Origin of the sequence: Desulfoluna spongiiphila (genome assembly GCF_900101345.1) — a bacterium.
In the GTDB taxonomy this organism is placed as follows: domain Bacteria; phylum Desulfobacterota; class Desulfobacteria; order Desulfobacterales; family Desulfolunaceae; genus Desulfoluna; species Desulfoluna spongiiphila.
In genome coordinates this window covers 70650-255553 of sequence record NZ_FMUX01000008.1, presented here as the reverse complement: position 1 = coordinate 255553, position 184904 = coordinate 70650, and the positions used below count along the sequence as shown (strand labels likewise).

The following is a 184904-nucleotide window of genomic DNA, read 5'->3' as shown; positions in this document are numbered from 1 at the left end:
ATAGAAGGCATTGCTTTTGTTTTTTCCTGAGCCCTCTTGACCCTGTGATTCATCCGAACTTTAACCATAGAAGGCATTGCTTTTGTTTTTTCCTGGGCCCTCTTGACCCTGTGATTCATCAGGCCGTAATCATAGAAGGTAGCTTTTTAAGAGCTGAATAGTTACAGATTTGAAAACACAAAACACCCCGCAAGAGACTTCTTGCGGGGTGTTTTGTTTCTGTGCCTGAAATGATTCAATGAATCATAAGGGCTAAGATACATAGTGAATATACAGGTCACCCATCAATGCCGCAGTGATTTAACCCGAGGAACGAGGGTTAAAGCGCAGCGGCAACCAGCTTTCAAGGTGGCTCACCTTGCCGCCGGAGGTATCGCTTTTGGTTTTTTTCCAGCCCGGCAGTTGCCGGTTCCCCAGAAGAGGTCCAGGGTGGCCTTGTGGGGTTTGGGGGTGAGAAGGCTCACAAGGACGAAGACGCCCAGGGTGATGGCCAGGACCGGTACGATGACATGCATGCCTGCCACCCGTTTGACGTAGACGGCAAAAAAGAAGTAGGACCCCACGCCCACGACCATGGAGGCCAGGGCACCGAAGGCGTTGGCGCGTTTCCAGTAAAGGCCGAGGACCAGGGGCCAGAGGAAGGCGGCCTGGAGGCCACCGAAGGCGAAGAGGTTGAGCCAGACGATGAGGTCCGGGGGGTTGAAGGAGGCACCGAAGACAATGAGCCCCAGGATCGCCGTGGTGTAGAAGCTGAGGCGTTTCATGAGGGGCCGTCGGCCCTCCTTTATGTCATCGGTCTCGGGGGTCTCTTTTTTGATGTAATTGATGTAGAGGTCTTTGACGATGGTGGCCGAGGCAAGGATCAGCTGGGAGTCGATGGTGCTCATGATGGCGGCCAGGGGCCCGGCCAGGAAAATGCCTGCAAAGACCGGGGGAAGGACTTTCAGGGTCAGGGCGGGCATGATTTTGTCCCCAGCGGTGAGGCCGGGAACGATGACCCTGCCGAAGGCTCCGCACAGGTGCATGCCGAGCATGAGAAAGCCCAGGACAAAGGTCCCGACGATGATGGCCCGGTGCATGGCGCGGCTGTCCTTGTAGCCGAAACATCGTACGGCGGTGTGGGGTATGCCGATGACCCCGAAGCAGACCAGCACCCAGAAGGAGAGGATAAAGGGTTTGCTGAGGAACCCGTTGGGCCCGGCCGGGGTGATGAGGGCCGGATCCACGGCGTGGAGGGAGGCCACCAGGTTGGGGATCCCTCCGCCGGCCTTGATGACTCCTGCCAGAAGGGCCGTGGTGCCCACAAGCATGACCACCCCCTGGACGGCATCGGTGAGGGCCACGGCGCGGAATCCGCCGATGGTGGTGTAGAGCACCACGGTGGAGGCGAAAATGATCAGGCCGGTGTTGTAGGAGAGGCCCGTCATGCCCTCAAAGAGCCGGGCGCCCCCCACAAACTGGGCCACCATGGCGGCGATGAAGAAGGTGACCAGGGCCAGGGACCCGAAGATCACCACCCACTGGTTGTCATAGCGGGCGCGCAGGATGTCGTTGATGGTGACGGCGTTGATGCGCCGGGCGATGATGGCGTATTTTTTTCCCAGCACCGACAACGAGAGCCAGGCCGCAGGCAGCTGGATCATGGCCAGGAGTACCCAGCCCAGGCCCATTTTGTAGGCGATACCGGGCCCCCCCACAAAGCTGCTGGCGCTGGTGTAGGTGGCCACCAGGGTCATGGCCAGGACAAAACCGCCCATCTGGCGGCTGCCGATAAAGTATTCTTCAAGGAAGTTGCCGCTTTTGGAGAGGATCCGGTTGGCGTAAGCGGCCAGCAGGTAGACCAGGACAAGATAGACCGCAAGGGGGATGATGAGGGAGGGTTGCATCATGCCTCACCCCCTTTGGCGCCATCTGTTTTTTCAAGGGAGACCTCTTTGAAGAGGAACCGCACCATGAGGGCGGCCAGTACGGCAAAGAGGAGAAAACCCACCACGCAGCTGTAAAAAAACCAGGCGGGGAGCCCGAGGACATAGGCGTACTCGGAGACGGGCCTGTCCCCGAATCCGTAGGCGGTGGCATACCACCAGATAAAGTAGGCGAGGCTCAAGGCAACGGCAATGGCCGCCTCCTTGTTGGCCTGGATAAATCGTCTGTCTGTTTGGTGTTTCATCTGTTCCCTTCCCCCTTGAAAAATCAGCAGATTCTCAGACAAGCGCCTTGGCTGATCAACGTCCGGTGAGTCGGCCATTGATCACCTGCGGTGCCCTGTAACATAAGACGCGGCACTATATCACGTACGAACGCTGCATGACCACCGGATTTCAAAAATAGAACATGTATTCCTTTTACCTGTTCGGGGGAGGGGAACATTTTGAAGAAGCCGGAGAGGGTGGGGATGGCGGCGTTTTGGGGAACGGGTTAGGTTTCAGTGAAAAGCCTCCGGCGGCCCCACCGGGGGCTAACTGTTTAAAAGTTGTAAATAGCCAGCTTATGCGGGTATGGCGTTGCCGACGGTGCAGCCCGGATATTTCGATGATAAATCGATCGGGCTAAATTAATAGCATCCTATTACACGTAGTTAACCTGAAAAATTAGATATTTCAAAAATACAAACTGTCATTCATGGTTATCTGCTCGGTTTTCTCACCCTTCAGATGAGCCGAGGTAAGGGTTGTAAGGTAGGGTGCGCTGCATAGTATAAATAAGGGGTCTTGGTCCTCGTTTGGGCCACCAGGGTGACACCGCTCCAAAAGGCCGACAGCCCGTAGGGTGCACTCTGTGCACCGTGTCCGGGTCACCCAAGGTTTTGATTTTACCGAGGCATTCGGGGTATGACGGGCTTTGATTTTGGTGCACGGAGTGCACCCGACGTATCAGCTCATTGCAGGTCGACGCCACATGATGATAAAGACCAAGCATGGAGAAACGTGCTGGTTTTTAAGGTGGACGGCCGAAACGATGACTAAGGCCGGGGCCATGGTTGCTAAGCTATTCAATGGGATTTGTGATCCCGCCTATGATTTTCGCAGGGTTTCGCTTTCGCCGCCATCACACCAAAAAAGGCCGGGAGATCCCGGGGAGGGATATCCCGGCCTCATTCCACTGGTCAAGGCCAGACAGTCTTAACCGAGGAGGCGGCCTCTTGCAGGGAGGGGGAAGCTAGAAGAAGAGCTCCAGTCTGTGATACAGGGCATAGGTGTCTTCGGCGGCGTTGGGGTTTCCGCTCCGCTCTTTCCAGTAGTCCCCGGCCTGGAGATAGGCGGCAACGCCGGTGTAGACAAGATTGTCCATGATGTTCCAGGTAAGGGTCAGGTCGTATTCGATGCCGTGGTCGTCGTCCACATTGCCCGGGGTGTCGTCGGCCTGGGAGCTGGCGATGAGGGCGCCTAAATTTACTGTGTCGTCGAAGCAGGTGTAGTTGACCCCGGCGTATATCATTCGGTAGCCATCCAGAACGGCGGTGTACGCGGTGCCGAAGCCATCGCCGACGAGGTTGCCGAGGCCGTCGCCTAGGGTGGTGTTCATGCCGTGCTCGTCACTGGTGAGGATAAAGGCCTTGGCCCAGTCCGAGCCGGGTGCCACGTAGCCCATGCTGCCGATGTCGTCGTCATCGTAGTCGGCGTCGCCGCTGGTGATGGCGTAGCCGGCCTGGAGGGTGAAGTCCGCGATGTCGTAGCGGAGCTCCCCAAACCAGGCGTAGCCTTCCACGTCCCGCTCCGTGTTATTGGTGTCGTACTCGGCCTCGCCGAAGATGTAATCCAGCTCCGTGGTGATGCCCAGGGGCCCGAATTTGCCGTCAAAGTAGGGAGCCAGGAGAAAAACCTTGGCTTCGGTGGTGGCGCCGCGGGGCAGGGCCTGGAGGGCGGCAGCTGCTTGCAGGGCATCCGAGTTTGCCACAACCTGACCGGCTTGCGCTGCTATGGCTTCAGCCTGAGTCTTCGAAGTTGCTGCCAAGGCAGCGTATTGATTGAAAAGATTTGATCCAAAGCCGCCATCGGCTGCTACTGCCGCCGCAAGGTCCGCATAATTAGAGGCGTCATTTCCGAGGCGCTGAGCTTCTGCCTTGAGGAGGGCTGCCGTGGTCCCGTCCGCCGTGGCCTGTGCCTCACCACCGGCATTGTCGAGATCCGTTTTCAGTTTTGCCTGCTGCGGGTCCTGGAAGAGGTGAAAGTTGTAAAAGGCCGAGAGCAGGCCCGTGCTGTACTTTTTGGTCTTGTAGGTGGCGCCGATGTAGTACTTGTCGTTGTCCTTGCTGGAGAGTTCCACCCCTTTGTCGTTTTCCGTCACCTTTTCGGCCACGGCCCCGATGTAGAGTTTGTTTTCACCGATGGCGATGGGGGTGACGAGCTTGATGCGGTCGGTGTCGGCCTCGTCGTCGGACCAGCTGGTGCCCCAGACCACCCCCTGCATGCGGCCGATGGAGAGAAGGCCGATGGGGGTGATGATTTCCGCGTAGGCGCGGTCGAAGTCGAAGTTGTCGTCGTCTTCGTTGTTGTCAAAGGCGGAGTCCCTGGAGCTGAGGACCTTGTCCAGGGCGTCGAAGCGGGTGATGATCTTGATGTTGTCGGTGATCTGGGCCTCGGTGAGGACACGAAGCCGCATTTCCCTGAAGCTGTCGGCGGAGTCGCTCTTCTGCAGTGTGGCGTTTTCGTTGTAAACGCCTTCGAACTGAAGGCTGCCGCTTACATCCAGGTCCAGGGCGAGGACTGGAGATGCAATCAGCAGAGAAAGAACGAGGGGAAGGAAAAGCAGGCATCGTCTCATGTTTTCGTCTCCTTTGAGTGACATAGGTACCGGTGTATGACCTATTTTAAGGTGCACGAACAGTGTTTTGTTCCGGGGCAAGGTAGAGCCGGATCCGCCATGGGCAATGTCTCAAAATAACTCAACTGAGGGGGATGTTAGTACGCGTAAACGATGTTATTCAACGGGAAATTAAATGTCAAGTGCTATCGCAAGTAACGGTACGGTTTTTACGGGTGTCTTTTTTAGTGAAATCAAGACCGTTTCCAGTGAGGGGGCGGGAGGCCTTTTTCTCTCCGGCAAGGAATGCACCGGATTGATGTTTGCATGGCGGGATTGTTTTCTCCGATACCTAACCCGGTGATGGGCTTTATGACAGGCAGCGAGGGGGGCACCGAGGACCCAAATCTGTCCAAGCCACCGCCTGATCAACGGGCGATGGCTTGGCGGAAAACGGTTCCAGGCATTCAGTCTTTGGGCGCCGGGGGTGTGCTCTTTTTCGGGGCAAGGGCCAGGTACACATTGCCGCTGAAGATAAGGAAGGCCCCGAGCCAGCCGATGAGGGTGAGGGCAGGTTCGGCGGCGATGACCGGGCCGAGCAGTGCGGCCAGGAGGATACGTGACGAGGAGATGATGCTCCCCTCCACGGCCGTCACGAACCGGAACCCGAAGGTGATGAAGACCTGTCCCATGACGCTGACGACCGAGCAGAGCCCCACAAAGAGAAAGGCCCGGCCGTCGGGCCAGACAATGCGCTCCCGGAAGAGGAGAAGGATGATGACACACCCCATGGCAAACATGAAAAAGAGGGTGGTCTCGGTGGAATGGACCCGCCGTGAGAGGTTGAGGTAGATAATGGCCACCGAGGCGCTGATGCCCGAGCCAAGCCCCCAGAGCGAGTTGAGGTTGAACTGGGAGAGAAGGCCGGTATGCAGCATGTCCGGCACCAGGATCATTACCACTCCGGCAAAGGCGACAAGGACCACGCAGATGGAGGCGTAGCTGCGCTCATCCTTCAGGGTGAACCAGCTGACGAGGGCCACAAACAGCGGGTAGGTCATATTAAGGATGTTGCCTTCGGCCACGCTGGTGAGGTCCACGGCCTTGAAAAAACAGTAGACGGCCATGGTGTTGGCCACGGTCCTGCCGATGAGGTAGTGCCAGTTCACCGGCCTGGGCGGCCGTTTTTTCACAAGGAGAAGGATCCCGACCATGACGAAGCCCAGGAAAAAGCGGCCGAAGACAAAGTTCGCCGAATCGATGGTTACCCCGCTGAGCCGGGCCCATCTGAGGGCGGCGGTGGCAAGGTAGAAGCAGACGGCCGAAGCAAAGACCGATGAAAACCCGAGTAATTTGTTGGATGGCTGGTTCATAATGCAGTGGTCTGGGGCTCGCATGCCCGTGTGTGGTATTAAGGTGGTGCCGGGATGTCATCAGGGCCAACGGGTCACATGGGGAACAATCCGGAGGGCGACGAGGGCAGCACGGCAGGGTGGGGCTTTCAGGCGGGTGCAGGCAAGATACGCCTTTGCCCCGTGCCGGTCAGGCGGTCTCTGGTCCATCAGGCAATCTTTTGCCTATCAGACAGCGAGACCGAATGAGGACCTTAAATATGCCCTATTGCATGAATTGTCAATGGGTATGGACTTTTGAAACCAAACCCTGTTTAATGTTCGTGTCCGCATCCCCTCATGGGATCTGTTTCTCACCCTTCACGCTGATATATTCTGTTTTTCGGAGAGACCGATCATGAACCGATTTGCCTTTCATTCCACCGGGTTGGCCATCAAGGCGATCTACGACATGACGCGCGCCCGTGTGAACCTGCACGGTGAGGAGAACATCCCCGAAGGCTCCGTCATTTTTGCCGTCAATCACTTCACGCGCATCGAAACCATTTTTCTTCCCCTGCACCTTCAAAAAGTGACGGGCGTGCCCGTGTGGTCCCTGGCGGATGCTGCCCTTTTCAAGGGGTTTGTGGGGGATTTCATCAGCGAGGCCGGGGCCGTCTCCACCCGGGATCCCGATCGGGATAGCCTCATGGTGAAGTCCCTGTTGACCGGTGAGGCCAATTGGGTGATCTTCCCGGAAGGCCGCATGGTCAAGACCAAGAAGATCTTCGAAAACGGGGAGTTTGTGATCCGTGCCGCAGAGGGGCCTCATCCTCCCCGCACCGGGGCCGCCACCCTGGCCCTTCGTACGGAGTTTTACAGGGAACGCCTGAAGATGATGCAGGCCAAAAAGCCGGACGAGTACCGTCGCCTGCTGGAGCTGTTCGGCATGGAGGAGGGAGAGGCCCGGCTGGACCAGGCCACCTCCATTGTTCCGGTGAACATCACCTACTACCCCTTGCGTGCCCGGGAGTCCATCATCAGCCGCATCACCGGGACCCTCATTGACAACCCTTCCACCCGGACCCTGGAAGAACTCATGACCGAAGGGAGCATGCTCCTGGACGGGGTGGACGTGGACGTGCGGTTCGGAAAACCCATCAAGGTGCGGCCCTATCTTAAAAACCCGGTGGTGGCCTGGGACATCGCTTCGGATGATCCCATCAACTTTGACGACCCCATCAACTCCCGCGATGTGCTCCGGGAGGCCTCCCGCACTCTGATGAAGGCCTATATGACGGCCATCTACAGCATGACCACGGTGAATCACGACCATATTTTTTCCTTGTTGATGATGCGCCACAAAAGCGATTACATCGACCCCATGGACTTGAAGACCCGGGCCTTTGTGGTGAGTGACTGGCTCCGCAAGCAGATCGGGATCTATATCCACTCCAGCCTGGAGGACCCCCAGAGCCATCTGCTCACCGATGACCGCTACGAGAAATTTTCCAATATCATGGAGGTGGCCGAGTCCAAGGGAGTGGTCCGGCGGAGCGAAGAGGGGGGCATTATCCGGAACCCCGAGCTCCTGGAAGACGAGGGCCAGTTTCACACCCTGCGCATCCAGAATCCCCTGATGGTGATGGCAAACGAGGTGGAGCCCCTGACGGACCTCACCGCCTTTGTGGACCAGGTGGCCCGTGAGCCCGGCACCCAGATCCGAAGGCGGATTTTCGGTCTGCTGATGGAGAAGGGCATCAACGATTTTAAAAAGGACCGCGAGGCCTTTTTTATCGAGGGGGAGAGCAAGCCCGCCGAGATCGGCAGTCCCTGCCTTCTCAAAGGTGATGAAAAGAGGATGGGGGTCCTCCTGATTCATGGTTACATGGCCGCTCCGGCGGAAGTCCGGGGTCTTGCCGACGAGCTCCAGCGCCAGGGATACTGGGTCTACATGCCCCGTCTCCAGGGACACGGCACCGCCCCCGAGGACCTTGCCGAGCGTCGGTACCTGGACTGGGTGGTCTCGGTGGAGGAGGGCTATGCCCTGCTGAAGAATATGTGCGACACCCTTTTTGTGGGGGGCTTCTCCATGGGGGCCGGACTGGCCCTGGACCTTGTGACCCGCATCGACGAAGCCGGCAGGGTCAAGGGGGTCTTTGCCGTGGCTCCGCCCATGAAGCTCCAGGATTACTCCAGCCGGTTCGTGCCGGCCGTGGACACCTGGAACGCCCTGATGAAGCGGTTGCGCATCGACAGGGTGCGCAAGGAGTTCATCGAGAACAACCCGGAAAACCCGCACATCAACTACGCCCGAAATCCCGTCTCCGGGATTCGGGAGATTGACCGCCTCATGGACCAGCTGGCGCCGAAGCTGGGGGTGATCACCATGCCGGCACTTATCGTGCAATCGGCCCGCGATCCCGTGGTGAGCCCCAAGGGGAGCCGGAAGATATTCGACCGCATCACCTCCGAGGACAAGGAGTACCGCCTTTTCAACTTTTCCCGCCATGGGATTCTTCTCCATGAAGGAAGCGAAAAGGTCTACCGGGCCGTGGTTGAATTCCTTGCCGACCATCGGTGATTCCTTTTGTGTTGGTGCGGGGGTTGTGGTAAAAATACCGATTTTGAGCAGAAGACCGCCGCAGCGGACGGGAGCCTGTACCCAGGCAGAACCCCCCGCTGCCGCTTTTTCATACATCTAAGACGACACCATCACACATGGACGGGTGTGAGCCAACAGGGAGCTGCCGTATATGAGCGAAACCGAAAACAAACCAGTTGATTTTATTCGAAACATCATCAACGAAGACCTGGCTTCCGGGAAGCACGCCGGCGTGGTAACCCGTTTCCCGCCTGAGCCCAACGGCTACCTTCATATAGGACATGCCAAGTCCCTCTGCCTCAACTTCGGCATCTCCGAGGAGTATGAGGGGGCCGTCTGCAATCTCCGCTTTGACGACACCAACCCGGAAAAAGAGGACGTGGAATACATCGACGCCATCAAGGCGGACGTCTCCTGGCTGGGGTTCTCCTGGAACGGGGAGCCCCGGTACGCCTCCGATTATTTTGAAGCCCTTTATGCCTATGCCGTGGAGCTGGTCAAGATGGGCAAGGCCTATGTGGACAGCCTCTCCGCCGAGGAGATCCGGGAACACCGCGGCACCCTCACCGAAGCGGGCAAAAACAGCCCCTACCGGGACCGCAGCGTGGAAGAGAACCTGGCGCTCCTTGAGGGGATGAAGCGGGGCGATTATGAAGAGGGCACCCATATCCTCCGGGCAAAGATCGACATGGCCTCACCCAACATGAACATGCGGGACCCGGCCATCTACAGGATCCGCAAGGCAGAGCATCACCGCACCGGAGAGGCGTGGTGCATCTACCCCATGTACGACTTCACCCATTGCCTTTCAGACGCCATGGAGGGCATCACCCATTCTTTGTGCACCCTGGAGTTTGCGGACCACCGTCCCCTGTACGACTGGGTGCTGGAGACCCTGAAAACCCCGTGTCACCCGCAGCAGATCGAGTTCTCCCGGCTCAACCTCAGCTACACGGTCCTCAGCAAGCGTAAGCTTCTCCAGCTCGTAGACCAGGGACACGTCAGCGGGTGGGACGATCCCCGCATGCCCACCATCAGCGGGATCCGCAGGCGCGGGTATACCCCGGAGGCCTTGCGCAATTTCTGTCGCCGCATCGGCATCTCCAAAAAAGAGAGCCGCATCGATTACACCATTCTCGAAGACTGCGTCCGTGAGGACCTGAACGAGAAGGCTCCCCGGGTTATGGGTGTGCTGGCACCCCTTAAGGTCACCGTCACCAACTATCCCGAGGAGCTGGTGGAGGAGATGGACGCGATGAACCATCCCCAGAAGCCGGAGATGGGCACCCGCAAGGTTCCCTTTTGCAGGGAACTCTACATCGAACAGAGCGACTTTATGGAAGAGCCCCCCAAGAAGTTTTTCCGCCTGGGCCCGGGCCGTGAAGTGCGCCTCCGCAGCGCCTACTACCTCACCTGCACCGATGTGGTGAAAAACGAGGCCGGCGAGGTGGTGGAGCTGCTCTGCACCTACGACCCCGAGTCCAAAGGGGGGTCCACCCCCGATGGCCGCAAGGTCAAGGGCACCATCCACTGGGTCTCCGCCCGTCACGCCGTCAACGCCGAAGTCCGGGTGTACGATCGCCTCTTTAAGGTGGAGAATCCGGAAAAAGAGGGCGACTCCTTTCTGGATAACCTCAACCCCGAGTCCCTCACCGTCCTCACCGATTGCAAGGTCGAGCCGGGGGTGGTGAAGAATGACAACGGGGCCTTTTTCCAGTTTGAGCGCACCGGGTACTTCAACCTTGATCCCGTGGACAGCACCCCGGAAAAACCGGTCTTCAACCGAACCGCAACCCTGCGGGACGCCTGGGCCAAGATGAATAAATAAAAAAATGCCTCCGGCGGCCCTGCTGGGGGGCAAGCGTTTGAAAAGTTTGATAAACAGGTTTTGGGGTGATGGGTTGGGCCCCGGTTGCAGGATAACTTGAAAGGCTTTGTCTGCTCCTGCGGAAAGTTGATTATAGGTTTTCACTATATTAATCAGCCGGGGATGACGTCTACCGATGCCATAAATCACGGGCGCAGCCCGTCAGCGAATGCGATCGGCCTGAGGAACGAAGGCCGGGAGCATTCGCGAGCTTGGGGTCCAGGGGATCATCCCCTGGCCGCCGGAGGCAAAACGTGATGCGAATAGGAAAAGGGTATGATGTCCACCGCCTGGTGGAAGGGCGAGAGCTGATTCTGGGCGGGGTGACGGTGCCTTATGAGAAAGGGCTCCTGGGGCATTCCGATGCCGATGTACTGCTCCATGCGGTGTGTGACGCCCTTTTGGGGGCGGCAGGCCTGGGGGACATCGGGGAGCATTTCCCGGACAGCGACCCCCGGTTCAAGGGGATCAGCAGCCTGGTGCTGCTGGCCCATTGCGTGGCGCTGGTGGGGGAGAAGGGGTATGAGGTGGTGAACATTGACGCCACCCTCCTGGCCGAGAGGCCGAAGATCTCTCCGTACAAAGCGGCCATGCGGGAGAACATTGCCGAGGTGCTCTGCCTGGACCCCGGGGAGGTCAATATCAAGGCCACCACCACCGAAGGGCTGGGGCCTGTGGGCCGCGGGGAGGGCATGGCAGCCCAGTGTGCGGCCCTTATAAAAAAAACGGATGACGCATGATGCCTTGACAGCGGGGGCAATCATGATGATTATCTTAGTTGGTTTTGACAGAATATGCCCCTCTGACGGGGCTCAAGCGGTGGGCGCCGGAAAAACGGCGCCTTCGTTTACAGATAAGGCGGCACACAGCGTGCCCGAATGATAACGACAGAGAAGAGACGGTGAACTGAGCATGGCGCTTCGCATTTACAACACATTGTCCGGACAGAAAGAAGAGTTTCAACCCATCGAAGAGGGCGAGGTCAAGATGTACGTCTGTGGGCCTACGGTCTACGACTCCAGCCACATCGGTCATGCCCGATCCGTCATCTTCTTCGACGTGGTGTACCGCTACCTCAAAGGCCTGGGCCTGGATGTGACCTACGCTCGGAACTTCACCGACATCGACGACAAGATCATCAACCGTGCCGAGCAGCTCGGGGTGACGGCCAAGGCCGTGGCGGAAAAATACATGGACGAGTTCCATCGGGACATGGATGCCCTGCATGTGAAACGTCCGGATCTGGCCCCCCTGGCCACGGAACACATCGACGACATCATTGCCCTTATTTCGCGTCTCATCGACAAGGGCAAGGCCTACCCCGTGGACGGGGACGTCTATTTCCGCGTCACCTCCTTTGACGGGTACGGAAAGCTCTCCGGCCGGAAGCTGGAAGACATGGAGGCCGGGGCCCGCATCGAGGTGGACGACCGCAAGGAAAATCCCTTTGATTTTGCACTCTGGAAAGCCCAGAAACCGGGTGAACCCGCCTGGGAAAGCCCCTGGGGCATGGGACGCCCCGGATGGCACATTGAGTGCTCGGCCATGAGCTCCCGGCTCCTGGGGGAGACCATCGACATCCACGGCGGCGGCAAGGACCTGATCTTTCCCCACCATGAGAACGAGATCGCCCAGTCCGAGGCAGCCTTTGACGCCCCCTTTGTCAAGTACTGGATGCACAACGGCTTTGTGAACATCAACGCCGAAAAGATGTCCAAGTCCCTGGGCAACACCACCATGATCAAGGATGTCCTCAAGGCCTATCATCCCGAGGCGGTGCGTCTCTTCCTGCTGTCCAATCATTACCGCAGCCCCATCGATTACAACGAGCAGGCCATGAAAGAGGCGGCCGGCAACCTCGACAAGCTCTACGCCCTGTTGCGGCGCGTGTCCGATGAGTTCGGTAACCTGAGCATCCTGCGTCTTCAGTCGTTCAACAACAAGTTCGGGGACCTCTTCCGGGAGTTCTGCGAGGGCATGGAAGACGACTTCAACTCGGCCCGGGGCACGGCGGCTCTTTTTGAAGCCCTTCGGGCCACCAACCGCGCCATCGACGAGATGACCGACGAGAACGCCTTTGAGTCCAAGATCGAAATCGACGGGCTCATGGTGGACCTCTTTAAGATGGCCAATATCCTCGGGGTGCTCAATGAAAACCCCTATGAGTACTTCGACGCCAAGAAGGACAAGGCCGGGGTGGACGCCACCCGCGTGGAGGCCCTGATCCAGGAGCGGGCAGAGGTCCGCAAGGCAAAGAACTTTCAGCGGGCCGATGAGATCCGCGAAGAACTCACCGCCATGGGGGTCGCCATCGAAGACGGCGCCGGCGGTACCACCTGGAAGGTGATGGACTAGGCAAGGCGCCTTTCATCCCTCCGGGACCATCAATCAAAAAAAAGCGGTCCGGTCATCGGCCCGCTTTTTTTTATGGCATCCCCTCCGGGTGCCCCATGGACAGGCAGGTTATTTCGTCATGGAAACATTCAAGATTGTATCCTCATTCACCCCCCAGGGCGACCAGCCCAAGGCGATCCGTCGCCTGGTGAAGGAGCTGAAAAAGGGAACCGCCAACCAGGTGCTGCTGGGGGTGACGGGGTCGGGCAAGACCTTTACCATGGCCCATGTGGTGGAGCAGATGCAGCGTCCGACCCTGGTGCTGGCCCCCAACAAGATCCTTGCGGCTCAGCTCTACAGCGAGTTCCGGGAGCTGTTTCCGGACAATGCCGTGGAGTATTTTGTCAGTTATTACGACTACTACCAGCCGGAAGCGTATATCCCGAGCAGCGACACCTACATCCAGAAAGATTCGGCCATCAATGAGCTCATCGACAAGATGCGCCATTCGGCCACCCGCAACGTGTTGTCCCGGCGGGATGTCATCGTGGTGGCCAGCGTCTCGTGTATTTACGGCCTCGGGGCACCGGAGGATTACCTGGCCCTGAGGGTGGAGCTTACTACAGGGGATGAGCGGAGCCGGGAGTCCCTGCTCACGGACCTTGTCTCCATCCAGTACGAGCGCAGCGACATCGATTTTCACCGTGGATCCTTCCGTGTCCGGGGGGACCGCGTGGAAATTTTTCCCGCCTACGAGGAGAAGGTGGCCGTACGGGTGGAATTTTTCGGAGACGAGATCGATACCCTGGCCGAGTTTGACCCCCTCACCGGCAAGACCCTGCGTAAACTCAAGCGCACCGTCATCTATCCGGCCAGCCATTACGTGACCCGGAAGAGTACCCTCAAGCAGATGGTCACCGAGGTGGAAGGGGAACTCAAGGACCGTGTGGACCACTTCCACCGCCTCAACAAGCTTATCGAGGCCCAGCGCATCGACGAGCGGACCCATCTGGACCTGGAGATGCTCCGGGAGATAGGCTACTGCAACGGCATCGAGAACTACTCCAGGTACCTCTCAGGGCGCAAGGCCGGTGAGGCGCCTCCCACCCTCCTGGACTACTTTCCGGATGATTTCATTTTGATGGTGGATGAGAGCCACATCGCCCTTCCGCAGGTCCGTGCCATGTACAAGGGGGACCGGTCCCGCAAGGAGACCCTGGTGGGCTTCGGCTTTCGCCTGCCTTCGGCCCTTGACAACCGTCCCCTGCAGTTTGAGGAGTTTGAGAAAAAACGCGGCCAGGCCATTTTTGTTTCCGCCACCCCGGCGGACTATGAGATGGAGGTTGCCGACGGGGTGGTGGTGGAGCAGATCGTCCGTCCCACGGGGCTTGTGGATCCTGAAATCCAGGTGAAGCCTGCCGAGAACCAGGTGGACGACCTCTATGAAGAGATCCGCAAGCGCCTGGCGGCCCGGGAGCGGGTGCTGGTCACCACCCTGACCAAGCGCATGGCCGAGGACCTCACCGATTACCTCACCGACCTCGGGGTGCGGGTGCGGTACATGCATTCGGACGTCAAGACCATGGAGCGTATCGAGATCGTCCGGGACCTTCGCCTGGGCAAGTTTGACGTGCTGGTGGGCATCAACCTCCTGCGGGAGGGGCTGGATATCCCGGAGGTCTCCCTGGTGGCGGTGCTGGACGCCGATAAGGAAGGCTTTCTCCGGTCGGAGCGATCCCTGGTCCAGACCTGCGGCAGGGCGGCACGAAACGCCAACGGGAAGGTGATCCTCTACGGAGACAAAGTCACGGGATCCATGCAGTACGCCATGGACGAGACCAAACGCCGCCGGGCCATTCAGATGGCTCACAACGAAAAGCACGGCATTGTTCCGGCAACCATTACGCGGGAGATCCAGAACAGCTTCGGGGACCTCTATCAGTTTGATGACGAAACCGCCGATGACAACGTCATGGAGGAGATGAGCGAGTATGGCGGGGAGGGCATGGACGACGGGGCCCTTCTCAGCACCCTGGAGGCTTCCATGCAGGAGGCGGCCCGCAACCTGGAGTTTGAAAAAGCTGCCCGGCTGCGGGATCAGATCCAGGAAATCCGAAAGCGCATGGGGGAGGCGTCGTGAACCAGGGGATCATGGTACCGGAGGCCCTGGCCGAGCAGCTCCACTGTCTTGTGACGGACCCGGGGGTCTATCGGTTCAAAGACGAAAAGGGCGTTGTTATCTATGTGGGCAAGGCCAAGAACCTCAAAAAGAGGGTCTCCAGCTACTTCAACCGCAGCCACACCGATCCCAAGACCGCGGCCCTGGTGCGGAAAGTGGTGGCCCTGGATACGGTGGTTACGGCCACGGAAAAAGAGGCGCTGATCCTCGAAAGCATCCTCATCACCCGCCACAAGCCCCGGTACAACGTCATCTTGAAAGACGACAAGCGCTACCCCTCCCTGCGCATCGACTTAAACGACGAGTGGCCGGGACTTACCGTCGTGCGCCGCATTGAAAAAGACGGGGCCTTCTACTTCGGGCCCTACACCTCGTCGTCGGCCGTCCACGCCACCGTCAAGTTCATCAATCGCCATTTCAAGCTGAGGAAATGCACCTGCAGCACCCTCAAGAGCAGGACCCGGCCCTGTCTCAACCACCAGATGGGCCTTTGCCTGGCCCCGTGCTGCCTGGAGGTCTCCCGAGAGGCATACATGGAGATGGTCTCCCAGGTGATTCTGTTTCTAAAAGGACGCACCCCGGAGCTGGTGGAGAGCCTGCGTTCGGAGATGGTGCGCTGCGCATCTGAGGAGCGTTTCGAGGAAGCGGCCGAGCTGAGGGATCGCCTCTTTGCCGTGGAGAAGACCCTTGAAAAGCAGGTGGTGGTTGCAACGGACATGGCCGATCGGGATGTGGTGGACATCTGCATGCAGGGACCGGCGGTGTGCATCACCCTGATGCAGGTCCGGGGCGGGGTCCTTCTGGGGAGCCGGAGTGTTCACCTTCTGGAGACCATGGCCGGGCCCGAGGAGGTGGCGGAGAATTTCATCTGCCAGTACTACGAAAAGCATGCGGCCCCTGCCGAGGTCCTGGTCTCCCATCGTTTTGACGGGGCCGAGACGGTGTCCGATCATCTTAGGGAGACAGCCGGGCGCCGTGTGCGGCTTCTTTTTCCTTCCCGGGGGGAGAAGGCCAAGCTCATGTCCATGGCGCGTAAAAACGGCGAAAAGCGGCTTGCAGAGATCATCTCGGGGGCGGACGCCGATCGCCAGGTGCTGGAAAACCTCATGAAGCGCCTCGGCATGGATCGGCTTCCCGAGCGCATCGAGTCCTACGACAACTCCAACACGGCCGGCAACGATCCTGTCTCGGGCATGGTGGTGTTTGAAAACGGGCGCCCGAAAAAAAGCGACTACCGCACCTTTCGCATCAAGGCCGACACCCGCTACGACGATTACGCCTCCATGGCCGAGGTGCTCACCCGGCGGTTCGGGGACCCGGCCAAGCGCGACCCCCTTCCCGACCTTCTCATGGTGGACGGGGGCAAGGGCCAGCTCAACGTGGCGACCCGGGTCCTGGAGGAGCTGGGGCTTCTCGGGGCCTTTACGGTGATCGGCATCGCCAAGATGCGCGAAGAGGCCGGAGAGACCCAGGATAAAATCTACCTTCCCGGCCGATCCAACCCTGTGAACATGGGCCTTCAACCCGATCTGCTCCTTTTTCTACAGCGGATGCGGGACGAGGTGCACCGGTTTGCCATCACCTTTCAGCGCCGTGTGCGCGGGAAGCGATCGGTGTCATCGAAACTGGATGATGTGCCTGGGGTGGGGAAGAAGAGGAAGACCATGCTTCTCAAGCATTTCGGAGGGATCACGGCCATGAAGGCTGCTTCCGCAGAGGAGCTGGCTAACTTGCCCGGCATCACGCCGGAGATCGCCGAGGCCATTGGGCGCGCCCTTGAGTGACGGCTGGCTCAGGTGTGGGTAAGGCTGCGGATCTCGTGGAGCTGGGCGTTGTGGATGAAGTGGCTAAGCACCTCTTCATCCGCGCTTTTCAGGCGGGTGAAGCGGCACCCTGCAAACAGGGAGAGTTCATTGAATCGGCGGTTCACGCGAACCACCGAAAGGGCAGTGTCCATGGTATGGAGCTGCTCTTTTTTTTGGGAGTGGTCCCGGAGGACAATGCCCAGCCGGGCAATGTGCCCTGATTCCAGCGCGGCCAAGGGGTTTTTCCCCTTGCCGAGGAGGCGGGGGATGACAAGGCCGACCCCGGTGGTGGAGATGTTGCAGACGCGGAACTGCTTGCCAGAGAAAAAATCATGGCCGCCGATGACGAGTTTCCCAAGGACTTCGTGGGTGGCCGTGGGGATGTAGCGAAAGGCGGACCGCACGTTGACATCTTCCGGGGTGGGGGCGTAGCTCAGGGAGAGGGCCAGGGTGGTGTTGCCGTTGGCCAGGCGGTAACCGGGCAGTGTCTTGATGACCTGGCAGGGGAACCCGACCCGTTTTTTTTCACCGGATCCCATGCGGACCATGGTGCTTACGTGGAACTGATGCGTGCCCGTTTCATCGGGGTTGCAGGTTCCCCCTGTGGCCGCCACAACCAGGTGCCTGGTGTCCGGGTCCGCCTCAAAAATGACAGAGGCGTAGGAAACAGGGTGCAGGCTGTTCAGGTTTATGACAAGGTCAATGCCTGTTCCTGGCTTGAGCACGGAGTCGTCAACGGGTGGTGTGACCAACGGGAAATTCCTTCTGTTAACCAGTTTCTTTCGGGTGCGGCAGCGGCCGCAGGGACATGGGATTCATCTACCACATGGCCGGGTAAAAATCAAAGCCATAGACGGGCGGACAGCAATGACTTTAAGGGCAGGGATGACGCGAATCAGGTTGTGATGAGACGATAGCCGGGAAAAACGACGGGTTGGAATGTGTTTTGCGGGGAATTGCTACGGGGTATGCGAATCGGCGAAAAGGAAAAGGGGTAACGGCGAAAAGTGTGTCCGCCTGGTAGTGTAGACAGACGGACACGGAAAAACAGTCGTCCGCCTACTTCAAAGCGTCTTTCAGAGCCTTGCCAGGTACAAACTTGGGAACCTTGCGTGCGTCAATGCTGATTTCCTGACCGGTCTGGGGGTTTCGGCCTTTGCGGGCTTTACGCTCAACGGCCTTGAAGGTGCCGAAGCCCACGAGGGTTACGGCATCGTTACCGGTGAGGGCATCGGTGATGGTGGAAAGGACACAATCTACGGCTGCCTGAGCTTCTTTCTTGGAGCTGACAACTTTTGCAACTTCGTTGACGAGATCACCTTTGTTCATCCTTGAATCTCCTTTTTGTAAGTGGGTTTTAAACAACGGCTTGCTTACGGTGCTTTTAAATACGCAGTGTATATCGGGAAAATCAGGATACGACAAGCAGTGAGTATCCTATCTGGAAAGGCGAAGTCCAATATTGACGGCCTTTTTTGAAGATCAACGTACTTATTTGGTTTCTAAGTGTCAAGCAATAATTGAGTTGGATGTCAAAAAAAAAGCCCAAAAGACTTGATATATGGGCTCTTTAAGGTTTGACAATGATGAATAACCCGTCACAGGGGCACACTGTGGATGGATGAGTAAACAGTATATCCGGTATGGAATTCTGATCGCGTTTTCGTGCTTAAATCAAATTAATTCAGTGTGTTGCCTTTGCGCCTTTTTGGCTCTTTCGCCCGCGACAGGGTAGGCCCTGGAAACCGTCGGTTCATCCGGTTCTCCGGAGGAACGTGCTGCTGCGTAGCCGTTGAGTACCCCACAATTTGTCGGGATAATACGCGAAGAAACGCCGCTTTGAAAGGCTTTTCAGGCCTTGGGCGCGGTTTGGTTACCCTCGGTTTTTTTTGGGGCCGGTTTATTTCAACAGAACGTTTACGGCTTCCTCCCCTGTTTCATAGATATGGGGGGCCACGCCGCGCTTGGACAGGGCGTCTTTGAGCTTCATTTTCAGGAAGGTGCTGGTTGTGTATCGCGTGACCCCTGAGTAATAGGTGGCGACAATGTGTTTGACCACGGCGGTATAGGGCTCCAGGAGCTCGGGGTGGATCTGGAAATGGTCGTAGTTGACCACGGCAAAGACCGGTTTGTTGATCTCTTTGAGTCTGGTTTCCACCGCGTCCCGAATATCGTCGATCATGTCCCGTGAGTCCACCACCAGGCCCTCAAAATTGACGAAAAAGAGGTTGGACTCTTCGTGGTAGGTGAGGCGGTCGCTGAGCTTTACGGTGAGGAGGTCCTCTTTGAGCCCCATGGGCTCCGGGTGAAAAATCCGGCTGTCCATCCTGGCGGGCGGGGCGGGCATGGCGGGGCGAAAGGCCATGTGGGAGAGGATGTCCCGTTCAAGGTCGATGCCCGGGGCCACCTCTGTCAGGGTCAGCCCGTGATCGGTGAGGGAGAAGACGCAGCGCTCCGTGACAAAGAGAACCGGCTGGTTGCGTTCCCGCGCATAGTCACCGCTGAAGGTCACCTGCTCCACATCGGCCAGGAATTTTTGAACGGCTCCTTCGTTGCGGATCGTCAAGGTGCCCTCTGCGATTTCCACGGCCAGGCCCTTGGCCGTGAAGGTGCCGGTGAAAACCACGCGGCGCGCGTTCTGACTGATGTTGATGAACCCTCCGGCCCCTGCGATGCGGGGACCGAATCGGCTCACGTTGAGGTTGCCGTGGCGATCGGCCTGGGCCAGGCCGAGGAAGGCGATGTCCAGGCCGCCCCCGTCGTAGAAATCGAACTGGGCCGGCTGGTCGATGACAGCGTCGGGGTTGGTCCCGGCTCCAAAGCTCAGGCCCCCGGCGGGGACCCCGCCGATGAGGCCCGGCTCCGCGGTGAGGGTGATGTAATCGAGGATGCCCTCCTCGTGGGCCACCGAGGCGATCCCCTCGGGCATGCCGATGCCCAGATTGGTGACACAGTTGACCCGAAGTTCCATGGCGGCGCGGCGCGCGATGACTTTCCGCGGGGTCAGGGCCATGGGCGGCATGTGTTGCAGGGGGATGCGCACCTCACCGCTGTAGGCGGGGTTATAGGCCTCGGCAAAGGTCTGGTGGTGGTATTCCGGTTTGGAGACAAAGACGCTGTCCACCATGATGCCGGGGACTTTTACGGCCTTTGGGGGAAGGGTTCTCTTTTCGGCGATGCGCTCGACCTGGGCGATGACCACCCCGCCGGAGTTCTTGGCGGCCATGGCCAGGGCCAGGCTCTCCAGAACCAGGGCCTCCTTTTCCATGGTGATGTTTCCCAGGGTGTCCGCCGTGGTCCCCCGGATGACCGCCACGTCGATGGGAAAGGTTTTGTAGGCGAGGTAACGCTGTCCTTCAATGGTCATGGCGGTGACCAGGTCTTCCCGGGTGCAGCTGTTGATTTTCCCTCCGTCGATGCAGGGGTCCACAAAGGTGTTGAGCCCCACCCGGCTTAAGGTGACGGGACGGCCGGCCGCGATGTCCCGATACAGGTGGCAGAGCACGCCCTGGGGAAGGTTGTAGGCCTCGATTTCATTGGCCACGGCCAGCTCCTGAAGGGCGGGGACCAGTCCCCAGTGCCCTCCGATGACCCGTTTCAGCATTCCTTTGCGGCCGAGGTGGTTGAGTCCCTTGGATTTGCCGTCGCCCATGCCCGCGGCGTAGACGAGGGTCAGTCCCGACGGGGAGCCGGTGCGTAAGAAGCGCTCTTCCAGGGTGACGGCAAACTCTTCGGGGAAGCCGATGCCCACAAACCCGCCGAAGCCGATGGTGTCACCGCTCTGGATTATCTCGGCGGCCTCGCGGGCGTTCACGACCTTTCCCTTGGGAGAGACCAGGGGGGAGAGGCTTGAAAGGATGGGGTGGGACGATCCCTGTGTTTTTTTGGTGGGGGGCATGGCATCCTCCACTTGGGGGTAATGGTGGAAACATACGGTGTGTATATGGCAGTTTAGCAGAGAAGGGGAGGAGGGTACCAGCTGCGTCTGGCCAGGGGATGGCAATAAATCGATGGGGACCGGTGAGGGGTTGCCTGAAAGAAACAGACGAATCCCATTTAAAATGCCGCAGCGCTTTGACCCGAGGCACGAGGGTCAAAGCGCTGCGGCAACCCGTTTTCAAGGTGGTACACCTTGCCGCCGCGGCCTTGCCGGTGGCTAAACTTTTGCCTGATCTTAAAACGACGGGTTTAATAAACAGGCTTTAAAAAACAGATTCAGGCCAACCAAAACCAAAGGCGAATGTGATTTTCCCTGAGGGACGAAGGGGAAAGCGCATTCGCAACCAGCTTTCGAGGTGGCACACCTCGCCGCCGGAGGCATCGCTTTTAAATGGTCTTCTATCCCAGGAGGCCAAAGTACCAGCCGATGAGGCGGGCGCCGAAGAGGGTGTAGACCACGCCGCCGGCAGCCAGGAAGGGCCCGTAGGGGATGGCCATTTTCATGGTGCCCCGCTGGGCCAGCATGATGGAGAGTCCGATGACGCTGCCGGTGAGGGACGAAAAAAACACGGTGAACAGAACGCCTTCCCAGCCGATAAAGGCCCCCATCATGCCCAGGAGCTTGACGTCGCCTCCCCCCATGCCCGCCTTGCCGGTGGCCCGCTCGTACAGCCAGGCGATGAGCCACAGGCTGCCGCCCCCGATGAGGATGCCCAGGGCCGCGTCCTGCCAGGAGAGGGTGGGGACGGCAAGGGAGAGGAGAAAGAACAGGGGGATGCCCGGCAGGGAGATCACATCCGGGATGATGCGGTGGTCGATGTCGATGAAAGTCAGGGTAATGAGGACGCTGTAGAACAGAAAGTGCACCAGGGCACTGGCGCTGGGGCCGAAAGCGTACAGGGAGACAAGGGCGGCACCCCCCGTCAGCGCCTCGATGGCCGGGTATCGGATGGAGACACGGGCTTTGCAGGCGCGGCAGCGCCCCAATAATATAAGGTAGCTCACCACGGGGATGTTGTCGTACCAGCGGATGGCGGTCCCGCAGGAGGGGCAGGCAGAGCCAGGGCGCACAATGGAGCGGGAGAGGGGCACTCGGTAGATGCAGACATTGAGAAAGCTGCCCACGCAGAGGCCGTAAAAGAGGACGGCCAGGGTAACGGATAAGGGGATCATGGTTTTTTCCTGCTTCATCGGGTGGATGTCGTGGGTGGCGGGTCCGGAGGGCCGCCGGGAAAATCGGCCTTGCACCCCGGTAAAATAGAAGCCGCGGCCAAAAAAATCAAGAATGATATTGTAAATGGGGAAATGTGTCTTATAATTACTCCGTAGCTCTCAATAATCCCCGGAAAAACCTTGTATGGAGGCCGTTTCGGGCGTTGTGGCAACACGGCGCGCTGCCCGGGGGACGATGTTTGCGTTCAAAAAATCATGATGGCGTCAAAAAATCGTCAGATTTTCGACATCTCGCCTGCGCTTTTTAAGTCGCCCCGGGTACTTTTTTACCGCCGGGGGGCCGGAAACTCCTTTCCGGGCTGCGGGGCCATCACATCATATGCAGGAGTTGGAATGGCTGTTACCGACAAAGACGATCTGATCAACCTCATCGAAGAGGAGGTTCCCGATAATGAAATCCCTGAAATCCTTCCCCTGATGCCCGTTCGGGATGTGGTGATCTTCAATGACATGCTCCTGCCCCTTTTTATCGGCAGGGACCGGTCGGTGCGTGCCGTGGAGCATGCCCTGGAAGGGGATCGCTTTATTTTTCTTGCGGCCCAGAAGGACCCGGCAGACGAGGAGCCGAAGACCGAAGAGATTTTCACCGTGGGCACCGTGGGCAAGGTGCTGCGGATGGTGAAGTTGCCGGACGGCAAGATCAAGGCCCTGGTCCAGGGCATGGCCAAGGGGCGTGTCGTTGAATACGTGGATGACTCCTCGTTTTTCAAGGTGCGTTTTGAGCAGATCGAGGAGGCCGAGTCTCCGGAGATGGATCTCACCGCCGAGGCCCTCATGCGAAATGTCCGCGAGCAGAGCGAAAAGATCCTCACGCTCAAGGGCGAGTTCAGCACGGAGGTGTCGGCTGTCCTTGAGGGCATTGAAGCCCCGGGCAAGCTGGCCGACCTTGTGGCTTCCAACCTGCGGCTCCGGGTGGAAGAGGCCCAGCAGGTCCTTGAATGCCATGATCCCATGGATCGCCTGAGAAAAGTGTACGGTTTTCTCAGTCGTGAGGTTGAGCTCTCGGCGGTGCAGGTCAAGATCCAGACCGATGTGCGGGATGAGATCTCCAAGACCCAGCGTGATTTTTACCTGCGAGAGCAGGTGAGGGCCATCAACCGCGAGCTGGGCGAGCAGGACGACAGGATTGCCGAGCTCACCGAGTACAAGGACAATATCGCCAAGGCCAAGATGTCCGCCCCGGCTGAAAAAGAGGCCCTCAAGCAGCTCAAGCGCCTGGAACAGATGCACTCCGATTCGTCGGAAGCCTCCGTGATCCGGACCTATCTCGACTGGATGGTCGAGCTTCCGTGGAGCGCCGGCACCAAAGACCATCTCAACATCAAGCGGGCGGCCAAGGTTCTGGACGAAGAGCACTACGGGCTGGAGAAGGTCAAGGAGCGCATCCTTGAGTTTCTCAGCGTTCGAAAGCTCAACCCCAATGTCAAGGGCTCCATCCTCTGCTTTGTGGGGCCTCCCGGGGTGGGCAAGACCTCCCTGGGTAAAGCCATTGCCGCGGCCATGAAACGGGAATTCGTTCGCATCTCCCTGGGGGGGATCCGGGACGAAGCGGAGATCCGCGGGCACAGGCGAACCTACATCGGGGCACTCCCCGGCCGGATCATCCAGGGGCTGAAACAGTGCGGCTCCAACAACCCGGTTTTTATGATGGACGAGGTGGACAAGCTGGGCTCCGATTACAAGGGCGACCCCTCATCGGCCCTTCTGGAGGCCCTGGATCCCGAACAGAACAACGAGTTCAGCGATCATTATCTTAACATCGCCTTCGATCTGTCCAAGGTGATGTTCATCCTGACGGCCAACCAGCTGGATACGATTCCTTCGGCCCTTCTGGACCGCATGGAGGTGATCTACCTGTCCGGTTACAGCCACGAAGAGAAACGCGTCATCGCGGAAAATTACCTGTTGCCCCGGCAGGTCAAGGAGAACGGCCTGAAGAAACGGCACATTCAGCTGAGCGCCGGTGCCCTGGACGACATCATTCAGCACTTTACCCTGGAGGCCGGGGTGCGAAACCTGGAACGCGAGCTGGGCTCGGTCTGCCGAAAGATCGCCCGCAAGGTCGCCGAGGGATCCAAAGGGGGACAGCGGGTCAGCCGCGCAAACCTTGAAAAATACCTGGGGCCCCCAAAGTATCTCTCCGAGCTGGACAAGGAAGAGAGCCAGGTGGGACTCTCCACGGGCCTTGCCTGGACCCAGGTGGGCGGCGAGGTGCTCTATGTGGAGACCTCCATCATCCCCGGCAAAGGGGAATTGATTGTCACCGGCCAGCTGGGCGAGGTGATGCAGGAGTCCGTCAAGGCTGCCATGAGCTACACGCGCCATGCCCTTGCCGGGCTGGGATTCAAAGACAGTTTCGATGACCTGGATATCCATATCCATGTCCCGGACGGGGCCACACCCAAAGACGGCCCGTCTGCGGGCATCGCCATTGCCACCTCCCTTTTCTCTGCGGTGGTTGACCGGCCTGTGAGCAGCGATGTGGCCATGACCGGCGAGATCTCCCTGAGGGGGCGGGTGCTCCCCATCGGAGGGCTGAAAGAGAAGGCCCTGGGGGCCTTGCGCGGCGGGATAAAGACGGTTCTTTTTCCAGAGAAAAACGCCAAGGATCTCTCGGAGATTCCCGCCAGCGTGAAGAAGCGGATCTCCTTTGTGCCGGTAAGGCACCTGGATGATGTCCTCAAGGTTGCCATCGAGGGCTTCGACACCCTGGATGAGGAGGTCGCCCGCCTCAAAAAAGCGGAGGCTGCGTCCTCTGCCAAGGGCAAGGGAAAGCGCAAGAAGGAGACAGCATAATGCGACTCCTTGCCGTGGATACCTCCACCCTGTCGTGTGGTGTGGCCGTCACCGATGGTGAGGGCCTCATGTCGGAGAGCCTTTTTACCAGCCGGCAAACCCACTCCCGCCATCTCCTTGGCATGGTGGAAGAGACCCTGTCCCGTTCCGGGCTCTCCCTGGGGGACCTGGAGGGCTTTTCCGTCACCGTCGGGCCCGGGAGTTTTACCGGGCTGCGCATCGGCATGAGTGTGGTCAAGGGCCTTGCCGAGGTGGCTGGCAAGCCCGTTGTTGGCATCTCCACCCTTGAGGCCCTGGCCCGGGGGGCGGCGTTGACCGGAAAAACCATTGTGTCCATGATCGATGCCCGCAAGGGGGAGGTGTACGCCGCCCTCTACAAGCCGGACGGGAAAGGCGGGGTGGTGGAGGTGTCGCCCCCCGAAGCCGTCAGGCCGGAGGACCTTCCGGGGCGACTTACCGGAGAGGTCCTCTGTATCGGCACCGGTGCGGTGACCTATCGGGAGTTTTTCCAGAACGCTTTGAAAGAAAAGGTTTTTTTTGCTGAGGAGTATGATACTATACGCCCCTTTGTGGTGGCGGCCCTTGCGCAGGAAGCCTTTGGCCGGGGCGAGGGCATGGACGCCGGAGCCTTGAAGCCCCTTTACCTGAGAAAGTCGGATGCCGAGATCGCCCTGGAGCTTCGAAATGCTTCAAAGGGGCACGGTTAGGGGCTTTCGTTTGACAAGCCATGGGTGATCTGATACTCCTCAGTATAGATTGAGGAGTTCGGAAACGTCGGCAAGCTGCACATTGGGCGTGGAAAAACAGCCTTTCATTTCCATTCGTTACCATGGAACGGGTGGCCGCTGTAAGCCTTTGCCGCCTGCCTTTGGCAGATCACCGATCTCATCAGGATGATCACGCCAACCAATGCGTGTATTAAAGATGACATCCTGTCTTGCGTCGACCTCCGTTGGATGCACGTCGGCACCCTGATGCGGCGGTCGATGGAGACGTTTCAACCATATTGATACTGGAACCGCGAATGAATCGTTTTACCTGGCCTGAGACACCGAGTCTGAAAGCATTTCAAGTAGCAAAACCCGGCATACCCTTTATAGTGGTGGCCTGTGTATCCACCCTTTTTCTTGCAGGGATTCATTTCCACACACTCGCCCTGATCTCTTTTTTCATCACCCTGTTCGTCTGCTACTTTTTCAGGGATCCGGACCGGGCCGTGGAAGTGGGTGAGGGGTTTCTCTCGTCCCCTGCGGACGGCAAGGTTATTTTTGCCGAGGTGGTGGATGAGAATCCTTACGTTGAAGGGAAATGCTTCAAGATCAGCATCTTCATGAATGTGTTCAACGTGCATGTCAACAGGGTTCCCTTTGACGGCACCATCAAGGCCATTCATTACCATCCCGGGAAATTTTTCAATGCCAGCCTTGACAAGGCCTCCGAGCACAACGAGCGCAATGCCATGGTCATTGAAACAGAGCAAGGGGTAACCTTTGCCACGGTCCAGATTGCAGGGCTCGTGGCACGTCGTATTGTGTGCGGCGTAAGCGAAGGGGACCGCGTGACGCGAGGTCGACGCTACGGCATGATCTGCTTCGGCTCACGCCTTGATCTTTATTTGCCCACCGACTTTGCCTGCCGTGTAGCCATCGGCGATAAAGTTCAGGCCGGCACAACGGTTATGGGGGTACTCTCATGAAAGATGCACGGAAAGAACGACTGAAAAAAGGCATTTACCTGCTGCCCAACGCCTTTACATCCATGAACCTGTTTTTCGGGTTCCTCTGCATTGTCTCCGCCCTGGAGGGACGCTTCGAGTTCGCGGCCATTGCGATTCTTATTGCTGTGGTTTTCGACTCCCTGGACGGCAAGATCGCCCGCGCCACCAACACCACCAGCCAATTCGGCATTGAGTTCGATTCCCTGGCGGACCTCGTCTCCTTCGGCCTGGCGCCCTCGCTGCTGATGTATCTCTGGATTCTGAAGCCCATGGGTCGCATCGGCTGGCTGGCGGCTTTTCTCTTTACCATATGCGGGGCCCTGCGGCTTGCCCGGTTCAACACCATGGCCGAGGCGACGCCCAGCAACCATTTTCTGGGTCTGCCCATTCCGGCTGCCGCGGGCATGAACGCCACGGCGGTGATGTTCTGCACGAAATTTGATGTGCCGGCCTCGGAATTTCCCCTGGTTTTTCTGCTCGGCATGTATGCCCTTTCCTTTCTGATGGTCAGCTCTGTGAAGTACGAGAGCTTCAAAAAGGCTGAGCTTTTCAAGAAAATGAAGTTCAACATGCTGGTCTCGGCCATTCTTGTTTTTATCTTCATTGCACAGAAACCGCACCTGGCGCTTTTTGCCATTTCGCTCTGCTACGTGGTCTCCGGCCCCATCCTTACCATTGTACTTGCACGGCGGGCAAAGCACGCGGAGAGTGCGCTTAAATCGTAATCATCGTTTTTTTTGTGTAAGAACAAGGCTCCTTCATGTATGATTGAGCCTTCATCAAAAGATAAACAGACAAAGCCCCTTTCGCTGCAGGGTATTCAGACGCTGGATGCCCGAATCCGAAAGAGGTTTTTGTTTTTAAAGGACACTGAAACGGGTTCGGGTCACTGCCTGTAACCCCACAGAAACACCAGGAGCTATATTTTGAAGACCATTCCCATTACAAAGGAAGGCTACGAGAAGTTAAAAGAGGAACTCCACCAGTTGAAAACGGTGGACCGGCCCAAGACCATTGAGGCCATCGAGGTCGCTCGAAGCCATGGCGACCTGTCGGAGAATGCCGAATATGATGCGGCCAAGGACCGTCAGTCCTTTATCGAAGGGCGCATCATGGACCTGGAGTACAAGGTGGCCAATGCCGATGTGATCGATCCCTCCACCCTTCCCTCGGACAAGGTGGTCTTCGCCAGTCGATTTGTCCTTGAAAATGTTGACACCGGAGAGGAAGTGACCTATCAGCTGGTGGGTCAGGAAGAGTCCGACATCTCCGAGGGCAGGGTGTCTGTTTCCTCTCCCCTGGGGCAGGCCATCCTCGGCAAGGCTCCCGGAAACGAGGTGACCGTTCAGGCTCCGGGCGGTCAGCGCCTTTACGAACTCGTTGAGATCTTGTAATCTCCCTTCGGCTCGTATATAGTAATTAATCGGCATGGGGCCGGGCTTCATCGGTGATGTGGCTCGCTGTCCCTGGTTTTACACGTCGACCCCCTGTACGGGCGCGGGACCCCGCGTTCGATACCGGTATAAAAATCACGTTATTTTTCGAATACAAGGAGAACGACCTTGGCCAGAGTAACCGTTGAAGATTGCCTTGAAAAGGTACCCAATCGCTTTATGCTTGTGCATATGGCTTCCAAGCGCGTCCGCCAGATTCGTGACGGAGCTGAATTTGTCGTTCAGTCCGCCAACAACGAAGATGTTGTCACCGCCCTTAGAGAGATTGCCTCAGGCAAGGTCTTCCTGAAACCGGAAGACGAGAAGTAGCCCCGCTTTCGATCAGGTCAGCCTGTGACAGGCCACCTTCAACTTCGGGCCGCATTCGGTGCGGCCTGAAGGGGTGGCTGTCGTCCTGGATGATCCTCTCCCCCTTCGCTTCTGCAGGGTCCCACCCAACCATTCCATAGATTTCCAGGAACAGTGTGATACGAGAAACGCGAATATACCAGCGCATCAATCGTGCCATGGGTAAAGCCATCCACCAATACGACATGATTGAAGACGGCGACCGGATTGCTCTGGGGCTTTCGGGCGGGAAGGACAGCCTGACCCTTTTGACCTTTCTTGTGGAACGGCTCCGCAGGGTTCCGGTGACCTACTCCATTCACCCGGTGTACATCGATCCCGGTTTTGACGGTGGCTTTGCCGATGAGCTGGCCGCCCACTGCCGGGACCTGGGATTGACCCTGACCTGTGAGCACACGAATCACGGGCCGGAAGCCCACAAGGATACGCAGTCCGCGAACCCCTGTTTTATCTGTTCGCGGTTGCGGCGAAAACGGTTGTTTGAGTTGACCTCCGAGCTGGGGTGTCGCACCCTGGCCCTGGGTCATAACAAGGATGATGTCATTGAAACCCTGCTCATCAACATGTTTTACTCGGGACAGATCAGCACGATGATGCCGAATCAATCGATGTTCGGCGGTGAAGTAACGGTAATCCGGCCTCTTTACCTTGCAGAGGAATCCGATATTGTTCGGTTTGCATCGGAGCAGGGGCTTCCCGTTTATTCCAATCCGTGCCCTTCGGCGGCGGTGTCGAAACGTCGCGAAATCAAAGATCTTTTGGAGTCTCTTTCCAAGGCGAACCCCCACGTCAAAGGGAACCTCTTCCGATCCCTGAGCCAGGTCCGTTTGGACTACTTGTTGACATAGCGTCGTTTCTTTGCTTTTGTTGTTCTACAACTCACTTTGACAGGGGACGGAACAGACAACATGATTGATATGCAGAAACAGCCTGATTATCGGAATATTCCCATCGATCAGGTCGGCATTAAAAATTTAAAATACCCGGTGCGTGTCCTCGACAGGTCCAACGGAACCCAGCATACGGTGGCCTCCATCAATATGTATGTGGACCTGCCCCATCACTCCAAGGGCACCCATATGAGTCGTTTCGTCGAGCTGCTGCACTCCTTTCGAAACGACCTGGAACTTTCGCTGACAACCCTTTCTCATATACTAGACGAAATGAAAAAAATCCTGGGCGCGAAATCCTCCCATGTGGATATTACGTTTCCCTATTTTATTGAGAAAAAAGCGCCGGAAAGCGGTTCCCCCGGGCTGGTGGACTATTCGTGCCGGTTTCTCGGGACGAGCAATGAGCACGACGAGATCGACCTGATCTCCGAGGTGGTGGTCCCCATCACTTCCCTGTGCCCCTGTTCCAAGGAGATCAGCACCCATGGCGCCCACAACCAGCGCGGAGAGGTGAGACTGGCCACGCGATTCCGTAAGTTTAACTGGATCGAGGACATGATCGAGCTGGTGGAGCAGGCGGCGTCGTGCGAGATCTATTCGGTGCTCAAGCGCGTGGATGAGAAGTTCGTGACGGAGCAGGCCTACAACAACCCGAAGTTTGTTGAAGATATCGTAAGGGATATCGCCACGGCCCTGAACCGGGACGACAACATCACCTGGTTCCAGCTGAGCGCCGAGAATTTTGAATCCATTCACAATCACAGCGCCTACGCGTACATCGCCAGCAGCAAAGAGGGCATTGTCGCCGGATCGTGAGACTCCTTAATAAGGGGTGGTTCCTTTGCGAAAAAAAATTGGGCCCGTTGACGCATCGCGTCGGCGGGCCCTTTTTTTGTGTGTTTCCGGTTTTTTCAGTTGGATGTGACCGGGGCGGAAAGGTCGGCTTTCAGGGCATCCAGCACCTGGCCGGCGTTCCCCTTTGCCCGGTGGGTAAAGATGACAAACCGGTATGCCCGGCCGGTTGGTGCGGTGATGTACCCCGCCCGGGTGGAGACGCCGTTGAGGGTTCCGGTCTTGTACCGGACCCCGCCCTCTGTGTGGAGCAGGGGGGCATACGGGGCAAACTGCTCCAGAAGGGCATCCATGGTGCGGGCCGTTAGCTGGTTCTGCCTGGATATGCCGGAGCCTTCCACCACGGCGGGGCAGTGCGTGATCAGGCGGGTCATGACATGACAGAAAGCGCTGCGCCCTTTTTCAAGGGTGGCAGGGGTTCCTTCGGCGTGGGCCCCGGAGGCCAGGAATATCTGGTTGGCCATGAAGTTGTTGGAAAAGGCCATGAGTTTGTTAACGGCTTCCGCCAGGGTCCAGGGGGAGAGGAGTCGCCGGGTGTAGAGAAAGGGGCCCTTGGGTACGGGGAGCGGCGCCACGGTGCCAGTGACTTTGATGCCGCGTTTTTGCAGGAACCAGCCGAAGAGGTGACCTGCGTAGAGTCGGCTTTCCGCAGGGGAGAGGCGGATGCGTCCGCCCGGTGCGTTCGGGGGGATTCGCTTGGCCACAAAGGGGAGCAGGGGGGTCTGGGGCTCGGCGCTGATAAGCCCGCCGTTTTTCGCCCGGCGGTAGTTGACGGTGTTGAAATTGGCGCACAGGGCCCCGTTGGGGGCATCATAGGGCTGGTGGGATCGGGAAATCACCCCGGGGATGGTGATGCGGTCAAAGTAGGTGTCATCCACGCGGATGCCGCTGATCGAATCAATGCCCGATGCACCCAGCTCTTTTGCCACCACACCGGCATATTTCTCGATGACTTCGGAGGTGAGCAGGGGGTCTCCGTATCCTTTCAGGTAGAGGATGCGGTCCTCGGTGAGAGCCGCATCCGTCGGGAACCGGTAAGCCTCCCCCAGGGTCTCAAAGGCCAGCAGGGCCGTGGCGATCTTCAGGGTGGAAGCGGGCACGGACAGGGTGTCGGGGTGTTGAGAATAGACAACCCGGTGTGGCTCTTCGGTGACCAGGAGGACATCCGAGGGGTGAAGGGCGGCGGCCAGGGCCGCCGGAAGGGCCTCCCCACCGGCGATTCCCGGCAGGAGGAGGCAGAGAAGTCCCATGAGGATGGGGAAGGGGCGTTTCATGCGTTTGCCTTTACTTGCTTTCCACGATGAGGGTCACGGGCCCGTCGTTGGTGAGGGAGACCTGCATGTGCGTCTGGAAGCGACCGGTCTCAACGGGGATCCCTTTGAACCGGACCGCCTCAATGAAGGCCGTGTAGAGCTCGTCTGCCTCCTGGGGCGGGGCGGCATCAATGAAGGAGGGGCGGCGTCCCTTGCTGCAGTCGCCGTAGAGGGTGAACTGCGAGACCACCAGCATGGCACCGCCCACATCCTCCAGGGAGCGGTTCATTTTGCCCGCCTCGTCTTCAAAGATTCTCAAGCCGGAGATCTTGTCGGCCAGGTAGCGGGCTTCCTTGTCCGTGTCTCCACGGCCAACTCCGAGAAGCACCATCAGTCCAGTCTCGATGGCCCCCGTTACGTCCCCTTCCACTCGAACCGACCCTTCGCTGACGCGTTGAACCACTGCTCGCATTCCATACTCCATTTCATCTGTTCCGGCCTCTGGAAGCTCCAGGGGCCGGAGGTCATATCAAAGTCCCGCTGTGTGCCGGCCATTGTGGCGGCGCGGCCGTGTGGTCATGGTGTCCGGCGGGTGGTTACTTTTTTAACAGGTCGGCAAAGGGGTTGTTGAACGGACGCCCTTTCTCTTCCCGGCGGTTCTGGGGCTTGGTCTGGCGTTTTGCTTTCGGTTTCGGCTGCGACTGCGGGGTGACCCGCTCTCTGTTGCCCGGTGTACCGGCTTCCCCGGTGCGGCTCTTCATGGAGAGGGAGATGCGTTTGCGGGGTTTGTCGATGCCGATGACCGTTACCTGGACCTTCTGGTGAACCTTCACCACATCGGCGGGGTTTTTGACGAATTTGTCCGACATTTCACTGATGTGGACAAGCCCGTCCTGGTGCACGCCGATGTCCACAAAGGCACCGAAGGCGGTGACGTTGGTCACCACGCCGGGAAGGCGCATGCCTTCTTCAAGGTCATCCATGGTCTCCACGCCTTCCCGGTAGTTGAAGAGCTTGAAGTCATCCCGGGGGTCCCGACCGGGCTTGGCCAGCTCATGGCAGATATCCGAGAGGGTGGGGAGGCCCACGGTGTCCGTGGTATAGACGGAAAGGTCCAGGGCCTGTTTCAGGTCGGTGCGTCCGATAAGGGAGGCCACATCGGCGTGGAGGTCCTTTGCCATGGCATCCACGATTCCGTAGCTTTCCGGGTGCACCGCGCTTGCGTCCAGGGGGTTTTTACCGTCCACGATGCGGAGAAAGCCGGCACACTGCTCAAAGGCTTTGGGACCGAGACGGGGCACCTTGAGAAGGGTCTTTCGGCTCTGAAAGGGGCCGTTTTCATCCCGGTACCCCACGATGTTCCTGGCCAGTTGGGGGCCAAGGCCCGAGACGTAGGTGAGCAGCTCGGCACTGGCGCGGTTCACGTCCACCCCCACCCCGTTGACGCAGCTGATGACCGTGTCGTCCAACGATTTTTTCAGGGCGGTCTGGTCCACATCGTGCTGGTATTGTCCCACGCCGATGGATTTGGGGTCGATCTTCACCAGTTCGGACAGGGGGTCCATGAGGCGTCTGCCGATGGAGACGGCACCACGGACAGTGAGGTCCAGGTCCGGAAACTCCTGCCGTGCGGTTTCCGAGGCCGAATAGATGGAGGCACCGCTCTCGTTGACCAGGGTAATGATGAGCTCTTTGGGCAGGCCCAGCCCTTTGACAAACCGTTCAGTTTCCCGTCCGGCGGTGCCGTTGCCGATGGCCACGGCTTCCATGTCGAACCGTTTGACTAGGGCTCGGATTGTTTCGGCGGCTTTCCGGTCTTTTTGCTCCCCCATGTTCGGGTAGATGGTGTCGTTGTGGAGGAGCTTTCCCTGGCTGTCCAGGCACACCACTTTGCAGCCGGTGCGAAATCCCGGGTCGATGCCCAGGACCCTTCGGGCGCCCATGGGAGGGGAGAGGAGAAGTTCACGCAGGTTGTCGGCAAAGACCGTGATGGCCTCCTGGTCCGCGCGTTCTTTGGAGAGAAGCCTCGCCTCGGTCTCCATGGCGCGTGAGAGCAGGCGTTTATAGCTCTGCTCCAGGGCCTTTCGCACCAGGGCGGAGTCGGGGCCGTCGCCCGTGATGATGAGGGTGTGCAGGATCTGCAGGGCATCCTCTTCGGTGGGGCGGATGGTGAGGTTGAGGACCTCTTCGCGTTCACCGCGACGGGCGGCGAGGATGCGATGGGACGGGGCGTCGTGGAGAGGTTCGGTCCAGTCAAAGTAGTCCCGGAACTTGGCGCCTTTTTCTTCCATGCCCGTGGCCACGCGGCAGGCGATGGTGCTTTTTTTTGCGTAGAGCTCGCGCAGGGCCTTTCGAACGGTCTCCTGCTCGTTGATCCACTCGGCCATGATGTCCATGGCTCCGGCCAGGGCGTCGGCAGGGGTTTCCACCCCCTTTTCCTCATCCACAAAGTCTGCGGCGCGACTCTCCGGGTCCATGCCTGTCTGGGCAAACACCGCCTCGGCAAGGGGTTCCAGTCCCTTTTCACGGGCCTGCTGACCCTTGGTGCGTCGTTTGGGGCGATAGGGGAGATAGATATCTTCAAGGGCGGCCAGGGAGTCCGTGGACCGGACCCGGTCTCCGAGCTCATCGGTGAGGTGCCCGTTTTTTTCAAGGGAGGCAAGGATGGCCGCTTTGCGTGCGTCCAGTTCTTTGAGCTGGGCCGAAAGGTCTCGTATTTCGGCCACGGCCACTTCATCGAGGCTGCCCGTGGCCTCTTTCCTGTAGCGGGCGATAAAGGGAACGGTGGCGCCCTGATCGAGAAGGGCCAGGGTTTCGGTGACCTGGGCCGGTTTCAGTTCAAGTCGGCCGGATATAATTGATATGTTGTCCATTCAGTTGACCCGTTTCATCAGGTTAATGGGATATGCAAGGGCTCGGGCATAAAAACGTGCCCGTTGCAGCAGGCCGCGGGATGTCGCCGTCTCCGGCTCCGCCGGAAAGGGCCGTACCCTGTGCCATGTGTGCCGCCATGCATGGCATGGCGGCCTGAGCCCCGGCGTCATGGCCGGGATTGAAAACTCACCCGATCACGATGGCCTGTGCCGATGATCGGCTGTCATCGTTACCACGAAACCGGGGACGTGAAAAACCCTTTTCGCACAACCTCAAGGGAAAAGGCTGCCCATGGGGCGAGGCCCTCATTTGTGTTTGACATCCTCCCTGTGTAAGGCAGATAATAAAAAAGTTGCGGAAAAACAGCTTCACTTTACTGAAATAAAGGATAGCCATCGGATTTTCAATTGAAATTTCGCCGATGGCGATGAGCCGCAACGGGGCGTCACGATGTGTGCTGTCCGTTCAAACTCGCCATCTACCAAGGGGTTTTATAATTTATGTGTTGACATAATGCGCTGAAAAAATAATATTTCTGTTTCAGAACGTGAGTTTTGCCACCTCGTCAGCGCACATGGCCGGGCATAACCTGCACCCCATGCTGGCTTTTTGGTTCATCGCAACCGAACAGGCTGTTCCGGCGACTCCTTAATGATGCGGTGCGGCGGCATCCCTGCCGCAAAAAAAAGGAAACTTCGGGGAAAAGGCACGATGTATGGAACTTACGTATTCACATGCGACCTGTATCATAGTTAGCGGTACAGCATTATTATCCTTCAGGGGTCGTTGAATGAATATCAAAGAGAGAGTCAAATCACTGCTCAAGGAGGCCGAGCTTTATAAGTCCCAGCGCCTTTTGAGAGAAGCGCGTAAAAAATACACCCTTGTCATCGACATTCTTCAACAACAGACCCGCATCCAGAATCGTGACGTCCTTATCGCAGCCGTGGAAAAAAAACGGGAAAGCCTGGATCAGGCCATTGCCAGGTGGGACCAGTCCCGGGTCAACCCGGAGGTGTCAAGCAAGGTCCAGGACCTGATCAAGCGGCTTTTTACCACGTCTGAGGAGGGGGTGAGCGACGATGAAAAAGAGATCAACGAAGCCATCACCCTTGCAAAATTCGGGCAGCACAAAAAAGCCCTTGAAGAGTTTCGCCGCCTGGTGCGGCGCCCTGCGATCAGTACCTCTGCCGCAAAAAACGCCGTAAAATGCCACCTTGAGCTGTCCGAATCGGAAGAGGCTGTGGAGACGGTAAAGCTTTGGTGGGGCCAGGGTTTTTTTACCCCGGAGCAATATACATCCATCACGCAGTTTATGCAGGCGGCCTTCGAGAAAAAAGGGATTCGCTGGGACGAGTCCATGATGGCAGCCGACGAAGGGGCTCTTGCGGCCGAGGAGGACTTTACAGGCCCGGTGGACGACGATATCATCGACATCACCTCCATCGGCATCAATTTTCAAAAGGGACCCATGGAGGGGCAGCACGTGGAGCTGGATGTCAGCTTTCAGTCCGGGAGCCTGCTCAGCCTGATTGTGGCAAGCGGAGAAAAGGCACTTCTGGAGCTTTTGGAAAAAGGGCAAGCCATCCACGATGTTGATTTTTATTCCCCCATTGCGATTTTTAAAGGTGCTGCGGTGGTGGAATCCAACACCGAGATTCTCTCCGGTCCCAAAAAGGGGGATTTCAGCCTGGATATCCGTATCAACAGCATGTAACCGCCGACTGCATGGGCACCACAGCCGGGCACGCACATAGCGGTCGCCTGGTGATGCAGACTCTTTTGTTTTCAACCGGTACAACGAAATGGGCCACGCCCATTTGCCACAACGCGGGAACCATATGGCCATATTTAACATCCAGAAGCGTGAGATTGAGTGCAAAATTGTCTACTACGGCCCCGGCAGGTGTGGAAAGACAACCAACCTCGAATACATATTCAAAGCCTTTAAAAAGCAGGTGACCGGTGAAATGGTCTCCGTGGATACCGAAGGGGACAGCACGCTTTTTTTCGATTTCCTTCCCATGGGGCTCGGTAAAATCAACGGATGCGACGTCCGTGTCCAGATTTTCACCGTCCCCGGGCAGCAGAAGTACAGCTCCACCCGTAAATTGGTGCTCAAGGGGCTGGACGGGGTGGTCTTCGTGGCCGACTCCCTGGCTGTCCGGCGTGAGAAAAACATGCTCTCCCTCAAAGACCTCCAGCAAAACCTGAAGGAGTACGGGCAAAGCATTACGCGTATCCCCCTGGTGCTTCAATACAACAAGCGGGACCTTGCCGACGAGGGGGTGCCCATCATGTCGGTGGAGCAGATGGAGCGGGACCTTAACCGGCAGCTCAAGGTCAAGAGCTTTGAAGCCAGTGCCACCCGGGGCAACGGTGTGGGCAAAACACTGCAGGAGTGCCTGAAGCTTACCCTGATTTCCCTGCACAAAGAGCTGCAGTGGGCCAAGTAGGGGGCGGTGAACGAGGCGCGTCTTGTGCCCGGGACCTTATTCCTTGAGCGACATGCCTGGATGGTTGATGGAAACCGCGCCCCTGGTGCGGTTTCTTTGTCCGTAAACCGAATGGAAGGACGATACGGGGCACGATGAGCACACAACCTGTACTGACAGGCGATTTGAATTTTATTGACCTTGCGGACCTGCTGCAGCTCCTCAACGCCGACGGCAAGAGCGGTGTTGTGAAGCTCTCCAGCCGGTACGTGGAAACCCCCGGTGTGATTCACGTCCTTGACGGCAACCCCATCAACGCGTTCTGCAACGGCAAGGAGGGGGAAGATGCCCTGTACACCCTGTTTGGATGGGGGGAGGGCGGGTTTGAATTTTCCCTTGATGAGTTTCCCCACGACCGGGTGATCCAGAAAACCGCCATGGCCATTATCCTGGATGCCTTGAAGCTGGTGGATGAAGGCGAGATCGAAAAGGTGGGGCCTGTCCAGTATACCGGGGACAAGATGCGGGATGAATCCGGCCGCATCCATCTACCCGTGGTGCGTGGCCCGGCCTTTTCCGACTACATGTACCTTGCCGATGAAGAGGCCTTTCGGGCCGGAGACCGCATCATTGAGCAGGGGCGGCACGGCAATTGGATCTGGGTGGTCCTGGAGGGTGTGGTCAAGATCGTGAAGAGCACCCCCAAGGGCGATGTGGTGGTCTCCCGGGTGGGAAGCGGTGCCTTTGTGGGCAACCTCTCCTCCCTGACGCGTCCCGACCATCCCCGGTCGGCCTCGGCCATTGCCGAAGGGGAGGTTCTGCTGGGGGTTATCGATACCCGGCACCTGACCTCTGACCTTGCCGGCCTTTCCGACGCGTTTTTGCAGCTGGTTCGAGGGCTTGAACATCGCCTTGCCATGATTTCAGACCGTGCCGTGGCCCTTAAATACAGCGGGGCTCCGGTTTCGGACCTGCCCCGGGAGGTCAAGCCTGTCATTCGCCAGGGAGACCACGTCACCAAGTTGTTTTCCGTGGAGGCCGGGCAGGCCCACCTCGTTCAGGATACCGGCGGGAAGAGGGTGTTTCTCGGCACCATGGGGCCGGGGGATTTCATTGGCCGCCTTCCCATGTTCAAGCACGTCCATGAACCTGAGATGGCCTCGGTGTTCGCATCCCCTGATTTAAAGCTCAGTATCCTGGATACGGATGTGCTGATGGCTGAATACGATAAAGCGCCGAACCTTATCAAGAATATGATCGAGTACACCTCGGTCTGTGTGTCCCTCATCACGGACCTGGCCTCTCGGAATATTTTGTAACTACGATGTCACGCGTCCTTTGCTGCGGTTTGCGTATGCTTTTTTCTTAAGGAATCGCTGGCATCAACCGATATGGTGTTGACGCAGGGGTGGGGTTGCCGGCCTTCTCCTGTTGACGAAGAGTGTCCGGCATCAACAGTCAGGACAGCCCCATGGAAAAAAGAAAGCACGCACGTTTCAACTCGACCAATCTCCTTTCCTACGCCTGTGTCAATGCGGAGAACACCGTGGTCCAGCAGGGCATGGGAAAGACCCTGGATGTCAGCGAAGGGGGGATCCTGCTGGAGACCCATGTTCCCATCGATCCCAGCCACAGAGTCCAGCTGGATATCGGGTTCAGGGATGATGTGGTTGAAATGACCGGTGATGTGGCCTACACCCGGACAGGTGAGACCGGGCGATCCGAATCCGGCATCCGGTTCGGGGAGCACAGCGAAAAGGACCATGAGGTCCTGTTGAAATTTATCGAGGGATTCCAGAAGGTTTAAAGCCTTTGATCTCCGTCCTGGACAGCGCCGGATGCAGTGCGCGTGCAGGTTTTTTGACTGTGTCCCCATGATCCATGGGAAGGGCGCTGGCGGTCTTGGGCCGCAGCGCCTTTTTTTGTGGGCGGAACGCTGACCTGTACCCTGAAACCTTTGGATTTACCTGTTATTGAATAAGTGTTATACAGTGAGGCGGAATAAATACCGGCCTGTAAAGGGCATCTTGTTTTTTTAAACCGATTTTATCTTCTTTATGGAGTAATGGTATGTACACCAGCAATCTTGAAGGCGTTCAACTGGTTCAGAAGGGGAAAGTACGGGATATCTATGACCTTGGCGACTCCCTGCTGATGGTGACAACGGACAGGCTCTCGGCCTTTGATGTCGTGCTGCCCGATCCCATCCCCGAGAAAGGGCGGGTGTTGACCCAGATTTCACTCTACTGGTATGAGCAGATGCGTTCGCTCATCGACAACCACCTGATCACAGCGGATGTGGACGCGTATCCTGAGATCCTGAAACCCCATGCGGACGCTCTCAGGGGGCGCAGCATGATCGTCAGGAAAGCCAAACCCCTCATGGTGGAGTGCGTGGTGCGGGGGTATATTTCAGGCTCCGGCTGGAAGTCATACAAAAAAGACGGCACCGTCTGCGGCATTCCCCTCCCCGAAGGCCTCAAGGAGTCCGATCGCCTTGCCGAGCCCCTGTTTACACCGTCCACCAAAGCGGATGTGGGGGATCACGACATCAACATCTCCTTTGAGGAGGCCGCGGAGATCATCGGCGCCGACATGGCCGAAAAGGTGAGGGACATCAGCCTTGCCATCTACAACAAGGGCGTGGAAGTGGCGGCTGAAAAGGGTATCATCATAGCGGATACCAAGTTTGAGTTCGGTATCTGCGACGGCGAGCTGATCCTCATCGACGAGGTCCTGACCCCGGACTCTTCCCGCTTCTGGCCCAAGGCCACCTACAAGCCCGGGGGAACCCAGGAGAGCTTCGACAAGCAGTTTGTCCGGGATTACCTGGAGACCCTCACCTGGGACAAAACCCCTCCGGGTCCCTCCATCCCCCAGGACGTCCTTACCCGTACATCTGCAAAATACCTGGAAGCCCTCGAACTCTTCACGGGAAAGGCCTGATCGGGAAAAGGACCCCATGAGCGAAATACGACCCATTATGCCTTCCACCGCCCCTGCCGGGGAGTCCTCGGATGCCCGGTTCGGTATGCCTGCAGAGGAACCGAAATGCCTTGAGACTGAGGCGGATCGGTTCTCTTTTGGGCCTCTGCCCGAAGATCTTCCGAACAGAAATATGCGATAAAAAATGAACAGCGGATCAGCCATTGATCCGCTGTTTGTCATTTGTTTTAAATTGATTAATCAACGTAGATGAGCTATAGGGTTATAGGATCTGCCTGTTATTACTTAGGATCAATGTTTTCTGGTCTGTTCGAGTAACCGGTTGATATAGACGGAAGAAACCTCTGCCTGTAGACATTCCAGACGCACTGCCACCAGGCATGAAACCCATCAACAGATACGGAGCGAAGGACTCGCCAATATGGATTTTCCTTTTGATTTCAGTAAAAAACAGCTCGAATCCATTGAAGATGTTCTGAACGAAGAGCTCATTGAGCTCGGTGTACAGAGCGTGGTGCTTATCGACCTGGCAGGAAACGTGATTGTCAATCTGGACAACGGCCGGTGCCAGCACGACGTGTATTCGCTTGCGGCCCTTGCGGCAGCCAATTTCGGTGCGGTCAGTGCCATGGCCAATATCATCGGAGAAGAAGAGTTTTCTCTGCTGTTCCACAAAGGGGAAAGCGACAGCATTCATTTCAGCAAAATCGGAACCGATTTGCTTCTCCTGACCATTTTTGGAAAAGACGTGTCCCTTGGGTTTCTTCGCCTGAAAGTCAACGAGGCAAACGACAGGATCCGGGACCTCCTGCTCTAAAAGTGTCGGGACCGCTGGCATGTTTTAGAATCCGGGCAATCATGTATCAGAGAGGTTAATGGTTTGGCACTGATAAATCCAAAAAAACGTGAAGTCCAGGTTAAGATTGTCTATTATGGTCCGGGCAGGGGGGGCAAGACCACAAATCTGGAGTATATCAACGAAAAATTCCGCAGCAGGATCAAAAGTGAAATGGTGACGGTGAAGACCTACAACGACCGCACCCTTTTCTTTGATTTTCTGCCCTTTGACATCGGGATGATCAAGGGGTACACCATCAAGGTGCAATTCTATACGGTTCCGGGGCAGGTAAAGTACAACGCCACCCGGAAACTCGTGTTGCGCGGGGTGGACGGGATTGTGTTTGTTGCAGACTCCATGACGCTGAGGCAGGAGATGAACATTCGCTCACTGGAAAACCTGGCGGAAAACCTTGTCTCCTTCAACAAGAACATCGAAACCATCCCGCTGGTGATGCAGTACAACAAACGGGACCTGGAAACAGAAGGGATCCCGGTTCTGCCTGTGGAGGTCATGCAAAAAGATCTCAACACAAGCCTTAAAGCACCCTACTACACAGCAAGTGCCGTGAATGGCGAGAACGTGGCGGTGACCATGAAGCGCATCATCTCCATGACGGTGATGTCCATTCGCGAAAAGCTTGAGCTCGGAGGGAATGAGTAACAATGACGATGAACGGTTCATCCATGAACGAAGAGCTGGACAGCCGGTTGAACGAGCTGTTCGACGACGGCCCGGCCCCTGGTGCGGAGACACCCGGTGATCCCCTTGAAACCCTCAAGGCCGTGATCCTTGAGATGGAGTGGGAGATCGGGGACAAAAACCTCGACGCCTACCTGCGCGAGCTGAAACAGCTCGGTGGGCGGTGTGCCGGCGACAAGGCTCTGTCGATCTATATCAAGCTCCTCGACACCATCGGGCGTTACCTGAAGGCCAAAAAAGCCTCTGCCCACCCCGAGACCGTTTCGTTTTTGAAATCCCTTTTCGACAGCTTTGAAGCGGCTGTGGACTCCGACATGACCGAAGAGGAAAAAAACCGGTCGGCTGCGGGGCATGTCCGTGAGTTCAAGCGGTTCAAAGGGCTGATTGCCCAGCACGCCGCATCGAAACCATCGGGCCAGGGAGCCTCCTCCGGTACCGCCGAGGTAAGGTTGTCCGATGCCGTGAAAACATACATTCGTCAGGTGGTTCGAGAAGAGATTGCCCGGTTGGTGAAACGGAAATAGGAGCAGTGCAGGTGGCCATGGGTTTAAAAGGAAACATCGCATCGTCCGTGTACCGGCGATCCGTACGAGATGACTTGGGGGAGGTGTCGCTGGACAGCCGCATGCTCACCCTGCTGATGCAACTCAACGGCGAGAAAAACACCGCCGAACTTGCCGGAGAGCTTGGCTTGACCCTCTCCGATATCCGGGATGTCCTGATCCGGCTGGATCACCTGGGGCTCATTGAGGAGGTGGTCTCCTCGGTGCCGACCCTTTCGGGTGATTTTTACCCCTTTCTTGCGGATCAACTCTCCAAGGCCATGGGGCCCATGGCGGAAATTCTCCTTGAGGATCTCCTTCAGGAGATGGCCCTTGAGCGTGAGAGCATCCCCCTGACACGCGCGGCCGAGCTGGTGGACGCCCTTGCCCGGGAAATCCCCCGGGATGAAAAGCGTGCGGAGTTTCAGCAGGTCCTTTTGTCGAAACTTAAAAATTTTTGATGGATCCACTGCAGGCCAGAGCACCTCATTCCAACGGTGACAATCCCCAACGAGAGTTCAACAGTCAAGGAGCAAGCAGGGTATGGTCGTGATATGTGAAGAGTGCGGGAAGATTTACCATCTGGACCCCGGCAAACTGATGAGCCACATCAAGAACCCGGATGGCATCAAGATCAAATGCAAAGTGTGCGAACACATCATCACCATTCGTCCGCCGGGTGAAGAGACCGACACCGGTGAGGGCTCCGGCCCCATTCAGTCGGTTCCCTTCAGCGAAACCTCCCCCGACCAGGAGACCGCTCCCGCCTCGGCCGACGCCCCCCCCTTGAAGGTTGTGTCCAAAAATCCCACCCCGGAGGCCGCGCCTGCGCCTGCGGAGGCCTCCCGGGTTGCCCGGAAGAAAAAGACCTCATACAAGGGCTTTGGCCTGCGAACCAAGATGTTTTTTCTCTTTCTCGGGATCCCCATCCTGCTTTTTATCGGCAGCAGTGCCTTTACCCAGTACCAGATGCTCACCCTTGCAAACAGCATCACCGGCGAGAGCACCGACGTGGTTCGCCAGATGGCCGAAGAGATCATCGTCAACAAAGCCCGGAGCGTGGCATCCCAATGCTCCATTTTTCTGCGCAACAACCCGGACCTGAACAAAGACGATTTTTACTACGACTTTGACATGCGGGAGATTGCGGTTCAGGATGTCGGCACCGAAGGCTTTACGGCCCTTATCGAAATTCCCGCTCCGGACCAGGATGGGGAGACGGGGTACCGCATCTGGTGCCACCGTGAGGAGTCGTATCTCGGAGAGCCCCTCCTGGCCAAGATGAAGGAGGAGCTGGATCTTGGCTTTCAGAGTTTCGATGAGGTGTTCAGCGCCATGAAAGGCGGCCGGGGGATCAAGGGGTACTACAGGGACGGCACGGAAAAAGAGAAGTTCATGGCCGTTGAACCCATTGAGCAGACCCCGTACCTCATTTTGAGCACCACTTTTATCGAAGATTTTACCGGGCGTATCCAGCTCATTGAAAAACGGGCCACCGGGCTGACCCAGGCCACCCAGAAAATAACCATGGGCTTCATCGGCGTGGTGATTGTCTTTATCGGGCTCTCCATCATGATTTACGGGTACCGGCTCACCTCCAACATCCAGATGCTCACGGATGCGGCGGACCGTATCAGCGTGGGGGAGCTGGATGTGGTCATCGACATCAGGTCCCGTGATGAGATCGGCAGCCTTGCCGAAGCGGTCACGCGCATGCAGGACAGTTTGCGCTTTTCCATTGAACGGCTCCGCAGGAAGCGGTAGCGTTTATCCCAGGCCGTACCGACGGGAGCAGAGACCAGGAGAATAACGGCAGTTGTTCATGTCGCCTGAGATGCTCCCGTTTGTGTTGAAGCGCGGCCCGTTCCCCCTTTGCAGCCGTCACGGACGGTGATACCCTTTGTTCAACCAGTGAGATTGATATGATTGTCATTCCCAGAGAGACCCCGGTGGTCAGCAACCTGCACACCAGTTACATTCGTATCCGGCGTTTTGTCGATCATTTTCGGAATGCCTTGCCGTCGGGTTGTGTGTACCTGCGGGCTCCCGGCTCTGAAGGTGCCGTTTATTTCGATCAGGGAGCGTTGATCAATGCCCACATCTGTGCCGACGGGGAGTCCCGGGGACGCCAGCCGGCCCTTGAAGAGCTGCTGCGCACAGCCGACGCTGCCCGGCATACCGTCTCTGTTTTCGAGATCCCCGAAGAGAGCATCGGCTACTGGGCCAACCTGAACGAAGCGGCCCTGATCCACAAAAACCTCACCTCGTCCACGGTGGACCTGGAGGCCCTGATGAAAAAGATCATACAGGATCGGTTTACCGGGTTGATCGAGGTGCTGAACCCTCCGGGCAAGGCAGATCAGATCCATGTCATCATGGGGGAGATCGCCGGTGCTGTCCTGGGGAAAAGCGGGGGCATCCTGAGGGACCCGAACCAGGAGCTGGGGCGGATCATGGCCAGCGCAAAAAACGAGCGCACCCGCATTGCCATCAAGCGGGTGCAGCTGGAAGCCCTTCACCTCAGCGACGCCTGCCTCCACGACAAAGAGCCGACACGCGGGCAGGCCCGGGGATCCCTGGATACCCAGAATCCCGTGGAGATGCTGGAGGTGCTTCTGGGGGTGTTCGAACAGACCTATGCCGACACCAAGATACAGACCGACCCCTTCGATACGGTGCTGAAACGCAAATTTCTCGAAAAAGTGTCCCGGTACGAGTTTCTGGACCCCTTTACCGAGGAGTTCAGCTACCAGGGCGGTGCCATCACCTACACCGGAACCGACAAGGTGCAGCGCCTTGTGGCGGCTGTAACGGAATGCCTTCGAGAGCTGGCCCTGGAGAGGGGGCTCGGCATGGAACTTCAGCAGAACCTGAAAAGCTGGCGCCAGCAGTATCAACGGGAGATAGACGCCTTTAAAGCGGTGGTCTGAGAGCCTTTTTTCCTTTGCATGCCCAAAACGCCGGTATTTTTTAACCCTTTTCCCGATGCGGGGGAGGGGAAACACAGGACGGTCACACCATGGTCAGACAGATTCTTGTCGTTGATGACAACCAGCCTTTCCTCAACCTTATCCATAAGCTGTTTTCCAAGTTGAAGGATCGGTATGCCGTCATTACGTGCACCGACGGCGGCGAGGCCATCGAAATCTTGAAACAGCGTCCCATTGCCCTTGTGGTCACGGATCTTCAGATGCCCAACGTGGACGGCTACGGCCTCCTGGAAAAGATACGCCGTTTCTTCCCCGATATCCCCGCCATTGTGGCCACCAGCTTTGACAAACCCAAAACCCGTGAAGCGGTGATGCGCTACGGGGCCAGGGCGTATTTCACAAAGCCCCTTGTCATTGGTGACCTGATCCATACCATTGACCAGATCCTCAAGGAGCAGGCAGGGGGCGGCACCTTGAACAATGCCTCCCTTGAGATGTTCCTGCAGCTCATTGAGATGGAAGCCAAGACATGCACCATCCGGGTGATCAACGAGACAACCAGCACCCAAGGGGTCCTCTTTTTTCGGGACGGGGATATCCTCAACGCCCGATACGGAGCATTGACCGGCAACAAGGCGGCTTACCGTGTCCTCGGGTGGGAGCGGGTGACCCTGCTCATTGAAAATTCATGTATACTCACCCGAAAAGGGATCCAGGGGGAGCTCCAGGCGATCCTGCTGGATGCCATGCGGCTGAAAGATGAGCAGGGAAGCGGCTCGCCAGCTTCTGGCCAGGGGCAGGGGGAAGCCGCCTCCCACACCGACCCTGCCGATGGGCCCGATGGCGGGTCACCCCAGGAGCTTGAACGCTTGAAAGAACTGGTCGTAAGGGCCAGCGGCAACCCCGATGCCGTGGAAGAGGCTGCCTGGGCCCCTGAACTGGCGGATAAAATGGCTACCCTGCAGATGTTCGGCAACATCCTGGGTGCCGGTCCGTTGAAAGCGGTGTTGAGCAATCGGGAAACCGACCAGCGCATGGTGGTGATGGGCTCGGGGCCTCCCGCCCGCCTGGTGGTGGGGGCAAGGGTTCAGAAAGAATCCTTAATTGACGCTGTACTGGACGTGTAAATAAGATTATAATCTTCTATGTATTCAGGTAAATATGGCAAACCATTTTGACGACTTGTTCAGCATCGACGGGGTTCAGGGGGTTTTTTACATCAGCGATACCGGAAAGCCTCTGGTGGCTGAACTCTCCTCATCCCATGGCGACAGTGACCATGAGTGCCGTGAAGCCCAGGCATTTCTCACGGAGAAAATGCGCTGGCGGGATATGGCACCCCTGGTGGACGGCGCCACCGAAGGGGAGATCCTCTTTGATGCCCTGAGAGTCTATTACCGTCGAACCGTCGACGGGATCCTTTATATCCTCATGGCCCCCCAGTGCGTGGCCGCCATGGTTCGCATGACATGCGATCTCATTTCAACCGATATTGATAAAAGCCGCAAGTCACGAGGTTTCGGTCGCTTCTTTAAAATGTAGTGCACCTGAAGGTGTGCGTCAAATCTGCGAGGATACGCTTTGGAAAAACAGCTGAAGTCAAAAATCGATACCGCCAAAGCCTACAAAAAGCACGGTCTCTATGGCGAGTCCATCGCCGTTTATACCGCCATTCTTGACGCCTATGACGGAGACCTTGATGAAGAGGTCAATGAATTCATTGGGGTGGAGCTCAACGACCTTCGGACGAAGGCGGCTGAACTTGACGACGACGATGAGGTCATTGAGCTCAGCAGCCAAGAACTCAATGCCATCAAGAACTCCTGGTCCGAAGACAGTGCCGGTGAGATTCTGGAAAGTGCCCACGCCTTTAAAGAACTCGGTCTTCACCGCGAGGCCCTGGGCGAGCTGCTGAAACTTCTCAACACCAAGTACTCGGTGTCCAAGCTGGTTCCCCAGCTTGCCGAAGCGCTGATGCAGCTCCACGCCGTATCCAAGATTCGCAAGAAAGTCCTTGAGCTCATCGAGACCAACAACGTGACCCAGGATGCGGCGGCCGATATCCTCTTTCGTTTCGGGCTGGAGATGGAGAAGCTTGAAAAGAGTGATGAGGCCATGGGGTTCTATGAAGATGTCCGCGGCCTCGATGTGGACTACACCGGGCTTGACGCCCAGATGGAGGGGATCAAAGGCTCCCGGAGCTACGAGTCCCGTTATGGCTACCTCCTGGATACGGATCAGGTCAACGCCGCCCAGCTTCAAAACGCATTGAACCTTGCGCGAAAGACCGGTAAAAGCTGTGAAGCCATTCTCCTTGAAGACATGTACGTGGACAAGGAGGAGCTTGGCAAATCCCTCTCCTATTATTACGAGTGCCCCTTTGTGGAGTTCAGCACCGACACCCCCATTCCCGTGGAACTCCTGGGCAAATTGAAGAAGAGCTTCCTGATCCAGAACAGCTGGGTCCCCCTGACCTGGGACATGACCGAAGGGGTGGTGGAAGTTCTTATCGATGATCCGAAAAACCTCGAGAAGACCGATCATATCTACACCCTGCTCAACGCGAAGCACATCCGGTACTCCGTGGGGGTACGTGAAGAGATTATCGAGCTGATCAAGTTCTTCTACGATTCAGATCGCCAGGCCGAAGAGGGACCCGGAGAAGACGACGGTGGTGAATTCGACATGATGCTCGATGTTGAATTCGAAGAGGAGGCGGACGAGGGACCGGACGATCAGGAACAGGATGGGACCCTGTCCGAATCGTCGAGCCAGATCGTGAAGATGGTGGACCAGGTGATCATCACCGCGTACAGGAAAGGGGCCTCGGACATCCACGTGGAGCCGTCCCCCCACTCCAAAAAAGTCCATATCCGCTACCGTATCGACGGGGTGTGCCAGGACGTGCTTAAAATTCCCATCTCCAACGCCATGGGGATCATTTCCCGGCTGAAGATCATGAGCCACCTGGACATTGCCGAGCGGCGGCTTCCCCAGGACGGAAAGATCAAATTCAAGAGAAAAGGGGTCAAGCCCTTTGAACTGCGTCTGGCCACCTTGCCCACGGCCGGGGGCTATGAAGACGCGGTGCTCCGTATCCTGGCAGACTCCGGTGCCATGAAGATCGACCAGATGGGGCTCACCGACCGAAACCTGGATGTCCTGAAACGGATCATCGCCCAGCCCTACGGACTCATCCTCTGTGTGGGGCCCACCGGGTCGGGGAAAACCACCACCCTCCATGCCGCCATGGGGCACATCAACAAGCCGGGCATCAAGATCTGGACCGCGGAAGACCCTGTTGAGATCACCCAGCCCGGCCTTCGCCAGGTGGAGTGTCGGGCAAAGATCGGCCTTGATTTTGCCCGGGTGATGCGCGCCTTTCTCCGGGCAGACCCCGACGTGATCATGATTGGCGAGATGCGTGACAACGAAACCGCCTCCATCGGCATCGAGGCCTCCCTTACCGGTCACCTGGTCCTCTCCACCCTGCACACCAACAGCGCTCCGGAAACCGTGACGCGCCTTCTGGACATGGGGCTCAACCCGTTGAACTTTTCCGATGCGTTCCAGGGGGTCCTTGCCCAGCGCCTGGTGCGTCGGCTCTGCACCAATTGCCGTGACGAGTACACCCCGGACCGGGAGGAATTCGATCGCATTGTGGAACTCTACGGTGCCGAGGCCTTTGAACAAACCGGGATCCGGTACTCGTCGGACATGCGTCTTTTCAAACCCGTGGGATGTTCCGTCTGTTCCGGCTCCGGCTACAAGGGGCGACTGGCCATCCATGAATTGATGTATGGGTCTGCTGATGTGAAACAGATGATCAAGCGTGCCGCCCATACCGATGAGTTGTTCCGTGTGGCCGCCGAAGAGGGGATGACGACTTTGATCCAGGACGGCATCATCAAAGCACTGGACGGCCTCACCGATGTTGCGGAGATCCGCAGGGTGTGTGTCAGCTGATCGGAGCAGGGGCTGTTATCCAAAATCGATGCCCGCAGTTTGATCCAGCGAGACCACCTGTTTCCGGGGGGCCTTCTATCCTCCATAAAAAAGGCAAGTCAATGGCAGAAAAAATATTTCTTGGAACCAGCACCACGGCAACCTTTGTGTGCCCGGAATGCGAGCGATCCCGCACCACGGACATTTCAAAGCTTTTGACCGCCAAGGCGCAGCTGAGAATCAAGTGCACCTGCAAGTGCGGGCATACGTTTTCCGTTGTGATTGAACGGCGAAAATATTATCGCAAATCCCTTGAACTGTCCGGGGTGGCCTTCCGCTCCGAGGGCGGCCGTAAATTTGTCATGACGGTCAAGGACCTCTCCCGGTCGGGATCCCGCATCAAGATCAGCACCTCCTTTCCCTTTGCCATCGATGATATCATCCACGTGGAGTTTAACCTGGATGACAAAGACCGGTCATTTATCAGCAAAATGGCGGTGATTCGAAGCATCAACGGTCCGTTTCTGGGCGTTGAATTCACCGAAATAGAAAAATACGATAAAATCGGCCAGTATCTTATGTTTTCATGATTTCCGGCCGGTAAGGACGGGACACCATGCTTGATACGATTCTTGTGAAAGAAGATCTCCAGGCCTTTATCACCTGCCCATCGTGCCACCGTGTAAAGGAGCAGGATGTCTCCACCTTTATGGGGGTTGAGTGCCATGTGAAGATTCGGTGCCGGTGCAGCTGCGGGCACAGCTTCCACGTGCAGCTTGAGCGGCGGCAGTTTCTTCGCAAGGATGTCTCACTGCCGGTGGTCTGTAAGATTGAGGAGCGGGGGTATCGGCTCTCGGGTACGGTAACGGACCTATCCCAGTCGGGCCTTCGGGTCCGCCTTGTGACCTCGGTCCCCCTGGAGGTGGGCATGCGGGTGGACCTCTCCTTTCACCTGGATGACCGGGACCATTCCCTTGTGGAAAAATTCGGTACCATCCGAAGCATCAGCGACCTTGAGGTGGGGATGGCCTTTGACTCCACCCAGCATTACGGGAAGCTGGGCCTTTATATCGAGTTTCATTGAAAGGATAGTTTAAAAGGTCGGTTTTGTTCCATCAACAGCAAAGCCCCTCAAGGCGGAAGATGTTCTCCGCCTTGAGGGGCTTTTTGTGTTTGTGTGAGCCGTGACGCGATTAGCCGGCCAGTTGGCACGTCTCTTCGCTGCACCCTCGATTCGATTCGAGGTAGGCGTTGATACTGTCTGCCACGGTTTCAAAGGTCCACCGGCGCTTGGTGTCGTCGGTTTCAAGGAGGGTGATGCGGAACCCTTTGCGCGAGCAGCAGAACCCGGTGAGGGGAACCACGCAGATACCAGTGGCCGCAAGGAGGTAGTAGACAAACCGCTTGTCCACCTCCACGTCCTGGATCTTGTCTTCGATGTAGCCGCGGATGCGCTCATCGCCGATGGCAAGGGACTGCTCGCTGTTGAGGACCCCTTCGTCAAACAGCACGGACATGTAAAAGGCCCCTTTGGGCTTGATGACGGAAATGCCCGCCACGTCTTTTAACGCGTCGTAGGCTTCATCGGCACGGCGGTGGAACATATCGCGCCGCATCTCAAGGTGGCCCCTGTAGTTGGGGTGCCCCATGACCAGGGGGATGGAGTGCTGGGGCAGGCTTGTGGAGCACACCTCCAGCATCTTGGCGTTGACGATGCTCTGGATATACTGTCGGAACATGGGGTAGCTGTTCTGGTTGTACACCTCGATCCATCCGCAGCGACCGCCCGGCCAGGGGTACTCTTTGGAGATGCCGCGCAGCGCCATGCCGGGGACTTCGCCGATCACCTCGCTTAAGTGAACGGTGGAGGCGTCGTCATAGACGATGTGGGAGTAGATCTCATCACAGATGATAAAGATACGGTTTCGCCGTGCGATGTCCACGATTTTTTCCAGGACCTCCCGGGGGTACACCGCACCGGTGGGGTTGTCCGGGTTGATGATGAGGATACCGGCGATGGCGTCGTTGTACTTGACCTTGTTTTCCAGGTCTTCAAGGTCCGGGAGCCAGCCGTTGTCGGGATCCAGCTCGTAGGTGAGGTGGTTGTACCCCGAGTGGGCCGCCTCGGCCGAGGAGTGGGTGGAGTAGGCGGGGGAGGGGCCGATGACCCGGGCTTCCCGCTTGAGGAACCCGAAAATCTTTGCCACAGCATCGCCCAGGCCGTTGAAGAAGACAATGTCATCCTTGGTGATCTGCGTGCCGCCGCGGGTGTTGACGCATTCGGCCAGAAACTGCTGGGTGTTGGAAACCCCCCGCGTGGCCACATAGCCGTAGGTGTCGTCCTGGCTCACCAGGTCGGTGATGATCTCCTTGATCCAGTCGGGAATGGATTCCCCTTTGGCCACGGGGTCTCCGATGTTCTCCCAGGTGATGTCGACGCCGAGCGCCGCCAGTTCGTTGGCCACCGCCACGATTTCCCGGATTTCGTAAGTGAGCTGTCCGGATCCGACATGTACAATATTTCGTCTCATTTTCTTTGGTCTCTTCCTCTCACAAAAACAAAACAGCAGAAGATACGAATAGGCCCGCATCCTCTGCCGTTTCTTATCAGAAACAAGTCAAGCGAAGCTAATTTTCCTGCTCCGCCGCAATCTTTTCAAGTACTTTTTTAGCGATATCACCGGGCACTTCGTCGTAGTGAGAAAATACCCGGGTAAAGGTTCCCCGGCCACCGGTCATGGAGTTGAGGTCCGGGGCGTAGGTGAGGATCTCGGCCATGGGAACATGGGCGTTGATCACCTGGTATTTGCCTTCGCTGTCCATGCCGAGAACGCGGCCCCGGCGGGAGTTGAGATCCCCCATGACGTCGCCGGTGAAATCGTCGGGGACGATGACCGCGACGTTCATGACGGGCTCCAGCAGCACGCCTCCGGACTCTTCGCACGCCTTTCGGAAAGCCAGGGATCCGGCCATCTTGAAGGCCATCTCCGAGGAGTCCACGGCATGGAAAGAGCCGTAGTCCAGGGTCACCTTGAAATCCACACAGGGAAAGCCTGCAAGGACCCCTTTGGAGGAGGCCTCCACAATCCCTTTTTCAACGGCGGGGATGTAGGTCCTGGGAATAACGCCGCCCACGATGGCATCTACGAATTCAAAGCCGGCACCGCTTTCCTGGGGTTCCAGGACGATCCAGCAGTCGCCGTACTGGCCGTGGCCACCGGTCTGTTTCTTGTGTTTGCCCTGAACCCGCACTTTTTTGCGGACGGTCTCCCGGTAGGGAACCTTCGGGGGCTTGATGACCACCTCCAGGTTAAACTTTCGCTTGAGCTTTTCAATGGTGGCCTCCACGTGGACCATGCCCATGCCGTTTAAGAGGATCTCTTTGGTTTCGGCAACGCGGTCAAGGCCCAGGGAGGGGTCTTCTTCCTGGAGCCTGGACAAAGAGGAGAAGACCTTGTCTTCGTCGCCCTGTTTGGCGGCTTCCACGGCAAAGGAGATTACCGGTGCGATGGGGGCCGTGGGTTTGAAGGTCACCTTGCGGCTTTCGTCGCACAAGGTGGCGCCGGTAAAGGTCTCTTTGAGCTTGGCCACGGCCACGATGGCGCCTGCCTCGGCATGGTCGATGGGCTTCTGCTCTTTGCCGGCAAGGTAGAGGAGCTGTGAAAAGCGTTCTTTGCTGCCCTTGTCGGTGTTGTAGACGGTGCCGTCCTTGCCGAGGGAACCGGCCACGATCTTGATGAGAGAGAGGCGGCCCGCGTAGGGATCCACGATGGTCTTGAAGACATAGCCGGCAAAGGGGGCATCGGGATCAAAGGCGACATCCTCTCCGTCCTCGGTGGGGAAGGGGATTCGCTCAAGGGGGCTGGGAATGGCCTCGACGATAAAGTCGGCCAGAAGGCCGATGCCCATGTTGGCCGTTGCGGCGCCGCAGAGAACCGGCATGAACTGACGCCCTTTGACGCCGTTTTTAAGGGCTGCAACGAGTTCGGCATCGAGAATGTCGTCGCCTTCGAGATAGCGCTCAAGGAGTTCGTCATCGGCTTCGGCGATGTTTTCAATGAGTTCTGCCCGCTCGGTCTCCACATCGTCGGCCATGTCCGCAGGAATGTCCATGGGCTCGGCTTTGCCGTCTTTAAGACTGTACGCCTTGTTGGCGATGAGGTCCACCACGCCTGTGAAGGCTTCTTTTTCCCCGATGGGAAGTTGAATCAGGATAGGCTTGGGATTGAGGGTCGTGGTGGCGCTGTCAATGGCCTGCCTGAAGTTGGCACGCTCATGGTCGAGTTTGTTGATGAAGGCGATGGCCGGGATGGAGTTTTCGCCGGCAAACTGGGCGGACTGTTCGGTGCGGATATCGGAGCCGGTGCAGGCATCGATGACGATGACGGCGCCGTCGGCGGCGGGCATGCAGGTCTTGGTGTCTGAGAAGAAGTTTTTGTCACCCGGGGTGTCGATGAGGCTGATAATGTGTTTTTTCCACTCATATTGAAAAAAGGCGCTGCTGAGGGACGCGGTCCGGCGCTGCTCCTCTTCCGAGTAGTCCATCACGGTGTTGCCCTCTTCCACACGGCCAAGTCGGCTGGTTGCACCGGCGTTGAAAATCAATGCCTCGGCAAGGGATGTCTTGCCTGCACCTCCATGGGCTGCCAGAGCGACGTTTCGCAGTTTATCAGAAGATAACTTCATTAAACAACCTCCTCAATATGTAGTGATTCAAGCCTAATGTCTATGTGACAGTCTCTTCTCCTGAATTACATGTTTTGCCTCTCGAATCCTTCTGCCGTCCGTTATCGCGGTAGCGGATCGCGCCGGATCGAGTGCTCCTGCCAGCGCCCGGAGGGTTGCCCCTGCAGGCGCTGTGTATAAACATACCATTACGAACTTTGGTATATATATCAATCCCGTCAGTATTTCAAAGAGATAATGAACTCGCGGTTGCCCTTGGGGCCCAGGATGGGGGAGGGGATGACGGCCTCTTTTTTCAGGCCAAGTTCCTGGAAGAAAAGACTAAGGTTGTCGATAACTTCCGTGTGCTGGGCCGGGTCTTTGACCACCCCGCCTTTTCCCACTTTCCCTTTTCCTACCTCGAACTGAGGTTTGATAAGCGCGAGAATTCGTCCCTCTTTTTTAAGAAAATTCAGGGCCGCCGGTACCACCAGCTTCAATGAGATGAAGGAGGTATCTATGGTGACCAGATCCACACGTTCAGGAACCTGTTCGTCCGTGAGGTAGCGGATGTTGGTGCGTTCCAGCACCACGACCCTGTCGTCGTTGCGAAGGGACCAGGCCAGCTGGCCGTAGCCCACATCCACGGCGTAGACTTTGTCCGCCCCATGTCGAAGCAGGCAATCCGTAAAGCCTCCCGTGGAAGCACCGATGTCCAGACATACATCATGGGCAATGTCGATTTCAAGGGTTTTCAGGGCTTCTTCGAGTTTCAATGCCCCACGGCTGACATACGGGATCTCGTCCTCTTTGACATGAATCTCGGCGTTTGTCAGGACACGCGTTCCGGCCTTGGTGACAGGTACCCGGTTTACCAACACTTTTCCTGCCAGAATCAACGCCTGGGCTCTCTGGCGACTCTCTACCAGCCCCTTGTCGAGGAGGAGCTGGTCAATTCTCATTTTTACTTCCTGACTCAAAGGTTTTCCTTATCCTTTCTCGTTATCGACCGTCACCGGCCAGCGTGGTGACGCTCTGTGTCTGCCCCAGCACACGGAAAGACGCTTCCACGATTCCTTCGGTTGAAATGCCCTGGCGACGGCACAATGCCTCCCTGGGGCCGTGTTCCACAAAATGATCTTCAATGCCCACACGGGCGGTGGCGATGTTCGAGAGGCCCTCGTCGGAGAAGAGCTCCAGAACCGCGCTGCCGAAGCCGCCGGCCTTCATGTGCTCTTCAACGGTCACCACGTGGCCTGTAGTGCCCGCCCAGGTGAGGATGAGGTCCTTGTCCAGGGGCTTGACAAAGCGCGCGTTGATGACGGCGGCTTCGATGCCCCTTTGGGAAAGCTGCTCGGCAGCCTCCATGCAGGTGGCAAGGGAGGTGCCGATGGCAAGCAGGAGAAGGTCCTTGCCCTCCCGGACGAGGGCGCCCTTGCCAAAGGGAAGGGGAGGTGCTGCTTCGTCCACGGCGGTCCCGGTGCCTGCCCCCCGCGGATAGCGGATGGCGATGGGGCCGTCGTGGTCCAGGGCCGTCTTGAGCATGCGTCGCAGCTCGTTTTCATCGGCCGGTGCCATGATGGCCATGTTGGGCAGGGGCCGCAGGTAGGCCAGGTCAAAGAGCCCGTGATGGGTGGGGCCGTCTTCCCCCACAAGGCCGCCGCGATCCACGGCGAAGATCACCGGGTGCCTGTCCAGGCAGACATCGTGGAGAATCTGGTCGTAGGCCCTCTGGAGAAAGGTGGAGTAGATGGCCACCACCGGTTTCATTCCTTCTGTGGCCATGCCGGCGGCAAAGGTCACCCCGTGCTGCTCGGCGATCCCCACATCGAAGAACCGGTCCGGAAAGCGGGCGGCAAACTCCGTGAGCCCCGTTCCCTCGGGCATGGCGGCCGTTACGGCCACGATGCGTTTGTCTGATTCGGCAAGGGACACCATGCTCTTGCCGAAGACCTCGGTATAGGAGGGGGCCTTGGGCTTGGCCTTCATGCTGTTGCCCGTTTCCTTTTCAAAGGCGCCGACGCCGTGAAAATAGACGGGGTTGGCTTCTGCCGGGGCGTACCCCATGCCTTTTTTGCTCATGACGTGCAGGAGCACGGGCTTGTTGAGTTTTTTGATGTTTTCAAGGATGTCGATGAGGTGTTCCAGGTTGTGGCCGTCGATGGGGCCCAGGTACTCGAACTTGAACGCTTCAAAGAGCATGCCGGGGGTGACGAAGGCCTTGAAGGACTCTTCGGTCTTCTTGGCAAACTGGTAGATGTCGTCTCCCACCTTGGGCAGGGCCTTCATGGCCTTTTTGAACTCGCCCTTGAGGTCCTGGAGGTACTTGGCCGAAAAGGTGCGGCTTAAAAAAGAGGAGAGGGCGCCCACGTTTTTGGCGATGGACATCTCGTTGTCGTTTAAGATCACCAGGTGGTTGCGGCTGGAGGGCCCGGACTGGTTGAGACCTTCGTAGGCGATGCCCCCGGTGAGGCTGCCGTCGCCGATGATGGAGATGACCTTTCCGTCTTCGCCCTTGATGTCCCGGGCACAGCTGATGCCGTAGCCTGCCGACACAGAGGTGCTGCTGTGGCCGGTGGTGAAGGCATCGTAGGGGCTTTCACTGACCTTGGGAAAACCCGAGATCCCCCCCAGGGTCCGGAGGGTGGGGAACGCTTCGCGCCTTCCGGTGAGGAGTTTGTGGGCATAGGCCTGGTGGCCCACGTCCCAGATCACCTTGTCGAAGGGCACGTCAAAGACATAGTGAACCGCAATGGTCAGCTCCACAACGCCTAAGCTGGACGCCAGGTGCCCACCGTTTTTGGACACCACATCCACAATATTATCCCGAATCTCCCGTGCAAGCTGAGGCAGCTGGCTTCGATCCAGCTTTTTCAGGTCTTCAGGGGTATCGATCTGATCTAAAAGGGTCATCACCTTCACCTGTATGGTTCCCCCCCCCACCCATGGTGAGGAAATAAAAGTTCGTTTGCGGCCCCTGGGGCCGGAATCACCGCTGGCGCTGGACAACGTACAGGGCCAGCGCTTTTAACGGGTTTGCTTTTGCGTCAAGGATGTCAAGGGCGGAGACGGCGTCCTCCACCAGCTCCCTGGCGTATATCTTGGACTCGGACAGTCCCATAAGGGACGGGTAGGTGGCCTTGTTGTGCTCTGCATCGGTCCCCACCCCCTTGCCCATAAGATCCGGGTCGCCTTCCACATTCAGGATATCGTCCGTCACCTGAAAGGCCAGACCGATCTTTTCTGCATAGTGTGTCAGGGCCTCACGCTCACCGTTTGCCGCACCGCCCAGGACAGCCCCGGATTCGACAGAGGCGCGGATGAGGGCCCCTGTTTTCAGGCCGTGCAGCTCCCGGAGGGAGTCAAGGTCCAGGTCGCGGCCCTCGGCCTCAATGTCCCGCATCTGGCCTTCGATCATCCCAAAAGCGCCCGAGGCATCGGCGATGATGCGGATGACGTCCAGGGCGATCTCTGCCCGGGGCCCGCGGTCCAGGGCGAGCAGATGAAACGCCGAGGTTAAAAGGGCGTCCCCGGCAAGGACGGCCGTTGCCTCGTCAAAGGCTTTGTGACAGGTGGGGCGACCCCGCCTGAAATCATCGTCATCCATGGCGGGAAGGTCGTCATGGACCAAAGAGTAGGTGTGGATCATCTCCAGGGCACAAGACGCCTTTATGGCCGTCTCAGGGGCTCCGCCCACCGCCTCGCAGGCCGCCATGCAGAGGATGGGCCGCAGCCGCTTTCCCCCTGCCATGAGGGAGTAGGCCATGGCCTGTGCCACCCGCGCATCGACAGAAGGTGTCAGGGCTTTCAGGTGTCCCTCAAGGGCATTTTCCACAACAATCCGCCTCTCTTCAAGGTACCCTTTCAAGCTGAATGCACTCATTCTGTTTCCCGCTGGTCGGCCTCGGCAAAAGGAGCGTCCTGCAAGCCCTCTTCGGTTTCCCCGGTGAGGACCCGCACGCGGGTTTCGGCCTCGTCCAGGGTATCGGAACAGATTTTTGAGAGTTTGACGCCTTCTTCAAAGCGTTTCATGGCCTTGTCCAGCGGAAGATCCCCTGACTCCAGGTCTTCGACAATGGCCTCCAGCTGGGCCACTGCCTCTTCAAATTTCTTTTTTGCCATCGTCTTTCCTTTCCACAACGGCTTTAAGGGAGCCGTCTGCGAGAACCACATCCAGGGAAGAGCCGATCTCCACCTGATCTGCGCGGGTGATTACGTCACCGCTTCGTGAATCGCGTACAATGCTGTAGCCCCTGTCCAGAACCAGCTGGGGGCTCAGGGCGCTGAGGTTTTGTTCAAGGCGTTTCAGGGTGTCCCGGTTTCGGGCCAGCCGGCCATCCATGGCAAGGCCCATGCGCTTTGACAGGCCCTGGACGTCGCGGCGCCCTGCGGTTACGCTCACCAGGGGAGAGACCTTGGCGAGCCGGTCCCTGCGCCAGTTCTGGGCGGTCCGGCGATCGCTCAACTCCCGGCGGATTGCCCGTGCCATGCGCTGGGTCAGTTCATCCACCCGCAACCTGTGATCATATATCTTTTTTTTCGGGTCCACAAGGCGGCGTGATGCCGCATTCAGTCGTTGCCTTCCGTCGGACAGTCGCCGGTCAAGGCAGAGGCGGAGTCGGGCCGTAAGAACGGAGAGGTCTTCTGTAAGGCGTCTTTTGTCCGGAACCGCAAGGGAGGCGGCTGCCGTGGGCGTCGGGGCCCGCATGTCCGCCGTGAAATCGGCGATGGTGTAATCCGTCTCATGGCCCACGGCGCTGATGACGGGCAGCACCGATTGATGGATGGCCCGGGCCACCTCTTCGCTGTTGAAGGGGGCCAGATCCTCCAGGGACCCTCCGCCGCGCGCCACTATAATAAGGTCGGCGGCCATGTGGCGGTTGAGGCAGGAGAGGGCGGCCGGAATATCGAGACGGGCCTGGTCTCCCTGGACCCTCACCGGGACCACGAGGAGCTCCACATTGGGGTAGCGGAGGCGGAAAACGGTAAGCATGTCGTGGACCACGGCTCCCGTGGGGGAGGTGACCAGGGCGATGCGTCCGGGGAAGGGGGGGAGTGGCTTTTTCAGCGCCGCATCAAACAGGCCCTCGGCGGCAAGCTTCTGCTTGAGCTGCTCGAAGGCGAGCTGCAGGGCTCCGGCCCCTTTGGGTTCCATGTATTCAAAAATGACCTGGTAGGTTCCCCTGGGTTCATAGAGGCTGACGCGCCCTAAGCCGGTGATGGTCTGGCCATCCTCAAGGCGGAATTTCAGCCTGGCCGCCTGGCCGCGGAAGATGACCCCGCTGATCTGTGCGTTGCGGTCCTTCAGCGTGAAATAGCAGTGACCCGACGAGGGGATGCGGAGGTTGGATATCTCTCCGAAAATCCACACGTATGGGAATCGATTCTCAAGCACGCCCTTGATTTCGCGGGTCAGGCTTGAAACCGAATAGATCTCTTTTCGTTCCGTCATCTCCAATGTCTTTCCTGAAGGGGTTGCAAAGGGTCACCCGGCGTTTGAAACGGCCCGGGCTGCGTACGGATGTCCATCTCCGAGTTCGCCAATCTAGCACAGTTGCAGGAGGGGTTCAACAAAAGAGCCGATTTTGCCGGGACATGGGGGCAGTCAATGGCCTGCTAAAGCGTGTGTCGGGGCGTGATCTGTCCGGAGAAAAAACAAAAGCGTGCCTCCGGCGGCAAGGTGTGCCACCTTGAAAGCAAGTTGCGAATGCAAAGCAACGGACCGCTGTGTAACCTTGTTGTGTGGGGTTGGCAATGATGCAACGAGGGATGATGCTTACGTGTGTTTTGTGATGCCATTAGATATTTGGTGGGCGACTCTAAAAAAGCCCGTGGTTTCAGTGGTGTAGGCTTGAATTTACTGTGGGCGCTTTATGTGTATAACGTCTGATAATGAATATTATGTAAACTTTTGTGTTTCGAATCCCCAAAGACCGGTCCCGGGCCATGGGCTCCTTTTACCCCTCTTCGAGGATAAACTCCCTCACCGCAGGCGGTATATGGACGGTGTCCAGGTCCATCCGTGCCAGCGCGCGTCCGAGGATGCGATTCTTTTCACGGAGCTTCCGGCGTTTGTCCATGATGAAGCAGAGTTCCCCGTGGACCAGGCAGAGTCCGCTTTTAACCGGAATCGACGTGGCACGGAAGCTGTGTTCCTGATACGTGGCACCCATCTTTTCCATGGTTGCCTTCAGGTGATCAAACAGTTCGGTCTGGTTCAGTTTCATGGTCGGTTCCGTCGTCAATGGTTCTATTCATCAAAATCGTTCAGGTAGCCGCAGCCTGTGTGCTTCCCTTCGCTTAACCGTATCCCGGAAAAAGGTCAAGTGACTGTTGACGGTCCCTCAGCCTCTTGTGTCCCGGCGATGTGTTCCTCGCAGCCATTACATTTTTGACATGAAGGCCCCTTTTGGGCTCGGTGTTCCCTTATTAAGGGTCTCCGTGGCCCATTATCTCGTTTTACAGGTTGAAATCGCGAATACCTGTGTTATCTTTTTCTCTGTGGGCCCGGATGGTTCTGAAGTGGGTCCGGTATCCAACGAGATAGCCTCGCAATATTGCGGCGTCATCATCAACTTCTCAATTCGGAGGATCAATGCAGTCTTCATCTGTTCAAAATGTCCGTTCCCAGGCAGCGGTAAACACGTTTCTCATGAGTGTTTACAACTGGATGGCGGTGGGACTTCTTCTTACCGCCGGCGTGGCGTGGTATGTGGCAAACTCTCAAGCAATGCTTCAGCTGATCTTTGGCAACCGCATGGTCTTTTTCGGGCTGATTATTGCTGAACTCGGCATGGTCGTTGCCATTTCCGCCGGTATCCAACGGATAAAAGCAGGTACGGCCACCCTGCTCTTCATGCTCTACTCCGCATTAAACGGCGCCACCCTTGCCTCCATTTTTATCGTCTACACCCGATCGTCCATTTTCTCGACTTTCGTGGTCTGTGCGGCGATGTTCGGGGCGTGCAGTGTCTACGGGATGGTAACCAAAAAAGATTTGACGGGCATGGGCAACTTTATGTTCATGGGCCTCATCGGCATCATCATCGCCACGGTGGTGAACATCTTCCTCAGAAGTTCCGGTATGTCCATGATCATCTCCTACGTGGGGGTCATCGTTTTTGTGGGCCTCACCGCTTACGACACCCAGAAAATCAAGACCATGGCCCTCTCCCAGCCCGGAGACCTTGACGCAGGAACCCTGCGCAAAGGTGCCATCATGGGTGCCCTCACCCTCTACCTTGATTTTATCAACCTCTTCCTCATGCTTCTTCGCATCATGGGGAATCGCGAATAGCGTATCCCGCTGCGTCGCTGAGAAAATTCAAACGGCCCGTGTCCCTGTTTTACTGGGGTGACACGGGCCGTTTTTTGTTTGGGTGTGGGACATTTCTTCCTACAGCGGCCCTGTCGAGGACGCAGCCCGCAGCCAACGCCATTGTGATTTGCCCTGAGGAACGAAGGGCGAAGCGCAATGGCAACCAGCTTTCGAGGTGGCTCACCTCGCCGCCGGAGGCTGTTTTTTAATATCCTTTACCCGATTTCACGGCGAACGGCTTCGGCAATGGCCTCGGCCCAGTACCGGGTGAGTTCGGCATCCTCCCCTTCCACCATCACCCGGAGCATCTTCTGGGTTCCGGAGTAGCGTACCAGGGTGCGGCCTTTGCCGTTCAGGGCTTTCTCCGCTTCGTCAATTGCCCTGGGAACCTCGGTGAGTTCCTCCAGGGGCTTTTTCTCGGAGACGTCTACGTTGATGAGCATCTGGGGAAACACGGTCATGGTCTGTTTCAACTCGGACAAAGGCTTGCCGGTCTCTGCCAGGACAGTGAGGAGGAGCAGCGCGCTCAACAGGCCGTCGCCGGTGGTGTGGCGATCCAGGAAGATCATGTGACCGGAGTCCTCGCCGCCCACCACGGCCCCCTGCTCTTTCATGGCGAGCATAACGTGGCGGTCCCCCACGGCGCTTTTGGTGTGGGATATCCCCTGCTCTTTCAGGCAGGCGGACAGGCCCATGTTGCTCATGACGGTTGTGACCACGGTGTCGTTGGCAAGGAGCCCGTGGGTCCGGTAGTGACCGGCCACAATGGCGATGACCTGGTCCCCGGAGACAACTTCCCCTGTTTCATCCACGCAGATCAGCCGATCGGCGTCGCCGTCGAAGGCAAGGCCCGCGCGGGCTCCTGACGAGGTCACCAGGGCCTGCACTTCCTCGGGGTGCTCGGAACCGCAGCCTGCGTTGATGTTGATTCCGTTGGGGGCGGCGTTGATGAGGGTCAGCTCGGCCCCTGCTCCCTTGAGGAGGGGTTCCACCAGGCTGCTTGCGGCTCCGTTGGACGCGTCGGCCACCAGGTTCAGCCCGGAGAGATCAACGGGGCATGCCTCTTTCAGGAATCCCAGGTATCGCGTCACGGCGTGGGGGATGTGGTTCATGCTCCCCACGGAGGATGAGGCTTCCCGCCGTGTTATCAGGGATTCGGAATCCGCCACCAGGGATTCGATGCCTGATTCCACGGATGTATCGAATTTATACCCGTTTTCATCGAACAGCTTGATGCCGTTGTCTTCAAAGGGGTTGTGGGAGGCGGAGATCACCACGCCCACGGCTGCTTCGTCATGGGCTGCCGTGAGAAAGGCCACCCCGGGGGTGGGGATAACGCCTGCAAGGGCCACATGGGCCCCCATGCTCATGACGCCTGCGGCCAGGGCCGAGGTGAGGGCCTGGCCAGATTGCCGGGTATCTCGCCCGATGACAACGGTATGCTTTGAGGGGGTGGCAAAGGTAGCTGCCACGGCTTGACCCACCCGCAGGGCGGTTTCCACGGTCATGGGCTCTTTATTGAAGGTGCCGCGAATGCCGTCGGTTCCGAATAATTTCATTGATATCACCTTGGTTTCAATGGGTTGTGGCCCATGGCTTAAGCATAGGTTAAGGGGAAGTGCCGGGCGGCCATGTCTTCGGTCCGGCGAACGATGTCAAAGAGCCAGTCCCGCCCTTTGGTGCGGTGCCAGTCGTCCAGGCCGTGGATGCTGTCGATGTATCCGGCCCCGGCCATCTGGTCCAGGGCCTCGCCAAAGGCGCCGGGAAGTTGGGGTTGGGCGTCGGGGATGGTGAACCCATGGAGGGCATCCTCAAAGGCCTGGAGCCCCGAGGCCACCTCCTGTTTCTGAGCGGCAAGGGAAGAGTCCGCGGGGACCGTCCCCTTTTCCACACCACGTGCAAGGGAGGCGGGCAGTTTCTCGGCAAAGGCGCGGAAGCGTTTGATACGCTCGGTAAGGGCCCCTTCAAGGTTGGCCAGGTGGCCTTCATGCACGGCCTTGGGGTAGGCCCTGCCCACAAAGGCGCTTCGGACGTCCCGGGTCCAGGCTGTCAGGGCCAGGAGGTTGCCCATGTATCGGATGTTGTGTTTCACGATGCGGTTGACATTCTGGTAGATCCCTTCGGGGGCGGCAACGGACCCAGCCCGCATGGCGCCGCCGAAATGAAGTCGTCCTTCTGTCTCTTCATCTTTACGCATGAGAGTACCTGCGGCCACCACGGTGCCGAAGGCCAGATGACACGGCCCCACAAGCCCCCCCTGCCCTCCCAGGAAGATGGGGCGTTTGTCCAGCATCACCCCTTCGGGGACGTTGCCCAGGAGGGAGGCGGTGGCCTTGTCCTGGTTGGGGGTGAAGTTGAAGTGGATGTAGGAGCTGCCCACCTCGCTGTGGTCTTTGCGGCTGGTGCCCCCTGCCATGAGGACATCACAGAAGTTGATGAGGCTTCCCAGGGTGACAAAGGGGAGCAGGATGGTCTGCTTGAGTCCCACGGTGTGGGCGCATGAGGCCTCCTCTTCCAGCACGGTGCCTTCGCGCAGGTGGGCGCCGGAGCCTGCCTGTGCCTTTTCCAGGAAAACGGTTTTCTGGGCAAATCCCCCTTTGAGGCGGACCCCTTTGGCCAGCTGGCAGGAGTCAACGGTCATGGGGGCCTCTTCACCGAGGATTGACCCCGGACCGATGTAGGTGGATTCCCCGGAGATTCGGCAGCCCCTGTGGAGGGTCACGCCGTCGCCTGAGATACGATCGATATGGACATCCGGGGCAATGTCTATGCTCATGGGCGCGGGGATGGTGACCCCTTTATCCAGGAGCGCACGAATTTTTTCATTGGGTTCTGTATCGTTCATGATTGCCTCTTATGGTAGGATGGTGTGGTCAGGTTCATAAATATCATGTTTTTAACGGCTGGTGAATGGCAAGTCAAGGGAAAGCCCGGTGGGCAGAACCACCGCCACAGCCGTACCTGCTGCCCCTTTGGGCCTGTGGGGCCCGGCATGGTGTCACAGGGTATTTGCAGGGCGTTTAAAAACGGTGAGCTGATGCCCACACCGGGCAGTAAATCCGGGATATCCCGATGATTCGGTGCCTTGGGTCTTCAGGGACGTCGCGGATATTTTTTTCCTTGTCACACCCACGTCACCACCCGTATAATTTAACGTTTTTTAACCCCGATTGCCTAGCGGAATCACAACAACACGAATTGGAGAGACGATGGCTGAAAAAGGATTCAGGATCAGCAAAACCCCTGTGTGGAAAAAACTGAAAGCGCATGCGGAAGAGATGAAGAGGCCTGAATACCATTTGAAGCAGCTGGTTCAACAACAAGGCCGGATGAAGGAGTTCTCCCTGAAGCATGTGGACTTTTTCTATGATTTTTCGCGGCAGCGGGTCACCCGCAAGACCATGGATCTCCTTTTTGAACTCGCCAAGACCGCGAAAGTCCATCGCAAATATCGCGACAAGGTGGAAGGCCTCAAGGTCAATGTGACGGAAAACCGGGCGGCTCTTCACACGGCTGCCCGCAGCTTTTCCGGGCAGTCCATCTGCGTGGACGGGGTCAACGTGATGGAGGAGATCGACGCCGTGCGTCGCCAGATGAGGGACTTCAGCGAAAAAGTCCACGACGGCACGGTGTGCGGCAGCACCGGCAAAACGTTTCGTCACCTCGTGGTCATCGGCATCGGGGGCTCGTACCTCGGCACCGAGTTTGTGGCCAACGCCCTGTTTGCCTATGCGGACAAGGGGCTGGAGCTGCACTTTCTCTCCAATGTGGATTCCCACAATTTCGAGACCATCAAGACCAAGATCGACCCGGAGACCACCCTCTGCATCGTTATCTCCAAGAGCTTCACCACCGTGGAGACCATGGCCAACGCCCAGCAGATGAAGGCGTATATGACCGCCTGCGGCCTGGACGCCATGAAGCACTTCGTCACCGTCACCAGCAAGGGAAGCCCCGGGGACAAAGGCAAAGAGTCCGGCATCGAGACCTTTCACATGTTCGACTTTATCGGCGGGCGATTCAGCGTGACATCGGCGGTGGGCGGCGTGCCCCTGAGCCTCTACCTGGGCTACGATCGGTTCAATCAGTTCCTTGAAGGGGCCCGGGAGATGGACATTCACACCAAGTATGCCCCCTCCCCTGAAAACATCCCCCTGGTGTCGGCCCTCATCGGGATCTGGAACAACAATTTTCTCGGGTACCAGGCCCAGGCCGTGATCCCATATGCCTCCCCCCTCTCCAAGCTGGCGCCCCATATCCAGCAGTTGAACATGGAGAGCAACGGCAAGTCCGTCACCATTAACAACTACGAGATCGATCAGTCCTCCGGGGTGATCATCTTCGGAGAGCCCGGCACCAACGCCCAGCACTCCTTTTTCCAGCTTGCCCACCAGGGGCACCCCTTCCCCATCGATTTCATCGGGGTGATCACGCCCCAGTACCCGGAAGGGGGCTGCAGACCCCACGGAGTGAGCAACCACCAGGAGCTCTGGGCCAACCTCATCTCCCAGGCCACGGCCCTTGCCGTGGGGAAAGATTCCGAGGAGAAGACCCGGTTTTTTCAGGGCAACCGCCCCTCCTCCACCCTTTTGATGAACGATCTTTCCCCGGTGAATGTGGGGCGTCTCCTTGCCTATTACGAGGCACAGACGGTGTACAAGGCCTTTATCTGGGACATCAACCCCTTCGATCAGTTCGGGGTGGAACTGGGCAAAACCATCGCCAACGACCTGCGCCGCGAGATCGTGGCGCGCAATACGAACCCGGAGCACAGCTTCGGCCATATGGATGAGATCACCCGGTTCTATTTGGAGCGGCTGTTTGCCGGACGGTTGCCCCTTTAAGTAAAATGCCTCCGGCGGCAAGGTGTGCCACCTTGAAAGCAGGTTGCGGATGCGTTTTTCCCTCGTTCCTCGGGGCAAATCACATCCGCCTTTGGCCAAGGCTGGACTGAATCTGTTTTTTAAAAATATAAAATCAGGCAAAAGTTTAGCCCCCGGCAGGGCCGCCGGAGGCGCTTTCGTTATTATGGTCTGAGTAGTTACGCCCAAAACAAAAAAACGGAGCCGCTTCATATTGAAGCGACTCCGTTTTTTTTATGGCTGTGTTGGAAAAGCTGCTTAGTCGCCGAAGCGATAGATCATGGCCGCCCAGGTGAGCCCGGCGCCGAGGGCCGAGAAGAGGACGGTGCTTGAATCGGGGTTCACAAGGCCCTGCTCGATGGTTTCATCCAGGGCGATGGGAATGGTGGCAGCGGTGGTGTTGCCGTATTTCTGAATGTTGTTGAAGATCTTGTCGTCAGGGAGCCCCAGGGTTTTCTGGTAGGCTTCGTTGATGCGCAGGTTGGCCTGGTGGGGGATCACCATGTCGATCTCCTCAAGGCTCATGCCGGCCTGCTCCAGAACTTCCCGGGTTACCTCGGGGAGCTTTCGCAGGGCAAGTTTGAAGATGCGGGTGCCGTCCATGGTGGGGAACTGGCCGCCGGTCTTGAGCAGCTCGGCGTTGATGCGCTCCGGGTATTTGGAGGCAGGCAGTTCCAGCATCAGTTTGTCGGCGAACTTGCCGTCGGCCTTCAAGATGGTGCCGAGGATCCCGACATTCTTCTCTGTCTCGATTCCCTCCAGGCAGACGGCGCCTGCGCCGTCTCCGAAGAGCACGGCCACGTCGCGGCCTGCGGTGGTCTTATCCAGCCCCGTGCTGTGGACTTCGGCGCCGATGACAAGGATCTTGTTGTACATGCCGCTGCGGATGTAGGCGTCTGCTGTGCTCATACCGTAGAGAAAACCGGTGCACTGCTGGCGGATATCAAGGGCCGGTGTCTCGGAGAGGCCCAGTTTGGCCTGAAGAAGGCAACCGGAACCGGGGAAAAAGATGTCCGGGCTCAGGGTGGCGAAGATGATCAGGTCCAACTCTTCGGCTTCCCAGCCTGCCTTGTCCAGTGCCTTTTGGGCCGCTTCCAGGGCAAGGTCGGACGCCCCGACGATCTCCCCTTCCGGGACCCAGTGGCGGGTCTTGATGCCGGTACGCTGCTGGATCCACTCGTCGTTGGTGTCCATCATTTTGGAAAGATCGTCGTTGGTGACGCATCGGGACGGAATACACCGGCCGGTGCCTCTGATTACACTTCGTTTCATATATGCATGTTCCTTTCTATTTAAGGTGAATTTTGATGTCGGCCTTGTCTGCCATGGATTTTTCAAAGTAGGCCCGCTGAATCTGCAGGCGCTCTTTTGTCATGTTGTTTTTGATGGAATCCTTGACCTCGTCAAAGCCCATGGTGGAAGGTGACTTGCGGTCGGTGACCTCGATGATGTGGTATCCGTCCAGGGATTTGATGATGCCGCTGCGCTCCCCTTTTTTAAGGGAAAACGAGGCGTCCAGAAGGGATTTGGCCACGGGAGAGTCCTTGGTGATAAAGCCCACGTCCCCACCGTTCTTTGCATCAACGGCGTTGGATCGGGCCTTGGCGACCTCGGCAAAGGGCTTGCCGGCGTCCAGCTCTTTTTCAACGGCCTGGATTTTTTCAAGGCCTTTTTTGATTTCATCGTCGGTGGCATCTGCGGGAAGGGCAATGTGGATATGGCTGACGCGAACCTTTTCCGGGGTGCTGAAAAGGGAGGGCTGCTCATCGTAAAAGAGCTTGGCCTCTTCATCGGTGATCTCAATGCCCGCCTTCTTGTCTATATCTGCGATAAACGCCTGGACCATGAGCTGTTTTCGGATTCCGTTTTTAATGTCTGCCGCCGTCTTGCCCTGGGATCTCAACAGCTGATCGAAGTCGACCTTGTCTGCGGTGAACTTGCTTTTCAGCTTTTCGTAGTTCGAGTCCACAAGGCTCTCGTCCACCTTGGTGCCGGCCTTCACGCTTTCCTGATAGTAGAGGGTGTTGATGATAACGCGCTTGAGGACCTCCTGCTGGAGTTTCCTGTATTCAGGAAGGGTCTGGACGGCGTAGTTCAGTTCCTGGAGGGTGATGGCCTCGTCGTTGACGGAGGCGATCTCCATGGCCCCGGCCCCACCCGCCGATAGCATAAGGAACGCGGAGGTGGCGGCAAGGAGTCTGGCGAGAGGTTTCAGCATGTGTGGTCTCCAAATGTCTGTTAGGTAATGATGTACATGGTTATGCAGGATATGTGAGGACACGTGTGCCCTCCATCGTGCTCTGACACTCTACGCACTGGCGTGCGATATGTCAAACCGGGACGGACGGGACGTCCCGGTGCCCATAGTAAACAAGGGCCACCGCCTTTTATAAGGTAAGCCTCCATGGAACACGTTGCATGTTACCAGCCGCTGTTTTTTGGATCGTGGGGACATGTGGCCAGCCTATACCGGACCCCACCGAAAGAGGTGTCATCGATCCTTGCGTAGAGTGCGGCTCACGCACCATCTTACGCAACGCGGGCCACCGGCCTTACTTCACGTCCACTTGCTCACAATGTCCTGCTGTGAACAAAACGTTAATATCTGTGTGTTATGGGGTTTTAGTGAGCGCTACTCACCCTGCTTCTCCTTTCCCTTCCCTTTCCCAAAGTGGTGGGCGTGCCTGCGAGCGAAGCGTTGCGCCTATTGCTTAAGGGCGAATTACCATCCTTCCTATTAGCCGAATAAATCGGTCATTTTCCCGCAGCTGAATAGCTACGATAAAAAAACATCAAATTCATCGAGAATCCTTTCAATAAAGGCCATGGGCCGACCAAGGTATTTCACCCCGACTCCCCCTTAAAGTATGAAAGGAACCAAGAAGTCTTATCGGTTTTCACATAAAAAAAAGGCATATCGGTTGGTTTTCGAAAATGACAAATACATTTGTCAATATATGCGACAAAAATATTTGTCATTTTATTTTTCAGGTAGATATAGACAAATATATTTGTCATGTATTTCCTGCCCGGAATGGAAAATAAAAAATAGCAATATTTATTCCGGATGTTAAGTTTTTGATTTTTCTAAAAAATTTTTGGATGTTTGTTTTTGAATAAACAAGAACGGCGTTCTGTTATGTGACCGGCACGCAAGTTGCTGTGTAGTATTCTCTAAGCGTTCATATTGTTAGCATAAGGACGGATGAAGGGTTTACCGGGATATGGAATGCATTACCAATAGTTAAGTTCCTTCACTGGTGGAGCTGTCAAGCTTGGGGAGTCCCCACCCGGGGGTTTACCCTCTGAATTATTAAGAGGAGGAGGATAAAATGGGAGATAAGCAAGTAAACAGATGGTTTAGATTTATGGTACTGGTTCTTGGTGGGGGAACAATATATAAACTTGCATCGTTGAAAGATGCATTTTATGTCCCTATGCAGGAATATTTCAACCTGACGCATACCCAAATAGGTAACGCCATGTCTGCCTGGGGAACTGTGGCGTCCTTTGGTTTTATTTTTTCAATCTATCTATCCGACAGATTCTCAAAAAGAACATTGATACCTTTGTCGTTGATTGCGACCGGGTGCCTTGGGTTCTACCTGACGACATTTCCTAGCTACAAAGGAATTCTGATCACCTGGGCGTTATTCGGCGTTGTCTGCGACATGGCCTATTGGCCTGTTCTGCTCAAATCGGTAAGGCTGTTAGGAAATAAAGATGAGCAGGGAAGAATGTTCGGATTCCTTGAAGCCGGAAGGGGCGTTGTCGACACCATCGTCGCCTTCAGCGCACTGGCAATATTTGCCTGGCTGGGCAAGGAGGCTGCAGGATTCAGGGGGGCAATCATATTTTATTCCGTAACCGTCATTATTGTCGGGATTATTTCATACTTCCTGATTGAGGATGACAAGATAGAAACGAAGCATGATAAAGGGGTTAGCCGAAACAAGCTTGCCATTGACGGCATGATCAAGGCCGTAAAAACCCCCCAGATCTGGATGGTGGCATTCACCATTTTCTCCGTGTATTCCGTGTTCTGCGGTTTGACATATTTTATTCCCTTTTTGAAAGAGATCTATGGGCTGCCTGTTACCCTGGTCGGCGCATACGGTATTATCAATGTCTATGGCCTAAAAATGGTGGGCGGTCCCATCGGCGGGCTGCTGGCAGACAAAAAGGTTAAATCCGCATCACGCTATTTAAGGCTCGCCTTTATCGTGTTTATTGTCGCCATGACGGGATTTATCCTGCTGCCCCACGAATCCATGAATGTCTATGTGGGGATGGTGCTTACCCTTGGTATTGGTGCCATTGTATACACCCAGAGGGCCGTGTTCTTCGCCCCCATGGATGAAGTGGATGTTCCCAGGGAAATCAGCGGTGCCGCCATGTCCATAGGCAGTTTCATCGGATATGCTCCGGGTATGTTCATGTATTCGGTCTATGGCAGACTGCTTGATCGTACCCCGGGAATTGGCGGATACAAGCATGTTTTCATTCTGATGACGGTCTGTGCCGTGATGGGTGTTATTGTAAGCAGCATCCTTTGCAAAATGGTGGCAAAGAGAAAAGAGGCCGCTCAAAAGGCAGCCCAGGAGGCATTTGCCTGATTTGTAGGAATAATAAGACACGGACCTGAAATGGTCCGTGTCTCAGGCAGCCTGGCAAAGATACGATCAGGCAACACACGGTTACAGTCTGCCCTTGATTTTGGCTAATAGCCCATTTTTAACCGTGTTTGCAGAGAACATCAAAGAGGTGGTGAAAATGAATAAAACGATAAGGCCAAGCGTTGTGCTGGTATCAATAGATGCAGTAAAACCTGAATTTATTTTCGATTCCGAGCGTCTCGGGCTGAATTTACCCAATCTTCGCAAATATTTTGTGGAGAACGGCACCCATGCCTCCCGCGGCATCAAAAGCGTTTTTCCCACATTTACGTATCCCTGCCACCAGTCCATCATCACCGGCACTCATCCGGGCACCCACGGAATACATACCAATTATGTCTTTGATCCTGAAGGAAAACACCTCAAAGCTTACAACTGGTTTGTCAGCGAGAGGGTTCAAAACCTGTGGCATTATACCGGGAAAAATGGTTATGTCTCAGTTAACGTGGGATTCCCGACATCCGTAGGAGCTGATGCGGATTACAATATTCCCGAGTACTGGAGGGACGGAACCTCTCTGGACAGTAAAATCCTTGACGCGGTAAGCCGCCCCCAGGGTCTGGTCAGGGAAGCGGAAAAAGAAATGGGGCAATACCCTGCAACGGATCTGAGCCTTAAAGGAGATGAAAAACGGCTGAAATTTTCATCGTGGCTACTTGAAAATAAAGTAGCCTCCGGCGCCGGAAACAACCCCTTTTTTCTGACAACATACATTGCTGCATATGATACCGTGGCCCATGAGGTAGGCACCTACGGCAAGGAGGCCTTGGAGGCCCTGGAAAAGATCGACCAAATGCTGGGTGTGTTCATTGGCAGGGTCCATGAAATGACCGGCGGCAATGTTGTTGTGTGCGTGGTCTCGGACCATGGAATGCTGGACAATATCGGAGATATCAGGCCCAATACCCTTTTTGCCCGGGACGGGTTAATCAAGCTTGATGAAAATGGCAGTGTTTCGGACTGGAAGGCGTGGTGCCAGCGTTCAGGCGGATCAGGGTACATCAAGCTGAAAAATTCCGATGACAGCGCCGTCAGAGAGAAGGTGGAGGTCATATTGACTCGGCTTCAAGATGACAAGGACAGCGGAATCATGGAGGTGCTGACCGGTCGGCAAGCCTTTGCCAAAAGAAAATGCGTATCTGAATTCGATTATGTTCTTGTAACCAAGCCGGGCTATGAAATACAGGAGCAGACTCAGGGAAACTATTTTAAATCAGAGCCCACCTATATGGCCCAGCACGGCTATTCAGAAACGTTTCCCGAGATGAGGGCCGCCTTTTTTCTTGAAGGGGTGAACATTCCTAAGAATAAAGACATCAACGGGATGGAACTTGTGGACATTGCGCCGACACTTGCCCATATCATGGGGTTTGTCATTCCGACGGCCGAAGGGAGGAATGTTCTGGAGGATAATGCCTGATAATTGTGCGGTGATTTGCTGTTGTTCTAATGACATTATGCCGTGCCATCCCATGTCCAAGAATGGTTTTTTGCATCATTTTAACGTAGTATCAGTCTGGGTACAAAATATGTGATCGCCATCCAGGATATCAACTGCTCACAAGTCATGGGTGTATGCGCTGCAACCCAGAGATGCAGGAGAAGCCATGGAACCGAAAACAATTCTTCTCACGGGGGCCACCGACGGCATCGGTTTGGAAACGGCCAGGATGCTGGCTGAGGACGGGCACACCCTGTTGCTGCACGGGCGCAACCCCGCCAAGCTTGAAGCGATTGAAAAGATGTTGGCCGCATTGCCCGGTGCAGGGCGAATCCATCTGTATGTGGCTGATTTGTCCCGGCTGACGAATGTGGAGACCATGGCAAGGGCGGTATCGGAGGCTCACGACAGGCTTGATGTGCTGATCAACAACGCAGGGGTTTTCACATCACCAGAAACCGTGACGCCGGACGGCCTGGACATCCGGTTTGCGGTCAATACCATCGCGCCCTATTCCCTGACCAGGCGCCTGCTCCCCTTGATGAACGCCAGAGGGCGGGTGGTCAATCTCTCTTCCGCCGCACAGGCATCCCTGGCCCCCAAGGCGTTGCATGGTCCGAGTCGACTTGGCGATGGTGCTGTCTATGCCCAGAGTAAGCTGGCATTGACCATGTGGTCCCGGCACATGGCCCTCTCCCTTGGGGATGACGGCCCGTCCGTCATTGCGGTGAACCCCCGTTCTTACCTGGGCAGCAAGATGGTGAAGGAGGCCTATGGCAGGGAGGGTGCCGATTTGGGCATCGGCGCAGACATTCTCTGCCGCGCAGCGCTTTCGGAGGAATTCGCCGATGCCTCCGGCACATATTTCGACAACGACGTCGGCCGGTTCGCCTCTCCCCACCCTGATGCCCTCGACGCGCAGAAATGCCGGGAGGTCGTGCGTGAAATCGAGGCGATTTTAAGCGGCATTGCCCATCGTTAACCCCTCGGTTTGCAGGCTTCTCGTAGGGTGCGGCTCCCGAACCGCATCACGCAACACAAGTCACCGGATCTACGCCTCATCAGCTCTGTGGAACCACGTCTACCCCCTCCCCTTTTTCGACATTTTGTCTTGTTCTTCCCGATAAAACGACACGATTTGCTCCACGGCCTGGTATTGCCGCTCCAGAAGATCCTCGGTGATGGTGCGAAGCCCCCATTTTTTGAAATCGATCTGGAGACCGTTTCCACCCGGGGCCTCGGTTTTCTCCAATTCAGAAAAGAAGGCCCCCACGGACGTGAGGAGGCGGTGAACGTCCTTAATGGCGTCGCAGAGTTCAGAGATCTCCGACCCAGAAAACATGCCCGGGCCGGGCAGGCTGTTCGGTGAGCTCATGGCGAATCCTTTGTATTGATTGTGAATTTCGTGAGTAGCAGTGGATTACCCCCATCCCCCACAGCACAACAGCGGCCATCGGTCCGCAGGGCGCACAGTGGGTGATTGGGGATCCGAGAATAGAGGTCACATTTTGAATACGGCAACAGCGGTTATTATTTTACCTCTCCGCTATGGCCTATTCTCTGCTTTCTATTCACCATTCACTATTGATTGGCCATTTGTAACGTCGATTGCGTTGGGGAAAGGTGCGCAAGGTTGCGCAGGTGAAGGAAAATACGACTTGAAATGGGGATGGGTGTGGTGTAAAAACTTGTGTAGCCATGACGACCTCCCTCAAGGTTGTTTTGGTCAGGCCTGGCAGGATGTTGGTGCATCCTGTCGGGTCGCATCATGAATTCCAAAAACTTCGTAATAACTAGTTATTACATCCCACCCTAATTTCATATTTCTAACGTGTCAATAGTTTTTTTGCTGGTAAATCCTCTGGTTATCCATTTCGATCTTTTCGGAAATACCCTCCCCTCACAGGCCTCCGGCTCCTCATATCCCTATCCAGACGCCTTGTGACCCATTTTAATCCCAATCGACTTTCCTTTTTACGCCTCCGGCAATGAACGGTATTACCCGGGCCCTCAGTTTTCAGGTTGAAGAGGGGAACAGAGGTTTCAGGGGTGCGTTTGAACGGCTATTATTCAACGCGATAAATGAACTTCAACGGTTTGTTTACGGATGGTTGAATAATGTTTCTGTTGAGGAGGTCTGTTTCTTTTAAATTGAAAAATTGGGATTTCAGGCGTATGGATTGACAGATGTTTTGGCTGACTTGAATTTTTGTCGTTGATCTTGACGTCAAGCGTATCGGTGTTTGTAAAGGCGGAGATGCCCTACGGTTGGATAGCAACGTTATACGTATGAAAAAAGGTTCCTGATGAAATGTCCAAAATGTGGAAATACTGTACGGTTTCAGACCCCCAAGTTGAAATATTTTGTCCCGGCATGGCTAACAGCAGGGGTTCCTTTTCTCTATAGGAACTACGTAAAGAAACAACGTGTGCAATGCTTAGACTGTTTACATGTTTTTCCAAGACCATCAAAACCAAAAGCACCAGTGGCCATTTTTTCCATGTGGGTTCTGGGGGTCACAGTGCTGCCTTTTTTATCGGTCGTTCTGCTTTCTAATGTCCCCGGCACCATGGATGCTGTCCCAAACTATTATGTCATCCGTGTGATTGAGGCTTTTGTTCAAGGTCATCCGAAAATTGTATCCATTTCCATCGCCATAACGCTTATTTCGATCTCTCTCCTGTGTGTTGGTGCATATACTGTAAGCAATATTCTTTACCGTCGAAAAATAAAAGCAAGGCAGGACTTATAGTGGCTGCACAGCGACACAGGTGATGAAGTTAAAATGATTCGTTTTGCCGGAACACTACGGTTGTATGTTTCGTAGTTTAAATAAGTTGGTGGGCATGGGGGCTGGTTTATGCTATGAAATGAAGGGTATAAGATGCCGGTGCGGATGCTTCATTTTAACCATAAATTTATGAGGAAAATATGTCGTGCCTCGCAGATTTTAAGGTTTTACCCATTTTAGATGACACAACAGACGAGATCGTTTCTGACCATCTGGCAAAAAGGGATTCTTCCCTTTTGAGGAAAATCATACGGAAATTGTCCACCGCTACAAGCCGAGTCATCCGGAAATATATTTTTCGGAATATTTATTGAATTCTTAGGCCCCTGCTGAGGTACGAAGCGGTATGTCCCATCGTCGGCGTTGGTTTTTTGTAGGGTGCGGCCCCCGCACCGCTTGATGCAACGAGGACCATCGGCCTTACGCTTTTGGCGGTTTCGGCTACGCGGGTGTTGTCTTTGAAGAAAAAAACGTTCAAGCTCGGTTTGTTGGATGCCTTTCGGTGCGCACGGCGCACCGCCTACTGTCGAAGCACGCGGCGGTATGACTCATCGTCAACGTCCGGTTTTCGTAGGGTGCGGCTCCCGCACCGCTTGACGCAACGAGGACCATCGGCCTTACCGCTCTTAGCTGCTTGGTTGAACGGGTTTCTTTGTTTTCCGAATTTTAAAATAGTATCAGTGTTAATGCCTTGAAAAAATGATACAAATTATATTGTTATAGCCTTTTCTGAAGTACCTCCCTATCCCTGATGTTTCATGAAAAAATGACCATACCTATCCAATAAGACGTTATTAAAAATAGCTGCCTATATGAAATTGGCCTTTGAAAAATATAAAAGTCATTCATCGTTTTCTGGTCGCTTTTCTCACCTTTCGGGCGAGCCAAAGACACCCATCTTTCGCGTTCTCAGAGCTTTTATAAAATCATGACTTTTTTATATGGGTGCACTCGATTCGTGAAATATCCTGGTTATCGTGTCGTTATATTACACCCCAATGTTCCGATAAAAGACAAGCAAACGCACTAAACGAGAGGTGAATCATGAAATATAAGAAATGTATTCTTCTGTATTTCTATATTTTTTTGATTGTGCTGCAACCTATCCGGTTACTGGCTGATAGCTTCGATGCATCTCATTATTCACGGCAAAATGATCTATTGTATGTTTTGACTAATAGCTTAACAACTTCTGTCGGATCAGATATCGATACTCTTTTTTTTCAGAATGCTACAGACGATCGTTTTTTATTGCAACGAGACACTACTCCGGGTTCCGATGCCCCTGGCTCTTTAAATTTTTTTGGAGAAAACAGGGCATATCAGCATTTGGTATTTGAAAACAGTGGTACCTCTAATACATGGGTTTTCGCTGCTGCAAGCCAAGATGTAACGAAAGCGTTGACAGCCAATATCAGTACCAAAAGCTTAACGTTGAATAATACGACGCTTGCTTTTGATCCTTTTGTTGTGTCTGGGTTGACTCCCAATCCAATTTATAATTATATCGAAAACCTCATCCTCTCTGGGAACGGTCAGACGGCGGTGCTGGAGATGAACAATGCGCACCTTGAGATGCCCTCTTCTCCCGGCACAAAAATACTGTTTGGAAGTGCCGCATTAATAAGTGTCTCCGGTACCGATAATCGTATCAATGCCCCTGGAGCAGCTATGAATCGTTCACTCCACGAGCTGGAGCTGCGAGTAAATGCCAGCAGCAGCTTGTCTGTCGAAAATAGCACATCAATCAAAGGGGATGTTGGAGGTTTTTTAACCCTTGACCGGGGAAGTGCTCTTTCGATTTCAAACAGTGAGGTGTTTTTGACACACTACACGAATGAACCTCAGTTGCAGTCGACTATTGAGGCGGCGGCGATAGAAATCAGTGGCCTTTTTGGCAACGATCCCGCCAGTCTGATATTGACGGATCCCCGGATTACAAATTCAACTATTACACTTAGTAACAACAATCGTTTTTTTTCGACAAGGCGAACTGGCAGCGCCGGTTACAATTCCGGCGTCTTTTCCTTTTATGGAGATAACACGATTCACATGGCACCTGGGGCACAGCTCCTTGGCCGTTCCAACGCAAATGATGAAGATGTGGCTTTTTTCGAGTTTTCTAACGGTAAAACAGTAATCCTCGGCTCCGGCCCGCTGCTGCCTAAAGTGCGGGCTCTGGAGATGAAACTGAGCAATGCAACGCTGGAGTATGTAAATGTCGATGCTGATGATGACCTGCTTCTCCTCGAACTCAAGAATAGCAGCATATTTAACGCTGTCTCGGGGGGGCGTGATTTCAAACAATTGAGATTTTTGACTGTGGAAGATTCCACGCTAACCGGCGAAAGTTTTTATTCTCAGTCCGCTATCCTCAAGGCTCATTTTTCCAATGCCACAATCGGAGTCAGCAATTCCTCTCGTACGTCGGGATCGTCATTTTTTCTAAGTGGAATCGACGGATTTGATCCAACAGCAAAAGCGACCGTTACATTCTCAGGAAATAATACCATTTTGAGTCGTATTGATCCGAGTGGCAAGGATATCGGTATTGATCAGGGAATAGTGACCGGCATAAAAATATACTCGGATCAGGTTTATTTTACACGCCATCTCCCCTACACAGATGACATATCGTCGGTTATGGGCTTACCCAATGTCACGGTAGAGCTTGACTCTTTTGCTCCCGGTCTTACTGCTCACGACTATGCCGTGGGCGGAGAGAATGGAGATGGCGTCTATGACGTATTGATTTTTAATAAAGACAATACGGCGACAACGGATGCAACCGCAGACAGTGATGTTGTCAGCGTTCGTTTCAGCGGGGCCATGCCAGCTCTGCTTTCCGCCAGTCAAGTCGCATCCCCGGCTGCGGATAAAAAGGTATCTTATAAAGTCGCAGTATTGCCGCCCAGTGCCCTGGTGGCACATCCCGGGGTTACTTCGAGTAACCAGCAGGCCGCATCCGGCCTTTTAATAAATGCTGTAAATAGTTGCAATACAGCGCTTTCACAGCACATGTATCAACTAACAAACGATCAGGTGTCAAACCACTTGGATTCAATTCACCCTGAACCATATTCTTCATACATGACGGTCTCTTTAGAGTATACGGATACAATCTTGAATGCGGTTGGATCTCGAAACCGCCTGAACGATTTTAACGATTTAAAAACCCGCAGGGGGTTTTGGGCCGTCGGTGATTTTATCGATGGTGATGTAGATGGCTCCAACGATCTGGGTAATTTTTCTTATGATATATATCACGTCACCGTGGGCCAAGATTTTTTAACCTCAGACAGTGCCGGGTTTGGAGGTTATCTTGGATGGGGAACCCAGAAAATGGATGAACATGATCGCTCTATTCAAACAACAGATGGCCAATCATATGATCTTGGACTTTATCTTGATAAAGTAATTGATACATGGATTTTAAAATCAATAATCGGGTATTCCTATGGGGATCATGAATCAGAACGATATGCGACCCTTGGAAATCACAACGAAAAATTGACGGGGGATTTTCATAGCCACAGCGTGTATACAGGTGTCAGCGGTTTGTTTAAAATTTATGGAAACAGCTTACTGACACTTTCATCCGAAGTTGGACTTAAATATGTTTATTATCGACAGAATTCGTTTGAAGAGTCTGGAGACTCTGATTTGAGATTAAAGCTAAACTCAGCGGATGCCCAGGCGATTGTATCAACGGTCGGGCTAAATATGCGCTTTCGAAGTGTTTTAAACTCAAACCGCCTGTATCCTCTTGCTTTTTTTAGGTATGAACATGATTTCTATGCCAACGCAAACAATGAACACGATATAGAGGCCTCCCTGGCCGCTCATCCTGATTATAAAGAAACCTTTACCGGACAAAGCAGAGGCGAAAACGCTTTCACCGTCGGTATCGGCCTTGGCAGTGATTTAACAAGCACGTTTCAAATTAATGGCGGCCTTCTTTACACTGATGATAGCCATGGTGATGAGTGGGTCGCAAATGCGGGGTTGAATTATTATTGGTGATACGATGGTACTTGTAAGTGCTTAACACCTCGGTTTTGTATTTTTTGGTACGCACGGCGAACTCTACAGCGCATCGGTCTCTTCCGAGGCACACGGCAGTATGACTCATCGTCGGCGTCCGGGTTTGGTTGGACCTCTTTTGACGCGCATTGCCCCTGTTGCGCCACGCACCACCCTCCCCCCACAAACACCAAACGCCCTTCGGCACGAAGCCGAAGGGCGTTTGTATTTTATCATCATCTATGATCTATGCGTTGATCCTGTACCGTTACATGTTCCTGTAACCAGGCCCTTTACACATAATCAAAATCCTCTTCGGCATCAAACCACTTGCCGCGTCCCAGGTGAAGAAGGACGCAGACACAGCCCATGACCACATAGGCGAGGACAAACTCGGAGGTGGGGAAGAAGCCGAGCATGGCGCTGTGGATGAAGCCGAACACGGAGAGGCCCGCTGCGGCAAAGGATACGATGGCTGCTTTGTCGAGGCGGCGGTCAATGATGAACACCACGAAGCTGCTCAGGATGATCCCGATGATGATGGCACCGGCTTTTACCGCGGGGACGCCGTTCCACATCACGCCAGCTTCGAGGAGATTCTGGGTGACCTTGGATCCGTAACCGGCAAGACCGGAGGCCTGGGTCTCCGCCCACACGCCGGAAATACCCACGGCACCGGTTACCTGGGTATACAGATAATCCGCAATGGGGGGAACCATGGCAATGCCGACACCTGCGTAATGCTTTGGCTTACAGGCCTTGAATGCCTGGGCAAGCATGATGGTTGCGCACCAGAGATAGGTAATGGCCGCCACGGCAGGGGGAACCAGGGCGCTGAAAAAGGTGAACAGCCCAAAAACACCGGAGAGACCGAGCAGGAGCCCTCCCAGCCAGGAAAATCCGATGCAGGCCCCTGCTTTTTTGAGACCGGCATGACCCAGCCAGACGGTGTTGGGAACCACGCCACCGAAGAGAGCGGAGATCATGGTGGCCACGCCGTCTGCGAACTGCGCGTTGCGAACGTTGTAGTTGTCGCCTGCGGCGTTGGCTGCCTCCACGTTATCCATGGTCTCAATGAAGTTATAGACCTCGATGGGGATAATCACAGAGAGATAGGGAAGCACGACAGCAAAGCCGTTAAGAAGCGCCTCGAATCCGCTGACGGGGTTCGGCGTGTAGAATCCGATACCGCTGAAGTCAATGGAGGTACGCCCAAGGATAAGGGCGTACACAATCCCCCCCACGATGGCCACGGCAAAGGGCGGAATGCGTTTGGGGAAAAGGTAGCCGCCGAACACCCCCATAACACCCACGGCAAGAATCGGCAGCCCCACCAGCGGGTCGCTGTAGAGGTCGAACACCCCTTGGGTGGACATCCAGATAAAACCGATACCGGCAACAGTGCCGAGAAGTGCGGCGCGGGGAATACGCTCTTTGAGCCACGGGCCGATGAATCCGCCCAGGAACTCGATGAACCCGCCGATAAAGCAGGCGGCAACGGCAGCGGACCACTCCAGCTCGGGGTTATCAAGGGCGTAGTGCAGTGGCATGATGACGCCGAACAGGATCACAAACATGGCGGGTGTGGAGACCCCTGACGGCAGCGCGGTGACATCACTGCGACCTTCCTTCTGGGCCAGGCGCCAGGCGCTGTAGGCATAGTAGAAACCGCTTACCAGAAGTCCCATGGACAGACCGGGGATAACGCGTCCGTAGACGATCTCGTCCGGCCAGCCGAGGACACCGGAGAGCGTCGCAATCACAATAATATAGTTTACGATATTGTTCGCCAGAATGTAGGTGAGGCCACCAACATCGCCTTTGCAGAACAAGGGTAACTTCGTACTCATTTTATCGACCTTCCAACCAATCGGTAGCTATGCTTCGATGGAAATAAAATCAAAACGGGTTACATCAAACAATCCCATATCGGTGAGTTTGATCTCCGGGATGACAGCAAGGGACATGAAACAGAGGGTCATCACCGGCTCCACATCACCGCTGACGGACAATACCTCGTGGGCTTTTTCATGAATGGCAGTGAGGCGTTCGTCCACCCACTCCCCACTCTGGTCGCTCATGAGGCCTGCTATGGGCATGGGCATGCTTTCCACAACCTCTCCGTTGTTTGCCAGGAGGATACCCCCCCCTTGGGCAATCAGGGACTCCACGGCAAAGGCCATGTCGTCATCATTGACGCCGACGACAATGATGTTGTGGGAGTCATGGGCCACGGAAAGAGCGATGGCACCCTGCTTGATGCCGTAGCCCTGAAGAAGGGCAACAGCAACGTTGCCGGTGTTCTGATGGCGTTCGACCACGGCCACCTTCACCACATCCTGCTTGTCGTCGTAGAGAAATTCGTTGTTGCTGTTGCGGGAAATTTCCACAACGCCCTTTTCCGTCACCACGCCGCCGGGCAGAATGTTGATCACATGTGCCTTGTCGGAGTTGACAACGAGGGCTAATTTCTCTTTGGAAAAGTCCTTTACCTTGAAGCTGCCCTTGGTTGCAGAAATATCATGACGCTCTACCTCCGGCAGGTATCTGCCGCTGTCCCCCACCAGGTCACCGTCGATCCACACCTTTTGAACGGCAAAATCAGACAGGTTGTCAAAGAGCACGATATCGGCCTTCAGCCCCGGAGCAATGGCGCCACGATCGGTGAGCCCATAGCATTCCGCCGCATTAAGGGTTGCCATCTGGATGGCCATGATGGGATCGATGGCTTCCTCTGCACAGATGCGCAGGTGGTTATCCAGGTGGCCAATGCTGAGGATGGTCTTTGGCTGGCAGTCATCCGCGCAGAACAGGCAACGCCTGCTGTTGGCAGGGGTGACGCCTTTCAACAGGTCTTTCAGGTTGTGGCAGGCAGACCCCTGGCGCATGAGCACATACATGCCGCAGGCGATCCGGTCGTGCATCTCCTCCACGGTGGCGCACTCATGGTCGGTGCGGATACGGGAGGCAGCATAGGCGTTCAGGTCGTTGCCGGAGACGCCGGGACTGTGGCCGTCAACGGGTTTGCCCGCGTTTTTTGCCACCAGGAGTTTATCCAGGGAATCATCCAGGCCGTTGATGACGCCGGGAAAGTTCATGAACTCGCCAAGGCCCAGGACCTCGTCGCGTTTTATGGGCTCTTCCATGGCCTGGGCATCAATGGTGCAACCGGCATGTTCAAAAGGGGTCGCCGGTACGCAGGACGGCATCATCATTTGCACATCCAGGGCGGTGAGCTTGGATGCGGAGATCATGTAGTCCAGGCCCGCAAACCCGCAGACGTTGGCGATCTCGTGGGGGTCCGCGATGATGGTTGTGGTTCCGTGGGGGACCACCAGGCGGCCAAGCTCCTCCGGGCTTACATAGGAGGATTCGATATGGATATGGCTGTCGATGAAACCGGGTGCCGCATACTGGCCCTTGGCGTCCACTTCATTGGCTGCAGAATACTCGCCGACACCGGCAATGAGGCCGTCTGCCACGGCAATATCACCGTGGGTGATTGTTCCGTTGTACACATCGACAACCTTGGCATGTTTGATGACAAGATCGGCTTCCACGCGGCCTGCGGCCACATCGATCAACTTTTTAAGCTCTGTCTTTTTCATGGGTTCCTCCCCTACTTCGCCGGGTTCAGGCCAAGAATGGGGTCAAAGGTTTCAAGGGCGATACAGTCCACAGGCCCCACGTCCGTGATGGCATAATCGGGAATCGCGGTGATGGGCAGGAAGAACATGTACATAAGGGGCTCCTGCAGGTCACAGCCAAGGGCATGTGCCGCCTTGTTGAGCAGGGTTTCCCGGTGTGAAATGTCCTTTGCGTCCAGATCGCTTGCAATGCCGCCCACAGGAAGGGCAAGGAATTCGACGATCTTTCCGCCTTCAACGATGACCTGGCCGCCGCCGTTTTCGATGAGGTGGTTGACGGCAATGGACATGTCGTTTGCATCGGCACCCATTACAACGATGTTGTTGTCGTCCGGAGCGGCTGAAGAGGCCATGGCCCCTTTTTTCAGCTTCCAGCCGGAGCAGAACGCCAGGGATTTATTTCCGTTGCGGCCAAACCGCTCCACCACGGAGACCATGAGCACGTCCTGATCGGTATCCGGCTGGACGATGTGGTTTTCAACCGTTAAAGTCACGTCACGGCGCTTGCGGACAAAGGGGCCCACCACGTTCATGGAGAGGACCTCTGCGGTGCCTTCTTCCATGTCCACCCGGTATTCAAAATCTGCTTTGGTGGTTTTTTCGCACTTCAACTCGCTGGAGAGCACGGCGCTACGCTTAGGCGCGTTCAGCTCATAGGTAAGGTCCCTGCCCTTTGACACCAGCTTGCCGTTGGTGATGACGGCCTCGACCTTGAAGGTCTCCGGGCTGTCCACCAGCAGGATATCGGCGATCTTGCCCGGGGTGATGGAGCCCACAAGGTGATCGACGCGATAGGCCTCGGCGCTGTTGATGGACCCCATCTGAATGGCGGTCATGGGATCAACCCCTTCTTTCATGGCGAGGCGAACCACATGGTCCATATGGCCTTTTTCGATGATATCCGTTGCGGTCACATCATCGGTGCAGAAGCTCACCCTTCGGGCAAGTGCCGGGTTGACTTCGGTGACGGCGCGGATGTTTTCTTTCAGGAAATGGGTGACAGACGATTCACGAACAAGCATGTGCATGCCGTTTCGCATCTTCTCAACCACCTCTTCATGGTCGTAGCTCTCATGGTCAAGGCGGACACCGGAACAGAGATAGCCGTTGAGGTCTTTGCCGCGCGCCATGGGGGCACATCCGAAGATGGGCATTCTGTTGGCCTGGGCCACGGCCAGGGCTCCCAGGGTATCGTCGTCTTCTTCGATCACCGCTTCGCGAACGGTCTCCCACACGCCGAAACACTCCGGCCACGTCTGGACCTCTTTGTGGGTCTCTTCGGTAAAGTTGTAGGATACGGTGGATTGGGGAAAGGTGTACGGGGTCTTGTAAGGGGCTCCCCAGAACACTTTTAAGGGGCTGGCCTTGATCTCTGAAAAGACTTCCTGAAGGCCTTCAATTCCCGATACGGAGATATACTCGTCAAGACCGGAAACAATGCAGGTCGTTCCGCAGGGCACCACCGCCTTTGCAAAGCTTGTGATGCTGAGTTTACTGCATTCGCTGTGCAGGTGCCCGTCAATGAGCCCGGGGGCAAGGTACTTGCCGGTGGCGTCGATGATCTCGGTCTCTTCACCGATGTAGTCTGTCACATCGCCGATGGCGACAATCATCTCTTCATAGATGGCGACATCTGCCGGATAGATTTCACTGGACATGACGTTGACCAGGTGACCACCGCGAACGACTTTGTGTGCTGGAACAAGGCCTCGTCCGGCCCGAATAAGACGTTTCAACCTATCTTTACCCATGTGCATACATCCTCCTATAAATAGTTATGAGATAGGCCGTCCATTTCTGGCAAATCAGGTTTCCCGTCCTGCAACACACATCTCGACGAATTTATAAAAGATTACAAGTGTTTGTGATAGAACTTGTATTATGGATGAGGAGGTATCTTAAACCATATGGGAATAATTTCAATCTTTTTTGAACAACAAGAATTGAGGAGATGGTTTTTTAAGTTTCCCTCAAAGAGCGAACCGATGCCCCCACACCCTCCCCGGGCACGGAGGCCGTCACTCCCGTGATGGGCAATGCGGAGCATGCCCATCATTGGTCAATCCACCGCACCGTGCATTACCATGGAGGTGCTGATTTCCTCACACTCCTCTTGCCGTCAACAACTTTTCCCTGGCAACACGACACGGTCTTGGCACTTGAAAACGGTCGTGAACCGTACTACCATTTGGCCCGTTTTTAAGTAAATCAGGAAACAGGCAACAAAACTTTTTCCTGCGCGTTTACACGGTTCCCCGTCGATATTCATGGTAATGGTCGATCCCGAAAGAGGTAAAAAGAGACATGAAAAAGACGTTTAAGGGCTGTTTGCTGTCGATGATTTTTTTCATGGGCACGTTTGCCCCTGCCCTTGCAGACAGCCGAACCCCGCTAACAGACCGGCATCGGTTTGGCCTGGGGCTTAAAACCCACTATTTCGATTACAAGGAGCCCGGGGTCATGGAGGAGACAGGGTTCATGTATGGCGTCGTCGGGCACTATACACACCACACGGCTTACAATGTGATGGTTCATGCCAGTGTCGAATCCAGCATGGGCAGGCTCGATTACGACGGGCAGCTGCAGGACGGGACGCCTTTTAAAACGGACACGGAGGATTGGCTCGTGGAGTGCCGGGGCCTCATCGGCTATGACATCGGCATCAAGGGCAGGTACCTCATTACGCCCTACACGGGTGTTGGGTATCGCTACTGGAACGACGTTATCTCCTCTGCCTACGGGTATGAACGAGAGATTCACTACTGGTATGCCCCCATTGGTGTGAAAACGGCGGGCCCGCTGGCCGAGAAGTGGACCTGGGGATTGACCGCGGAATACGATCTTTTTTGTCGGGGAACAGTGAAAAGCCACCTGAGCGATGCAGACCCCGCCTACAGCGACCCTTCCCTTGGTCAAGACTTTGGCGAAGGCTATGGGGTAAGGTGCTCCCTGATGTTTGAAAGGGCCCTTGCCGGGGGCGCTTCTTGGTCCATTGAGCCGTTTATTTCCTATTGGGACATGGAGCGTTCAGAGGTTGGAGACCTTTACTCCGATGGCGCGTCCATCGGCCATGTCGTCGAACCTGAAAACGAAACGCTCTCTTACGGGTTGAGCATAAGCCTCAACCGCTAACTGGGAAAAAGGGGGCGCGTCATGACCATTGACGCAGCCCTTTTTTTATCACGTTTGGTTAGCCAACCAACTTTTTCCATCGTACAGCCCATCATTTTCCGGTGAACCCCGTCGCCTAAATTCAACCCATCGTCCTCTCCCTCACACGCAGGTCGCCACCACCCGTGACGATCTCGGCTCCGGCCCTTGCTTCCATTAGAGCTTGCCTCCACCCTATGTCCCCTTTATACTTACCCATAACAGAGGAGATCCCGACTCCCTTCGCCGCCCTTTTCAGCATCCTGCCCGCTGCCACAATCTCCCCTTTTCCTTTCCATTGCAGATTCTTTTGCAAAACCCGCATTTTCCCCAGATATAGACGTTAAGTCAACGGCGACCGGCCTTTCAGTCAAGCCGGATGCCTCCACCACCCCAAGCGTAAGGAGTCTTCCATGAAGCCCATCATCGTCTTTTCCGCTTGCCTCCTTGTCGTACTGGCAGCCACTTTTCAGGCCACAGCCGCAGAAAAGCCCAACATCCTTGTCATCTTCACCGACGACGTGGGGTGGTCCAATATCGGAGCCTACCACCAGGGGCTTATGAGCGGTCGTACCCCCAACATCGACAAGCTCGCAGCCCAGGGCATGCGATTCACCGATTACTACGCTCAACCCACTTGCACCGCCGGGCGATCAGCCTTTATTACCGGACAATTCCCTGTGCGGACGGGCATGCACACGGTGGGTCTCCCCGGGGACCCTGTGGGGCTGAAACCGGAGACCCCAACCCTGCCTGAGCTCCTTAAGCTCCAGGGGTACGTCACCGGGCAGTTCGGCAAAAACCACCTGGGGGATCGCGATGAATATCTTCCGACAAAACATGGGTTTGATGAGTTCTGGGGCTGGCTTTACCACCTCAACGGCATGGAGTACACCTCGGACCCGGAGTGGCCGGACAGCAAGGAGTCCAAAGCCTTTGAACCGAGAAATGCCATCCACGCCTGGGCAACCTCCAAGGGAAATCAGAAGATCAAGGACGACGGGCCCATCCCGCCCAAACGCATGGAGACCTTAGACGATGAAGTGAACAAACACGCCCTGGCCTTCATTGAGAAAGCCGTGGCCGACAAGAAGCCCTTTTTTACCTGGTATTGCCCCTCGCGGGCCCACGTGTGGACCTACTTTTCCGAAAAGTACAAAAAAATGCTGGGGACCAACGGGTGGGGCATGCAGGAGGTGGTCATGAAGGATCTTGACGACCACGTGGGGGAAGTGCTGGACCGTCTGGACAAGCTGGGCGTTGCCGATAACACCATCGTCATTTTCACTTCGGACAACGGGCCGGAGATCATGACCTGGCCCGACGGAGGCATGACCCCCTTCCATGGTGAAAAAGGCACCACCTGGGAAGGCGGCGTGCGGGTTCCCATGATCATTCGCTGGCCCGGAACGATCAAAGCGGGTGTGGTAAACAACGGGATTTTTGACGGCATGGACTTCCTTCCTACCCTGGTGGCTGCAGCCGGGGGGCCAAAGGACCTGAAAAAGAAGGTGCTCAAAGGGTACAAGGGGCACAAAGCCCATCTGGATGGATACAACCAGATGGATCTTCTCACCGGCAAGGGGCCGTCCAAACGAAAGGAGATCATCTACTACGAGCGCACCACCCTCCAGGCCGTTCGCTACGGGGACTGGAAGGCCCATTTTATTGTTCAGCGGGGGGGATGGTTCGGTGCCAAAGAGAGACTCGGGGCTCCCCTGCTCTTTAACCTGAGGCAGGACCCCTACGAGCGGGCCGCCGACGAGTCCGGCATGTACATCAACTGGATGGGCAAAAAGATGTGGGCCTTCGGCCCGGCCCAACGCCTGGTTCAGCAGCACCTTTCAACCTTTGAACAGTGGCCTCCGGCGAGCGCAAGCGCATCGAAAAACAGCGATGAGCTTAAGTCCTTTATGGAAGGGGACCAGGGCATGGGGCAATAATTAAATGGGTGTAACACTTCAGCGTATGCCCCCGGCAGACCTGCCGGGGGCTAAATGCTTAAAGAATTGAAGAAGCAGGTCTTAAAAAACGTCATGAATTAATTTCGCATTCGCGACCTTCTTTCAAGGGGGCACACCTTTTACATCAGGGTCGCCCTGCATCGTCTCTTCAACGCATCGTATACGCTGTGACAGGAGAAAAACACGATGAGAAAACGACTTATTCTCGCATGTATTTTTCTCGGCATGGTCAGCTCAGCGGCCGCCGACACGCTTGTTCAGACTTCAGGTGGATTTATAAACGGTTTCGGAATGATCGGCAGCTTTGACCCAAAGTACGACGCCCTGTTTTTCCCTGCAGGTAAGAATTACAAGATTTTAGTGGAAGGAGACACGTCCATAACTGCGTATCCTCACAAAGTCTGGGCCGATGTTACCTTTGGCGACCTGACGGATCCCCACCGCATGGCCATCACATTCCAGGGGTCGGATTTCGACCAGATGCACTTAAGCGGCTGGAAGCGTACCGTGCAGTGCAGCCATTTTGAGATCAACAACGCCGACTTCGATTCCGGGGCCATCCAGCTGTTGTTTTATGGGGCCGACAACCGCCTCACCCTGAATAACGCGACCATGGATTTCACCATACGAAGCCCAGGGTTTATCGCCACAGCCCCCATGGCCCTTCATATCGGCAGCGGGACCAACAAAATCACGGGCATGCAGCGGCTCTATGCACCGCAAACCTTCAACCTTGACATTGACCCCGGGGCGTCCCTGGAATTTTTCTACTCCGGCTCGCTGTCAGCAACCTATGACGACGAGCGCCTCTACTTTCATTCGCCCGTCAGCGGCACCATCAACGGAGGGGCGCTGACCTTTACCTACAGCAACGCGTATTTCAATTCCACGGACCAGTTCCGGCTGATAAACGGGGCTCAACTTGAGCTCAAGGGATCCCGGACATCGTTGGAACTCGAAAAACTATACGTGGAAGACAGCCGTGTCGTTGTCGGGGGCAACACAAGCATCCAGATGAACGATGGGCTGACCGTTAAAAATTCAACACTCAATTTCGGGTCCGGTGGCCACCTTACCTCAGACATTGTTATTGTAACGGATGGGACCGTGATCCTGGATGGTTCCGACATCGACTCGGGGATTCGCGGAAATAGCATCATTGACCTCAATCACAACGGCGCCACCACCCAGTACACGCAAAACAACATCTCAGATGCTGTTTACAGCCATGTATTCATCGATACCGGTTCATCCATAACGCTCAACGACTCCATGCTGACGGTGCTGGACGAGCTTCACCTGCACGGCCATGCCGATATCAATATCAACAGCCAGGGTGTCCTGCGCCTGTTTGGCTGGGTGAGCACCAGAAGTTCTTTGGTGGACCTGACCATTGCCTCCGGCGGGCAGATGAATGTCTACAACACGGCGGCGTTTTACCACAACGCTTCGTCCAATATCACAAACAACGGGCGCATCGGCGTGTTTGGCGAGTACTATGCTAACGGAACCCTTGCCGGGACCGGTAGCCTTACCGTGTATGACGACGGCCTGCTCCAGGTAGGCCCCTCCGTCACCCGCCTGCATTCCGCAACCATCAACAACCAGTTGGTCTTTGGCCCGTCAACGACCCTTACCCGGTCCACCGGTGGTAAGTTTTGGGCTGCCCTTGATGTCAACGGGGGCGTGGCGACCAGCGACATTCTGCATTACGGTGACGGCGATGTGGATCTCACCGCCATCGGAGAGGTAAAGGTGGCCACATTAAAGCCATTGACAGCCAGCGCCATGGACAGCAAGGAGTTTACGCTCATTGCCAGTAATGGCGGCGCAGGAACCCTTCAGACCGGTTCGAACCTTCCCCTGGTGGAGGACGGCACCATCCCTGCGCTGATCGATTTTACAGTGGGAAACAAAAACACAAACGGAAAGCCGGATCTCACCCTGACCGCCGCCAAGCAATCGGTCTCGACCCTGACGAGCCACCCTGCCCTCCAGACGGCCAACCACTCCAGTGCCGCAAGTTTGCTGGTCAACGCAAGCGCTGCAGGCAACGTTACCATCACCCAGGCCCTGGATGCCCTTACCAACGCGCAAGTGGCCGTCCACATGGATTCCATCCATGCAGAGCCTTACTCTTCTTATATGACGGTGGCCCTTGAGCACATGGACATGACCATGAACACGGTCTTAAACCATGCCTCTTCCGGCAGCCGCATTGCAACCGGCCAGGGGGTGGAAACCAGCGACGTTGCCACCCGCAAACGATTCTGGGCCGATGCCAGCTATGTGCGTGGTGATATCGACGGGGACGAGGGCCTCGGTGATTTTAATTACGACTTATTCGGTCTGGTTGTGGGCACGGATCTCACGCAGAGTGAGGACGCCGCCCTGGGCGTGTACCTTGCGTATGGAACCCAGAAGATGGATGAACATGATGCCGCCTGGCAGGATTTTGACAGCGATATCTACCAGCTCGGCATGTACCTGAATAAGGAGACCGCCTCACGGATCGATATCAGCGGACTGATCGGCTATGCCTACGGGCAACACAACTCCGAGCGGGCTGTGACCCTGGGGAACACAACAGAACGCCCCGAAGCGGACTTTGACAGCCACAGTTTCTACGGCGGGGTAAAGGCGCGCCTGCCCTGGCGACCAACCGATTGGGTAACGCTCTCCCCTGAGCTCGGCCTTCTCTACGCCTATTATTACCAGGAATCATTCACCGAATCGGGCAATCCGGACCTGAGCTTACAGGTGGACTCAGCCGATGCGCAGTCCATTGTCACCTCCGTCGGAGTCCAGGCACGCTTTAAGAGCATCACCCGTGGTATGGGCCTCCATCCCTTGGCTTTCATGGGCTATGAGCACGACTGGTATGCCAACAAAAACAGCGACCATACCATTGACGCCGCCCTGGCATCCCACCCGGAAACCAGCTATCCCTTTGTGGGGCAAAACCGGGGCGAACATGTGCTGGTCACCGGTATCGGCCTTGAAACCGACATCTCAAGCGCTTTGCAGGTAAGCGGCGGAGGAATGTATGCCCTCACAAGCAACGGATACGAGTGGGGTGCCGGATTGAACCTGTCCTACCGTTGGTAGAACCGGTGCAGATACACGGACCGCGCCGAGGTCTGCCCGGCAATGCAAATGACACACATCATATTATCGACATGGAAGCCCCCGCGACCCATGATGAGCACGGTCCTGCCATTCGCGCATTCAACCATCAGGGTTCATCCAACCCCAGGCATTGCCTTTGAAAATTCTTCCTTCCCCGCGTATATCCATTATTTCTATTCCTTCATCCCCTGACATAAAAATAACCAATTTGACACCACCGTGGAATCCTTTTACTCCTTGTGCCTCGACACATAAATTCCATGGATAACAGCAGAGGCAAGGGCTCTGGATGTATTGACGGGCTCTCCCCTGTCCCGGATTCGTCATGAGGAATCGCAACTCACCTGGTGCCAGGATCTGAAGGCATCACGACTCGTGAACTATCCGGGCAATTTTTTATCCTGCTGTTAGGCTGGTGGGAATAAATGATCCGATAGAATATCGCTGAGGGTTGGCCCGAGGAACGAGGGACAAACCCCTGCGATAACCTGCTTTCAAGGTGGCACACCTTGCCGCCGGAGGCATTGCTTTTTGTGTTTTTCCTGCACCCTTAAAACGAAGTGAGCACAGTGAAAAAGGAGTGAGACATGATGCGTACGCGTGGTTTGGTCATTGCGGTGGCTGCGTTGCTGGGCATGGCATGGGGCGGCAGCCCCGTGATGGCCGGCGACCTGCTGGAGAAAAAGGTGGTGGTCTACTCCACCCATGGGGAGTCCCTGCTGGAGGTGGTTGCCGATGCCTTTGAGGAGGAGACCGGCGTAAAGGTCGATTTTATCAATTTAAAGGGGCAACTGGCAGACCGGGTGCGGGCAGAAAAAGCCAACCCCCAGGCCGATGTGATGTATGGTGCGGCCTCTTCTGTTTTTTTTGAGTTGAAAAGCGAGGGGCTGTTCACCCCGTTTTTCCCAACGTGGGCGGAAAAACTCAACCCGTTGTTCAGGGATGAGGCGGGGTATTGGTTCGGGACGATTCAAACCCCTGTGGTGATGTTTTACAACAGCGAGATGATGAACCCCGAGGACGCCCCGGCAGACTGGAGCGACCTTGCCGACACAAAGTACAAGGGCCAGCTCGTTTTTCGAAACGCCCTCTCCTCTTCTGCCCGTGCGACGTATTCCGCTTTACTGCAGCAGTATGAAAAACGCGGAGAGCTGGCCCAAGGGTGGGATTTTCTGAAAAAAATGGACGCCAACACCAAGCGCTATTACGGCAGCGGCTCCCTTCAGTTCCAGGCCGTGGGGAGAAAGGAAGCCCCCCTCAGTTTTGCCGTACTTAACGGCGTGATCGACAACAGAATAAAAAATCATCTGCCCTTGGAGATCATTGATGCCAACAGCGGTTCACCGGTCATTACCGACGGCATCGCCCTTATCAAGGGGGGCAAACACCCCAACGCCGGTAAAGCCTTTGTGGAGTTTGCCGGAAGCGCCAAGATTCAGGCCCTGCTTGCCCGCAAGTTCAACCGTCTCCCCACGCATCCCGATGCCATCGCCAACGCACCGGCCTGGATGGCATCGACCCGGTTTAAGGCCATGGATGTTGATTGGGGCGCTCTCTCTGCCAAGCAATCCCAGTGGATGCAGACATGGGACGCAGAGGTGAAAGATGTGGGCAAAGATCGAAGGTAGGAGAGTCCCATGGGCGCGCTGACTCTAAAAGGTGTAGGGAAAACATTTGACGGGGTTGCCGCGTGCTCAGGGATCAACCTTGCCGTTGAGGAGGGGGAGTTCTTTACCTTTCTGGGGCCGTCCGGTTGTGGAAAGACAACCCTCCTTCGCCTTATCGCAGGCTTTATCACACCGGATGAGGGGACCATCTACCTGGGAGATCAGGAAATCACCCACCTGCCACCGGAGATGCGTAACGTGGGCATGGTCTTTCAGAACTACGCACTGTTTCCTTTTCTGTCGGTTTATCAAAACATCGCTTACGGGCTCAAGGTACAGAAGAAAAAACGCCGGGAGATCCGCAATGCCATTGAGACATACATGGAGATGATGGGGCTGAGCGGCATGGAAAACCGCAGCATCTCCGAGTTGTCCGGCGGCGAGCAGCAGCGGGTGGCCCTGGCCCGTTGCCTGGTCACAGAGCCCAGGGTGCTTCTTCTGGATGAGCCATTGTCAAATCTTGATGCACGGCTACGGGACAAGATGCGACTGGAGATCAAATCGCTCCAGAAGCGGTTGGGTATCACCACCCTTTTTGTCACCCATGACCAGGCCGAGGCCTTGACCCTTTCCGATCGTCTGGCGGTTTTTGATAAAGGCACCTGCACGCAGGTTGGAACTCCCCAAAAGGTTTATTCGAGCCCGGACAGTGCCTTTGTGGCGCAGTTCGTCGGAGAGACCAATTTGTTCGATGTGGTGGTTGAGTCAGGAAGGGCCATGCTGCCGGGGGGGCTTTCCCTTGAGTTGGATGGTTCCAAAAAGCGGGGGCGCTTTGTCTCCATCCGGCCCCAGGATATCTCCCTTTCCGTTACCAAACCCAAAGGCCCCAATGCCTTCAAAGGGATGCTTAAAGAGACCCGGTTAAACGGGGGCTGGGTGGAGCATGTTGTGCGGGTTGAGGGCGTTTCCTTTCGCGTGGTTGCCCTGAATACCCGGGGAGACCATCACCCCATGATGCCGGGGGACACTCTGTTTTTGTCGATCCCCGTGCAGAGCATCTCTTTGTTGGACAGGTAGTTCCTACCTTGGTCATCGTTTGAGCCACCAGGGTGTTATAGATGACACCGTCCCAAAAGGCCTACAGCCCTTAGGGTGCACTCTGTGCACCATGTCCGGGTCACCCAAGGTTCCGATTTTACCGAGACGTTCGGGGCATGACGGGCTTTGATTTTGGTGCACCCAGCGAATACTTTTGCCCCCTGGAGCGCCGCACTCCTGTGCGGCACGGATAACGACGGACTTAAAAGCCGCACCGGAGTGCGGCGCTCCGTTTCGGTCGATCTTTCGCGGTTGATTTAAAGGTCGCGGCAGGGCCGCCGGAGGCTGGATCGATCTGAATTTAAACAATAGGTCAACGATGCATCACGTACAAATGAGAAGGCACCATGTCATGGGTGCCGTCGGTGTTGCAGCCCTGCTTTGGTGCCTGGTGGGTTATATTCTCTATCCAGCGCTCAAGACCGTGGCGGTGAGTTTTACCCACAAGGGGGGCTTTTCTGCGGCCCACTATGTGGCACAGTTCACCTCCGAGGCTCGGCTTGTGGTGCTGAAAAACTCCATGGTGGTGGGAAGTCTGACCGTGGTGGTCTGCGGCCTCATCGGAACGACCCTTGCTTTTTTCGTCCACTTTTATGAGTGCCCCGGAAAGCGAGTCATCGACAAGTTGCTGCTTCTGCCGGTGATGCTGCCGGGGATCATCATTGTCTTTGCTTTTGTTCAGCTTTACGGAGAGAGCGGGCTGGTGACCAAAAGCCTTGAGTCGCTCCTGGGATTGACCGGGGCGCCTTATGTATTTTCCGGGTTGCCGGGTATTTTGTTTGTCCACGCCTACACCCAGTATGTCTATTTTTACATCGCGGTCTCTCTTGCCATCCGGCAGATTGACGCCTCGGTGGTGGAGAGCGCCAGGAACCTGGGGGCCTCAGGCTTTCATCTTTTCACCTCGGTCATTTTGCCCTTTATCACCCCTGCTCTGATTACGGCCAGTGCCATCACATTTATGACCGGTATCGGTTCGTTTACCGCACCCATGATCATCGGTGGGGGCTACAAGGTGCTCACCACCCAGATTCTGCTCTCCAAGGCGAACAACTTTATGGGGGTGGCGGCCACCCAGGTGGTGACTTTAACGCTTATCTCTTTTGCCGTTTTTTTATCGCTCAGGTGGTATGAAGCCAACAAACTATTTCATCCGTCGGTAAAGGGCGTGCCCTTCGAACCCGTCTCCATCCGGCATCGGGGGTACCGTGCGCTGGTGTCGTGTTTCTTCGGTTTTCTTCTCCTGATGGTGCTGCTGCCGGTGGGAACGATCCTTCTTCTCTCCTTCGTCAAGTCAGGCTCCTGGATGGTGAGCATCTACCCCAGGGAGTTCTCCGTTGAAAACTATCTGGCGATCTTCACGAAGCGTCGAGCCTTTGCCCCCTTTTTGAACAGCGTCACCCTCTCCCTGGTGGCCTCCCTCGGCTGCCTTGTCATCGCGGTTCCCTCGTCCTACCTGATCGAAAAAACCCAATTAAAGGCAAAGGCTCTGGTGGAGGTTTTGGTGATGCTGCCCTGGGCCATGCCGGCCAGCGCCATCGCCATCAACATCATCAACGCCAGCAACGAGCCCACCCCGTTTACTTTTAACACGGTCCTTGTGGGCACCTGGATTCTTCTGCCCCTGGGCTATATGATTCGCTCCCTGCCCATCATGGTGAAGACCGCCCACCTCTCGTTTCAGAGTCTCAGCGATACCCTGCTGGAGGCCTCGAAGAGCCTGGGCGCATCTCGCTTCTACTCCTTTAAGCACGTGATGCTCCCCATGCTCTCCCCCGGGCTCCTGGCCGGGTTCCTCCTGGTATTTGTTCGAAGCGTGGGGGAATACACGATCTCAGCCTTTTTGTACACTGCCTCAAACAAGCCGGTCTCCATTGCCATGGTCAACGGTATTTTCGAGTACAATATCGGACTTGCCATGGCGTACGGTGCCCTGCTCATTATGCTCACCACCACGCTGAGTTTTTTGATAAGCCGGTTGACCCCCGGACGGCCCTGAGCTGAGCCGGTTTTATGTACCGGCTTCTCTCATGGCGTAGATCCCCTAAAAACCAACAACATTCGAATCACGAAATTTCGTAGGATTGGCAAAGCGGAGCGTGCCCATCATTGCCCCATCACCCCTCTTCGTTCCAATATATATTTGATTGTTACTATAAGTCTCCGATAGCCTCTCGTGGGGCTGGTCAATAAATTAAGATGTCAGATGTGTAGGTCTGACCCCCGTCCCCTTGACCCCCGTCCCCTCTGACAAGGTCATTAAAGCGGTTGCAAGACAGTGGTGGCCTCACGGGGGCCGTCATGTTCCCTCCCTTTGTTGTGAAAAAGGGCAACCCCACAATGGAGGACTATATCCGTCACATTGATTACCTTGTTAAGCTGGGCGGTATTGACGGAGTTGCGGTGGCGTCGGATTATTTCGGTGGGCAATCCGGTATCATCCCGGATGAAAAAGCAAAGGCACTCTACAAACAGCTCATTGCTTCCGGTTCCTGGACCGAGGCTGCATATACTGAACCGCCCTGGGTGTATCCCCAGGGCGTGGAACTGCCCAAAACATTCTATAACCTTACTGGCGGCTTGATGAAGCACGGATATTCAGAGGATGAGATCCGTAAGATTTTGGGTGGAAACTGGATGAGGGTCATGAAAGAGGTCTGGGGATAGATATGCCCCAGAATTCGGGTGTGCATTTGGCGTGTGGGCGCTTGACACCGGATCAGCTTAAGTCTTTATGCTGATGACAATACGCCCTATGCATCACCGATTTGTCATCTTGGAGGGATGAGTCTCAGGCCATCGGCAACCCATCTCTTTATGCGTACCTGGGGTTGCACCAACCGGTTCATCGACAACAGCCCGCCCCGAGGTGAGCCTTGACAGCCCCAACCTCGAAATTAGTGCAATTGATCGGCTTGGAAGTGCTCATTTCGGTACTCCCCCGGCGTTGCCCCTGTCCAGCCTTTGAAAGCCCGCAAAAACGAATTGCTGTCCTGATAGCCCAGCAGGAAGGATATTTCGGGCGGAGAAATGGCAGAGCGGGAGAGGTAATGCTTGGCCAGGGCTTCCCGCGTGATGTTCAAGACCTCCTGATAACTCGAAGACTCCCGGCTCAACTGCCTCTGCAGGGTGCGTTTGCTCACCGCCAGCCTTCGGGCGGCCTCTTCAATGGTGCTTTCGCCGCTGGGGAGCATTTCGAGCAGGGCGCTCTTCACCCGCTGGCTGAAGGTTGTTTCGGCCTCCAGATCGGAAAGCCTCTGTTTCAGCTCCGTCTCGAAAAAATTCCACATGGAAGCATCTTCCGTGAGAAAGGGACGGCCCGCATCGGCCGCAGAAAACCCGATGCGGATCGCTTTGTCCCGCCGGATCGGATTCTCGAAATACTCGGTGTAGGGGGCGCTGTTGCCCGGAAGCTCAGGTAACTCCAAAACAGTGGGAACAATCCGTTCCCGCGTTGCAAGGCGAATCAGCTGTGTGAAAAACACCAGTTCTGCAGCTCCCAGGGATCGCGGTATACGGTGGGTGTAGCCATAGCAATTCAGGGTGGCACAGGTCACCTCTCTTCCAATCTTCACGTCAATGGTCATGGGGCCGATAAGGGGCTTGAACCTGGCCAGCCGCTGCAGGGCCGTGTTCATGTCCGGGCTGCAAAGGCTTGCGAAGATCGCGGGATCAAAGGACTCCACCGAAATGGCCCGCCCCACCATCAACGGAAGCTCCTCGGTCCCAGCTATTTGTTCCAGTCCCTCCCAGAGCCTGAAATAATCAGCCGGGCTCAATGCAGCATCCTTCCGCGAAAAAAGATCAGCGGGCAAGCCCGCCAAGGCAAGTACATGGGCCGTGTTGAGCCCCATGTCCGCAAGCATGATTTTCCAGCCGCGCTGCACAACAAATCGGGACGCTTTTTTCATTTTTTTTTCCTCCGTGACGCAGCCCCTACGCATTTGCTTACGGGCTGCGCCTGTGACTAACCAACCCTGGGGGTGATTCAAAACCGTTCCGATGAAGACAGCGTTCAGGTATTCGCCATCAGGTTTCCAAGTGCCTCCACCTGGCCGCCTGAGGCATCCCGATCCATCGTTACGCTCATTTTTTTTCCATGGCCTTCCGGGAAATTTTCAGCACCAGTTTCCTCGGCAGGAAGGGGATAATCCAGTTTTCTGCTGCGTCCGATTCGGCCAGGTCGGCAGCGATCACCGTGGCAGTGATGCCGCAGGTTCTCTCCAGCTCCGCCTTGAGGTCGTTGAGTTTGTTTTCTCGTCGTGCAACCAGGACGACGTCGCCGCCTTTTGATGCATGATATCGTGCCAGCTCGGTTCCAATACCGCTGGATGCGCCGGTAATCAATGCTGTATTTCCCATGATTATCTCCCTGTATGTACTTTGGTTTGCGCCTGTGTCAGGCGTGCTGCTTTTTGGATCAATCATAGGGGAACAGGGCGGCGCCATAAATAGCACACCGCGCCATACTTCATTCAAATTGTGCCACTTTTTTTAAGAGTGCGCCATAGCCAGATAGCTTTGACAAACTGATTTGGCGTTTGCCTCTGGCAACCGCAACGATTTTTTGGATTCGCCTGAAAATTCACATATGCATTGACATAGATAGAAAAATATCGACTCCCTGATGAACCTTAAATCACCGGCATCGGTCCAAAAAGCCTCATAAAAACATCATCAACGCCTTGACATTTTTTATCTCAAGGCGTAATTCTATCCCCTGTCTTTCCCTGTTAACCATGAACGTCGGCATTGCCGGAAAGGAGTAAATGTTACCTATGAATATCATCGCACGAGAGCTTGTTTGGTCCGTTGCCTTTCGGTAGCGAATGAAGCCAGGGTCCTTTCGGCCCGGGGTGACTCCCCGTCCGCCATGCTGTATTGTCAGGCGCTTTGTTTAAGCGTCACATAACACACTTCCCCCTCTTCATTCCCCGCACCAAGTGCACCTGCCGTTCCGGCAACGATATCCAAACACCAAGAAGCACAGAGCACATTACGTTTCACCGCGATTCCCCTGCGCCTATCATGCGCCATGGGTGAGCCGCCAGAATAATTGGATATCACATGAAAAACGACACCAGGCCTTTACAGACAAAACAAACAATCCTGTCCGGAAAACAAGCCAACTCACAATTCATATCATCTAAGACAGGGCTGATCCTGCGTGAAGAAACCCCGGATGATATCGTTGCCATCACCCGCGTGACGGTGGCGGCCTTCATGCATCTCAAGATAAGCAACCAGACAGAACACTACATCCTCCATGCCCTTCGAAAGGCAGGCGCTTTGACCCTTTCCCTTGTGGCGGAGATGGATGGGCAGGTGGTGGGCCACGTGGCATTCTCCCCTGTCGCCATTTCCGATGGCACCGAAGCCTGGTTCGGCCTCGGGCCCATCTCTGTATTCCCCGGGTACCAGAGACAGGGGATCGGCGGTGCTCTCATCCGGGAAGGCGTCAAGCGGCTCAAGGCCATGGGAGCCAAAGGCTGCGTGCTGGTGGGTGATCCGGGATACTACAAGAAACACGGGTTCCGGAATCCTCCGGACCTGATCGTTGAAGGGGTACCCCCGGACGTGTTTATGGCCATGCCCCTTGCCCACACCGTGCCCCGGGGTGCGGTTACCTTTCATGAAGGATTTCTGGCAACGGAGTAACGTGCATGCAGAATCAGCAAACCATATGATCCATAGGGGTACACTCTCATAAAAAACGGGGCTGCCCAGCAGCCCCGTCACACCTTCCCTTAGTACGGCGGCATCCCCTCCACGATGGAAGCATACTTTCCTGACATCCCGCCCTCTTCCAGTTTGGAATCAGAAATATGATTTGGCTGCAGATAAAACGGTCCTGCAAAAAAGGCGTCTCAGCTGTCAATGGACAACCTGGGCTGTATCGCTTGCTTGGAGCAATGGCTTTATCCGGTCAACAAGTCCATCCGCATCATGAACCCCCTGGATTCGATGCCGTTTTCCGGTTTTCAGCTCCAATCGAATAAAGTTTGAGCCTCCGTGGCCTATTATGATGTCGATATTCCGGATTTGGGACAGCTTAATCCGCCTCACCCTTCCAAATCCAAGCATGGAGCGTATATAAATGCTGGTTTTGGTAAGAACGAATTGTTTCATGATCAGGTTCACATAACCGACACCCGCCACCAAAGAGAGCGCCAAAAAGAGGTGGCTGCCAGAATGGGCCTGGGGATCCGGTACATGCACCTTCGCTGCCGGCGAAAGGTACCCGAGCCACCCAAAGTACAGCATGGAAGACAGTGTGGTAATCAAAAGAAGGCTCACTGGATAGCTGGGGCGTCCTTTAACAAGAACGGGTTCCTTCACCTTAAAAAGCATGCCGGATATGGTTCGAAGTAACAGAAAGAGAATCAAAAATACACCGAAGGCGAATGCCAGCCCCGAAACAATGGCCCGGTCACCTTCCGATGTCAAACCAGGATCAAGATATCGCGCGTAGGATTTGTCTTGCCTCTTCTTATGCTGGATCCCCAGACGACCGTACACCAGGCCCCTTGCGTAATAGGCCTCAGCGTATTTCGAGTCGATGGCGATGGCCTTATCATACGCTGAAATGGCGTCCTTAAAATTTGATTGATACCCGTACGATTTTCCCATGAGATAGTAGAGGCTCTTGGGTGCCACATAGCCATCTGTTGCCGCCGCATTTTTGAAATGTAAAATGGCTTGAGCGAACGTATTGAGCTCATACCAGCATATCCCCTCAAGGTAATGAACCTGGCCCATATTAATCCCGTATGCGCCCTTTTCGTCATGGCAGATGATGGGGTCCAGTTGTCGAACTTTTTGGAAGTCCCTAATCGCCTTTTCAAAGTCCTGGAGCTTCATATACGCAAACCCACGGCGATGATAAGCACACGAAAGGTTGCGCCCCTTTGAAATGTCGTCGGACCATTCTGTGATCATCTTTTGATACTCTGCGGTTGTATCCGGAGCCGCTGATGCCATAACCGGTGCGAGAAACCATAAAATAAGCAGGCTAAATGCTCTGAGTCTCAATTTCATCGTAGGCCTTTTCATTCAGGGTGAGGGGCGCAATAAAACGGCGGGCGCAAAATCTTTGCTACAATGTTCGATAATTAGCTTTAGCTGATGCTCACCTTGAGAGCAATTCATTTTGCATGTTGTCATGATTTTTTGATGCCACAGATCGCGGTCGTCTTTTTTTGTTTCCTTGTGTGGTATCGCAACATGCCATATGTCCGGCGTGACCGTCCTTCCATAGGGGCATCGTTTTGCGTGTGGAGTGCCCTTGCCCTTTGCTTTTTGGTGTTCGTCGCGATTTGCTTTGCAAGGATGCTGGAGCGGCTTTTGGGACGCTGACTGGTACGGGAGCCGCACCCTACCCTTCCTCTTGGCCCGCGTTGGTTTTACGGGGCCGTGTCTTCTCTCTTGCCCCTCTTGGAAAATAGCAGCTGTGCTCAATACGAAATCAATCGTGGCACGCTTCCCCCTCCCCTGTTGGCGGATGGACCAAAAAATGCGTTTTTTGAGGCTGTGGCAATCATGGTGGTGTAGCCGGGTGAGTCCACTGCTGCTGAAGGCCGTGGAGTTTATTTTGGTGGCTTTGGCTGTGGGGGGATTATAGCAGAAGGTCGTGGCTGGCGGTTTTGAAGCTCTATTGGTTGGGCTTGCGATGGGGGAATAAAAAAAGGGGACACCGTATTTAAACGATGTCCCCTTTCATATCTTTTTTGGTCGGGATGAGAGGATTCGAACCTCCGACCCCTGCGTCCCGAACGCAGTGCTCTACCAGACTGAGCCACATCCCGTTTGTTTTACGGACACACTTTTATCCAAAGGCGTGCCAAATGTCAAACCCAAAAAAGGGATCAGAAGTGTTTTTTTACAACGATGGTTTCCTCGCGTCCGGGACCCACGGATACAACATCCACGGGGGTTCCGGCCAGCTCTTCAATGCGCTTGAGGTAAGCCTTGGCATTCTCAGGGAGATCGTCGTAGGAACGGACGCCTGTGATGTCATCATCCCAGCCGGGAAGGGTCTCGCAGACCTGGGTGCAATTGTCCAGGGCGTCGAGGTCGGCGGGGAAGTCGGTGATGACTTCGCCCTTGTATTCGTACCCGGTGCAGAGCTTCAGCTCCTTAAGGCCCCCGAGGACGTCGAGCTTGGTGATGACCAGGCCGGTGAGGCCGTTTAAGCGGACGGCGTTTCTCAGGACAACCATGTCGAACCAGCCGCAACGACGGCGACGGCCGGTGGTGGCACCGAACTCTGCGCCCTTCTCCTGCATGTAGGAGCCCACCTCGTCAAACAGTTCAGAGGGGAAAGGACCGGCACCCACGCGGGTGGTGTAGGCCTTGACGATCCCCAGGACACCGGTGATTTTGCCCGGGCCCACGCCGGCGCCGCCACAGGCGTTGCCGGAGACGGTGTTGGAGGAGGTGACAAAGGGGTAGGTACCGTGGTCGATGTCCAGGTGGGTGCCCTGGGCACCTTCGAAGACAACGTGCTGGCCCTTGTCCATGCCTTCGTTGATCTCAACGGAGGTGTCGGTGATGTAGGGCTCAAGCTCTTTGGCCAGCTTCAGGCAGTGGGCGATGGTGGCTTCTACATCTTCAGCCTCTTCCCCGAAGTAGTTGGTCAGGAGGAAGTTCTTCTCCTGAAGGGCTTCGGTGACCTTGGCGCGGAGGACGTCGGCGTTCAGGAAATCCAGGAAGCGGATACCCACACGTGAAGCCTTGTCTTCGTAGCAGGGGCCGATGCCGCGACCGGTGGTGCCGATCTTGCTGTCCCCTTTCTTGATCTCCCGGGCGTGGTCGATGCGCTTGTGGTAGGGCATGATCACCTGGGCGCGATCGGAGAGGCGCAGGTACTCGGGGCTGACGTCCACCCCTTTGTCCCCGAGGTAGGCGATCTCTTCCAAGAGCACTTCGGGGTCAACGACCACTCCGTTTCCAATGAAGCATTTTTTTTTCTGAAGGATGCCGGAAGGAACCAGATGGCTGATGAATTTTTCTCCGTCTACAACCATGGTGTGTCCAGCATTGTTCCCACCCTGGAATCTGACAACGTAATCGGCGTGTTCGGAAAGAAGGTCTACGATTTTTCCTTTTCCTTCATCACCCCACTGTGTTCCGACAATCACATAGTTACCCACAAGATGCTCCTTGACATGTGTGCAAAATTAAAATTGATGCGTCCAGGCGTTTCATTCGATGGTTCAAGCGGAGATAGGACGCCTCCCCCGCCATGCTTGCGTATATAACTGATGGGCGGTGAGCGGTGGCCCGGCACGGCATAAAGCCCATGTCCGGCGTGATTCACGCGCCTTGCTTACAATGTTTCATCGAAGGGCGTTTTTCTTCCGCTCCTTCTGTTCCCTGCGGCGGTGCCTGAAAAAATCCTGCATCAGTGTGCGGCATTCATCGGCACAGACCCCCGGGACAACTTCAAGGGAATGATTTAACCGACTGTCGTCGGCCAGGTTGTACAGGGAACCGGCTCCCCCCCACTTCTCGTCACGGGCCCCAAAGACCACGCGGGAAAACCGCGCATGGACAATGGCCCCCATGCACATGATGCAGGGCTCGATGGTGGCGTACAGGGTCATTCCGGGAAGCCTGTAATTCTGTAATGCTTTCGAGGCTTTCCGTATGGCGAGGATTTCCGCATGGGCCGTTGGGTCCGATAGGGAAATCGTCAGGTTGTGGGCGGCAGAGATCACATCTCCGGTTTCTGCCACAATCACGCAACCTATAGGAACCTCTCCTTTTTGTCCAGCTTTTTTGGCCCCTTCAAGGGCCATGTTCATATAATAGGTGTCGTTTTTCATCGGGCCATCCCCGGGCGCCGACGGACGCCTGGATGATTTGGTGGAAAAAGGCTGCGCCCGGAGGCGCCGTGAATGTACGAGAAGACTTTCTATACCCCATCGGGCACCCGGGTGCACCTTCTTTCTTGGCCCGGGGGTGATGTTTCCCGGTTTCGAGTCCGGCGGCATGCCACAGGGCACCGCCGCCCAAAAAAATCGAAGGGGCTATGGGGTTGATATCATGTTCCAACCCTTACCCTGCGCCTGTTTCGCGGTTTTTCGATGGCAAAAAAGTGGAACTTTCACGTTGACAAGCCGACGCGCTTTGGATTAAAAGAAAGCCAACTTTGAGACGCGCTCGTAGCTCAGCTGGATAGAGTACCTGACTACGAATCAGGTGGTCGCAGGTTCGAATCCTGCCGAGCGCACCATATCAAAGAGCCGGGCTTTGCGAACGCAACCGCAAAGCTTTTTCTTTGGTTTTTATTGTGCGCTTGTAGCTCAGCTGGATAGAGTACCTGACTACGAATCAGGTGGTCGCAGGTTCGAATCCTGCCAAGCGTACCACTAAAAAAGCCCAAGGCCCTGCATGATTTCATGCAGGGCCTTTTTTGTTTCAGCCCCCTTCCCTTTGGGTTGGCCGGTGTTTTTTTAATTGAGGGGTGCCCCTGCAGGGTTTGGTTTTGGGATCAATCCGGGTTGAAGCGCTCGGGCCGGTAGTGCTTCAGCAGGCGCCTGGGCGACACGCCGCACAAAAACAAGGTGGCCAGAAGCCAGGTCCGCACCAGCGAATAGATCACCCCTTCCTTTTCCCAGCGACGGGGTGAGGTGATCACCGCCTCGGGCAGGATGCGGATGCGGCCCCCTTTTTTTCGGATCCGGCGCATCAGCTCGATGTCCTCCATGACGGGTATCTCCCGGTAACCGCCCATGCGGGAAAAACAGGATCGCGTCATGAAGATGGCCTGGTCCCCGTAGGGAATGCCGGTCAGTCGGCACCGTAAGCCCGCGGCCCGGGAAATAAGGGCAAAGGATTTTTTGTCTCCGGCAAAGCGCAGGGTAAAGGCCCCTGCAGCATAGCGCCGGGTGGAAAGGGTCTCACGGATCCGGTCAAAGGCCCCGTCGGGCAGCCGGGTATCGGCATGCAGGAACACGAGGATCTCCCCATGGGACGCCCCGGCCCCGGCGTTCATCTGGGGGCCCCTGCCCTCCGGTGCAACGAGGGTGGTCACCCTGGGCCCTTTCACCGAGGCGATGGTCCCCCCGCAGGGGTCCCCGTCCACGACAATCACCTCAGAGATGGCCGCCCCGAACCGGGCAAAAAGCCGGTTCAGAAAGGCCTCTATATGGGGTTCCCGAAGCACGGGAACGATGACCGAGATGCGTGGCATGGTTCTCCTTAAGATAAGGGGACGGGGCCCGGAGCGGCAGAGGCCGACACCCTCCGGGCGTGGGCCGTTACACGCGAAAGGCGCCTGTCACCGTGTTGATGGTGGTCACTTCGCTGTTCAAGCTGTCCACATGGGCGGCCACCTCGTCGGCATGCTGGGAGGCGAGCTCAATGGCTCCGTTCACCTCGGAAATGCCCGAAGACATATGGGAGACGATGTCGTTGCTCTGGGCCAGGTTTTCGTTGATCTCCCGGAGTCCCACCGACGCCTGGACCACGTTTCCGGCGATCTCCTTGGTGGCTGCGGACTGCTCCTCCACGGCCGTGGCAATGGAGTTGATGGTCTCGTGGACGTGGTTGATGGATCCCACCACGTTGGTGATGCCCTGGGCTGTGGCGTGGGTCGTGGCCTGGACGCCGCCGATCTGCTCCTTGATGTCCTGGGTGGCGCGGGCCGTCTGGCCTGCCAGCTCCTTGATCTCATTGGCCACCACGGCAAAACCTTTGCCCGCGTCCCCTGCCCTGGCCGCCTCGATGGTGGCGTTCAGCGCCAGCAGGTTGGTCTGCTCCGAGATCTCGGTGATGGTCTGGGTGACTTTGCCGATGGCATCAGCTGCCTGGCCCAGGGCATCCATCTTTTCAGAGGTCTGTCTTGCCTCCGTCACGGCTTCGTTTGATGTGTGACGGGCTTTTTCCGAGTTGGCAGCAATCTCGTTGATGGTGGAGGTCATCTCTTCGGCGGCGCTTGCCACCATGTTGGTATTGGTGGCGGTCTGTTCCATGGCTGAAGCTATGGAATTCATGTTGGCCGAAATCTCGGAGGCCTCGTTGTCGATGCGGTTGATCCGCTGGGACGTGGTGGTCATGGTCTGGTTCATCACCTCGGCGGATTCCGTCAGGCCCCGGGAGACGCCTTCAAGGGTCTGGGAATTGCGAACCAGCCCTTTGACCAGTCCCTGGAGGTTGCCCACAAAGGTGTTGAACCATGTGGAGAGCCTGCCCATTTCATCCTGGGATCTGATGTCAAGGCGACGGGTGAGGTCCCCCTCTCCTTCGGCAATGTCCTTGAGCATCTCACGGGCATACTGGATGGGGGTAACGATGCTGTTGGTGATCAGCGTGCCGAGGAAGCAGAAGGCAAGGAACATCAGGGCCGCAACACCGCCGATCACCTTTATAAGGCTGTAGGTGGTGGCCATGACCTCTCTGTTTTCAATCATGGAGATCACCTTCCACCCCACCCCGGGGATGGTGTGCACCACGGCCTGGTATGCCGTGTCGTCAATGGAGAGCTCTGCGGTGCCCTCGTCCATGGCCCCCAAGGTGTTGAATGCGGGCGATCCCAGTTCGGACAGCTTTTTGAAGTTTGTGGAGGGATCGCTGGCGTTGGCCAGGATCACCCCGTTGGGCTGGACCAGCATCAGGTACCCGGTCTCTCCTATTTTGATGTCATTGATGAGTTTTGTCAGCACTTTTAATGAGCATTCGATGGAAGAGACACCCACCACCTCGCCTCCCCGTTTGATGGCCGATGTGATGGCCACCACGGTTTCACCGTTGGAGGAGAGAAAGGCATCGGACACCAGGTCTGTGCCGGGCTGGGCTGCCTGGGCCGTGTACCAGGGCCGCACCCTGGGATCATAGCCTGCGGCCATGGCAATATCGATGGAGGTGATAAAGGATCCGTCCCGGGTGGCAAGATACACCTCGATGTAGTTTGGGTGGGCCCCGTGGATGAGTTTAGCCAGCTTGTAATAGGACGCATCGGGTTCACCGGCCTGGAGGAAATCCACCTCCACGGGCTCGCTGTTGTCCATGTAGTGGGTCATGTCCGGATGAATCGCATCTTTGAGGGGGGACTGGGACAGCATGCGTGTGTTGGCCTTGGTTTCGGCGATGAAGGATGCGTAATGGTCTGAAATGCGTTCGAGGATTTTTGTGCTGCCGGCGTGGTAGGACTCAATGGCGTGACGGCTGAGGGAAACCCCCATGATCACGACGATGATGAGCAGGGGGAACAGGACTGCTCCCATGAATGAGGCGATAATCTTCTTTCGGATAGTCAAATTCATGCATGTCTCCGTTGGGTTCGGTTATCGTGCTCGTATGTTCCCTGTGCAGGGCGTATATTCAACCTATCGGAAGCCTGAGCATGAATATTTAGCCTTTCACCCGAGCCCGGAGCCATCCTGCGGCATTGACGGGCGGGATAAGCTTGTCATCGCGGAATCGCCGTGTTACGAATCGTCGTTGGTGGTGTGAAGGCTGGCTTCTTAATAAGAAAAGGTGTCGGTACCTTATCCGGGATCGTTGCTGGTTGGGCCTTTGCCGCGTGCCGTGGGCGCACGCGTTTTTTATGTGTCGTCAAGCCCGAAGGGGAGCATTGATGTTTTATTCCGGTTGTTCATGGCCCGAATCCAGTTGGGGAGGGATCCATTCATCCAAGACCCGGCGTCTTTTTCGGTCATGGGCGATCCTCTGCGTTGCGGTTTTTTGTGTCTTTGGCAAGGCTTCGGCCTCCGAAGGCCAGGGCACGCAGCGGTACCTGGACATCATCACCTCCTTTCCCCCGGAGTTTTACACCCCCTTTGTCACCGCGTTTTCCAGGAAATATCCAGATATCCAGGTGATGACCAGCAACAAAAAAACCACCTCCGCCCTGGTGGACATCAAGCGGGGCAACCCCCACCGGTTTGACCTTTTCTGGTCCTCCTCCACCGACGCCTTTGCCATGTTAAAGGCAGAGCACCGGCTGCTGCAGCTGCCCGGCGGCAGGCGCCACCCTGCTCTGGCCGTGGACGGGGTACATATTGACGACCCAGAAGGCTATTTTATGGGCTTTGCCCTCTCCGGGGTGGGCTGGATGTGGAACCCGGCATACCTGAAACGGGAGAGCATCCCGGTGCCGGAGCGGTGGGAAGACCTCGTCGATCCCGTTTATTACGGGCACCTTGCCATGTCCACGCCGTCGCGTTCCGGAACCACCCACCTCATCGTGGAGAGCCTTCTTCAGGAGCTGGGATGGGAACAGGGCTGGGCCATGCTCCTAAAGATGGCCGGAAACTTACGGACCGTATCAGCGCGCAGCTTCAGCGTGCCTGAAGGCTTGATTAACGGGCGTTTCGGGGTGGGACTCGGCATTGATTTCCTGGGGCAGTCCCGCAGGGAGCTTGGCTTTCGGTACGGCACCCCCGTTTTTCTGGTACCCGCAGGTATTGGCCTGCTCGCCGGGGGCACCAACCCGGATGAGGCCGCCCTTTTTATCGACTTTATCCTCTCGCCCGAGGGCCAGGAGATCCTCCGGGAGCCCACCGTCTGCCGCCTGCCCGTGTCCCGGGAGGTCCACGACCGGTCAACCGGTGATGCGCCGGATCTGCTGAAGCTCATCAGGAAAAAACAGTTAAAACCCTATGATGCCGATCTCTCCCGATCCAGGTACCACCTGGTGAACCAGCTTTTTGACCGGATGATCACCTACCGGCTCACCGAACGGCGCTCCCTGTGGAAAAGGTATCTTGCCCTGGAGCAGCAGTCGGGCACCGCCGGGATGCGGATGACGCCCCTTAAAGAGGAACTGGCCGACCTTCTCTGCGGGGTTCCGGTGACCGGCGCCCAGAGCCGTGATCACTCCTTTACCGATCTTTTTGCCTTTGCCGCACGGGGCACGGCCCCCACAGGGCTGGAGCGAGACGAGACAGAACGCTGGGATGCCTTTCTCTCCCGCCGCCTTGACCGGGCCAGGGCGCTTCTGACACGGGCGGAGTCCGAGCTCATCAGGAGTCGGCAATGAAATTCAGGGGCGTGATGCTTTTTCCTGTTCGGTACGGTATCTGGTCCCGGCTCCTCATTGCCTTCGGGGTGTCTGCGGCCATCACGGTGATGGCGGCGGTGACGGCCCTTCTGGTGTTTAACCGGTCCAGTGTCATTCTTAACGTCTTTGCCGAGGCGCATCTCCCGGAGCTGGTACAGGTGGCCGAGCTGGAAGGCACCGGAGGCGAGATCATGGCCGTGGCTCCCCTTCTGCTCTCCGCGCCGGACGAGACCACCCGCAATGCCATCCAGGCCGACCTTGATACCCTTGTGGCGGCGGTGAATCGGCACATCGACGCGTTGGGGATCACCTCCCGCACGACCCGAAGCGAGATCGAAGGGCTGCTCACCGGCCTTACGGACAACCTGGCGGATCTTCAGGATGCCGTCTCCGGGCGCCTGGAGGAAGAGGCGCTTCTGGTGCGCCAGACTGAGCGGCTCAGGTGGCTCTACGCCGACCTTGTGGGGGAGCTGGATCCCCTCAACCAGGACCTTGCCTACAACCTGGATTCCGAAATCGAGCGGATGATCGGGGCCTCCCTGCGGGAGGGGCCACGGTTTTCCGCCCTGAGGCTGAGGGAGAACCGGCACACCAAAGACACGGTGGAGAAGATCGGTTCCAACGGCATCCTGCTGGTGGGCCTGATGCTCCAGGCCGCCACCGTCCAGGGCGACGCCCAGGTGGACAACCTGGCGGCCCTCTCGGCCGATGCCGTGGATTTTATCCGTGTGAACCTGGCGCGGCTGCCCGGGGACTCCAGCATCCTGACCCTGCGGCAGCTCTTCAGCGAAATTTTTGTTCTGGCCGAAGGGCCGGACGCCTTGTTTGCCATCAAAAAACGTATCCACCTCAAGGAAGCGGCCGGTCGGGAAATCCTTGCCGATAACCGAGCCCTGGTCCTGAGCCTGAGGCAGCTCATCGATACCCTTGTGGCAGATACCCGGCAGGATACCTTTCGGGCTGCCGCCGGGATTCGAACCACCATGGAGCGGGCCCAGCAGCTGTTGATTATCATGGTTCTGTTCAGCCTTGTCACCACCGGGGGCGTGCTCTGGTTTTATGTTCGGGGCAGCATTGTCAAGCGCCTTGCGGTCCTGGCCCGAAGCATGCGGGCCATCGCCGCAGGGAAGCTGGAATATGGGGTCCCCGAGGCCGGGGATGACGAAATCGGACAGATGGCCGATGCCCTGCGTGTTTTCAAGGAGACGGCCGAAGCCCGTCGCAAGGCACAAAATGAGCTGGTGCAGGCCGGGAAACTGGCGGCCCTGGGGCAGCTCACCGCCGGTATTTCCCATGAACTCAACCAACCCCTGTCCGCCATTCGTTATTACCTTCACAACGCCCGGTTGCTCCTTGAGCGGGGGCGTGTTGAGACCCATACCGAGAACTTAACGCGCATAGGGGACCTGGTGGAGCGCATGGCCTCCATGATCAATCATCTGAAGACCTTTGCCCGCTGGCCGTCGGACGCGCGTGTCCCCGTTGCCGTGGCCCCTGTCATCGACCACGCCCTCTCCCTTTTTGCCGGTAAAATCAAGGGCGGCAGCATCCGCGTGGCGTTCGGGGACCCAAAGCATGACGTGCGGGTGTGCGCCGAGGAGATCCGGCTGGAGCAGGTGCTCATCAACCTCATCAGCAACGCCGTGGACGCCGTCATGGAGATGCCCGTGGGGCAGCGGCATCTGGCCCTTGAGATCCGCGAAGAAGAGCGGAACGTGGTGATCAGCGTCACGGACAGCGGGCCGGGGATTCCCGACGACGCCCTGGGCTCCATCTTTGACCCGTTTTACACCACCAAAGAGGTGGGCAAGGGGCTGGGGCTGGGGCTTTCCATTTCGTATAACATCGTAAAAGATTTCAAAGGGTCCCTCGGGGCCCACATGCCCGACGGGGGCGGGACCCGGTTTTCCCTCACCCTGCCCAGGGCCGACTCCGGCCCTGTTACGGCATCAACAGAAGAAAGAGACGCATCATGAGACTTCCCCTGGGCGAAATATTCCTGGTGGACGATGAGGAGGAGATCCGCATCGCCAGCAGCCAGACCTTTGAACTGGAAGGCTACGCCGTTCGAACCTTTGCGTCGGCGGCCGAGGTCCTTTCCCACATCTCCCCGGACTGGCTGGGGGTGGTCATCACCGACGTCAAGATGCCGGGCATGGACGGGCTGGAGCTCCTGGCCGCCGTGCTGAAAATCGCCCCGGATCTTCCCGTGGTGATCCAGACCGGCCACGGGGACGTGCCCATGGCCCTTGCCGCCATGCAGGCCGGGGCCTACGATTTCATCGAAAAACCCGTGCCGCCGGAGTATCTCATCGATGTGGCGAAACGGGCCCTTGAGTCCCGGCGCCTCAGCCTGGAGAACCAATCCCTCAGGGCGCGCCTCGGCTCGGAGGCGGACATCGGGTCACGGATCATCGGCGAGTCCCCGGCAGCTACGGAACTCCGGCGAACCATCGGCACCCTTTCCCTCATCGACGTGGACGTACTCCTCATCGGGGAGACCGGGGTGGGAAAAGAGCTTGCCGCCCACTGCCTCCACGACCTGGGCAGCCGCAAAGCCGGAAAATTCGTCCCCTTGAACTGCGGGGCCATTCCCCCCAACCTGGTGGAGAGCGAACTCTTCGGCCATGAACGCGGGGCCTTTACAAGCGCCTCCACGCGGCGTATCGGGAAAATCGAACAGGCCCAGGGCGGCACCCTTTTTCTGGACGAGATCGAGTCCATGCCCCTGTCCGTACAGGTGAAGGTTCTGCGCGCCCTTCAGGAACGGACCATCGAGCGTGTAGGCGGGGACCGCCTGATCTCCGTGGATTTTCGCGTTATCGCCGCCACCAAGGTCAACCTGCGCGACGCGGTGACCGAAGGGGCCTTTCGCGAAGACCTCTTCTATCGCCTGAACGTCGCGCGTGTTCCCATCCCCCCCTTGCGGGAGCGCACCGGCGATGTGCGGCTGCTCCTTCAGTGGTTCCTCATGAAGATGGCGGACCGGTTCCATGCGGCCCCTCCCGCCTTTGACCCGGACATGGCCCGGCGCCTTGAGGCCTACGACTGGCCCGGCAACGTCAGGGAGCTTCGCAATGTCGCCCAGCAGCTGGTCCTGGGGCTGCCCCTGGACCTGGCGGAGGCCCCGTGCTGCCCGGGCATGCCGGAACCGGAGGCACCGTCGGGGGTCGGCCTTGACGCCCGGGTTCGCCTCTATGAGAAGAAGCTCATCGAAGAAGCCCTTGCGAAAAATGGGGGCAGCATGACCCTCACCGCCCGTGAGCTGGACATCCCGCGAAAACGCCTCTACCTGCGAATGCAAAAATTTCATATCCACAAATAAGGCGCCCCCAAGGGGCGCCATCTGCGGCCCGGTTCGTATCGGGCCGTGGGTCAATTCCGGAATGTATGGGTCATTCTTGACTCACTCCCCTCTCCCTTTGTCATCATCCCGTGAAAAGATCGCGTGTCATTTCAGTGACAGCCCCGGTAGCAGTGCTTCTGGCACGGCAATTGCTATTATTATCGCCAAGAAGAAACGCCGGGGCAGTGCAGGTGCATGCCCCGGCATGGTTCGGCAGATGCCGGGCGCGTCACCTGACGTGCCTGAGGGCATTGTCCGACCTGATTTATTCCGCCTATCCGGGGACGACCCAACCATTGAGAAACATAACCCAAGGAGAACCTGATGCGTAAAGTGATGACCCTCGTTCTGGCGTTGAGCCTTGCTCTGCCCCTGTCTCTTTCCACCGCCTTTGCAGGGAAATACCCTTCCAAGCCCATCAAGATTATCGTGCCGTCTAAAGCCGGAGGCTCCACGGACACCGGTGCCCGTCTCTTTATCAAGGCGGCCAAAAAATACTGGCCCGATGCCAAGTTCGTCATTAAAAACGTTCCCGGTTCCGGCGGTCAGAAAGGGTTTGAAGAGATTGCCAAGGGACGCAAAGACGGTTACACCATCGGCATGATCTTCACCACCCAGGTGGTGGCCCATGTGGTGGCCAAACGCGCCCGCTACACCCTGGACAGCTTTCACGTCATGGGCAACGTCATGCAGGATCCCCTCATCGTTGCCGTTCCCAAAAATAGCGACATCACCGACATGGCCGGTTTCATCAAGGCCGCCAAAGCCGGCTCCCTTACCACCGCCGTCAACGGCATCGGCTCCGACGACTTCGTGGCCGCCAAGAAGCTGGAACAGCAGACCGGCGTGAGCTTCAACCTCCTGCCCACCAAGGGCTCCACCGAGCAGAAAGCCATGATCCTGGGCGGCCACGTGGACGCCAGCGTCATGAACCTCTCCCAGCTCCAGGCCCAGCACAAGGCAGGCACCGCACGCATCATCGCCATCCTTGATGAGAACCGCTCCGATATTCTTCCCGAGGTAAAGACCGCCGGAGAGCAGGGTTTTCCCGTGACCATGACCGCCACCCGCGGGTTCGTTGCCCCTGCGGGCGTGGACAAAAAGATCCTGGCCAGCCTCGACGATCTCCTGGCCAAGGTGCAGAAGGATGAAGAGTTCATCGCCGAGTGCACCAAAGATGTCTTCTTCCTGCTGCCCATGAACGGTGTGGATTACCTTGCCTATCTCACCGACCTGCAGGCCGAAACCCAGACTTTCTACGATCAGAACCCATGGTGATAACACATGACAAAACGTGTTGCTGAGTTACTCATTCTCGGGGGCTTCATGCTCCTGGCCCTGCTGCTCTACCGCAGCACCGCCGCATACCCCGAGTCCGTCCAGGGATCAACGGCCATGTATGTTCGATTTCTTGCCGTCTCCCTTGGGTTGTTGTGTGCCGTTGAGGCAGGGATGTGGCTGAAGTCACGGGAGCAGGAGATCAGCGAGAAGCTGAACATCACCGCCGCTCCGCTGCGATTCTGGGGCCTTCTTGCGGAGCTGGTGATCTACACCCTGCTCCTGGATCCCCTGGGATTTTATCTGGCATCCCTTATCTTTCTACCCGTGGCCATGGTGACCCAGGGGGCGAAAAAGCCGCTGACCATCGGTTTGACCACTGCAGGGGTCCTGCTGTTTGTCTTTCTGGTGTTCGAAAAACTGCTGGCCGTTCCCCTGCCGGAGAGACTCTGGTTTTAAGCACGACGGGCCTCCACACCACGTGTGATCCGGTTGAACCACACACCACAGACCGGATCACACGGAGGCCCTACAAAGGACATCACTTATGATCGTTGAATCGTTATCTGCCCTTGCAAACCCCTATTCCCTCCTGGCGGTCTTTATCGGCACCGTCTCCGGGGTGCTGGTCGGGGGCATGCCCGGGCTCACCGCCACCATGGCCGTGGCCCTTCTCATCCCCGTTACCTTTGCCCTGGAGCCCCTGACGGGGCTGCTGCTCATGGGCGGGGTCTATTGCGGTGCCATGTATGGCGGCTCCATTCCCGCCATTCTTCTGAGGACCCCGGGAACCCCTGCTGCCGTGGCCACCGCCATGGAAGGTTACCCCATGACCCAGAAGGGCAAGGGGGGCCTTGCCCTGAAGGTCTCGGTGATCTCAAGTTTCGTGGGAGGCACCTTTTCCGCCTTTGTTCTGCTTCTGGTGGCGCCCATTTTGGCCAAGTTCGCCTTGAGCTTCGGGCCCCCGGAGTATTTCCTGCTGGCCCTGGTGGGCCTTGCGGGCATCGTCTCCATGGCCGACGACCAGAGCAGCCTGGTAAAGGCACTTATTTCCGGTCTCATCGGGCTGATCCTGGCTGTGGTGGGCACCGACCCCATGTCGGGCATGCTGCGCTACACCATGAACAACCCGGATCTCTTTGACGGCATCGCCTTCATGCCCGCTCTCATCGGCCTCTTCTCCATCTCCCAGATGCTGGAACTCACCGGGTCCGGGAGCATCGTGGCCGATACCAGCGTGATCACCAAGATCAAGCGAGAGCCCATGCCCAAAGGCCTGGGGAAATACATCGGCACCGGCTCCCTGGTGGGAACCATCGTGGGGATCCTCCCCGGCGAAGGGGCCACCATCGCGGCCTTTCTCTCGTACAACGTGGCCCGACAGCGCTCCAAGAACAAGGAGCTCTTCGGCAAGGGCAACCCAGAAGGAATCGCCGCTGCCGAAGCCGGCAACAACGGCTGTGTGGGTGGTTCCCTGATCCCGACCCTGACCCTGGGGATCCCCGGCAACAGCGTTGCCGCTGCACTCCTGGGGGGCTGCTGGTCCACGGGCTCATCCCCGGACCGGAGCTGTTCACCAAGTACGGGGTCATGACCTACGCCTTTATCCTCTCCCTTTTTCTGGCCAACGTGGTCTTCCTGATCATGGGCTTGCTCATGGCGCCCCATTTTGCCAGGATCTCCCTGACCCCCACGGGACTTCTCATCCCGGTGGTCTGCCTCTTCTCGGTCCTCGGCTCCTACGCCATGAACAACAGCGTCTTTGATATCTACGTGGCCCTGGCCTGCGGCATCGTGGCCGTGATCCTGCATAAGACCGGATTTTCCCTGGGGGCACTTATCCTGGGGCTGATCCTCGGGCCCATCGCCGAGAGCGGCTTTGCCCAGGCCCTTATCATGGGCCACGGGGACTACCGCATCTTCTTCAACCGACCCCAGGCCATGGCCCTCTGGTTCATCATTTTCCTGCTGCTCATTCCCCCGGCCTATCAGGCCATCAAACGGCACCGGGAGAAAAAAGAGGCCGACACACTGCAACCGGTGTAGGGCAGGCGTAAAAAAAGAAGAAAAGCGCCTCCGGCGGCAAGGTGAGCCACCTTGAAAGCTGCTTGCCGCAACACAGTGACCCTCGTTCCTCGGGTCACTGTGTTGCGGCATTTTTTTTGGGGAATTTCGACTTGCGAGGCCGGTCGGTGATTCGTCGGGTGCGCGTGCGCACCGAAAACCGTTCAACCTACCGATATTGAGATGTTTTGTGGTTCCCGCTTAACCATAAATCCCCCGGCAGGGCCGCCGGAGGCTTGAGCTGTCAGTTCCAGGCAAGGCCTTTCCTGAAGGCCCAATACGCTTCCGGTGACTCGGCAAGGGGAGCCAGGGCCTCTTCGGCTTCTGCGTCCCACGCCACGTCAAGGGCCTTGAGGTTGGAGAGGAGATGCTCCGTGGTGGTGGCTCCGCTTAAGACCACATCCGCCCAGGGCTTGGAGAGGAGCCAGGCCATGGCAAGGGCGTCTATGCTGCATGAGAGGCGCTCGGCCTGGGTGGCCAGCATGGTGGTTTGGCGGGAAAACCCGGGGTGGGTGTTTCGATCGGTGAGCCTGCCGTTGGCAAGGGCTTCTTTGATGATGATCCCCATGCCCGCATCCGATGCCTCGGCAAGGGCGGTCTGGGCGGAAGGCTCCAAAAGGTTGCAGGTGGCCTGCACTGCATCGAAGAGGGGCAAGCCGTCGAACCGGATCTTCCGGGCTTCGGCAAGGGTCCGGGCCTGGAGAGGGCCGCTTAGGGAGAGCCCCATGAGGACCCCGTGGGCCTGTTTTGCCTCGAAGAGGAGGGCAAGGAGCCGGGTATCGGTAAGGACCCCGCTTTCAAGGGTGGCGGAGTGGATCTGGTAGAGGTCGAGGTGCTTTCCAAGAAGGGCCCTGCTCTCCTCCCACTGGGAAGAAAAATGGTCCAGGGTGTGCTCCTTGATTTCGTGGTGGGTGGCCGTGACCTGCCAGTCCGCCGTGTAGCGGTATCCCCATTTGGACCCCACCGCCACCTCTTTCTCCGGGATGTGTCTTGCATCCAGCCAGGATGCTAAAAAGGCTTCCGCCTTTCCATAGGAACGCGCCGCGTCCACATAGCGGATTCCCTTTTCCCAGGCCGCATCCAATACGGCGTGGGCGTTGGCTTCCATGCCTGCCACGTCGGCGCGCCCGGCAAGGTCCGTGCCGTGGCCCAGGTTGATGTACCCGGGCCGTCCCAGGGCCGCCAGCCCCAGCCCCATGGGCGAGACAAGGCATCCCGTGTGTCCCAATGGCTTCAGCTTCATGGTGCTCACCCTCCTATTTGTTTTCTTCGATGCGCCTCTTCTGATCCCTGGCCCGTGATGTCCAGGTGCGATCCCGTCTCAGATAGATTTCTGCCAACTTGTTGAACCGCGCTGCCTGGGCATAGTTGTTTTTTGCGATCCAGGCTTCGGCCAGATAGTAGTAGCCGGGTCCGTCCGACGGGTTGATACCCACGGCCTTTTCCAGAAGCCTCAAGGCCCCGTCCGCGTCACCCTTCTCCAGCAGCTCGTACCCCCGTGCCGTGAGGCTGTGGGAGGCCATGGTCCTGGAGTCGGTGTACCCGCGCGCTTTGTCCGGGGGGGCAACAAGCTCCGGTGCGGGCAGGCTTCCGTCCGGGGCAGGTCCCCGCCCCGTGGCGCAACCGGCCCCCAGGATGATGAGGGAGAAAAACAGAAAAAAAGTCTTTGTATTCAATGGCATGATACGTCTCTTTCGTGCGTTGGTTCAGCTTTTTGGGGCGGCGTGCGCCCCGGCCCTGATCAGTTGAAGAGCCCTTTGACCCCTCGGCCCATGCGATCCCACAGGGAGGCTTTGCCGTGGATGGGGCAGGTCTCATCCGGGGTGTTGGATTCAAGGAAATATTCATCGTAGACGTCCGGGCACTTAAGTCCCGCGGCACGTTTGCCGCTCTCCCGGCACACCTTGACCGTCACCACGTCCGGGGGCGGGCTGAAGGCGTTGCCCGAGATGTACCCGGGCAGGGCCGAGACCAGTTCCGCCCAGATGGGCAGGGCTGCGGTGCCGCCGGTGGCGTAGATGGGGTTGTTGTTGTCGAACCCCACCCAGACCAGGGCCAGGAGATCCGGGGTGTAGCCCACGAACCAGGCGTCCCGGTAGTTGTTGGTGGTGCCTGTCTTGGCAGCCACGGGAAAATCGATGCCGTAACGCGCCAGGGATCGCCCGGTGCCGTTTTTAACGGTCCCTTCCAGCATGGAGGTGATGAGGAAGGCCTCCCCCGGGGAGAGGACCGAGTCGATCTGCATGTGGCGTCCCACCAGCAGCTCGTCGTTTTCATCCACCACATCCTTGAGGGAAAGGGGGAACGGCTGAATGCCGTCTGAGGCGAACACGGCGTAGGCCCGTGCCAGGTCCATGGGGACCACCTCCGAGGCGCCCAGGACCATGGAGGGCCAGGGAGCCACGGGCGTGGAGAAATGAAAGGCCTCCAATTTTTTGAGGGCCTCCTTGAGCCCGCCCCGGACCAGCATGTCCACGGCGGCCCGGTTGCTGGAGATCCTCAGCATGTCCCGCACGGAGAGCTGTTTTTCAGACTCTTCGCTGAAGTTTTTCGGGGTCCAGGTCTTGCCGTCCACCACGTAGTCGGTCTTCTCGTTGGAGAGGAGGTCCGAAGGGGTAAACTGATCCAGGAGCACCGAGGCCACCACGGGCTTGAAGCAGCTGCCGGGCTGGCGTTTGGCATGGGTGGCCCGGTTGAACTGGCTGACGCGGTAGTCCCGCCCGCCCACCATGGCCAGGATGTTTCCCGTGCGGGGCTGGAGCACCACGATGGCTCCCTGGAGCCTCTTTTCAGGGTCGTTGCGCCGGAGCTTGGGGTTGTTTTTTTCCAGCCGGGACAAGCCCCGCTCCAGGGCGCGCTCTGCGGCCTTCTGCACCTGGGTGTCAAGGGTGGTGTAGATGGAAAAACCCAGGCTGGTCAGGATGGTTGACGGGTAGAGTTCCCGGAGCTGGGACGACACGTAATCAAGGAAGTACGGGGCTTTCTGGCTGTAAGCCTGGAACCCGGCGACGGTGAGGGGCTCTTCGGATGCGGCCCGGCGCTCTTCTTCGGTGATCCAGCCGTTTTTCTGCATGGAAGCCAGCACCACGTTGCGCCGCTTTCGGCTTCGCTCCATGTTTTTGTACGGGGAGTAGAGGTTCGGGCCCTTGATGAGCCCCGCGATGGTGGCCGATTCAGCCAGGGTGAGGTCCTGTACCCGTTTGTTGAAGTAGAACCTGGCCGCCTCCCCTGCCCCGTTCACCGAGGCCGATCCCTTCTGCCCGAAATAGATCTCGTTTAAATAGATGCCGAGGATCTCCTCTTTCTCGTATTTAAGCTCAATGGCAAGGGAGATGAAGAGTTCGTTCAGCTTTCGGGTAAAGGTGCGCTCGGGGGTGAGAAAATAATTTTTGGCCAGCTGCTGGGTCAGGGTGGAGCCGCCCTGACGGATGGCGCCGTGTTTCAGGTTGGTGTAGACGGCCCGCAAGATGCCCCGGGGGTCGATGCCGTGGTGGGTATAAAATCGCGAGTCCTCAGCAGACATCACCGCATGCTGGAGGCTTTCGGGGATTTCGTCGATGGGCACCACCTGCCGGATCTCGCGCTCTTTGCCGAAGTACCGCATGAGCACCTCGGGCTCCAGCTCCAGGATGGGGATCTCCTGGCCGGAGTCTCTGCGGGCCATGGAGGCGATGGTGCCCCGTTTAAAGGTCAGGACCGCCGGGAAACCGTAACGGATTTTGCCCGGGACGGTGAGGTCGTTGAGATAGATCTCAAGGCCGTCTGACGTGGGGCGGTAATACCCTTTTTTTGTGGGGGAACCCGCCGATTCGCGGTATCCGATGCCGGTGAGTTTTTCGCGAAGGGAGGGCCAGTGAATGTTGCGCCCGGGGTAGAGCAAGGTGGTGTCCGAGTAGATCACCGACGGAATCTGCCATCTCCGCCCGGAAAACCGCTTTTCAACCCGTCCCGTTAAATGCCAGCAATAAAGTGAAGCGATCAGGAAGCCTGAAATACCTGCCACCAGGCCGACCTTGATCAGTCTTTTTATCCAGAGAATCATACAACCAAGCCTGAGTCATGAAGGAACACCCGCCGATGCCGCAAAGCCCCTCGGGGCCCGGCCCCGTACGGGAGACGGTGGGCTTGAACCATGCCGCACAGGCAACTCCTGCGCTGGCTGGGATGCCCGGCGTGCAGGGCACTCCGGGCCGCGTTACGGTTCAAGACCCGCTCTTGAATGCAGGTATCATAATCGAAGCTTGGACGAATGAACAGGGCCGAGTTGTGTTGGCCCGGAAGCCGGGGCTCAGTCCATCTGGGTGTAGTTGAATTTCGGGACCTCAAGGTTGTAATAAATGGCCAGGAGCCGCAGGGAAAATCCCGTCCCCAGGGTGATGAGGATCACCGAGATCTCAGGCAGCCCCTGTGCATGAAGGATCAGGAACAACCAGGCCGAGACGATGGAGACACCGGCGTACACCTCTTTTTGAAAGACCAGGGGAATGTCCCGGCACAGCACATCCCGGATCACGCCACCGGACACCCCGGTGATCACTCCCATGATGGAGGCCACGATGAACCCGTGGCCCAGGGCCAGGGTCATGCGCACCCCGATGATGGTGAAGGTCACCAGGCCCAGGGCGTCCAGCACAAGAAAGACCCGATGGAAATACTTCATGAAGGGGGACAAAAGGATGGTGATTAGCGCCGCGCAGGTGGTGATGACAATGTATTCGGGGTGCCCCACCCAGGAGATGGGGTGGTTGCCCAAAAGGACGTCCCGGATGTTGCCCCCGCCGATGGCCGTGGCACAGGCGATGATAATTACCCCGAATACGTCCATTTTCTTTGTGCCCGCTTTCAAGGCCCCGGTGATGGCCTCCACGGTGATGCCCAGTATGTAAAGATGGTGCAGGATCATGTGTCGTTCACTCCTTTCAAGCGCTGATCAATTTCCAAAAAACGCAGGAGATAAACATGAAACTGCGGGATGTGTCAATGGATGAATATAAAAATGATGAAAACCGTCAAGACGCCTGTTTCCAGACTGCGGGAGGGACCTGAAGGGTCGTGTCGCCGGCGGTGAACCACAAGTCCCCGTCATCGATGGTTGCCTGGATGGTCATGGTGCGTCGGGCCATGGCCTCAAAGTCCGTCCCTTCCGGAAGCGGAAGGTAGAGCACGGTGAGGTTGTCACAACGGCATAGGGCCTCCCGGTTTTTCTGCCACCAGGGCTCGGCCTTGTGATCCCCGTAGCCCACAATCACAACCTCTCCCGCCCTTCCGCAGGCCTTGCGGATTCGCTTCTCATCGGGCTGGCCCAGCTCGACCCAGAGATCGATATCCCCCTGGGGACTCATTTTCCAGAGCTCGGGCTCGCTGTCCGTGCTGAGCCCCCGGGTAAAGGCCAGCCCCTCGTCGGCGAACAGGGCAAAGGCCATGAGGCGGATCATCATCCGTTCGGCGGTTTCAGACGGGTGCTTTGCCACGGTGAGGGCATAGGTCTCGTAATGGTGCCGGTCGAGATCGCTGACCTCAAGTTCGGCTTTGTAAATGGTCGCTTTAAGTGCCAAAATATTTTCCTGTGTTTATGATAAATAGTCAGCTCGATCTTGCCTTCAATGGTCAAAGTACATGGAAGAAAGCCTTCTATGGTTAAAGTGCGTAGAAAAGCCTGCCTCCGGCGGCGAGGTGAGCCACCTCGAAAGCAGGTAGCGAATGCGCTTTCCCCTTCGTTCCTCAGGGAAAATCACATTCGCCTCTGATTCAGATCAAACTGAATTGTTTTTAAGACCTGTTTGGCAACCTTTTTAAAAGGTTGGCCCCCGGCAGGGCCGCCGGAGGCATCTTTAACTTGACTGCCTCCGGCGGCAAGGGTGGCGAAGCCACTTAGGCTAAAACACCTTGAAAGCTGGTTGCAGATGCGCTTCGCCCCTCGTTCCTCGGGGCAAATCAGCCTTGATCATCGTTAAGGCCACCTTCCCGTTTATCGCATCACCCGCATCATGAATCCCGGCAGTATCCCATAACCAATATGGGTTCCCGCCTTCGCGGGAAAGACGGTACAGAGTGTGATGCCCTTCGCACCTCCTCGTCTTCCCCGGCTGCCCGGGAAAAGGGGCCGGTTGAACCGTTTTGTTGTCCGGCACTTGCCACCTTTCGTATCGTCAAGTGACCGGGGACCCATGCCCGGAATGACATGTTCCGTCTGTAGTATGGCGACCAAAGGTAATTCGCGGTTTTTATGGTCCTGGCCGAAACGATGACTAAGGCCGGCAAATCACATCCGCCTTTGATCCAAAGATAACTCTGGACTCATTTGTTAAAACCGGTTTATGAAACTTTCTTGTCGCGCCGTAGCCCTTGGGCGAAGGCGGATCAAAAGTTTAGCTCCCGGCAGGGCCCCCGGAGGCCTACGCTGAATAGTTACATCTTCTTTATTTCACCATGGCGCGGGCAAAGGCCAGGGCGCGCTCTTTGGCATCTTCGGGCCTCTGGCCGTCGATGGTGCAGCCGCCGATGAACAGGTCCCCTGCATCCTCTGCCTTGTAGAAGGAGCGCAGACGCCCAAAAGCCGTAAAGAGGGGCTCAACGTTGTTGTCGTACTGGCCACCCCCGGTGACGAGCAGGGCCTGGCTTTTGCCTTCCACAAGGGAGGTATGCTTCGGGGTGTGGAATCCGCTTACCAGGCTCCAGCTGCGATCCATGAGGGCCTTGACCTGGGCGGTGAATCCCCAGAAGTAGGCCGGAGAGGTGAAGAGGGTGACGTCGGCGGCGATCATTTTTTCAAGGACCCCTTCGGCGTCGTCCTTCTGGATGCAGTCGATGGCTTTGGTGTTCTCTTTGCACTTTGCGCACCCCAGGCACCCGTTGATTTTTTTGTTTCCGAGGTCCACACGCTCCACCTCGTGGCCCAGGGCCTTTAACTCCTCTTCCACCCATCCCAAGATACAGGCTGTGTTGCCCTTTTTCCGTGCGCTGCCGAGCAAGGTCAAAATTTTCATTTAACACCTCAATAACTTTTTGTAACAAGTTGTAATTATGTCTTTCATGGTGATTTATTGCTGCAATCAGGGGGCCTGCCCCCACTAACGGTATGTTGCCACTATTCAGCTTATGCCTCCGGCGGTGCTGCCGGGGTCTAACCATAAAGATCGACCGAAACGGAGCGCCGCACTCCGGTGCGGCTTTTGTGGCCGTCGTTACCCGTGCCGCACGGGAGTGCGGCGCTCCAGGGTCAAGGGTGTTCGGGGGGTGATGTAAATAGGCCGATGGCCCAAACGATGATCAAGACTAAAGTTTGTTTGAAAGGCGGATGTGATTTTCCCCGAGGAACGAGGGGCAAAGCGCATTCGCAACCTGTTTTCGAGGTGGCACACCTCGCCGTCGGAGGCAGCCAGGTTAAAGACGCCTCCGGCGGCCCTGCCGGGGGCCAAGCTTTTGCCTGATCTATAAAAAGCGGGTTTGACAAACAGGTTTTGCTCAATTTCACAGAAGCCTTCGCGGAAGCTCTCACCCTGAGAAACGAAGGGGGAGGGCTTTCGCAACCTGGGGTCCTGGGGATCATCCCCTGGCCGCCGGAGGCAGGTTTTTCCTGGCCACTTTAACCATAGAAGGCAGCTTTTTAAGAGCTGAATAGTTACGGTCTGTTTTAGCAGGCGGTGGAAAAAAAACAAGCGGGTATGTTCCGGGCCCGCGGGAAAACGGCCGCCTTTGACTGCGGTCGGGCAGTTGCTTGTGAGGGCACGCGGAGCATCATGCTTTACATCCCTTTGGAAAGCCTGTAAGCCAAGACTTTACGCCGGACCCTTCCGTGGTTTCGGTCCCTTGCCATATTCTTGAGTTGGACGGATTTACCCATGCCCCGAAGTCACACCTCCGCTGTCGGATTCAGGAGCACCCTGCCCTGGATTTTCATCATCACAGCCATGTATTTCCTGAGCTTTTTTGCCCGGAGCATCCTCTCCCCCCTGCTGGTGCCCATGGAAAGCGCTTTTGCCACCTCCCATGCCGAAACCGCAGGACTCATGCTCTTTCTCTCCCTGGGATTCGGCTCGGCCCTGGCCCTGGCGGGGATCGTCTCCAGCAGGATACGCCATCGCAACGTGCTGGTTATGGCCATCGTGACCCTGGGTGTCTCCCTGCTGCTCCTGGCCAAGGCCCCCGGGCTTATGACGGCGCGCCTTGCTTTTTTCATCTTCGGCGTCGGCTCCGGCCTCTATCTTCCCAGCGGCATGGCCACCCTGGCCTCGGTGGCCGACGGACGGTTCTGGGGGCGGGCCATCGCCATCCACGAGCTGGCCCCAAACATCGCCTTTATCATAGCCCCGGTGGCCGTGGAGGCGGCCCTTGGCGTGGTGGACTGGCGGGGCATCCTCATGGCCATGGGACTGGCCTGCTTTCTGGGGAGCGCCCTCTTCCTGAAGTTCGGGCGCGGCGGTGATGAGTACGGCACCGCCCCCGACACCGAAACGCTGCCCCTGATGATAAAACGGCCCGCCTTCTGGGCCATCATGGTCCTGATCGGCCTGGGCGTGGGCTTGGAGTCCGGTCCGTACAGCCTTACCCCCTTGTTTCTCGTGAGCGAAAAAGGCATGACCCCGTCTGCGGCCAACCACCTGCTCTCCTCCTCTCGGCTTATCACGCCCTTTATGGCCCTTGCCGGGGGCTGGCTGGCCGATCGGGTACGGATCCCGTGGATCCTCATCGGCACCATCACCGGCAGCGCCGCTTCCCTCACAGGCATGGGGTTCCTGGACGGAACGGGTTTGAGCGTCGCCATCATGGTGCAGGCCTCCATGCCGGCCCTTATGTTTCCGGCTGTCTTCAAGTCCGTCACCGAAGTCTTCGGCGTCAAAGAGCAGTCCCTGGTGCTTTCCCTTACCATGCCCGTGGCCGTTTTTGTCGCCCTGGGTGTCATCCCCACCCTCCTTGGCTGGTGCGGAGACAGGGGCCACTTCGGCTACGGATTTGCCGCCGTGGGGGCCATGACCCTCTTTGCCTTAGGCGCCCTGCCCTTTCTCAAAAAACAAGCCTCCGGCGGCGAGGTGAGCCACCTCGAAAGCTGATTGCATAAGGTATGACGGTGGTTTGTTTCCAGGCGGAGCCTGGGAACGAGGGAACACCGCTTGTCGTTGATACGGGCGAAGCCCGCCAGCGAATGTGATCGGCCTGAGGATCCGCCAACGCCTGTGCCTGTGTGTCACCTCTCAACCAACGTCATCGGGCTACGGTGCGACAAACGAAGGCCGCGAGCATTCGCGAACCTAAAAAGCCCCGGGCATCTGCCCGGGGCTTTTTTTATGTGACATGGATCCCGGTGGGGATCGGAGAGTCTTGGTTATTTGATGATGGCATCCAGGACGCTCTGGCCCCAGGCTTTGCCCACGTCTTTCAAGACCACGGGCCAGACCTTGGTCTGGATTTTTTTGGCGATGGCGGCGATCTCGGCATCGCTGATGGCAACGATCTGGGCGCCGCTGTCCGCCAGGCGTTTTTCATTGGCCTTCTGGTCTGCTTCGGCGGCGTCCCACCTGCGCTGCTCGAACTCGGCGGCCACCTGCTTCAGTTGCGCCTGCAGTTCAGGCGACAGGGTGTCGTAGAGTTCCTGGTTCATGATGAAATACCACACCTCAAAGTGGGTGTTGGCCGGGATGTAATACTTGGTCACGTCCCGGAAGGAGGCGTAGTAGCCTTCGGCACCGGAGCCGATGACCCCGTCCACCACGCCGGTCTGGACGGCGGTGAAGGCGTCGGAGAAGGGAATGGGGGTGCCCAGGTAGCCCGTGGTGTCGGCCATGAGCTGAAAGGTCTTCATGGGGGGCACGCGGAGCTTGATGCCCTTGGCCGCATCCGGGTCGCCCTGGGCCACGGGGGCGGTGTTGAGGGCGATGCCGCCGAAGTAGACGGGCCACGCAGCTATCAGTTTGATGCCCTGCTCTGCGTAGAGCATCTCAACGGTCCCCCGCAAGGGGGCGCCCGGGGAGTAGTTTTTCCGGGCCTGTTCCCAGTTTTTCACCATGTACGGGAAATAAGGCAGCTGAAAACGCTTGTCGGCTGCGGATGAGGGGGGCTGGCAGGCCATGTCCACGGCGCCCAGGCTGACCCTCTCCTGGACCACGGTGTAGTCACCCAGGGCGCTGGCCGGATAGACCTTGGTGCGGATCTTTTTGGCGGTGGTCTCCTTGATGGTGTCGGTGAACCATCTCAGGTCGTTGTCAATGGCCGTGCCCTGGGGACGAACATGGGAAATCTTCCAGGTGCGTGCCTCGGCTCCGCCGATCATCAACACGAAACACCCTGCCAGTGCCATGAGGCTGTACCTAAACGTCTTGGTCATTGCGTCACTCCTCCTACGTTGTTGCTTGCCTATCCCGGATATTTTATGAAAAACCCATGGATAAAAATCAATACGAAACGATTTTTGGTGCTTTCCGTGAAATATCCGGTCTAAACCCTTGATTAATATCCGAACAGTCCCGGGATGAACAGGGAAAGTTTCGGCCATAACGAGGTCAGAAAAACCACGGGGACATACCCGAAGATGATGAGGATCATCGCCGGCTTGATCACCTCTGAAAATTCCACTTTTCCGATGCGCATCCCGAGGTAGAGGATGCTGGCATAGGGAGGGGTCACTCCGCCCATGGCGGTGTTGACGCCCATGATGGCTGCAAATTGAACCGGGCTGACGCCGATGGCTCCCATAAGGGGCAGCAGCAGCGGGGCCAGCAGGATAATGGCGGTGATGTCGTTGACGATCATCCCCACGAAGAACAGAAGAAAGTTGATGAGGATAAGCAGCAGGACCTTGTTCTGGGTCACGGTGAAGATGCCCTCCACCAGGGCCTGGGGTACATCTTCCATGACAAAGATCTGGCTGAGCATCAGGCTGAAGACGATCATCACCATGATGGCGCCAACGGAGGTGGCCGAGTTTTTGGCGGCCTTGAAGAAGGTGTCGAAGGAGAGGCCCCGGTAGACGAGGAACCCCACGGGCAGTGCGTAGATTACGGCAACGGCCGCCGCTTCGGTGGGGGTCATGATGCCCCCGTAAATGCCGCCCAAAATGATCAGGGGCATGATGAGGGCCGGAATGGCCTTGGAGGTCAGGCTTACCCCTTCCCGAACGGCCTCCTCCACAGGCTTGGGCGGATCCAGCACCAGGGGAAATTTTCGGGCAAGGACCATGTTCACCACGGAAAAGAGAAAGGTGATGAGAAGGCCCGGCCCCATGGTGGCGAGAAAACAGGCGAGGATGGAGGTGTCGGTGACCCAGCCGTAGATGATCATGGTGACGCTGGGCGGGATCAACAGCCCCAGGATGGACGAGTTGGCCACCAGGGCCGTGGCATACCCCCTCGGGTACCCCTTGGCGTCCATCTCCGGGATGAGGATGGGGCCTGTGGCGGCCACACCGGTGAGCCCGCTGCCGGAGATGGCCCCGATGATGGCGCAGCTCACCGTGGCCACCACCCCCAAGCCGCCACGGATGCGGCCCACAAAGACATTGACGAAGCGCAGAAGGCTTGCGGCGATGCCGCTTTCACTCATGAGGGTCCCTGCAAAGACGAACAACGGGATACACAGGAGCACGGGGTTGGCCAGCTGGCTGAATCCCCAGACCATGGTGCCTTTCATGCTGGCGCCGCCCAGGCCCACCATGGTCATGAGGGCACCGCCGAAGCAAAACGGCAGGGGCACCCCGAAGCTCAGCATGAGGACAAGGAGCCCCAAAGCGATGAGAGAGACGGTTACGATTTCCATGCGAGCCTCCTTGCGGTATGGGAAAGGGCAATGAATTCCCGGGTGTTTTTCACGAGGTGCCAGGCGGTGTAGAGGGTCATGAGCGCCATGCCGAGGAAGAAGGCGCATTCGGCGTAGAAGGTGGGGATGTACAGGGTGGGGCTCTCCTTCCAGACCCTCAGGGCGTAGCGGAAGTAGTCCCAGGCCCAGTAGGTCAGCCAGATGGAGACCACAACGGACATGATATCGGCGATGATCCGCACCATCAGCCGTGATCGGGGGGTGCCCAGAAAAATATCCAGGACATTGGCCTTGATCTGGGTGTCTTCCCGGCTTGCGTTGACGCTGCCCAAAAAGTAGAGCCACAAGGTGGGATACACGAGGATCTCGTCCAGCCCCATCACCGGAAGCTCAAGGACATAGCGCATGACCACCTGGTAGAATTCCAGGGCAGCGACAACGGTGATCAGCGCAGTCAGCGTGTATTTGAACAGTTTTTCCATTCCACACTCCTTTTTATTTCTTGTCCAGCAACCAGTTGCCGCCGTCGGTGCCTGCGCTGAGGTCCATGGCGGCGATCTCCTCTAAGGGGATAGGTTTCAGCGGTGGCCGCACCGAGAGCTGCCCGGTGCGATGCGGGGAGATCTTAAGGGCCGAGCCCACCACCTCGGCCAGGGCCGGTCCGCACATACGTCCCTGGCAGGGGCCCATGCCGCAGCGTGTGATGATTTTAACCTCGTTGACGTCCCGGACGCCCTCCCCCACCACCTTGCGTACCTCGCCCACGGTGACATTTTCGCATCGGCACAGCACGGTGTCGTCCGTAAAGAGGAACTGCCCGGGCTGCGGTGCATACAGGGCATCGATGAAGGGACGGGGCCAGGCATCGTGCATTTTCGCCTTGCGGAGAGGAAGGGCACGGGTGTTGCGCTCCTCTTCGGAGAGGATGCCCAGGCAGCGGGCGATCTCCAGGGCGGCGAGTTCCCCTTTGTACCGGGCTGCCAGGGCCCCGGACACCCCGGCTCCGTCGCCTGCGGCAAAGACGCGCTCGAAATTGGTCCGCCCCCAGGGGTCACAGGCCGGAGTCCAGCATCGTTGACGCGGGTTCCACGCCATGCGGCATCCCATCTGCCGGAAGATGTGGGTGTTGGGGATGACCCCGAAGTGAAGCAGGAGCATGTCGGCCTTCAAGTGCAGGGTCTTGTCCCCGCAGACGGCTTCCACCGACTCCACGGCCTCCTCCCCCAGGGCGCGGATACCGGTCACCCCTTTGTAGTGGGAGACGCCGGAGCGCTTGATCTCCCGCATCATGAGGGCCCCTTTCAGGAGAAAATCAGACCGGAGCAGGGCCTGGGGAGCCCTGGGCAGGGCCCAGACAGAGGGAATCGTAGGGGTGGTTTCGAGGATGGCGGCAATGTTCACCCCTTTTTTGATCAGCAGGGAAGCTTCCAGGAGCAGCAGAGGGCCGCTTCCCGCAAGGACCACCCGTCCCGAAGGGGTGAGGCCGGCCTCCTTGGCCAGGTTGTTGGCGGCTCCCGCTCCCATGACACCGGGAAGGGTCCATCCGGGAATGGGCATGGGACGCTCCATGGCCCCGGTGGCGGCCACGATGTAGTTGGCCCGGATCCGCCGGGAGGCTCCGGCCTGGGAATAACAGACGGTGCCATCGGGCTCCACCTGCCACACGCTGGCCCCCGGTTCATGCCGGGCACCGCTTTTTCGAAATTCGTTGACCAGGTCAAGGCCCCGGCTGTAATCGGGGCCGAAAAGGGTGTGGGCCGCCTTGGGAGCCACCTCCACATGGCGGTAGATCTGCCCGCCCACCCGATGCTGCTCATCCAGGGTCAGGACATCAAGGCCCATCTCGGCAAGGGTTGCGCTTGCGGCAAGCCCGGCCGGTCCGGCACCGATGACGACGACATCGCAATGATGGTTCATGGGCAGTCTCCTTTGTCTTCCGGGTCAAGGTGGCGACGGATCACCATGCCCTCCCGGGCCTCGGTCATGCAGGCCTGGCGTTTCACCCCGTCTATCTCCATGAGGCACTCAAAGCAGACCCCCATGAGGCAGTGGGGGGCACAGGGCTTTCCGGACGACGGTGAGGTTCGGGAGATGATCTCACCGATGTCCAAAAGGCCTGCGGCCACGCTCACCCGGGCGGGAAGGTCCACGGCTCGGTCGTCCAGGATCACCGAGACCGTGTCGGGTCTCTTTTTTTTGTCGTGTTTAAACATGAAAGCGTCCGTTGCTGAAGTGAGAGATGATATCGTGTTCGCCCTCGTCCAGAATCCATGCGGCTATGTCGCTTGCCTGCAGGGGGGCCAGGGAGACGGCGCTGTGCAGGGCCAGGACCGTGATGTTCTCGTGGCCCGGGATCCGGCTGTAGATGGGGGCCCCGTCCGGGGTCATGACCCGGATCGCTCCCCATGAGCGGACCCAGTTGAGCTTGCCCAGCATGGGAAAGAGGCGGATGGCGTTTTGCGCCTGGGATTGCATGGCCTCGGGGGTGACCCGGGTGTCCAGGGCCGTGTCTTCCGACGAGAGGCCGATCATGAAGGTGCCGTCGGCGGTCTGGCGAACGCTGAGAAGGGGCACCCGAAGCAGGCGCTTGTGCCGCTCCGTGACCATGAGCTGGCCGCGCTGGGGGTAGATGGACAGCTTTTCCCCCAAAGGCGCCACCAGGCGGGTCGACCCGTGGCCGGAGGCGATGACCACCTTCTCGCACAGGTATTCACCCCGGGTGGTCGTCACCTTTACCGTTCCGTTTTTTTGGGGGACCACCTGCCGGGCGCTCTCGTCACCCCGGTACTCTCCGCCCTTTCTCTGGAAGGCGCACCGCATGGCCGCCAGAAGCTTCAACGGGTTCACGTGGCCTTGCTCTTCGGTGTACATGGCCCCTGAGACCTCGTCCCCAAGGGTCATGCCGGGCACAATGTCTGCGAACTCGGAGCGGTTCAGGATACGCACCGGGTAATCGAGCCCGGCCTCGGCGCAGGTGGCGGTGAGGCCGGCCACGGAGTCCGCATAGCCCTGGAGCTCGGCTTCCCCAAAGGCGTGGACGGCGCCTCCCGTCCATTCGAGTTCCACATCGTAGCCGGATTCTTCTTTGAGCTGGGCGGCAAACCCGGGCCATTGCTGTGCAGCCATACGGCACCACCGGGCATAGGCGGGGTTGCCGGTTCCTTTGCACATGAACCAGGTGAGCCCGAAGTTTCCGCGGGAGAGTCGCTGGCTGGGAAGCTGTTCGTCCAGGAGGATGACCCTGCCCGCGGCCCGGCGCATGAGGCCCAGGGCCGTGGCCGCACCGGAGAGCCCACCCCCGATCACGAGAATATCAACGGTTTTCATGGGGCACCTCCCGGGTTGGCCCCATGGGTGGCACGCATCGGCCAGGGGTTAAGCGTGGTGTCTTCATAGATCGTTGCACCCTTACATGGAATGTGAATCGGATTGACGTGCCCACCTGACGAAGCAAAGGGTGTACCAAGGCGTTAAACCGGAGCGTCAATGATTGGGCGTAAGGGCTTTTATTGACGGGGTATCGATTTATTTGACGGTGGGTGATTCCGGGGCGTGGGGTAGCGATTCCGGCCGGCTGAAGGGGTCAGACTGTTTCATTTTGAGAATCTCCCAGGGAGTGTGGGCTTGGAAGCGACTGTTTTTAAAGCGATAGGAAAGAATTGATTCAAAATGCGACATGTGTCAAAATGCGAATCATCGTGTTACCTCAATCCAAGAAGACACCCCGGGGGGCCCATGAAGCAAGGACAGATTCTCGGCGTCGATGAGATGCGAAGACAGATTGAACTATCCCACCGACGTTCAACGGTGCGGGGCATAGACCCCATCCTGCGCAACACCCGTCAGGCCCTCCTCTCCCCTGCCGAGCTCAAGGCGAAGCGGCAGGACAACGGGGATCTCCTGGACGTCTTGTTGCCCCAGTTTGAAGAGTTTTACAATTTTCTCTCCCCCAACGAGTTCGTTATCGCCGCCGTGGACCCCGACGGATACATTCTGCATATCGAGGGAAGCAGCAACCTCATCGAGAACGCCGCCAAACGGAACTGTATTCCCGGCTACCGGTGGACGGAAAAAGATGTGGGCACCACGGCCATCGCCCTGTGCCTGAAGCTCGAAAGCCCCATCCAGCTCATCGGGGACGAGCACTACTGCCGCCAGGCCCACGGCCTGACCAGCTCCACGGCCCCGGTGTTCGGCAAGGACCGGAAACTCATCGGCATCATTGCCGTATCGGGCCCCTCGGACAAAGCCCACCCCCACACCCTCTACATGGTCACCACCGCGGCCCGGGCCGCCGAACAGCAGCTCCGGGTGCTCCGGCGCAACAAAGAGCTGGCCTTGAACGTGCGGTTCCTGGACCAGGTCATCGCCACCTCCCGGACGGGGCTCATCATCATCAACAGCGGAAAGCAGATCTGGCGGGTGAATCGGAGGGGAGCGGAGATCCTGAAAATGGACAACTTGGAGGGCCAGCCCATTTCGTCCCTCAAGGGGTTGAAGATCGACCTGGATGATGTGCAGACACGGCCGGAATCCTGGGTGAACAAGGAGAGCCGCCTCAAGATCAACAACCAGACCCTGACCCTGATCCACACCGTGCAGCTGGTGATGTCCCCGGAAGGCGAGCGCCTTGGAGCCCTCATCACCTTCTCCGAGGTCAAGGAGATCTACAGGCTGGCAGACACCATTGCGGGTACCCGGGCCCATTTTACCTTCGACAGCCTGGTGGGCTCCTGCCCTCCCTTTGTGGATGCCCTGAACCTTGCCAAGAGAGCCGCTTCTTCAGACACCACCGTGCTGCTCCAAGGGGAGACCGGCACGGGCAAGGAGCTTTTTGCCCAGGCGATCCACAACCTGAGCGACCGGAGCCAGAACGCCTTTGTGCCCATCAACTGCGGGGCCATCCCCGCAAACCTTCTGGAGAGCGAGCTCTTCGGATACGTGGAGGGGACCTTTACCGGGGCCTCCAAGGGGGGCAAGCCCGGGAAATTCGAGCTGGCCAACACGGGCACCATCCTTCTCGACGAGATCGGAGACATGCCCCACAAGATGCAGGTGAAGCTCCTGCGGGTCCTCCAGACCGGCGAGGTGTACCGTATCGGGGCCGACAAGCCCGTGAAGATCAACACCCGCATCATCGCCAGCACCCACGTCAACCTCCTTGAGGCCATCCGCGAAGGCCGGTTCCGGGAGGACCTCTACTACCGCCTCAACGTCTTCCCCATCGCCATCCCCGCTCTAAACAAAAGAGGGCCGGAGGACATCCTTGCCCTGTCGGCCCTTTTTCTGGCGGAAAACGCCGATGATCCCCCCGGCCTCAGCCAGGATGCCCGGGACCTCCTTTGCTCACACCCCTGGCCCGGCAACGTCCGGGAGCTTGAGAACTGCATGCAGCGAGCCCTGCACCTCTGTGAAGGCAAAGAGTTGAGGCCGGAGCACCTGAGCCTCTCCCCTGCCCCGGCGGACAGGCCCACCCAGGCAGGCACCCTGGAAGAGATGAACCGGAAGATGATCCTGGACACCCTGGAGGCGACGGCCCACAACATGGCCCGCACCGCCAAGATCCTGGGGATCTCCCGGGCAACGCTCTATCGGAAGTTGAAACAATATGCCATGTGATACATGAGACTTGGTGCCTAAGCTACTGAAAGGAAAAGACTAATGTTTTTGCTGGGCTTTGGGCCTCAAGGAGCGCCACACTCCTGTGCGGCTTTATCATGTACCGAAGCGTATGCCGCACTGGAGTGCGGCGCTCCAGGTTGTTTTGTTCTACGGGGTATTTTTACAAATGCGGGTTTGGGGTGAAAAGCCATGGTTGCGGACACCTGCTTTCAAGGGGTTTTTGTCTCAGGCTTTGATCTCATCCGGTCCCTCGTGCGGCATGACGGCTTTGGCTGGGCGTGTCTTAAGGAGCGCCGCACGCCTGTGCGGCTTTTTTCGTGTACCGGAGCGTATGCCGCACCGGAGTGCGGCGCTCCAGGTTGTTTGGTGGCTCTACGGGGTATTTTTACAAATGCGGGGTTGGGATGAAAAAGCCACGGTTGCGGAAAGCTGCTTTCAAGGGGTCTTTGTCTCAGGCCTTGATCTCATCCTGTCCCTCGTGTGGCATGACGGCTTTGGCTGGGCGTGTCTTAAGGAGCGCCGCACGCCTGTGCGGCTTTTTCGTGTACCGAAGCGTATGCCGCACCGGAGTGCGGCGCTCCAAGTTGCTTGGATCTAATCCTCTTTCAGGCGAATGCCCGTATCGCTCAATTCGATGAAGCCTTTCTTGTAAAGCGCCCCCACCGTGCGTTTGAACTCTTTTTTGCTCATGGAAAAGATGCGTTTGATCTCCTCCGGGGTGCTTTTGTCGTGGCAGGCCACAAAGCCTCCGGCCTCCTCGAGGATCTCCAGTACGCGGTTCGCGGATCCGGCAACGGACTGGTAGCCCGGTTTTTTCAAGGTCAGGTCGATTTTTCCGTCCTCCCGGATGCGGGAGACGTACCCGGTGATCCGGTCACCGATGGCAACCTTTGAGAACACTTCGTTTCGGTAGAGGATGCCCAGGCATTCGTCGTCGATCACCGCCTGGATGCTCAGCTTGGTGATGCCGTAGATCAGGAGGGACACCTTCTGCCCCTCTTCCTGGCCCATGGAAAATTTTGAACAGTGCCGTCCCAGGCGCGTGGAGCCGAAGACCCTTCCGGTCTCCTCATCCAGGCTGACATACACCACATGCTTTTCCCCCACGGCCATGGGCTTCTGCTGCTCGCTCTTGGGCACCAGCAGGTCCTTTTCAAGGCCCCAGTCAAAAAAGGTCCCGAAGGGATTCACATCTTTCACCGTCAGCAGGGCGAAGTCCCCCACCATGGCTTTGGGGGTCAGGGTGGTTGCCACGGGGCGGTCTTCGGAGTCGGTGTAGACAAAGACGTTGATGCGGTCTCCCAGCTTAAAGCCTTCGGGTACATATTTGTTCGGGAGAAGCACCTGCTCCTCCCGGGTGTTGAGGTAGAAGCCGAATTCCATGTAGCGCTCGGCAACAAGTGAGTTCATCTGACCGATCTTGAGCATGTTTCTTTGTCCTTGAAAGCCGTAACCACCCTGAATAAAAGGCCCCCGGCGTTATGTTCCGTTTGATTCATACCGGCTCCACAGCCGGTCAGCCCCGTTACATATCAGCTATGGGCCACCGAATCGAGGGATTTGGCGAGGTTTTTTTCTTTTGTATGTATTTAGCTTAAAAAAGCCTCCGGCGGCCCTGCCGGGGGCTAAGCTTTTAAAAAGTTTAACAAACAGGTTTTAAAAGATCTTTTTAGGTGAATTTTACTTTAAAGGCGGATGTGAGTTGACCCGAGGAACGAGGGGCAAAACGCATCCGCAACCTGCTTTCAAGGTGGCACACCTTGCCGCCGGAGGCTGCTTTGTGGAACTGAACAGCTACCTTGATTACAGAGCTCCTTTTTTGAGAAGCCGGGTGAATTCCGTTGCGGGCACGGGGGCTTTGAAATAGTACCCCTGGGCTTCGTCGCAGCCGTACTCTTTCAGCAGCTCGAACTGTTCTTCGGTTTCGATGCCCTCGGCCAGGATTTTTTTGCCCAGGCTGTGGCCCATGGCGATGATTGCCTTGATGATGATGCGGTTGTTTTTGTGCATGGTGCTTCCGATGACAAAGGAACGGTCGATCTTGATGACATCCACGGGAAAGGTGGTGAGGTAGCTTAAGGAGGAGTACCCGGTGCCGAAATCGTCCAGGGCGATGCGCACGCCGAGGTCTTTGATCTGTTTGAGGGTCTCGATGGTCTCTTCGGTCTCCTGCATGAGGATGGTTTCCGTGATCTCCACCTCGATGTTGCCCGGATCGAGGCGGGTGACCTGGAGGACGTCCCGGATGCTCTCCACGATGTTCTGGTGGGCAAACTTGTAGCCGGAGAGGTTGACGGCAATGCTCAAGGCGGGGAACCCGTCCTTTACCCATTCGTTGCTCTGGCTGCAGGCCTTGAGCAGCACCCACTTGTTGATCTCGATGATCAGGCCCGATTCCTCGGCCACATGGATGAACTTATCGGGCGGGACCATCCCCTTTTGGGGATGCATCCATCGGATCAAGGCCTCGGCACCGACGATTTTGCGGGTGGCGAGGTCGATCTGGGGCTGAAAGTACAGCACGAACTCATCACGGTCGATGGCCCGAGCAAGGTCCCTTTCAAGGGAAAACCGTTCGGTGGCAACGATGTTCAGGGACTCGATGTAGAACTGGAACTGGTTTTTCCCGCTGTTTTTGGCGTTGTACATGGCCGAGTCGGCATTTCTGAGCAGGATGTCGGCGGTCTGGCCGTCGTTGGGAAAGACGCTGATCCCGATGCTGGCGGATACCGACACCTCCTGCCCGTCCAGGTCGTATTCCGTGGAGATCTCTTTGATGAGGCGCCTGGCCACCACGGCGGCACTTTCAGGGGATCGGATATTGGACAAAATGATGGTGAACTCGTCCCCTGCCAGCCTGGAGATGGTGGGCTCGGAGCTGTCCATGGCACCCCGTGTGGCCAGGTCCGTGCATCGAATGCAGGCCTGCATCTTTTCTGCCACCTGTTTCAGGAGCAGGTCCCCCATGTGATGGCCTAATGTGTCGTTGATGCGTTTGAACCGGTCAAGGTCGAGGAAGAGGAGCGCAAATTTCTGGTTGTTGCGCGTGGCGTCTTTGATGGCCATGTCCAGGCGGTCCAGAAACAGCATCCGGTTGGCCAGCCCCGTGAGCCCGTCGTAAAAGGCCAGGTGGATGATCTCCTCTTCGGCGCGTTTCAGCTGGGAGACATCCTGCACCACCCCCAGCATCATCTCCGGCATGCCGTTTTCGTTGAAGAGGATCTCTCCCTGGTTGAGGATGTGTTTCTGGGTTCCGTCGGGGTAAAGAACGCTGTAGCTCACGCTCATGTTTTTCCGCGCCTTCACCGCGTCGTCCATCTCCTTTCTGACCTTGTCCTTTTCATGGCCCATGATGGGCGCCAGAAAATCATCCAGGGAGACAGGGGCTTTGCCGGTGTCGAGCCTCAACAGGCGGCTGGCTTCGGAGGAGCAGTGGAATTCGAGGCTCTTCAGGTCGATCTGCCAGTTCCCCAGTTTGGCGAGTTCCTGGGTCTTGGCCAGGCGGCTCTGGCTCATGTAAAGCTCCCGGAAGGCGTACCCGGCCCGGAGCATGTAGCGGGCCCTGTGGCCCAGCATCACCCAGTTGATGGGTTTTGAGACAAAGTCGTTGGCCCCGACCTCAAAGGCCCTGGCCGTTGAGTCCACATCGTCCAAGCCCGTTACCATGAGAATCTGGGGGTACCTGCCGTGGAGGGACTTGCGGATGGCTGCGCAGACTTCAAACCCGTCCATCTCCGGCATGATGACGTCAAGGAGAATGAAATCCGGTTTTTCGGCGTTGAAGAGGGTAAGGGCCTGACGCCCGTTTTCCGCCTCCAGGACGTCGAAATCAAACTTCTTCAAGGCCGCTTTCATGGAGAGACGCAGAGAAAGATCGTCATCTGCAATCAGGGCCAGCGGTTTTTTCCGTGTATGCTTTTCATACATCATGTGACGCTATCTCCTCAGCCAAGGCATCCCTGACCATAACGAGTTCCGATTCGATGGCTTTTACCATGTGTTCTGCATTGTCGACATGCTGCCTGCTGCAGTCCATTTCAAGGTCCCTGCACAGCCCGGCAAGGCGGACGGCACCGACATTGGCGCTGCTCGACTTCAGGCTGTGGGACGCCCGTTGGAGGGTGTCCATGTCGAAGGGATCCATAGCCTGTGTGATCTGGCTCCAGAGGACGGCCGAATTCTTCAGGTACGCGCTGCAGATCTGGACGATGATGTCGGGTTCTCCGTCCACCTGCAGCTCCTGCAGGGCCGCAAGGCGTCTGGGATCAATGAGCAGCTCACGGCCAGGGTCGACCGACGGCTCCTCTGGGGCCCTGCGTGACCGGGGTGAGGCAGGCAGGAGGTGTGCCGTCACAGGTGCCGGTGTGTCCGCAGCGTCGGCGGGGAACCACTGCTTCAGGGTCGCTCCGATGTCCTCGGTGTCAAAGGGTTTGCTGATGTAGTTGTCCATGCCCGAGGCCAGGCAGCGGTGGATATCTCCGCCCAGGGCGTGGGCAGTAAGGGCCACGATGGGCGTATGGGGGAGCCCCTTTTCTTTTTCCATGCGGCGGATTTCTTCGGTGGCCCCGTACCCGTCCAGGACCGGCATCTGGCAGTCCATGAGGATGAGGTCGTAGGAACCGGTGTCACGAAAGGCGGTCACGGCTTCTTTCCCGTTTACGGCAACCTCGGTGCTGCATCCGAACAGCCTCAGCATGGAGACGGCAACTTCGCGGTTGGTTTCGTTGTCCTCCACCACGAGGACATGGCGGTGAAACCGCTTCTTCTCTTCGGCAATGGAGTGCTGGGTGATCAGCGGGGTCTCGGCTCCCTGAGCGCCGCCGGACAGGATCTTGATGAGGGCCGCGTTGAGGTCGGCTCCGCTTACCGGTTGGGTCAGATAGGCTGCAACCCCCGCACGGGCCGCCTCCCTGGCCTCTCCTCGAAATCCCGGTGGGGTGATGAGGATGATGGGAGTGCCTGTAAGCTCCGGGTGGGATGTGATGGTCCGTGCCAGGTCCAGGCCATGGGTTTCAGCGGGGTTGTCCACCAGGATCACGAGGTCAAAGGGGCGGCCTGATCCCCCTCCCTCAAGGAGCAGGGATAGGGCCGCGCTGTCGTCTTCGGTTGTTGTGTGGTGGATGCCAAGGGATGCGAGCATGGTGTGGAGCATTTTCCGGTTGGCTCCCTTTTTGTCGATGACAAGGACGTTGAGGTGGTTCATGTCGGTGAGCAGCACGGAAGGGGATCGTGTCCAGCTTTCCTTCGCCACGGGAAGGGTCACGGTGAAAAAGAACCGTGATCCCCTCCCCGGCTCGCTTTCGCAGTCAAGGCGGCCCCCCATAAGGGAGATGATCTCCATGGAGATGGCCAGGCCAAGGCCGGACCCTCCGTATTTTCGGGTTGTGGAGCCGTCGGCCTGGGAAAAGGGCTTGAACAGTTTGAGGCGGTCCCGGGGCCTGATACCGATGCCGGTGTCCTCCACCGACACGTTGAGCTCCACGGTGTTGTCCCCTGCCGGTGTGGTTGCTGCCCGAACCACCACCGAGCCTTTTTCCGTAAACTTGACGGCATTTCCGATGAGATTCGTGAGCACCTGGCGAAGACGGGTGGGGTCCCCGCGCAAGTGAGTATGGGTGGCCTCGGAGATCACGACACTCAACTCGTTGCCCTGGGCGTGGGCGCGCAAGAGGAGCAGTTCCACAACGCTTTCGATGAGAACCCGCAGGTCAAAGTCGATGGCTTCGAGTTCCAGCCTGCCCGCCTCGATTTTCGAAAAATCAAGGATATCGTTGATGATGGTGAGCAGGGACTCCCCGGAATTTTGAATGGTCTGAACATAGTGTTCCTGTTTGGCGGTCAGGTGGGTCCGCAGCAGCAGGCCGGCCATGCCCAGGACACCGTTCATGGGGGTGCGGATCTCATGGCTCATGTTGGCCAGGAATTGGGATTTGACCCGGGTGGCTTTTTCCGCATCGTCCTTGGCCCGGATAAGTCCCTGGCTGTGGGCCTTCAGCTCGTTGTCACGCCGCTGGATCTCCCCGAGCATGTCGTTGAACCGGTCGATGAGGGTGCCGAATTCGTCGCTGCTCTCCTTGCGAACCCGCACCGCATAGTCCTTTTCCCGGATCACGCGGTTCATGGACTGCATGAGCCCCAGCAAAGGGCCGGTGAAGATGATCTGCATCTTGGCCGACATCAGGATGATGAAAAGCAGGGCAAAGGCCACGAAAAACGCAAAGACCATGTAGTCGGTATGGAGCCTGCTGCGTACCTGCTGCATGTTGTCCACCAGGTGGATGGCGCCGATGGCTTCGGCGTTTGCAATGACAGGCCGGATTACGTGGGCATGGTCCACAACCAGAAAGATGGTCTTTTTTTCCCGGATAATCTCCCGGAAAAGCGCCTCCCTGTCCGGGTAGGCCCTGGTGAGTTCGGCCATGAGGGCCCCCTGGTCCGTACCGGGAGGGCTGTAGCTGCTGTAGACAGTTCCCCGGGTATCGTAGAGGATTGCGGTGGCTATCTCAGGCTTTGCTTTAAGGGAGACCAGGGTTTCCCGCGCCGACAGTTCGTCGTTGAACAGCAGGGCCGGGCCGCTGTTCACCGCCACGACATCGGCCATGGAGCCAAGTTCCCGTACCAGGTTCTTCCTGCTGGTCCACTTCTCTTTGAAAACAAGGGCCGTGGACAAAAGGATCACCGTCAGGACCGCCGGAAGGCTGAAGAGCAGAAACAGTTTGGTCCGGATGGACAGGTTTTTAAGGTTTCGTATCGCGTTACCGCCGCTCATGGGCCACCCACAATGATTGCATGCCGCAGCAGGCGGGACCTGAATTTCAGCCTCACCTGCAGGGCTCGTTCCACGTTGATTTCAAACCGCAGCCGGTCGTTTTTCTTGAACATGTTGATAAGCCCCCCGTTTCCTAAGAAACGGGGCATCTCGTCGCCGATGGTAAGGGTCGTGTCCTCTTTGACGACCTCAAGGGCCCTTGCAAGCTCCCCAGGGGGCGTGCCGTTGCAGAAAAATATGATATGGGATCCATCAAGTGCCGCCGTATCGTGCGTGAAACGAACCTTTAAACGGCGGGTGCCGATGGGTTTTCCTTCAATGCGTTGAAACGCCTCTTCCACGCCTTCGCCCCCGAATACCGTGAGTTCACAGGGGGCTGAGGCCGTTTCAAAACGATCCTCGGGCCATTGGGTATATCTGGCAAAATTGAGAACGAAGGCCGCTTTGACCGTGGGTTCATCCAGGGTCGCCGCAAGGGTGTTTTTCGGTCCGGAAATGAGCGGGACCGGAAAGATCAGGGCCGTACATGAGACCACACGGCATGTACGGAGAATGTATTTCAAGTATGTCATCCGATAGCCTTAAAAACGGTAGGTGATTTTACCGTACACACTGCGCGGGACCTCGGTGGGCAGACCGTAATTTTCCATGACATATTCCTGGTGGCTGCTTTCAAGCAGGTTCTGGCCCACCACAGACAACTCAAGGGCCGGCATCGGGCGCCATGCCAGCCGCGCGTCCAGGGTGAGGTAGCTGTCGATCTCGTATGTGCCGTCCGGGGACGCGGCATAGGCGGCGCTGGAGTCGTCCACGTACCGAAACCAGAGGTCCAGTTCCACGGTTTTCGTGACATCCACGGCCGAGCGGAGGGAGACCTGATGGGTCGGCTCCCGGCCCACCTGCCCTTCCTCTTCCAGGTCGCTGTTCAGGTAGGTGTAGGCAAGGTCTTCTTTCAGCCAGTCCGTCACCTGCCACGCGGCGGCCAGCTCTCCGCCGTAGGCCTGGGATGAGAACTCATGGAGCAGGAGAAAGGGCTGTTCGATGTAGGTCCCCTTGAATTCTGGGGTGCCCAGGCGCGTGACCCGCAGGTGATCGTAGTCGTGGTAATAGCCCGCGATATCGACGGAAACGGTGGAGGTGGGCATGAAGCGGTACCCCAGTTCGTAGGCGATCAGCTCTTCGGACTGTTCGTCGTCCACGCCGATGCCTGTCACCACCACGGGCAGAGGCGACGGGTTCTCCGTGCTCATGGGGGGCACAACGTAGAGCATCACCTCTCCGTCGCGCTCGACCCGGGACGGTGTTCGCACGGCACGGGACACGGCGGCCCAGAGTTTGTGGTTGGGACGGGGGGAAAAAAGGAGGCGCGCGCTTGGCTGGACTTCATACCCCGTGGACTCGTTGTGTTCAACCTTGCTGCCCAGGGTGAGCCAGAGCTTCCGGTCGATAAGGAGGATTTCATCCTGGAGAAAGGCGCTGAAGAGGTCGTCGGTTCGGCTCTCCGGGGAGTATGTCAGCACGGAGGTTTCAGCCAGCTCGTCGTGGATCCGCTGGTAACCGGCGCCCCAGACGATATCATGCCGGTCCCCGGCCTTAAAGTGATGCTGGAAGTCCACGTCGATGTTCTCTTTTTCTTCATTGGTAAAGGCCTCTTCGCGTTCAGAGACATCGTAAAGCAGCTGAAGGGTGATATCCGAGGTGGAGGAGAGAACGCGTTGCCAGCGGGTGAGCAGGTTGCCTCCGGAGACATCCGCGGTGTCGTCGATGCTCTCCGCATAGGGCGGTGTGAGGGTGGGCAGCACCAGCTCCTGGTTGATCTCCCCGTCGTAGAGATCTCCCTGGATGGTGAGGGTATCCCGGGCCGTTGTCCTGGTGTCCACGCGGAATCCTCCCTGTACCATCTCCCAGTCGTCACCGGCCCCTTCCCCGGATGGGCGTTCAAACTCATCCCGTTTGAACCCCTTGGCATAAAACCGGCCGTGGGTGGCGTCTCCCATGGCGGCTCCGTAACGGGCTTCGGCAAAGCCTTCTTCGGTGGTGCCTCCGCCTGCGGTGACCACCCCTCCCTGGGTGTCCGAGGCTTGTTTCGTGATGATATTGATCACTCCGTTCACCGCGTTGGCACCCCAGAGGGTGGCCCCGGGGCCGCGGATGACCTCGATGCGGTCCACATCCTCCAGCATCACATCCTGCACCTCCCAGTACACCCCGGAGAAAAACGGGGTGTAGACGGTGCGCCCGTCGATGAACACCAGCAGCTTGTCTGCAAATCGGCTGGTGGCACCCCGGCTGTTCACGGCCCACTTGTTGGAATCGATGCGGGACACCGTGAGCCCGGGCACCATGCGCAGGGCATCGGGAATGTTCGTCACGCCGGAGCGCTTCAGGTCCTGGTTGGTGATGACAAACACAGCGGCCGTGCTGTCGGAGAGGTTCTGCTCTTTTTTGCCCACCGAGGTGACGTTGATGTTCATGAGATCCTCGATGCTTAAATCCACCACCTCCTGTTCCGATGCCCGGAGCGGTGAGCAGAGAAGCAGCAGAAAGCCAAGGGCCATGAAACAGCAGGGCCGGATGCCCGGCGAGGTCTTGGGACGTCTTGTCATGATCGATTCCCTCGGAGCTGGAAAATGGTGCCTGCGATTCCGGTGATCGTTCCGGCGGAGATCAGCCCCTGTATCGGGGGAATGGTTCATGGGGCTGTGGGGGAAACATGATCCAATGGGACAACGGATGCCCTGGCACCGAAGGCGATATGGCGGGAACTCCCTCGCGACATGACACGACGGGGAAGCACGGTCGCTTAACGGGCTGTGGAGACAAACAGCACAGGGTATTGGCCCACGAGAGTCCTGCCGGATTGGTTGATCACCGCAGGAAGGAGGCGCATGCCTGCATGGGTGGCGTGATGCGCACGTCTGGTGATGATAAAGGATGATTATTTACTAATAATTTCATTGATTTTTCAAAATGTCCAGCCGAAAAATGGCGGGCTCCGGGGACGCCGCCCGTGTCGGGGCCCGTTACCGGCGGTGAGTTGCCGCAGGCACCTTCGTCAGGAATGGGCCCTGTGCTCCCTGTCCGGTTACACAGACCGCTTTCATTTTTGTAAATCAGTCAGCCTGGCCCATTGTTCCTGCCATGGGGCTATGGCCTGAAATATTTCGAAAAGCTGGAAAAAAAAGGGCATCTGCGTTACTATGCACAGAATCCAACGCGCTTTTTTGAGGAAATCGAAACCGAACCTGCTGAATTTTATGAAAACATCAGGTTTTCATGAAACCATACGCCCTCATCCTCGATAAGGTGCCCGGAATACAGATCAAACAAAGGGGTTTCCATCATACGTATCATGATCAACCAGAGAAGGAGCGTTTTGTGAGTTCAGTCAACCAGAGAGAACAGCTCGGAAGCCGGCTCGGCTTCCTTTTTATTTCCGCCGGGTGCGCCATCGGCCTGGGGAACGTGTGGCGTTTTCCATTTATTACCGGAAAGTACGGGGGGGCGGCCTTTGTGCTGATTTACCTTCTGTTTCTCTTCATCCTCGGCCTGCCCATCATGATCATGGAATTTTCCATCGGCCGCGGCGGTCAAAAGAACATTGCCGGGGCTTTGAAAGCCCTTCAGCCCAAGGGAAGCCGCTGGCACCTCTACGGCTATTTCGCCATTTTGGGCAACCTGATCCTTATGATGTTCTACACCACGGTTGCAGGCTGGATGCTGGCCTATTTTTACCACACACTCACGGGCAATCTGGCGGGCCTCTCCCCGGATGCGGTGGGCGGCTTCTTCGGCGGGCTCCTGGCAAGCCCCGGTACCCTGGTGTTCTGGATGGGCCTCACCGTGGTTTTGGGCTTTTTCACCTGCTCCCTGGGTCTCCAGAAGGGGGTGGAAAAGATCACCAAGTGGATGATGTCCTCCCTGTTCGTGATCCTCATTGCCCTGGTGGTCAAGTCCGTGAGCCTGCCCGGTGCGTCGGCGGGTCTCTCCTTTTATTTAATGCCCGACTTCGGCCGCCTGATGGAGACCGGTGTCTGGGAGACCGTCTACGCCGCCATGGGCCAGGCCTTTTTTACCTTGAGCTTGGGTATCGGCAGCATGGCCATCTTCGGCAGCTACATCGGCAAGGACCGCTCCCTCACCGGTGAATCCCTCAACATCATCGGCCTGGACACCTTCGTGGCCATCCTCTCCGGCCTGATCATCTTCCCTGCCTGCTTTGCCTTCGGCAAGGATCCCGGAGCCGGCCCCGGCCTGATTTTCGTCACCCTGCCCAACATCTTCAACACCATGGAAGGCGGACGCATCTGGGGCACCCTCTTCTTTCTCTTTCTGAGCTTTGCCGCCATGTCCACGGTCATCGCCGTCTTTGAAAACATCATGGCCTTTACCATGGAAGAGTGGGGGTGGACCAGAAAACGGGCGTCCCTGAACAACGGTGTCCTTTTGTTCCTCCTCTCCCTGCCCTGCGCCCTGGGTTTTAACGTCCTGAGCGGGATCAATCCCCTGGGCGAAGGCACGGTGATCCTCGATCTGGAGGATTTCATCGTGGGCAACAACCTGCTGCCCATCGGCTCCCTTGTGTTTGCATTTTTCTGCAGCTACAAAATGGGATGGGGCTGGGACGCCTTCGTGAAAGAGGCCAACGAGGGCCACGGGCTACGCTATCCTGAAAAAACGCGCTTCTACGTCAAATACATCCTGCCCCTGATTATCCTGGTGGTCTTTATCGGCGGGTACATTGAAAAATTCGGTGGCTGATACCCCACCTGAGGTTCCATGACAAAAAAAGCCCCCGGCCAAGCCGGGGGCTTTTTTTTTGTTCGGGGGCCCTTTTCCGGGGATCCCTTTCCTTTTTTAAAGATGGGAGGCTGTCCCGACAGCTTTCCCGGGTTTTTTATGTTCGGCAGGTAACGAATCGAAAACCTGAACGGCAGATGGTTTATGAATAAAAAGAAAGGGCCCTGCAAAACTTTCCGTTTGTCTGGTGGGCTATTGGTGAAACAGTTTTAGTGCCTGTGATTACACGGAATATACCCTATCATTGTCACCCCTGTTATCCCGGAAAATTGTGTGCTAACCTCCCTGGTCTGTGTCAATGAGGAGCTGGAAAGCAACTCCCAAGCAAGTGTCATTTTAGTGATCGAATCGGTGGAGGTAACACCTGTGAATAATGAGCGTAAGGATATTATCGTTGCGGGGGCAGCCCTGTTTGCCATGTTTTTCGGAGCGGGGAACCTGATCTTCCCCCCTGCCCTTGGATTTTTGTCGGGAACCTCCTGGTTTTTCTGCATGCTGGGATTTTTCATCACCGGGGTGGGCCTGCCCATTCTGGGTGTGGCGGCCCTGGCCAAGTCCGGCGGCTCCTTAGACCGTTTTGCCGGTCGGGTGAGCCCTCTGTTCGCCAAGGTGATGGGCACAGCCATCGTCCTTGCCATCGGCCCGTTCCTTGCCATCCCGCGGACCGGGGCCACCGTCTATGAAATCGGCATCAAGCCCCTTTTCCCCGGCGTCTCTCCTTTGACGGCCTCCATCGCTTTTTTCGCCATCACCCTCTTTTTTGCCCTGAAGCCCTCGAGCATCGTGGATAAGATCGGGAAATACCTCACCCCCATTCTGCTTTTGATCATCGGCATGATCATCATCAAGGGGGTGGCAAGTCCCATGGGCCATGCCGTCGGCAAAGGCCTCACCCAGCCCCTGTCCCGCGGGTTCATCGAAGGATACCAGACCATGGACGCCCTGGCCTCCATCCTCTTTGCCGGCCTGATCCTTTCGGCCATCACCGCCAAGGGCTACAAGACAGCGGAAGAGCAGATCAAGCTCACCTGCAAGGCGGGCCTCATCGCAGGCACCGGCCTGATGCTGGTCTACGGCGGGCTCCTTTATCTGGGTGCCACGGCAAGCGGCACGTTTGAAGCGGGGATCTCCAAGGCCGACCTTATTGTCTCCATCACCAACACCATCTTCGGCGCTGCCGGCCAGACCGCCATGTGCCTTGCCGTGTCTGCGGCGTGTCTCACCACCTCCATCGGCCTTGCCGCCGTGGTGGGGTCCTGGTTCGAGAAGCTGACCCACGGCAAGCTGAGCTATGAGCCGGTTGTCATCGTCACGGTGATCTTCAGCGCCTTGATCGCTGTCTCCGGGGTCGAGAAGATCGTCAACTTCTCCGTTCCCCTTCTCATCATCGCCTACCCCATCGTCATCATCCTCATCGCCCTGACCCTTCTGGGCAGGAACCTGAGCTCCGCCGTTTTCAAAGGCGCCGTAACCGGCTGCCTCATCGTGAGCGTTTTCGATGCCCTGGCTTTTCTTAAAATCAGCACAGGAGCCGCAGGCAAGCTCATCGCCAAGCTCCCCTTTGCCGACTCGGGCTTTGCCTGGATCCTTCCCGCCCTCTTCTGTGCGGTGGTCATGGAGCTCATCAGCACCTCAATGCACCACAAGCCCCTGAACCAGAGCACCCTGCCCAAGAGCTGAGACGCTGTTCTTCGCGTCCTTTGATTTGTTCAGCGGTACCACCATAGACAAAAAAGGCCCCACGTTTTAAAAACGCGGGGCCTTTGTGTAGACGAACCCTTGATCTGGTATATCTCCGGTCAGCCAGCCAACGCAACGGCTTGGCCCGGGCTCACCACCGTAATCATGCCACCGTATGCGCATGTCAACTGACATGCATTGTCCACGGCCATCTGTCCCCCCACTACCACCTTTGGGGTCCCCGGGGTCCACGGAGCCGTGGTGACCGGCACGCAGGGCTGGGGCGTTAAAACGCCCAAAGCTGCCGCCGTGGCCGAGGCCACCGCCGGGTTGGCAGGGGATGAGCAGAGCCCGAAACCGGCAATGTTCGCGCCCGGATCTTTATCACAGACATTGGCCACCGGTTGTGCCGAGTTGACCCCATGACCGGGGGCAACCACCAGAGAACAAGGCGCAGCCCCAAAGGAGCACAGAAGCTGTGCGCCGGACACCACAAGAATGCCCATGGAAAATTCCTCCTGAATGAATCACGCGCCTGGTTGAACCCCATCCGTTAAGCTTGACCCAGCTTGTCCGCGACATCGCGTATTGGAGCAAAGGCAAGCGTCACCACACATACCGCCAGATAATCCCTGCCAGCATCCTCAAATAATCCATGCGCACTTGGCCAGCGGTCTTAACCGGTGTGGCATGGATTGCCGCATCAATAGGAGGAGCTACGGCTACGCCTGCAACTGGAAGGGGGAAAGTGGCCTGCAGATGTAAGCGATACGCGTTATAAGCTGCTGCAACGGCGTTTGCCAGAGGGCCGGCCCCGAGATATCTTGTGTCTGCTGTCACCACAATCGATGCCACATCCATGAGCCAGCAGTCGACGAGGGATCGGTAATCGGCAGCGGCAAAGGCCACCCCGGCACCCGCCATGGCGACTCCGAAATTATGCATCGAATTTCGATATTCCAGGAACCGAGCGTAAGCGTTCGACGACGCGAAGATGTGATCAGGCTGAGCTGCCGCCCCTGGATTGTTGACCACAGTCGTAATTTGGTCGGTGATGTTTCCACCGGCCCCTATGATGCCCTGCTCACTATTGCCCGGTGCATGCACAACCGCAGTATTGCCACGGTGAAAGCCGCCAGCCTGTAGAATGTTATCATCCGTCATGAAATGGGCTGAGACCTCATGGCAGAACAAGCCCACCTGATACCCGACGTTGTAGGTTCTGAAGAACCACCTGGCCAAATCAATCGTCAGATCCCATCCCGTACCGGCAGGGTTATATATCGTGGCGGGATTTAAGCCCCCTACCGCATGGACCGTGCACGTCGATGGCCCCCCGCCACCGTGCGCCATATGATTCATGTCCATCCAGAAGCTGAGAGGAGAGCCCGCCAGGGTATTCTGGACTTGATTTGCTTTGGCTAAATTGAGGTTCTGCAGCGCGACAAAGTTAAAATTCATTTTGCCCCCTTCGGTGGCCTTGACCCTGGATTATTTTGTCCGCATATTGCGCATGGATTTGATTTGCTTGACCATGCCCATGAACTCCTCTGCGTTCTTAGCCTCCTGAATCATCTTCACAGCACCGCTAACCAGGCCAGAGGGCGCATCCTGCATATGCAAAACGTCAATAAGATTCGCTCGTGCCTCGGGTTCCAGCCCCATCTTCTTTGAACCCACGATTTTACGTATTTTATTATTCCGTCGTTCCGTTCGTCTGTCAGCCATTTCTCCTCCTCTTCATGATCGGTTCAGAATAAGCATGCCAGCATCTATACATGCGAATCACTAAGTTCATGGCACGCCGGATCATGGCATCGATGTGGAGATAGGACATCACAGGGGCCTCCGCGCATACCGGTCTGCGTTATTCATTCCAGGATGACGATTTTGTCGTACATTTGATCTGATTTCGAATTGCTCCCCATGCTCATTCGGGATTCGTCCCTGCTGTGGGTGGCAACGAGCTCCGTGCCGATGGTGATGTTGTTTAAATCCCCTCCGACACTTGCGTATCCGCACCCCCCCAACTCATTGGCCAGGGCGTCTTCTTTTCCGTTGAGAAGGTGGGTGAAGGCATGTTTTTCCCCGTTGGGAAATGCCACGGTGAGGATGTTCTGGTCGGTGCCGTCTCCCGTCAGTGTCAGCATGTTGGCTGTCACACTGACCCGGGGGGTCTGGTCGCGTGTATTGATAAAGAGGTACCCCATCAAGGCATGGACGCCCAGACCCTGAGCCGGTTTGCCCTGTTGATACCTGGGCTTGCTTGCGTTGATAAGTTTCAGGTCGTACCCTGCGGCGGTGGTCGGGGCACCGTGCACGCGGATTTTGCTTGGGGAGACTCGTCCGAGTTTACTCCAGTCCGTTTTGTCCTGTTCCATTGCCAGGACCAGGTCGAGGACACCCTCGTGGATTGCGGAGGTGCACTCCCCAATGACGACAAGGACATTTCCATTGTGCTTGATGGAAAGCGTGATCAGCCAATCGAGCTCTTCGTGGAGATGATCTACGTATGCGTCTCGGGGATTGTGAATGGCCAGTGTCACGGGGTTTTCGGTATCGATCGTTCCCGTTCCCGGGACGGCCATGCTGTGTCCTGAGAAGGCTCCGTAATTTTGGGCGATTCGTGTGTTGGTGTGTTGATGCCCGTGTTCCAGGGAGTGATAGTAAACAAACAGGGGCGGTGAGTGTGTGTTGGAAAACACACAGACAAAGCCTGCATGGTCGCTGTAAATACGGGACTCGAATTTGGGCTGGACCTGGCACAGCATCTGTATGGATGTGCCACTTTTTGTCTTTATATTGTCGATTCGTAGGGTTGAGCGATCGGTTTTTGTGGATACTGTGGTCAGGAATTGAAGCGTTTTCGCCTTGTTTCTGTACACGCTTTTTCCCTTCAGCAGGGGGAGAAGGATGTGCTTGGGGGTCAGTACATCTTTAAAACCAAGGCGTTCATGGTCGATGAGATACCGTTTAAAATATGCATCAAACAATTGCCTTTTGGTCTCCTGTCCGACATCCCCTCGCGTGTTGAGGGCTTGTGCCACATCGGTGACGACCCTTGAACTCTCTTCCCGGAGAAAGGCATAACAACGTTCAATCTCGTCTACCGCCTCCTGAAATCGTTTGGCCATGGCTCGGCTGGTTTCCAGCACGCCTTCCAATTCCGGTCCAAAGGGCGTCTCTTCATCCTTGTCGATGGACAGGGCGGCGGTGACCAGGGCCCACATCTGCTGGCTGTAGGATTCGGTCAAGTCGGTCATCTTCAAGCCGATGGTCCTCGGGATTTTCGGGCGGTCATTCAGGAGCCCGAGCTTGAGTCCCTTTGTGTCGACGTGCGTGTTGGATGCAAATTTTGTTTTGACGTTAGTGAGTTTTTTTTGAAGGATCTGATACGACCGTTTGGTCAGGGGCTGAATTGTATTTTGCCTGCCCGAAATCTGTTTCAGGTAGGTCGGGGTTTCCGCTTTTGGCTCGGACAGGCTGGACGGCTGTTTCAAATCGGTTACGGGCATGGGAACTCCTTGGTATGAACCCGGCGGTTAAGGCTTCAAAAAAATGCACAAAAGACAATGCCTCCGGCGGCAAGGTGAGCCACCTTGAAAGCAGGTTTCCCCTTAGGACTCCCCCACCTGCCACGTCATTTTTCCTTCTTCCATGGTGAGTCTCTCCCCATCTTTTTCCATCACACGTTCCATCTCAAACACCGGCTTCCCCTCCTCGTAGCGGTGTTCCAGGCGCACCTGGCTTTTTTCACCTTTGCCAAAAAGGATTCTTTGACTCTGGGCCTTCTGGTCCACGCGGGTGGAGCCAAGCCAGTCCACGGTCCCTTTGATGCGGGCGGAACAAAGGGACAAAGCCAGAAGAGCCCGGGTTCCTTTGTACAGGGGGAAAAAGAGATGGGAGGGAAGGTTGTCCGGGGCAAAAAGGGCGGGTATTTCGAGGTCGTCAAAGGCCGGAAGGGTGACCCGGTAGCGGTCACCCGCGGTTTCGGTGTCCCGGACCACCTGGTAGGTGGCCTCGCTCTCTTCGCCCACGTCGCTTGCGATGACCCCTTCCACGTGGAAGAGAGCGGGCACGGGCCGGGCGTCGGGGAGCCTTGACGCGGTATCCTCCTTTGCCTCGAGGCTGACCTGGAGGCAAGCACTGAAAAAGGCCTGATCGCACCCTGTACCGGCGTCGGTTTGAGGGGCCGGCGCCTGGGCCGTGGCCGACATGGCGGTGATGCGATAGACTTTTTTGCAGGTGATGAGTTTCGTGGTCTTCTCAGGCGACGGCAGGCTCACCAGGGAACCGCAGAGAAGCCGGGTCTCGGGAAACCGGGCAAAGGGAAGCGAGACCCGCATGGACTCGGGAGTAAGTCGGCTGGTCTCAAGGGTTTTTCGGGTGGTCACGTTCTTGGGCACCGGTTCCATGATGAGGATCTCTTCCATGATGCCGGTGGCGGCGTTTTCATTGCTTACCGGCTCCACCCTGGCGTCTTTGGAGACCCCGTTGATAAGGCTTACCCCATGGCGGGGGGGCTCGGGGAAGGTGACCGAAGCTGTGCCTGTGTCCCCTTCCTTGAGGGCCGTGGGGTCCCCATCGGAGGGTTTTGCAGTCGCCAGGGTGTAGCTGTTCGCCACCGGGTCAAAGAGGAGATGGCCCTGCACGTGGCGAAGGCGGGTCACCACCCAGTCGAGGAAATGGGCCGGGTACGCTTGGTGGGTGAGGTTATCCGGCGTTCCCAGCCCCACGGTGATCAGGGGAAGGACGTCATCAAAGGCGGCGAGCTCGGTTTTTACCGTCACCCCTGCCGGGGTGTTCTCCTCCACCACCGCCGTAAGGCTCTTTTTGGCGTAGATACGGGTGGGGCGATGCCGCGTCCAGTAAAACGCCAGGGGATCCGTGAACCCAATGCGGTAGGTCCGCACCAACACCGGGGCCTCCTTCACCTCGGTGCTCACCTCCTCCTCAAGGCCCCGGAAGACCACCGGCCCCTTTAAGGGGACAGGTTCCGGTTCTGGGGTTGGTTTGGTGGTCACCGCCGCCACCTTGAGTTCGGCTATAATGAGGTCGGGTTTGATGAAATCGGTGAACACCTTGTCGTGTTTATTTCCCCCTGATGCCACCCGAAAAACCACCTCTGCTTCAAATCCCCAGGGGTGCAACTCCCAGCCAAAGGAGACCCATTCTCCGGCTGGGATCACCACCTCACCCGAAGAGAATGTAAGTGCAAGTGTTGCTGTAAGCTTTGTGCCGAATTGCTTGTTTTTCATGGTTATTCACGCCGATCATGAATCGAGGTCTAAAAAGGCTTCGGGGTTGACCCGCAGGCATTCCCGGAGGCGGTCCCACTCCCGGGTGCCCTGATAGCTCTCGGCTTCGGCGAAGGCCTCCATGCGGGAAGCGCGGAGCTGAGAGAAGTCCCGGAACAGGGAGGGAAAGTAATCCCGGGGGTCGAAGGAGGCCAAGCGCTCGTCGATGCTCTCCATGACCACGGCGGCGAGGCGGTATCTTTCTTCCCGGGTGAGGCGTTCAAACAGATCAAGGTGGTCAAGGAGGTCCTGCAGCATGGGACTGACCGGGAGGTGGAGGCGTGATTGGGCACCGTGGTCGACAGGGTCGGGGCATCGGGACAGCGTGTCCGTGGCGTCTGTGTCGGACACATTTTTTTGCGCGTCGGCGATTTTTTGCGCGTCGAGGGCTCGTGCTTCAGCCTCGGCAGCCTCGGTTTCCAGGGCGTGGTGGAGCTCTTCCAGCCAGGTTTTGAGTTCCTGAAGGTCGCCAAGGGGCTCGCCGGGTAATTTTTCCCGGGCCAGTGATTCCAGGGCTTCAAGCTGCTCCCTGGCGCGAAGGGCGTCTTCACAGGTGAGGCCCAAGGCCCTGGCGTTTAGCGAGCCCTTCTCACCTTTGGCTTTTCGGCTGAGTCGCTTGGTAATTTTTCTAAACATCAGGTCCATTCCCTTTGCCATCTGTGTGCACCCGGTGGCGGAGCCGAGATCAGGCAGGTCGTCTCGCCCCAGGAAGCGTGCAAGGCTGTGGAGGACGGCGGTCAGGCTTCGGGTCCCTTCGGTGGCCAGGCAGGCGTAGAGGTACCAGGTGACCACCCGGCCATCCAGGACCCCGAGACCCATGAGGGTTTCCCCTGTGTCCCGAACGGTGGCGTATTCCCCTTTGAGCCAGGCAGCCTCAAAGGTTCGAATGTCTGCCTCCAACGCTTCGCTGCTGGCCAAGGTGACGGGAATCGCTGTTTCAATGGGGCTTTCAATGCTTTTCATAGCAGTCTTTCATCCACCGCACCGTCAAAAACGTGGAGCTTCGGGGCGACGCCTTTTTTTTCACGCATGGGGTGAATCCCGAGGAGCCCCTCGTTGCCCAGGCAAAGCCCCTGTTTCAATCCGGCATGGGAGAGGGTCACTGTGAGGTGGAGTCCGTAGCGATAGAGAACCGGTACGAGGTGGGTGAGAAATCGCTTGCGGGCGCTTTCTGGAACCAGGAGACGGCACTCGCCGCCAGCGTCTCGTACCCGAAGGTGCACACGGTAGGCGGGCTTTCCGCCAGTTTTTTGTGATACGGCCTCTCCCAGGGCGTAAACCCCCAGCCGTTTGGGCTGTGGAGGACCAACTGACCGGCACCGTTTTACGGTGACGGCGCACTCCGGAAAGGCGGAGGAGAAGAGCGTGTGAAGGCCGCTCGGGGTGCCCGGATGGAGCAGGGAAAGATAATCCGTCGACTCGCCCCGGGGGTGCCGGCACGGGTCCACCTCCGGAAAGGCCCCGGAGATAAGCCGCGCCAAGAGCAGGTGGTCAAAGAATCTTAAAAATCCCAGGGCCTTTGCCTCGTCCACATTCTCCTCACCCATGCGGGCAAAAAAGTACGCGGGAAGCGGGGTCGCCGCACCCAGAAGGCCCGTGTGGATCCGTACCACCGTCTCGTCTTCCCCGACGCGCACCGAGGTGATAAGGCGCGTGGGGGAGACCCTCTCGTCATCGCTTTCAAACCGGGGCACAGGGGCCCCCTCGGCCTTGAGCAAGGCCAGCAGAGCCGGCAGGTCAAAGGAGCCTATGCGTTCGTTGATGCGCGCTTCAAGGCGTTTCATCAATTTGCTTCATGCCCTCTTCCAGCCACCGGTGCACCTTGTGCTGGAGGTCGTCTCTTCCCTTGTCGTCTTCAGCCCAACGCCCCCGATAGCCGCTCCTCAGGCAAAAACAGGCCACCTGGATCACGAAAAGACCGTCTTCGACGGGGGGAGCCGCCAGTCGTTTTTCAAGCATGTCACAAAAGAGGTCGCCGCAGCATTCCCGATGAAAGAGATGGACCTGGATACCGGGCCATAAATGGGGGGTCTCGGGGTAGAGACGGCAGCGGATCTCTTCATCGGCGAGGACGGCCAGGGCCATGACCACGGCGTCGGTGTCTGCCGCCCCGAGCGCCCCGGCCAGTTCTCGGGGCAGCTCTTGCAAAAGGCCTGCAAGGTACCGTGAAAAGTCCTTGGGGTCGTCCGGGGGCGATGTCGGGGTCTCTCGTTGCATGGCCCGAAGGGTCCGGGCAACCGTCACCCACTGGTCAAGCCGCGTCATGATCACCGTCCCTTTCCATGGATCCCGGCGTAAGGCGTCGGAGTTTCAGGCCAGGCCGCATGATCCAGGCATCCAAGGTTTTCACAAAGCCCTCTTCAAACAGAGTGGCCAGGGGGGCCAGGCGCCCCAGAGGAGCGGTGTAGGCCACCTCGCAACAGGGGACAGCGCCACTGCCGTCAAGGCTCAGCCGTCCGACGATGGGTTTCAGGTCCCGAAACGGCCCCGACCAGGCCCCCATCCAGCGCTCCATGAGTTCGTTGATCTCTTCGGGGTGCATCCACTGGGCATGCTTCCATGCGGCCAGCTCGGGCAGACGCTCTGCGGCGGCCGCGGCGTCGGGCACCCGCTGGAGTGACGGCGGCCCGCAGAGAATCGGGGTGACGCCGGGCACCTCGTGATCGTAGAGAAAAAGCGCCAGCTGCTTCCAGGCGATTCGCCTGAAGTCAGGGCGGTACCAGTCGGCCTCAGCCACCACGGTCACGGGCCGGTGAAAGGCTTCAGGCAGGGCCAGACGGAGGCTCACCTCTAAACCATCGGCTTTCGGGAAGAGGTCCAGGGCGTAGCCCTGACCGCCGCCGTCCATGTATTCGGGCTGAAGGGGCACGAGTCCTTCGGAGGAGTCGGTGTACACCCCGTTGACGGCCAAAGGCACGGACCCGTTCAACGGATCGGGGGCCCGCAGGGGGTGGCGTTGCCGGGTGCCGTCATGGAGAATGGGGGCGGCGTGGGCGGTGATGCGGTTTTTTGCCCTTGCGGTCATGGGCATAAAGGTCCCCTCTTCTTCGCACAGGTCCGGCCAGGGGATGCTGCTGTAAAGGGCAAAGGCAAGCCGTCGGCACCCTTGGGGAATCTCTGGCAGGCAAAGAATCACCCGGAGGTGGGAGGCCGGGTCGTGAAAAAAATCGCGTAAGGCAAGGATGGGGTGTTCCCCGGTGTCGATCGTCTCCGTTTCAACGGTCACAGGCAACGATTCACCAGAGTCCGGGGTGGCGGTGCCGGTGCATCCGGCCAGCTGCCGGTAAAGGGCGGCGGCGGTTATAAGGTCTCCCTGGGTGTGGAGGGTCAAGGGGATCTTCAGTGGGCCGGTGTGGGGATACGAGAGATCGAAGGTAAGGTCCAGGCGCCTTTGATTCTTGCTGAGGAGCGTTTCGCGTACCGCCATGGGGTGGAGCACCACGGGATGCTCTGTTCGAAAAAGGGTGAGGTCTCCCTCGCCGTCGGAAACCCCCAGGCGCGTACCCGCAGGGAGCCTCATCTGCTCGGCCAGGCCCGTGGCCTGAAAGGCCACCTGAATGCTTGCGGGCAACGGCTGGATAAACTCGCCAAAGAGCCGCGCCAGCATCCGAAAATGAAAGAGCCTGGTCTTCTCTTCAGTGAGGGAACGGGTTCGGGCGGAAAAAAGGGCCATGGCTTCCATGAGGCGGCGTGTGTCCGGGTCGTCGCTCTCCAAAGGAATGTCAGGGTAGCGGTTCCCGTAACGGTGTCTGAATCGTTCCAGGCCCTGCATCTCTTCCAAGTATGTCTCGTAAAGGCTGCGGTCCACTTCCATCCTGTTATCCTTTGTCACTATTCAGCTCATACAAACGAAAACGCCTCCGGCGGCCCTGCCGGGGGCCAACCTTTTAAAAAGGTTGCCAAACAGGTCTTAAAAACAATTCAGTTTGATCTGAATCAGAGGCGAATGTGATTTTCCCTGAGGAACGAAGGGGAAAGCGCATTCGCTACCTGCTTTCGAGGTGGCTCACCTCGCCGCCGGAGGCAGGCTTTTCTACGCACTTTAACGATAGAAGGCTGTTTTTTAGGTGCTGAATGGTTACTTTTTTTAACTCAAGACCACTTGAGAGGCGTCGGTTTTCACAAGGCTCCCCTTCAGGGTGAGGGTGTCGCCTTTAAACGTTGTTGTGGGGCCGTCTGTGGTGATGCCGGTCCCTGCTTCGGCCTTGAGGTCGGTGCCCGCCTTGAGGGTCAGGGCTTCGTCTGTCTCAACGGTCATGGAACCGGCTTTAACCTCTAGGTTTTTGCAGGTCAGGCTTATCTGTTCGGGGGTCTGGACGAAGGTGCTGGTCTCATCGCCTTTGGCCGTGATGGTGATGGTGGTGCCGTCCATCGTAACGGTTTGGGTGATTCCGCCATCGGTGTCTTTTACTTCAAGGGTCACCCCGTCTGTTTTGCAGAGGGTGAAGGTACAGGTCAGTGCCATGTTACGCCTTTGCCGCCGCAAAACCTCGCGACGTGTCATGGGTCAGCCAGAAGGTGACAAGGTGTGAGGCCACCGGCTCCCGGGGGCTGTGGGACAAAAACCGCCCCTCCACCCGGAATCGGAACCCGGAAGGGGCCTGTTCGGCCTCCACGGCAAGGGGCGTGAACCGGTGCTCATAGTGCGTCAAGACCTCGGTTATCTCCCGGGCGAGGCAGGCTCGCAGGGCCTGCCCATCTGGAATATCGGAGAGATCCGCCACCCCGAAATCCGGAAGAAAATCTCCGTAGGTCCTGCGGGTGTTGAGAAGTCGGCACAGGGACTCGGCAAATCGCTGACGGAAAGAGACAACCGGTATGGGGTCTATGGCAAATTTTGAAAAGAGGCTCATGGCGTTGGGCTTTGCGATCAATAGCGTTCGAAGACCAGGCGAAATGTGCAGGATTCATGGCCCTTCTGGGCGTAAAAAGCCAAGGCGAGATCCGAGCAGGCATGGGCCCATTCATCGTCTCCGGTTCGCAGCCTGTGGAACCGTTCTCCGGTTTTGGCCGGGGCCGTGGGGTTTGCCACCTTCTCCCCTTCCACCCCGCGCAGGGCGTGGCGATGAAGCAGCGGCAACCGTGACGGTGCGCCCAGTTTCGGGGTAAGGCACGCCCCTGCGGCCGTCTCCTCCACCATGGCCAGGTAGACCCGGGAAGACCTGCAGAGCTCAGCAGGAAACTCGGCACGGTAGCATCCGTCTGAAAGCTGAAACGGCACGGCACCAAATCGAAACCGGGTGTAGCGGGTCAGGCGCGTGATCTCATCCACCAGGGGAAAAAACCAGCGGGCGGGGTCTTCATGATTGTAGGGAGGACGCGGGCCGTCCGGGGCTTCGCCGCGCACAATCCCCAGATGGATGGCCAGGCGGTCCAGCATCTCCTGGAGCCGCCAGGGTGGCGGGCAGATGCCGTGGTCCATGTTGCCCAGCATTTGATCGGCAAGGGTCACCTCGGCCATGCAGAGGCGAAGCATGTGAAGTTTTAGCGGCTGTTTGCCCAAGGCGGGCAGCAGGGTGGCGATCCCACGTCTGAACCGGCTGAGCCGGTCCCTTAAGCGGATAATCTCGGGACGAAAAAAGGGGGTGCGCCCCACATGCAGGTGGGGTGGAATCCAGGGGGACATCTCCCAGCCCCGCTCTGCATGGCGCACCAGCCGAACCAGGGGGGTGGTTTCAGGGGGCCCCTCCCCTGCCCCCCCGAAGGCGGCGTCAAGGGACGGCTCCGTGGAGAGGACCACGGTGTGGAGGCACCGCGGCAGGGTGTCGACCTCGGGGGCATCGCTTCCTATACCGTGCGCCCGACAGACCGAAGGGCAGGTGTGGGCATAGACAGTCACCGTGTCTTTCCCTCCCAGCGGCTCTTCCCCTTCCAGCGTCAGCCGCTCCGGCGTGAGGGTCGCGTTGCCCCCCGCCTCCACGAGGCGTCCGCTTTTGAGGATCAGGCGCAGGCCCTGCACGGCCAGGGTGCCGTCCGAAAGAAGGCCCGGGTCCCAGGTAAAACGCATGAGCCCGTAACCCGGAAGGCCCGTGGCACTGTCCCGTAAGGCTCCCTCCACGGACAGGGCCTCCTCCAGTGCCTGAAGGTGTGCCGGAAAAATCGGTTGCCCTGTCTCCCAGTGGACGCGTGCCAGCCTGCCCTGCTTCATCTCCCCTGCCCTCCTGTGGGTGATTGATGCCTCATGCCGCGACGCTGACGCCCCATTTCTTGACAAACTTTGCGTCCTCGCTCACGGCAAAGTGCACGTCCTGCTCCTCCTCCTGGGGCATGATGCCCAGGTACATGGCGTAGTTGATGGGGGACACCACCTCCCCTGAAGGGGACAGGTCCACGTTGATGGCCAGGCTGCCCCCTGATTTTTCCACCAGCCCTTTGATGGCTGTCTCGTTGGTGTGGCAGGCTTGGTAAAACTTTTTTTTATCCGGGTCGTAATCAAAGACAATAAACTGGAACTCCACGTTGGTGTCCGAGAGCTTGGTGTGCTGGAGCACGGCGGCCTCGGTCTTGCTGGCCGTGGAGATCTGAAAGCTGCACTGAATGGGGTCTGCGTAGCCTCCGTCCCAGTAGATGTGTGAGAGCACCCCCACTACCTTTGAGGTGCTTTCGTCTTCACCGATCTTGGTGGGATCACTCACGGCAAGGTCAGGGGAAAATTCAGTGTCGCCGATTTTAAGGGCGGTGAGGTGCCCCACCAGGCACTGGATATCTTTTTGGAAATTAAACCCCTGGGATACGTCGCAGGGATACGAGGAAGAAGCCATAACCGGTCTCCTTGGTGTGGGTGTAGGTGTGGGAAGCGTCCCCGGCTGCGGTCATGCCGCCGGGGACGTCAACAGGATGGATCAGAGGCGAACGTCAAGACGAAGCTCCACATCCATGCCCTCAAACTGAAGATGGGGCAGGACGCTGACAACGCATTTGTACCAGCCCACCATGCCCTCCTGTTCTGTGGTTTCAACGGATACAGCCTTGAAGGGGTAGTACCGAAGGGTGCGATCGTCGGGGTTTACCACCGTGGTGACATACTTGGAGAGCCACGAGAGGATCACGTTGTTGATGTAGGCGGCATCGGCGGGCAGGCCGATGTTGTCCCGCATGATGCACTTGATGTAGTGGGCGATGCGGGTGATGGAGAAGGTGTAGGAGAGGTTGGTGACCAGCTGAGAGTTTTCGGTGTCCTGGGGGTCTTTGAATTTTTTGGATTTTTTTAACGACTGACAACTGAAGAAACAGGCATCGGCCGTGCCCTTCCGGTAGACCAGGGGAATAAAGCCAGTCTCGGCGAAGGCGAGCTCCCGATAGTCGGGAATGGTGAACTCTACGGGGATCTTCATCTCCTTAATGCCGTCAAAATCGAAAAAGTAACGGGGGAGCCCCTGCTGAAGGCCCCCGCCCTTGGGGCCCCTTAAGTACTGACACCAGCCTGTTTCCGCAAAGGAGCGTACCATGTTCTTGGCAAAGAGGTACGAGGCGTTGCCCCAGAGGAAGTCCTCGTGGCCATTGTACGGGTTGATGCTCTCCTTGAAGGCAAGCTCACCTGCGGGGTTGTTTTCAGGGTCCCAGGGAGCCCGAAGCAGGTAGCGGGGCACGGCCACCCCGATGTAGGCAGCTTCCTCCGAGTCCCGAAAGGTGTTCCAGGCATCAAAACGAGGCTGAGACATGTGCCCCTTGAGATCTTTGATGTCAGCGAGCTCCTGAATGGTTTCGCAGCCGAAAAATTGTGGACCCACCGAGGAGACGAAGGGGGCGTGGCTGGCCGCCGAGATGTTGCCCATGGTCTTGAGCCAGCGTCGGTCCTTAAGGGTGTTCTCGAATTCATAAACCCCGATGATTCCGCTGTAGGGAATGCCACCGTACTGGTCGTATTCCGCCACGTACACCTTTTTAAAGAGATCGCTGGAGGTCAGGTCCACCTCGTTGCTGTCGAAATCCTCGGCAAGCTCTTCTTTGGAGACGTCCAAGATGTCGATCATGATGCCGGCATTCCAGTCGGTGCCCTGGAGAAGGTCCTGTAAGCCGATCCAGCTGGATTCCAGGGCCTTGTAGGCCGGGGTGTGGATGATGCTGTTCAGGTCCTGCTCCACCTTGTCGTCGATTTTGGACTGCAGGCTGCGAATTTGGCTCTTCACCATATGCAGCACATTGGCCCCCTCCTCCACGGTTTCGGGCAGGATATCATTGAACAACAGGGTGGCGATGCAGGAGAGGAAATAATCCGCCACGGCTTCCTGCTCATCGAAGTCGGGACGGCTGAGGTCATGGGTGTACTGCCCCACCTTTTTCAGGAGATGAAGGGCCTTCTGGGATATTTTGCGGGTCTGGGTAACGCCTGCCACCACATCCGGGGTTGCCTTCAATGCCTCTTCATCCATGAGCCCTGCCACCAGGGTCTCCAGTTCAGAGAGAAGTGTCCCGGTCTGGGCCCAGAGTTCCATGACCTCTGCGAGTGTCCCGGAGGCCTTTGTCACCAGGGTGTCGCGCTTGATCTCTTTCTGGAGGTCAAACACCTCTCCCTCCAGGGGGATACCACCGGAGAGTTCGGTGAGGTGTTCCTGGGCTTTGTCCAGGGCTTTACGGGATTGTTTTAAAAAACCGTTGATTTTGCCCAGGCTCGGGGTGGTCTCCGCATCAATCAACCAGCCCACCGTGCTTCGCATCGTAAGGTGGACGTCACTTATTACCGCTGCCGGGGCTTCCAGGGGCTGAGCCGCCATTTTTTTCCGAATAACGGCATCAAGGGTAGCCGTTTCATAATTCATGCTCTCTCCCAGGGGGAGGAGCTCCGTTGCCAGTGTCATGGGAATCTCCTTGGTTGCGGGTCGAGTCGAAAAAGGGTCTTGGTGCTGTCCCTATTTGGCCTCTTCCTCTGCCTGGGTTTTTTCGCTTTCCTCACCGGGGAGCTGTTTGGGTTTGGCAATCAGGTCCATGAACCCGGCGCTTTTTCCATATGCCGGCTCCAAGGCCGTTCGAATCTGTGCCAGGACCTCGGCATTCTGGATCATGCTCACCACGGCGGCCCGTGTTTTTTTGTGGTTGTCCAGCACCGACACCACATCGGCCAGGCGTTTGCGTCCTTCCAGTATCCGTTGCAGGCTGGGGATAAATCGGGGCATCTCCGAGGGCACAAAGGCGTCCATGTTTCGAATCGGCAGGGTGTAGGTGTTGTTCTCCGAGTCGTTAACCTTTGCGTGGATCTCCATGCGTTCCATTATCTGGTTGGTGTTTTTGTCGGTAAGGGTCAGGGGAACCCGCTCCGCAAAATCCGGTTTGTCTCTCTTCTCTCCGGTGAAATCCCCTAGAACCAAAAGCCGCAAGGGTAACTCCAGCTCTTCAGGCTCTCCGTGAATTTCGGTCCGATAGGTCAGGGTCAATCTTGATTTGGGCAGTTCGTCCTGAATCGCCATGGCTCTTACTCCTTGTTTTTTTTGGTAACTGTGCAGATCCCGGTTTGTCTTGGGAGGGTGTTTTTAGACGGTCATGCATGAAATCATCGCCTTTTCTCACCGCATGTTTTTTTCGCCGGGTAGAAGGTCCGTGTACCTCCAGCTCAACTCTGCCACCTGCATGCAGCTGAAGAGTGCATCGGAATAATCAGCCAGGATCCGACCCCATCTACTGACATGGGAGGCGGCCTCGACAAGGTCAAGAAATGGATCGGGGTCGGCCTTGCCCACGGCTCGGTCCACATACCCGTGCATGGTCTCCGTCAGGTGTGCCAGGACCTCCTCCCGGCTCATCTGAGGGGTCAACAAGAACACGTCCCCGGGCTCCAGTGTGGCCGCAAGGGCCTTTCCCACGCCGGTACGGTCTTGCCCCAGGAGAACCATCTCAACCCGAAGGGGCCTCGTCCCTTCGGGTATCATGTGCCACACGCGGGCCAGGTGGCGGGCCTTGCGGAGGCGATGTGCCTGTCCTTCTGAGAGGAGGCTGTCCAGGCAGATGTGCATCGTCAACACCGGCGCCTGGGCCCCAAAGAGCTCCTTCCAGAGGCCTTTCACCAGGCAGGCGCGCATGGGATGATAGACCAGGGACGTGAGGGTATGAAGATGCCTCCAGCCGTGGTCCGTTGCCAAAAGAAACGGGAGCTTTTCAGCCAGGCCAACCCGGGTGCGAAGGACAGAGGCAGAGACCTTTTGCCTGTGCTCATGCTCTAAAAGGAGGTCCCTGTGTTGCGCCGAGTCGGTGACCACCACGTGGTGGCGGTCGTCCATGGTCGGGGCGGCCGGTTTGTTTATGGCCCGATGCCAGCCCCACCGCCCGTATTGTTCCGCTGTTCTGCAGGCATAAAGAAGGAGGCAGGCGAGCATGAGCAGCACCCCGTCAACGGCAAAAAAAAGGGGCGATATCCCGCCTGTGGACCGCAGACTCACGACGCATACCACCACGGCATAGCAACAGATCGCCACAGCGATGATCAGGACCCCTGATTTTTGAATTTTAAGCTTGGACATAGCTCCGCCCCCTGGTTTACATCTGCCCACCCAACCGCAGGTGCATGACGTCGGACAGCACACCGAAGGGCAGGATGTGCCATTATCAGCGGTGAACCGGTTTCCCTTGGTATCCATAAAAAAGCACATGGACCGTAAACTCAATTACCTGGCTCGTGATTCTTGTGAAAACCAGGATCACCATGTGTAAATGTCAGGATCGTTATTAAAAATGGAACCTTATATGTGCCTGTGGGATTCAGACCAGGGCCATCAGGCGGCTGACGGCGGTTTGCAGTCTGTCGCATGGTCCTGTGTGGGAGCTGTCGGTGCCGTGGGAGAGGACCCACCATGCCGTTTTTTCTACCCGACTTACGTTTGGGTGTTTGGGCACGGTTTCGGCCTTGAGGTAACGGTCCAGGGTCTGGGTCCGCTCCCACCCATCGGGATTGATATGGACATTCCAGAGCCCAGAGTTCCCTGCAAGGCTCACTTTTCCTTTACCGGTCAAGCGTTCCCAGAGAGCCAGGGAGAGGGTCATCACCTCGGCCACGGCCAGTTGGAGCGCGGCAGGTCGGTCATCTCTTTGTCGGTTATCCTGATTGCAGGTCTGCAGCATCACCAGGTAGAGATCACGTTGGGGACCGGTGCCTCGTGAAATCATGAGATCACGAAATACTTCTTCCCCATCGAATCGGCAGATGCCTCCACAAGGGATGTGTCGGGTTTCTCCCCATGCCAGCTGTTGAAGCGTTCGATCCGGGGTGTCTGAGAAGGAGACCAGAGACCAGAGTGAGCGAAGCCTCACTGAGGCGTCCGGTGCGCCTATAAAACGGCAAAATCGTTCGTTGGCGTGGTGGATCTGTCCGCAAGCGCGGCAGAGGGCGGCTGGATGTGGCAGGAAACTTAAAAGCCAATGTGTCGCTGTGGGGAGCTGTGGGGGACAGGGCTGTGCAGGGGTGTTATCCGGAGAGGCTTGAACAACCCACGCATCGGGGCTGCTTTTGTGGGGGGGGGCTGTGACGCTCATTGCCGAGATGACGGCACAGGGTTTGCCCGTGTCCGTGAGCCAGCGGGAAACCTTGTTTCGGAAAGGGTGGGAGCCTTGGATACCAACGAGGACGGTGCTGGCGTGCTTTTTTGACAAGGCCGCCGCCCTTGGAAAAAAAAAGAGACACCGAGGAGCCCTTTCCCTGCCGTGACCGGATTCCCATGCGCCCTCCAAGGGACTGTATTAAACTAGCGGACAACGGAATGCCGCGAATGCTTCCAGGGTGTGGATCGGGATGACCACGCCTCAGGGTGTCGTTGAGTCGGTGAAGGCGGCGAGGCGTGAATCCGGTTCCCGTATCGCGAATCGTAAGTCGGTCCCATTGTTTCATGGAATGATGCGTGATTTGGATACATCCGTTTGAGGTAAATCGTAAGGCGTTTTCCAGGATGAGGTACACGAGCAGATCCACGGCGTCTCTGTTCACGGTTAGGGGGGCTGCATCCATGGGACCCTCGAAAAAAAGTCCGACATCAGGAGCCGCCATGTCCCGAAGTTGAGAGAAGAGTCCCTTGACCATGGATTCCATGGTGAAGGGATCCCCAGGCAGGATGGGGGTTCCGGATAAAAGAAAATCCACCATGCGGGTTTTTCGGTAAATCCAGAGCCATTGACGTTCAATTGCCTGTGGGCAAGCATTCATTCCGATACTCCTTTTTTAACGTATCACTTTTGATTTTCCAGATGTAGGCATTTCTCTCGCCTGTTTTTTTGAAGACTAAAGAAACATCAATTCATCGGATGTAGTTAATTGTCGCGGATTATAAATAGTTTTTATCTGTTTGATAAGGAAAGAGATAAAATAGTTAATACTCTGAAAGGAGTGGAGAACGCTGGAGAAGAGGTGTGTTTTCGTTTCGAGTCCCGGGTAAAAGGAAGTCCGATGCGGCGGTCATGCGTTTCCTTTACGACAAAATTCTCTTAATGGTGTATAAGGAAAAATTCGATGGATGATGGATTGGGTTGCAACAGGGATGGCATCGCGTGGCTGAATTTAAAACACATCTTACGGTTTCAAGCCTCTGCAGCAGTGCGGCGGCCACCTTTCTGCTGGCGGCATGTCTTGCCACGCCCGATGAGGTGCTGCTCTTTTTCGTCATGGGGGTGGTGGGCGGGCTGCTGCCCGACATCGACTCGGACAGCTCCCTGCCCGTTCGGCTTCTCTTTACCTTCATCGCCACGGTGATCTCTTTTCTCATCATGTTCAATCAGGGGGCGGACAATTCCGCTGCGGAGCTGTTCCTCATCTGGCTGGGCAGTTTTTTCGTGGTCAAGTTTCTCTTTTTTTCCATGTTCACGCGCATCACCGTCCATCGCGGGATCATTCATTCCGTGCCCGCCAGCTTTTTTTTCTGGTTTTTAACCACCCTCATCCTCTACCATTTCTTCAGCTTTTCGAAGCACACCGTCTGGATGGCGGGGTTTTTTGTCTTTGCAGGGTTTATCATCCATCTGCTTCTGGACGAACTGGTGAGCCTCGATCTCTTCGGCAACGGCCCGAAGCGATCCTCGGGCACCGCCTTTAAGTTCGCCAACGCCAAGGACCTGAAGTCCACCCTGGCAGTGTACGGGCTGGCCGCCCTCCTTTTTGTGGCCACCCCCGACTACACCCCCTTTGTGCGCACCTATTTCTCCGCGGACAGCTTTGCTTCCCTGAAGGTGTTTCCGGACGGGGGCTGGTTCACGCACCTCTACCGGACCTATCTCAGCCGCTGGCAGACCAAACCAACAGGGCCCCTATCCCAGATCGACTCGTGAAATATCCGGGATAGCACACCTGCCGGGGGCCCCTCTTTTCACCGCATGGACACTTCTCTTACAAGGTGAAGCGGAAACCGCCCATGAGGTTGAGCCCGGGCATGGGATAGCCCGGAAGGTACTCGTACGTCTCATCGGTGAGGTTTTCCCCTGCCACGAAAAACTCCCCTTCCATGCCGGAGAGATGAAAGGCGTAGCTCAGCATTCCGTTGACAAGGGTGTAAGAATCCACCGGAGCGCTGTTTTCGGCCCCTGCTTTCCGGGCCTGGGAGCTTACGGTCATGCTCGACAGGTAGGAGGCGTCCAGGCTCAATTTGAAGGATTTCAGGAATCGCCAGTTGAGACCGGCAGTGACCGTGGTCTCCGGTGCATAGGGCATATCTCCGGGATCGGTGTCCAGAAAGGTGACCCCGGTAAACAGGGAGAGGTCCTGTGTGGGGTTGACGCTTATGGTGATCTCCGAGCCCTTGATGGTGAATTCTTCGATGTTGTCGTACACAGGGGGAGGTGGCGGGGGCGGCACGATGACGTACCGGTCTGTGCCGTCGTCGTAGAAAAAGGTGAGGTCGACCATGGCGCGGTTTCCAAATTTCCGGGTGATCCCCGCCTCGAAATGGTCCACCTTTTCAGCGTTTAAGTCCTTCCAGGTCTCCTTGAGCATGGGGATGACCTTTTCCGAAAAGACCACCACCTCAAGGCCCGGGTAGACCACGCCGCGTGAATACCCCAGGTGAACCTCGGTGTCCTTGTATCCGGTTACGAGCCCTGCGTGGGGGGCCACCTCGTCATCAAAGTCGGTGTTGTCGTAATACCGCACGCCTGCCGACGGGATGGCGTAGAGGCCGTCCCGGGTCCCGAACTGGCGGCTGACGGCCGTATAGGGGGAAAAGATCGTGACGTCATGGCCGTCCCACCGGTCTGTGCTGCCGTCGCTGAAGGTTTTGTCGTATTCCCCGTCGCTGTAATCCCAGTCAAAGCCCACGAGCCACTCCAGGCCATGGTTCAGATAGAAAGTCTCCCTGGCTTTTACCCCGTAAAAGAGCGAATCGTTGTAGAGGTACTCCCGTACGCCCGGGGTGGGCGCGGGATAATCCAGCCAGTCCCCTTCCCCGCCGTTCCAGTAGACCTTGAGGCTGCCGTCGGCGGTATCGTAGCTGTTGGACAGGGTGGCCTCGGCCAGCCAGGTCCGCGTCTCGAAGGTGCCCTCCCGCAAGGCGGGATCGGCCCCCTCCTCCCCGGGATCGCTGGCCTCGTTGTCGTTCCAGAGGGTCACGATGTTGAGGTCCCAGTTGGGGCTCAGCGCATACCCCAGGCTGCCGTAGATGTTTTTCAGCTCGCCGTCGGCGGCCTCCCTGTGCCCGTCGGAGCTTCGGTACCCGCAGCCGATATAATAATCGAGCCGGTCTTTTTTTCCGCCGTGTTCCACCGTCCCCACCAGGGTAGACCAGCGGCCCGTCGCAATCTGCCCCTTGGTCTCAAATCCCTCGGTGAGCTTGCGCTTGGGCACGACGTTCACCACCCCGAAGGCGTTGCCGAAATGCTGGGGCTGGGGGCTTTTGTAGACCTCGATGGTTCGGGCCGAGTCCACGGGGATGGTGTCCAGAAGCGGGTGGTTCCAGACGCTCAAGTACATGGGGATGCCGTCAAACAAGGTTTTGATCTCGGCCCCCGGCCTGCTGGAGCCCATGCCCCGGATAAAGACCCCGCCCCCTTCGGCCCCGCCGAAGGAGCCGATGGGATTGTACCGGGAGATGTTGACCCCGGGGGTACGCCTCAGGGCGGTCTCCAGGTCCTGGGCGTTGAGGTCGCTCACCTGCTCTTCGGTGACCCTTGTTTTCCGTGCCCCATAGGCATCGGTAATGTTCCCGTCGATGACAGGGGATGCGGTGACCGTCACGTCGTCCAGAAAAAGGTGGGCCTCTTCAGCGGTGGCTGCGTTGCCGGTGAATGCAAGGATTGTCAGGATAACAGGCAGGGCAAAAACTCGTCTCAAGGAGGGGGTGCGGGATGTGCCACTGGCCGCAGAGAAGGTCACGCTTTTATTGCACACAGGACATACCCCCTTGCATCGTCGGTGAGCTCGGTGATCTTAAAACCGGCTTCGGTGCACATTCGCTCCATCTCCCCGTGTTCGGGGATCATGTCCTGCTCCACGGCCGTGCCTGCCTTGCGGTGCACGTCGTTGATGACGGACAAGGGCTTAAAATGGCAGATGATGAGAAGGCCGTCGGCTTTCAAACTGCGGGCCAGAAGGGCAAGGGCCCCTTGCTGGTCTTGAAGGTGGGGGAAAACCTGATGGCAGAGGGCCAGGTTCACACCGCCTTCGGGCAGGGGACAGGTTTCCAGGTGCCCATGCCGCAGGTCCACATGGGCCTGATCCGCGAGCCTTTCCTGTGCTGCCGCCACCATCCCTTCGCTGATGTCCATGGCAAGGACCCGACCCGAAGGGCCCACCCTCCTTGCAAGAATCTCTGTGAGACGGCCGGTGCCGCAGCCCGGCTCCAATACGGTTTTTCCGTCAAGGGGCCCGGCTGCCGCAAAGACCCGTTCCAGCTTTGTCATCTCCTCCGGGCCGTAGGCCTCGGCCGCCCAGGGAGCATCGGTCTGTGAATCAAAAAAATTCGCCTTACGTGCATACATGTGGTTGCGTCCTTTAAAAGCGTAAAAACAAATGCCTTCTATGGTTGAAGTCGGATGAATCACAGGGTCAAGAGGGCTCAGAAAAAAACAACAGCAATGCCTCCGGCGGCGAGGTGTGCCACCTCGAAAGCTGGTTGCAAATGCGCTTTCCCCTTCGTTCCTCAGGGAAAATCACATTCGCTATTGATTCAGATTAAACTGACCTTTTTTTAAACCTGTTTATTAACCTTTTTAAAAGGTTGGCCCCCGGCAGGGCCGCCGGAGGCTCTCTTTCTTATTTTATGCTCAGTTTGCCCCCCATGGGCCCGTAGGCTGTTTTCATTTGCCCATACACAGGTTTTCCCACGAGGAAGCTGTAGATCTCGTCGGCCTTGGTTGCCGGGTCGATGTCGGCAAACCGGTGGGGGTAGAGGATCTTTCCGATGGCGTAGGCATCCCCCATGGCGGTGCCGATGTTGGTCATGTACCAGTTGTAGGAGTGGAGGGAGTAGACCCGTCCTTTCCGGAAAGCGGAGAGGCCTTTGTAAAAGGCGGGTTTGGCCTGCATGTCCCGGGCCACGTTTCCCCGGCCTCCGCCGTCGATAAAGAGAATATCCGGGTCCAGGTCAAGGAGGGTCTCCCTGCCCACAAAGAGGTGGCCGTTGGTGCCCTGGCCCGCCACCACGTTTCTGGCCCCCACCCAGTCAAAGGGGGCGTAGGAGGTTTCCGTGCTTCCGATGCCCTGGGTTCCCTTGAACCCGATACCGCCCACGTACACCCCGGGTTTTTCTCCGGTCCCCTCGCTTTCCACCCTTTTTGAGAGGTCTTTTTTGGCATTTTCGATAAAGGCGACGACCTCGTCTGCCCTTTTCTCTTTGGCCAGAACCTTTCCGGCCAGGCGCAGGGAGCGGTACATGGTCTCGTCAAACCGGCCGAAGGGGCCGTAGGAGAGGACCACCACGGGGATCCCGAGCTTGGCCTGGAGTTTGTCTGCTTTTCGTTTTTCAAGATAGGTGATGAAGATGAGGTCCGGGGCCGCAGAGAGCAGGGCCTCAAGGTCCGGTTCGCTGTTGATGGACCCCGGCCCGCCCGGGCCCACGGAGGGGCGCTTTTTCAGGTCACTGTTGGCAACCCAGTAGGGCCGCGTGGTGGGAAATCGTTTTTCAATGGCCTCCACCCCCGCCACCATCTCTTTGGCTTCCAGGTAGATGATGAGGCGCAGGGTGCCGGGGGCCAGGCAGACAATGCGTTTGGGGGGTGCTGCAACGGTCACGTCCCGTCCTGCCATATCGCGCACCGTGATGGACTCGGCCATGGCCGTTTGGGCCGCCCCAAGGCACAGAAAGCAAAAAATCAGGAGACAGCGCTTCATCAGGAGACCTGCCTTTTCTTGACGGCAACAATCATCTTGGAGTCCATCCTGTCCCCGAATTTGGCCAGGGGGTGCCCGGAGAAGGCGTCGGCTTCCAGGATCTGTTCGATGGTGAAGTGGCGTTCCAGCAGGTCGCGGTGGGCCTCCCAGGAGAGATCTCCTGAAAACCGGTAGATGTTGCTGTCCTTGCTCACCCCGTTAAAGGCGGAGAGGCTCCATTCAAGGTCGAGCAACCGGTCTTTGGAGCCCTCCCCTTTTTTGTAATAGACATGCTTGGTGACAAAAAGCCCTCCCGGCTTCAGTGCGTCGTGGATCCGTTTTAAGAGGGCCGGGTTTTTTCCACCTGGATTGTAGGAGAGAAAGATGACGTCGTGGTCGCTTCCCAGGTCGTCGGTGAAGAGGTTGCCCGGTACGAAGCGGACCCGGTGTGCGCCGTGGGCCGCCATCACCTCTTCGGCCTTTCGGGCGATGTCCGGAAAATCGAAGACCGTGGCCTTAAGTTCGGGATTCATTTGGCTCAGGGCAATGGCGTAGAGCCCGTGGCCGCCCCCTAAGTCCAGCAGGCTCCGGGCCTGCTGAAAGGCCGGGACTGCGGATACGGCCTCAACGGTTTTCTGGAGCTCACCGCAGAGAATTTCAGCCGCAAGGGAGTCCACCAGGCCGTTTTCGAAAAAGGCCTCCTCCTCCACGGCGATGGGGCCCTGTCGGAGCACCTGATCCAGCCGGTCCCAAAGGGAAAACCCGTATTGGATGTCCCGCATCACCGCCCCTTGGAACAAAGGGGAGGAGGTGACGAGGTAGAGGGAACTCAAGGGGGTGTTTCGGTACATGCCATCCCGTCGGTGGAGGAGCCCCAGTTCGCAGAAGAGCTCAACGAGGTGCTCCGTTGCAGGGGGCATCACCTTGCAGGCCTCACAAAGCCCGGCAAGGGTAAGGGGCTCTTCCAGGGCATCAAAGATCCCCAGGCGAAGGGCAGCCGTCATGGCACAGAACTCTTTGTAATGGCGCGATGCCCGGTAAAACAGGCCGTGGAGCGCATCGGCTCCGGGTGCTTCAGCTTCATGTTTCGTGTCGATGGTCGGTTCGTCTGTAGCAAACACAGCAGGTCCCTTTCTTAAATTTGGGTATGCGAGAAAAAAGGATCAACGAAATCCGGGGCGTGCCCGGCTCTTATCCGGCTTTGACCAGTGACGGCCCCATGGCTACGGTAGCCTGGTGGCTGTCCAGGGGCACCACCACGGTGTGTCCCCGGACGCGTTCCAGGGCAACGGGAAGCCCGTAGACCTTTCGGATCATCTCCGGGGTGACCTCGTCGCGGGAACAGAAGGCCTCCATGGTGCCGTTGTTCAGCAGGAGAAAATAATCGGCATGGCGGAAGGCCAGGTTCAGGTCGTGCATGGAGACCACGGCCGTAAGCCCCTGGCTCGCCACGACCTCTGACATACGATCCATCACCGCCATTTGATTTTTGAGATCCAGGCTGCTGGTGGGTTCGTCCATGAGGAGGAGCTCGGGCTCCTGGGCCAGGGCGCGGGCAATCGTGACCTTCTGCAGCTCGCCACCGCTTAAGCTACCTGCGGGCCGCAGGGCCAGGTGGTCCAGATGCATGGTGACAAGGATCTTTTCCACCATGGCCAGGTCTTTCCGGGACGGCGCCCAGGTGATGTAGGGCTTGCGCCCCAGAAGCACGGTGTCGAAGACGGAAAGGAGCTGCGCTCCGGAGCTCTGGGGGACATAGGCCACGTGCCTGGAGAGTTGTCGCCTTGGCATCCGGCGGAGATCCCGGCCGTTGAGGTGCACCTCGCCACAGGAGGGTGTAAGGATCCGGATCAGGCATTTAAGCAGGGTCGATTTTCCGGCTCCGTTGACACCCAGGACGCCGCAGACACATCCCGGGGGAAGCTCGAAACCGACGCCGCTGAAGACCGGGTCGCTGCCGTAACCAAAGCTGAGATCTTGCACGAAAAATGTCATCTGTTCATCCCCCGTATCAGAAGGAAAAGGAAAAGCGGAGCCCCCATAAAGGAGGTCAGGACCCCCACGGGAAGAGCCCCGGACCCCACAAGCAGGCGCCCTGCCGTGTCCGCAGCCAGGAGCAGCAGGGCCCCGATGAGGCAGGAGAAGGGCAAAAGCAACCTGTGGTCACCCCCCACCAACCGGCGGCTGATGTGGGGTGCCAGGAGCCCCAAAAACGCGATGACGCCGTGAAACGCGGTGACCAGGGCGGCCACCAGGGTGGCAAGAATCATCCCGGTAAGGCGAAGACCGGTGACGTTGACCCCCAGGGCCTGGGCCTCGTCTTCTCCGGCCGCCAGGGCATTTAGGTTCCACCGGTTCATCAGGAAATAGAAAAGCACGACAAGGGTCACGCCCCCCAAGATCCCCAGTTCCTGCCAGCTGGAACGGGCCACGTCCCCAAAGGTCCAGAAGACAACCGCTGCCAGCTCCACCTCGGAGGCAAAGTACTGGATTAAAATGGTGCCGGAGGTGAAAAGGGCCGACAGGGCGATGCCGGCGAGAATGACGGATTCCGGGGACATGCCGCGCAAGCGCGCCAGGATGAGAATCACCACCGTGGCAGACATGGCCCCTGAAAAGGCACAAAGCGTCACGGTGCACATGCCGTTAAGGGACCAGGCCTGGGGAGCGCTGGCTGCCAGGGCTCCCTGTTCCAGGCCTCCGGCCCCCAGGGCCACGATGGCAAACGCCGCGCCGCAGGCCGCTCCCTGATTGATGCCCAGGGTAAAGGGCGAGGCCAATGGGTTCTTGAGAAGGCTCTGGGTGACCACCCCCGAGAGTCCCAGGCCGCATCCGGCCACCACGGCCGCCGTGATCCTCGGGAGCCGGATGCTCCACACCACGATGCGGGCTGTCCCTGTCTCAAGGCCGAAGAGGCTTCGGACAACGGCGGAAATCGTCAGGTGGTACGAGCCCACGGTGACGGCCCAGACCCCAAGGCCGAGAAGCACGATGCTCAGCCCCGTAAACAGAAGGGACCGTCGTGCCAGGGTTACCCCGTACAACCGGGCAACAGGCCCTGGCCCCTCAAAGGGAGAGACGTTTCCCCCTTGTGTCTCCATGTATTCCATACATGCCCTCCGACAGGCAGGCTGCACGCCCTTTCCTGTCCGGAAAATAAAAAAAGGCCACAAAGGCTCAACCACCTCTTTTGAGATGGCTTGAGCCTTCGTGGCCTTTGGGTTGCGGATAACGGATCCGGGGAGCGTGGACCCATGGTTCATGGTGGGCCGCGGACCGCCGGATAACCGGGTATGTGAACAACGAAACGTCAATCGAATACCAACGGCTTCTTGCCGCAATTTATCTACACTTAGCAGTTTTTTTGTTTATGTCAAGGATGGATAGGGTTCTTGGGAAAATAACAGATTTGAAAAGGGGTACGGTGACACAGGGGACGATGGGGCGACGGAGCGGCGAATAACATGGCGACAGGTAGATATGACAAATGTGTGGTTTTTCGTTTTTTAAAATACAAAAATGTTGTGGTGTGTGGCGTGGTGAGAGCTCTGAAGTACGTATTCTTTCTGGGGTATTATGATGTAATCGTCTGTTTTTTAAGCTTCTATGGTGCTTTAAATGCCAAATGTGGTCATTCTGGCATACGCGTTGCACTATCTACCCTTCAACATTACAGAGGCAGGATTCCACGACAAAAAAGGAGATTTTCATGCGAAAAATCGAAGCAATCATCAAGCCGTCCCGGCTGGACGAGGTGAAAGATGCGCTGAACGAGATCGGCATCAGCGGGATGACCGTCAGCGAAGTCCGGGGGTTCGGAAGGCAAAAAGGCCATACCGAGATTTTCAGGGGTGCTGAGTACCAGGTGGACTTTATCCCGAAGATCAAGATCGAGATCGTCGTCGAGCTCGCCGTTCTTGAAAAGGTGCTCTCCGTCATTGAGGAAAAGGCAGGCACGGGCAACATCGGGGACGGCAAGGTCTTTGTCCTGCCCGTGGATCAGGCGGTGCGGATCCGTACCGGTGAGTGCGGCCGGGAAGCCTTGTAACCATATGCCATCGTATCGACCATCACCCATAAACGCTAAGGAAAAAGAGAGATGAAAAAAAGACTCATCACATTCACCGCGCTGCTGGTCGCAGCTTCGTCAGCCTGGGCCGGGGACGACACCCCCACGGCCCTGACCAACCGGGATGCCATTGCCCTGGTCCAGGAGCATGCCAACTTTGTCTGGACCCTGGTGGCGGCGTGCCTCGTCTTTTTCATGCAGGCAGGCTTCGCCCTGGTGGAAGCCGGGTTTACCCGCGCGAAAAACGTCATCAACATCATGATGAAAAACCTCATGGATTTTTCCATGGGCTCCCTGGCTTACTGGGCCGTGGGATTCGGGTTGATGTTCGGGGTCAGCAAGGGCGGGTTCATCGGCACCTCGGGCTTCTTTTTGAGCGACTACACCCCCGGGGGAGATCCCTGGATTCTGGCCTTCTGGATGTTCCAGGTGGTGTTTGCGGCCACGGCGGCCACCATTGTCTCCGGAGCCATGGCCGAGCGGACCAAGTTTTCCGCCTACCTTATTTACAGTGTGCTCATCAGCGCCATCATCTACCCCATCTTCGGAAGCTGGGCCTGGGGCGGGCTCCTCAACGGGAGCGGATGGCTTGAAAAACTGGGATTCATCGATTTCGCAGGATCTACGGTGGTGCACTCTGTGGGTGGCTGGGCCGCCCTGGCCGGGGCCATGGTCCTTGGCCCGAGGATGGGCAAGTACACCAAGGACGGCAAAGTCAAGCCGATCCTGGGACACAACATCGGACTGGCTGCCCTGGGCGTTTTCATCCTGTGGCTCGGATGGTTCGGGTTTAACCCCGGCTCCACCACCACAGCGGACAAGAGCATTGCCATGATCTTTGTCAACACGAACCTGTCGGCCGCCTCGGCGTCCGTTGCCGCCATGGTCGTCTCCTGGATCATCTTCGGCAAGCCCGAGGTGGGCATGAGCCTCAACGGTGCCCTTGCCGGGCTGGTGGGGATCACCGCTGGCTGCGCCAACGTCACCCCCACTAGCGCCATCATTATCGGGCTCATCGCAGGTGTCCTGGTGGTCTTCTCCGTCCTTTTCTTCGACAAGTGCCGCATTGACGATCCCGTGGGCGCCATCTCCGTCCACGGCGTGTGCGGCGCCTGGGGCACCCTTGCTGCAGGGATTTTCGACATGGGCGGATTCTCCATGTCGGTGGTCACCGTCCAGCTCATCGGCATCGCGGCCTGCTTTGCCTGGACCTTCCCCACGGCCTTCGGCCTCTTCAAGCTCCTTGAAAAGACCATGGGGCTCCGCGTCTCCCCCGAAGAGGAGATGGAAGGGCTCGACCTGTGCGAACACGGCGGCACCGCCTACCCCAACTTTGAAGTGTTCAACTACGGCGGTGGCGGCGGGTCACCGAAAGCCGCAGGCGGCATGGGCGAAGCCGTTGCCCTTAAACGGCCGCCCGAACCGGCCCACTAACCTCAACCATACCCACGTAAAACCGGCTTCCGGCGGTAGCCACCCAGCACCGCCGGAGCCTCCGTACGAAAGGAGTTTTCCATGCATACCCCACGTATCCCCCACTGCTGCGAACCAGGAACCGTCCTCTCCCCTGTCACCGATGCCCTGCATCTGGTCTACGGTGACAACGGACACGCGGCCTGTCCGTGGAAGACCCATGGGAAACCCCCTGTTGAATCGAAAACAAAGCGCCCTGCCCTTTCGGTGCATTTGGAAGGTGTGCGTGGGCTCTCCCAGGGACGAAGGCGCCTCTACCGGGGCTTGACGGATCTCATCGACGGGCACCATCCGGCGGCGGCCTTTGTCTACCCCAAAGGCAAGGGGGAGCGCCTGGGCGATGAGGTGGACGCGGTGTGCAGCCGGGTGGAAGAAGAGACGGGGATCCCGGTGATTCCCGTCCATTCGGAAGGGCCCGGGGGAACACGCAAGGACGGTGGCCGGGCGGCCTGTGAAGCCCTGTTCCGGCTCATGGGGACAGGCTCCACCGAGGGGATCTCCCCCGGGAGCGTCAACATACTGGCCGCGTCCCATGCAAGGGGTGTTGCAGGGGCACTTAAGAGACTTTTTCTGGAACGGGGCACGGAGGTGGTGGCGATGCTTCCCGGGTGCAGCTGCGTAGCGGACATCCGGCGCAGCCACGGCGTCGCCCTGAACCTTGTGGTGGGCGGCGGGGCCATGCTTCAGCTGGCCCTCATGATGGAGATTGAGTACGGGATTCCCTTTGTGCAGGTGTCTGGTGACCGAGGGGAGATGATGGCGGGCGGGCTTTCGGCCGTCGCGACCATGGGAGCGAAGGGGAAAGCAGCCTTCCATGGTTAAAGTCCGGTGAACCACGCCTCCGGCGGCAAGGTGTGCCATCTTGAAAGCAGGTTGCGAATGCGCTTTCCCCTTCGTTCCTCAGGGAAAATCACATGCGCCTTTGATTCAGTTTAAACTGAATTGTTTATCTAACGTTTAAAAAGGTTGGCCCCAGGCAGTGCCGGCGGAGGCATCTTGAAACCCCATGCCCTTCTGTGGCGAAGGGCATGGGGCGAGGTTTTTTTATATCAGCAGTAGTGGCAGGCCGCCTTGCGGCCTGCCTCTTTTGTTTCCAGCTCAGGTTCCACCAGGTCGCACCCTTCCTGACGGTTGGGGCAACGGGGGTGGAAGCTGCATCCTTTGGGCGGGTGGATGGGGCTCGGCACGTCGCCGGAGAGGATGATGCGGTCCCGGGGTCTGTCCGGGTCGGGGTGGGGAATGGCCGAGAGGAGCGCCTTGGTGTAGGGGTGCTTCGGGTTGGCGTAGACCTCCTCGCAGGTGCCCTCTTCCACCACCTTTCCCAAGTACATGACGGCGATGCGGTCGCAGATATGCTCCACCACGGCCAGGTCATGGGAGATGATGATGTACGAGAGGTTGAACTCTTCCTGGATGTCGATGAGCAGGTTGATGATCTGGGCCTGGATGGAGACATCAAGGGCGGAGACGGGCTCGTCCCCGATGATCATCATGGGGTTCAGGGCCAGGGCCCGGGCGATGCCGATGCGCTGACGCTGGCCGCCGGAGAACTCGTGGGGGTAGCGGTTGCCCTGCTCCGGGGAGAGGCCCACTTTTTTCAGGAGCCAGGCGGTGCGGTCGCTTCGTTCGGACTCGCTGCCCATGCCATGGACCTTCATGGGTTCTCCGATGGCCCGGTTGACGGTCATGCGCGGGTTGAGCGAGGAGAACGGGTCCTGGAAGATCATCTGCATCTTCTGGCGGGTGCGGCGCATCTCAGGCGGGGTGAGGCTGTCGAGATCGGTGCCGTTGAACAGGAGCTTTCCGTCGGTTTTTTCGATGAGCTTCATGGCGGCCAGGCCCGTGGTGGTTTTACCGCACCCGGATTCGCCGACAATGCCCAGGGTTTCACCCCTTCCCAGGGTGAGGTTGACGCCGTCCACGGCGTGGACCACGTCTTTGCAGCCGCAAAAGCCGCCTTTGACGGGAAAATGGACTTTCAGGTTTTCAACGCTCAGAAGGTTTGTCACGCGGCGGCTCCTTTCACGCTGGCCGATTCACACATCCAGCATCGCACCTCGTGGCCCGGTGACACCTGGAACAGGGGCGGCAGTTCGTTTTGGCAGCGCTCATTTCGGTGGGGGCACCGGGGGGCGAAGCTGCACCCTTGGGGAAGATCGTAAAGGCTGGGCACCATGCCGGTGATCTCCGTGAGGCGGCTGTTGCCGTCGGCGTCTTTTGAGCCGATGACGGGTACCGAGTTCATGAGCCCTTTGGTGTACGGGTGCCCGGTTTCGCGAAACAGGGGGCGCGTGGGAGCGGACTCCACGATGCGGCCCGCGTACATCACAATGACCCGGTTGGCCATCTCCGCGATGATACCCAGGTCGTGGGTGATCATCATGATGGAGGTCTTCTGCTTTGCCTGAAGCTTGAGCATGAGGTCCATGATCTGGGCCTGGACCGTAACATCCAGGGCCGTGGTGGGCTCATCGGCGATGAGGATCTCCGGATCGCAGGCAAGGGCCATGGCGATCATCACCCTTTGCCTCATGCCGCCGGAGAGCTGGTGGGGATATTCCTTGACCCGCCGTGCGGGCTCCGGCACCTGGACTTTTTCCAGCATCTCCACCGCCTTTTGCATGCTCTCTTTCTTGGATACCCCGCGATGGAGGGCGTAGACCTCGCCGATCTGCCTGCCCACGGTTTTCACCGGGTTGAGGGAGGTCATGGGCTCCTGAAAGATCATGGAAATGCGATCGCCGCGAATTTTGCGCATCTGTCGGGTAGACAGAGAGACGATGTCTTTGCCGTCGTAGAGGATCTCGCCGCTCTCAATGCGTCCCGGTGGTTCCGGAATAAGCCGCATGATGGACTGGGCGGTCACGCTCTTGCCGCAGCCGGACTCCCCCACCACTCCCAGGATCTCCCCGGGATACATCCCGAAAGAGACACCGTTCACCGCGTGGGCCACACCCCGCTGGGTGTGAAAACGCGTGGTGAGGTTCTTCACTTCCAATAAATAATCGTTTTGCATGGTACCCCTGATTGAATGAAAATTGAGCAAAAATTAATACCAGCAAATCATGACCCGTTCAACTGTTAATAATCTGTATCACCCCTAAACAGTTGGCCAAGAGAGGCTTTTCTCATTTTATATTCCTGTGCAGGGAACATAAATTCAGATTTATGATAACTTATTGACAGCCAATTGATCGTGTGGTTCTATTTTTAGTTCTCACAAAAATTATTTTTGTATAATCAGTCACAGTAAATCAGGAGGATCGTTTTGATGAAGAAGATTGGAATGTTGCTGCTCGCCGCGGTGACGGCTCTTCTGGTGACGGCGGGTGGGGCGACGGCCTCTTCCGGCGGGACCTTTGTATTCTGCGCGCCCTACGGAGGGGACCTTTTTTCCCTTGATATGCACAAAACCTCGCGTACCCAGGACTACATCGTCGGCCTGAACATCAACCGCAGCCTCTACAAGTGGGATGCGGACCAGAGCAAGCCGGTTCTTGATCTCGCCACCGACGTCAAGGTCTCCGCCGACGGCAAGACCTACACCTTCACCCTCCGCAAGAACGTCAAGTTCCACAACGGCCGCACCCTCACCGCCGATGACGTCATCTGGAGCTACAACCGCATCGCCCAGCCCGAGACCACCTCTTCCGCGGCCAGCTACATCGCCAACATCGACGGGGCCGAGGCTGTCATCGCAGGCAAGGCCAAGACCATCACCGGCCTTTCAAAGGTTGATGATTACACCGTCAAGATGACCTTGAAGCACCCCGTTGCCATCGGGTACTCCCTCTGCAAGGTGGAGACGGCCATCGTCCCCCGTGAGGCCATTGAAGGCAAAGAGGCTGCATTTTCAACCAATCCCGTGGGATGCGGCCCCTTCAAATTCGTCAAGTGGGTGCGCGGCAGCGAAGTGATCCTCGAAAAATTCGACGGCTACTTTGAACCCGGCAAGCCCTACATCGACAAGCTGGTCTACAAGATCATGCCCGAAGGCGCGGCCCGTGACATCGCTTTCCGTGCAGGCGAGCTCGACGCCAACATCGTGGGTGCCTCCCAGTACCCCATCTACCAGCGCGATCCCGAGATCAAGGACCACATGATCGAGGTGGCCGAGATGTACACCCGCATCATCGGTTTCAACTCCGAGTTCAAGCCCTTTGCCGACAAGCGCGTGCGCCAGGCCATCAACCACGCCATCAACGCCGAGCTTATCATCAAAAAGCTCCTCAAGAACAAGGCGGTTCCCGCCACCGGTTACCTGCCCACCAGCTCCCCCGCCTATGAAAAGGCCATGAAGGGCTACGAGTACAACCTGGCCAGGGCCAAAGAGCTGATGAAAGAGGCGGGCTACGAAGACGGGTTCACCTTCGAGTGCATCGCAACAGCCAACAAGAGCTGGGGCGTGGGCATCGTGGAATCCCTGATTCCCTTCATGAAACGCATCAACATCACCATCAAGCCCCAGCAGCTCGAAGGCGCCGCCCTGGGCGAGCGCTGCCGTACCGGCAAATTCGACGCCTTTATCTGGTCCATCGAGTCCGGTCCCGATCCCCTGGAGACCCTGAACCGCTTCCGCTCCACCACCCCGAGGTCCGCAGGCAACTACACCGCCTATGCCAACGCCGATTACGACAAGGCCCTGGACAAAGCTGCCGCCGCCTCCTCCGAGGCCGAGAGAATCGAGTGGGTCAAGAAGGCCAACCGCATCCTCTTTGAGGACGCCCCCTTCTGGTTCTTTAACTACAACAAGGCCATCATCGCCTACCATCCCTGGGTCCACGGCATCAAGCCCGTGGCCATTGAGATGATGCTTCAGGACTTCACCAACCTGAAACTCGACGACAGCTCTCCGCGAAAGTAAGAGCCTGCGTCCGTAAGGATTGAAACAAAAAGCCCCTGGGTCACACATCAACGACAGAGCCGTGCCGCACTCCGGCGGCTCTGTGGTTGCGCCGGTGAGCAAGTACCACGGGTTTTGTTACATCACAATTTTTCGGAAAGGCCCTGCATCGGCGGAACACGCCCCATGCAAGGCACCAATGGCCCTGCCGGCATGCCGGCGGGGCCATTGATACGCTTTTCGGCACCATCCATTTTTTATCCCAGGTTGTTCAACGTATGAGAGCTTACGCTTTTCGCCGTATTTTACAATTCATCCCCACGATCCTGATCATTTCGGTGATCATGTTCGTGCTGCTCAACCTCTTGCCGGGGAACGCCGCCCTCATGGCAGGCGACCAGCGCAAGGCACCGGACCCCCGGATCGTTGAGCAGCTCAAGAAAGAGTGGGGAATCGACAAACCGGTGCACACCCGTTATTTTATCTATCTCAAAGGGCTCGTCCAGGGAGACCTGGGCACCTCGTTTCTGCGACGGGAGCCGGTGAACAAGCTGGTGGGAGAGCGCATCTGGCCCACCCTGCGCCTCTCCATCGCGGCCCTTCTCATCTCCGTTGGCATCGGCATCCCCTTAGGCTTTATCTCGGCCCTCAAGCGGGGGACCCTTCTGGACTCGGCCTCCATGATAGGCGCGGTCTCCGGGGTGTCGCTCCCCCAGTTCTGGCTGGGGCTCCTTTTGATGTACCTCTTTTCCGTTGTCCTGGGCTGGCTCCCCTCCTCGGGCTACGGCCACGGTAAATTCGCCAACCTCATCATGCCCGCCATCACCCTGGGCATCGGCTACACCGCCCTTCTCGCCCGGGCCACCCGGGCCGCCGTCCTTGAAGTGCTGCACAAAGATTACATCCGCACCGCACGGGCCAAGGGTCTCTCCGAACTCCTGGTCAACTGGCGCCACGTCATGCGAAACACCATGGTGCTGGTTCTGACCACGGCAGGCCTTCAGTTCGGCGCCCTCATCGGCCAGACGGTAATCGTGGAGAAGCTTTTCTCCTGGCCGGGCCTGGGCTCCCTTCTGGTGGACTCCATCTTTCAGCGGGACATCCCCGTCACCCAGGGGTGTATCCTGGTGATGATCCTTGTCTTTCTCATCGTGAACCTTGTGGTGGATCTTCTCTATTCGGTGGTGGATCCGAGGATTGAATACTGATGGCATTTTCCAAAGCGGCACTCAAAGGCAAAAGCAACCTGATCATCGGCGCGGTCCTGACCGCCCTGGTCATCGGCATGGCGGTGTTCGCACCCCTTCTTGCTCCCTATCACCCCGTCAACGACGCGGACCTCATGGTCTCGGAAGAGCCTCCGTCCAGCGACTACCTCTGCGGCACGGACACCCAGGGACGCGATGTCCTCTCCCGGGTGATCTACGGCTCGCGGATCTCCCTGTCCGTGGGGCTGGTGAGCCAGCTCATCAACACCCTCATCGGCGTGTTCCTGGGGGTCACCGCCGGGTACTTCGGCACCTGGTGGGACGACCTGGTCATGGGCCTGACCAACATCATGCTCTCCATCCCTTCCATGATCTTTGCCCTGGCCATCATGGCCCTTCTGGGCCCGGGGCTGGTGAACGTTTATATCGCCCTGGGGTTTACCAACTGGTCCTTTACCTGCCGGATCACAAGGTCCCAGGTGCTCTCGGCCAAGCGCATCGAATACGTCCGGGCCGCCGAAGCCCTGGGCTACGGCAAGTGGCGCATCATGTTCGGCCAGATCCTCCCCAACGTGGTGGGGCCGATTCTCGTCATTGCCACCCTGGGCATTGCCTACGCTATCCTGACGGAGGCATCCCTCTCTTTTCTCGGCCTCGGCACACAGCCCCCCACCCCGAGCTGGGGCGGGATGCTCTCCAACGCCCGGGAAGAGTTCTTCACGGCTCCCTGGATCTCCATCTATCCGGGCCTGGCCATTTTCGTCACGGTCCTGGGGTTCAACCTTCTGGGCGACGGCTTGCGGGATCTTCTGGATCCGCATAAATTATAGCAATGCACCCTGCCGGGGCCAAACGTTTGCCAATGCTTAAGGGCTGGGTTTGACAAACAGGTTTTAAAATCATTTTGGGTCGCTTGCCCTTTTTCGACTCAGCGATTCTGCAGCAGCCCTTCCCTTCAACTCCGTGGAGCTGAAGGGAAGGGCTGTTGCAACTGAAACGTTTTTGCGGAGCTTTTTTCAAAAAGCGACCCGCCGGAGGCAACATGAAACGCGCCATTGTATCGACCAGGATTTACACGGGGGTAACCGATGCCCCCTTTGCAGAAGCTCTTTTGATGGAAGACGGCCTCATCACGGCTGTGGGTACCACCAAAGAGATCATGTCCCGGGTCACACCGGACACCACTGTCTCCTCCCTCTCCGGCCACCTCGTGGTTCCCGGGCTCGTGGACGCCCACTCCCATCTCGCCAGCTACGGCCTGACCCTCACCCGCGTCAACCTGGTGGGCTTGCCCTCCCTTGCCGCCTGCAGGAAAGCCATTTCAGAGGCCGTTGCCCAGGCCGAGCCCGGCACCTGGATCATCGGGCGGGGTTGGAACCATCATTTCTGGGAGGAACAGCGGGAGCCCACCCGCGCTGATCTTGACGACATCTCCCCCAACCATCCCGTGGTGATGACCCGGGCCTGTGGCCACCTGATCTGGGTCAACGAAAAAGCCCTGGAGATGGCCGGGGTGACCAAAGAGACCGTCACCCCCGAAGGGGGACAGATCGACCGGGACGCGCATGGCGTGCCCACGGGCATTGTCCGCGAGTGCCTGGAGGTGATCCGGGATCACATCCCCCCCGTCACCCACGAGGAGAGAAAGGCCGCCATCCTGGAAGCCCAGGAGCGCACCCTGGCCTTCGGCCTCACCGGCACCCACGTCTGCGAAGAGCTCGACGACTACCTGGCCTACGCCGAGTTGGAAAAAGAGGGCAAGCTCAAGCTCCGCGTCTGCCACCTGTTGCCCCCGGAAGATCTGGAAAAGGCCGACGGCCTGGGCATCATCGCGGGCTCGGGCAGCGAGCACCTCTGGCATACCCATGTCAAGCTCTTCATGGACGGCTCTTTGGGCGCGGAAACCGCCTGGATGTTCGAGGCCTACGAGGGCTCTCCGGGGTGCTGTGGCCTGGCCTGCCTTACCAATGAGGAGCTTCTCGCCCAGATCGAGATGGCCTACAAGACCGGTCGCAGTGTGGCCATCCACGCCATCGGGGACCGGGCCGTCTCCACCGCCCTCGACGGATTTGCAGCCATGCGCGAGCAATACCCCGGCGCTCGGCGTGATCGCATCGAACACGTCCAGCGGGTTACCGACGAAGACCTGAATCGATTCAAAGAGATGGATGTCACCGCCTCGGTACAGCCCGGGTTTCTCCCCACGGACTGGAAGACCGCCGAAGCCAAATGGGGCCTTCCCCGTTGCCGCCATGCCTACACCTGGAAACGCATTCAGGAGGCAGGTATCCGCATGCAGTTCGGCTCCGATGTCCCCGTGGAGTCCAACGACCCCATGATCGGAATCCGCGCGGCCATGTTCCGCACCGACGCCGAGGACAAGCCCACCGGTGGCTGGTTTCCCGAAGAGGCCCTTAGCTTCTGGGAAGCCATCGACGGCTACACGAAAACCGCGGCCTGGACCGCTGGGGTCGAAGACAAGGCAGGCATCATCGCGCCGGGTAAGTGGGCGGATCTGACCATCTTTGACGATGCCTTTGACGAACCGGAAAAGGCGGTGCTGAGAGCCTCTGTGGTGAAGACCATTGTGGGGGGAAAGGAGATGATAGGCAAATCAGGTCCCAGGACAAACAGGGCATAGGGTATAAATGCCGGGTGACGGGACGCCTTTCCTTCATTGCGCAGAAGACAGCTGCCCCTTCATGGGGCAGCTCCGGTTCAGGCCTTTTTCAATCTGTTTCTTATCGGATGGTGAAACCATGACACGACTGGTGATGATCCCCGTGCTTATCTTCGGGGTTTTCCTGCTCTATTTTTCTCAGAAGTTATTTTTTGAAACCAGGCACCTCACAAAGAGCGCCGAGTACACCTACGGGGAGGTGGTGGATTACACCACCAGCAGATCCGATGGAACCACCTACTACCACCCTGTATTGACCTTCACCACCAGGGACGGCCAGAACATCACCCACCATGCCAAATCAGGCAGCTCCGCCCAGGAGTATGCTTACGGCGAGAAAGTTGAACTTCTCTACGACCCCAGTGATCCTTCCAACGCCCGCGTCAACGGGTTTTTCGCCCTTTGGGGCGGCGCCCTCATTGCAGGAATCATAGGGACCTTTCAGGCCGGTATCGCCATGCTCCTGCTGGACAACCCCTTTGCGTCCAAAGAGGATGATGAGGACGACGAGTCCTAGATAGGACATTTCGGCTTCGGTCATCGGAGCCGCCGGACCATGTGAAAAACGGTTGCTCTCCCGCCAAAAAAACGGGAGACAACCGTTTTTTAGTTTCGTGAAACCCATGACACTACCGGGTTGCCCCCTTCCTTTTCCCACAACGCCACCAGTGCTTCCCCGACGACCTGGGCCTCCGCGATACATGTCCCCAGCTTTTCACAAATCCTTTCACAGACAGCCTTCTTTTTTCTTGGCGAATGCACTATTTTTCTCTATATTTGTCAAATATCGTGTTGTTGAGCGCCTTAGATCATTCAGATTCAGCGGCATCCATCCAACCACCCCCGCCTGAAAATTAGCAGGAAGATATGCGTGTACGCTTTACGCCTGCCGCCCACAAATTAGTACCTGAATCCGTGGTCACTATTTTGCATATTGCCGAATCAGTTTGGTTGTATCAATATCGGCCTATAGCCAAAGCAATTTTAAAAAAGAATAATCTGTTTCAAAGCGTTTCTCGATCCTTTGTATGAGCAAAAAACCAGGAGCTATTTGCAAAAATATACAGCTCACCTGTCTCTGCTCATGCAAGAAAAAAACGTTTCAAGACCTTGCTATCAAGTAGGCAAGAATACCGCTTCGATACGACGAAGGATCCAGTCCATCAACCCCGATACGGGATTGATTCGGCCAAAGGAGATAAATGACTTACGACCTGTGTGGATTAATCGCCCTGCCATGTAAATCAAATCCTGAATGACAGTGCGTATCCTCCGCCGCTCTACATAGTGAAGTGGTATACATCGAGCGGACACCTTGCTAAAACACACCCAAACAAAAAGCGAGGTTTCCATGAGCATGTTGCTTTCTTGCCTTCTAACGGCTTAAGGACTTGCGCTTCCTCTCTCTTGAACCGATCGATCGGTCTCTCTCCGGTGGTGCCATGAATGCGTATATCGGCGACCTTCCGCATCCACCAGTATAGATGGGCTTCTAACTGTGCCCATGAATCAAAATGGCGACCTGAAGTGGTATACATCGAGCGGACACCTTGCTAAAACACACCCAAACAAAAAGCGAGGTTTCCATGAGCACCAAGCGTAAAAGAAGAACGTATACCCCTGAATTCAAGAAAGATGCAATCGATCTTGTTGCCAAAAACGAATACAGTTGCAATGAAGCCGCACGGCGTCTTGGAATAGGCTCTTCCATGTTAGCCAGATGGCTACGAGAATCGAGGGACGACGAAGCGGCCCTTGAAGCAGGCCACCCCACAACCAAACAATTGAAAGATGAAATCCGTCTGCTGAAAGCTGAGAATAAACGCCTTGAAATGGAACGTGAAATCCTAAAAAAGGCGGCGGCCTTCTTTGCGAAAGAAGTGAATTAAAATTCGACTTCATCCGGCAGCAAATGAAGGCCTTTCCTGTTGCCATACTTTGTCGGGTCATAGGCGCAAGCCTGAGCGGTTTTTACGACTATCTCAAACGCCTGCTGAGGCCTCCAGATCAGACAGAAAAAGAGCTGGAGGACGCTACTCAACGTATTTTTGACGAATCAAGTCACGCCTATGGCAACAGACGGGTACGGAAAGAACTCCTGAAAAAAGGTTACAAAATCGGTCGCTACAAGGTCCGTAGGTTGATGAAGAAGCTTGGTTTAAAACCCAAAATCTCCAAAAAATACCGAGTCACAACGAACAGTAATCACAAATATCCTGTCGCCAAGAACCTCCTTGACCGACAGTTCAACCCTTCAAGTTATAATAAAGTATGGGCGACTGATATCACATATATATGGACGCTTGAGGGCTGGGCATACCTGGCTATTGTTATGGATCTTTATTCCCGACAAATAGTCGGCTGGAACATTGGAGCAAGAATGACAAAACGCCTCGTTCTTTATGCTCTTGATATGGCTTGGTGGAGACGGCAGCCTGCTCCTGGTTTGCTCCACCACTCAGACAGAGGCTCTCAATATGCCTGCAAAAAATATCAAGAACGGCTCGATAAATATCAAATGGTATGCAGCATGAGCCGAAAGGGTAATTGCTGGGATAATGCCCCTGTAGAACGCTTCTTCCGCAGCCTTAAATCAGAAAGGCTCAGCTTTTGCCGTTTTGAAACAAGAGACCAGGCAAGGTTGGAAGTGCTCGACTACATTGCGTGGTATAATTCAAGCCGGTTACATTCAACATTGGGTTACGTAAGCCCAATGGAGTATGAGGCAGAGCCTTTAAAGCTTGCCGCTTAATTGGGGTGTCCGTTTTTTGTTGACCACTATATATTTCAGCGTGGATAGATGAAGCTACAGAGCAAAAACGGCCTTCCAATATCCGGGAACTTCATGAACATTTACTTTTGAACTATGGGTATGAGC

The 184904-nt window shown here is 57.2% G+C and carries 141 protein-coding genes, 3 tRNA genes and 1 pseudogene; 67 read left to right on the top strand and 78 right to left on the bottom strand.

The window, feature by feature from the left end; translation table 11 throughout:
* Nucleotides 1-353: 353 nt before the first annotated feature.
* The 4 genes from panF to BLQ12_RS12890 all read right to left on the bottom strand — a co-directional run bounded on the left by panF (nucleotide 354) and on the right by BLQ12_RS12890 (nucleotide 6116).
* Nucleotides 354-1889, bottom strand: coding sequence for a sodium/pantothenate symporter (gene panF / locus BLQ12_RS12905; RefSeq protein ID WP_217640305.1), 1536 nt, complete (start codon nucleotides 1887-1889; stop codon nucleotides 354-356).
* Entirely contained in the window at nucleotides 1886-2170 is a 285-nt protein-coding gene (locus BLQ12_RS12900; RefSeq protein ID WP_092211065.1) for a YhdT family protein, read from the bottom strand. The genes panF and BLQ12_RS12900 overlap by 4 nt, the downstream gene beginning before the upstream one ends.
* 989 nt (nucleotides 2171-3159) lie before the next feature.
* Entirely contained in the window at nucleotides 3160-4764 is a 1605-nt protein-coding gene (locus tag BLQ12_RS12895; RefSeq protein WP_092211064.1) for a hypothetical protein, read from the bottom strand.
* A 446-nt stretch (nucleotides 4765-5210) separates the two neighbouring features.
* On the bottom strand, nucleotides 5211-6116 hold the full coding sequence (locus tag BLQ12_RS12890; RefSeq protein ID WP_217640304.1) for a DMT family transporter: 906 nt from the start codon (nucleotides 6114-6116) through the stop codon (nucleotides 5211-5213).
* A gap of 376 nt (nucleotides 6117-6492) precedes the next feature.
* Here BLQ12_RS12890 and BLQ12_RS12885 point away from each other — a divergent pair, with 376 nt between their 5' ends.
* The 6 genes from BLQ12_RS12885 (at nucleotide 6493) to uvrC (ending at nucleotide 16843) form a co-directional block, all read left to right on the top strand.
* Nucleotides 6493-8658: an alpha/beta fold hydrolase gene (locus BLQ12_RS12885; RefSeq protein WP_092211062.1), complete on the top strand. Its 2166-nt coding sequence runs from the start codon at nucleotides 6493-6495 to the stop codon at nucleotides 8656-8658.
* Between the two features lie 172 nt (nucleotides 8659-8830).
* Entirely contained in the window at nucleotides 8831-10507 is a 1677-nt protein-coding gene (locus BLQ12_RS12880) for a glutamine--tRNA ligase/YqeY domain fusion protein (protein ID WP_092211061.1), read from the top strand.
* Between the two features lie 296 nt (nucleotides 10508-10803).
* Nucleotides 10804-11286 (top strand): 2-C-methyl-D-erythritol 2,4-cyclodiphosphate synthase, encoded by a 483-nt coding sequence (ispF, locus tag BLQ12_RS12875; RefSeq protein WP_092211060.1) that lies wholly within the window; start codon nucleotides 10804-10806, stop codon nucleotides 11284-11286.
* Between the two features lie 172 nt (nucleotides 11287-11458).
* The gene (gene cysS / locus BLQ12_RS12870) at nucleotides 11459-12901 is read left to right on the top strand and encodes a cysteine--tRNA ligase (protein WP_092211059.1); all 1443 of its coding nucleotides are present in this window, start codon (nucleotides 11459-11461) and stop codon (nucleotides 12899-12901) included.
* A 118-nt stretch (nucleotides 12902-13019) separates the two neighbouring features.
* Nucleotides 13020-15020: an excinuclease ABC subunit UvrB gene (gene uvrB / locus BLQ12_RS12865; protein ID WP_092211058.1), complete on the top strand. Its 2001-nt coding sequence runs from the start codon at nucleotides 13020-13022 to the stop codon at nucleotides 15018-15020.
* Complete coding sequence (gene uvrC, locus BLQ12_RS12860; protein WP_254782051.1) at nucleotides 15017-16843, top strand: excinuclease ABC subunit UvrC; 1827 nt, start codon at nucleotides 15017-15019, stop codon at nucleotides 16841-16843. The genes uvrB and uvrC overlap by 4 nt, the downstream gene beginning before the upstream one ends.
* Nucleotides 16844-16851: 8 nt before the next feature.
* Here the strand turns inward: uvrC and BLQ12_RS12855 are convergent, their stop codons facing one another.
* The 4 genes from BLQ12_RS12855 to BLQ12_RS12840 form a co-directional block, all read right to left on the bottom strand.
* Entirely contained in the window at nucleotides 16852-17616 is a 765-nt protein-coding gene (locus BLQ12_RS12855; protein WP_092211057.1) for a PilZ domain-containing protein, read from the bottom strand.
* Between the two features lie 307 nt (nucleotides 17617-17923).
* Complete coding sequence (locus BLQ12_RS12850) at nucleotides 17924-18193, bottom strand: HU family DNA-binding protein (RefSeq protein ID WP_092211056.1); 270 nt, start codon at nucleotides 18191-18193, stop codon at nucleotides 17924-17926.
* Between the two features lie 571 nt (nucleotides 18194-18764).
* Entirely contained in the window at nucleotides 18765-20762 is a 1998-nt protein-coding gene (locus BLQ12_RS12845; RefSeq protein ID WP_092211055.1) for an acyl CoA:acetate/3-ketoacid CoA transferase, read from the bottom strand.
* Nucleotides 20763-21202: 440 nt separating this feature from the next.
* On the bottom strand, nucleotides 21203-21976 hold the full coding sequence (locus BLQ12_RS12840) for a prepilin peptidase (protein WP_092211054.1): 774 nt from the start codon (nucleotides 21974-21976) through the stop codon (nucleotides 21203-21205).
* A gap of 393 nt (nucleotides 21977-22369) precedes the next feature.
* Between BLQ12_RS12840 and lon the strand changes: the two genes are divergently transcribed.
* From lon to folE2, 8 genes are all read left to right on the top strand, one after another.
* On the top strand, nucleotides 22370-24832 hold the full coding sequence (gene lon / locus BLQ12_RS12835) for an endopeptidase La (RefSeq protein ID WP_092211053.1): 2463 nt from the start codon (nucleotides 22370-22372) through the stop codon (nucleotides 24830-24832).
* Entirely contained in the window at nucleotides 24832-25539 is a 708-nt protein-coding gene (tsaB, locus tag BLQ12_RS12830; RefSeq protein WP_092211052.1) for a tRNA (adenosine(37)-N6)-threonylcarbamoyltransferase complex dimerization subunit type 1 TsaB, read from the top strand. Before lon ends, tsaB begins: the two co-directional genes overlap by 1 nt.
* Nucleotides 25540-25856: 317 nt before the next feature.
* Complete coding sequence (locus tag BLQ12_RS12825) at nucleotides 25857-26528, top strand: phosphatidylserine decarboxylase family protein (RefSeq protein ID WP_092211051.1); 672 nt, start codon at nucleotides 25857-25859, stop codon at nucleotides 26526-26528.
* Nucleotides 26525-27274, top strand: a complete 750-nt coding sequence (gene pssA / locus BLQ12_RS12820) for a CDP-diacylglycerol--serine O-phosphatidyltransferase (RefSeq protein WP_092211050.1) — start codon at nucleotides 26525-26527, stop codon at nucleotides 27272-27274. The genes BLQ12_RS12825 and pssA overlap by 4 nt, the downstream gene beginning before the upstream one ends.
* Before the next feature lie 201 nt (nucleotides 27275-27475).
* Nucleotides 27476-27943 carry a transcription elongation factor GreA gene (gene greA / locus BLQ12_RS12815; protein ID WP_092211049.1) on the top strand — a complete coding sequence of 156 codons (468 nt, stop codon included), beginning with the start codon at nucleotides 27476-27478 and terminating at the stop codon, nucleotides 27941-27943.
* Nucleotides 27944-28111: 168 nt separating this feature from the next.
* Nucleotides 28112-28312, top strand: a complete 201-nt coding sequence (gene rpoZ / locus BLQ12_RS12810; RefSeq protein WP_092211048.1) for a DNA-directed RNA polymerase subunit omega — start codon at nucleotides 28112-28114, stop codon at nucleotides 28310-28312.
* A 155-nt stretch (nucleotides 28313-28467) separates the two neighbouring features.
* Nucleotides 28468-29199 (top strand): PP-loop family protein, encoded by a 732-nt coding sequence (locus tag BLQ12_RS12805; protein WP_302846782.1) that lies wholly within the window; start codon nucleotides 28468-28470, stop codon nucleotides 29197-29199.
* Between the two features lie 60 nt (nucleotides 29200-29259).
* On the top strand, nucleotides 29260-30060 hold the full coding sequence (folE2, locus tag BLQ12_RS12800) for a GTP cyclohydrolase FolE2 (protein WP_092211046.1): 801 nt from the start codon (nucleotides 29260-29262) through the stop codon (nucleotides 30058-30060).
* Between the two features lie 95 nt (nucleotides 30061-30155).
* Here the strand turns inward: folE2 and BLQ12_RS12795 are convergent, their stop codons facing one another.
* The 3 genes from BLQ12_RS12795 to BLQ12_RS12785 all read right to left on the bottom strand — a co-directional run bounded on the left by BLQ12_RS12795 (nucleotide 30156) and on the right by BLQ12_RS12785 (nucleotide 34222).
* Nucleotides 30156-31370, bottom strand: coding sequence for a D-alanyl-D-alanine carboxypeptidase/D-alanyl-D-alanine-endopeptidase (locus BLQ12_RS12795; protein WP_092211045.1), 1215 nt, complete (start codon nucleotides 31368-31370; stop codon nucleotides 30156-30158).
* Nucleotides 31371-31380: 10 nt separating this feature from the next.
* A complete protein-coding gene (gene dtd / locus BLQ12_RS12790) occupies nucleotides 31381-31821 on the bottom strand; it encodes a D-aminoacyl-tRNA deacylase (protein ID WP_092211044.1) in 441 nt (146 codons plus the stop codon).
* Nucleotides 31822-31945: 124 nt separating this feature from the next.
* Nucleotides 31946-34222 carry a Tex family protein gene (locus tag BLQ12_RS12785; RefSeq protein ID WP_092211043.1) on the bottom strand — a complete coding sequence of 759 codons (2277 nt, stop codon included), beginning with the start codon at nucleotides 34220-34222 and terminating at the stop codon, nucleotides 31946-31948.
* A 791-nt stretch (nucleotides 34223-35013) separates the two neighbouring features.
* Here BLQ12_RS12785 and BLQ12_RS12780 point away from each other — a divergent pair.
* The 16 genes from BLQ12_RS12780 (at nucleotide 35014) to BLQ12_RS12705 (ending at nucleotide 49645) form a co-directional block, all read left to right on the top strand.
* A complete protein-coding gene (locus BLQ12_RS12780) occupies nucleotides 35014-35940 on the top strand; it encodes a hypothetical protein (RefSeq protein WP_092211042.1) in 927 nt (308 codons plus the stop codon).
* Nucleotides 35941-36064: 124 nt separating this feature from the next.
* A complete protein-coding gene (locus BLQ12_RS12775) occupies nucleotides 36065-36679 on the top strand; it encodes a GTP-binding protein (RefSeq protein ID WP_092211041.1) in 615 nt (204 codons plus the stop codon).
* 134 nt (nucleotides 36680-36813) lie between these two features.
* Nucleotides 36814-37977 (top strand): cyclic nucleotide-binding domain-containing protein, encoded by a 1164-nt coding sequence (locus tag BLQ12_RS12770; RefSeq protein ID WP_092211040.1) that lies wholly within the window; start codon nucleotides 36814-36816, stop codon nucleotides 37975-37977.
* Nucleotides 37978-38129: 152 nt separating this feature from the next.
* Nucleotides 38130-38465: a PilZ domain-containing protein gene (locus tag BLQ12_RS12765; protein ID WP_092211039.1), complete on the top strand. Its 336-nt coding sequence runs from the start codon at nucleotides 38130-38132 to the stop codon at nucleotides 38463-38465.
* A 263-nt stretch (nucleotides 38466-38728) separates the two neighbouring features.
* Nucleotides 38729-39604, top strand: a complete 876-nt coding sequence (locus tag BLQ12_RS12760; protein WP_092211038.1) for a phosphoribosylaminoimidazolesuccinocarboxamide synthase — start codon at nucleotides 38729-38731, stop codon at nucleotides 39602-39604.
* 421 nt (nucleotides 39605-40025) lie between these two features.
* Nucleotides 40026-40421, top strand: coding sequence for a roadblock/LC7 domain-containing protein (locus BLQ12_RS12755; protein WP_092211037.1), 396 nt, complete (start codon nucleotides 40026-40028; stop codon nucleotides 40419-40421).
* 63 nt (nucleotides 40422-40484) lie between these two features.
* A complete protein-coding gene (locus BLQ12_RS12750) occupies nucleotides 40485-41105 on the top strand; it encodes a GTP-binding protein (RefSeq protein ID WP_092211036.1) in 621 nt (206 codons plus the stop codon).
* Nucleotides 41106-41107: 2 nt separating this feature from the next.
* Complete coding sequence (locus tag BLQ12_RS12745) at nucleotides 41108-41668, top strand: hypothetical protein (RefSeq protein WP_092211035.1); 561 nt, start codon at nucleotides 41108-41110, stop codon at nucleotides 41666-41668.
* 17 nt (nucleotides 41669-41685) lie between these two features.
* On the top strand, nucleotides 41686-42147 hold the full coding sequence (locus BLQ12_RS12740) for a DUF8082 domain-containing protein (RefSeq protein WP_139163962.1): 462 nt from the start codon (nucleotides 41686-41688) through the stop codon (nucleotides 42145-42147).
* An 82-nt stretch (nucleotides 42148-42229) separates the two neighbouring features.
* Nucleotides 42230-43450, top strand: coding sequence for a HAMP domain-containing protein (locus tag BLQ12_RS12735; RefSeq protein ID WP_092211033.1), 1221 nt, complete (start codon nucleotides 42230-42232; stop codon nucleotides 43448-43450).
* A 158-nt stretch (nucleotides 43451-43608) separates the two neighbouring features.
* The gene (locus tag BLQ12_RS12730; protein WP_092211032.1) at nucleotides 43609-44616 is read left to right on the top strand and encodes a DUF4388 domain-containing protein; all 1008 of its coding nucleotides are present in this window, start codon (nucleotides 43609-43611) and stop codon (nucleotides 44614-44616) included.
* 89 nt (nucleotides 44617-44705) lie between these two features.
* A complete protein-coding gene (locus tag BLQ12_RS12725) occupies nucleotides 44706-45743 on the top strand; it encodes a response regulator (protein WP_092211031.1) in 1038 nt (345 codons plus the stop codon).
* 34 nt (nucleotides 45744-45777) lie between these two features.
* Complete coding sequence (locus BLQ12_RS12720) at nucleotides 45778-46158, top strand: hypothetical protein (protein ID WP_092211030.1); 381 nt, start codon at nucleotides 45778-45780, stop codon at nucleotides 46156-46158.
* 39 nt (nucleotides 46159-46197) lie between these two features.
* Complete coding sequence (locus BLQ12_RS12715; RefSeq protein WP_217640303.1) at nucleotides 46198-48582, top strand: GspE/PulE family protein; 2385 nt, start codon at nucleotides 46198-46200, stop codon at nucleotides 48580-48582.
* A 101-nt stretch (nucleotides 48583-48683) separates the two neighbouring features.
* A complete protein-coding gene (locus tag BLQ12_RS12710; protein WP_092211029.1) occupies nucleotides 48684-49151 on the top strand; it encodes a PilZ domain-containing protein in 468 nt (155 codons plus the stop codon).
* 26 nt (nucleotides 49152-49177) lie between these two features.
* Nucleotides 49178-49645 carry a PilZ domain-containing protein gene (locus BLQ12_RS12705; protein ID WP_092211028.1) on the top strand — a complete coding sequence of 156 codons (468 nt, stop codon included), beginning with the start codon at nucleotides 49178-49180 and terminating at the stop codon, nucleotides 49643-49645.
* Nucleotides 49646-49754: 109 nt separating this feature from the next.
* Here the strand turns inward: BLQ12_RS12705 and BLQ12_RS12700 are convergent, their stop codons facing one another.
* The 8 genes from BLQ12_RS12700 to BLQ12_RS12665 form a co-directional block, all read right to left on the bottom strand.
* A complete protein-coding gene (locus BLQ12_RS12700; protein ID WP_092211027.1) occupies nucleotides 49755-51092 on the bottom strand; it encodes a pyridoxal phosphate-dependent aminotransferase in 1338 nt (445 codons plus the stop codon).
* A 97-nt stretch (nucleotides 51093-51189) separates the two neighbouring features.
* A complete protein-coding gene (gene fusA, locus BLQ12_RS12695; RefSeq protein ID WP_092211026.1) occupies nucleotides 51190-53247 on the bottom strand; it encodes an elongation factor G in 2058 nt (685 codons plus the stop codon).
* 218 nt (nucleotides 53248-53465) lie between these two features.
* Entirely contained in the window at nucleotides 53466-54188 is a 723-nt protein-coding gene (locus BLQ12_RS12690; protein WP_092211025.1) for a TlyA family RNA methyltransferase, read from the bottom strand.
* 40 nt (nucleotides 54189-54228) lie between these two features.
* Nucleotides 54229-56139, bottom strand: coding sequence for a 1-deoxy-D-xylulose-5-phosphate synthase (dxs, locus tag BLQ12_RS12685; RefSeq protein ID WP_092211024.1), 1911 nt, complete (start codon nucleotides 56137-56139; stop codon nucleotides 54229-54231).
* Nucleotides 56140-56215: 76 nt separating this feature from the next.
* Entirely contained in the window at nucleotides 56216-57109 is an 894-nt protein-coding gene (locus tag BLQ12_RS12680; RefSeq protein WP_092211023.1) for a polyprenyl synthetase family protein, read from the bottom strand.
* The gene (gene xseB, locus BLQ12_RS12675; protein WP_092211022.1) at nucleotides 57106-57348 is read right to left on the bottom strand and encodes an exodeoxyribonuclease VII small subunit; all 243 of its coding nucleotides are present in this window, start codon (nucleotides 57346-57348) and stop codon (nucleotides 57106-57108) included. The genes BLQ12_RS12680 and xseB overlap by 4 nt, the downstream gene beginning before the upstream one ends.
* Nucleotides 57329-58678 carry an exodeoxyribonuclease VII large subunit gene (gene xseA / locus BLQ12_RS12670; protein ID WP_254782050.1) on the bottom strand — a complete coding sequence of 450 codons (1350 nt, stop codon included), beginning with the start codon at nucleotides 58676-58678 and terminating at the stop codon, nucleotides 57329-57331. The genes xseB and xseA overlap by 20 nt, the downstream gene beginning before the upstream one ends.
* Before the next feature lie 505 nt (nucleotides 58679-59183).
* Nucleotides 59184-59453 carry a hypothetical protein gene (locus tag BLQ12_RS12665; RefSeq protein WP_092211020.1) on the bottom strand — a complete coding sequence of 90 codons (270 nt, stop codon included), beginning with the start codon at nucleotides 59451-59453 and terminating at the stop codon, nucleotides 59184-59186.
* A gap of 368 nt (nucleotides 59454-59821) precedes the next feature.
* On the opposite strand from BLQ12_RS12665, the gene BLQ12_RS12660 reads away from it, so the two are divergent.
* Nucleotides 59822-60523, top strand: a complete 702-nt coding sequence (locus tag BLQ12_RS12660; protein WP_092211019.1) for a Bax inhibitor-1/YccA family protein — start codon at nucleotides 59822-59824, stop codon at nucleotides 60521-60523.
* A 236-nt stretch (nucleotides 60524-60759) separates the two neighbouring features.
* Here BLQ12_RS12660 and glmM read toward each other — a convergent pair whose 3' ends face one another.
* Nucleotides 60760-62103: a phosphoglucosamine mutase gene (glmM, locus tag BLQ12_RS12655; RefSeq protein ID WP_092211018.1), complete on the bottom strand. Its 1344-nt coding sequence runs from the start codon at nucleotides 62101-62103 to the stop codon at nucleotides 60760-60762.
* A gap of 38 nt (nucleotides 62104-62141) precedes the next feature.
* Nucleotides 62142-63389 carry a hypothetical protein gene (locus tag BLQ12_RS12650; RefSeq protein ID WP_092211017.1) on the bottom strand — a complete coding sequence of 416 codons (1248 nt, stop codon included), beginning with the start codon at nucleotides 63387-63389 and terminating at the stop codon, nucleotides 62142-62144.
* 364 nt (nucleotides 63390-63753) lie between these two features.
* Here BLQ12_RS12650 and pgi point away from each other — a divergent pair, with 364 nt between their 5' ends.
* Nucleotides 63754-65388: a glucose-6-phosphate isomerase gene (gene pgi, locus BLQ12_RS12645; RefSeq protein ID WP_092211016.1), complete on the top strand. Its 1635-nt coding sequence runs from the start codon at nucleotides 63754-63756 to the stop codon at nucleotides 65386-65388.
* A 276-nt stretch (nucleotides 65389-65664) separates the two neighbouring features.
* Here the strand turns inward: pgi and BLQ12_RS12640 are convergent, their stop codons facing one another.
* Both BLQ12_RS12640 and BLQ12_RS12635 read right to left on the bottom strand, forming a co-directional pair.
* Complete coding sequence (locus BLQ12_RS12640) at nucleotides 65665-66678, bottom strand: 3-oxoacyl-ACP synthase III family protein (RefSeq protein ID WP_092211015.1); 1014 nt, start codon at nucleotides 66676-66678, stop codon at nucleotides 65665-65667.
* A gap of 16 nt (nucleotides 66679-66694) precedes the next feature.
* Complete coding sequence (locus BLQ12_RS12635) at nucleotides 66695-67624, bottom strand: peptidylprolyl isomerase (protein WP_092211014.1); 930 nt, start codon at nucleotides 67622-67624, stop codon at nucleotides 66695-66697.
* Nucleotides 67625-68738: 1114 nt separating this feature from the next.
* On the opposite strand from BLQ12_RS12635, the gene BLQ12_RS12630 reads away from it, so the two are divergent.
* The 3 genes from BLQ12_RS12630 (at nucleotide 68739) to BLQ12_RS12620 (ending at nucleotide 72505) form a co-directional block, all read left to right on the top strand.
* Entirely contained in the window at nucleotides 68739-70022 is a 1284-nt protein-coding gene (locus tag BLQ12_RS12630; RefSeq protein WP_092211013.1) for an MFS transporter, read from the top strand.
* Between the two features lie 37 nt (nucleotides 70023-70059).
* A complete protein-coding gene (locus BLQ12_RS12625; RefSeq protein ID WP_217640302.1) occupies nucleotides 70060-71502 on the top strand; it encodes an alkaline phosphatase family protein in 1443 nt (480 codons plus the stop codon).
* A 187-nt stretch (nucleotides 71503-71689) separates the two neighbouring features.
* Nucleotides 71690-72505, top strand: a complete 816-nt coding sequence (locus tag BLQ12_RS12620) for an SDR family NAD(P)-dependent oxidoreductase (RefSeq protein ID WP_092211012.1) — start codon at nucleotides 71690-71692, stop codon at nucleotides 72503-72505.
* Nucleotides 72506-72604: 99 nt separating this feature from the next.
* Here the strand turns inward: BLQ12_RS12620 and BLQ12_RS12615 are convergent, their stop codons facing one another.
* Complete coding sequence (locus BLQ12_RS12615) at nucleotides 72605-72898, bottom strand: hypothetical protein (RefSeq protein WP_092211011.1); 294 nt, start codon at nucleotides 72896-72898, stop codon at nucleotides 72605-72607.
* Nucleotides 72899-73952: 1054 nt separating this feature from the next.
* Between BLQ12_RS12615 and BLQ12_RS27785 the strand changes: the two genes are divergently transcribed.
* Both BLQ12_RS27785 and BLQ12_RS12610 read left to right on the top strand, forming a co-directional pair.
* The gene (locus tag BLQ12_RS27785) at nucleotides 73953-74276 is read left to right on the top strand and encodes a Rossmann-fold NAD(P)-binding domain-containing protein (RefSeq protein ID WP_217640301.1); all 324 of its coding nucleotides are present in this window, start codon (nucleotides 73953-73955) and stop codon (nucleotides 74274-74276) included.
* 1083 nt (nucleotides 74277-75359) lie between these two features.
* Complete coding sequence (locus tag BLQ12_RS12610; protein WP_092211010.1) at nucleotides 75360-78338, top strand: autotransporter outer membrane beta-barrel domain-containing protein; 2979 nt, start codon at nucleotides 75360-75362, stop codon at nucleotides 78336-78338.
* A 293-nt stretch (nucleotides 78339-78631) separates the two neighbouring features.
* On the opposite strand, the gene BLQ12_RS12605 is transcribed toward BLQ12_RS12610, so the two are convergent.
* Genes BLQ12_RS12605 through BLQ12_RS12595 form a run of 3 tightly spaced genes read right to left on the bottom strand, consistent with a single transcriptional unit; the run spans nucleotide 78632 to nucleotide 83736 of the window.
* Nucleotides 78632-80188 (bottom strand): xanthine/uracil/vitamin C permease, encoded by a 1557-nt coding sequence (locus BLQ12_RS12605; protein WP_092211009.1) that lies wholly within the window; start codon nucleotides 80186-80188, stop codon nucleotides 78632-78634.
* Nucleotides 80189-80215: 27 nt separating this feature from the next.
* A complete protein-coding gene (gene ade / locus BLQ12_RS12600; protein WP_092211008.1) occupies nucleotides 80216-81946 on the bottom strand; it encodes an adenine deaminase in 1731 nt (576 codons plus the stop codon).
* An 11-nt stretch (nucleotides 81947-81957) separates the two neighbouring features.
* Nucleotides 81958-83736, bottom strand: coding sequence for an adenine deaminase C-terminal domain-containing protein (locus BLQ12_RS12595; RefSeq protein ID WP_254782049.1), 1779 nt, complete (start codon nucleotides 83734-83736; stop codon nucleotides 81958-81960).
* Between the two features lie 598 nt (nucleotides 83737-84334).
* Between BLQ12_RS12595 and BLQ12_RS12590 the strand changes: the two genes are divergently transcribed.
* The 7 genes from BLQ12_RS12590 (at nucleotide 84335) to BLQ12_RS12555 (ending at nucleotide 95600) form a co-directional block, all read left to right on the top strand.
* Complete coding sequence (locus tag BLQ12_RS12590) at nucleotides 84335-85117, top strand: hypothetical protein (RefSeq protein ID WP_139163961.1); 783 nt, start codon at nucleotides 84335-84337, stop codon at nucleotides 85115-85117.
* A gap of 431 nt (nucleotides 85118-85548) precedes the next feature.
* A complete protein-coding gene (locus tag BLQ12_RS12580; RefSeq protein ID WP_092211004.1) occupies nucleotides 85549-87078 on the top strand; it encodes an arylsulfatase in 1530 nt (509 codons plus the stop codon).
* 207 nt (nucleotides 87079-87285) lie between these two features.
* Nucleotides 87286-90207, top strand: coding sequence for an autotransporter family protein (locus BLQ12_RS12575; RefSeq protein WP_092211003.1), 2922 nt, complete (start codon nucleotides 87286-87288; stop codon nucleotides 90205-90207).
* A 608-nt stretch (nucleotides 90208-90815) separates the two neighbouring features.
* Nucleotides 90816-91856 (top strand): extracellular solute-binding protein, encoded by a 1041-nt coding sequence (locus tag BLQ12_RS12570; RefSeq protein ID WP_092211002.1) that lies wholly within the window; start codon nucleotides 90816-90818, stop codon nucleotides 91854-91856.
* Between the two features lie 9 nt (nucleotides 91857-91865).
* A complete protein-coding gene (locus BLQ12_RS12565; RefSeq protein ID WP_092211001.1) occupies nucleotides 91866-92912 on the top strand; it encodes an ABC transporter ATP-binding protein in 1047 nt (348 codons plus the stop codon).
* Nucleotides 92913-93285: 373 nt separating this feature from the next.
* Nucleotides 93286-94932, top strand: a complete 1647-nt coding sequence (locus BLQ12_RS12560) for an ABC transporter permease (protein WP_217640300.1) — start codon at nucleotides 93286-93288, stop codon at nucleotides 94930-94932.
* Between the two features lie 269 nt (nucleotides 94933-95201).
* Nucleotides 95202-95600: a membrane dipeptidase gene (locus BLQ12_RS12555; protein ID WP_175469722.1), complete on the top strand. Its 399-nt coding sequence runs from the start codon at nucleotides 95202-95204 to the stop codon at nucleotides 95598-95600.
* A 230-nt stretch (nucleotides 95601-95830) separates the two neighbouring features.
* On the opposite strand, the gene BLQ12_RS12550 is transcribed toward BLQ12_RS12555, so the two are convergent.
* Nucleotides 95831-96844: an AraC family transcriptional regulator gene (locus BLQ12_RS12550; protein WP_092210998.1), complete on the bottom strand. Its 1014-nt coding sequence runs from the start codon at nucleotides 96842-96844 to the stop codon at nucleotides 95831-95833.
* A 175-nt stretch (nucleotides 96845-97019) separates the two neighbouring features.
* Complete coding sequence (locus tag BLQ12_RS12545) at nucleotides 97020-97295, bottom strand: SDR family NAD(P)-dependent oxidoreductase (RefSeq protein WP_092210997.1); 276 nt, start codon at nucleotides 97293-97295, stop codon at nucleotides 97020-97022.
* Nucleotides 97296-98000: 705 nt separating this feature from the next.
* Between BLQ12_RS12545 and BLQ12_RS12540 the strand changes: the two genes are divergently transcribed.
* Nucleotides 98001-98591 carry a GNAT family N-acetyltransferase gene (locus tag BLQ12_RS12540; RefSeq protein WP_092210996.1) on the top strand — a complete coding sequence of 197 codons (591 nt, stop codon included), beginning with the start codon at nucleotides 98001-98003 and terminating at the stop codon, nucleotides 98589-98591.
* Between the two features lie 216 nt (nucleotides 98592-98807).
* On the opposite strand, the gene BLQ12_RS12535 is transcribed toward BLQ12_RS12540, so the two are convergent.
* The 4 genes from BLQ12_RS12535 to tadA form a co-directional block, all read right to left on the bottom strand.
* Nucleotides 98808-99971 (bottom strand): tetratricopeptide repeat protein, encoded by a 1164-nt coding sequence (locus BLQ12_RS12535; RefSeq protein ID WP_175469720.1) that lies wholly within the window; start codon nucleotides 99969-99971, stop codon nucleotides 98808-98810.
* A gap of 690 nt (nucleotides 99972-100661) precedes the next feature.
* A tRNA-Pro gene (locus BLQ12_RS12530) sits at nucleotides 100662-100738 on the bottom strand.
* Between the two features lie 60 nt (nucleotides 100739-100798).
* Nucleotides 100799-102085 (bottom strand): adenylosuccinate synthase, encoded by a 1287-nt coding sequence (locus BLQ12_RS12525; protein ID WP_092210994.1) that lies wholly within the window; start codon nucleotides 102083-102085, stop codon nucleotides 100799-100801.
* A 186-nt stretch (nucleotides 102086-102271) separates the two neighbouring features.
* Nucleotides 102272-102760, bottom strand: coding sequence for a tRNA adenosine(34) deaminase TadA (gene tadA, locus BLQ12_RS12520; RefSeq protein WP_092210993.1), 489 nt, complete (start codon nucleotides 102758-102760; stop codon nucleotides 102272-102274).
* 333 nt (nucleotides 102761-103093) lie between these two features.
* Here tadA and BLQ12_RS12515 point away from each other — a divergent pair.
* Together BLQ12_RS12515 and BLQ12_RS12510 are read left to right on the top strand one after the other, a co-directional pair.
* A tRNA-Arg gene (locus BLQ12_RS12515) sits at nucleotides 103094-103170 on the top strand.
* A gap of 59 nt (nucleotides 103171-103229) precedes the next feature.
* Nucleotides 103230-103306: transfer RNA gene (locus tag BLQ12_RS12510), tRNA-Arg, on the top strand.
* A gap of 122 nt (nucleotides 103307-103428) precedes the next feature.
* Here BLQ12_RS12510 and BLQ12_RS12505 read toward each other — a convergent pair.
* On the bottom strand, nucleotides 103429-104130 hold the full coding sequence (locus tag BLQ12_RS12505) for a TIGR04283 family arsenosugar biosynthesis glycosyltransferase (protein ID WP_092210992.1): 702 nt from the start codon (nucleotides 104128-104130) through the stop codon (nucleotides 103429-103431).
* A 67-nt stretch (nucleotides 104131-104197) separates the two neighbouring features.
* Nucleotides 104198-106201 carry a methyl-accepting chemotaxis protein gene (locus BLQ12_RS12500; RefSeq protein ID WP_092210991.1) on the bottom strand — a complete coding sequence of 668 codons (2004 nt, stop codon included), beginning with the start codon at nucleotides 106199-106201 and terminating at the stop codon, nucleotides 104198-104200.
* A gap of 314 nt (nucleotides 106202-106515) precedes the next feature.
* Here BLQ12_RS12500 and BLQ12_RS12495 point away from each other — a divergent pair, with 314 nt between their 5' ends.
* The 6 genes and pseudogenes from BLQ12_RS12495 to BLQ12_RS28030 all read left to right on the top strand — a co-directional run bounded on the left by BLQ12_RS12495 (nucleotide 106516) and on the right by BLQ12_RS28030 (nucleotide 114610).
* Nucleotides 106516-107919 carry an ABC transporter substrate-binding protein gene (locus BLQ12_RS12495; protein WP_175469719.1) on the top strand — a complete coding sequence of 468 codons (1404 nt, stop codon included), beginning with the start codon at nucleotides 106516-106518 and terminating at the stop codon, nucleotides 107917-107919.
* Nucleotides 107916-109916, top strand: a complete 2001-nt coding sequence (locus BLQ12_RS12490; RefSeq protein WP_092210989.1) for an ATP-binding protein — start codon at nucleotides 107916-107918, stop codon at nucleotides 109914-109916. Before BLQ12_RS12495 ends, BLQ12_RS12490 begins: the two co-directional genes overlap by 4 nt.
* On the top strand, nucleotides 109913-111265 hold the full coding sequence (locus BLQ12_RS12485) for a sigma-54-dependent transcriptional regulator (RefSeq protein WP_092210988.1): 1353 nt from the start codon (nucleotides 109913-109915) through the stop codon (nucleotides 111263-111265). Before BLQ12_RS12490 ends, BLQ12_RS12485 begins: the two co-directional genes overlap by 4 nt.
* Nucleotides 111266-111610: 345 nt before the next feature.
* Nucleotides 111611-112564 carry a tripartite tricarboxylate transporter substrate binding protein gene (locus tag BLQ12_RS12480; protein WP_092210987.1) on the top strand — a complete coding sequence of 318 codons (954 nt, stop codon included), beginning with the start codon at nucleotides 111611-111613 and terminating at the stop codon, nucleotides 112562-112564.
* A gap of 6 nt (nucleotides 112565-112570) precedes the next feature.
* Entirely contained in the window at nucleotides 112571-113023 is a 453-nt protein-coding gene (locus BLQ12_RS12475) for a tripartite tricarboxylate transporter TctB family protein (protein ID WP_092210986.1), read from the top strand.
* A gap of 88 nt (nucleotides 113024-113111) precedes the next feature.
* Nucleotides 113112-114610, top strand: a pseudogene (locus tag BLQ12_RS28030) (tripartite tricarboxylate transporter permease).
* Nucleotides 114611-114872: 262 nt separating this feature from the next.
* On the opposite strand, the gene BLQ12_RS12465 reads toward BLQ12_RS28030, so the two are convergent.
* From BLQ12_RS12465 to BLQ12_RS12435, 6 genes are all read right to left on the bottom strand, one after another.
* Nucleotides 114873-115871 carry an aldo/keto reductase gene (locus BLQ12_RS12465; RefSeq protein WP_092210985.1) on the bottom strand — a complete coding sequence of 333 codons (999 nt, stop codon included), beginning with the start codon at nucleotides 115869-115871 and terminating at the stop codon, nucleotides 114873-114875.
* A gap of 13 nt (nucleotides 115872-115884) precedes the next feature.
* Nucleotides 115885-116310 (bottom strand): tetratricopeptide repeat protein, encoded by a 426-nt coding sequence (locus BLQ12_RS12460; protein ID WP_092210984.1) that lies wholly within the window; start codon nucleotides 116308-116310, stop codon nucleotides 115885-115887.
* 59 nt (nucleotides 116311-116369) lie between these two features.
* A complete protein-coding gene (locus BLQ12_RS12455) occupies nucleotides 116370-118670 on the bottom strand; it encodes a PBP1A family penicillin-binding protein (protein WP_092210983.1) in 2301 nt (766 codons plus the stop codon).
* 246 nt (nucleotides 118671-118916) lie between these two features.
* Complete coding sequence (locus BLQ12_RS12450) at nucleotides 118917-119531, bottom strand: trimeric intracellular cation channel family protein (RefSeq protein ID WP_092210982.1); 615 nt, start codon at nucleotides 119529-119531, stop codon at nucleotides 118917-118919.
* A gap of 106 nt (nucleotides 119532-119637) precedes the next feature.
* A complete protein-coding gene (locus BLQ12_RS12445) occupies nucleotides 119638-120183 on the bottom strand; it encodes a YaeQ family protein (RefSeq protein WP_092210981.1) in 546 nt (181 codons plus the stop codon).
* An 864-nt stretch (nucleotides 120184-121047) separates the two neighbouring features.
* Nucleotides 121048-121614, bottom strand: coding sequence for a flavodoxin family protein (locus BLQ12_RS12435; RefSeq protein WP_092210979.1), 567 nt, complete (start codon nucleotides 121612-121614; stop codon nucleotides 121048-121050).
* 855 nt (nucleotides 121615-122469) lie between these two features.
* On the opposite strand from BLQ12_RS12435, the gene BLQ12_RS12425 reads away from it, so the two are divergent.
* Complete coding sequence (locus tag BLQ12_RS12425) at nucleotides 122470-123678, top strand: MFS transporter (RefSeq protein WP_092210977.1); 1209 nt, start codon at nucleotides 122470-122472, stop codon at nucleotides 123676-123678.
* Between the two features lie 272 nt (nucleotides 123679-123950).
* On the opposite strand, the gene dctP is transcribed toward BLQ12_RS12425, so the two are convergent.
* From dctP to BLQ12_RS12395, 6 genes are all read right to left on the bottom strand, one after another.
* A complete protein-coding gene (dctP, locus tag BLQ12_RS12420) occupies nucleotides 123951-124949 on the bottom strand; it encodes a TRAP transporter substrate-binding protein DctP (protein WP_092210976.1) in 999 nt (332 codons plus the stop codon).
* 122 nt (nucleotides 124950-125071) lie between these two features.
* Nucleotides 125072-126376, bottom strand: a complete 1305-nt coding sequence (locus BLQ12_RS12415; RefSeq protein WP_217640299.1) for a TRAP transporter large permease — start codon at nucleotides 126374-126376, stop codon at nucleotides 125072-125074.
* A complete protein-coding gene (locus BLQ12_RS12410; RefSeq protein WP_092210975.1) occupies nucleotides 126364-126858 on the bottom strand; it encodes a TRAP transporter small permease in 495 nt (164 codons plus the stop codon). The genes BLQ12_RS12415 and BLQ12_RS12410 overlap by 13 nt, the downstream gene beginning before the upstream one ends.
* A gap of 13 nt (nucleotides 126859-126871) precedes the next feature.
* Nucleotides 126872-128293 carry an NAD(P)/FAD-dependent oxidoreductase gene (locus tag BLQ12_RS28020; RefSeq protein WP_092210974.1) on the bottom strand — a complete coding sequence of 474 codons (1422 nt, stop codon included), beginning with the start codon at nucleotides 128291-128293 and terminating at the stop codon, nucleotides 126872-126874.
* Nucleotides 128290-128589 (bottom strand): (2Fe-2S)-binding protein, encoded by a 300-nt coding sequence (locus tag BLQ12_RS12400; RefSeq protein WP_092210973.1) that lies wholly within the window; start codon nucleotides 128587-128589, stop codon nucleotides 128290-128292. The genes BLQ12_RS28020 and BLQ12_RS12400 overlap by 4 nt, the downstream gene beginning before the upstream one ends.
* Nucleotides 128582-129703, bottom strand: a complete 1122-nt coding sequence (locus BLQ12_RS12395) for an NAD(P)/FAD-dependent oxidoreductase (RefSeq protein WP_092210972.1) — start codon at nucleotides 129701-129703, stop codon at nucleotides 128582-128584. The genes BLQ12_RS12400 and BLQ12_RS12395 overlap by 8 nt, the downstream gene beginning before the upstream one ends.
* Before the next feature lie 408 nt (nucleotides 129704-130111).
* On the opposite strand from BLQ12_RS12395, the gene BLQ12_RS12390 reads away from it, so the two are divergent.
* Nucleotides 130112-131995 (top strand): sigma-54-dependent Fis family transcriptional regulator, encoded by a 1884-nt coding sequence (locus BLQ12_RS12390; RefSeq protein ID WP_092210971.1) that lies wholly within the window; start codon nucleotides 130112-130114, stop codon nucleotides 131993-131995.
* A gap of 597 nt (nucleotides 131996-132592) precedes the next feature.
* Here BLQ12_RS12390 and BLQ12_RS12380 read toward each other — a convergent pair.
* The 5 genes from BLQ12_RS12380 to BLQ12_RS12360 form a co-directional block, all read right to left on the bottom strand.
* The gene (locus tag BLQ12_RS12380) at nucleotides 132593-133426 is read right to left on the bottom strand and encodes a CvfB family protein (protein WP_092210969.1); all 834 of its coding nucleotides are present in this window, start codon (nucleotides 133424-133426) and stop codon (nucleotides 132593-132595) included.
* A gap of 375 nt (nucleotides 133427-133801) precedes the next feature.
* Nucleotides 133802-135928 carry an EAL domain-containing protein gene (locus BLQ12_RS12375; RefSeq protein ID WP_092210968.1) on the bottom strand — a complete coding sequence of 709 codons (2127 nt, stop codon included), beginning with the start codon at nucleotides 135926-135928 and terminating at the stop codon, nucleotides 133802-133804.
* The gene (locus BLQ12_RS12370) at nucleotides 135918-138767 is read right to left on the bottom strand and encodes a hybrid sensor histidine kinase/response regulator (RefSeq protein ID WP_092210967.1); all 2850 of its coding nucleotides are present in this window, start codon (nucleotides 138765-138767) and stop codon (nucleotides 135918-135920) included. The genes BLQ12_RS12375 and BLQ12_RS12370 overlap by 11 nt, the downstream gene beginning before the upstream one ends.
* Nucleotides 138764-139330, bottom strand: a complete 567-nt coding sequence (locus tag BLQ12_RS12365; RefSeq protein ID WP_175469717.1) for a YfiR family protein — start codon at nucleotides 139328-139330, stop codon at nucleotides 138764-138766. The genes BLQ12_RS12370 and BLQ12_RS12365 overlap by 4 nt, the downstream gene beginning before the upstream one ends.
* A gap of 18 nt (nucleotides 139331-139348) precedes the next feature.
* On the bottom strand, nucleotides 139349-141373 hold the full coding sequence (locus tag BLQ12_RS12360) for a TonB-dependent receptor plug domain-containing protein (protein WP_217640298.1): 2025 nt from the start codon (nucleotides 141371-141373) through the stop codon (nucleotides 139349-139351).
* Nucleotides 141374-142145: 772 nt separating this feature from the next.
* On the opposite strand from BLQ12_RS12360, the gene BLQ12_RS12355 reads away from it, so the two are divergent.
* Together BLQ12_RS12355 and brnQ are read left to right on the top strand one after the other, a co-directional pair.
* Entirely contained in the window at nucleotides 142146-143528 is a 1383-nt protein-coding gene (locus BLQ12_RS12355) for a sodium-dependent transporter (RefSeq protein ID WP_226860217.1), read from the top strand.
* 405 nt (nucleotides 143529-143933) lie between these two features.
* On the top strand, nucleotides 143934-145247 hold the full coding sequence (gene brnQ, locus BLQ12_RS12350; protein ID WP_092211069.1) for a branched-chain amino acid transport system II carrier protein: 1314 nt from the start codon (nucleotides 143934-143936) through the stop codon (nucleotides 145245-145247).
* A 119-nt stretch (nucleotides 145248-145366) separates the two neighbouring features.
* On the opposite strand, the gene BLQ12_RS12345 is transcribed toward brnQ, so the two are convergent.
* From BLQ12_RS12345 to BLQ12_RS28345, 18 genes are all read right to left on the bottom strand, one after another.
* Entirely contained in the window at nucleotides 145367-145753 is a 387-nt protein-coding gene (locus BLQ12_RS12345) for a DUF4280 domain-containing protein (protein ID WP_092210964.1), read from the bottom strand.
* A gap of 100 nt (nucleotides 145754-145853) precedes the next feature.
* Nucleotides 145854-146708, bottom strand: a complete 855-nt coding sequence (locus BLQ12_RS12340; RefSeq protein WP_092210963.1) for a hypothetical protein — start codon at nucleotides 146706-146708, stop codon at nucleotides 145854-145856.
* 30 nt (nucleotides 146709-146738) lie between these two features.
* Nucleotides 146739-146975 carry a hypothetical protein gene (locus BLQ12_RS12335; RefSeq protein WP_092210962.1) on the bottom strand — a complete coding sequence of 79 codons (237 nt, stop codon included), beginning with the start codon at nucleotides 146973-146975 and terminating at the stop codon, nucleotides 146739-146741.
* A gap of 143 nt (nucleotides 146976-147118) precedes the next feature.
* Nucleotides 147119-148762, bottom strand: coding sequence for a hypothetical protein (locus BLQ12_RS12330; protein ID WP_092210961.1), 1644 nt, complete (start codon nucleotides 148760-148762; stop codon nucleotides 147119-147121).
* A 102-nt stretch (nucleotides 148763-148864) separates the two neighbouring features.
* Entirely contained in the window at nucleotides 148865-150505 is a 1641-nt protein-coding gene (locus BLQ12_RS12325) for a hypothetical protein (protein ID WP_092210960.1), read from the bottom strand.
* A 15-nt stretch (nucleotides 150506-150520) separates the two neighbouring features.
* Nucleotides 150521-151507: a type VI secretion system protein IglI family protein gene (locus tag BLQ12_RS12320; RefSeq protein ID WP_092210959.1), complete on the bottom strand. Its 987-nt coding sequence runs from the start codon at nucleotides 151505-151507 to the stop codon at nucleotides 150521-150523.
* Nucleotides 151504-152328 (bottom strand): hypothetical protein, encoded by an 825-nt coding sequence (locus BLQ12_RS12315; protein WP_092210958.1) that lies wholly within the window; start codon nucleotides 152326-152328, stop codon nucleotides 151504-151506. Before BLQ12_RS12315 ends, BLQ12_RS12320 begins: the two co-directional genes overlap by 4 nt.
* A complete protein-coding gene (locus tag BLQ12_RS12310; protein ID WP_092210957.1) occupies nucleotides 152315-152809 on the bottom strand; it encodes a DotU family type IV/VI secretion system protein in 495 nt (164 codons plus the stop codon). Before BLQ12_RS12310 ends, BLQ12_RS12315 begins: the two co-directional genes overlap by 14 nt.
* Nucleotides 152796-154358, bottom strand: coding sequence for a type VI secretion system baseplate subunit TssF (locus BLQ12_RS12305; protein ID WP_092210956.1), 1563 nt, complete (start codon nucleotides 154356-154358; stop codon nucleotides 152796-152798). The genes BLQ12_RS12310 and BLQ12_RS12305 overlap by 14 nt, the downstream gene beginning before the upstream one ends.
* A gap of 273 nt (nucleotides 154359-154631) precedes the next feature.
* Entirely contained in the window at nucleotides 154632-155009 is a 378-nt protein-coding gene (locus BLQ12_RS12300) for a hypothetical protein (RefSeq protein WP_092210955.1), read from the bottom strand.
* A 1-nt stretch (nucleotide 155010) separates the two neighbouring features.
* A complete protein-coding gene (locus BLQ12_RS12295) occupies nucleotides 155011-155418 on the bottom strand; it encodes a GPW/gp25 family protein (RefSeq protein WP_092210954.1) in 408 nt (135 codons plus the stop codon).
* Complete coding sequence (gene tssK / locus BLQ12_RS12290) at nucleotides 155415-156692, bottom strand: type VI secretion system baseplate subunit TssK (protein WP_092210953.1); 1278 nt, start codon at nucleotides 156690-156692, stop codon at nucleotides 155415-155417. The genes BLQ12_RS12295 and tssK overlap by 4 nt, the downstream gene beginning before the upstream one ends.
* Nucleotides 156693-156723: 31 nt before the next feature.
* Nucleotides 156724-157305, bottom strand: coding sequence for a hypothetical protein (locus tag BLQ12_RS12285; RefSeq protein WP_092210952.1), 582 nt, complete (start codon nucleotides 157303-157305; stop codon nucleotides 156724-156726).
* 81 nt (nucleotides 157306-157386) lie between these two features.
* Entirely contained in the window at nucleotides 157387-159342 is a 1956-nt protein-coding gene (tssC, locus tag BLQ12_RS12280; RefSeq protein WP_217640297.1) for a type VI secretion system contractile sheath large subunit, read from the bottom strand.
* A gap of 51 nt (nucleotides 159343-159393) precedes the next feature.
* Nucleotides 159394-159948 carry a type VI secretion system contractile sheath small subunit gene (locus tag BLQ12_RS12275; protein WP_092210951.1) on the bottom strand — a complete coding sequence of 185 codons (555 nt, stop codon included), beginning with the start codon at nucleotides 159946-159948 and terminating at the stop codon, nucleotides 159394-159396.
* A 96-nt stretch (nucleotides 159949-160044) separates the two neighbouring features.
* Entirely contained in the window at nucleotides 160045-160995 is a 951-nt protein-coding gene (locus BLQ12_RS12270) for a hypothetical protein (protein WP_092210950.1), read from the bottom strand.
* Nucleotides 160996-161233: 238 nt separating this feature from the next.
* Complete coding sequence (locus BLQ12_RS12265) at nucleotides 161234-161638, bottom strand: hypothetical protein (protein WP_092210949.1); 405 nt, start codon at nucleotides 161636-161638, stop codon at nucleotides 161234-161236.
* 298 nt (nucleotides 161639-161936) lie between these two features.
* Nucleotides 161937-162473: a sensor histidine kinase gene (locus BLQ12_RS28345; RefSeq protein WP_367888779.1), complete on the bottom strand. Its 537-nt coding sequence runs from the start codon at nucleotides 162471-162473 to the stop codon at nucleotides 161937-161939.
* A gap of 536 nt (nucleotides 162474-163009) precedes the next feature.
* Here BLQ12_RS28345 and BLQ12_RS12255 point away from each other — a divergent pair.
* On the top strand, nucleotides 163010-163783 hold the full coding sequence (locus BLQ12_RS12255) for a metal-dependent hydrolase (RefSeq protein ID WP_092210947.1): 774 nt from the start codon (nucleotides 163010-163012) through the stop codon (nucleotides 163781-163783).
* A gap of 58 nt (nucleotides 163784-163841) precedes the next feature.
* Here BLQ12_RS12255 and BLQ12_RS12250 read toward each other — a convergent pair whose 3' ends face one another.
* From BLQ12_RS12250 to BLQ12_RS12225, 6 genes are all read right to left on the bottom strand, one after another.
* Complete coding sequence (locus BLQ12_RS12250; RefSeq protein WP_175469714.1) at nucleotides 163842-165776, bottom strand: TonB-dependent receptor; 1935 nt, start codon at nucleotides 165774-165776, stop codon at nucleotides 163842-163844.
* A 38-nt stretch (nucleotides 165777-165814) separates the two neighbouring features.
* Nucleotides 165815-166423 carry a class I SAM-dependent methyltransferase gene (locus BLQ12_RS12245; protein ID WP_092210945.1) on the bottom strand — a complete coding sequence of 203 codons (609 nt, stop codon included), beginning with the start codon at nucleotides 166421-166423 and terminating at the stop codon, nucleotides 165815-165817.
* A gap of 274 nt (nucleotides 166424-166697) precedes the next feature.
* On the bottom strand, nucleotides 166698-167774 hold the full coding sequence (locus BLQ12_RS12240; RefSeq protein ID WP_092210944.1) for an iron ABC transporter substrate-binding protein: 1077 nt from the start codon (nucleotides 167772-167774) through the stop codon (nucleotides 166698-166700).
* Nucleotides 167774-168874, bottom strand: a complete 1101-nt coding sequence (locus BLQ12_RS12235) for a methyltransferase (RefSeq protein ID WP_092210943.1) — start codon at nucleotides 168872-168874, stop codon at nucleotides 167774-167776. The genes BLQ12_RS12240 and BLQ12_RS12235 overlap by 1 nt, the downstream gene beginning before the upstream one ends.
* Before the next feature lie 70 nt (nucleotides 168875-168944).
* A complete protein-coding gene (locus BLQ12_RS12230; protein ID WP_092210942.1) occupies nucleotides 168945-169748 on the bottom strand; it encodes an ABC transporter ATP-binding protein in 804 nt (267 codons plus the stop codon).
* Nucleotides 169745-170863, bottom strand: a complete 1119-nt coding sequence (locus tag BLQ12_RS12225; RefSeq protein WP_226860219.1) for a FecCD family ABC transporter permease — start codon at nucleotides 170861-170863, stop codon at nucleotides 169745-169747. Before BLQ12_RS12225 ends, BLQ12_RS12230 begins: the two co-directional genes overlap by 4 nt.
* Nucleotides 170864-171462: 599 nt before the next feature.
* Here BLQ12_RS12225 and BLQ12_RS12220 point away from each other — a divergent pair.
* The 3 genes from BLQ12_RS12220 to BLQ12_RS12210 all read left to right on the top strand — a co-directional run bounded on the left by BLQ12_RS12220 (nucleotide 171463) and on the right by BLQ12_RS12210 (nucleotide 174117).
* The gene (locus tag BLQ12_RS12220) at nucleotides 171463-171801 is read left to right on the top strand and encodes a P-II family nitrogen regulator (protein ID WP_092210941.1); all 339 of its coding nucleotides are present in this window, start codon (nucleotides 171463-171465) and stop codon (nucleotides 171799-171801) included.
* Between the two features lie 51 nt (nucleotides 171802-171852).
* Nucleotides 171853-173256, top strand: coding sequence for an ammonium transporter (locus tag BLQ12_RS12215; protein ID WP_092210940.1), 1404 nt, complete (start codon nucleotides 171853-171855; stop codon nucleotides 173254-173256).
* 81 nt (nucleotides 173257-173337) lie between these two features.
* Nucleotides 173338-174117 carry a nitrogenase component 1 gene (locus tag BLQ12_RS12210; protein WP_092210939.1) on the top strand — a complete coding sequence of 260 codons (780 nt, stop codon included), beginning with the start codon at nucleotides 173338-173340 and terminating at the stop codon, nucleotides 174115-174117.
* A 227-nt stretch (nucleotides 174118-174344) separates the two neighbouring features.
* On the opposite strand, the gene BLQ12_RS12205 is transcribed toward BLQ12_RS12210, so the two are convergent.
* Nucleotides 174345-175304, bottom strand: coding sequence for an ABC transporter ATP-binding protein (locus tag BLQ12_RS12205; RefSeq protein WP_092210938.1), 960 nt, complete (start codon nucleotides 175302-175304; stop codon nucleotides 174345-174347).
* Nucleotides 175301-176311 carry an ABC transporter ATP-binding protein gene (locus tag BLQ12_RS12200; protein ID WP_092210937.1) on the bottom strand — a complete coding sequence of 337 codons (1011 nt, stop codon included), beginning with the start codon at nucleotides 176309-176311 and terminating at the stop codon, nucleotides 175301-175303. Before BLQ12_RS12200 ends, BLQ12_RS12205 begins: the two co-directional genes overlap by 4 nt.
* Nucleotides 176312-176566: 255 nt before the next feature.
* Between BLQ12_RS12200 and BLQ12_RS12195 the strand changes: the two genes are divergently transcribed.
* The 6 genes from BLQ12_RS12195 to BLQ12_RS12170 all read left to right on the top strand — a co-directional run bounded on the left by BLQ12_RS12195 (nucleotide 176567) and on the right by BLQ12_RS12170 (nucleotide 184778).
* Nucleotides 176567-178159, top strand: a complete 1593-nt coding sequence (locus tag BLQ12_RS12195) for an ABC transporter substrate-binding protein (protein WP_092210936.1) — start codon at nucleotides 176567-176569, stop codon at nucleotides 178157-178159.
* 257 nt (nucleotides 178160-178416) lie between these two features.
* A complete protein-coding gene (locus BLQ12_RS12190) occupies nucleotides 178417-179346 on the top strand; it encodes an ABC transporter permease (protein ID WP_092210935.1) in 930 nt (309 codons plus the stop codon).
* Complete coding sequence (locus tag BLQ12_RS12185; protein ID WP_092210934.1) at nucleotides 179346-180176, top strand: ABC transporter permease; 831 nt, start codon at nucleotides 179346-179348, stop codon at nucleotides 180174-180176. The genes BLQ12_RS12190 and BLQ12_RS12185 overlap by 1 nt, the downstream gene beginning before the upstream one ends.
* A 212-nt stretch (nucleotides 180177-180388) precedes the next feature.
* A complete protein-coding gene (locus BLQ12_RS12180; RefSeq protein ID WP_092210933.1) occupies nucleotides 180389-181987 on the top strand; it encodes an amidohydrolase in 1599 nt (532 codons plus the stop codon).
* A 118-nt stretch (nucleotides 181988-182105) separates the two neighbouring features.
* Nucleotides 182106-182543, top strand: a complete 438-nt coding sequence (locus BLQ12_RS12175; protein WP_175469712.1) for a DUF3592 domain-containing protein — start codon at nucleotides 182106-182108, stop codon at nucleotides 182541-182543.
* Between the two features lie 1069 nt (nucleotides 182544-183612).
* A protein-coding gene (locus BLQ12_RS12170) for an IS3 family transposase (RefSeq protein WP_092210931.1) occupies nucleotides 183613-184778 on the top strand; the annotation gives its coding sequence in 2 pieces (ribosomal slippage) (nucleotides 183613-183898 and nucleotides 183898-184778; 1167 coding nt in all).
* Nucleotides 184779-184904: the final 126 nt, after the last annotated feature.

What these genes read in the sequence shown, in the direction of transcription:
- panF (WP_217640305.1), bottom strand. Translation starts at nt 1,889, where the DNA reads ATGATGCAACCCTCCCTCATCATCCCCCTTGCGGTCTATCTTGTCCTG.
- BLQ12_RS12900 (WP_092211065.1), bottom strand. Translation starts at nt 2,170, where the DNA reads ATGAAACACCAAACAGACAGACGATTTATCCAGGCCAACAAGGAGGCG.
- BLQ12_RS12895 (WP_092211064.1), bottom strand. Translation starts at nt 4,764, where the DNA reads ATGAGACGATGCCTGCTTTTCCTTCCCCTCGTTCTTTCTCTGCTGATT.
- BLQ12_RS12890 (WP_217640304.1), bottom strand. Translation starts at nt 6,116, where the DNA reads ATGAACCAGCCATCCAACAAATTACTCGGGTTTTCATCGGTCTTTGCT.
- BLQ12_RS12885 (WP_092211062.1), top strand. Translation starts at nt 6,493, where the DNA reads ATGAACCGATTTGCCTTTCATTCCACCGGGTTGGCCATCAAGGCGATC.
- BLQ12_RS12880 (WP_092211061.1), top strand. Translation starts at nt 8,831, where the DNA reads ATGAGCGAAACCGAAAACAAACCAGTTGATTTTATTCGAAACATCATC.
- ispF (WP_092211060.1), top strand. Translation starts at nt 10,804, where the DNA reads ATGCGAATAGGAAAAGGGTATGATGTCCACCGCCTGGTGGAAGGGCGA.
- cysS (WP_092211059.1), top strand. Translation starts at nt 11,459, where the DNA reads ATGGCGCTTCGCATTTACAACACATTGTCCGGACAGAAAGAAGAGTTT.
- uvrB (WP_092211058.1), top strand. Translation starts at nt 13,020, where the DNA reads ATGGAAACATTCAAGATTGTATCCTCATTCACCCCCCAGGGCGACCAG.
- BLQ12_RS12850 (WP_092211056.1), bottom strand. Translation starts at nt 18,193, where the DNA reads ATGAACAAAGGTGATCTCGTCAACGAAGTTGCAAAAGTTGTCAGCTCC.
- BLQ12_RS12845 (WP_092211055.1), bottom strand. Translation starts at nt 20,762, where the DNA reads ATGCCCCCCACCAAAAAAACACAGGGATCGTCCCACCCCATCCTTTCA.
- BLQ12_RS12840 (WP_092211054.1), bottom strand. Translation starts at nt 21,976, where the DNA reads ATGATCCCCTTATCCGTTACCCTGGCCGTCCTCTTTTACGGCCTCTGC.
- lon (WP_092211053.1), top strand. Translation starts at nt 22,370, where the DNA reads ATGGCTGTTACCGACAAAGACGATCTGATCAACCTCATCGAAGAGGAG.
- tsaB (WP_092211052.1), top strand. Translation starts at nt 24,832, where the DNA reads ATGCGACTCCTTGCCGTGGATACCTCCACCCTGTCGTGTGGTGTGGCC.
- BLQ12_RS12825 (WP_092211051.1), top strand. Translation starts at nt 25,857, where the DNA reads ATGAATCGTTTTACCTGGCCTGAGACACCGAGTCTGAAAGCATTTCAA.
- pssA (WP_092211050.1), top strand. Translation starts at nt 26,525, where the DNA reads ATGAAAGATGCACGGAAAGAACGACTGAAAAAAGGCATTTACCTGCTG.
- folE2 (WP_092211046.1), top strand. Translation starts at nt 29,260, where the DNA reads ATGATTGATATGCAGAAACAGCCTGATTATCGGAATATTCCCATCGAT.
- BLQ12_RS12795 (WP_092211045.1), bottom strand. Translation starts at nt 31,370, where the DNA reads ATGAAACGCCCCTTCCCCATCCTCATGGGACTTCTCTGCCTCCTCCTG.
- dtd (WP_092211044.1), bottom strand. Translation starts at nt 31,821, where the DNA reads ATGCGAGCAGTGGTTCAACGCGTCAGCGAAGGGTCGGTTCGAGTGGAA.
- BLQ12_RS12785 (WP_092211043.1), bottom strand. Translation starts at nt 34,222, where the DNA reads ATGGACAACATATCAATTATATCCGGCCGACTTGAACTGAAACCGGCC.
- BLQ12_RS12780 (WP_092211042.1), top strand. Translation starts at nt 35,014, where the DNA reads ATGAATATCAAAGAGAGAGTCAAATCACTGCTCAAGGAGGCCGAGCTT.
- BLQ12_RS12775 (WP_092211041.1), top strand. Translation starts at nt 36,065, where the DNA reads ATGGCCATATTTAACATCCAGAAGCGTGAGATTGAGTGCAAAATTGTC.
- BLQ12_RS12770 (WP_092211040.1), top strand. Translation starts at nt 36,814, where the DNA reads ATGAGCACACAACCTGTACTGACAGGCGATTTGAATTTTATTGACCTT.
- BLQ12_RS12765 (WP_092211039.1), top strand. Translation starts at nt 38,130, where the DNA reads ATGGAAAAAAGAAAGCACGCACGTTTCAACTCGACCAATCTCCTTTCC.
- BLQ12_RS12760 (WP_092211038.1), top strand. Translation starts at nt 38,729, where the DNA reads ATGTACACCAGCAATCTTGAAGGCGTTCAACTGGTTCAGAAGGGGAAA.
- BLQ12_RS12755 (WP_092211037.1), top strand. Translation starts at nt 40,026, where the DNA reads ATGGATTTTCCTTTTGATTTCAGTAAAAAACAGCTCGAATCCATTGAA.
- BLQ12_RS12745 (WP_092211035.1), top strand. Translation starts at nt 41,108, where the DNA reads ATGACGATGAACGGTTCATCCATGAACGAAGAGCTGGACAGCCGGTTG.
- BLQ12_RS12740 (WP_139163962.1), top strand. Translation starts at nt 41,686, where the DNA reads ATGGGTTTAAAAGGAAACATCGCATCGTCCGTGTACCGGCGATCCGTA.
- BLQ12_RS12735 (WP_092211033.1), top strand. Translation starts at nt 42,230, where the DNA reads ATGGTCGTGATATGTGAAGAGTGCGGGAAGATTTACCATCTGGACCCC.
- BLQ12_RS12730 (WP_092211032.1), top strand. Translation starts at nt 43,609, where the DNA reads ATGATTGTCATTCCCAGAGAGACCCCGGTGGTCAGCAACCTGCACACC.
- BLQ12_RS12725 (WP_092211031.1), top strand. Translation starts at nt 44,706, where the DNA reads ATGGTCAGACAGATTCTTGTCGTTGATGACAACCAGCCTTTCCTCAAC.
- BLQ12_RS12720 (WP_092211030.1), top strand. Translation starts at nt 45,778, where the DNA reads ATGGCAAACCATTTTGACGACTTGTTCAGCATCGACGGGGTTCAGGGG.
- BLQ12_RS12710 (WP_092211029.1), top strand. Translation starts at nt 48,684, where the DNA reads ATGGCAGAAAAAATATTTCTTGGAACCAGCACCACGGCAACCTTTGTG.
- BLQ12_RS12705 (WP_092211028.1), top strand. Translation starts at nt 49,178, where the DNA reads ATGCTTGATACGATTCTTGTGAAAGAAGATCTCCAGGCCTTTATCACC.
- BLQ12_RS12700 (WP_092211027.1), bottom strand. Translation starts at nt 51,092, where the DNA reads ATGAGACGAAATATTGTACATGTCGGATCCGGACAGCTCACTTACGAA.
- fusA (WP_092211026.1), bottom strand. Translation starts at nt 53,247, where the DNA reads ATGAAGTTATCTTCTGATAAACTGCGAAACGTCGCTCTGGCAGCCCAT.
- BLQ12_RS12690 (WP_092211025.1), bottom strand. Translation starts at nt 54,188, where the DNA reads ATGAGAATTGACCAGCTCCTCCTCGACAAGGGGCTGGTAGAGAGTCGC.
- dxs (WP_092211024.1), bottom strand. Translation starts at nt 56,139, where the DNA reads ATGACCCTTTTAGATCAGATCGATACCCCTGAAGACCTGAAAAAGCTG.
- BLQ12_RS12680 (WP_092211023.1), bottom strand. Translation starts at nt 57,109, where the DNA reads ATGAGTGCATTCAGCTTGAAAGGGTACCTTGAAGAGAGGCGGATTGTT.
- xseB (WP_092211022.1), bottom strand. Translation starts at nt 57,348, where the DNA reads ATGGCAAAAAAGAAATTTGAAGAGGCAGTGGCCCAGCTGGAGGCCATT.
- xseA (WP_254782050.1), bottom strand. Translation starts at nt 58,678, where the DNA reads ATGACGGAACGAAAAGAGATCTATTCGGTTTCAAGCCTGACCCGCGAA.
- BLQ12_RS12665 (WP_092211020.1), bottom strand. Translation starts at nt 59,453, where the DNA reads ATGAAACTGAACCAGACCGAACTGTTTGATCACCTGAAGGCAACCATG.
- BLQ12_RS12660 (WP_092211019.1), top strand. Translation starts at nt 59,822, where the DNA reads ATGCAGTCTTCATCTGTTCAAAATGTCCGTTCCCAGGCAGCGGTAAAC.
- glmM (WP_092211018.1), bottom strand. Translation starts at nt 62,103, where the DNA reads ATGAAATTATTCGGAACCGACGGCATTCGCGGCACCTTCAATAAAGAG.
- BLQ12_RS12650 (WP_092211017.1), bottom strand. Translation starts at nt 63,389, where the DNA reads ATGAACGATACAGAACCCAATGAAAAAATTCGTGCGCTCCTGGATAAA.
- pgi (WP_092211016.1), top strand. Translation starts at nt 63,754, where the DNA reads ATGGCTGAAAAAGGATTCAGGATCAGCAAAACCCCTGTGTGGAAAAAA.
- BLQ12_RS12640 (WP_092211015.1), bottom strand. Translation starts at nt 66,678, where the DNA reads ATGAAACGAAGTGTAATCAGAGGCACCGGCCGGTGTATTCCGTCCCGA.
- BLQ12_RS12635 (WP_092211014.1), bottom strand. Translation starts at nt 67,624, where the DNA reads ATGCTGAAACCTCTCGCCAGACTCCTTGCCGCCACCTCCGCGTTCCTT.
- BLQ12_RS12630 (WP_092211013.1), top strand. Translation starts at nt 68,739, where the DNA reads ATGGGAGATAAGCAAGTAAACAGATGGTTTAGATTTATGGTACTGGTT.
- BLQ12_RS12620 (WP_092211012.1), top strand. Translation starts at nt 71,690, where the DNA reads ATGGAACCGAAAACAATTCTTCTCACGGGGGCCACCGACGGCATCGGT.
- BLQ12_RS12615 (WP_092211011.1), bottom strand. Translation starts at nt 72,898, where the DNA reads ATGAGCTCACCGAACAGCCTGCCCGGCCCGGGCATGTTTTCTGGGTCG.
- BLQ12_RS12610 (WP_092211010.1), top strand. Translation starts at nt 75,360, where the DNA reads ATGAAATATAAGAAATGTATTCTTCTGTATTTCTATATTTTTTTGATT.
- BLQ12_RS12605 (WP_092211009.1), bottom strand. Translation starts at nt 80,188, where the DNA reads ATGAGTACGAAGTTACCCTTGTTCTGCAAAGGCGATGTTGGTGGCCTC.
- ade (WP_092211008.1), bottom strand. Translation starts at nt 81,946, where the DNA reads ATGAAAAAGACAGAGCTTAAAAAGTTGATCGATGTGGCCGCAGGCCGC.
- BLQ12_RS12595 (WP_254782049.1), bottom strand. Translation starts at nt 83,736, where the DNA reads ATGGGTAAAGATAGGTTGAAACGTCTTATTCGGGCCGGACGAGGCCTT.
- BLQ12_RS12590 (WP_139163961.1), top strand. Translation starts at nt 84,335, where the DNA reads ATGGGCACGTTTGCCCCTGCCCTTGCAGACAGCCGAACCCCGCTAACA.
- BLQ12_RS12580 (WP_092211004.1), top strand. Translation starts at nt 85,549, where the DNA reads ATGAAGCCCATCATCGTCTTTTCCGCTTGCCTCCTTGTCGTACTGGCA.
- BLQ12_RS12575 (WP_092211003.1), top strand. Translation starts at nt 87,286, where the DNA reads ATGAGAAAACGACTTATTCTCGCATGTATTTTTCTCGGCATGGTCAGC.
- BLQ12_RS12570 (WP_092211002.1), top strand. Translation starts at nt 90,816, where the DNA reads ATGATGCGTACGCGTGGTTTGGTCATTGCGGTGGCTGCGTTGCTGGGC.
- BLQ12_RS12565 (WP_092211001.1), top strand. Translation starts at nt 91,866, where the DNA reads ATGGGCGCGCTGACTCTAAAAGGTGTAGGGAAAACATTTGACGGGGTT.
- BLQ12_RS12560 (WP_217640300.1), top strand. Translation starts at nt 93,286, where the DNA reads ATGGGTGCCGTCGGTGTTGCAGCCCTGCTTTGGTGCCTGGTGGGTTAT.
- BLQ12_RS12550 (WP_092210998.1), bottom strand. Translation starts at nt 96,844, where the DNA reads ATGAAAAAAGCGTCCCGATTTGTTGTGCAGCGCGGCTGGAAAATCATG.
- BLQ12_RS12545 (WP_092210997.1), bottom strand. Translation starts at nt 97,295, where the DNA reads ATGGGAAATACAGCATTGATTACCGGCGCATCCAGCGGTATTGGAACC.
- BLQ12_RS12540 (WP_092210996.1), top strand. Translation starts at nt 98,001, where the DNA reads ATGAAAAACGACACCAGGCCTTTACAGACAAAACAAACAATCCTGTCC.
- BLQ12_RS12535 (WP_175469720.1), bottom strand. Translation starts at nt 99,971, where the DNA reads ATGAAATTGAGACTCAGAGCATTTAGCCTGCTTATTTTATGGTTTCTC.
- tadA (WP_092210993.1), bottom strand. Translation starts at nt 102,760, where the DNA reads ATGAAAAACGACACCTATTATATGAACATGGCCCTTGAAGGGGCCAAA.
- BLQ12_RS12505 (WP_092210992.1), bottom strand. Translation starts at nt 104,130, where the DNA reads ATGCCACGCATCTCGGTCATCGTTCCCGTGCTTCGGGAACCCCATATA.
- BLQ12_RS12500 (WP_092210991.1), bottom strand. Translation starts at nt 106,201, where the DNA reads ATGAATTTGACTATCCGAAAGAAGATTATCGCCTCATTCATGGGAGCA.
- BLQ12_RS12495 (WP_175469719.1), top strand. Translation starts at nt 106,516, where the DNA reads ATGTTTTATTCCGGTTGTTCATGGCCCGAATCCAGTTGGGGAGGGATC.
- BLQ12_RS12490 (WP_092210989.1), top strand. Translation starts at nt 107,916, where the DNA reads ATGAAATTCAGGGGCGTGATGCTTTTTCCTGTTCGGTACGGTATCTGG.
- BLQ12_RS12485 (WP_092210988.1), top strand. Translation starts at nt 109,913, where the DNA reads ATGAGACTTCCCCTGGGCGAAATATTCCTGGTGGACGATGAGGAGGAG.
- BLQ12_RS12480 (WP_092210987.1), top strand. Translation starts at nt 111,611, where the DNA reads ATGCGTAAAGTGATGACCCTCGTTCTGGCGTTGAGCCTTGCTCTGCCC.
- BLQ12_RS12475 (WP_092210986.1), top strand. Translation starts at nt 112,571, where the DNA reads ATGACAAAACGTGTTGCTGAGTTACTCATTCTCGGGGGCTTCATGCTC.
- BLQ12_RS12465 (WP_092210985.1), bottom strand. Translation starts at nt 115,871, where the DNA reads ATGAAGCTGAAGCCATTGGGACACACGGGATGCCTTGTCTCGCCCATG.
- BLQ12_RS12460 (WP_092210984.1), bottom strand. Translation starts at nt 116,310, where the DNA reads ATGCCATTGAATACAAAGACTTTTTTTCTGTTTTTCTCCCTCATCATC.
- BLQ12_RS12455 (WP_092210983.1), bottom strand. Translation starts at nt 118,670, where the DNA reads ATGATTCTCTGGATAAAAAGACTGATCAAGGTCGGCCTGGTGGCAGGT.
- BLQ12_RS12450 (WP_092210982.1), bottom strand. Translation starts at nt 119,531, where the DNA reads ATGATCCTGCACCATCTTTACATACTGGGCATCACCGTGGAGGCCATC.
- BLQ12_RS12435 (WP_092210979.1), bottom strand. Translation starts at nt 121,614, where the DNA reads ATGAAAATTTTGACCTTGCTCGGCAGCGCACGGAAAAAGGGCAACACA.
- BLQ12_RS12425 (WP_092210977.1), top strand. Translation starts at nt 122,470, where the DNA reads ATGCCCCGAAGTCACACCTCCGCTGTCGGATTCAGGAGCACCCTGCCC.
- dctP (WP_092210976.1), bottom strand. Translation starts at nt 124,949, where the DNA reads ATGACCAAGACGTTTAGGTACAGCCTCATGGCACTGGCAGGGTGTTTC.
- BLQ12_RS12415 (WP_217640299.1), bottom strand. Translation starts at nt 126,376, where the DNA reads ATGGAAATCGTAACCGTCTCTCTCATCGCTTTGGGGCTCCTTGTCCTC.
- BLQ12_RS12410 (WP_092210975.1), bottom strand. Translation starts at nt 126,858, where the DNA reads ATGGAAAAACTGTTCAAATACACGCTGACTGCGCTGATCACCGTTGTC.
- BLQ12_RS28020 (WP_092210974.1), bottom strand. Translation starts at nt 128,293, where the DNA reads ATGAACCATCATTGCGATGTCGTCGTCATCGGTGCCGGACCGGCCGGG.
- BLQ12_RS12400 (WP_092210973.1), bottom strand. Translation starts at nt 128,589, where the DNA reads ATGTTTAAACACGACAAAAAAAAGAGACCCGACACGGTCTCGGTGATC.
- BLQ12_RS12395 (WP_092210972.1), bottom strand. Translation starts at nt 129,703, where the DNA reads ATGAAAACCGTTGATATTCTCGTGATCGGGGGTGGGCTCTCCGGTGCG.
- BLQ12_RS12390 (WP_092210971.1), top strand. Translation starts at nt 130,112, where the DNA reads ATGAAGCAAGGACAGATTCTCGGCGTCGATGAGATGCGAAGACAGATT.
- BLQ12_RS12380 (WP_092210969.1), bottom strand. Translation starts at nt 133,426, where the DNA reads ATGCTCAAGATCGGTCAGATGAACTCACTTGTTGCCGAGCGCTACATG.
- BLQ12_RS12375 (WP_092210968.1), bottom strand. Translation starts at nt 135,928, where the DNA reads ATGATGTATGAAAAGCATACACGGAAAAAACCGCTGGCCCTGATTGCA.
- BLQ12_RS12370 (WP_092210967.1), bottom strand. Translation starts at nt 138,767, where the DNA reads ATGAGCGGCGGTAACGCGATACGAAACCTTAAAAACCTGTCCATCCGG.
- BLQ12_RS12360 (WP_217640298.1), bottom strand. Translation starts at nt 141,373, where the DNA reads ATGACAAGACGTCCCAAGACCTCGCCGGGCATCCGGCCCTGCTGTTTC.
- BLQ12_RS12345 (WP_092210964.1), bottom strand. Translation starts at nt 145,753, where the DNA reads ATGGGCATTCTTGTGGTGTCCGGCGCACAGCTTCTGTGCTCCTTTGGG.
- BLQ12_RS12340 (WP_092210963.1), bottom strand. Translation starts at nt 146,708, where the DNA reads ATGAATTTTAACTTTGTCGCGCTGCAGAACCTCAATTTAGCCAAAGCA.
- BLQ12_RS12335 (WP_092210962.1), bottom strand. Translation starts at nt 146,975, where the DNA reads ATGGCTGACAGACGAACGGAACGACGGAATAATAAAATACGTAAAATC.
- BLQ12_RS12330 (WP_092210961.1), bottom strand. Translation starts at nt 148,762, where the DNA reads ATGCCCGTAACCGATTTGAAACAGCCGTCCAGCCTGTCCGAGCCAAAA.
- BLQ12_RS12325 (WP_092210960.1), bottom strand. Translation starts at nt 150,505, where the DNA reads ATGAAAAACAAGCAATTCGGCACAAAGCTTACAGCAACACTTGCACTT.
- BLQ12_RS12320 (WP_092210959.1), bottom strand. Translation starts at nt 151,507, where the DNA reads ATGAAAAGCATTGAAAGCCCCATTGAAACAGCGATTCCCGTCACCTTG.
- BLQ12_RS12315 (WP_092210958.1), bottom strand. Translation starts at nt 152,328, where the DNA reads ATGAAACGCCTTGAAGCGCGCATCAACGAACGCATAGGCTCCTTTGAC.
- BLQ12_RS12310 (WP_092210957.1), bottom strand. Translation starts at nt 152,809, where the DNA reads ATGACGCGGCTTGACCAGTGGGTGACGGTTGCCCGGACCCTTCGGGCC.
- BLQ12_RS12305 (WP_092210956.1), bottom strand. Translation starts at nt 154,358, where the DNA reads ATGGAAGTGGACCGCAGCCTTTACGAGACATACTTGGAAGAGATGCAG.
- BLQ12_RS12300 (WP_092210955.1), bottom strand. Translation starts at nt 155,009, where the DNA reads ATGGCACTGACCTGTACCTTCACCCTCTGCAAAACAGACGGGGTGACC.
- tssK (WP_092210953.1), bottom strand. Translation starts at nt 156,692, where the DNA reads ATGAAGCAGGGCAGGCTGGCACGCGTCCACTGGGAGACAGGGCAACCG.
- BLQ12_RS12285 (WP_092210952.1), bottom strand. Translation starts at nt 157,305, where the DNA reads ATGGCTTCTTCCTCGTATCCCTGCGACGTATCCCAGGGGTTTAATTTC.
- tssC (WP_217640297.1), bottom strand. Translation starts at nt 159,342, where the DNA reads ATGACACTGGCAACGGAGCTCCTCCCCCTGGGAGAGAGCATGAATTAT.
- BLQ12_RS12275 (WP_092210951.1), bottom strand. Translation starts at nt 159,948, where the DNA reads ATGGCGATTCAGGACGAACTGCCCAAATCAAGATTGACCCTGACCTAT.
- BLQ12_RS12270 (WP_092210950.1), bottom strand. Translation starts at nt 160,995, where the DNA reads ATGTCCAAGCTTAAAATTCAAAAATCAGGGGTCCTGATCATCGCTGTG.
- BLQ12_RS12265 (WP_092210949.1), bottom strand. Translation starts at nt 161,638, where the DNA reads ATGATTTCACGAGGCACCGGTCCCCAACGTGATCTCTACCTGGTGATG.
- BLQ12_RS28345 (WP_367888779.1), bottom strand. Translation starts at nt 162,473, where the DNA reads ATGGATGCAGCCCCCCTAACCGTGAACAGAGACGCCGTGGATCTGCTC.
- BLQ12_RS12245 (WP_092210945.1), bottom strand. Translation starts at nt 166,423, where the DNA reads ATGTATGCACGTAAGGCGAATTTTTTTGATTCACAGACCGATGCTCCC.
- BLQ12_RS12240 (WP_092210944.1), bottom strand. Translation starts at nt 167,774, where the DNA reads ATGAAGCGCTGTCTCCTGATTTTTTGCTTTCTGTGCCTTGGGGCGGCC.
- BLQ12_RS12230 (WP_092210942.1), bottom strand. Translation starts at nt 169,748, where the DNA reads ATGACATTTTTCGTGCAAGATCTCAGCTTTGGTTACGGCAGCGACCCG.
- BLQ12_RS12225 (WP_226860219.1), bottom strand. Translation starts at nt 170,863, where the DNA reads ATGGAATACATGGAGACACAAGGGGGAAACGTCTCTCCCTTTGAGGGG.
- BLQ12_RS12220 (WP_092210941.1), top strand. Translation starts at nt 171,463, where the DNA reads ATGCGAAAAATCGAAGCAATCATCAAGCCGTCCCGGCTGGACGAGGTG.
- BLQ12_RS12215 (WP_092210940.1), top strand. Translation starts at nt 171,853, where the DNA reads ATGAAAAAAAGACTCATCACATTCACCGCGCTGCTGGTCGCAGCTTCG.
- BLQ12_RS12210 (WP_092210939.1), top strand. Translation starts at nt 173,338, where the DNA reads ATGCATACCCCACGTATCCCCCACTGCTGCGAACCAGGAACCGTCCTC.
- BLQ12_RS12200 (WP_092210937.1), bottom strand. Translation starts at nt 176,311, where the DNA reads ATGCAAAACGATTATTTATTGGAAGTGAAGAACCTCACCACGCGTTTT.
- BLQ12_RS12195 (WP_092210936.1), top strand. Translation starts at nt 176,567, where the DNA reads ATGAAGAAGATTGGAATGTTGCTGCTCGCCGCGGTGACGGCTCTTCTG.
- BLQ12_RS12190 (WP_092210935.1), top strand. Translation starts at nt 178,417, where the DNA reads ATGAGAGCTTACGCTTTTCGCCGTATTTTACAATTCATCCCCACGATC.
- BLQ12_RS12185 (WP_092210934.1), top strand. Translation starts at nt 179,346, where the DNA reads ATGGCATTTTCCAAAGCGGCACTCAAAGGCAAAAGCAACCTGATCATC.
- BLQ12_RS12180 (WP_092210933.1), top strand. Translation starts at nt 180,389, where the DNA reads ATGAAACGCGCCATTGTATCGACCAGGATTTACACGGGGGTAACCGAT.
- BLQ12_RS12175 (WP_175469712.1), top strand. Translation starts at nt 182,106, where the DNA reads ATGACACGACTGGTGATGATCCCCGTGCTTATCTTCGGGGTTTTCCTG.